The 230,686-nt window shown below is 61.8% G+C and carries 204 protein-coding genes, 1 tRNA gene and 4 pseudogenes (2 of these 209 running past the window's edge); 134 read left to right on the top strand and 75 right to left on the bottom strand.

Annotated features, from left to right (window positions below; translation table 11 throughout):
- The 4 genes in view from IVB05_RS25560 to IVB05_RS25545 are tightly spaced (at most 24 nt apart) and all read left to right on the top strand, a layout consistent with a single transcriptional unit that may run on beyond the window.
- Window positions 1-623: the 3' portion of an SDR family oxidoreductase gene (locus IVB05_RS25560; RefSeq protein ID WP_247778697.1), read on the top strand. The gene continues 148 nt to the left of window position 1, outside the view; 623 of the gene's 771 nt are visible here — the last part of the coding sequence; its start codon lies beyond the left edge, outside the window; it ends in the stop codon at window positions 621-623.
- Window positions 624-635: 12 nt separating this feature from the next.
- On the top strand, window positions 636-1,421 hold the full coding sequence (locus IVB05_RS25555; RefSeq protein ID WP_247778696.1) for a carboxymuconolactone decarboxylase family protein: 786 nt from the start codon (window positions 636-638) through the stop codon (window positions 1,419-1,421).
- A gap of 24 nt (window positions 1,422-1,445) precedes the next feature.
- Window positions 1,446-1,913: a tripartite tricarboxylate transporter TctB family protein gene (locus tag IVB05_RS25550; RefSeq protein WP_247778695.1), complete on the top strand. Its 468-nt coding sequence runs from the start codon at window positions 1,446-1,448 to the stop codon at window positions 1,911-1,913.
- Window positions 1,914-1,925: 12 nt separating this feature from the next.
- On the top strand, window positions 1,926-3,425 hold the full coding sequence (locus tag IVB05_RS25545; protein ID WP_247778694.1) for a tripartite tricarboxylate transporter permease: 1,500 nt from the start codon (window positions 1,926-1,928) through the stop codon (window positions 3,423-3,425).
- A gap of 33 nt (window positions 3,426-3,458) precedes the next feature.
- Here IVB05_RS25545 and IVB05_RS25540 read toward each other — a convergent pair whose 3' ends face one another.
- Complete coding sequence (locus IVB05_RS25540; protein WP_247778693.1) at window positions 3,459-4,379, bottom strand: helix-turn-helix domain-containing protein; 921 nt, start codon at window positions 4,377-4,379, stop codon at window positions 3,459-3,461.
- On the opposite strand from IVB05_RS25540, the gene IVB05_RS25535 reads away from it, so the two are divergent.
- From IVB05_RS25535 to IVB05_RS25515, 5 genes are all read left to right on the top strand, one after another.
- A complete protein-coding gene (locus IVB05_RS25535) occupies window positions 4,363-4,965 on the top strand; it encodes a nuclear transport factor 2 family protein (RefSeq protein WP_346771780.1) in 603 nt (200 codons plus the stop codon). The two genes, IVB05_RS25540 and IVB05_RS25535, sit on opposite strands and share 17 nt — an antisense overlap.
- 50 nt (window positions 4,966-5,015) lie before the next feature.
- Window positions 5,016-6,650, top strand: coding sequence for an NAD(P)/FAD-dependent oxidoreductase (locus IVB05_RS25530; RefSeq protein ID WP_247778692.1), 1,635 nt, complete (start codon window positions 5,016-5,018; stop codon window positions 6,648-6,650).
- An 889-nt stretch (window positions 6,651-7,539) separates the two neighbouring features.
- Window positions 7,540-8,757 carry a sigma-70 family RNA polymerase sigma factor gene (locus IVB05_RS25525; protein ID WP_247778691.1) on the top strand — a complete coding sequence of 406 codons (1,218 nt, stop codon included), beginning with the start codon at window positions 7,540-7,542 and terminating at the stop codon, window positions 8,755-8,757.
- A 24-nt stretch (window positions 8,758-8,781) separates the two neighbouring features.
- The gene (locus tag IVB05_RS25520; RefSeq protein WP_247778690.1) at window positions 8,782-9,582 is read left to right on the top strand and encodes a hypothetical protein; all 801 of its coding nucleotides are present in this window, start codon (window positions 8,782-8,784) and stop codon (window positions 9,580-9,582) included.
- Between the two features lie 181 nt (window positions 9,583-9,763).
- The gene (locus IVB05_RS25515; RefSeq protein WP_247778689.1) at window positions 9,764-10,120 is read left to right on the top strand and encodes a hypothetical protein; all 357 of its coding nucleotides are present in this window, start codon (window positions 9,764-9,766) and stop codon (window positions 10,118-10,120) included.
- 355 nt (window positions 10,121-10,475) lie between these two features.
- Here the strand turns inward: IVB05_RS25515 and IVB05_RS25510 are convergent, their stop codons facing one another.
- A complete protein-coding gene (locus IVB05_RS25510; protein WP_247778687.1) occupies window positions 10,476-12,101 on the bottom strand; it encodes a caspase family protein in 1,626 nt (541 codons plus the stop codon).
- Window positions 12,102-12,273: 172 nt separating this feature from the next.
- Here IVB05_RS25510 and IVB05_RS25505 point away from each other — a divergent pair, with 172 nt between their 5' ends.
- A complete protein-coding gene (locus IVB05_RS25505; RefSeq protein WP_247778686.1) occupies window positions 12,274-12,468 on the top strand; it encodes a hypothetical protein in 195 nt (64 codons plus the stop codon).
- Window positions 12,469-12,542: 74 nt separating this feature from the next.
- On the opposite strand, the gene IVB05_RS25500 is transcribed toward IVB05_RS25505, so the two are convergent.
- A complete protein-coding gene (locus IVB05_RS25500) occupies window positions 12,543-12,977 on the bottom strand; it encodes a hypothetical protein (protein ID WP_247778685.1) in 435 nt (144 codons plus the stop codon).
- A gap of 157 nt (window positions 12,978-13,134) precedes the next feature.
- Complete coding sequence (locus IVB05_RS25495) at window positions 13,135-13,863, bottom strand: DUF4908 domain-containing protein (RefSeq protein WP_247778684.1); 729 nt, start codon at window positions 13,861-13,863, stop codon at window positions 13,135-13,137.
- A gap of 280 nt (window positions 13,864-14,143) precedes the next feature.
- Here IVB05_RS25495 and IVB05_RS25490 point away from each other — a divergent pair, with 280 nt between their 5' ends.
- The 3 genes and pseudogenes from IVB05_RS25490 (at window position 14,144) to IVB05_RS25480 (ending at window position 15,846) form a co-directional block, all read left to right on the top strand.
- Complete coding sequence (locus IVB05_RS25490; RefSeq protein WP_247778683.1) at window positions 14,144-14,575, top strand: hypothetical protein; 432 nt, start codon at window positions 14,144-14,146, stop codon at window positions 14,573-14,575.
- 118 nt (window positions 14,576-14,693) lie between these two features.
- Window positions 14,694-15,128: pseudogene (locus tag IVB05_RS25485) on the top strand (SDR family NAD(P)-dependent oxidoreductase); the annotation flags it as partial.
- A 16-nt stretch (window positions 15,129-15,144) separates the two neighbouring features.
- Complete coding sequence (locus tag IVB05_RS25480) at window positions 15,145-15,846, top strand: aldolase/citrate lyase family protein (RefSeq protein ID WP_247778682.1); 702 nt, start codon at window positions 15,145-15,147, stop codon at window positions 15,844-15,846.
- 69 nt (window positions 15,847-15,915) lie between these two features.
- On the opposite strand, the gene IVB05_RS25475 is transcribed toward IVB05_RS25480, so the two are convergent.
- Window positions 15,916-16,815, bottom strand: a complete 900-nt coding sequence (locus tag IVB05_RS25475) for a LysR family transcriptional regulator (protein ID WP_247778681.1) — start codon at window positions 16,813-16,815, stop codon at window positions 15,916-15,918.
- 149 nt (window positions 16,816-16,964) lie between these two features.
- Here IVB05_RS25475 and IVB05_RS25470 point away from each other — a divergent pair, with 149 nt between their 5' ends.
- From IVB05_RS25470 to IVB05_RS25395, 16 genes are all read left to right on the top strand, one after another.
- Window positions 16,965-17,963 carry an N-carbamoyl-D-amino-acid hydrolase gene (locus tag IVB05_RS25470; RefSeq protein ID WP_256472528.1) on the top strand — a complete coding sequence of 333 codons (999 nt, stop codon included), beginning with the start codon at window positions 16,965-16,967 and terminating at the stop codon, window positions 17,961-17,963.
- A 1-nt stretch (window position 17,964) separates the two neighbouring features.
- On the top strand, window positions 17,965-18,789 hold the full coding sequence (locus tag IVB05_RS25465; RefSeq protein ID WP_247778679.1) for an ABC transporter substrate-binding protein: 825 nt from the start codon (window positions 17,965-17,967) through the stop codon (window positions 18,787-18,789).
- Entirely contained in the window at window positions 18,786-19,643 is an 858-nt protein-coding gene (locus IVB05_RS25460) for an amino acid ABC transporter permease (protein WP_247778678.1), read from the top strand. Before IVB05_RS25465 ends, IVB05_RS25460 begins: the two co-directional genes overlap by 4 nt.
- Entirely contained in the window at window positions 19,640-20,404 is a 765-nt protein-coding gene (locus tag IVB05_RS25455; protein ID WP_247778677.1) for an amino acid ABC transporter ATP-binding protein, read from the top strand. Before IVB05_RS25460 ends, IVB05_RS25455 begins: the two co-directional genes overlap by 4 nt.
- 13 nt (window positions 20,405-20,417) lie before the next feature.
- Window positions 20,418-21,233 (top strand): ABC transporter substrate-binding protein, encoded by an 816-nt coding sequence (locus IVB05_RS25450; protein ID WP_247778676.1) that lies wholly within the window; start codon window positions 20,418-20,420, stop codon window positions 21,231-21,233.
- Window positions 21,220-22,104: a polysaccharide deacetylase gene (locus IVB05_RS25445; protein ID WP_247778675.1), complete on the top strand. Its 885-nt coding sequence runs from the start codon at window positions 21,220-21,222 to the stop codon at window positions 22,102-22,104. The genes IVB05_RS25450 and IVB05_RS25445 overlap by 14 nt, the downstream gene beginning before the upstream one ends.
- A 34-nt stretch (window positions 22,105-22,138) precedes the next feature.
- On the top strand, window positions 22,139-23,722 hold the full coding sequence (locus tag IVB05_RS25440) for an ABC transporter substrate-binding protein (protein ID WP_247778674.1): 1,584 nt from the start codon (window positions 22,139-22,141) through the stop codon (window positions 23,720-23,722).
- Window positions 23,719-25,092 carry an amidohydrolase family protein gene (locus IVB05_RS25435; protein ID WP_247778673.1) on the top strand — a complete coding sequence of 458 codons (1,374 nt, stop codon included), beginning with the start codon at window positions 23,719-23,721 and terminating at the stop codon, window positions 25,090-25,092. Before IVB05_RS25440 ends, IVB05_RS25435 begins: the two co-directional genes overlap by 4 nt.
- A 75-nt stretch (window positions 25,093-25,167) precedes the next feature.
- Window positions 25,168-26,337 carry an amidohydrolase/deacetylase family metallohydrolase gene (locus IVB05_RS25430; protein WP_247778672.1) on the top strand — a complete coding sequence of 390 codons (1,170 nt, stop codon included), beginning with the start codon at window positions 25,168-25,170 and terminating at the stop codon, window positions 26,335-26,337.
- Between the two features lie 234 nt (window positions 26,338-26,571).
- Complete coding sequence (locus IVB05_RS25425; protein ID WP_247778671.1) at window positions 26,572-28,176, top strand: ABC transporter substrate-binding protein; 1,605 nt, start codon at window positions 26,572-26,574, stop codon at window positions 28,174-28,176.
- Window positions 28,177-28,193: 17 nt separating this feature from the next.
- Window positions 28,194-29,135: an ABC transporter permease gene (locus IVB05_RS25420; RefSeq protein ID WP_247778670.1), complete on the top strand. Its 942-nt coding sequence runs from the start codon at window positions 28,194-28,196 to the stop codon at window positions 29,133-29,135.
- Window positions 29,132-30,055 (top strand): ABC transporter permease, encoded by a 924-nt coding sequence (locus IVB05_RS25415; RefSeq protein WP_247778668.1) that lies wholly within the window; start codon window positions 29,132-29,134, stop codon window positions 30,053-30,055. The genes IVB05_RS25420 and IVB05_RS25415 overlap by 4 nt, the downstream gene beginning before the upstream one ends.
- A gap of 4 nt (window positions 30,056-30,059) precedes the next feature.
- On the top strand, window positions 30,060-31,049 hold the full coding sequence (locus tag IVB05_RS25410) for an ABC transporter ATP-binding protein (protein ID WP_247778667.1): 990 nt from the start codon (window positions 30,060-30,062) through the stop codon (window positions 31,047-31,049).
- Window positions 31,046-32,032, top strand: a complete 987-nt coding sequence (locus tag IVB05_RS25405; protein WP_247778665.1) for an oligopeptide/dipeptide ABC transporter ATP-binding protein — start codon at window positions 31,046-31,048, stop codon at window positions 32,030-32,032. The genes IVB05_RS25410 and IVB05_RS25405 overlap by 4 nt, the downstream gene beginning before the upstream one ends.
- A gap of 152 nt (window positions 32,033-32,184) precedes the next feature.
- On the top strand, window positions 32,185-33,117 hold the full coding sequence (locus tag IVB05_RS25400; RefSeq protein ID WP_247778664.1) for an N-carbamoyl-D-amino-acid hydrolase: 933 nt from the start codon (window positions 32,185-32,187) through the stop codon (window positions 33,115-33,117).
- Window positions 33,118-33,777, top strand: a complete 660-nt coding sequence (locus IVB05_RS25395) for a flavin reductase family protein (RefSeq protein WP_247778663.1) — start codon at window positions 33,118-33,120, stop codon at window positions 33,775-33,777.
- On the opposite strand, the gene IVB05_RS25390 is transcribed toward IVB05_RS25395, so the two are convergent.
- Window positions 33,771-34,433: an aspartate/glutamate racemase family protein gene (locus IVB05_RS25390; protein WP_247778661.1), complete on the bottom strand. Its 663-nt coding sequence runs from the start codon at window positions 34,431-34,433 to the stop codon at window positions 33,771-33,773. The two genes, IVB05_RS25395 and IVB05_RS25390, sit on opposite strands and share 7 nt — an antisense overlap.
- Before the next feature lie 207 nt (window positions 34,434-34,640).
- Between IVB05_RS25390 and hydA the strand changes: the two genes are divergently transcribed.
- The 8 genes from hydA (at window position 34,641) to IVB05_RS25350 (ending at window position 44,620) form a co-directional block, all read left to right on the top strand.
- Entirely contained in the window at window positions 34,641-36,110 is a 1,470-nt protein-coding gene (hydA, locus tag IVB05_RS25385; RefSeq protein ID WP_247778659.1) for a dihydropyrimidinase, read from the top strand.
- 31 nt (window positions 36,111-36,141) lie between these two features.
- A complete protein-coding gene (locus tag IVB05_RS25380) occupies window positions 36,142-37,119 on the top strand; it encodes an NAD(P)-dependent oxidoreductase (RefSeq protein ID WP_247778658.1) in 978 nt (325 codons plus the stop codon).
- Between the two features lies 1 nt (window position 37,120).
- Entirely contained in the window at window positions 37,121-37,882 is a 762-nt protein-coding gene (locus IVB05_RS25375) for an SDR family oxidoreductase (protein WP_247778656.1), read from the top strand.
- Window positions 37,879-39,315 carry an NAD(P)/FAD-dependent oxidoreductase gene (locus IVB05_RS25370; RefSeq protein WP_247778654.1) on the top strand — a complete coding sequence of 479 codons (1,437 nt, stop codon included), beginning with the start codon at window positions 37,879-37,881 and terminating at the stop codon, window positions 39,313-39,315. The genes IVB05_RS25375 and IVB05_RS25370 overlap by 4 nt, the downstream gene beginning before the upstream one ends.
- A 135-nt stretch (window positions 39,316-39,450) precedes the next feature.
- Window positions 39,451-41,067, top strand: a complete 1,617-nt coding sequence (locus IVB05_RS25365; protein WP_247778653.1) for an ABC transporter substrate-binding protein — start codon at window positions 39,451-39,453, stop codon at window positions 41,065-41,067.
- A 12-nt stretch (window positions 41,068-41,079) separates the two neighbouring features.
- Complete coding sequence (locus tag IVB05_RS25360) at window positions 41,080-42,111, top strand: ABC transporter permease (RefSeq protein WP_247778652.1); 1,032 nt, start codon at window positions 41,080-41,082, stop codon at window positions 42,109-42,111.
- On the top strand, window positions 42,108-42,956 hold the full coding sequence (locus IVB05_RS25355; RefSeq protein ID WP_247778651.1) for an ABC transporter permease: 849 nt from the start codon (window positions 42,108-42,110) through the stop codon (window positions 42,954-42,956). The genes IVB05_RS25360 and IVB05_RS25355 overlap by 4 nt, the downstream gene beginning before the upstream one ends.
- Window positions 42,953-44,620, top strand: coding sequence for an ABC transporter ATP-binding protein (locus IVB05_RS25350; RefSeq protein WP_247778650.1), 1,668 nt, complete (start codon window positions 42,953-42,955; stop codon window positions 44,618-44,620). Before IVB05_RS25355 ends, IVB05_RS25350 begins: the two co-directional genes overlap by 4 nt.
- Window positions 44,621-44,766: 146 nt before the next feature.
- Here IVB05_RS25350 and IVB05_RS25345 read toward each other — a convergent pair whose 3' ends face one another.
- Window positions 44,767-45,261: a MarR family transcriptional regulator gene (locus IVB05_RS25345; RefSeq protein WP_247778649.1), complete on the bottom strand. Its 495-nt coding sequence runs from the start codon at window positions 45,259-45,261 to the stop codon at window positions 44,767-44,769.
- 165 nt (window positions 45,262-45,426) lie between these two features.
- On the opposite strand from IVB05_RS25345, the gene IVB05_RS25340 reads away from it, so the two are divergent.
- The 10 genes from IVB05_RS25340 (at window position 45,427) to IVB05_RS25295 (ending at window position 56,200) form a co-directional block, all read left to right on the top strand.
- Window positions 45,427-46,704, top strand: coding sequence for an amidohydrolase/deacetylase family metallohydrolase (locus IVB05_RS25340; protein ID WP_247778648.1), 1,278 nt, complete (start codon window positions 45,427-45,429; stop codon window positions 46,702-46,704).
- 18 nt (window positions 46,705-46,722) lie between these two features.
- Entirely contained in the window at window positions 46,723-49,125 is a 2,403-nt protein-coding gene (locus IVB05_RS25335) for a xanthine dehydrogenase family protein molybdopterin-binding subunit (protein WP_247786912.1), read from the top strand.
- A complete protein-coding gene (locus IVB05_RS25330) occupies window positions 49,122-49,958 on the top strand; it encodes an FAD binding domain-containing protein (RefSeq protein WP_247778646.1) in 837 nt (278 codons plus the stop codon). The genes IVB05_RS25335 and IVB05_RS25330 overlap by 4 nt, the downstream gene beginning before the upstream one ends.
- 2 nt (window positions 49,959-49,960) lie before the next feature.
- Complete coding sequence (locus IVB05_RS25325; RefSeq protein ID WP_247786911.1) at window positions 49,961-51,151, top strand: 2Fe-2S iron-sulfur cluster-binding protein; 1,191 nt, start codon at window positions 49,961-49,963, stop codon at window positions 51,149-51,151.
- A gap of 80 nt (window positions 51,152-51,231) precedes the next feature.
- Window positions 51,232-52,386, top strand: coding sequence for an ABC transporter substrate-binding protein (locus IVB05_RS25320; RefSeq protein WP_247778645.1), 1,155 nt, complete (start codon window positions 51,232-51,234; stop codon window positions 52,384-52,386).
- A 73-nt stretch (window positions 52,387-52,459) separates the two neighbouring features.
- Entirely contained in the window at window positions 52,460-53,332 is an 873-nt protein-coding gene (locus tag IVB05_RS25315; RefSeq protein WP_247778644.1) for a branched-chain amino acid ABC transporter permease, read from the top strand.
- On the top strand, window positions 53,329-54,366 hold the full coding sequence (locus IVB05_RS25310) for a branched-chain amino acid ABC transporter permease (protein WP_247778643.1): 1,038 nt from the start codon (window positions 53,329-53,331) through the stop codon (window positions 54,364-54,366). Before IVB05_RS25315 ends, IVB05_RS25310 begins: the two co-directional genes overlap by 4 nt.
- The gene (locus tag IVB05_RS25305; protein ID WP_247778642.1) at window positions 54,366-55,142 is read left to right on the top strand and encodes an ABC transporter ATP-binding protein; all 777 of its coding nucleotides are present in this window, start codon (window positions 54,366-54,368) and stop codon (window positions 55,140-55,142) included. Before IVB05_RS25310 ends, IVB05_RS25305 begins: the two co-directional genes overlap by 1 nt.
- The gene (locus IVB05_RS25300) at window positions 55,135-55,839 is read left to right on the top strand and encodes an ABC transporter ATP-binding protein (protein ID WP_247778641.1); all 705 of its coding nucleotides are present in this window, start codon (window positions 55,135-55,137) and stop codon (window positions 55,837-55,839) included. The genes IVB05_RS25305 and IVB05_RS25300 overlap by 8 nt, the downstream gene beginning before the upstream one ends.
- A complete protein-coding gene (locus tag IVB05_RS25295; RefSeq protein WP_247778640.1) occupies window positions 55,829-56,200 on the top strand; it encodes a Rieske 2Fe-2S domain-containing protein in 372 nt (123 codons plus the stop codon). Before IVB05_RS25300 ends, IVB05_RS25295 begins: the two co-directional genes overlap by 11 nt.
- Here IVB05_RS25295 and IVB05_RS25290 read toward each other — a convergent pair.
- Together IVB05_RS25290 and IVB05_RS25285 are read right to left on the bottom strand one after the other, a co-directional pair.
- The gene (locus IVB05_RS25290; protein WP_247778639.1) at window positions 56,197-57,057 is read right to left on the bottom strand and encodes an alpha/beta hydrolase; all 861 of its coding nucleotides are present in this window, start codon (window positions 57,055-57,057) and stop codon (window positions 56,197-56,199) included. The two genes, IVB05_RS25295 and IVB05_RS25290, sit on opposite strands and share 4 nt — an antisense overlap.
- 133 nt (window positions 57,058-57,190) lie before the next feature.
- A pseudogene (locus IVB05_RS25285) lies at window positions 57,191-58,024 on the bottom strand (hydantoinase/oxoprolinase family protein); the annotation flags it as partial.
- A 319-nt stretch (window positions 58,025-58,343) separates the two neighbouring features.
- Between IVB05_RS25285 and pyrC the strand changes: the two are divergent.
- Both pyrC and dusA read left to right on the top strand, forming a co-directional pair.
- A complete protein-coding gene (gene pyrC, locus IVB05_RS25280; RefSeq protein WP_247778636.1) occupies window positions 58,344-59,438 on the top strand; it encodes a dihydroorotase in 1,095 nt (364 codons plus the stop codon).
- A gap of 337 nt (window positions 59,439-59,775) precedes the next feature.
- A complete protein-coding gene (gene dusA / locus IVB05_RS25275) occupies window positions 59,776-60,774 on the top strand; it encodes a tRNA dihydrouridine(20/20a) synthase DusA (RefSeq protein ID WP_256473450.1) in 999 nt (332 codons plus the stop codon).
- Here the strand turns inward: dusA and IVB05_RS25270 are convergent.
- From IVB05_RS25270 to IVB05_RS25245, 6 genes are all read right to left on the bottom strand, one after another.
- Complete coding sequence (locus IVB05_RS25270; protein ID WP_247778633.1) at window positions 60,771-61,667, bottom strand: intradiol ring-cleavage dioxygenase; 897 nt, start codon at window positions 61,665-61,667, stop codon at window positions 60,771-60,773. The two genes, dusA and IVB05_RS25270, sit on opposite strands and share 4 nt — an antisense overlap.
- 13 nt (window positions 61,668-61,680) lie before the next feature.
- Window positions 61,681-62,754, bottom strand: a complete 1,074-nt coding sequence (locus tag IVB05_RS25265; RefSeq protein WP_247778632.1) for a maleylacetate reductase — start codon at window positions 62,752-62,754, stop codon at window positions 61,681-61,683.
- Between the two features lie 71 nt (window positions 62,755-62,825).
- Window positions 62,826-64,202: an MFS transporter gene (locus IVB05_RS25260; RefSeq protein ID WP_247778631.1), complete on the bottom strand. Its 1,377-nt coding sequence runs from the start codon at window positions 64,200-64,202 to the stop codon at window positions 62,826-62,828.
- A 44-nt stretch (window positions 64,203-64,246) separates the two neighbouring features.
- Window positions 64,247-65,272 carry an amidohydrolase family protein gene (locus IVB05_RS25255; protein WP_247778630.1) on the bottom strand — a complete coding sequence of 342 codons (1,026 nt, stop codon included), beginning with the start codon at window positions 65,270-65,272 and terminating at the stop codon, window positions 64,247-64,249.
- A gap of 40 nt (window positions 65,273-65,312) precedes the next feature.
- Complete coding sequence (locus IVB05_RS25250) at window positions 65,313-66,545, bottom strand: acyl-CoA dehydrogenase family protein (protein ID WP_247778629.1); 1,233 nt, start codon at window positions 66,543-66,545, stop codon at window positions 65,313-65,315.
- Window positions 66,546-66,620: 75 nt separating this feature from the next.
- Window positions 66,621-67,139, bottom strand: coding sequence for a flavin reductase family protein (locus tag IVB05_RS25245; RefSeq protein WP_247778628.1), 519 nt, complete (start codon window positions 67,137-67,139; stop codon window positions 66,621-66,623).
- 174 nt (window positions 67,140-67,313) lie between these two features.
- On the opposite strand from IVB05_RS25245, the gene IVB05_RS25240 reads away from it, so the two are divergent.
- The gene (locus tag IVB05_RS25240) at window positions 67,314-67,796 is read left to right on the top strand and encodes a MarR family winged helix-turn-helix transcriptional regulator (RefSeq protein WP_247778627.1); all 483 of its coding nucleotides are present in this window, start codon (window positions 67,314-67,316) and stop codon (window positions 67,794-67,796) included.
- 64 nt (window positions 67,797-67,860) lie between these two features.
- On the opposite strand, the gene IVB05_RS25235 is transcribed toward IVB05_RS25240, so the two are convergent.
- The 3 genes from IVB05_RS25235 to IVB05_RS25225 form a co-directional block, all read right to left on the bottom strand.
- Window positions 67,861-68,304 (bottom strand): DoxX family protein, encoded by a 444-nt coding sequence (locus IVB05_RS25235; protein ID WP_247778626.1) that lies wholly within the window; start codon window positions 68,302-68,304, stop codon window positions 67,861-67,863.
- Window positions 68,305-68,317: 13 nt separating this feature from the next.
- A complete protein-coding gene (locus IVB05_RS25230; RefSeq protein ID WP_247778624.1) occupies window positions 68,318-69,826 on the bottom strand; it encodes an alpha/beta hydrolase domain-containing protein in 1,509 nt (502 codons plus the stop codon).
- Window positions 69,827-70,157: 331 nt separating this feature from the next.
- A complete protein-coding gene (locus tag IVB05_RS25225; RefSeq protein ID WP_247778623.1) occupies window positions 70,158-70,352 on the bottom strand; it encodes a hypothetical protein in 195 nt (64 codons plus the stop codon).
- Window positions 70,353-70,484: 132 nt separating this feature from the next.
- Here IVB05_RS25225 and IVB05_RS25220 point away from each other — a divergent pair, with 132 nt between their 5' ends.
- Entirely contained in the window at window positions 70,485-70,874 is a 390-nt protein-coding gene (locus IVB05_RS25220; RefSeq protein WP_247778622.1) for an MAPEG family protein, read from the top strand.
- 122 nt (window positions 70,875-70,996) lie between these two features.
- Here IVB05_RS25220 and IVB05_RS25215 read toward each other — a convergent pair whose 3' ends face one another.
- The 4 genes from IVB05_RS25215 to IVB05_RS25200 form a co-directional block, all read right to left on the bottom strand.
- Window positions 70,997-71,548, bottom strand: a complete 552-nt coding sequence (locus IVB05_RS25215; protein ID WP_247778621.1) for a TIGR02281 family clan AA aspartic protease — start codon at window positions 71,546-71,548, stop codon at window positions 70,997-70,999.
- Window positions 71,549-71,588: 40 nt separating this feature from the next.
- The gene (locus IVB05_RS25210; protein WP_247778619.1) at window positions 71,589-71,792 is read right to left on the bottom strand and encodes a DUF1289 domain-containing protein; all 204 of its coding nucleotides are present in this window, start codon (window positions 71,790-71,792) and stop codon (window positions 71,589-71,591) included.
- Between the two features lie 44 nt (window positions 71,793-71,836).
- Window positions 71,837-73,441: a HAMP domain-containing sensor histidine kinase gene (locus IVB05_RS25205; RefSeq protein WP_247778618.1), complete on the bottom strand. Its 1,605-nt coding sequence runs from the start codon at window positions 73,439-73,441 to the stop codon at window positions 71,837-71,839.
- A 200-nt stretch (window positions 73,442-73,641) separates the two neighbouring features.
- Window positions 73,642-74,514: an NAD(P)-dependent oxidoreductase gene (locus IVB05_RS25200; RefSeq protein ID WP_247778617.1), complete on the bottom strand. Its 873-nt coding sequence runs from the start codon at window positions 74,512-74,514 to the stop codon at window positions 73,642-73,644.
- A 172-nt stretch (window positions 74,515-74,686) separates the two neighbouring features.
- Between IVB05_RS25200 and IVB05_RS25195 the strand changes: the two genes are divergently transcribed.
- The 4 genes from IVB05_RS25195 (at window position 74,687) to IVB05_RS25180 (ending at window position 78,971) form a co-directional block, all read left to right on the top strand.
- Entirely contained in the window at window positions 74,687-75,124 is a 438-nt protein-coding gene (locus tag IVB05_RS25195) for a VOC family protein (RefSeq protein ID WP_247778616.1), read from the top strand.
- A gap of 177 nt (window positions 75,125-75,301) precedes the next feature.
- Window positions 75,302-76,447 (top strand): Mrp/NBP35 family ATP-binding protein, encoded by a 1,146-nt coding sequence (locus tag IVB05_RS25190; RefSeq protein ID WP_247778615.1) that lies wholly within the window; start codon window positions 75,302-75,304, stop codon window positions 76,445-76,447.
- 181 nt (window positions 76,448-76,628) lie between these two features.
- On the top strand, window positions 76,629-77,717 hold the full coding sequence (locus IVB05_RS25185; RefSeq protein ID WP_247778614.1) for a TRAP transporter substrate-binding protein: 1,089 nt from the start codon (window positions 76,629-76,631) through the stop codon (window positions 77,715-77,717).
- Between the two features lie 165 nt (window positions 77,718-77,882).
- Complete coding sequence (locus IVB05_RS25180) at window positions 77,883-78,971, top strand: TRAP transporter substrate-binding protein (RefSeq protein ID WP_247778613.1); 1,089 nt, start codon at window positions 77,883-77,885, stop codon at window positions 78,969-78,971.
- A gap of 200 nt (window positions 78,972-79,171) precedes the next feature.
- On the opposite strand, the gene IVB05_RS25175 is transcribed toward IVB05_RS25180, so the two are convergent.
- From IVB05_RS25175 to IVB05_RS25155, 5 genes are all read right to left on the bottom strand, one after another.
- Complete coding sequence (locus tag IVB05_RS25175) at window positions 79,172-80,773, bottom strand: TRAP transporter large permease subunit (RefSeq protein WP_247778612.1); 1,602 nt, start codon at window positions 80,771-80,773, stop codon at window positions 79,172-79,174.
- The gene (locus tag IVB05_RS25170; RefSeq protein ID WP_247778610.1) at window positions 80,770-81,309 is read right to left on the bottom strand and encodes a TRAP transporter small permease subunit; all 540 of its coding nucleotides are present in this window, start codon (window positions 81,307-81,309) and stop codon (window positions 80,770-80,772) included. Before IVB05_RS25170 ends, IVB05_RS25175 begins: the two co-directional genes overlap by 4 nt.
- Before the next feature lie 379 nt (window positions 81,310-81,688).
- Window positions 81,689-82,717, bottom strand: a complete 1,029-nt coding sequence (gene moaA, locus IVB05_RS25165; RefSeq protein WP_247778609.1) for a GTP 3',8-cyclase MoaA — start codon at window positions 82,715-82,717, stop codon at window positions 81,689-81,691.
- Between the two features lie 125 nt (window positions 82,718-82,842).
- Window positions 82,843-83,283: a hypothetical protein gene (locus tag IVB05_RS25160; protein WP_247778608.1), complete on the bottom strand. Its 441-nt coding sequence runs from the start codon at window positions 83,281-83,283 to the stop codon at window positions 82,843-82,845.
- Window positions 83,284-83,437: 154 nt separating this feature from the next.
- On the bottom strand, window positions 83,438-84,124 hold the full coding sequence (locus IVB05_RS25155) for an HAD family hydrolase (protein WP_247778607.1): 687 nt from the start codon (window positions 84,122-84,124) through the stop codon (window positions 83,438-83,440).
- Window positions 84,125-84,192: 68 nt separating this feature from the next.
- Here IVB05_RS25155 and IVB05_RS25150 point away from each other — a divergent pair, with 68 nt between their 5' ends.
- Window positions 84,193-85,023 carry an SDR family NAD(P)-dependent oxidoreductase gene (locus IVB05_RS25150; protein ID WP_247778606.1) on the top strand — a complete coding sequence of 277 codons (831 nt, stop codon included), beginning with the start codon at window positions 84,193-84,195 and terminating at the stop codon, window positions 85,021-85,023.
- 19 nt (window positions 85,024-85,042) lie between these two features.
- Here IVB05_RS25150 and IVB05_RS25145 read toward each other — a convergent pair whose 3' ends face one another.
- Window positions 85,043-85,564 carry a cupin domain-containing protein gene (locus tag IVB05_RS25145; protein ID WP_247778605.1) on the bottom strand — a complete coding sequence of 174 codons (522 nt, stop codon included), beginning with the start codon at window positions 85,562-85,564 and terminating at the stop codon, window positions 85,043-85,045.
- A 14-nt stretch (window positions 85,565-85,578) separates the two neighbouring features.
- The gene (locus IVB05_RS25140; RefSeq protein ID WP_247778604.1) at window positions 85,579-86,001 is read right to left on the bottom strand and encodes a cupin domain-containing protein; all 423 of its coding nucleotides are present in this window, start codon (window positions 85,999-86,001) and stop codon (window positions 85,579-85,581) included.
- Window positions 86,002-86,191: 190 nt separating this feature from the next.
- Here IVB05_RS25140 and IVB05_RS25135 point away from each other — a divergent pair, with 190 nt between their 5' ends.
- The 6 genes from IVB05_RS25135 to IVB05_RS25110 all read left to right on the top strand — a co-directional run bounded on the left by IVB05_RS25135 (window position 86,192) and on the right by IVB05_RS25110 (window position 91,453).
- Window positions 86,192-87,244, top strand: coding sequence for an AraC family transcriptional regulator (locus tag IVB05_RS25135; protein ID WP_247778603.1), 1,053 nt, complete (start codon window positions 86,192-86,194; stop codon window positions 87,242-87,244).
- Between the two features lie 110 nt (window positions 87,245-87,354).
- Window positions 87,355-88,047, top strand: a complete 693-nt coding sequence (rpiA, locus tag IVB05_RS25130) for a ribose-5-phosphate isomerase RpiA (RefSeq protein WP_247778602.1) — start codon at window positions 87,355-87,357, stop codon at window positions 88,045-88,047.
- 24 nt (window positions 88,048-88,071) lie between these two features.
- Window positions 88,072-88,611 (top strand): DUF2059 domain-containing protein, encoded by a 540-nt coding sequence (locus IVB05_RS25125; RefSeq protein ID WP_247778601.1) that lies wholly within the window; start codon window positions 88,072-88,074, stop codon window positions 88,609-88,611.
- Between the two features lie 111 nt (window positions 88,612-88,722).
- A complete protein-coding gene (gor, locus tag IVB05_RS25120) occupies window positions 88,723-90,108 on the top strand; it encodes a glutathione-disulfide reductase (protein ID WP_247778599.1) in 1,386 nt (461 codons plus the stop codon).
- Window positions 90,109-90,247: 139 nt separating this feature from the next.
- Entirely contained in the window at window positions 90,248-90,511 is a 264-nt protein-coding gene (locus tag IVB05_RS25115) for a hypothetical protein (protein WP_247778598.1), read from the top strand.
- 90 nt (window positions 90,512-90,601) lie between these two features.
- Entirely contained in the window at window positions 90,602-91,453 is an 852-nt protein-coding gene (locus IVB05_RS25110; protein ID WP_247778597.1) for a 3-hydroxybutyryl-CoA dehydrogenase, read from the top strand.
- A 99-nt stretch (window positions 91,454-91,552) separates the two neighbouring features.
- Here the strand turns inward: IVB05_RS25110 and IVB05_RS25105 are convergent, their stop codons facing one another.
- Both IVB05_RS25105 and IVB05_RS25100 read right to left on the bottom strand, forming a co-directional pair.
- On the bottom strand, window positions 91,553-92,629 hold the full coding sequence (locus IVB05_RS25105; RefSeq protein WP_247778596.1) for a flavodoxin family protein: 1,077 nt from the start codon (window positions 92,627-92,629) through the stop codon (window positions 91,553-91,555).
- Between the two features lie 81 nt (window positions 92,630-92,710).
- The gene (locus tag IVB05_RS25100) at window positions 92,711-93,301 is read right to left on the bottom strand and encodes a cysteine hydrolase (RefSeq protein ID WP_247778595.1); all 591 of its coding nucleotides are present in this window, start codon (window positions 93,299-93,301) and stop codon (window positions 92,711-92,713) included.
- Window positions 93,302-93,485: 184 nt separating this feature from the next.
- On the opposite strand from IVB05_RS25100, the gene IVB05_RS25095 reads away from it, so the two are divergent.
- Window positions 93,486-93,842 carry a hypothetical protein gene (locus tag IVB05_RS25095; RefSeq protein WP_247778594.1) on the top strand — a complete coding sequence of 119 codons (357 nt, stop codon included), beginning with the start codon at window positions 93,486-93,488 and terminating at the stop codon, window positions 93,840-93,842.
- A gap of 132 nt (window positions 93,843-93,974) precedes the next feature.
- Here IVB05_RS25095 and IVB05_RS25090 read toward each other — a convergent pair whose 3' ends face one another.
- Window positions 93,975-94,880 (bottom strand): alpha/beta fold hydrolase, encoded by a 906-nt coding sequence (locus tag IVB05_RS25090; RefSeq protein WP_247778593.1) that lies wholly within the window; start codon window positions 94,878-94,880, stop codon window positions 93,975-93,977.
- Between the two features lie 171 nt (window positions 94,881-95,051).
- On the opposite strand from IVB05_RS25090, the gene IVB05_RS25085 reads away from it, so the two are divergent.
- From IVB05_RS25085 to IVB05_RS25075, 3 genes are all read left to right on the top strand, one after another.
- Window positions 95,052-96,440 (top strand): 3-deoxy-7-phosphoheptulonate synthase class II, encoded by a 1,389-nt coding sequence (locus IVB05_RS25085; protein ID WP_247778591.1) that lies wholly within the window; start codon window positions 95,052-95,054, stop codon window positions 96,438-96,440.
- A 1-nt stretch (window position 96,441) separates the two neighbouring features.
- Window positions 96,442-96,795 carry a diacylglycerol kinase gene (locus IVB05_RS25080; protein ID WP_247778589.1) on the top strand — a complete coding sequence of 118 codons (354 nt, stop codon included), beginning with the start codon at window positions 96,442-96,444 and terminating at the stop codon, window positions 96,793-96,795.
- A gap of 184 nt (window positions 96,796-96,979) precedes the next feature.
- Entirely contained in the window at window positions 96,980-98,731 is a 1,752-nt protein-coding gene (locus IVB05_RS25075) for an NAD+ synthase (protein WP_247778588.1), read from the top strand.
- Between the two features lie 101 nt (window positions 98,732-98,832).
- On the opposite strand, the gene IVB05_RS25070 is transcribed toward IVB05_RS25075, so the two are convergent.
- From IVB05_RS25070 to IVB05_RS25045, 6 genes are all read right to left on the bottom strand, one after another.
- Window positions 98,833-99,126: a GYD domain-containing protein gene (locus tag IVB05_RS25070; RefSeq protein ID WP_247778587.1), complete on the bottom strand. Its 294-nt coding sequence runs from the start codon at window positions 99,124-99,126 to the stop codon at window positions 98,833-98,835.
- Between the two features lie 132 nt (window positions 99,127-99,258).
- Entirely contained in the window at window positions 99,259-99,660 is a 402-nt protein-coding gene (locus IVB05_RS25065) for a cytochrome C oxidase subunit IV family protein (protein WP_247778585.1), read from the bottom strand.
- A gap of 9 nt (window positions 99,661-99,669) precedes the next feature.
- A complete protein-coding gene (locus IVB05_RS25060) occupies window positions 99,670-100,392 on the bottom strand; it encodes a heme-copper oxidase subunit III family protein (protein WP_247778584.1) in 723 nt (240 codons plus the stop codon).
- A gap of 10 nt (window positions 100,393-100,402) precedes the next feature.
- On the bottom strand, window positions 100,403-101,107 hold the full coding sequence (locus IVB05_RS25055; RefSeq protein WP_247778582.1) for a cytochrome c oxidase subunit 3: 705 nt from the start codon (window positions 101,105-101,107) through the stop codon (window positions 100,403-100,405).
- Entirely contained in the window at window positions 101,104-102,879 is a 1,776-nt protein-coding gene (locus IVB05_RS25050; protein WP_247778581.1) for a cbb3-type cytochrome c oxidase subunit I, read from the bottom strand. The genes IVB05_RS25055 and IVB05_RS25050 overlap by 4 nt, the downstream gene beginning before the upstream one ends.
- 82 nt (window positions 102,880-102,961) lie before the next feature.
- Entirely contained in the window at window positions 102,962-103,795 is an 834-nt protein-coding gene (locus IVB05_RS25045) for a cytochrome c oxidase subunit II (protein ID WP_247778579.1), read from the bottom strand.
- Between the two features lie 545 nt (window positions 103,796-104,340).
- Between IVB05_RS25045 and IVB05_RS25040 the strand changes: the two genes are divergently transcribed.
- A complete protein-coding gene (locus tag IVB05_RS25040) occupies window positions 104,341-105,249 on the top strand; it encodes a DUF2189 domain-containing protein (RefSeq protein ID WP_247778578.1) in 909 nt (302 codons plus the stop codon).
- Window positions 105,250-105,324: 75 nt separating this feature from the next.
- On the opposite strand, the gene IVB05_RS25035 is transcribed toward IVB05_RS25040, so the two are convergent.
- On the bottom strand, window positions 105,325-106,485 hold the full coding sequence (locus IVB05_RS25035) for a DUF2865 domain-containing protein (protein ID WP_247786908.1): 1,161 nt from the start codon (window positions 106,483-106,485) through the stop codon (window positions 105,325-105,327).
- Between the two features lie 251 nt (window positions 106,486-106,736).
- Complete coding sequence (locus IVB05_RS25030) at window positions 106,737-107,063, bottom strand: hypothetical protein (RefSeq protein ID WP_247778577.1); 327 nt, start codon at window positions 107,061-107,063, stop codon at window positions 106,737-106,739.
- Window positions 107,064-107,364: 301 nt separating this feature from the next.
- Between IVB05_RS25030 and cysS the strand changes: the two genes are divergently transcribed.
- The 4 genes from cysS (at window position 107,365) to IVB05_RS25010 (ending at window position 111,511) form a co-directional block, all read left to right on the top strand.
- The gene (cysS, locus tag IVB05_RS25025; protein WP_247778576.1) at window positions 107,365-108,780 is read left to right on the top strand and encodes a cysteine--tRNA ligase; all 1,416 of its coding nucleotides are present in this window, start codon (window positions 107,365-107,367) and stop codon (window positions 108,778-108,780) included.
- 117 nt (window positions 108,781-108,897) lie between these two features.
- Window positions 108,898-109,410 (top strand): GNAT family N-acetyltransferase, encoded by a 513-nt coding sequence (locus IVB05_RS25020; RefSeq protein ID WP_247778575.1) that lies wholly within the window; start codon window positions 108,898-108,900, stop codon window positions 109,408-109,410.
- On the top strand, window positions 109,407-111,005 hold the full coding sequence (gene cimA / locus IVB05_RS25015; RefSeq protein WP_247778574.1) for a citramalate synthase: 1,599 nt from the start codon (window positions 109,407-109,409) through the stop codon (window positions 111,003-111,005). Before IVB05_RS25020 ends, cimA begins: the two co-directional genes overlap by 4 nt.
- A 128-nt stretch (window positions 111,006-111,133) precedes the next feature.
- Window positions 111,134-111,511 (top strand): VOC family protein, encoded by a 378-nt coding sequence (locus IVB05_RS25010; RefSeq protein ID WP_247778573.1) that lies wholly within the window; start codon window positions 111,134-111,136, stop codon window positions 111,509-111,511.
- Window positions 111,512-111,522: 11 nt separating this feature from the next.
- Here the strand turns inward: IVB05_RS25010 and IVB05_RS25005 are convergent, their stop codons facing one another.
- Window positions 111,523-112,143: a TIGR00730 family Rossman fold protein gene (locus IVB05_RS25005; RefSeq protein WP_247778572.1), complete on the bottom strand. Its 621-nt coding sequence runs from the start codon at window positions 112,141-112,143 to the stop codon at window positions 111,523-111,525.
- 212 nt (window positions 112,144-112,355) lie between these two features.
- Between IVB05_RS25005 and IVB05_RS25000 the strand changes: the two genes are divergently transcribed.
- From IVB05_RS25000 to corA, 13 genes are all read left to right on the top strand, one after another.
- The gene (locus IVB05_RS25000) at window positions 112,356-114,344 is read left to right on the top strand and encodes an ABC transporter ATP-binding protein/permease (RefSeq protein ID WP_247778570.1); all 1,989 of its coding nucleotides are present in this window, start codon (window positions 112,356-112,358) and stop codon (window positions 114,342-114,344) included.
- Window positions 114,345-114,400: 56 nt separating this feature from the next.
- Complete coding sequence (locus tag IVB05_RS24995; RefSeq protein WP_247778568.1) at window positions 114,401-115,099, top strand: phosphatidylserine decarboxylase; 699 nt, start codon at window positions 114,401-114,403, stop codon at window positions 115,097-115,099.
- Window positions 115,100-115,178: 79 nt separating this feature from the next.
- Window positions 115,179-116,063, top strand: coding sequence for a phosphatidylcholine/phosphatidylserine synthase (locus tag IVB05_RS24990; RefSeq protein WP_247786905.1), 885 nt, complete (start codon window positions 115,179-115,181; stop codon window positions 116,061-116,063).
- Window positions 116,064-116,193: 130 nt separating this feature from the next.
- Window positions 116,194-116,913: an RraA family protein gene (locus IVB05_RS24985; RefSeq protein WP_247778567.1), complete on the top strand. Its 720-nt coding sequence runs from the start codon at window positions 116,194-116,196 to the stop codon at window positions 116,911-116,913.
- A 44-nt stretch (window positions 116,914-116,957) separates the two neighbouring features.
- Window positions 116,958-117,680 (top strand): hypothetical protein, encoded by a 723-nt coding sequence (locus tag IVB05_RS24980; RefSeq protein WP_247778566.1) that lies wholly within the window; start codon window positions 116,958-116,960, stop codon window positions 117,678-117,680.
- Between the two features lie 49 nt (window positions 117,681-117,729).
- Window positions 117,730-118,698: a tripartite tricarboxylate transporter substrate-binding protein gene (locus IVB05_RS24975; RefSeq protein ID WP_247778565.1), complete on the top strand. Its 969-nt coding sequence runs from the start codon at window positions 117,730-117,732 to the stop codon at window positions 118,696-118,698.
- Window positions 118,699-118,889: 191 nt separating this feature from the next.
- Entirely contained in the window at window positions 118,890-119,663 is a 774-nt protein-coding gene (locus IVB05_RS24970) for a MotA/TolQ/ExbB proton channel family protein (RefSeq protein WP_247778564.1), read from the top strand.
- Between the two features lie 32 nt (window positions 119,664-119,695).
- A complete protein-coding gene (locus IVB05_RS24965) occupies window positions 119,696-120,523 on the top strand; it encodes a flagellar motor protein MotB (protein WP_247778562.1) in 828 nt (275 codons plus the stop codon).
- A 158-nt stretch (window positions 120,524-120,681) separates the two neighbouring features.
- Complete coding sequence (locus IVB05_RS24960) at window positions 120,682-122,580, top strand: potassium transporter Kup (protein WP_247778561.1); 1,899 nt, start codon at window positions 120,682-120,684, stop codon at window positions 122,578-122,580.
- A gap of 154 nt (window positions 122,581-122,734) precedes the next feature.
- Window positions 122,735-124,660, top strand: a complete 1,926-nt coding sequence (locus tag IVB05_RS24955) for a potassium transporter Kup (RefSeq protein WP_247778560.1) — start codon at window positions 122,735-122,737, stop codon at window positions 124,658-124,660.
- A gap of 246 nt (window positions 124,661-124,906) precedes the next feature.
- The gene (locus IVB05_RS24950; protein WP_247778559.1) at window positions 124,907-125,062 is read left to right on the top strand and encodes a hypothetical protein; all 156 of its coding nucleotides are present in this window, start codon (window positions 124,907-124,909) and stop codon (window positions 125,060-125,062) included.
- Window positions 125,063-125,152: 90 nt separating this feature from the next.
- Window positions 125,153-125,989 (top strand): DUF4118 domain-containing protein, encoded by an 837-nt coding sequence (locus IVB05_RS24945; RefSeq protein ID WP_247778558.1) that lies wholly within the window; start codon window positions 125,153-125,155, stop codon window positions 125,987-125,989.
- 126 nt (window positions 125,990-126,115) lie between these two features.
- Window positions 126,116-127,081 (top strand): magnesium/cobalt transporter CorA, encoded by a 966-nt coding sequence (gene corA / locus IVB05_RS24940; RefSeq protein ID WP_247778557.1) that lies wholly within the window; start codon window positions 126,116-126,118, stop codon window positions 127,079-127,081.
- A 152-nt stretch (window positions 127,082-127,233) separates the two neighbouring features.
- On the opposite strand, the gene IVB05_RS24935 is transcribed toward corA, so the two are convergent.
- Entirely contained in the window at window positions 127,234-128,229 is a 996-nt protein-coding gene (locus IVB05_RS24935) for a glycosyltransferase family 4 protein (protein ID WP_256473449.1), read from the bottom strand.
- Between the two features lie 36 nt (window positions 128,230-128,265).
- On the bottom strand, window positions 128,266-129,867 hold the full coding sequence (locus tag IVB05_RS24930; protein WP_247778555.1) for an alpha-amylase family glycosyl hydrolase: 1,602 nt from the start codon (window positions 129,865-129,867) through the stop codon (window positions 128,266-128,268).
- Window positions 129,868-130,305: 438 nt separating this feature from the next.
- On the opposite strand from IVB05_RS24930, the gene IVB05_RS24925 reads away from it, so the two are divergent.
- Window positions 130,306-130,875, top strand: a complete 570-nt coding sequence (locus IVB05_RS24925; RefSeq protein WP_247778553.1) for a hypothetical protein — start codon at window positions 130,306-130,308, stop codon at window positions 130,873-130,875.
- Between the two features lie 113 nt (window positions 130,876-130,988).
- Here IVB05_RS24925 and IVB05_RS24920 read toward each other — a convergent pair whose 3' ends face one another.
- From IVB05_RS24920 to IVB05_RS24910, 3 genes are all read right to left on the bottom strand, one after another.
- Window positions 130,989-131,795, bottom strand: coding sequence for a transporter substrate-binding domain-containing protein (locus tag IVB05_RS24920; protein WP_247778552.1), 807 nt, complete (start codon window positions 131,793-131,795; stop codon window positions 130,989-130,991).
- A complete protein-coding gene (locus IVB05_RS24915; RefSeq protein WP_247778551.1) occupies window positions 131,788-132,147 on the bottom strand; it encodes a cytochrome c in 360 nt (119 codons plus the stop codon). Before IVB05_RS24915 ends, IVB05_RS24920 begins: the two co-directional genes overlap by 8 nt.
- A gap of 111 nt (window positions 132,148-132,258) precedes the next feature.
- Window positions 132,259-133,983, bottom strand: coding sequence for a PQQ-binding-like beta-propeller repeat protein (locus IVB05_RS24910; protein ID WP_247778550.1), 1,725 nt, complete (start codon window positions 133,981-133,983; stop codon window positions 132,259-132,261).
- A gap of 730 nt (window positions 133,984-134,713) precedes the next feature.
- Between IVB05_RS24910 and IVB05_RS24905 the strand changes: the two genes are divergently transcribed.
- The 4 genes from IVB05_RS24905 to IVB05_RS24890 all read left to right on the top strand — a co-directional run bounded on the left by IVB05_RS24905 (window position 134,714) and on the right by IVB05_RS24890 (window position 137,947).
- A complete protein-coding gene (locus tag IVB05_RS24905; RefSeq protein ID WP_247778549.1) occupies window positions 134,714-135,163 on the top strand; it encodes a GNAT family N-acetyltransferase in 450 nt (149 codons plus the stop codon).
- Between the two features lie 214 nt (window positions 135,164-135,377).
- Entirely contained in the window at window positions 135,378-135,656 is a 279-nt protein-coding gene (locus IVB05_RS24900) for a rhodanese-like domain-containing protein (RefSeq protein WP_247786902.1), read from the top strand.
- A gap of 8 nt (window positions 135,657-135,664) precedes the next feature.
- Window positions 135,665-136,837, top strand: a complete 1,173-nt coding sequence (locus tag IVB05_RS24895) for an aminotransferase (protein WP_247778548.1) — start codon at window positions 135,665-135,667, stop codon at window positions 136,835-136,837.
- Window positions 136,838-136,882: 45 nt separating this feature from the next.
- Entirely contained in the window at window positions 136,883-137,947 is a 1,065-nt protein-coding gene (locus IVB05_RS24890; protein WP_247786883.1) for a polyamine ABC transporter substrate-binding protein, read from the top strand.
- 550 nt (window positions 137,948-138,497) lie between these two features.
- Here IVB05_RS24890 and IVB05_RS24885 read toward each other — a convergent pair.
- The 8 genes from IVB05_RS24885 to IVB05_RS24855 all read right to left on the bottom strand — a co-directional run bounded on the left by IVB05_RS24885 (window position 138,498) and on the right by IVB05_RS24855 (window position 144,638).
- Window positions 138,498-139,433 (bottom strand): lipid A biosynthesis lauroyl acyltransferase, encoded by a 936-nt coding sequence (locus tag IVB05_RS24885; RefSeq protein ID WP_247778547.1) that lies wholly within the window; start codon window positions 139,431-139,433, stop codon window positions 138,498-138,500.
- Window positions 139,434-139,454: 21 nt separating this feature from the next.
- Window positions 139,455-140,732: a beta-ketoacyl-ACP synthase gene (locus tag IVB05_RS24880; RefSeq protein ID WP_247778546.1), complete on the bottom strand. Its 1,278-nt coding sequence runs from the start codon at window positions 140,730-140,732 to the stop codon at window positions 139,455-139,457.
- Window positions 140,733-140,783: 51 nt separating this feature from the next.
- Window positions 140,784-141,986 carry a beta-ketoacyl-ACP synthase gene (locus tag IVB05_RS24875; protein WP_247778544.1) on the bottom strand — a complete coding sequence of 401 codons (1,203 nt, stop codon included), beginning with the start codon at window positions 141,984-141,986 and terminating at the stop codon, window positions 140,784-140,786.
- On the bottom strand, window positions 141,979-142,452 hold the full coding sequence (locus IVB05_RS24870) for a 3-hydroxyacyl-ACP dehydratase FabZ family protein (protein WP_247778542.1): 474 nt from the start codon (window positions 142,450-142,452) through the stop codon (window positions 141,979-141,981). The genes IVB05_RS24875 and IVB05_RS24870 overlap by 8 nt, the downstream gene beginning before the upstream one ends.
- Before the next feature lie 9 nt (window positions 142,453-142,461).
- Window positions 142,462-142,755, bottom strand: coding sequence for an acyl carrier protein (locus tag IVB05_RS24865; RefSeq protein ID WP_028346689.1), 294 nt, complete (start codon window positions 142,753-142,755; stop codon window positions 142,462-142,464).
- Between the two features lie 283 nt (window positions 142,756-143,038).
- Entirely contained in the window at window positions 143,039-143,161 is a 123-nt protein-coding gene (locus IVB05_RS43790) for a hypothetical protein (protein WP_346771779.1), read from the bottom strand.
- On the bottom strand, window positions 143,143-143,655 hold the full coding sequence (locus IVB05_RS24860) for a hypothetical protein (RefSeq protein ID WP_346771778.1): 513 nt from the start codon (window positions 143,653-143,655) through the stop codon (window positions 143,143-143,145). Before IVB05_RS24860 ends, IVB05_RS43790 begins: the two co-directional genes overlap by 19 nt.
- 231 nt (window positions 143,656-143,886) lie before the next feature.
- Window positions 143,887-144,638 (bottom strand): IS5 family transposase gene (locus IVB05_RS24855; RefSeq protein ID WP_247778541.1). Its coding sequence is split into 2 segments (ribosomal slippage): window positions 143,887-144,308 and window positions 144,308-144,638, totalling 753 coding nucleotides; the frame shifts between segments, so codons are not numbered across the junction.
- Between the two features lie 107 nt (window positions 144,639-144,745).
- On the opposite strand from IVB05_RS24855, the gene IVB05_RS24850 reads away from it, so the two are divergent.
- Window positions 144,746-145,453, top strand: a complete 708-nt coding sequence (locus IVB05_RS24850; protein WP_247778539.1) for a PEP-CTERM sorting domain-containing protein — start codon at window positions 144,746-144,748, stop codon at window positions 145,451-145,453.
- 124 nt (window positions 145,454-145,577) lie between these two features.
- Here IVB05_RS24850 and IVB05_RS24845 read toward each other — a convergent pair whose 3' ends face one another.
- From IVB05_RS24845 to IVB05_RS24830, 4 genes are all read right to left on the bottom strand, one after another.
- Window positions 145,578-146,537, bottom strand: a complete 960-nt coding sequence (locus tag IVB05_RS24845; RefSeq protein WP_247778538.1) for an alpha/beta fold hydrolase — start codon at window positions 146,535-146,537, stop codon at window positions 145,578-145,580.
- 1,138 nt (window positions 146,538-147,675) lie between these two features.
- Entirely contained in the window at window positions 147,676-148,014 is a 339-nt protein-coding gene (locus tag IVB05_RS24840; protein ID WP_247778537.1) for a hypothetical protein, read from the bottom strand.
- 129 nt (window positions 148,015-148,143) lie between these two features.
- The gene (locus tag IVB05_RS24835) at window positions 148,144-148,728 is read right to left on the bottom strand and encodes a peroxidase-related enzyme (RefSeq protein WP_247778536.1); all 585 of its coding nucleotides are present in this window, start codon (window positions 148,726-148,728) and stop codon (window positions 148,144-148,146) included.
- A gap of 168 nt (window positions 148,729-148,896) precedes the next feature.
- Complete coding sequence (locus tag IVB05_RS24830) at window positions 148,897-150,660, bottom strand: ATP-binding protein (protein WP_247778535.1); 1,764 nt, start codon at window positions 150,658-150,660, stop codon at window positions 148,897-148,899.
- Between the two features lie 596 nt (window positions 150,661-151,256).
- Between IVB05_RS24830 and IVB05_RS24825 the strand changes: the two are divergent.
- The 3 genes and pseudogenes from IVB05_RS24825 to IVB05_RS24815 all read left to right on the top strand — a co-directional run.
- Window positions 151,257-153,002 (top strand): annotated as a pseudogene (locus tag IVB05_RS24825) (EAL domain-containing protein); the annotation flags it as partial.
- Between the two features lie 110 nt (window positions 153,003-153,112).
- On the top strand, window positions 153,113-154,372 hold the full coding sequence (locus tag IVB05_RS24820) for an MFS transporter (protein ID WP_247778534.1): 1,260 nt from the start codon (window positions 153,113-153,115) through the stop codon (window positions 154,370-154,372).
- 89 nt (window positions 154,373-154,461) lie between these two features.
- Entirely contained in the window at window positions 154,462-155,121 is a 660-nt protein-coding gene (locus IVB05_RS24815; protein ID WP_247778533.1) for an ABC transporter ATP-binding protein, read from the top strand.
- On the opposite strand, the gene IVB05_RS24810 is transcribed toward IVB05_RS24815, so the two are convergent.
- The 4 genes from IVB05_RS24810 to IVB05_RS24795 form a co-directional block, all read right to left on the bottom strand.
- Window positions 155,111-156,505, bottom strand: a complete 1,395-nt coding sequence (locus IVB05_RS24810; protein WP_247778532.1) for a hypothetical protein — start codon at window positions 156,503-156,505, stop codon at window positions 155,111-155,113. The two genes, IVB05_RS24815 and IVB05_RS24810, sit on opposite strands and share 11 nt — an antisense overlap.
- Window positions 156,506-156,516: 11 nt before the next feature.
- A complete protein-coding gene (locus IVB05_RS24805; RefSeq protein ID WP_247778531.1) occupies window positions 156,517-158,928 on the bottom strand; it encodes a hypothetical protein in 2,412 nt (803 codons plus the stop codon).
- 264 nt (window positions 158,929-159,192) lie between these two features.
- Window positions 159,193-160,167, bottom strand: a complete 975-nt coding sequence (locus IVB05_RS24800) for a tripartite tricarboxylate transporter substrate binding protein (RefSeq protein ID WP_247778530.1) — start codon at window positions 160,165-160,167, stop codon at window positions 159,193-159,195.
- A gap of 83 nt (window positions 160,168-160,250) precedes the next feature.
- Window positions 160,251-161,051 carry a transporter substrate-binding domain-containing protein gene (locus tag IVB05_RS24795; RefSeq protein ID WP_247778528.1) on the bottom strand — a complete coding sequence of 267 codons (801 nt, stop codon included), beginning with the start codon at window positions 161,049-161,051 and terminating at the stop codon, window positions 160,251-160,253.
- Between the two features lie 122 nt (window positions 161,052-161,173).
- Here IVB05_RS24795 and IVB05_RS24790 point away from each other — a divergent pair, with 122 nt between their 5' ends.
- The 7 genes from IVB05_RS24790 to IVB05_RS24760 all read left to right on the top strand — a co-directional run bounded on the left by IVB05_RS24790 (window position 161,174) and on the right by IVB05_RS24760 (window position 167,256).
- Window positions 161,174-161,899 (top strand): TetR/AcrR family transcriptional regulator, encoded by a 726-nt coding sequence (locus IVB05_RS24790; protein WP_247778527.1) that lies wholly within the window; start codon window positions 161,174-161,176, stop codon window positions 161,897-161,899.
- 13 nt (window positions 161,900-161,912) lie between these two features.
- The gene (locus tag IVB05_RS24785) at window positions 161,913-162,815 is read left to right on the top strand and encodes an amidohydrolase family protein (protein WP_247778525.1); all 903 of its coding nucleotides are present in this window, start codon (window positions 161,913-161,915) and stop codon (window positions 162,813-162,815) included.
- A 13-nt stretch (window positions 162,816-162,828) separates the two neighbouring features.
- A complete protein-coding gene (locus IVB05_RS24780; protein WP_247778524.1) occupies window positions 162,829-163,827 on the top strand; it encodes a tripartite tricarboxylate transporter substrate-binding protein in 999 nt (332 codons plus the stop codon).
- A 54-nt stretch (window positions 163,828-163,881) separates the two neighbouring features.
- Window positions 163,882-164,607: a PIG-L deacetylase family protein gene (locus IVB05_RS24775; protein WP_247778522.1), complete on the top strand. Its 726-nt coding sequence runs from the start codon at window positions 163,882-163,884 to the stop codon at window positions 164,605-164,607.
- The gene (locus tag IVB05_RS24770) at window positions 164,604-165,296 is read left to right on the top strand and encodes a 4-carboxy-4-hydroxy-2-oxoadipate aldolase/oxaloacetate decarboxylase (protein WP_247778521.1); all 693 of its coding nucleotides are present in this window, start codon (window positions 164,604-164,606) and stop codon (window positions 165,294-165,296) included. The genes IVB05_RS24775 and IVB05_RS24770 overlap by 4 nt, the downstream gene beginning before the upstream one ends.
- Window positions 165,297-165,303: 7 nt before the next feature.
- Window positions 165,304-166,149, top strand: a complete 846-nt coding sequence (locus IVB05_RS24765; RefSeq protein WP_247778520.1) for a hypothetical protein — start codon at window positions 165,304-165,306, stop codon at window positions 166,147-166,149.
- A 147-nt stretch (window positions 166,150-166,296) separates the two neighbouring features.
- Window positions 166,297-167,256, top strand: coding sequence for a catechol 2,3-dioxygenase (locus tag IVB05_RS24760; protein ID WP_247778519.1), 960 nt, complete (start codon window positions 166,297-166,299; stop codon window positions 167,254-167,256).
- Between the two features lie 41 nt (window positions 167,257-167,297).
- On the opposite strand, the gene IVB05_RS24755 is transcribed toward IVB05_RS24760, so the two are convergent.
- Complete coding sequence (locus IVB05_RS24755; protein ID WP_247778518.1) at window positions 167,298-168,614, bottom strand: acyltransferase; 1,317 nt, start codon at window positions 168,612-168,614, stop codon at window positions 167,298-167,300.
- 203 nt (window positions 168,615-168,817) lie between these two features.
- On the opposite strand from IVB05_RS24755, the gene IVB05_RS24750 reads away from it, so the two are divergent.
- The 3 genes from IVB05_RS24750 (at window position 168,818) to IVB05_RS24740 (ending at window position 171,990) form a co-directional block, all read left to right on the top strand.
- The gene (locus IVB05_RS24750; RefSeq protein WP_247778517.1) at window positions 168,818-170,026 is read left to right on the top strand and encodes a cytochrome P450; all 1,209 of its coding nucleotides are present in this window, start codon (window positions 168,818-168,820) and stop codon (window positions 170,024-170,026) included.
- A 102-nt stretch (window positions 170,027-170,128) separates the two neighbouring features.
- Window positions 170,129-171,172, top strand: coding sequence for a DUF3616 domain-containing protein (locus IVB05_RS24745; protein ID WP_247778516.1), 1,044 nt, complete (start codon window positions 170,129-170,131; stop codon window positions 171,170-171,172).
- Between the two features lie 80 nt (window positions 171,173-171,252).
- Window positions 171,253-171,990 (top strand): DUF2272 domain-containing protein, encoded by a 738-nt coding sequence (locus tag IVB05_RS24740; protein ID WP_247778515.1) that lies wholly within the window; start codon window positions 171,253-171,255, stop codon window positions 171,988-171,990.
- Window positions 171,991-172,140: 150 nt separating this feature from the next.
- On the opposite strand, the gene IVB05_RS24735 is transcribed toward IVB05_RS24740, so the two are convergent.
- On the bottom strand, window positions 172,141-173,094 hold the full coding sequence (locus IVB05_RS24735) for a hypothetical protein (protein ID WP_247778514.1): 954 nt from the start codon (window positions 173,092-173,094) through the stop codon (window positions 172,141-172,143).
- Window positions 173,095-173,639: 545 nt separating this feature from the next.
- A tRNA-Gln gene (locus IVB05_RS24730) sits at window positions 173,640-173,713 on the bottom strand.
- A gap of 1,054 nt (window positions 173,714-174,767) precedes the next feature.
- Between IVB05_RS24730 and IVB05_RS24725 the strand changes: the two genes are divergently transcribed.
- The gene (locus tag IVB05_RS24725; protein WP_247778513.1) at window positions 174,768-175,223 is read left to right on the top strand and encodes a GNAT family N-acetyltransferase; all 456 of its coding nucleotides are present in this window, start codon (window positions 174,768-174,770) and stop codon (window positions 175,221-175,223) included.
- 190 nt (window positions 175,224-175,413) lie between these two features.
- Here IVB05_RS24725 and IVB05_RS24720 read toward each other — a convergent pair whose 3' ends face one another.
- The 6 genes from IVB05_RS24720 to IVB05_RS24695 all read right to left on the bottom strand — a co-directional run bounded on the left by IVB05_RS24720 (window position 175,414) and on the right by IVB05_RS24695 (window position 183,750).
- A complete protein-coding gene (locus IVB05_RS24720; RefSeq protein ID WP_247778511.1) occupies window positions 175,414-176,559 on the bottom strand; it encodes an FAD-binding oxidoreductase in 1,146 nt (381 codons plus the stop codon).
- 15 nt (window positions 176,560-176,574) lie between these two features.
- The gene (locus tag IVB05_RS24715) at window positions 176,575-178,041 is read right to left on the bottom strand and encodes an ABC transporter substrate-binding protein (RefSeq protein ID WP_247778509.1); all 1,467 of its coding nucleotides are present in this window, start codon (window positions 178,039-178,041) and stop codon (window positions 176,575-176,577) included.
- Window positions 178,042-178,301: 260 nt separating this feature from the next.
- Complete coding sequence (locus IVB05_RS24710) at window positions 178,302-179,666, bottom strand: aminotransferase class I/II-fold pyridoxal phosphate-dependent enzyme (protein ID WP_247778508.1); 1,365 nt, start codon at window positions 179,664-179,666, stop codon at window positions 178,302-178,304.
- Window positions 179,663-179,902, bottom strand: a complete 240-nt coding sequence (locus IVB05_RS24705; RefSeq protein ID WP_247778507.1) for a hypothetical protein — start codon at window positions 179,900-179,902, stop codon at window positions 179,663-179,665. The genes IVB05_RS24710 and IVB05_RS24705 overlap by 4 nt, the downstream gene beginning before the upstream one ends.
- Before the next feature lie 549 nt (window positions 179,903-180,451).
- Window positions 180,452-182,434: a class I tRNA ligase family protein gene (locus IVB05_RS24700; protein ID WP_247778506.1), complete on the bottom strand. Its 1,983-nt coding sequence runs from the start codon at window positions 182,432-182,434 to the stop codon at window positions 180,452-180,454.
- A 2-nt stretch (window positions 182,435-182,436) separates the two neighbouring features.
- Complete coding sequence (locus tag IVB05_RS24695) at window positions 182,437-183,750, bottom strand: SidA/IucD/PvdA family monooxygenase (RefSeq protein ID WP_247778505.1); 1,314 nt, start codon at window positions 183,748-183,750, stop codon at window positions 182,437-182,439.
- 1,411 nt (window positions 183,751-185,161) lie between these two features.
- Between IVB05_RS24695 and IVB05_RS24690 the strand changes: the two genes are divergently transcribed.
- Window positions 185,162-186,499 (top strand): MFS transporter, encoded by a 1,338-nt coding sequence (locus tag IVB05_RS24690; RefSeq protein WP_247778504.1) that lies wholly within the window; start codon window positions 185,162-185,164, stop codon window positions 186,497-186,499.
- Window positions 186,500-186,677: 178 nt separating this feature from the next.
- On the opposite strand, the gene IVB05_RS24685 is transcribed toward IVB05_RS24690, so the two are convergent.
- Window positions 186,678-187,436 carry a hypothetical protein gene (locus tag IVB05_RS24685; protein WP_247778503.1) on the bottom strand — a complete coding sequence of 253 codons (759 nt, stop codon included), beginning with the start codon at window positions 187,434-187,436 and terminating at the stop codon, window positions 186,678-186,680.
- A gap of 975 nt (window positions 187,437-188,411) precedes the next feature.
- Here IVB05_RS24685 and IVB05_RS24680 point away from each other — a divergent pair.
- From IVB05_RS24680 to IVB05_RS24635, 10 genes are all read left to right on the top strand, one after another.
- Window positions 188,412-189,170, top strand: a complete 759-nt coding sequence (locus IVB05_RS24680; protein ID WP_247778502.1) for a 4'-phosphopantetheinyl transferase superfamily protein — start codon at window positions 188,412-188,414, stop codon at window positions 189,168-189,170.
- Between the two features lie 347 nt (window positions 189,171-189,517).
- Window positions 189,518-192,337 carry a winged helix-turn-helix domain-containing protein gene (locus IVB05_RS24675; protein ID WP_247778501.1) on the top strand — a complete coding sequence of 940 codons (2,820 nt, stop codon included), beginning with the start codon at window positions 189,518-189,520 and terminating at the stop codon, window positions 192,335-192,337.
- Window positions 192,338-192,595: 258 nt separating this feature from the next.
- On the top strand, window positions 192,596-193,099 hold the full coding sequence (locus IVB05_RS24670; RefSeq protein ID WP_247778500.1) for a hypothetical protein: 504 nt from the start codon (window positions 192,596-192,598) through the stop codon (window positions 193,097-193,099).
- Window positions 193,100-193,309: 210 nt separating this feature from the next.
- Window positions 193,310-194,569 (top strand): acyltransferase, encoded by a 1,260-nt coding sequence (locus IVB05_RS24665; protein ID WP_247778499.1) that lies wholly within the window; start codon window positions 193,310-193,312, stop codon window positions 194,567-194,569.
- A 63-nt stretch (window positions 194,570-194,632) separates the two neighbouring features.
- A complete protein-coding gene (locus IVB05_RS24660; protein WP_247778497.1) occupies window positions 194,633-196,357 on the top strand; it encodes a condensation domain-containing protein in 1,725 nt (574 codons plus the stop codon).
- Window positions 196,311-197,438, top strand: coding sequence for a 2,3-diaminopropionate biosynthesis protein SbnA (gene sbnA / locus IVB05_RS24655; RefSeq protein ID WP_247778496.1), 1,128 nt, complete (start codon window positions 196,311-196,313; stop codon window positions 197,436-197,438). The genes IVB05_RS24660 and sbnA overlap by 47 nt, the downstream gene beginning before the upstream one ends.
- Complete coding sequence (locus IVB05_RS24650) at window positions 197,438-198,451, top strand: hypothetical protein (RefSeq protein WP_346771777.1); 1,014 nt, start codon at window positions 197,438-197,440, stop codon at window positions 198,449-198,451. The genes sbnA and IVB05_RS24650 overlap by 1 nt, the downstream gene beginning before the upstream one ends.
- Window positions 198,452-198,494: 43 nt before the next feature.
- On the top strand, window positions 198,495-200,492 hold the full coding sequence (locus IVB05_RS24645; RefSeq protein WP_247778494.1) for an acetoacetate--CoA ligase: 1,998 nt from the start codon (window positions 198,495-198,497) through the stop codon (window positions 200,490-200,492).
- Between the two features lie 120 nt (window positions 200,493-200,612).
- Window positions 200,613-201,476: a pantoate--beta-alanine ligase gene (gene panC / locus IVB05_RS24640; protein ID WP_247778493.1), complete on the top strand. Its 864-nt coding sequence runs from the start codon at window positions 200,613-200,615 to the stop codon at window positions 201,474-201,476.
- Between the two features lie 100 nt (window positions 201,477-201,576).
- Entirely contained in the window at window positions 201,577-202,974 is a 1,398-nt protein-coding gene (locus IVB05_RS24635) for an aminotransferase class V-fold PLP-dependent enzyme (protein WP_247778492.1), read from the top strand.
- Window positions 202,975-202,999: 25 nt separating this feature from the next.
- Here IVB05_RS24635 and IVB05_RS24630 read toward each other — a convergent pair whose 3' ends face one another.
- Window positions 203,000-203,596: an NUDIX hydrolase gene (locus tag IVB05_RS24630; RefSeq protein WP_247778491.1), complete on the bottom strand. Its 597-nt coding sequence runs from the start codon at window positions 203,594-203,596 to the stop codon at window positions 203,000-203,002.
- A gap of 393 nt (window positions 203,597-203,989) precedes the next feature.
- Between IVB05_RS24630 and IVB05_RS24625 the strand changes: the two genes are divergently transcribed.
- A complete protein-coding gene (locus IVB05_RS24625; RefSeq protein WP_247778490.1) occupies window positions 203,990-204,859 on the top strand; it encodes a DMT family transporter in 870 nt (289 codons plus the stop codon).
- Between the two features lie 163 nt (window positions 204,860-205,022).
- Here IVB05_RS24625 and panC (IVB05_RS24620) read toward each other — a convergent pair whose 3' ends face one another.
- Complete coding sequence (panC, locus tag IVB05_RS24620) at window positions 205,023-205,880, bottom strand: pantoate--beta-alanine ligase (RefSeq protein ID WP_247778489.1); 858 nt, start codon at window positions 205,878-205,880, stop codon at window positions 205,023-205,025.
- Between the two features lie 504 nt (window positions 205,881-206,384).
- Between panC (IVB05_RS24620) and panB the strand changes: the two genes are divergently transcribed.
- Window positions 206,385-207,233 carry a 3-methyl-2-oxobutanoate hydroxymethyltransferase gene (panB, locus tag IVB05_RS24615; protein ID WP_247778488.1) on the top strand — a complete coding sequence of 283 codons (849 nt, stop codon included), beginning with the start codon at window positions 206,385-206,387 and terminating at the stop codon, window positions 207,231-207,233.
- A gap of 190 nt (window positions 207,234-207,423) precedes the next feature.
- On the top strand, window positions 207,424-208,314 hold the full coding sequence (locus IVB05_RS24610) for an SDR family oxidoreductase (protein WP_247778487.1): 891 nt from the start codon (window positions 207,424-207,426) through the stop codon (window positions 208,312-208,314).
- Between the two features lie 240 nt (window positions 208,315-208,554).
- Here IVB05_RS24610 and lipA read toward each other — a convergent pair whose 3' ends face one another.
- A complete protein-coding gene (gene lipA / locus IVB05_RS24605; protein ID WP_247778486.1) occupies window positions 208,555-209,583 on the bottom strand; it encodes a lipoyl synthase in 1,029 nt (342 codons plus the stop codon).
- Window positions 209,584-210,125: 542 nt separating this feature from the next.
- On the opposite strand from lipA, the gene aceE reads away from it, so the two are divergent.
- From aceE to IVB05_RS24530, 16 genes and pseudogenes are all read left to right on the top strand, one after another.
- Window positions 210,126-212,813 carry a pyruvate dehydrogenase (acetyl-transferring), homodimeric type gene (aceE, locus tag IVB05_RS24600; protein ID WP_346771776.1) on the top strand — a complete coding sequence of 896 codons (2,688 nt, stop codon included), beginning with the start codon at window positions 210,126-210,128 and terminating at the stop codon, window positions 212,811-212,813.
- A gap of 20 nt (window positions 212,814-212,833) precedes the next feature.
- Entirely contained in the window at window positions 212,834-214,399 is a 1,566-nt protein-coding gene (locus IVB05_RS24595) for a dihydrolipoyllysine-residue acetyltransferase (protein ID WP_247778484.1), read from the top strand.
- A gap of 16 nt (window positions 214,400-214,415) precedes the next feature.
- A complete protein-coding gene (gene lpdA, locus IVB05_RS24590) occupies window positions 214,416-216,164 on the top strand; it encodes a dihydrolipoyl dehydrogenase (protein ID WP_247778483.1) in 1,749 nt (582 codons plus the stop codon).
- Between the two features lie 28 nt (window positions 216,165-216,192).
- On the top strand, window positions 216,193-217,164 hold the full coding sequence (locus IVB05_RS24585) for a TAXI family TRAP transporter solute-binding subunit (RefSeq protein ID WP_247778482.1): 972 nt from the start codon (window positions 216,193-216,195) through the stop codon (window positions 217,162-217,164).
- A gap of 28 nt (window positions 217,165-217,192) precedes the next feature.
- Window positions 217,193-218,562: pseudogene (locus IVB05_RS24580) on the top strand (dicarboxylate/amino acid:cation symporter).
- Between the two features lie 44 nt (window positions 218,563-218,606).
- Window positions 218,607-219,779, top strand: coding sequence for an acetyl-CoA C-acetyltransferase (locus IVB05_RS24575; RefSeq protein WP_247778480.1), 1,173 nt, complete (start codon window positions 218,607-218,609; stop codon window positions 219,777-219,779).
- A gap of 126 nt (window positions 219,780-219,905) precedes the next feature.
- Entirely contained in the window at window positions 219,906-220,631 is a 726-nt protein-coding gene (gene phbB / locus IVB05_RS24570; protein ID WP_247778479.1) for an acetoacetyl-CoA reductase, read from the top strand.
- Between the two features lie 55 nt (window positions 220,632-220,686).
- Window positions 220,687-221,046: an acyl-CoA thioesterase gene (locus IVB05_RS24565; protein WP_247778478.1), complete on the top strand. Its 360-nt coding sequence runs from the start codon at window positions 220,687-220,689 to the stop codon at window positions 221,044-221,046.
- 49 nt (window positions 221,047-221,095) lie between these two features.
- Entirely contained in the window at window positions 221,096-221,521 is a 426-nt protein-coding gene (gene phaP, locus IVB05_RS24560; RefSeq protein WP_247778477.1) for a TIGR01841 family phasin, read from the top strand.
- Between the two features lie 77 nt (window positions 221,522-221,598).
- Window positions 221,599-223,875, top strand: a complete 2,277-nt coding sequence (locus IVB05_RS24555) for an NADP-dependent malic enzyme (RefSeq protein ID WP_247778476.1) — start codon at window positions 221,599-221,601, stop codon at window positions 223,873-223,875.
- A 47-nt stretch (window positions 223,876-223,922) separates the two neighbouring features.
- Window positions 223,923-225,245 (top strand): NAD(P)/FAD-dependent oxidoreductase, encoded by a 1,323-nt coding sequence (locus IVB05_RS24550; protein ID WP_247778475.1) that lies wholly within the window; start codon window positions 223,923-223,925, stop codon window positions 225,243-225,245.
- A gap of 89 nt (window positions 225,246-225,334) precedes the next feature.
- The gene (locus IVB05_RS24545; RefSeq protein WP_247778474.1) at window positions 225,335-226,726 is read left to right on the top strand and encodes a cytochrome ubiquinol oxidase subunit I; all 1,392 of its coding nucleotides are present in this window, start codon (window positions 225,335-225,337) and stop codon (window positions 226,724-226,726) included.
- Window positions 226,723-227,529: a cytochrome d ubiquinol oxidase subunit II gene (locus IVB05_RS24540; RefSeq protein ID WP_253075647.1), complete on the top strand. Its 807-nt coding sequence runs from the start codon at window positions 226,723-226,725 to the stop codon at window positions 227,527-227,529. The genes IVB05_RS24545 and IVB05_RS24540 overlap by 4 nt, the downstream gene beginning before the upstream one ends.
- Window positions 227,487-227,726, top strand: coding sequence for a cytochrome d ubiquinol oxidase subunit II (locus IVB05_RS43445; protein WP_253075646.1), 240 nt, complete (start codon window positions 227,487-227,489; stop codon window positions 227,724-227,726). Before IVB05_RS24540 ends, IVB05_RS43445 begins: the two co-directional genes overlap by 43 nt.
- 49 nt (window positions 227,727-227,775) lie before the next feature.
- Window positions 227,776-229,614 (top strand): ATP-binding protein, encoded by a 1,839-nt coding sequence (locus IVB05_RS24535; RefSeq protein ID WP_247778473.1) that lies wholly within the window; start codon window positions 227,776-227,778, stop codon window positions 229,612-229,614.
- On the top strand, window positions 229,604-230,686 hold the 5' portion of the coding sequence (locus tag IVB05_RS24530) for a sigma-54 dependent transcriptional regulator (protein WP_247778472.1). It continues 294 nt past the right edge of the window; the window shows 1,083 of its 1,377 coding nt (coding positions 1-1,083); it begins with the start codon at window positions 229,604-229,606; its stop codon lies beyond the right edge, outside the window. Before IVB05_RS24535 ends, IVB05_RS24530 begins: the two co-directional genes overlap by 11 nt.

The following is a 230,686-nucleotide window of genomic DNA, read 5'->3' as shown; positions in this document are numbered from 1 at the left end:
CGACGGTAGACACGATCAAGGCGTCCGGCGGCAGCGCCATTGCGATCGCACAGGACGTGTCAAGCCGCGACGGAATGCGTGCGGCGGTTCTCGGCCTCGCCGAGCAGCAAGGGCGCCTCGATATCCTTGTCAACAATGCCGCCTGGGTCCGCTACCAGCCGGTTGCCGAGATCGCGCCTGAGACCGTCGAGCGTATGCTCAATATAGGCTTCAAGGCGATCATCTGGGGAATTCAGGCTGCGGCCGAGATCATGGATGCCGAGCGCGGCGGCGCGATCATTAATGTGGCTTCGGTTGCCGGGTTGATCTCGGCGAAGAACAGCATCGTCTATAGCGGCATCAAGGCCGGCGTGATGGGCATTACGCGTGCGGCAGCGGCGGAGCTTGGCGCGCGCAACATCAGGGTGAACGCGGTGGCGCCTTCGGCCATTCCGACCGAAGGGACGATGCGAAACCGCAATGCCGAGCTCGACGCGCGCCGGATTACGCGAACGCCATTGGGACGGCTCGGCACGGTAGACGATATCGCCAAGGCCATCGCCTTCCTGGCCGGCGACGACAGCGGCTTCATGTCGGCGCAGGTGCTGACGGTCGACGGCGGCATCACGGTCACGAACATCTAGCGCGGGAAAACGATGTCCAATCTGACCCCGAAGGAGCAGGCGCTCAAGGAAGCCTACATCAGGGCGCGCGGCTATTGGCGGCCCTGGACCGAAGGCCTGCTGCGCCTTGATCCGGCGTTTCTGGAGACCTACGGCAGCTATGCCGGCTATCCGGCAGCGACGGGCCCGCTTTCTCCGAAAATGCGGGAACTGATTTATGTCGCGCTGGATGGATCGGCGACGCACCTGTTCCGGTCTGGGCTTGCGTTGCACATGCAGCTCGCACTCGAACAGGGCGCAACCGCGCAGGAGATCGTCGATGTGCTGCGGCTGGCCACGGCGCAGGGGCTGGAGGGCTGCTATGTCGGCGTCGGCATTCTTGCCGAGGAGCTTGCGTTGGCTGGACTCGATTCAGACCAAGCGACGCTCACGAACGAGCAGAAGGCGCTTCGCGAAGCCTATGTCGCACAATTCGGCGACTGGCCGGACTTCATCGATCTGTGGCTGCGCGCGGATCCCGGCTATTTCGCTGCGATGCTCGACCTGTTGGCGGGGGGACGTCGGGCAGGCGGTCTCGACGAACAGTCGAGCTGCCTTATCACGCTCGCCTTGAATGGCTGCTTCACGGCGCTCAATCCGCACGGGCTCCGTTTGCAGATCAGGCGGGCGTTGCGACTGGGGATCGATCGGCGGGAGATTCTCCAGGTTCTTCAGATGACGGCTCATCTGGGCGTGCATGCCTGCGCGATTGGCGTGCCGATCCTGATGGATGCGATTGATCCGACGACGACGGGTAAGTCGCCAGCGGTCGACGCGTAGGATAACAGCAGGAGGTCAACGACGATGACGGGGCCGACCATCCGCGACCAGCGCGCCTTTGCTTCGGGCGCATTGTTCCTTGCCTTTGCGATCTTCTTCTTCGTGACGGCGCTGAACTATCCGGCGGGAACTGCGGCACGGATGGGGCCGGGCTATTTTCCCCGGCTGCTCGCGATCGTGCTCGCGGCCATCGGGTTGGCCGTGATGCTGGGAGCTGTGAGGCGGACGGCCGAACGGCAGGCCTTGCGTAGATGGGACGTGAAAGGCCTCGCGTGGGTCACGGGTTCAGTGATCCTGTTTGCCGTTCTGCTCTTTCCACTCGGCCTTGTGGGCTCGCTCTTCGTCCTGATCGTGGTGTCGAGCAAGGCCAGTTCCGAGTTCACCTGGAAGGGGGCGCTGGCAAATGCGGCGGTCCTGATCGCGCTGTGCCTGCTGGTGTTCGTCTACGGCCTCGGGCTGCAGCTCCCGGTGTGGCCGGCGCTACTCAATTGAAGGCGGGGCCTGATGGATCTCTTTCAGAATCTGGCGATCGGCTTCTCCACTGCCGCCCAACCGGCCAATCTGCTCTACGCTTTCTTGGGATGCCTGCTGGGCACCCTGATCGGGGTACTCCCAGGCCTTGGCCCGCTCGCCACCATCGCGATGCTGCTTCCCATCACTTACGCATTGCCGCCGGAAGCTGCGCTGATCATGCTGGCTGGTATCTACTACGGCGCGCAGTATGGCGGCTCGACCACGGCCATCGTGGTCAATCTGCCCGGCGAGTCCTCGTCCGTGATTACCACGATTGACGGTTATCAGATGGCGAAGCAGGGGCGGGCCGGCGTTGCGCTCTCGACGGCGGCGATCGGTTCGTTTTTCGCGGGCTGCGTCGCGACGCTGGCACTTGCGGCGCTGGCCGGGCCGCTTACGGCGGCGGCCCTGCTGTTTGGACCTAAGGAATTCTTTGCCTTGATGATCCTGGGCCTCATCCTTGCTTCGGTCCTGTCAAGTGGCCCCTTCATTGAAGGCGTCGGAATGGTCGTGCTCGGCATGCTGTTGAGCCTCGTGGGCACTGACCTCAGCACGGGAACGCAGCGCTTCGCCTTCGGCATCCCGCAGCTCTTCGACGGCCTGGATTTCGTCCCGCTGGCGATGGGCATCTTCGGCTTTGCCGAGATCGTGAAGAACCTGGAGCAGGACGACAAGCTGTCGCTGGTGACGCAAAAGATCGCCAATCTGTTTCCGACGCGCGACGATTTTCGGCGCATGGTTCCGGCGATGCTGCGTGGCACGGCGCTTGGAACGCTGCTCGGCGTGCTGCCGGGCGGCGGCGCGGTGCTCTCGTCTTTCGCTTCCTATACGCTGGAAAAGAAGCTTTCGAAGCACCCGGAGCAGTTTGGCAAGGGCGCGATCGAAGGCGTTGCCGGTCCGGAATCGGCCAACAACGCGGGAGCCCAGACCTCCTTCATTCCGCTGTTGACGCTCGGTGTGCCGTCGAACGTCGTGATGGCGCTGATGGTTGGCGCCATGAACATTCACAACATCCAGCCCGGTCCCGAAGTCATGACCAAGAACCCGACCTTGTTCTGGGGGCTGATTGCCTCGATGTGGGTCGGCAATCTGATGCTGCTGATCCTCAATCTTCCGCTGGTTGGATTGTGGGTGAAGCTGCTCACCATTCCCTATCGCTATCTGTTTCCGGCGATCATGGTGTTCTGTTCGATCGGCGTCTATTCGATCAACGGCGGTACCTTCGAGGTTTATGAGGCGGCCGTATTCTGCGTGTTTGGCTATGCGCTGATCAAGCTGCAGCTGCCGGCAGCGCCGCTGTTGCTTGGATTGGTGTTGGGCCCCGCGATCGAAGAAAATTTTCGTCGCGCGATGGTGCTCTCGCGCGGCGACGTGAGCGTGTTTCTGACCTCGCCATTGTCGGCCACTCTGCTGGCTGCAGCCGCCATCGCGGTCATTTTGATCATGCTGCCCACGATCCGCACGCGGCGCGAGGAGGCTTTGCAGGAGTGAGATCCATCGGGTGTCTACCGTGCCGGTACTACATCAAACGCTGGCATCGACCGGCTGGCCGGAAACGTGATTTGCTTTGATGGATCTGGCCGCCTGCCGCAGAACGTTCAAGTAGCGGCTGGAGTTTTGCTTGATCCGCTCGGCGGCGCCGCCAAGCCCCAATGCAACCGGTTGATTCTGAATCGTGGTTGGCAGCAGCACGCAAATGGTGGCTCCGCCCGGAATGGGGACGTTCTCTGCGGAGCAATAGCCTTTGCCTCGAATCTGACGAATGCGCTTCATCATTTCCGGGAGCTTGACCCGATCGGACGCGTTCGGCGTGGCGATGTTCGCGCGGCGAACGATGCTGTCGACTTTCTCGTCGGACATCGTCGACATCAATAGCCAACCGAGCGCGGACTGCGTCAGCGGTCTAAGGGTCCCCTCATCGACATGAAAGCGAAGCGGGTGGATCGATTGCACGATCTTGACGTACTGCAGATACACGTCGTTCGTCGTGCCGATCGCCACCGCTTCACCTGTCGCGGCGTGGACGTCACGCATGGCCTCGAGCAGGCGGCTGCTGCCGAACAGGCTTTTCGGTATCCAGTCGCCTAGCGAGGTCACTTTCGGCGTCGGGAAATAGACCCGCGTTCTGCGGTCGAAATTCAGGTAGCCAAGGCCGACCAGCGTCTTGAGCAGAACCGTGGCGCTGGACGGTGGATAACCCAGCGCCGCGCTGATCTCGGACATCGCGCGCGGTTGCCGCACGCGCATGAAGAACTCAAGGATTTCGATGGCACGCAATGCGGATTTGACAGTGGATCCGGCCGCGGAAATGGAGGCCGACGTCGTCAGCGGCGATGGCACGTCGTCCTCCCTTTGCGGCAACAAATTCACGAATGTGAAATTCAGCTTCACATATGAACTTTTGTTGGTTGCCTCCACTGCACATGAGATGGTGGCTGTCGTCAAGGGAGAGCGGCTGATGCGCCCAGCGGATCGAGCCGGAGCTTGGACGGGCTTTGATATGACCATACCTCAAGAGAAGATTGCCGAGTTGCTCGACAGAGAAGCAATCCGCGATTGCATCTATCGCTATTGCCGCGGGGTCGACCGGGCTGATGAAGTGTCGCTTCGCGGTGCGTATTGGCCGGATGCAACGGACCAGCACGGCCCGTATTCCGGCCCGGTCGAAGGCTTCTTCCAATGGGCGCATGGAATCTTCGAGAGCGGTGCACGCAACGTCCATATGGTCGGCAACATCCTGATCGAGTTTACCGCGCTCAAGGAGGCCGTTGTCGAAACCTACTTCCTTGCCCTGCAGCGCGGGCCGGGAAGGGATGACAGCCTTCGCCAGTTTCTGATCGCCGGCCGCTATTGCGATGTCTTTCAGCAGCGAGACGGCGAATGGCGGGTCTTCCGACGCGTGGTTGTCTACGATTGGGTGGAAGAGCAAGTCGCCGCAACCCAATCCGAAGAGCCTCGCTTTGGCCCTCGGCTGCCATTGGGCGCACGGTTTCCCGATGATTCCATCTACGATCTCCTCGGCCGGCGTTAGGGCGTGACGCTCCCGCTGAGATCAAATCACCAACCTGAGGAAATGCCGACATGAACAGCACCGATGCGAGGGGACAACGTTTGGACGTCGTCATCGTCGGCGCCGGATTCGGCGGCCTGTACGCCGTCTACAAGTTTCGCGAGATGGGCCTCAGGATTGCAGCCTTCGAGGCGGGCGGCGATGTCGGCGGTGTGTGGTACTGGAACCGCTACCCCGGTGCGCGTGTCGACCTCCCCAGCATTGACTACAGCTATTCCTTTTCACCCGAGATCGAACAGGAGTGGACCTGGTCCGAAGAGTTCGCGTCGCAGCCGGAGCTTCTGGCCTACATCAATTTTGTGGCCGACCGGCTCAGCTTGCGCAAGCACTATCAGTTCAATACGCGCGTCAATAGCGCGGCCTGGGATGAGACGCGCAAGCTCTGGAAGGTCACGACGGATCGCGGCGAGACGATTGAGGCGACGTACTGCGTGATGGCGACCGGTCCGCTCTCGATTCCAAGAGATCCGGACATTCCTGGCATCGATGGCTACGAAGGGCAGCTCCTGCGCGCTGGCAAATGGCCGCACCATCCGGTCAGCTTCGCAGGCAAGCGTGTTGGAGTGATCGGCACGGGATCGACCGGCATCCAGATCGTGCAGGAGGTTGGTCGGCAGGCCGGTGAGCTATTTGTTTTCCAGCGCACGCCGAGCTTCACCATGCCGATGCGCAACCAGAAGCTGGATTCCGGCTATGTGGCGGAGGTGAAGCGCAACTATGCCGGCATTCGTGAGGCGGCGCGCAACAGCCCGAACGGCGGTGTGCGCCCATGGACGACCCGTGCCTTCTTCAGCGTGACCCCGTCGCGCCGTCGCGAACTCCTTGAGGATGCCTGGAGGTCCGGCGGTTTGACGATGCTCGGCACCTTCACGGACTTGCTGAGCAACGAAGAGGCCAATGAGCACGTTGCCGAGTTCGTGCGCGACAAGATCTGCGAGGTCGTCAAGGATCCCGTCACCGCCGAAAAACTGAAGCCGCGCGGTTACCCCGTCTTTGCCCGCCGTCCGTGCCTGGACACGGGGTACTATGAAACGTTCAACCAGCCGAATGTTCGCTTGATGGACTGCGTTACCGATCCGGTCGTGGAGATCACGAAGCACGGCGTGCGCACCCAGTCGGGCGAGACCGCACTCGACATGCTCATCTTCGCGACCGGCTATGACGGGCTGACGGGGGCGCTGACGGCCTTCGACGTCATCGGTCGCAACGGCCGTTCAGTCAACGAGAAGTGGAAGGCGGGAGCCCGGTCGTATCTGGGCCTCATGATGGAGGGCTTCCCGAATCTCTTCATGACCACCGGGCCCAATGGCCCCGCTGCGCTGGCCAACATCGTCAGGATCAGCGAGAGCGATGTCGACTGGATCGCGACTGCGATCACGCACATGGCCGACCAAGGCCTCGACACCATCGAGCCGACGAAGAAGGCGGAAGACGACTGGATGGAGCTCGTGTTCAAGCTGGCGCAGCGCTCGCTCTTGTCCAAGGCGAAGACCTGGTACGTCGGCACCAACGTCAAGGACAAGGCTCAGGGACTTACGCTTTTCACGGGTGGGTTTCCGAGGTACCGGGAGTATTGTGCCGCCGCAATACAGACCGGGTACCGCGACTTCGTCTTCGAGCGCGTGCGAACGCCAGTTACCGCTTGACGGTCAAGCCGATTGAGATCGCATGGCGCGCCATGTTCGAGGTCATTCCAGGGGATGCTGGAAGCGTGAGCAGACGCCGTCACACTGCTCACATTCTATTGAGGTGTTTCCCGACAAGCGCTGACATTGGAGAGCGCATGATCTCTTCAGTGTGCACCGAGAGATCAAATAAAATCTAGCGATAAGCAATGTGAGCAGGCTGCACTGAACGCGCTGCAGTCAAAGGCTGGCCGGTGTTTCGGAAGCGGAGTGATCTTGTTTGGCAAGTCGCGAACTTACGAAGCCGAGCCTTGCGAGGGCTCAATTCGCAGAATGACGATTACGAATGCCAGCCGATTTCTTGGCGCTGGCCGGCGGTCTGAGGGGCAAGGCCGGCACCACCGCGCTCGAGGTGCAAAGCACTTACAAGCTCGCGACCGGAAGATCACGCAGGTCGCGATAGATACGCATCCCGCATCTCGATTTCGTCTCTCGATGACGCCGGAGAGATCAATGCAGCTATGTGCTCAATGGTGTTCACGCGAGCAACGTCTGTGCCTCTGCCCACAACAGACGAACTAGTTCGGCGGCTGGTTCAGATCGTGCCAGGGCGATCGACGCAATGTGGCTCGTGGCATTTGCGGGCGCCAAGGTTGGCGTAGTTGTGGCAATTCAGTGCCATGTCGGGGCAGGCACGACGAGTCGAGCGCGCTCAGGATGGAGCAATGCATTCATTCTACAATTTTAGCGTTAGCACTGTTGCAATTCATAATCTCGCCAGATTGGGATACCAGTTGTTTATCGACAAGAACCAGTTATTTGGCGACTAAAGAGGCCAACTTGGGAAGGCCGTAGTCTCTGGCTGTTCAACTGTCATTCGGTGGGTCGGCTGTTTGTCAGGGGAAAAGTCATGTGGTCGCGCAGCCTGTTGATCCAGAATCTGTTGGTCCCGAAAAAGGCCAAGTCGCACGACAACGATGCCGACCGTGCCAATGCGGTCGCCGAACGGCCGGTCGCCCCTGAGATGCAGATTGTGCCACCGCTGAGCGGCAACTTTGAGCGCGCGCTCGTCAATGCTGCCCTCTCCGGTGACGCTGGGGCAGCGAGCAGATTTCTCGAACACGTCTCGACGACACTGTGGTCGATCGTCGTGAAGCTGGCAGGCGAAGGAGCGGACGCGGAGGCTGCGTTCCTTCACATCGTCGCATCACTGAAGGCAGACGATTATGCGCGGCTGCGGGGGTTCGACGGGCGCTCGCGGCTTACGACGTATTTGTCGCTTGTCGCCCGCGATGTTCTCGCCGACGAACTGGCGGGACAGTTCAGTAAAACGCCGCGCGAGGCGTGGGAGAGATTCTCGCGTTACTTCGAGACCGACATTCGTAGCCGGATCGCCAGACAATTGCCGCGCAACCTTGGTAGAGCTGGACGCGAGGATACGTATCAAGAAGTATGCCTCAAGCTGATCGAGAATGATTTCCGTCGTATCCGCTTATACGGAGGCCGCGGCAGCTTCACGGGCTATATTCTGACCGTGGTCGATCGCATCTTGATCGATCTCGTGCGGCGTGAGGCGCCTCGACGGCGTTTGCCGGCGGCGATTTCTCGTTCAACGCCGCTTGACCAGGCGATTTATGCAGCCGTGGTGTGGGAGGGTTGTCCGCTGGACACCGATCGCCTCGTTGCTGCACTGCGCGGCAGGCTGGCGCAAGATCCGACAGCTGCTGATGTTGCCGAGTCGGTCGCGCGCGTTGCCGGCATGGCGAGACTGGAACGCACGCCGCCCGCCACCGAGGCCATCTCGCTCGACGCGCTGCTTGGCGAGGGTGGAGGTATTTCGATCGCGGATTCGTCGCCGACTCCCGAGGACCGTTTGCTGCTCTTTGAGGAGGAAAAGCACCGCGCAGCTCTCGTCGCCGCCATCAATACGGCTGCGGAAAAGCTTCCCGCCGATGAACGGTTGTACCTTCAGATCGTATTTTCGGCCAATGAGTCGTTGCCAGCACGAGACATCGCGAGGCTGATGGGTTGCCCGGTCGAGGAAGTCTATCGTTTCAAGCAGCGAACCCAGAAATGGTTGAAAGAAATTGCGGTGCAATTGGAAAAGAATTCCGATATGTCCGTCTGAACATGGGTATTGGATTTCTGCCCGATGATCGAACGCCCTAGTCAGGAACCGGCGCCTGTGCCCGCCGAGGACGATGACCGCTCCGACCGGCTACAAACCTATGAGCTGCTTCGCGCGCAACTGTCGCGGACCATTTCCGAGGGTTTGGGGCAGGGTTCCCTTGCAGCAGGTCAATGGGGCGAGATCGACAATGCTCAGATCGCTGCGTTTCTCGACTGTTCCCTGTCGCGGGCAGAGTGGGATGCTGTCGCCGCGAGACTTGCGAACGACCCGGTGGCCCGCGCGGAGCTAACTTCCGCGGCGGCGTTGCTGGACGAAATCCACGCGCGGCCTGCGACGGCCCCAGCGGGTTTGGTGGCACGGGCGGCTGGCGTTCTTGCCCCGTCGGAACAGAGCCGAGCGCAGGTTTCGGCAAGGGCGGTCAGTCCAGTTGCTTGGTACCGGCGTTCGATTGCGTGGTCCGGCTTCGCTCTCGCCGTCATGGCTGTGATCGCGATCCCGACCGTTGTGAAGATGGTTGGAGACGGTGCATCCATCGAGGTCAAGCAGGACGACGCAGGTGATGCGATCGGCCGCGGAATCGTGGCGACCCCGTCCAGTCCAACGAAGAAACAAGATGCTCGCTCGTGCATTGACGCGAACGAACAAGCCAGGAAATCGACACCCGGCAACATGGGAAGCGATCGCGGCACTGGAACGGGGGCCACCGCGGAGATGGCCGAACCTCCAGGCAAGGCGGCGCCCACCGATAAGGACGATCCATGCGGGCCAAGGCCGGCAGGGGGCCGTAAGCATGAGCGCCCCGCCTCCGCAGGGCCGAACTGACCTAAACTCGACGCTTAAGTCGTCCGGGCCACATCTCGGTTGCGGGAGGTGCGTTGTGTTCTATCACGAGGACCGGCCTAACGAGACATCGCGATGGCTGGCGACAGACCAAAAGTGAGAGCCTGTCCGTCTGCTCCAATGTTGCCATCCAAACTCTCACGCTACAAAGGAGCAAGAGATAATGCGTTATACAACGACGAAGGCTGCGATCGGATCACGCTTGAGCATGCGCAGAGCGTTGCTTCTCCTGCATTTGGCGGGGGCCGCTTTGCTCGCGATTGCCGTAGCCGGGCCTGCACGTGCGCAGAGCACCGGCATCGCCGCTTGCGACGAATTTCTGCAAAAATATGATAGTTGCGTTACGTCGAAGCTTCCGGAGGCACAGCGCGCGACCTACAAGGCGCAGCTCGACCAGACGCGCAAGGTGTGGCTTGATATGGCCAAGAGTCCATCAGCGAAGTCGACCATGGAAGGGACGTGTAAGCAGACGATGGACGCGATCAAGACCTCGCTGCAAAGCTTCGGCTGCTCGTTCTGATGTAGCCGCGCGGGCAGGAAGGCTGGGGTGCTCATCTGATCGCCCCAGCCTTCTGAGCACGGCGCGTCCAGGCGAAGAACCTGGAGTTCATCCCGCCAGAGCGTGATCCGGAGAAACGTGCCCTCAGGCCGATGGTGGAACAGCGGTTTCCCCCTTGAACCAAACAACGGCGGCGCGTTTTTGCGCGGAGATCATGCTCAAGAAATGAGCCAGAGCATGATCTGGTTTTCCGAAAAGATCATGCTCAGACAATATAGCGCCGATGACGATTTTTTCCTGAACTCATCGCGTTCTAGGTTCAAGATGAGACCCGCCGCTTGTCGTGGGGGCCTCGAAAGCGACGTGACTATCTCGCCTATCGCGATTTAATCTCCTGGCAGCGGGCCGCGCGCAGTCCCGTTAGAGCGTCGCGCCGCAGCAGTGTCGGGCAGGCATTGCCAAGGTAGTAGCTGTCGCCAGTCTCGCGCGCGACCTGCGCCACTACCGCAGGGCCGAGTGTGCTCCAGCAGGCTTCCGTGAGCGCCTTCGACGCCTTGGCTTCATCCCAGTCGGGAGGCCGGCTGAGTGCGGCAATGACGGCGTCCGTGAGATCTGGATCCGTACAGACTGCCGCATTCGTTTCGGCCGGCGCCTCGATCGCGATGGCGAAAAACGGCGCAGCGGCCGAGCGGTTGAGCTTGCGTCCGACGAGATGGGCGGCGTCACGCGCGAGGTCGGCGCGCGCCGTGCCGACGCTCTTGGGCGTTGTGCGCACGAAGTTCTCCAGTCCCCGGCGGCAATCGGCTGCCCCGTAAGCCTGCTCAAGGCAGTCGCCGAACGCGGACAGGCCGATCGACGAGCGCAGGGCCAGGAATTTCGGGTTGTCGTTCAGGATCGGAAAGGTCGTGGCATAGCGCTCGAGCGCCGCAAGCCGATCGTCAAACGGGCGCGGCGACGTTGCAAGTGGAGTTAATTCGCCGATCGCGGCTTGTTCGGCCAACGAAGCCCAGTGTGCGTCGCGCGCGGTCGGCCTCACCGTTGTCAGGTGGCTGCGGAGCTCGCTCCAGCTCTTCGCGGCCGCCAGCGCGTCAAGTTCGGCGATCGCAGGATCGGTCGGGGGAGCCGGCACGGCCTCGGCGGCGCGTTTGTCGACGTCGGAGAGCAGGGCCGCGGTCTGTGGTGGCGGCGGGTCGGCGGGCGTGGTGCGTCCGCTTGCGTTGAGCACGATCTCGCCGACGACCTGGTCGTAGTAGGCCGGCGTTTGCTCGAGGCCGACGCTCGCCGCCAACTGCCGAACCTCGATTTGCAAGCGCTTTGCAATCTGCACCAGCGTCAGGTCAGGCTCCGCCAGCCGGCGGACGAGGTTTCGCGTGAACACGGAGTTCGAGGCGCGCTCGGTGGTGGACAGCCGGTCGAGCGCGGTCTGCTTGGCGCCAGCGGAGAACATGATGAACACGCCCTCGGCAGGCGTCATCGCGGCGAGCCCGCCGCTGCCCCTGAGCCCGCGCCCGCCCGGTCGTTCGAACGGATTGTTGCGGCAGGCGTCGAGCATGAGCACCGCCGTGCGGGCGCCGCGCGCCTGCAGCCGGTCGATGATCCGGTCGGCTGGAAACGCGGAATCGCGGATCAGCTCTTCCTGTCCTTCGCGGACCTCCGGGATGTCTGTCGGCAACAGGTAGTTCTGACCGCGGATCTCGAAGCCGTGTCCGGCGAAGAAGAACAGCGCGATGTCGCCCGGTTCGATCATTTTGTCGAAAGCGAGCATGGCCTCGCTCATGGCACGGCGCGGCTGGTTCTCGACGACCATCACCGAGAAGCCGAGCCGGCGCAGGGCGGTGCCGACCGCGCGCGCGTCGTTGACGGCGGTCTGCAGCCGTGGAATGTTCTCATAGGCGTTATTGCCGACCAGCAGGGCGACGCGCTTCTCCGCGCGCGCGATCGTGGCGAAGCCTAGCGCGACGCTCAGCACGAGGATCGCGAGGCACGAGTTTGTTTTCAACATGGATGCTCTCGTCGATGCTCTAGCGGGCCAAACTGTTCGGCGGTTGAGCGCCATTATCCGTCAACTCATTGTTTGTCAGCTCTGTGGCCGGATGATGTGCATGCTGCGGGTCGGCAGGTCGGCTGCGAACTTCATCATGGGCGCGTAACCGGCGACGAGCGGTTCAGGCAAGATGATCACGCTGATGACGATCCAGACGCCGCCAACGGCAGGTGAGACAATCCCGGAGCATGATCGAAGCCGCCGGCAGTGTGCCAAGCGTGACGAGAACCAAGCCGTTGACCAAACACAGCATACGATTTTCAGCAACTTGCTGGAGCGCGATGAGTTCAAGGTGAATCGTCATCGCGCTGCAGCTTGTTGTTGAACATGATCTTTTCGGAAAATCGGTGCCCCCTGATCGGATCGTGACCCGAGGGCATGATTTTTCCGGATCATGCTCTAGGTGATACGATAGAGAAACGTGGCGACGATCGTCCATAGGCCGAGGACGATCGCAGCATAACCGAGCACGATCTGATAGGGCACAATGACGGCGCGAATCTGCTCGCCGCGCTGCGTTGCCTGGGCGCTGTGGTTGAAAATGAACTTCGTCAGCAGCGCATAGCCGAGTAGCAGGCCGAGCGACGCAATTAGTACGCCGGTCGCGAGGTAGGTCAACCACCAGACCGGCACGTAGCTGAACCAATTCAGGTTGATGATCGCGTTGATGATGATCCAGGCGCCCCACAGGCAAGTGATAAATCCGAACCATCCCTGGTAGGGTAGCAGCAGTTCGATATACGCCCGCGCGTCCGGACGCCTCGCGACGAGGCTCGAAGCGGCCGCCAGGACGCCAAGCGCGACCAAAACCAGCCCAGTGATCAGACCCGACATTGGATTCCTTCCTCCTTGACAACATTGCGCACCATAGCGCGGTGATATTCCGAGACGGCCTGCGGCCGTCGCCACCACATCACGATAGAGGGACGGACAGGCGCAGCATTTTTCTCCGTGCCACCTGCTGATAATTCGAGCCCGGATATCGATCCAGCTACAGAAGGTCTCCGATCGCAGACTTGAGGCGCGCTGAGGACGGCCGGCCTGTGATCGCCTCCCTGGCTTCGACCTCTACGATCAGGGTGTCGCCCGCCAGTTTGACGTCGACCCGGTCGGCGTCGCGGATGACGACGCGCTGCAATTTCGCAGCGATGATCTCGCGTGCGATCGGTGAGGTGAGCATCTCAGCCAGGACTGTTCCTGTGACGGCGATTGCGTCTGCCATGGCGGACCATGCGGCGGAATCATCGGAAAGACGCGGTGCGTCGAGCGAGATTTTGAGCGCCGGGGCGCCCGCGCGCCTAAGCCTGAGCCCGAGCAATTCGGCCGCGGTCTCGGCCTGCTCTTTCGTTGCGTTCTTGACGACGAGTGGCTCGGCGTCCTGGTCGTGATACGCGTCAGCCGAACCGCCCGACAATTTGTCGCTGAATACAAGGACGCGGCCCGTTTCGTAGATCCGAAGAACCGAGACACCGTCGTCGCGCTTGAGCGTCATCGAAGCGTAAGGAGCCGGCTCGGCAGTCAAGGCCAGGATTTCGGCGGAGCCGTCGAAGCGCAGCTTGATCGGCGTTCCCATGCGGTCGATCACAAAGCCGATCAATCCGCTGCCGGTGCTGTAATGCCCGATGCGAAGCCGCAGGCCGCTCTCCGCGGCGAGGGCATCATGGCCGGCGATCAGGGCAAGGGCGGCGCCGACGACGGCCGCTCGAAAACGTCCGGACATGGCAGACCTCACAGCATCACGACAATCCGCGGGATGCGGTGCCGCTGATGAGCGCAGCGAGAGATGAGAAACAAATGCGGAATTTTTGCGGCCGACACCTACGCTGAACGCGGCGCATTCATGATTCAAAAATGCTTCAATCAAGATGCGCCGCTCCAGGTGCTGCGATGACGCAGGAAAATCACCGCCGCTGTCCGTCTATCCCTGGGTCCGTCGCAGTGGCCGGACGCCGTGCCCCCACGGGATGCGCGCATGAACATCTAACTTGGAGTTATCCGCTATGAATATCCGTGCCGGTGTCGCCGTCGTCGTGCTCTCGATCTCCTCCTCGGTCGCGCTTGCGCAATCGCTCAAGGACAAGGAGTATTTCGCGGACCAGGAAAAGTATCTCGCGGGAGAGGTTACCTCCACCAACGAGCGGTGCGGCAACAGTCTCACGGCGAAGTTTGACTGGTCGAAGCCGCCGACGCCGGAGGATCGGAAGACCTACAGCGTATACAGTTACTGCGGCGCAGCTCTCGAAGCCATGCGGCGCGTCTGTGACTCCCAGGCCGGCAAGGAAGCCGTCAAACAGAAGATCAAAAGCCTGACTTGTAGTTTTGGACCGCAGCGCACGGTTGTGCTCAAGGATGGCACGATCGACTACCAGGTTAATTTCAATTCGAGCAACGACGCCGACTACGTGTTCGAATATTTGCAGAACAATTTGTGAGCGCCCTGGAGTGGTTCAGGGCCTATCCCGGCCGCGCTCCGCGCGACCTTGTCCTCAAGGTCGCCGGAAAACCAAGAGTTCCACCAGGTCTTCGTGCGGCCGCTCTTTCTGTTGGGGCCAGGCGGTCCTGCCCGGCATGATTGCGAAGGGCGAGGGCACGATCATCACGGTCTCGTCACTTGCAGCGCTCAATCCGAATCTGCTGGGCGGAGCCGCCTACGGAGCGGCGAAGGCGGCGGTCAAAAACTTCATGACCTTCCTGCACAACACCTATCGCAACCAGGGCATCCGCGCGACGACCATTTTGCCCGGTGAGACTAACACGCCGATCATGGACAATCGTGCCCGCCCACCGCTGGATAGTGAACGCGCGGTCATGCTCGATCCGCATGATGTGGCCCGGGCGGTGCTGCTTTGTGCCAGCCTGCAGAAGGGCGCGATGATCCCCGAACTGCAGATCTGCCCGACTTTCATGCGCGACACCTCGGCCGATATCGAGACCGCGCGCTGGGTGGGCGCACCGGACGACACCCCCGACAAGCCAAAGAAATAGACCGGAAGGAACGGCCATGAATGGAGCGAAGCTGCGCGAGCGCCTGTCAAAAGGCGAGGCGATCACCATGTTCAACCCCCACCACGTTTCGCCCGGCCTCTCGGTGCGACTGGTTGAACTTGGCGCGGACTCGATTTTCGTCGACTGCGAGCATGGTGCGTGGGGTTTCGAGGATGTGCGCAATACGGCGCAGGTCATTCGAGGTGCCGGCGGAGCCGCGATCGTGCGCCCGGATTCCCACCAGCGTTCGCTGCTGATCCGCTATCTGAATGCCGGGGCCGACGGGTTGATGGTACCGATGGTCGATACCGCGGCTCAGGCCCGCGCCATCGTCGACGCGGTTCGCTATGCCTGTCCGGCCGATCACGAAAAACGCCTTGTCGTCTCGATGGTCGAGACGCTGGAGGCTATCGGCAATATCGACCAACTGGTCACCGTCGAAGGCATCGATGTATTCTTCATCGGACCCGGTGACTTGTCACAGAACATGGGATACCCGCCAGCCCCGCCGTTCGGCCAGCCGCGGCCGCAAGCCGTCATTGACAAGGTCGCTTTCACCGTCGACAAGATCCGCGCCGCCGGCAAGATCGCCGGGACGCTCGTGACGGCCGACGAATTGCCGTATTGGCTCGAAAAGGGTGTGCAGTTCTTCTACGTCCATTCCGACCCCTTCCTGCGCCTCGGACTGAACGGTATCAAGAAGTTGCTCGGGCGGTGAATTTTCGCTGCGGGCATGCAACGTGAGCAGCCTCAAGCCAAGCGCGCCCTGTTGCACGCGATTCAACGCTTAAGAGGCATCGCGGTCCAGCGAGCGGCTCGCCTGCCGGACTTGATTCAGGAATGCCTTGGCCAGGCGCGATAGCGGCTCCGCCTCGGACCACAGCATATAGGCCACCGCCACGGTCTTGGGCGTGAAAGGCCGAACGATGAGGTCCTGCCCGCCGCTCTGGCGCGGTGAAAACGGATCGACGACCGCCGCGCCCACGCCAGCGGCCGCGAGCACGCAGGCCGTATTGCAGTATCGCACCTCGACGGTTGGCTGGAACGGCGCGCCGGCCTGCGCAAAGCTCTCGCGCACGGCTTCGCCCAACCGCGTGCCGCGCTCCAGCCCGATGAAGGGCAAGCCGACAAGGTCGGAAGCGGAAATGACCGGCCGTTCGGCCAGCGGATGGTTCGGCGGCAGGACGCAGACCATTTCGCCGGTGTGAACCACCTCATGCGCAATGCCAGGATGATGCGACAGCCCTAGCGCAAAGCCGAGCTCGGCGACCCTGCTCGACACGCCGTCGATGATGCCTTCGTAGCGTCGCACATCGAAGAAGACACGCGTCTGCTGACGGCGGCGCAGGAAGTCCGATAGAGCGTGCGGAATAATGCTGTAGGCCAGCGGCGGCGTCGCCACGATCGATAGCAGCCCTGTGCGGCACTCTCTCAGATCGCGCACGCGATTTTCGAGTTTGGCGTGGAGCGCAAAGATCGCTTCACTTTCCTTGTAGAGCGCCATCGCCTCTGATGTCGGGAACAGCCGGTTGTTGACGCGCTCGAACAAGGCGAAGCCCGCCTGCGACTCCATCGCCTTCAGCGCGTTGCTGATCGCCGGCTGCGACAGCGCCAGTTCGTCCGCCGCCGCGACCGTGGTCCGATGGCGGATAACCGCTCGCAGGATCTCCAATTGGCGCAGGTTCATATAACTACCGGTTATTGTATCACTGAAAATATCATAGCACGAGTGATTGCGTTTAGGGCTGCGCTTCCGCGTAATCACCCCTGCATCGGAGCGCTATCGGAGCTGGATCATCCGCCTCCTGAGTAAGCAATCCGCTCAGATTGGAGGCAATGTTGGTTCGAATGCTCCGCGCCGCCGCCGCTCAGATGGGGCCGACGCAAAAAGCTGATACGCGGGAGCATACGCTCGCCCGGATGCTGGCGTTGCTGGAGGAAGCGGCTGCGCGCGGCGCAAAACTGGTCGTTTTTCCCGAATTGGCGTTCACGACCTTCTTCCCGCGATGGCTCATCGAAGGCAAAGCACTCGATCATTATTTCGAGCATGGCATGCCGAATCCGGCCGTGCAGGCCTTGTTCGATCGTGCTCAGGCGCTCGGCATCGGTTTCTATGTCGGTTACGCCGAACTGACATCGGACGGTCAGCGCTTCAACTGTTCGATCCTGGTCGATAGCGACGGCGAAATTCTCGGGCGCTATCGCAAGGTGCATTTGCCTGGCTCAGTCGAGCCACGTGCCGGCGAACCCTACCAGCAGCTCGAGAAGCGCTATTTCGAATATGGCGATCTGGGATTTCCTGCCTTTCGGGCGGGACCGGACTGGCGCCACGCGATCATGGGCATGATGATCTGCAATGATCGCCGCTGGCCGGAAGCCTGGCGGGTGCTGGGCCTGCAAGGCGTCGAACTGGTTTGCGTCGGCTACAACTCCGCGGCGTATGATCCAAACGGCGGTGTCTCCGAAGACGCAGCGCTGCGCACCTTCCATTCCAGGCTCGTGACCCAGGCCAACGCCTACATGAACGCCACCTGGGCGATCGCGGTCGCCAAGGCAGGAAACGAGGATGGCTCCGGACTGATCGGTGGCTCCTGCATCGTGGATCCCAATGGCCGGATCGTCGCCGAGGCGCAAACGCTCGCGGACGAGATTGTCGTCGCCGACCTCGACCTCGATCTCTGCCGCCAGGGCAAGGACAAGATGTTCAATTTCGCCGCGCACCGGCGGCCCGAGCAATACACGGCCATCACAGAGCGTGCGGGCGTCGTCGAGCCGGCCACGCTCGATGCGATTAAGCATCAAGCGGCCAGTCGCAGTGCGGGCAGAAGGAACTGATATGACACGTCTCTGGTTCTCCGTTGGCTTCGCCGCGCTGGTTTCTGTTGCATCTGTACAAGCTGCCGAACTGCCGGAGCCGATCAAGCAGGCGGGCGCATTGCGGCTGACGGTCAACTCGACCTACGCCCCCATGGAATATCGTGATCCCTCGACCAACCAGCTCGTCGGGCTCGATATCGATCTCGCCAACGAACTTGCCAAGCGGCTGGGCGTGAAGATCATCTGGAGCGAAACACCGTTCGCCGAGCTGATCCCCTCATTGCAGACCAAGCGCGCGGATTTCATCATCAGCGGCATCTCGGACCGTAGCTCGCGGCGTGAGGCCGCGGATTTTATCGACTATCTGGCGACGGGCCCGCAGTTCTTCATTCTGACGGAAAATGCGGCGACGTCTCCCATCGATCTCTGCGGCAAGAAGGTCGGGACGACACGCAGCACCAGTTTCCCGGTCGAGATCGAGAAATGGAGCAAGCAGAATTGCGAAGCGAACGGCAAGCCCGCCGTGCAGTATGTCCCTGGCGAGAATAGCATCGACGTCCGTAACCAGCTCAAGCAGGGTCGCATCGACGCTGCGGTGCAGGGCACCGAGACGCTGCCTTACGCCCAGCAGCAGGAGGTGGGGAAATACCGTGTCATCGGAGAGCCGTTCGCCACTGGCTATCAAGGCATCATGTTCCGGAAAGACGACGTGGCGCTGCGCGAGGTGGTGACGCAACACCTTGCAGCCATGATCGCAGACGGCTCCTACAAGGCCATTCTCGACAAATACGGATTGGGCGCGAACGCCGTGGCCCAACCGATGATGAATGCGTCCACGCAATGAGAGCAGCGCCCACACTTGCGGGAGGCTTCCCCGATATTTCGGAGATGACGGTCGCGCGTCAGGTTCATTGGCAGCGATGGCTCGCCGCGGCGGCGATTCTCGTCGTACTGGCTGCGATCGGTCGCGCCTTCGTCAACGGTCAGATCGAATGGACCTATGTCAGCCGCTTCCTCACCGCGAAGGTGATCCTCGAGGGCATCACCAACACGATGGTGATGGCGGTGCTCGCGATGTCCCTCGGCATCGTCTTGGGCGTCGTCGTCGCAATCATGCGGCTCTCGTCCAATCCAGTGCTGACGTCGGTTGCCGCTGGCTATACGTGGCTGTTCCGCGGCACGCCGTTGATCCTGCAGTTACTGCTGTGGTTCAACCTCGCGCTGGTGTTTCCGACGATCGGAATTCCGGGCCTGTGGTCGGCTCGGGCGGTCGATGTCATGACGCCGTTTCTGTCCGCACTGCTCGGCCTCGGCATCAATCAGGGCGCCTACACGTCCGAGGTGATGCGGGCGGGTATGCTGTCGGTCGACGTTGGACAATATGAGGCCGCGCAGGCGATCGGCATGGGACGGCTGCGCGCGCTGCGCCGGATCATCCTGCCGCAGGCGATGCGGGTGGTGATCCCACCGCTTGGCAACGAGTTCATCGGCATGGTGAAGGCCACGTCGCTGGCCAGCGTCATCCAGTATCCGGAGGTGCTGCACAACGCCGAGAATATCTATTACGCGAACTCACGCGTGATCGAACTCCTGATCGTCGCCGGCTCCTGGTATCTGCTCGTGGTGTCGATTTTGACGCCGCTGCAAATGCTTCTCGAGCGACGTTTCGCGCGTGGCACGTTGCAGATCACCCGATGACCCAGCCCCTCGTCGCCATCCGTTCGGTCAGCAAGAACTTTGGAGAGTTTCAGGCCCTGAATCGGGTCTCGCTGGATGTCTGGGCAGGCGAGGTGCTGTGCCTGATCGGGGCGTCGGGATCGGGTAAGACGACGCTCCTGCGTTGCATCAATCAGCTTACGTCGATCGATAGCGGCGGCATCTGGCTGGATGGCGAGCTGCTGGGCGTACGCGAAGAGGGTAGGCGATTGCATCGCCTCACCGAGCGGCAGATCGCGCGCCAGCGCCTGAAGACCGGCATGGTGTTCCAGCGTTTCAACCTGTTCCCGCACAAGACCGCGCTTGAAAATATCACCGAAGGTCCGGTGCAGGTGCAGGGCCGCAGTCGCGAGGACGCGCGGGCGGAGGCGATGGAGCTTCTCGCACGCGTCGGGCTGGCGGCGAAAGCCGATGCCTATCCCTCGCAGCTTTCCGGCGGGCAGCAGCAGCGGGTGGCGATCGCCCGCGCGCTCGCCATGAAGCCGATGCTGATGCTGTTCGACGAGCCGACGAGTGCGCTCGATCCGGAGCTGGTCGGAGAGGTGCTCACCGTCATGAAGGAGCTGGCTCGCAGCGGCATGACGATGATGGTGGTGACGCACGAACTCGGCTTCGCACGGGAGGTGGCGGATACGGTCGTCTATATGGATCATGGCGCCATCGTCGAGTCCGGGCCTGCGGCGGAGGTTCTGGGCAAGCCCCGTGAAGTGCGTACTCAATCCTTTCTTTCCGCGGTGATCTGATGGGGCGATGGTCATGATGAAATGGTTTCTCGCTGCCGCGCTCACTTGCGCCGCTATCATTTCGGCCACGGCGATCGAACTGCCTCCGGAAATCGCCAGGCAGGGCAGTATCAAGGTCGCCATCGTACCGAACTATCCGCCTCTGGAATTCCGCGATCCCGCGACCAATACGCTGACCGGTTTTGACGTCGAGCTTGGCGAGGCGCTCGGCAAGAAGCTCGGCGTCAAGTTCGACTGGCAGCAAACCAGTTTCGATCAGATGATGCCTGCGATTGCGACGGGGAGGGTGGATGCGATCCTGTCCGGCATGACTGATATGGCGAGCCGGCAGGATACAGCGACCTTTGTCGACTACCTCCGCAATGGGCCTCGGTTCTTCGTGCAGCAATCGCGCGCCGCCGAGTTCAAGGATACGATGGCATTTTGCGGGAAGAAGGTCGGCGCCAGCCGGCGCACGTCCTTTCCGAAGCTGATCGCTGCCTGGAGCGAGGCACATTGCGGCGGCAACCCGGTTCAATTCGTCGGCACGGAAGGATCGGCCGATGCCCGGACTCAGCTAAGGCAGGGTCGAATCGACGCGGCCGTCCAGGGTGGCGAGACGCTTCCCTACATGATGGACCTCGAGCCGGGCACCTATGTCCCGGTCGGCGACGTGTTCGCCACCCAGTTCACCGGGCTTGCGTTGGGCGTGAAGGAGAAGGTGTTGCAGCAAGCGGTCGTGGAGGCCCTGGACTCGTTGATCGCGGACGGCACCTACCGTGCCTTGCTGGCGAAGTGGAAATTGACCGACTACGGCGTAGAGAAGGCGACCATCAATGCTGGACAGTAGAGCACTCGCGAGCATTCCGCTCATTCCCGCGAACGCCGCGCCGCCGGCCCCGGACTATCCGTGGCCCAAGCCCTATACATCAGCGATGTTCCTCTCCTTCGACGTGGATGCGGAGAGCGCCTGGACCAGCAAGGACGCAGCTCACGCCCAGCGCCTCATCACCATGAGCTATGGCGGCTACGAGGCTCGCGTCGGCACGCCGAAACTGCTGGAGCTGCTCGATCAGCTTGATCTGAAGGCGACGTTCTTCGTCACCGGCTGGTCGGTGGATGCGCATCCGGCGATGGCTGAGGCTATTCTTAGGGCGGGCCACGAGATCGGCCATCATGGTTATCACCATCTGCTGCCGGATCCGGGCGACCCCTGGATCGAGGAGGAACTGGAGCGCGGCTTTGAGGCGCTGAAGCGGAGGCTTGGCGTCAAGCCGACCGGCTATCGGGCGCCTTACGGCGAATTCACCGAGGAGCTGCGTGTGGCGCTGGTGCGCCACGGCATCGTCTACACCTCGTCATTTCGCGACGACGTGCGGCCTTACCGCCACCGCCTTGCCGATGGCAGGCCGGGCACGATCGAGCTTCCGGTGACCGCAAGCTACGACGACTGGATGCACGGACTGTCCGCCCGATTCAGCCCGCGGCCGATCTTTCCGAAGGAGCACGTGCTCTCGATCTGGAAGGATGAGCTCGATGAGGTCAGGGATTGGGGCGCGATGGTTACGACCGTGCTGCATCCGCAATGCAGCGGTCGTCCGATGCGGCTTCGACTGCTGCGGGAATTTCTCACCTATGCCAAATCCTGCCCCGATCTGTGGATCACAACGGGAGAGGCGATCGCGGCGAACTTCAAACGTTACGAAGCAGCGCCCCTCTGAGAGCTGTGCCGATTAGATATCCCAGGAGTCCTTGATGCTCGTTTCCCGTCGTTCACTGTTAAAGACCGCCGCCGCAGCGCCGGTGTTGTCGCTGCCGGGAATCCTGCGGGCGCAGTCGCAGACCACGCTGCGCTTTATTCCGGTGATCGACCTGACTTTCATCGATCCGATCTACTCCACGGCGCAGGTTTCCCGAAACCACGGGTTCATGGTCTACGACACGCTCTATGGCATGAATTCAGCGCTCGAGGTCTCGCCTCAGATGGTGTCCGGGCATGTCGTGTCCAACGACGAGCGGCAATGGGACCTGATGTTGCGCGACGGTCTGCTCTGGCATGATGGCGAGCGCGTGCTGGCGCGCGATTGCGTCGCGAGCATCCGCCGATGGGCGGCCCGCGACGGGTTCGGCGCCGAGTTGATGGCTGCAACGGATGAACTGTCGGCACCGGATGACCGTACCATCCGTTTTCGACTCAGCAGGCCTTTCGCTCTGTTGCCTGCGGCGCTCGGCAAGGCCGCGATCCAGGCGCCGTTCATGATGCCGGAGCGGCTGGCGAGCCAGGATCCGTTCAAGCCGCTGGGCGAGGTCGTGGGCAGCGGTCCCTTCCGCTTTGTGGCGGATGAGCGCGTGCAGGGCGCGCGCAACGTTTATGCCCGTTTCGATCGCTATCAGCCCCGTCAGGACGGCAAGCCAGATTGGACCGCCGGTCCCAAGATCGTCCATTACGACCGCGTGGTCTGGACGACGATGCCGGACGCGGCAACAGGTGTCGCTGCGCTGCAAACGCGCGAGCAGGATTGGCAGGAAACAACGCCACACGATCTGCTGCCGGTGCTGAATCGTACCGGCGGCATCACCACGCGAATCCTCGATCCGCGCGGTTACACCTGCATGTTGCGCGTGAACCATCTGCAGCCGCCGTTCGACAATCCCGCCATTCGCCGGGCTCTGTTGGGCGCGATCGACCAGTCCGCCTTCATGACTGCGGTTGCGGGCGATGATCCCGCCCATCAATCCTCGCCTATCGGCTTCTTTGCGCCGGGTACGCCGATGGCGAGCGATGTCGGCCTCAATGTGTTTCGCGGGTCGCGCGACATGGCGAAGGTCAAGGCTGATCTGAAAGCCGCTGGTTACAATGGCGAGAAGGTGGTGCTGCTCGTCCCCACCAATTCGGTTGCACAAAAGCCGCTCGGCGACATCGCAGCCGACATGCTGCAGCAGGCCGGCATGAACGTCGAATATGCCGGACTGGATTTCGGCGTGGTGCTGCAGCGGCAGTTGAAAAAGGATCCGGTCGCCCAGGGCGGCTGGAGCGCTGGCGTCGGCAACTGGCAAGGTATCGATTGGCTGAACCCGGCCGGCAACTCGAACCTGCGCGGCGACAGCAAAGTGGCCGGCTGGTACAGGAGCGAGAAGATGGGGGCACTACGAAGCCAGTGGCTCGCCGCCGCCAACCTTGCCGAGCAGCAGCGCATCTGCCGCGATATCCAGGCGTTGTCGTTCGAGGAGATTCCTTACTTCCCGATCGGTCAGTACAAGCAACCGACCGCCTACCGCTCGAACATCACCGGCATCCTCGACGGTACGGCCGTATTCTGGAATGTGAAACCGGCATGAGTACCACCGCGATCTTTGGCAGCTATGTGTTGTCGCGAAAAGATGGCGCGCAGGAGGTGCTGCGCGATCATTGGGTGTTGCTCGAAGGCAAACGGATCGCCGCCGTCACGCGCGACCGGCCGTCGGCCACCGAGGTCTTCGACAGACCGGGCCGTTTCGTGCTGCCCGGCCTTCTGAACCTGCACAACCACTGCTTCAGCGAAGCCGTCGCCCGGACGCACACCGAAGACGGCAATGGTCGGAGGAACAATCAGAGCATCGTCTATACGGTATTGCTGCCGCTGACCAAGCGCGGCGCCGACCTGCTGTCACCGCAAGAGCGGCTCGCGATCGCGCGGCTCGGCATCCTGCAATTGCTGAAGGGCGGCGCCACCACGGTAATGGAGCCGTTCCGCAACACCATCCCGGAGATGTTCGATGCCGCCGAGGAAATGGGCATCCGCTTCTACGGCGCGCCCTACCTGTTCTCCACGTCGGATGCCAAGGCCGGTCCCGATGGCGTGGTGCATTACGCGGGCGATGACGGCCAGGCCGATATGGACACCTGGAACGCGCTCTATCAGCGCTGGAACGGGCGAGGCGACGGCCGGATTGGCCTTGCGATGAGCCCGCACGCGACCGACACCTGCGGTCCGGATTTGCTGCGGGCGTGCGCCGCTCGCGCGCGCGAACTCGACATTCCCATCACCACCCATCTCGCACAAAGCCAGGCCGAGGTTGCTACGATCGGGAGCCGGCACGGCGGTCGCACGCCGGCCGAATATCTGGACTGGCTGGGCCTTCTGGCACCTGATCTTATGGCCGCGCACTGCATCGCGAGCACTGATAATGATTTGAAGCTGATGGCGGCGAAGGGTGCCACGGTGCTGAACTGCCCGCGCGTGTTTGCCCGCTCGGGCATTACCGCGGCGTTCGGCCGATTCGCGGAGCACGGCGTCCGGACGGTGGTCGGAACCGATGGTTACAACATGGACCTGCTCGGCGAACTCAACGCCGCGTCGATGATCTCGAAGATTGTATCCAGCCGCGCGGATGTAGCCAATGCACCGGAGTTGATCGAGTCGGTCACTGCAACCGCGGCGGCGGTCATCAAGCGACCGGACCTCGGGACAATCGCGCCGGGCTCCACCGCCGATCTCACCGTGGTCGATCTGACCCACCCCCATTTGCAGCCGTTGTTCGACCCGCGCCGCGGGCTCGTTGCGCTCGGAAACCGCGCCAACATCGATCAGGTCATCGTTGACGGTCGTGTGCTGATCGATGCGGGCCGATACATTCACGGTGACGAGACCGCGATGATCTCGGCCGCGAACGCGGCGATCGGCAAGATCTGGGATTTGCCGGAAGCCCAGGCGGCCTTCGATGGCTGACGGCTCGTCGGTGCACGCGCTTCCGTGGATGGGCGAGGCACCCTCGCGCTGCTTCCGTCATTTCAGGAGATAACGATGCCTTTCGATTTGATCCTGCGCGGCGGCCGGGTGGTTGACCCCTCCCAGAAGCTCGACGCCGTGACGGATGTCGCCTTCGCCGGCGGCAAGGTGGCGATGGTCGGAAGCGAGCTCAAGGCCGATCCCGGAACCGATGTGCGGGACGTGTCTGACTACATCGTCACCCCCGGATTGATCGATCTGCACACCCACGTCTATTGGGGCGGTACCTCGCTCGGCATCGACGCCGAGGATTTCTGCCGTACCTCCGGCGTCACCACGGCGGTCGACACCGGCAGCGCCGGCCCGGGTAATTTCGCCGGCTTCCGCAAGCACGTCATCGAGCCAAGCCAGGTCCGCATTCTGGCCTATCTGCACGTCTCCCACGCCGGCATCTACGGCTTCTCGCACCGGGTCATGGTCGGCGAGAGCGAGGAGATGCGGCTGATGAACCCGATCGACGCCGTCAAGGTAGCCGAGCAAAACCGCGACCTCATCGTCGGCATCAAGGTGCGGGTAGGGCTCCACGCCTCGGGAACCTCGGGGATCGTGCCGCTCGACATCGCGCTTGAGGTCGCCGAAGAGGTTGGAATGCCGCTGATGGCGCATATCGACCATCCGCCGCCGAGCTACGAGGAGGTGCTTGCCCGTCTGCGTCCGGGCGACGTCCTCACGCATGCGTTCCGGCCGTTTCCCAACACGCCCGCCACCGCCCAGGGCACGGTGAAGAGGGGGGTGCTGGAGGCGCGCGAACGCGGCGTGTTGTTCGACATCGGCCACGGCAAAGGCTCATTCGCCTTCAAGACCGCGCGCGCTATGCTTGCCAACGGCTTCTATCCCGACACCATCTCCTCTGACGTTCATACTCTGTGCATCGACGGGCCGGCCTTCGACCAAGTGACGACCATGTCCAAGTTTCTGTGCATGGGCATGCCGCTCGCCGATGTGGTCGCGGCTTCGACGGTCAACGCGGCGATGGCGCTGCGACGTCCCGAACTCGGCAGCCTCAAGCCGGGAAGCGCGGGAGACGCCACCCTCATCTCGGTCCAGCAAGGCCAGTTCGATTATGTCGACGCCGTCGGCGAGCACCTGATCGGCGACCGCAAGATCGCGTCCGAAGGCGTCGTCATTGCCGGTCGTTGGTGGCATCCGCAGCAATCATCGAAGTTCAAACAGCTCGCAGGTTAGGCAGAACCGCAGATGGATATGACCGCGCAAAAATGTGATCGCCCGAAAGGGCTTCCCGTGTGGGCAGCCGGAAACTGGCAGCCGCGCGAGTGGGCCGTGCTGGCATACCGCTTGCAAGAAAACGGAGACTGATTTGGCATCGGTTTGACTGGCCCGTTTCACCTCACGCGGCATCGAACCTTCGGCCAATGAATTGGTCGGAACCGCCATACAACCCGAAACTGGGAGAACTCCATGGATCGCAGGACTGTGTTGAAGGGATTGGCTGGGGTAGGCAGCCTGGCGGCGACGGGTGGCCTTTCGATGCCGGCGCTTTCCCAAGGCGCCGCCGCGCGCACGCTGCGGTTTGTGCCGCAGGCCAACCTCGCGAATTTCGACCCGATCTGGGGGACCCAGTACGTCGTGCGCAACGCGGCTGCGCTGGTGTGGGACACCCTCTATGGCCTCGACGCCACGCTGCAGCCGCAGCGCCAGATGGTCGAATCCGAGGAGGTGTCTGATGACGGGCTGGTCTGGACCTTTCGGCTCCGGCCGGGGCTGAAGTTTCACGACGGCGAGCCGGTCCGCAGCAAGGATGTGGTGGCGAGTCTCGCGCGCTGGTCGGCGCGCGATCCGATGGGCCTGATGCTCAAGGCGATCCAGAACGAGCTTACTGCCGTCGACGACAGGACCTTCAAATGGTCGCTGAAGGCGCCTTATCCGAAGATGCTGCTGGCGTTGGGCAAGAATAGCACGCCCTGCGCGTTCATCATGCCGGAGCGTATCGCCCAGACCGATCCGTTCAAGCAGATCCCCGAATATATCGGCTCGGGCCCGATGAAGTTTGCAAAGGGCGAATGGGTGCCCGGCGCCAAGGCGGTGTTCGAGAAGTTTGCCGATTACACGCCGCGGCAGGAGAAGACGTCCTGGCTGGCCGGCGGCAAGCAGATGTTGGTTGACCGCATCGAATGGGTGGTGATCCCGGATCCCGCCACGGCGGCGGCAGCACTTCAGAATGGCGAGGTCGATTGGTGGGAGAGCCCCATCACCGATCTCGTGCCGTCGCTCAAGAAGAACCGCAACATCAACGTCGATATCGCCGATCCCCTCGGCAACATCGGCTCATTCCGGATGAACCACCTGCATCCGCCCTTCAACGATGTGAAGGTGCGGCGTGCCGTGCTCGCGGCGCTGAGCCAGGAAGACTACATGCGCGCGCTGGTCGGCGACGATACCGCGCTCTGGAAGCCGCTGCCGGGCTTCTTCACGCCGGATACACCGCTCTACACGGAAGAGGGCGGCGAGATACTGAAAGGCAAGCGCGATCTCGCAATGGCCAAGAAGCTGCTTGCCGAGAGCGGCTATTCAAGCCAGCCGGTCACCTGCGTCGTGGCGCAGGATCAGCCGATCACCAAGGCGCAAGGCGATGTCACCGCCGATCTGTTGAAGCAAATCGGAATGAATGTCGACTTCGTTGCGACCGATTGGGGGACGGTCGGCTCCCGCCGCGCCCAGAAGACGCCGCCGGGCCAGGGCGGCTGGGGGATGTTTCACACCTGGCACGCCGGCGCGGACTGCATCAGTCCCGCCGCCTACAACGCCATTCGCGCCAATGGCGACAAGGCGTGGTTTGGCTGGCCCACGAGCGAGGTCGTGGAAAAAGAAGTCACGGCGTGGTTCGACGCCAAAAATCTCGATGAGGAGAAGGCTGCGGTGAAACGCCTCAACAAGGCGGCGATCGACGACGTGGTCTATGCGCCGACCGGTTTCTTCCTGAGCTACACGGCGTGGCGCAAGAACGTCGCCGGTATCGCGAAGGGGCCGCTGCCCTTCTTCTGGGGCGTGTCAAAGACCGCATGACGGCGCAGTAAACCCACATGGTCTCGTATATCCTTCGGCGCCTTCTCTCGACCTTGCCCGTGATGGGGATCGTTGCGCTGTTCGTCTTCAGTCTGCTCTACATCGCGCCGGGCGATCCGGCCGCGGTGATCGCAGGCGATCAGGCGAGCCCCGCCGACGTTGAGCGCATACGCCAGGGCCTCGGCCTCGACCGGCCGTTTCTGATCCAGTTCGGAACCTGGCTCTGGCACATCCTGCATGGCGATCTCGGCACCTCGATCTTCACCAACCTGCCGGTCTCCGCGATGATCGCGCAGCGCATCGAGCCGACGCTCTCGCTGATGGCGATTACGCTCGTCCTGACCATCCTTGTCGCGGTGCCGCTCGGCGTGGCGGCGGCGTGGAAGGCGGGAAGCTGGATCGACCGCACCATCATGGCATTCGCCGTGTTCGCCTTCTCGCTTCCCGTCTTTGTTGTCGGATACGTCCTTGCCTATGTATTCGCACTGCAGTTCGAATGGCTGCCCGTGCAGGGCTACACGCCGTTGACTGCGGGCGTCTGGCCATGGCTGAAGAACCTGATTCTGCCGGCACTTGCCCTCGGCTCCGTCTATATCGCGCTGATCGCGCGCATTACCCGCGCCTCCATGCTCGAGGTGCTGCAGCAGGATTATGTCCGCACCGCCCGCGCCAAAGGCCTCGGGCAGCGCAACATCCTGTTCGTTCACGCGCTTAAAAACGCAGCCGTGCCGATCGTGACGGTGATCGGTATCGGCATTGCGCTGCTGATCGGCGGCGCGGTGGTGACCGAAAGCGTGTTCGCCATCCCCGGCCTTGGCCGGTTGACGATCGACGCGATCCTGCGCCGTGACTACCCGGTCATCCAGGGCATCGTCCTGCTGTTCAGCTTCCTCTATGTGCTCGTCAACCTGATGGTCGACGTCACCTACACCCTGGTCGATCCGAGGATCCGCTATTGAGCATCTCCACATCAAGCACGGCGCCGGTGCCGCCGGGCCTCGTCATCTCGCCGCAACTGCCAGACCTGCTGCTGCCGGTGGCCATCCGGCGCGGTGTGTTCGGCTTCCTGCGCAATCATCCGACGGTTGCGATCGGCGGCGCCTTGCTGCTCTGCCTCGTATTGGTCGGAATCTTCGCGCCCTGGCTCGGAACCGTCGATCCCACCGCGCTCGCGCCCGCCAAGCGTACGCGCCTGCCTTCCGCGGATTTCTGGTTCGGCACCGACCTGCTGGGCCGCGACATCTATTCACGCGTGCTCTACGGGGCACGGGTGTCGCTCACCGTGGGCTTGTCGGTAGCCATACTGTCCTCACTCGCCGGTCTCGCCATCGGCCTCGTCTCGGGCTTCGTGCGATGGGCGGACAGCATCCTGATGCGGTTCATGGACGGGCTGATGTCGATACCGCCGATTTTGCTGGCCGTCGCACTGATGGCGCTGACGCGCGCGAGCGTCGGCAACGTCATCCTGGCCATCACGATTGCCGAAGTTCCGCGCGTCTCGCGGCTGGTGCGCAGTGTCGTGTTGTCGCTGCGCGAGCAGCCCTATGTGGACGCCGCCACGGCCTCGGGCACGCGAACGCCGATGGTCATCCTTCGCCACATCCTGCCGAACACGCTGGCGCCGATGCTGGTCCAGGCGACCTATATCTGCGCCAGCGCTATGATCGTGGAGTCGATCCTCTCCTTCATCGGCGCCGGCACGCCACCCACCATTCCGTCCTGGGGCAACATCATGGCCGAGGGCAGGGCGCTCTGGCAGGTCAAGCCTTACATCGTGTTCTTTCCCGCCGCGTTTCTGTCCGTCACCGTGCTCGCCGTCAACCTGCTTGGTGACGGCCTGCGTGATGCGCTCGATCCGCGAATGGCCAAGAGTCTCTGATCCGATGGCATTGCTCGAAGTCGAAAATCTGCAGACTCATTTCCGTACCCCCGAGGGCATCAACCGCGCCGTCGACGGCGTCTCCTTCCACGTCAACGAAGGCGAGACGCTGGCCATCGTCGGGGAATCCGGCTGCGGCAAGTCGGTCACCTCGATGTCGCTGATGCGGCTGATCGCCGAGCCTCTGGGCAAGATCGCGGGTTCTATCCGCTTCCAGGGCAAGGATCTGCTGCAACTGTCCGAACGCGAGATGCGAGCCATTCGCGGCAACGACATTTCGATGATATTCCAGGAGCCGATGACGAGCCTCAATCCGGTGCTGACGGTCGGCCGCCAGATCGGCGAGACGCTGCGGATGCATCAGGGGCTCGACAAGCAGGCTGCCGAGGCGCGCGCCATCGAGATGCTGACACTGGTCGGCATCCCCGAGCCTGTGCGGCGCGTGCGCGAATATCCGCATCAGCTTTCCGGCGGCATGCGGCAGCGCGTGATGATCGCGATGGCGCTCGCCTGCAATCCAAAACTCCTGATCGCCGACGAGCCGACCACGGCGCTTGACGTCACCATCCAGGCGCAGATCCTGCAGCTGATGCTCGACCTCAAGCGCCGCGTTGGCGCGGCGATCGTTCTGATTACACACGATCTCGGTGTGGTCGCTGAAATCGCTGAGCGCGTCATGGTGATGTATGCCGGCCGCAAGGTTGAAGAGGCGCCGGTGGCCGAGTTGTTCCGCTCGCCCCGTCATCCCTATACGCAGGGCCTGCTCGGCGCGGTGCCCAAGCTCGGCTCCTCGCTGACAGGCGCGGCGCGGCGGCTTGCCGAGATCCCCGGCCAGGTACCCAGCCTCAAGGGGCGGATCGAGGGCTGCGTCTTTGCCGGGCGATGTTCGCTGGCGACCGATCTCTGTCGGCAGGTCGCGCCGGGTCTCGAAGAGAAGGGGCCCCGTCACATCGCAGCCTGCCACTATGCGCGCAAGGAGGCGGCCGCGGCATGAGCGCCCCATTGCTCCAGGTCAACGACCTCAAGAAGCATTTTCCGGTCCGCGGCGGCTTGTTCAGCCGCAAGTCCAACTGGGTCTACGCCGTGGACGGCGTGTCCTTTGAGGTCGAGCGTGGCGAGACGCTGTCTCTCGTTGGCGAGTCCGGCTGCGGCAAGTCGACGGTCGGCCGGGCCATCCTGCGGCTGTTCGACATCACCGCCGGCCAGGTGGTGCTGGATGGCCAGCGGATCGACGATCTTTCGCCCGGGGGCTTGCGCAGCATGCGCCGCCGCGTCCAAGTGGTGTTCCAGGATCCGTTCTCCAGCCTCAATCCGCGGATGCGTGTCCGCGATATCCTGGCCGAGCCGATCCGCAATTTCGGCCTCGCTAAATCTGCCGCCGAACTCGATGCGAAGGTTGCGGCGCTGATGGACACCGTGCGGCTGCCGCGCGACGCGCTGGGCCGCCGGCCTCACGAATTCTCGGGCGGCCAGCGCCAGCGCATCGGGATCGCCCGAGCGCTTGCCGCGGAGCCCGAACTGATCGTCTGCGATGAGGCGGTGTCGGCGCTCGACGTCTCCGTCAAGGCGCAGATCGTGAACCTGTTGCAGGATCTGCAGCGGGAGTTCGGCCTTGCGCTGCTCTTCATCAGTCACGACCTCGCAATTGTCGAGCACATGACGCATCGCGTTGCCGTCATGTATCTCGGCAAGATCGTCGAGATGGCGGGAAGACAGCAGATATTCACGGCGCCGAGGCATCCTTACACCAGGGCTCTGCTGTCAGCCGTGCCGGTACCGGAGCCCGGGGCCATTCGCAACCCGATCATCCTGAAAGGGGACGTGCCGAGCCCGATCAATCCGCCCAGCGGTTGCCGCTTCCACACCAGGTGTCCCTACGTGTTCGATCGCTGCCGTACGGAAGAGCCGGAGCTTCGGTCGGCCGAAGGCAGTCAATGGGTGGCGTGTCATCTCAAAGTGCTGCCGGAACAGAACTGATGTGCGTGTCGCGGACTGTCTCTGGAATTGACTTCGAGTGGACCAAAACTTTAACTGCTGGCTTCGATTGAGCCAGATAGGACTCCGATCTTCGCAGACTGCTTTATTCTCGTGCAACGCAGCCTTAAATGGAAGCATCCAGAAAGTTATCCATGCGCATCATCAATGTTGCCGCCGCCCAGTTGGGCCCGATCCAGAAAGCCGACAGCCGTGAAGCCGTCGTGAAGCGCATGATTGCACTGATGGATGAAGCCAAGGCAAAGGGCGCTGATCTGATCGTCTATCCGGAGCTCGCACTCACCACATTCTTTCCGCGCTGGTACATGGAGGATCAGGCCGAGGTTGATACCTGGTTCGAGCGCGAGATGCCGAATGCGGCGACAAGGCCTTTGTTTGAGCGAGCCGCCCACCACGGGATGGCGATGAATTTTGGTTATGCCGAACTGACGCCGGATGGGCATCATTTCAACACTAGCATTCTCACTGACAAGTCGAGAAAAATTGTCGGCAAGTACCGCAAGGTTCATCTGCCAGGTCATTCGGAGTTCGACACGAAACGCGCGTTCCAGCATCTGGAGAAGCGCTATTTCGAGCCGGGCGATCTCGGCTTCAACGTCTGGCGTGCGCTCGGCGGCATCTTCGGCATGGCGGTCTGCAACGACCGGCGCTGGCCGGAGACCTATCGCGTCATGGGCTTGCAAGGCGTCGAGATGGTGCTGATCGGCTACAACACGCCCTCGGTCAATGCCGAGAAGAGCGAGGAGGGGCCCGAGAAGCGGCTGTTTCACAACCGGCTCTCCGCGCAGGCCGGCGCTTACCAGAACTCGACCTGGGTCGTATGCGTTGCGAAGGCCGGCGTCGAAGATGGCCATCCTTTGATCGGTGGCAGCCTGATCGTCGATCCGGACGGTGAGATTGTCGTCGAGGCCAGGACCGAGGATGACGAACTCCTGGTTCATCCCTGCGATCTCGACGCCACCATATTTGGCAAGAACACGATCTTCAATTTCGCGATGCACCGCCGCATCGAGCATTACGGCCTGATCACCAGCCGCACCGGCGCGGTGCAGCCTCCGGAAAACTAGATGTCCGGCATCTCCTTCCGCGAACTTGACCCGCACGACCGCTACAAACTGCTGTGTGGCGTCGTCGTGCCGCGGCCAATCGCGCTGGTCACGACGCTCGACGAGAATGGTAGCGTCAACGCGGCGCCGTTCAGCTTCTTCAATGTCTTCTCCGAAGATCCGCCCCTTCTTGTGCTCGGCCTGCAGCACAAGGCCGATTTCAGTCCCAAGGACACCACGCGCAACATCCACCGCAGCGGGCAGTTCGTCGTGCATTTGGTGGACGAGGCGCTGGCCGCAGTCATGAACGACTGTGCGATTGACTTCCCCTCCGGTGACAGCGAAGTGGAGGCGACGGGGCTAAAGACATTGCCGTCGATCGATATCGCGGTGCCGCGATTGGCTGCGGCGCCTTTCGCGCTCGAGTGCCGACAGCATGTCGCGCTCGCCTTTGGGGCCGGTCGTGAGCTTCTCGTCGGAGAGGTGCTGCGCCTGCACGCGCGGGAGGGGCTGATTGACCAGGAAAAGATGTATGTCGATTTCGATGCCTACCGCCCGATCGGGCGCTTGTTCGGCAATCTCTACGCCGCTCAGCGCGATACCTTTACGCTGGCGCGCGAAAGCCACGCGCAATGGCTTTCGCGCAACGGAGCGGCCGAAACGTCCGACCAAAGTCAGTGATGCGAGAACTGCACCGTGCCCAGCGCCATGGTCACGGCCGCCTGGGTCGGATCAATCACGGGAATCCCGAGCGCCTGCTCCAGCGGCCGGCGGTGACGCGCCATGCCGGCACAACCCATCACGATGGCGCCGGATCCGTCTTCGTCCCTGAGCGCGCGCCCGATCTCGATCATTTTTGCGAGCGTTCCTTCGCCCGACGCCGTCTCCGCCACGCTCATGTTGAGCGGCCGTTCCCTGGTCAGGCGATCGGTCAAGCCCATCTGCCTGAGGTAGCGGACATGGCGGCGGATCGAGCGCTGCGCGATTGCAATGACGCCGAAGGTTTCTGCGCGCGCGAGCGCCGTCAGCACGCCGCATTCGGCGATGCCGAACACGGGCCGGTCGGTCGCTTCGCGGCAGACATGCAGGCCCGGATCGCTGTAGCAGGCAATGACGAAGGCGGCCGAGTGGTTGTCGCCTTCGACGAGGCGGCGCAGCGGCATCGTTACGCCGTCGACATCGGCCTGGCTCTCGATACCGTAGGGGCCTTCAGTTAGCGTCTCACAGACGATCTCCGGTCCGCCTTCAAAGCCGAGCGGCTTCAAGGCTTGCTCCAGCCCTTGTGTAACGAGCTGGTTTGAGTTGGGATTGATGACGAGAATGCGCGGCCGTGACATGGTGTGTTCCTGCAGTAGGAAGCGTCGGTGGATACAGAGAGACCGACGTGCAACAAGACGACAATGCAAGCAATGACCATGCCATCCAGTGATGCATGGTCCACTGTCTGCTGCGAAAGCGCAAGGGAGGGTAACGGCACGATCTGTGCTTTTATCCGGTGAATGCAAGAGACGTAGGATTTAGGACTTAATAGTTGGGAGTTTGCCATGACCGAGCCCGCCTACGACCTTCTCATTCGCGGCGGCCGCGTCGCGACCGCAAGCGACGTGTTCGAGGCCGACGTCGCCATTTCCGGTGAGACCATCGCCGCCATCGGCCGCGGGCTGCCGGGCGCGCGGCGGGAGATCGACGCGCGGGGCAAGCTGGTGCTGCCCGGCGGGGTCGACAGCCACGCCCATATCGAGCAGCTGTCGGCCGCGGGTATCGTGAACGCCGATACGTTCGAGAGCGCGACCGTCTCGGCAGCCTTCGGCGGCACCACCACCGTGATCCCGTTCGCGGCCCAGCACGTCGGCATGAAGCTGCCGCAGGTGCTGGAGGAGTATCACGCACTCGCGGAAAAGGGCGCCGTCATCGACTATGCCTTTCACATGATCATCGCCGATCCGACTAAGGAGACACTGGAGAAAGATCTGCCGGCGTTGATCAAGCAGGGTCATGGCTCGATCAAGATCTTCATGACCTATGATCGCCTGAAAATCGACGACGAGCCGCTGCTCGATATTCTGCTTGCGGCGCGCGACGGCGGCGCGATGCTCTGCGCGCATGCCGAGAACCACGGCATCATTTCCTGGATGGTGAAGCGGCTGCTGGCGCGCGGCTATACCGATCCCAAATATCACGCCATCAGCCACGCCCGCGTCTCGGAAGCGGAGGCCTTCAACCGGCTGATCGGCATGGCCGCGCTGATCGACCAGCCGATCATGATTTTTCACGTGTCGACCGCCGAGGGCGCCAAGGTGATCCGCGACGCGCGCGGGCAGGGGCTGAAAGTGTTCGCGGAAACCTGCCCGCAATATCTTTTTCTCACCGCCGACGATCTCGACAAGCCCGGCGTGGAAGGTGCCAAATGGATGTGCAGCCCTCCGCCGCGTCGCGCCGCCGACCAGGAAGCGCTGTGGCAGGCGCTTGCACTCGGTGATCTCCAGACCGTTTCGTCCGATCATGCGCCGTACCGGTTCGACGAAACGGGCAAACTGCGCGCCGGCCCCAATCCCAATTTCAAGCAGGTGGCAAACGGTCTGCCTGGCCTCGAAGTTCGCTTGCCGCTGCTGTTCGACGCCATGGTGTCCGGGGGCCGCCTGGGGCTCGAAAAATTCGTCGAACTGACCGCGACCGCGCCGGCAAAGATCTACAATTTGCATCCGCGCAAGGGCTCGATCGCGGTCGGCGCCGATGCGGATATCGCGATCTGGGACCCGCAGCGAGAGGTCACGCTCAGCGACGCGATGATGCACGACCTCGCGGGCTATACGCCCTTCGCCGGCCGCAAGTTGCGAGGCTGGCCGGTCACGGTGCTGTCGCGCGGGCGCGTCATCGTGGCGGACGGAAAACGTTCGGTCGAAGCAGGCTCGGGCCGCTTCCTTCCGCGCGCGGGAGGCGAGGCGGCGAAACCGACTGGGCGCCTGATGCCGGACATGGATCCCGAGCAGAATTTCGGCGCGACCCTGCTGTGATCCATCCGCCGCGACCTGTTCGGATTGAGCGATGAGAATCCTTGTCTTCGGCGGCACCGGTTTCGTCGGGCTCAATATCGCTTCGGCACTGCTGTCACGCGGTCACGTGGTGACAGTGTTCGACCGCGCCGGCTTGCCGCCTGACGCAAGAAAGGATCTTGCCTCTCACGGTGATCGGCTGACGGCTATCGAGGGCGATGTCACGGATAGTAAAGCCGTGGAGAGCGTGATCGCCGCTGGTTATGACGCCATCATTCTGGGAGCCGCGATCACCGCCGGACCGGAGCGGGAGGCGAGCGATCCCGAGTCCATTCTGCGAGTAAACCTGTTGGCTCAGACGCCGATCCTGATCGCAGCGCGAAGCCGCGGCGTTAAACGCATCATCAATCTGTCGTCCGCGGCAGCCTACGGTGCGAGCGCATTCCGGAACGCGCTGCTCGATGAAGAGACGCCCTGCGATCCGGCCTCACTCTACGCCATTACCAAATTCGCTTCCGAGAAGGTCGCTGCGCGTCTGGCCGGTCACTGGCAGCAGGAGATCATCAGCGTGCGGCTGAGCGCGGTGTTCGGACCGTGGGAGCGAAGCAACGACGTGCGCGACACGCCAAGCCCGCAGGCGCAGATTCTGGCCGCGATGCAAGAGGGGTACGAGGCCGTTTTATCGCGTCCGGGCGTCAGGGACTGGATCTATGCCATGGATGTCGCGGAGGCTGTGACATTGCTGATCGAGGCCGCGAGGCCGAAGCATCAGCTCTATAACATTTCAACCGGCGTGGAATGGTCCGCGCTGCAATGGGGCCAGGAGTTGGCCGCGTTGCACTCGGGCTTTGCTTGTCGGTTGACTGATGCCGATGAGGTGGCAACGGTCGATCTGCATAGTCCAGTCGACCGAGCACCGCTGTCAGTCGCGCGCATGGCAGAAGAGTTCGGCTGGCGCGCGCGGTTCGGCTGCACGGACTCGGCTGCCGATCTGAGCCGCTGGTGGAGCGAGCATCGAGGGAAAACCTGACATGAGACTGACAGGGCGGACCGCGATCGTGACCGGGGCCGGTTCCGGTATTGGCCGGGCCAGTGCGGTGCTTTTCGCGAAGGAAGGTGCCTTCATTGCGCTGGTCGATCGCGACCGCACCGGCTTGCAGGAGACGCTGGCGGCGATCGAGGGCGCCAAAGGCGAAGCGTCGCTCCATGTCGGCGATGTCAGCGAGGCCAATTTCGCGAAAGACATCGTGGGCGATGTCAAGGCGCGGCGCGACCGCCTCGACGTGTTGATGGCTGCCGCCGGCTTTTCCTGCGGAGGAACGGTGCTGAACACCGATCCAGCCGATTGGGACGCAGTGTTCCGCACCAATGTCGGCGGCACCTGGCTTTGGTCGCGCGCGGTGGTGCCGGAGATGCAGCGGCAGGGCAGCGGCTCGATCATCACGCTGGCCTCGCAGCTCGCGATCGCCGGCGGGAAGGGTAACAGCGCCTATATCGCCGCGAAGGGGGCGATCATCAGCCTGACCCGGACAATGGCGCTGGATTTCGCTGCGGATGGAATCCGCGTCAATGCGATTGCGCCGGGTGCCATCGACACACCGATGCTGCGGCGCAGTTTTGCCCGTCACGCCGACCCTGAGCCGGTGCGCGAGGCGTCGCGCACCCGCCATGCCATGAAACGCTTTGGCAAAGCGGAGGAGGTGGCCGAGGCCGCGCTGCATCTTGCCAGCGATGCGTCGTCCTTTACGACCGGCACCGTGATGGTGGTCGATGGCGGTTGGCTCGCGGCATGAATAGCGCCCTTATCGCTCTCGAATCTCAGGTTCGCGCCGATCTTGCCAAGACCGCGCATCCGAATGCCGCGTGGCTTACTCCAAAATTCGGGCCGGACGACAGGCCGGCGCTGGACGTGCTCGTGGTGGGCGCCGGACAATCGGGGCTCGCGACGGCGTTCGGGCTGAAGCGCTCGCAAGTGAGCAACATCCTCGTGCTCGACAAGTCCGAGGAGGGAAAAGAAGGGCCGTGGCTGACCTATGCCCGGATGCACACGCTGCGCAGTCCGAAGCATTTCACCGGGCCTGATCTTGATATCCCGAGCCTGACCTACCAGTCCTGGCACGAGGCGCGCTTCGGCGAGGAGAATTGGCGGAATCTCGACCTGATTTCGCGCGAGCTTTGGGCGGAATATCTGCTCTGGTTCAGGCGCGTCGTGGACCTGCCGGTGCGCAATGGTTGCGAGGTCATCGAGATTTCGCCTGCGGCAGGTGGGTTGCTCGCGGCCAAGGTGCAGAGCGCTGATGGCGTCGACATTGTCTTTGCACGGAAGATTGTGCTGGCGACGGGGCAGGAAGGCATGGGCGACTGGACCGTTCCGGAGCCGCTGCGTCATCTGCCGTCATCGATTTGTGCGCATGCGGCGCAGTCGATCGACTTCACCCGCTTGCGCGGCAAACAGGTTGCGGTGATCGGCGCCGGCGCCTCGGCCTTCGACAATGCCGCCACAGCACTGGAAGCAGGCGCGGCCGAGGTGGATCTGTTCTGCCGCAGGGCGGAGATCCAGGTGATCCAGCCCTACCGTTGGCTCACCTTCCGTGGCTTCCTTCGACATTTTTGCGATCTGGATGATGCCTGGCGCTGGCGCTTCATGCGCGCCGTTCTGGAGATGCGCGAGGGTTTCCCGCAAGCGACCTACGATCGCTGTGCCCACCACGCCAATTTTCATCTGCAGGAGGGCGCGCCGATCGAAGCCGCCAAGGCAACGGCTCGCGGTGTCGAATTGCAGACACCGAGGGGCGTGTACGCAGCCGACTTCGTGATTTGCGGCACGGGGATCGACATGAATTTTGCAGGCCGGCCCGAGCTGCGAAACTGCGCCGCCAACATCGCGACCTGGGCCGACCGCTACCAGCCGCCGCCGGACGAGCGCAGTCCGCGGCTCGGTCGCTTTCCCTATCTCGCTGACGACTACGCGCTGGTGGAGCGCGCCGCCGGCGAAACACCGTGGATCGCGGACATTCATGTCTTCGCGATCGCCTCCACCATGAGTTTTGGTGCTTCGGGCTCATCGATCAATGCGATGACCACGGCGGTGCCGAAGCTGGTGCATGGGTTGACACGCGGCCTGTTTCGCGCGGACATCGAACGGCACTGGGCTTCGTTCAAGACGTATGACGTGCCCCAAGCCATCGTCGCGCGGCAAACGCCAGCTACCAGCGAGGAACGATGAACCGCCTTCGAAGGTGTTGGGAAGCTTGGCTCATACCTACTATGCTCGCATCTCCGATGGGTCCGATTGGCATATCCCTTGCTTTAAGTTGATGTTCTCATTCAGAAAATCTTGGCAAAACAGGGAATAAGTTCGATGAGCGTTACAGGATCCAGGCGTCTGCTCGCGGTGGTTGCCTCCGTTGCGGTTTCACTGGCCGCCGGATCGGTGCAGGCGCAAACGCGCTCCGAAACGTTGCGCTACGTGACCGGGGCATCGGTCAACACACTCGACCCGAATATCCCGGGATCGACCCGCGAAGCTTTTGCGGTGAGTCTGAGTACTTACGACCGGCTGGTTTCCTTCGGCCGCAAACAACTCAACGGCAAGTGGGTGTTTGATCTCGGCAAGATCACGGGAGAACTGGCGGAGTCCTATGAAGTCAGCCCGGACGGGTTGAAGATGACATTCCGCCTGCGCAAGGACGCCAAGTTCCAGGACGGCACGCCGGTCACGGCGGAAGACGTCAAATGGTCGCTTGACCGGGTCGTCACCGCGCCGGTCCTCGGCAAGGCGCAACTCCTCACGGGATCGATGACGTCAGCCGACCAGTTCAAGGTGATCGATCCCCTGACCATCGAGGTGACACTGCCGAAGCCGGACAAGCTTGCGCTTCCCAATCTCGCCACCGTCTATCCCATCATCTTCAACTCCAAGGTCGCCAAGGCGCATGCGACGGCGGACGATCCCTGGGCACTGGCATGGTTGAAGGAGAACACGGCCGGCAGCGGCGCCTACAAGATCGAGACCTTCAAGCCGGGTGAACAGGTCATCATGGCGCGCAACGAGGCCTGGAATCGCGGCACGGCCGACAAGTCAGCGTCCTTCAAGCGCGTCATCGTGCAGTCGGTACCGGAGCCGGCGACGCGCGCCAATCTGGTCGAACGCGGTGACGCCGATCTCGTCATCGACCTGCAGGCGAGCGACGTCCAGTCGCTCGAGGCAAAGGGCAAGCTGAAGGTGACCTCGACGCCCCAATACAACGCCGTCACCTTCGTCTCGATGAACAATCAGATCCCGCCCTTCGATAACGTCAACGTGCGTCGCGCCATCGCCTTTGCGCTGCCCTATGACGACATGTTCAAGGCGGCGCTGTTCAGCCGCGGGTCGCCGCTGTTCGGCGCATCATGGGCAGATGGCAAACCAACGAGTGGCGCCTATCCGATCCCGCAGCCCGTGAAACTCGACCTCGAGAAGGCCAAGGAATATCTGAAGGCGGCAGGCGTGCCCGACGGCTTCTCGACCACGTTCAGCTTCAATGTCGGCCAGGCTTCGACCGCCGAACCGATGGCGGCCCTGGTGAAGGAATCGCTCGCCAAGATCGGCATCAAGGTTGATATCCAGAAGCTGCCGGATGCCCAGATGTCGACGCAGATCAATGAGAAGAAGCTGCCCTTCTTCACCGAGGGCATCGTCGCCTGGCTGCCGTCGACCGACTACTTCTACCGCAATTTTTACACCGGCAATCAGCGCTGGAACTACTCATCAATCAACAATCCGGAACTGGTGGAGATCGCGCAGAAGGCCCGTTTCGAACCCGATGCTACCAAGTATGAGGAGGACGGCGTCAAGCTCAACGCGATCCATTTCAGCGAGATACCGCAGATACCGCTCTGGCAGCCCAGCCAGGACGCCGTGATGGCGTCCTCGGTCGAGGGCTACACCTACCAGTTCCACCGCCAGGTCGATTATCGCGATCTCAATCGCAAGTAACCGGTAGGTCAGATGGCGGCCCTTGGAGCAACGGTGATACGGGCGGGCAGGCGCTTCCTGTCTTCGCTGCCAGCGCTCTTTGGCGTGCTCGTCTTCACCTTCCTCTTGATGCGGGTGCTGCCGGGCGATCCGGCGGTGTTCTTCGCGTCCGGGCCGAATGCCGGCAAGGAGGAGATCGAGGTCATCCGCAAGCAGATGGGCCTCAACAAGCCGGTGCCGGAACAACTGATGCTGTATCTCTATGATGTCGGCAGCGGCAATCTCGGCAGATCGATGATGACCGGACAGTTGGTCACCAAAGATCTCCGCGAGCGGCTACCGGCCTCACTGGAACTCACCTTCACGGCGCTGCTGATCGCGTTGCTGTCGGCGGTACCGCTCGGTGTGCTCGCCGCCCTGAGACCGGGCTCCATCATCGATCACAGCGTGCGGTTTTTCTGCGCGCTCGGCGTCTGCGTACCGACGTTCGTTTCGGGGCTGTTGCTGATCTATGTCTTCTATTACCTGCTCGGGCTCGCGCCTGACCCGACCGGCCGGGTCGATATCTTTGCGTCACTGCCGCCAAGACGGACCGGCTTCCTGCTGATCGACTTCCTGCTCGCAGGCGATTTCGACGGATGGTGGGCCGCCTTCAGGCAACTGATCCTGCCGGCGCTGAGCATGGCGCTGTTCGTGGTGGCGCCGCTGGCGCGCATCACGCGGGCCTCGATGCTGGTCTCGCTCGGCAGCGATTTCGTGCGCACCGCGCGTTCCGTGGGCCTTCCCTGGTGGCGGGTCGTCGTCACTTATGCGCTAAGGAATGCCATCCTGCCGGTCATCACCATCGCAGGCATCGTGTTCTCGACCATGCTCGGCGCCAATGTCCTGGTGGAGAAGGTGTTCTCCTGGCCAGGCGTTGCCTCCTATGCGCTCGATGCGTTGCTCTCTTCCGATTATGCGCCGGTACAGGGTTTTGTGCTGCTGATGGCCACCGTGTTTGTGATCGTCAATCTCTTGGTGGATATCCTTTATGGCATCGCCGATCCACGGGTGACAATCGGATGACCAGCGCAACGCTTCGCCATGCCGGCTGGATTCTGCGTGGCAACCCGCTCACCGCCGTTGCCGCTGCCGGCGTCTTCCTGCTTGCGCTGATCGCCATTTTCGGGCCGTGGATCGTGCCGTATGATCCGATCGTCTCGAACGTGTCGCAGGCCCTGATGCCACCGAGCGCGGCACACATCGCCGGCACCGATCAACTCGGCCGCGACGTGTTCAGCCGCCTCATCGTCGCGGCGCGGCTCGATCTCGCCATCGCCGTCTCGGCAGTCGGAATCTCCTTTGCCATCGGTGCCGTGATCGGCGCGATCTGCGGCTATACCGGTGGCCGGCTCGATCGCGGCGTCGGCCGCTTCGTCGACGTCGTGATGGCCTTTCCGCTTTTCGTGCTGGCAATGGCGATGGTCGCAGCACTCGGCAACCGGGTCGAGAACATCGTCATCGCGACCGCCATCATCAATCTGCCGTTCTACATCCGCTTTGCGCGGGCCGAGGTGAATGTCCGTCGTAATGTCGGCTGGGTCGAAGCGGCGCGCGCCTGCGGTGACAGCCACCTCTCGGTCGTGTTGCGCTTTCTGCTGCCGAACGTGCTGCCGGCCATGGCGGTACAAATATCGCTCAATCTCGGCTGGGCGATCCTCAATGCTGCCGGACTTTCCTTTATCGGCCTCGGCGTCAAGCCGCCGACGCCGGAATGGGGCATCATGGTTGCGGAGGGCGCGCGCTTCATTTCCACCGGCAAATGGTGGCTGGTCGCCTTCCCGGGCCTGGCGTTGATGCTGACGGTGCTGTGCTTCAACCTGCTCGGCGACGGGGTGCGCGATATTCTCGACCCCCGCATGCGAACATGACCTCATCGCTGTTGGCATTAAGCGACCTGCACGTCACCTTCTCGACGCGGCGTGGTCTTGTCGAGGCGGTGCGTGGCGTCACGCTGTCGCTCGGCGAGGGCGAGATGCTCGGCCTCGTCGGCGAGAGCGGCTCGGGCAAATCAGTCACCGGTTTTGCGATCACGCGGCTGCTCGACGCGGCCGGCCGGATCACGGCAGGCCACATCCGGTTTCGCGGGCAGGACATCACGCGGATATCGGGGAGTGATTTCCGCCATCTGCATGGCGCGGCGATGGCGATGATCTTCCAGAATCCGCGTGGCGCGCTCAATCCGATCCGTGCGGTCGGGGACCAGATCGCCGACGCGATTACGGCTCATAAGCGAATGCCCCGCGATGAAGCGCGCGCGCAGGCGCTGGAGCTGCTGCGCGCCGTGCAAATTCGCGATCCTGAAAAGCGGATGGCCGCTTACCCGCATGAACTCTCCGGCGGCATGTGCCAGCGCGTGATGATCGCCATGGCGATTTCCTGCAATCCGGCGCTCCTGATCGCCGATGAGCCGACCACCGGCCTCGACGTCACGACGCAAAAGGTCGTGATGGACCTTCTGACCGGGATTGCAGCCGAGCGCGGCATGGCGACCATCCTGATCACGCATGACCTCGGTCTCGCCGCCCGTTACTGTCGCCGCGTCGTGGTGATGGAGCAGGGCCGGCTGGTCGAGGAGGCCGACCCGAAGACTCTCTTCCACGCGCCACAGCACCCTTACACCAAACGTCTGGTGGCGGCTTCACCCACGGCGAGTTCACGGATCGCGGATCTGGTGCCGGAGGAGGAGAGGCGGCGGCATGTTGCGATGCCTGCCGCGCCCCGGCCGCAGCCGGCGCCGGGTACGCCGCCGCTGCTGGAGGTGCAGAAACTCGCCAAGCGGTTCGATCAGGGCGCCGCGGCGGTGGCAGACTTTTCCATGATGATCAGCGCCGGCGAGAGCGTCGGTCTGGTCGGCGAATCCGGTTCCGGCAAGAGCACGACGTCGCGCATCATCTGCCGGCTGATCGACCCGAGCGAGGGCGAGATCGCGTTCGAGGGACAGTCGATCGGCCATATCCCGGCCCGCGATTTTCATCGGTCACCGTTTCGCAAGGACATCCAGATCGTCTTTCAGGATCCGAACGACAGCCTCAACCCGCGGTTCACCGCCTTTGACTGCATCGCCCATCCGCTGCTTCGGCTTGGCGGCATGCGCGCAGGCGACGCGTTGCGGCAGCGGGTGGAGGAGTGCGCGCAGCGCGTTGGACTGGGGATCGAATTGCTGACGCGCTTCCCGCATCAGCTTTCAGGCGGCCAGAAGGCCCGTGTCGGCATCGCCCGCGCCATCGCCTGCCGGCCGCGCCTCTTGGTGCTTGACGAGCCGACGGCGGCGCTCGACGTCTCGGTGCAGGCGGTGGTGCTGCAACTGCTCGACCGGTTGCGGCGCGAGGATGATCTGGCCTTCCTCTTCGTCAGCCACGATCTCAATGTCGTTCGCATGATGTGCGATCGGACCATCGTGCTGCAAAACGGCCGCATCGTCGAACAGGGTGAAAGCCGGGCGATGTTCGATAATCCGAAAACCGCTTACACGCGCGAGCTGGTTGAAGCCGTGCCGCATATCGAGCCGGAGCTGGCTGCGTTCGCGACCTGATAACTGGCACGACGCCCGCTAGAAGCCGCTTTCGATCGATCGGTTGCAGCGGCGTTCCGCTCCGTCCAATGAAATACAGCGCCAAGTCTCGGGTGATTACAAATTATGCAGCTCGAGTTAAAAAGGCGGCAGACGGCACCGTGATGCTAATCGAATAGGGCAGTAGCGCTGTCGCGATTGGAGTGCGCCGCGACGATGCGCTGCATCATATCGACGAATACGGCTTGCTCCCTTTCGCTTAAATTATCGATCGTGGCACGGTGCGCGGCCCGCGCCGAGGCCTCGATTTTTGCCAGGAGCGCCGCTCCCGCCGGCGTCAGTTTACAGAGCCGGGCGCGACGATCCTCGTCATTAACGGCTCTCTCGACAAGATTGTGGGCAGCCAGCCGCTTGAGCGCTCCGGTCGTCGTTGTCCTGTCCAGCGCGATATCGGCCGCCAACGTGGTCTGATCGGCAGTTTTCCGGACAGCAAGCGCTGAAAGCAGGCTGTATTGCAGTGGCGTGATCTCGAATTCGCCGCATGCTTCCTGGAACAGTGCGACATGGATCTGATGCAGCCGCCGGATCAGAAATCCCGGCCGTTGTGACAGCGGCCAGGGGCGGTGCCTGGTCTCGCCGCGACGATTTTTTGCCTTCCGCAATGCAGTCTCCCAGCCTCGGAACATCAGCGCGAATAGCTCGATTCGATCGGCTTCGCCACAGCTGGATCATGGCATGAAGTTTGCTCTTGTAAAATACGAAGTATACTTCGTATTCTGGCGAGAGCGGTGACCAACTCCGCCGGCGAGGACAGAGGAGATCTTTCCATGGCTATCAGCGCCACCTTCGACCAGCTTCTGCGCGGCGGCCGCGTGATCTGCCCGGCCTCCGGCATCGACGGGGTCAGGGACGTTGCCATCCGTAATGGCAAGATCGCGGCGGTGCAGAGCGACATTTTGCCGACCAGCGCCAGAGAGGTGATCGAGGTAACCGGCAAGCTGGTATTGCCGGGCCTCATCGATACCCACGCGCATGTCTATCAGTATGTCACCGGCCGCTTCGGCATGAATGCCGACATGGTGGGTGTGCAGTCCGGCGTGACGACATTGGTCGATCAAGGCGGCCCATCCTGCATGACGCTGCCCGGCTTTCGGCATTTCGTCGCCGAGCCCGCGAAGTCGCGCGTTTATGCCTTCCTGTCGGCTTACCTGGTGGGCGGGCTCGAGGGGCATTATTATCCGCAACTCTATAGTCCCGAAGGTGTCGATATCGATGCCACGGTGAAGGCGGCGACGGCCAATCTCGACATTGTTCGCGGCATCAAGGCCCATGCGGAGATCGGCGGCTTCGCGCGCTGGGGCATTCGCGTCATCGAAATGGCGGCCGAGATCGGACGCCGCGCCGATCTGCCGGTCTATGTGCATTTCGGTCAGCTTTGGGGCCTGCCCGAAAGCGGCACCAATGGCGAAGATGTCGACACTATCCTGGAGCGCGTGATCCCCTTGCTGCGGGAGGGTGACGTGCTGGCGCATCCGTTCACGCGCCATCCCGGCGGCTTCGTCAACCGCGAGGGTGAAGTGCACCCCGTGATTCAGGCGGCGCTCGATCGCGGCCTGAAGGTCGACGTCGGTCACGGCAGCCATTTCTCCTATCGTCTCGCGAAGAAGGCGCTGGCTGCCGGCATCGTTCCCACCACGCTCGGCGCGGACATTCACGGCTACAATACCCACGTGCCTGCGCCTGCCGGCACGCCGGACCAGCACGAGGACGACGAGAACCATCCCTTCGCCGGCCAGGCCAAGTTCAGCCTGGTTCAGGCGATGAGCTCGATGATGGCGCTCGGCCTGGCGCTCGAACAGGTCGTGCCGCTGGTCACCTCCAACCCGGCCAAAATGCTCGGCCGTGCTGACGAAATCGGCGCCCTCAAGGTTGGCAGGGACGCCGACGTCTCGGTAGTCGGAGAGCGAGCCGGACGATTTGTCCTTCGCGACAACGAGAACAATGAAGTCGTCGCCGAGCGTCTGCTGCAGCCTGAGTTCTGTCTGCGCGCCGGTGCGCGATACGAAGCAGTAGCGCCAATTCTGCCGCAGGCCGTGGCGGCCTGAGGAGGTCACGTCAAGTCGATCGAGGAGAACGTCACCGTGCGCAATGAGCGCGAGTTTCCTTCCGCAGGCGGAGCGGGCGCCGGACAAGGCGTCGGCGCCCGGCTGCCGCGAAAGGAAGACGATCGGTTGATGCGTGGCCGTGGCCAGTTCGTGGCCGACATTCGCCTCGCCGGGCTGCAGGACGTTGCCTTCGTGCGCAGTCCGGTGGCGCATGCGCTGATCCGCGGCATCCATGTGCCCGAGCGTTATCGCGGCAGCGTCTTTACGGCGGCGGATCTGGCCGGCGTCAATCCAATCCGCGCAGTATCTGGGCTGCCGGGATTCAAGATTTCCGAGCAGCCGGTGCTCGCCACCGGGAAGGTGCGTCAGGTCGGCGAGCTCGTTGCCATGTGCGTCGCGCCGACGCGGGCCGAAGCCGAGGACATTGCGGCGGCGGTGACGCTCGATCTCGAAGAGCTTTCTGCCGTCTATGACATGCGGAAGGCGCGCGAGCCGGGTTCGGTTCTGGTGCATGAGCATTGGGGCGATAACGTCTTTCTCGAAACCAATTTCGAGGTCGACATCTCCAGCGCGCTCGATGCGCCGATCAAGGTGTCGCGCGAGATATCGACCGCGCGGCAGTGCATGTCGCCGCTCGAGGGGCGCGGCGTGGTCGCGACCTTCGATCATCGCCTCGACCAGCTCACGCTCTATTCCTCGGCCCAGATGCCACACATCACGCGTAGTGGTCTTGCCGAATGCCTCGGCATGGAGCAGGGGCGAATCCGTATCGTTTCGCCTGACGTCGGCGGCGGCTTCGGGCACAAGGGAATCCTGCTGCCGGAAGAAGTCTGCCTTTCCTGGCTGACGATGCGCCGCGGCCATCCGGTGCGCTGGACCGAGGACCGCCGCGAGCATCTCACGGCCAGCTCCAACTGCCGCGAGCACCACTACAAGATCACGGTCTACGCCGATCGCGACGGGCGGCTGCGGGGTATCGACTGCGAAGCGACCGTCGATTCCGGCGCTTACTCGTCCTATCCGTTTTCGGCGTGCCTTGAGGCGGCGCAGGTCGCCAGCATCCTGCCTGGACCCTATTTGATGCCGGCCTATCGCTGCCGGACGTTTTCGGTCGCCACCAACAAGTGTCCGATCCTGCCTTATCGCGGCGTGGCCCGCACCGGCGTCTGCTTCGCGCTGGAGCTGATGCTCGATCTGGTCGCGGCGGAAGCCGGGCTGGAGCCGGGCGAAGTCCGCTTGCGCAATCTGGTGCAGCCCGAGCAGATGCCGTTCGACAACATCACCAACAAGCACTTCGACAGCGGCGACTATCCCGAGGCGATGCGGCGGGCGCTGGCGTCCGTCGACGTCGAGGGCGTGCGTGCGCGTCAGCGCAGGGGTGAGGCCGATGGGCGCCGGATCGGCGTCGGCGTCTCGATCTATTGCGAGCAGGCCGCGCATGGCACATCGGTCTATTCCGGCTGGGGCATTCCGATGGTGCCCGGTCACGAGCAGGCGTCTGCGCGGCTGACGCCCGACGGTGGCCTCGAAATCAGGGTCGGCGTTCATTCCCACGGGCAGGGCATGGAGACGACGCTCGCGCAGGTCGCCCACGAGATGCTGGGCGTCGACGTCGCCAAGGTGCGCTTGATTCACGGCGACACGGCGATGACCCCGTACTCCACGGGCACCTGGGGCTCGCGCTCGATGGTGATGGCAGGCGGCGCGGTTGCAATCGCCTGCCGCGAACTGGGTGAACGCGCCAGACGCATCGGCGCCAAGCTGTTGCAGCACGATCCGGCTGCGGTGGTTCTGCAGAACGGCGAAGTGCGCGGCGTCAACGGCAGCGTCGCCTTGAAGGAAATCGCGCACACCTGGTATCGTCGGCCGCAGGATCTGCCTGCTGACGTCGATCCCGGCGGGCTGGAGGTCACGGCAGGCTACAAGCCGCAGCGCGATACCGGAACCTTCAGCTATGCCGCCCATGCCGCGGTCGTCGTCGTCGATCCGGATCTTGGAGAGGTCGAAATCCTCGATTACGTCATCGTCGAAGACGGCGGCGTTCTCGTCAATCCGATGGTGGTGGACGGCCAGATCTATGGCGGCCTGGCCCAGGGCATCGGCACCGCGCTGTACGAGGAGATGCCGTTCGATGCGGCCGGTCAGCCGCTGGCGACGACGCTTGCCGACTATCTGCTGCCTGGGCCCACTGAAGTGCCGGCGCCGCGTCTCGATCATATGGAGACGCCATCGCCCTATACGCAGTTTGGCGTGAAGGGCATCGGCGAGGGCGGCGCCATTGCGCCGCCGGCTGCGATCGCCAACGCCGTCAACGACGCGCTGCGGCCGCTTGGCGTGGAGCTGATGCAGTCGCCGATTACGCCCTATCGCGTCGTGGAGGCGGTTTTGGCCGCGCGTGACGCAGAAAGGCCGGCGGCATGAAACCGGCACCTTTCGGCTACGAACGTCCACGCGACCTGCAGGCGGCGCTTGCCGTGCTCGACGAGGCCAAAACTGCCGCCAAGATCATTGCCGGCGGCCAGTCGCTTGGTCCGATGCTCAATCTGCGACTGGTGGAGCCGCAGTTGATCGTCGACATCACCGGTCTTGCCGAGCTCAAGCAGGTCGAGCGTCGCGGCGACGAACTCGTGCTCGGGGCCTGTGTCACCCATGCGGACATCGAGGATGGACGTATTCCGGATGTCACGCGCGGCGCCATGCAGGGCGTGGCTGCTAATATCGCCTATCGCGCCGTGCGCAATCGCGGCACAGTCGGCGGATCGCTCAGCCATGCCGATCCCGCGGCGGACTGGGTATCCGCGCTCTCGGCGCTGGGTGCACGATTGACGCTGCGAAGCCGCGCGGGCGCGCGCACGGTGGCGATGGAGGATTTCATCGTCGGTGCGCTCGAATCTGCGCTGCGCGATGGCGAGATCGTCAAAACCATTCATATCCCGGCGATGCCGCCGTCGGCGCATTGGGGCTACGCCAAGAGTTGTCGCAAGACAGGGGAATTTGCGCACGCGATCGGCGCAATCCTGATCGATCCGAGCGCCGCATCGGCGCGCGTCGTGATCGGCGCGATCGATGCCGCGCCGGTCGTCATCACGAATGCCGCAGAGCTGTTCGGCGGACGCATTGCCAGCGACTACAAGGATCGCTTCGATGCGCGTGTGGCTGACGCCCTTCTCGTCAAGGCCGGCCTCTCGAATGCGGCTCACCGTCATATTCATGTAAGCGTGCTCAAACGTGCTGTCCGCGAGGCCGCCGCGTGAACATGATCGCGCTTACCGTGAACCAGCGCGCAGTGCAGGCTCTCGCGGAGCCTCGTACCAACCTCGCAGACTTCGTGCGCGAAAAACTCGACCTGACCGGTACGCATCTCGGCTGCGAACACGGCGTCTGCGGGGCTTGCACGGTGCTGCTTGACGGCGTCCCGGCGCGCTCATGCATCACCTATGCGGTGGCCTGCGAGGGGGCTGAGGTCACCACGATCGAAGGGCTCGACGACGACAGCGTTACGACGGAACTTCGGGCGGCCTTCACCCGCGAACATGCGTTGCAATGCGGCTATTGCACGCCGGGAATGTTGGTTTCGGCGCGTGATCTTGTGCTGCGCCTGCCGCAAGCCGACGAACGCCTGATCCGTGTCGGATTGAGCGGCAATCTGTGCCGGTGCACCGGCTATGTCGGTATCGTGCGTGCGGTCAAGTCTGTGATCGAAGCGCGGCGCGCCCGCGATATCGCGCCGATGCCGGACGGAGGGCGAAAGATCCTGGGTCCTGTTGGCTCGGGCCGAAGCGACGCGGACCGGACCGAACGCATGCGACCGGTCGAAAGCGAACCAACGTCGCCGGAGGCGGTCGGTTCGGTCGCCTCGATTCCGGATTTCACCCCCGCCACTGTCCTGGAGCAGCAGTTCACCGTCGCGCACCCGCCCGAGCAGGTGTTTGCGATGTTCGACGACATCGCAGCCGTCGCTGCCTGTCTTCCCGGCGCATCGTTGACGGCGCCGCCGAAGTCGGAGCGCGTCGAAGGGGCGATCCGGGTCAAGATTGGTCCGATTGCCGCGACGTTCCTGGGTGCCGCGCGGATCGAACGCAATCCGGTCGATATGTCCGGCCGCATCGTCGGTATCGGCAACGATCGGCGCAGCCGGTCTTCGACGCAGGGCGAAATCCGCTATCGGCTGGTGCCGATCGAGCAGGGGACGCGTGTCGATCTTTCCATCGGATACACGCTGACGGGCATGCTGGCGCAGGTCGGAAGGCCGGGGCTGGTGCGCGATCTCGCGGCACGACTGATCGCGGAATTTGCCGGCAATCTTGACCGCCGCCTGTCGGGTACGTCACCGGGCGACACCACACCGGTCGAGCTGAACGGAATGGCACTGCTTTTCAGTCTCTTGCGCGCGCGGGCGGCGCGTTGGCTTGGTCGATTCTCGCCCGACAAGGACAGCGCGACGTAATGGATCGACGTCTCCGCGTGACGCGGAAACGACGAGGTTTGAACTGCGGATAGATGCACAGCGTGAGATTGGAGAACCACATGACACGGACTTTCAGACTTGTTCCGACGATAGCGCTGGCGGTCGCCTTGCTGGGTGGTGCCGCCAATGCTCAGACCATCAAGATCGGCGTCAATGAGCCCCTTACGGGCGCGTTCGCCGCGTCCGGCACCTACGTCGTCAACGGCGCCAAGATCGCGGCCGATGAGATCAACGCAAAGGGCGGCATTCTCGGCAAGAAGCTCGAACTCGTCATCGAGGACAACAAGAGCAATCCGACCGAAGCGGCCGCCGTCGCCGAAAAGCTGATCACCAGCGACAAGGTGCCGGTGCTGATGGGGGCGTGGGGTTCGAGCCTGACGCTTGCCGTGATGCCCAAGCTGATGGAATACGAAGTCCCGATGGTGGTCGAGACCTCTTCGTCAGGCAAGATCACCACGACCGGAAACCCCTACATCTTCCGTATCTCGCCGCCGTCGGCCATCGAGGCTGCGGCGTTCAAGGGGATCGTCGACAAGCTCGAATTGAAGAAGGTCGATTTCCTCATCATCAACAACGACTGGGGGCGCGGCACTGCTGAAGACTTCAGCAAGATGATGAAGGAGAAGGGCATCGCGGTCGGGACTGTCGAGACGATGGATCAGGGCGCGCAGGATATGAGCGCGCAGCTTTCCAAGCTCAAGGGCACCGATTCCGAAACCATCATTGTGACGACCGCGGTGGACCAGCTCACGCTGATCTTCAAGCAGGCTGCAGCACTCGGTCTCAAGAAGCGCATCATCACCACCGGCGGCTCGCAGAATCCGGATCAGATCATCGCGCAGGCGGGTGCTGCCGCCAACGGCACCATGCACCTGACGACATTCCTGCCCTGGTTCCCTGACAAGACGCCGAACCCGGAGGCGACCAATTACTTCATCGCCGAATGGAAGAAGCGCGGCTACGATTTCGCCGGCTGCACCGAGAGTTTTCGCGGCTATGACGGTATCCGTACCGCAGCGGCAGCGATCGAGAAAGCGGGCAAGGCGGAGCCTGCCGCGATCAAGGCGGCACTTTGGGACATCAAGGTAAAGGGCCTGAACGGCGACATCGTGTTCCGCAAGTCCGGTCCCGAAGGCAAGGAAAGCGGTCAGAGCCAGCCTAACGTCTATCTGATCGAAATTACCGACGGCAAGATCGGCATGAAGACGCTCTGACGTCACGTTGCTGACCGGCGAGGGCCGCGGCAGACGGCGGCCCTCGACGGCATCAGAATATCTGGGAGCCACCTTGAGCGAATTTCTGCAACATCTGATCAACATGCTGGTCCTCGGCGGCACTTATGCGCTGCTGGGCATCGGACTGACATTGATCTTCGGCATCATGAACGTCGTGAATTTCACGCATGGGGTGCTGTACACGTTCGGCGCCTACATCATGTTCATCGTGGTGCATCAGCTCGGAATTAACTTCTTCCTAGCGTTGCCACTCGCCGTGGTCGCCGGCTGGCTGCTAGGAGCGGCGATCGAATTGACCTTGCTGCGTCCGCTGCGCGGCTCCGACATCGACACGACCATGCTCGTCATGATCGGCGCCTGGATCGCGATGCAGTCCGGCGCGCTGTGGATCTGGGGCGGCGTGGCGAAATCGGTGACCACGCCGTTCCCCGAGGCGCCACTGGTGCTGGGACCAGTCTCGGTGTCCTGGCTGCGGCTGTTCGTGCTCGCCGCGGCGGCGATGCTGATCGTCGTCACATATCTTCTGATCAACAGGACAAAACTCGGCTGCGCGATGCGGGCGACATTTCAGGATCAGGACACCGCCTCGCTGATGGGCGTCAATGTCGACCTGATCTACACCTCGACCTTTGCGATTGGCTCTAGCCTTGCCGCCGCGGCCGGCGCGCTGCTGGGTCCAGTCTACGTCATCTTCCCGCAAATGGGCGATCTCGCCGCGGTCAAGGCATTCGCGATCGTGATCCTCGGCGGGCTCGGCAACATCACCGGCGCGGTGATCGGCGGCTTCATTCTGGCATTGGCGGAGGAACTGGGCGCCGGCTACGTTTCGTCGGGATACCGCGACGCCATGGGCTTTTTGATCATTATCGCGGTTCTGATCTTCAAGCCGACCGGACTTTTCGCGCGCTCGGAGCGCGTGGGATGAAGTCGGGGGTCACCATTGTCACGGTCGTCGCGTTCGCATCGGTGCCACTCTGGCTGCGCGATCCGTATCTTATGAACGCGTTGATCACGACCGGCATCTTCGTCATCGGCGCGATGAGCCTCAATCTGCTGCTCGGGTTCACCGGCCAGCTCAGCCTCGGTCATATCGCGTTCTTCGGCATCGGCGCCTATGTCAGTGCTCTGACGTCGCTTGGCTTCGACGCTGGCTTGCCGTTCGGCTTCCGCATCGTTCACGAGCCATGGCCGCCGATCGTCGGTTTTGCTCTGGCAATCGTCATCGCGGGATTGTGCGGATATCTCGTGGGGCTGCTCTCGTTTCGCGTGCGCGGCGCCTATTTCGTGATCGTGACGATTTCCTTTGCCGAAGTGGTCCGGCTGGTGGCGCTGAATTGGGTCGAGTTGACGCAGGGCCCGCTGGCGCTGACCAACATTCCCTCGATTACGATCGGATTGTCGGGTCTCGGAGATCTGACGCTGCGCACCAAGCTGCAGAACTACTACCTCGTGCTTGCCGTCGCGGTCGTCACCTATCTGCTGATCTCACGCCTGGTCCATTCGCATTTCGGCCGGGCCATGCGCGGGCTGATGGAAAACGAAACGCTGGCGGTGTCGGTCGGCATCGACGTGACAAAGACGCTCACGCTGGCAGCGGTGATCTCGGCAGGGATCGCGGGCGCGGCCGGCAGCCTCTACGCACACTATATCCGGATCATCGATCCCGAGGTGTTCGCCTTCATCAATACCGTGACGATGGTGATCATGGTCATCACCGGCGGCAAGGGGTCACTGGCCGGGCCTGTCGTCGGTGGCATGATCTTCGGACTGCTGCCCGTGTACCTGCGCCCGATCATGGCGCCAGAGGCGCAATGGATCGCCTATGGCGGCGTGCTGATCGTCATCCTGTTCGTATTGCCGCGCGGCATCGTACCATCGCTGGCGCAACGGTTTGCGAAACCGAGAAAACAGATCGAACCGGTTGCTTTCTCCGAACGTGACGCCAAGGAGCATGCGTAATGACGACGACCGCCCTGAAGGTCGAAAAAGTCGCCGTGCATTTCGGGGGGCTCGTTGCGCTCTCGGACATGAATTTCACGGTCGGCGAGGGCGAGATCGTCAGCCTGATCGGGCCTAACGGCGCCGGCAAGACCACGGCGTTCAACGTCGTTACCGGATTCCTGGATCCAACCCACGGCGCCGTGAGCTATCGCGGGACGGCGCTTAACGGACTGAAGCCGCATCAGATTGCCGACCTGGGACTGATCCGCACCTTCCAGCGCACCAGCGTCTTTCCGAACGACACCGTTTACGACAATCTGCTGGTCGGGCTGCATCGCCAGGGCAGGGTGAGTCTGCTCGAGGCCATTCTCGGCCTGCGGCGCGCCCGGTCGTCGCAGCGGCGCTTGCGGGAACGCGCCAGCGAACTGGTCAAATGGGTCGGCCTCGAACGCCGCGCCCACGATCTTGCGGGCTCGCTGTCCTACGGCGAGCAGCGGTTGGTCGGCGTGGCGCTGGCGCTGGCAGCCGAGCCGTCGATGCTGCTGCTCGACGAGCCGGTCTCCGGCATGAATGCCTCGGAAACACACACCTTCGTGCAGTTGGTCCGCAACATCCGGGATCGCGGCGTCACCATCCTGCTGGTCGAGCACGACATGCCGATGGTGATGAGCGTCTCCGATCGAATCGTGGTGCTGAACTACGGCCGGATCATCGCCGAGGGTTCGCCGGACGTGATCCGGAACGACCCGGCCGTTATCGAGGCCTATCTCGGGCAGGGAGCGACACGTGCTTGAGATCCGCGACATGGTGTGTGGCTATGGCGGTGTCACGGCGTTGCGCGGCATTTCGCTGGAGGTCAAGGCCGGACAGCTCGTCGCCCTGATCGGCGCCAACGGCGCCGGCAAGAGCACCACGCTGCGCGCGATCTCCGGGCTGGTTGCGCCGCGTTCCGGATCGATGCTGTTCGAGGGCAAGGACATTGCGGGCGCCAAGCCGCCGCGCGTGGTGGCCAGCGGGATCGCGCACTGTCCGGAAGGACGGCGGGTGTTTCCGCACATGACGGTCGAGGAAAATCTCGACATGGGGGCCTATCTGCGCACCAGATCCGCGGAGATATCGGAGGACCGCGCTCGGATCTATGCCGAGTTTCCGCGCCTTGCCGAACGGAGAAAGCAGGCGGCAGGCACCTTGTCTGGCGGCGAACAGCAAATGCTGGCGATCGGCCGGGCGCTGATGTCGCGGCCACGCTTGATCATGTTCGACGAGCCGTCCCTTGGGCTCGCGCCTAACATCGTCGAGCGAACCTTTGCGATCATCCGCGGCATCCGCGATGCCGGGACGACGGTCCTGCTGGTGGAGCAGAACGCGTTTGCGGCGCTCGAGATGTGCGACCACGCCTATCTGCTGGAGGGCGGCCGCATCGTTCTGTCGGGGCCGGGCGCGGAGATGATCGAGAACGAGCACGTTCGAAAGGCCTATCTTGGCGGATGAGCGGCCTGAAGCGGCGGTGTCGTCGGACGACGGGAAATGGATGCCGGTCTGCGGGCTCAGCCGGCTGATTTCGCAAACGATCGTCTGCATCCGCGTGACCGGCGTCGATTTGATCCTGGCCTGGAGCGAAGGACGTGCGGTCGCCTGCGAACGGATGTGCCCGCACGAGCAGGCTGATCTCAGTCTCGGGCTCTTGTCAGGAGGACGCTTGTTCTGTCCCCGTCACTCGGCCTCGTTCGATCTCCGTAACGGCCAGATTTCCTACGGTTGGCCGAGCCGGCCGTTGTGGCTATACCCGGTCCGGATCAGAGACGATCAGGTCTGGATCGACGCTGCGGCGATCAAATCGACGGCGAACTAGCCGACGAGCTTTCGCGCGATATCGACAAGCGCGCCGTCAGGACGCCGTAGCTCGCTGAGAATGCTGAAATGGTCTGCGCCTTCGATCGGGAAAAGCTTGCCCGGCGCGTGCGCGGCCATGCGCAATTCATGAAGCTGGATTGAATCGAAAACCAGCGCCGGAAGTTCGGCCGTGCCGTAGGCGATGTCGAGCCGCTTGTGGACGGCGGGCAGGCGAAGCGGCGAGAGATTTGCGACTTCCTGGTCTGTCAGCTTCAGCGCGTTGTTGAGCCCCGTATCGCGGATGGGTGCAAGATCGTACACACCGGAAATCGCCAGTCCCGCCGTGACGCGCGGGTGATCGAGTGCCGTTGCGACCAGGTGGGCACCGGCCGACCAGCCCGAGAGCACGACGGGCCCGATGATGCCGTATGACGCTCCGTTTTCGGCCAGCCAATCGAGCGACCGGGATATCTCCGTGACGATCTCTGTCAACGAAGCGTCGGGAGCCAGCGAATATCCGGTAATGGCGACCGACCAGCCGTGCGTCGCGACGCCTTCGACCAGCATGGCAAATACTTCGCGCGAATTGCGCTGCCAGTAACCGCCGTGCAGGAACACCAGGCAGGGGGCTGTCTTCTCGGTGGCCGGATAGAGATCGATCTTCGTCCTTTCGCGATCGCCATACGGCAAATCCAGAAATGATTTGCGGCTGGCGCGCAGCGCTTCGGAAGCCTCGTTTCGTTCGGCAATCAGCGCCGCGCTGTTCTTCACTGCCGCATTGTTGTCGTAGGCAGCGTCGCGCTCCGCCTGGGAAAGCGCGGCCCAGTTCGACCGGGGATCGAGAGACGGCTCTTTTGTCGCGGAGATATCAGTCACGCACGTCACTCCAGCAGAAACAAGGTTCCGCCGTTACTCTAGGTCACGAAGCGGCGAACGCCAACATATTAGCTCTGCCAATCCCGGCCGTCGAAAGAGGAACGGGTGCAGGCAGTATCGATCTGAACCATGCCTAAGCTACCTCCCGACTGGCCTCGATCCGGTTGAGCGCACCGGCAACACGGACGCGGACGCGCAGTGAATTGCCTGGCAGGTAGGCGATCGGCATATCCTCGATCTCAATAGTCCTCAGGCTGGCGGGATCCGCGCCGGCGTTGATAGCCTTGCGTTCAGCGATTTCCAACGCCGCGGCAATGGCTTCGTCGCGTGTGAGATCGCGGAAGACTTGGTCGGCCTCACCGCTGACGCGGGCAATCGCTGCGCCGACTGCATTAGCGCAATCACCGAAGGGGACCCGGATGATCTGCGAAACGCCGGCCAGCGCTTCGGGTACCAGGAAGGCGCCGCCGCCTACGGCAATCAGCGGCGCGTCGCCGGCCTCGGTCTTCATGCGGTCGATATTTTCTTCGAGTTGCCGCGTGGCGTCGGTGAGCGCCGCGGCGATCATATCCTTCGAGATCGACGCGACGCGGGAGCGATCGCCAACATCGAGCAGCCCGGCGGCGGCCGCGATATCGGTCGCGGTCAACTGTTCGCCACCGAAGACAAGCGCATCCTGCGTCAGACGGTAGCCAACGCTGAGCGGGCCCATCTTCGCCGACACGGGATCGATATGGCTGCCGCCACCGAGGCCGATCGACAGGAGGTCCGGCATGCGGAACAGCGTGCGCACACCGCCGATCTCGACGACCGCATTGGCCTCACGCGGAAACCCATGGCGCAATTGGCCAATGTCGCTTGTCGTGCCGCCGACGTCCACGACCAGGGCGTCTTCGAGTCCGGACAGATGGGCCGCGCCGCGCATCGAGTTGGTCGCCCCGGAGGCAAAGCTCATCACGGGGAAGGCGACGCCTGGACGGGTCAGCTTGTGAGCCGTTTCCTCAATGATCAGCGGATTGCAGTCCGCGAACTCTTCGAGCTCGATGCACCCGAGACCATTGTCATCCTCGTTGCCGAGGGTGTAGGTGTGTCGCTGCTGCCGAACTGGGGGATCGCGCCCCCTTTCGGCCGGGATATTTCCGTGTGTGCGATCGAGGATCCCAGATATGCACGCGCTGTCGGAATCCTGGGTAATCGCGGGGCCGCCGCGGCCTTGATTGATGTCTTTACATCGACGGTCGCGGCGAGCGCGCGAACATGAGTTTCGGTGCAGTGGAGGATGCCTTATGACGCTTGATTCCCTTTTCGACGCCTCTGCGGAGTCCAAGAAACGCAAGGTGGACAGTATCAGGATTCGCCGGCCTGACGATTGGCACGTTCATCTGCGCGATGGCGCGATGCTGCGGGCGATTCTACCCTTCACCGCCGCGCAGTTTGCCCGCGGCATCATCATGCCCAATCTCGTACCGCCGGTGACCACGGCGGCCGCGGCCGCAGCCTATCGCTCCCGCATCCTGGCGGCACGGCCGGTTGGCAACGATTTCGAGCCGCTGATGACCTGCTATCTGACCGACACAACATCGCCCGACGAGATCCAGAAAGGGCATTCGGAAGGTGTTTGGGTTGCCGCAAAATACTATCCGGCCGGCGCCACCACAAATGCCCATCACGGCGTCACGAGCATCAGCAGAATTAGGCCAGTGCTCGAACGCATGGAGCGGATCGGCATGCCTCTGCTCATCCACGGTGAAGCGACCGATCCGGCGGTCGATATCTTCGATCGCGAGGCGCTGTTTCTGGAACAGACTCTGCTGCCGCTGTTGCGGGATCATCAGGAATTGAAAGCCGTCGTCGAGCACGTCACGCCCCAGGAAGCTGTCGACGTCGTCCGGGCGCACGGGTCGCGCATCGCGGGCACGATCACGCCGCATCATCTCGTCATCAACCGTACCTCGCTCTTTCAGGGAGGGCTGCGCCCGCATTTGTATTGCCTGCCGGTCGCCAAGCGTGAACATCATCGTCTGGCGTTACGTCGGGCAGCAACCTCCGGCGATCCGTGTTTCTTCATCGGCACCGATACTGCACCGCATCTTTCCAAGGCGAAGGAGGCTGCTTGCGGCTGTGCCGGCGTGTTTGTCGGCGCGACCGCGTTGCAGACCTATGCGCAGGTCTTCGACGAAGAGATCGCCCTTGATCGGCTCGAGGCGTTTGCATCGTTGAATGGCGCTCGATTTTACGGCCTCCCGGCCAACACCGGCACGATCGAGCTCAAGCGCCGCGCGGCGGCCGCGCCGTTGGCTGTCCGGGTGGATAGCGATGAGGTGATGGTGTTTCGCGGTGGCGAGAGCATGCCGTGGTCGCTCGGTGAGGTGAGGCCGTGACGCTTGCAGATCGGGGTTGGCGCTTCACTCAACAGTTGCGATCCTGGCGAGAGCGCTGTTACCGACCGCCGTCGTTAAATTGACTGAATGGCCTCAAAATCCAGGATAGCCGAATAGAATTGGAGGAGCGCCGGGTCGTGGAGAACGAAGAGCCGGGATTTCCCGATCGGAACGTCCCAGCAATCCATGGTCCGCCGGATGTTCGCATTTGAGCAACGCGGATTTCGTTGCGGAGCATGTGTACACCGGGAGGTCAAAATGGGTACCAACGTGTGCAATTTCGTCTATTTTGGAGTGCACACGTCCGCTGTTCACTCCATTGAGAAAGTAAGCTAAACTGTTGAAATATCAAGGCTATCGATTTTCCGTTGCCCCCATGATGGATTGGACCGACCGGCATTGCCGCGTCTTCCACCGTCTGATGACGCGGCGGAGCCGGCTTTACACGGAGATGCTGACGACCGGCGCCATTATTCATGGCGACCGCAGGCGGCTGCTCGGCTTCGATCCGAGCGAGCATCCCGTGGCCCTTCAGCTCGGCGGTTCCGATCCCGGCGATCTCGCCACCGCTGCGAAGATCGGCGAGGATTTCGGCTACGATGAAATCAATCTCAATGTCGGCTGTCCCTCCGACCGGGTGAAGGACGGCCGCTTCGGCGCCTGCCTGATGGCGGAGCCGGCGCTGGTTGCCGACGGCGTTGCGGCCATGAAGCGCGCGGTCAACATTCCCGTCACCGTCAAATGCCGGATCGGCATCGACGATCAGGATCCGGAAGTCGCGCTCGATGTGCTGGCGCGCAGTGTGGTCGCGGCCGGTGCCGACGCGCTGATCGTGCATGCTCGAAAAGCCTGGCTCAACGGTTTGTCACCGAAGGAAAATCGCGACATCCCACCGCTCGATTACGACAGGGTCTACCGGCTGAAGGCTGCACTGCCCGATGTTCCCATCATCATCAATGGCGGCATCGGCAGCATTGCGGAGGCGAAACGGCATCTCGACCATGTCGACGGCGTGATGCTGGGACGGGCGGCCTATCAGGAGCCGTGGCGTTTGCTCGACGTCGATCCGGAATTGTTCGGCGAGGCGGCGCCATACGCCACCATGAAGGACGTCTTCGAAGCGATGTTTCCCTACATCGAAGACCAGTTGGCGCAGGGCGCACGGCTGCATTCGATGACACGGCATTTCGTCGGCGCGTTTCACGGCGTGCCCGGCGCGCGTGCCTTCCGCCGCCATCTGGCGGAGAGGGGCGTCAGGCCGGGCGCCGGCGTCGACGTGCTGCGCGATGCGATCGAGTTGGTCGAGGACCGCGCAGCGGCGCTGGTCGCGGCTTAAGCGGCGCGCTCTCCGGAACGGCGAGCTTCCGAACTCGCTTTCAGTCCGAAATCGTAGTTCAGGTGATAATAAGACTGCGTCATCTCGCGGCTATCGGCGGCCGTTCCGGCCGGCATGCCGGCGAACTGCCGGATCAGGCTGTCCTTGACGCCGAAGACGACATCCGAATCCAGGTATTGATCGCCGGCGGCGAACACATGCGTCACCAGTGTCTGGCATCCCGGCGCGGCAATCATGAAATGGACGTGCGCCGGGCGCCACGGGTGGCGGCCCTGCGCCTCGAGCATCTTGCCGACTGGACCGTCATGGGGGATCGGATAGGCAGCCGGTTTGATCGACCAGAACCAGAACTGGCCGTTCTCATCGGTGCGAAACCGCGCGCGCATCGCAAGATCGCCGATCTCATCGAGCTGCTGAACGTCGTAATAGCCATCATTGTCCGAATGCCAGACGTCCACCACGGCGCCGGCGAGCGGCTTGCCGCCAGCCGCCGATACCGTGCCGGTGACCAAGAGCGGCGCGCCCTCCATGGTGCCGGAGATGTCCGCGCCCAGCGGATGCTCGGGCGCGCGCTGTACGTAAAACGGTCCGAGCACGGTCGTCTCGGTCGCGCCCTCCGGTGTCCGATGGTTGATGGCATCGACCAGCATGGAGACGCCGAGCGTATCGGACAGCAGGATGAATTCCTGCCGCTTGTCGTCGCACATCTGCCCGGTGCGGGTCAGGAAATCGATGCCGGCCTCCCATTCCGCCTGCGTCGGCTCGATCTCCCTGACGAAGGCATGCAGATGGCGCACGAGCGCCTCGCTGACCTGGCGGACGCGATCGTCCTTCGCAGCCCTGACGCGCTGCAAGACGGCGTCGGTGATCGTGGCTTCGTCAAAGCTGCGCATGTTGATGTTCTCTTCAGATCGTGGGGCTGGTTTGCGGAGTGTCTCCGCGCCAGGCCCGCGCGATCAGTTCGCGGATCGCCTCTCGCTCGATCGGGCGCGGATTCCAGTACGGGTTCTTCACGGCGAGGTCGGCGGCCTGGTCGATGCCGCTCTCGGGCATGCCGATCTCGCGCAGCGATGCCGGCGCGGCAAGCTTTAGCGCCAGATCGTGGAGGCCGAGCGCGGCGTCGGGCACGCCGAGCGCGGCGGCGATACGCGTCATCGCTTCAGGCGCGGCGGGCGCGTTGTAGGCGAGGGCGTGCGGGAGAATGACGGTGTGGGTTTCCGCGTGCGGCAGGCTGAACGACCCGCCCAGCGTATGGCAGAGCTTGTGATGCAGCGCCATGCCGACGGCGCCGAGGCAGATGCCGCAGAGCCAGGCGCCATAGAGCGCATCGGTGCGCGCGGTCTTGTCGTTTGGCTGGTCGCAAATTATTGGCAGCGCATTCGCGAGCGTGCCAATGCCCTCCTGCGCCATCAGCGATATCACGGGGTTGCGATCCCGCGCGTAGAGCGCCTCGACCGCGTGCGCGATGGCGTTGATGCCTGATGTCGCGGAAAGTTCCGCCGGCATCGTCATGGTGAGGTCGACATCGTAGATGACGGTCTCGGGCAGGATTTTCGGGCTCGACTGCGTGGTCTTGACCCCGCCGCTGGTCTGGCCGACGACAGACGTCATCTCCGAGCCGGCGTAGCTGGTCGGCAGCACTATTTGCGGCAGGTCGGTGCGCAAGGCGATCGCCTTGCCGAGGCCCGTGGTCGAACCGCCGCCGAGCGAGACGATGCAATCGGCCCGCACGTCGTGCACGGTTTGCATCGCCCGTTCGGTCACCTCGACGGGCGTGTGCATGACCGCCCCGGTGAAGACGCCGGCGAAACGCTCGCCGATCATATCCCGGATGCCGGCCACCAGCGCATTCTGTCGCGGGGTAGCCAGCACCAGCGCGCGGGACACCCCGAGCCGGGTCAATTCGTCCGGCAGTTGACGCAGCGTGCCGGTGCCGAACACCACGCGCATCGGCGCGCTCTGGTACACGAAGTCTTGCATGGTCGCTCCCTGCGGACGGAATGGCCGGCTCCGTAATCCGGAACCGGACGTTTCCGCGTTGACACCTCACCTCAAGAGGCGGGCTGTGCAACCTTGCGCAAGCCGGCAACCTGTTCAAGGTTGCCCGAAGGTACGCCCGCCGGCCGCCGTGCCAACAGGATAATTGCGCCGGCCGCAATCGCCGATACGCCGATCGACAGGAACATCGGCGTAGGGCTCTGGTAATATTGCTGAAGCGCACCGGCGACAAACGGTCCGAGAATGGCGCCGACCCGCGCGACCCCGAGTTCCATTCCAACCGCGGTGGCGCGCACGCCGGTCTCGTAGGATGCCGCGGTGAAATTGTTCAGCACGAACTGCGCGCCGATGATGAAGAAGCCGGCCGCGGCGACGGAGGTGATGTTGACGATGTGGTCGTTCAGCACCACGAGCGACAACACCGCGACACCGCCGATAGCCCACCAGGTCGCGATCAGCCCGCGGCTACTGCCGGACTTGTCGACGAGATGCCCGAGCACGAGGGCGCCGACGAACGACATGATCTGCATCAGCGCGCCGAAGCCGAAGCTTGCCGCAAAGGTTTCTCCGCGCTGCATCATCACGGTCGGAATCCAGCCCGACAGGCCGAAGATACAGAACAGGCTGAGGAACGCCGACGCCCAGATTGCAAACGTGGTCCGGCGATATTTGGCCTGCAGCAGCACCGCCACCGAGTTGACCGGCTTTTCAGACTGCCCAACCGGAAATTCGGCGGACTTGTAGACACTGGCTCGCTCGGGCCGAAGCTTGCTGAGCATGTCGCGGATTTCGTCGACACGGCCCTGCAAGGCAAGAAACTTGGGCGATTCCGGCAGCATCATGTGCATGAAGGGTAGCAGCAGGAATGACAGCGACCCGATCCAGTACAACGACGTCCAGCCGAAGGCCGGCGTCGCAAACACGCCCGCGACACCGGCGAGCGTCCCGCCGAGCGCCCAGCCGAGCGCGACGCCCCACAGCGCGAACGTGTTCGCAATGCGTCGCGGCGCCAGTTCGTTAATGTACGTCGTCGCCAAAGGCAGCAGCACGCCGAGACCGATGCCGGTCAGTAGCCGCAGGATGCAGAACGACAGAAACGAATCCGCCGACGTCGCCGTGAGCAGCGTAAAGATGCTGGTGATCCACAGGCCGCCGAGCAGGGTGCCGCGGCGGCCGAGACGGTCGGCGATGATGCCGTGGATCGCAGCGCCGAGCAGAAATCCGACTAGCCCGCTGGAGATTAGTAGTCCAGCCTGGCCGGCCTGAAGGCCCCACGGTTTTGCGACGTAATGGATGACGTAAGCCGGATTGAACGTGTCATATCCGTCAAACAGCGTGAGCAGTCCCATCATGGCGCCGAGGCGCCAGTGAAACTTCCCCACCTTTGCTTCGGCGAGTTCTTCGTGAAGATCGATTGTCTGCGTGCTCATGGTCGTTCCCCTCCCAAGAAGATGATCGTGTGGTGTGAGACCGCTTATTCCGCGGCTTGATGGATGCTCGGTTCGGCCACAGCGGATTGGCCGAGATCGAGCTTGAACAGGTCGATCGCATTGCGCCGGCCGATCTTCAAGCGGTCGTTCTCGCTGATGCTGGCGCTGTTGAACCAGTCGGAGGCGTGATCGACGTTTTCGAACGGCCAGTCGACCGAGAACAGAAGACGGTCCGCTCCGATCTCAAGGATGGAATCGATCAGCGTTTGCGTCCTGAAATTGCCTGACGTGGTCAGGAAGAAGTTGGCGTTGAAGTACTCGCAGATCTTCTTCTTCGCCTTGTGCTTCGGCGGCGCCTTGACCCAGCCGTTGCGATGATCCACGCGCCACATGCTGTAGGGCAGACCTTCGCCCATGTGACCGAGGATGATCTTGAGCTTCGGATAAGCATCGAACAGTCCCGATCCCATCAGGCGCAGCGCATGAACGGCGGTCTCCTGTCCGAACGCCCAGGTCGGGCCCATCAGCCACGGATGCCCTTCGTAAATCGCGCAGTCCTCCGGCAACGGATTGCGCGGATGCAGGTAGAAGGGCAGGCCGGTCTTCTCGACCGCCGCCCAGAACGGCCAGTACTGCGGCAGGTCGTAATAGACCGGCCGTTTGCCGTCGCCGATCTGCGAGAAGCCGTTGACCAGTGCGCCGCGGAAGCCGAGCGTCTGGATGCAGCGCTCGAGTTCCTTGATCGCGAGATCCGGATCCTGCATCGGCAGTGCGGCGAAGGCCTGAAACCGCGACGGCCGCTTTGCGACCTGTTCGGCAAGGAAATCGTTGGCGCGTATCGCGATCTCGTTGGCGCGCGCGACATCGGGAATGGCCTGCACCGCGGGTGCGTTCAACGACAGGATCATCATCTCGACGCCGTGCCGGTCCATCTCGGCCAGCCGCTTGTCCTGAATATCCAGGAGGCGATCCTTCAGCTCCGGCCAATACGAGTCCGGGACGAAGCCCGCCGAATCCATCAGCGTGTCCGGAATGGCGAAATGTTCCTCTAGTGCGATCTTGCCCTGCATGATGTCCTCGCTGATATCTAATGTTGATTGGTATTGGCCCTTAATATTGCCCTTGCGGCGTCAGCCCGAGCGCAAGCTGCCCGTACATGGTTCCGACGGCATCCCAGTTCATGCTGATATGGCGGCCGACCGCATTGGCGTCGCGCCAGGCGCGCTGCACCGGATTGGAAAGATCGAGGCCGAGGCCGCCGGTCGATGCGTTCAACGCTTCGGTGGCGCGAATAGCCAGTGCGACCGAAAACGCCTGGCCGCGGCGGCTGACGATGCGATCCTCGATCGAGATCGGCTTGCCGTCGCGGATCGTCGCCGCACGATCCCTTAAGTCGCGCAGCAGCACTTCGCGGGCCGCATCGGCTGAGGCGGTCGCTTCTGCAACGCGCAACTGGATGGTCGGGAAATCCGCCATGCGATTGTTGTGGCCGGCCACCGCGCCGCGGGTGATCCGCCTGGAGGTGACGGCCAGATAGTCTTCCAACGCGCCGGCCGCCGCGCCGACCGCGGCCGATGCCAGGCAGGAGGGGATGTTCGACAGCATCGGGATCGCGAAGGTGGGGTTGGCGGCATAGAGTGCAGCGCCCGGCGTCTTTCCCGATGTGGTATCGGCGAATGACAGCAGGCGGTGCGCCGGCACGAACACGTCATTCAGCACGAGCGTCTTGCTACCGGTGCCGCTGAGGCCGACGACATTCCAGGTGTCGTCGATGACGTAGTCGGAAGCGGGGACCAGCAGGAAGGCCGGCGCAAACTGGCCGCTCTCGGTCTTCGACGGCAGCAGCGCCGCGCACAGCGACCATTGCGCGTTGTCGCAGCCGCTGGCAAACGACCAGCGTCCGGTGAGGCGATAGCCGCCGTCGACCTCGATCGCCTTGGCCGCCGGCGCGTAGGAGCCGCAGGCCACCGCGTCGGAATTGCTGTCCCAGACGTCGCGCTGCGCGGCTTCCGGAAAGCCCGCGATCAGCCATTGATGGGCCGCGAGCAGGCCGCCGACCCATGCCGTCGAGGCGCAGCTTTTCGCAAGCTCGATGTTCAGTTCGACCAGCACGTCGAAATCGTGCTCGTAGCCGCCGAACGTCGCCGGCTTGACGATGTCGAAATAGCCGATGTTGCGCAGGGCTGTGATGTTCTCTTCGGGAACGCGGCCGGCCTTTTCCGTGGTGTGGGCGCGCGCCTTGATCTGCGGCGCGATCTGCGCCACGCGACTGCGCAGCTCGGCAATATCAGGACGAAGCGACGGTGACGCCGGCACGTCCTTCAACTGGGCGACTGATACCATTGGTTTGCTCCGTGTCTTCGATTGGTTGAAAGGCGATCAGGTGGCGGTCGCGGTTCACGCCGCCCCGGGTGCAGTTCATGCAGCCTGGCTGTCGTGCGGCACCGAGAAGCAGTAGGTCGCATCCTGGTAGATCAGCGGCTCGATCGGATCGCGCACGTTCACGACCTCGGCTTCGCCGATGAAGATCGTGTGCGTGCCGTAGGGCACGGCGGCCGCCTTCTTGCAGAAGATGTTGATCTGCGCGTCAGCGAGGTAGGTGACGCCCTCGGCCGAAGTCTTCCAGTCGCCGAGCCCGAACCGTTCCTCGGCCGGGAGCGCGCCGCTGAAGGCGGATGAAAGCGGAACCTGATCGCGGCGCAGCACGTTGACGCAAAACCGGCGCGCCAGCAGCATGATGTCATGCAGCAGCGTTGCCTGGTTGATGCAAACGATCAGGGAAGGGGGATCGAGCGACAGCGACGTCACGGCGGTCGCCGTCATCCCGTGCCGGCGATCCTGGTCGGACGAGGTGATGACCGACACCGCCGCGGGAAATCGCCGCAACGCGCGCTTGAATGTTTCCCGCAATTCGTCGGATGCCGAATCCAGCGACATGGTTTCCTCCACTGAAATCCCGCTCTTGTCCGGCGGCTTAACTTTCTCGGACAATAATTGCATTTGCAAATATTCGTCAATAGAAATTTTCAAATGCAACAATTGCCTTGAAAAGCGATCGGTGTCCGGTTATTGGAGGATTACAAAAGTTGCACCAAGGCAGGACGCAAGAGCTTGTACAGGCTGACAAATTCCTTTCCCTACCTGCTCAACCGCGTCGGCGTGCAGATGGGTGAGCTGTTTTCCAGGCGCATTGCCGGCTACGGCGTGACCCTGCCGATGTATCGCGTGATGGCCGCGCTTTGGGAAAGTGGCGATCAGCGGCTCGGCGATCTCGCTGCGATGACGACGATCGAGATATCGACGTTGTCGCGGTTGGTGGGTGAGATGAAGCGGCGCGGCCTCGTCACGCGCGCGCGGCTGAAGGACAACGGCCGCACCGTTGCGATCAACCTCACGCCGAAGGGGCGGACACTGGTCGAAGAGTTGATCCCGATCGCCATCCACTTCGAGGAGGTTGCGGTGCGCGATTTCCCGTCGAAGAACATTTCAGACCTGAAGACAATTCTGGCAGAGATCTACGAGAGCCTGAAGTCGCTCGAACCCGAGATCGAGGAAGCGAACAAGGCGCGCAAGGCGGCAAAGTCAAAAGGCTGAATTCTCCGCGGATGCTCGCGGAGATGCAGTCGGACGCGGGATGCGTCCGCCGCTTTCCGTCCTTCTAGGCAAGACTGGTGTTCGACGAATCCGCTTGTCGCCGCTTGCCGAGAAGTGCGTCGAGCGAATACGCGCCGGCCCCGACGCCTGCAATGATGATGAACGCTCCCGCCAGTCCGACGTTCTTCATGAAATGGATGTACTGGCCGAAGCGCGCGGCGCCTTCCAGTCCCCAGAAGCCGTGGAACGCGATCGTGACGATGATCGTGTACAGGACCAGGCCGATGGCCGCGGCCCTAGTGTAGTAACCGACGGCGATGCACAGCGCGCCGATCAATTCAGCCGCGGCCGCGACCAATGCCAGTGCCGCCGGAAACGGAAGTCCCTTGCCGCCGATCATCGCCGCCGTCTGGTCGAGAGCTCCGAATTTTCCGATCGCGCTCGTGGTGTAGAGTGCAATCAGGGCAAGACGTCCGACGAGGAGCGTCCAATCCGCGGTCTTGTTCATCTGGCCTTCCCCATTACGGCTGAAATTGTTTGTAGGCGGCTTCGATGGTTTCCGCGGCGTCGAGGCCGAGGATGTAACCGGCGGCAAGATTCTTCATCGTGGTCTCGACGACGCCGCGAACATAGGCGTTTGCGTTCGGGTAACGCGCTTTCAGCTCGTCATCGCCATAGAAGCGGTGGTGGCCGCCGTTGCGGCAGAAGCCGGGGCCTTTGTTGAGGTAGCCCAGATTGAATGCGGTTGGAAAAGCGTACTCGGCGAGCTGGATGCCGCCAAAGGTGCGCCCGTTTTCGTCGTGTCGCAGAAGCATGCCGCCGGCGTCGCGCTCGAGAGGCCTGCTCGTTGGCGCCGCGAGCCCGCCGCCGGCCCAGGCGTTGACATGGTCGAAGGCCGCGTTCAGCACCTTGTGCATGGGGACCGCGCTCCACAGCGGCGCGTAGGTGCAGCCCTTGATCAGATCCTGGATGGTGGCGACCGGCGTGCCGTCGCGCGCTTTCAATCCCATATCCCGGGTCGTTATGGCGTCGACATACTGCATGTCCCAGAAACTCAAGTGCGACGTTCCCGCCACTTCCCAGCGGCGCGTGGTCGGACTATCGGCGACCGCCTTGCGTCCATCGCTCCAGACTTCGGCGCCGACAGATATGAGCTTCGTGGGGTTGTCCGCGCGCAGCAGGTGCCAGGTGCTTTCGCCGCCGATGTCGGTGTAGCCCGGGTCGTAGAACACCATGCCGTCGACGACGCGGTGCAGCGGGTCGATCGAGTTGTAGTACTGGGTCAGCCGCCGGCCGGCCTGCGACTCCCCGGTTGCGATGACACGCCTGGCCTTCATGCCCGGCAGCACATCGACCGATCCGGGCTCTCGGATGGCCGCGATCGCTTGCGAAAAAATATCCCAGCACAGCACGTCGCCGGTGTTGAGCGGATCGGGCGGGGTGGTGTTCGGGGCCGAAACGTTGAGGTCGCCGTATCGGGCCGGGCTCCAAATCTTCAGCCGCTCGACGCCCGCGCGCTGCGCCGAAATGCTGACGACGGCATATCCATTGCGGATAAAGTATTCGCGCGATGTGGCCCAGTTGAAGTCGATGTCCTGACCCAGCGTGACGTTGTACCATTCCGCGATGACGGTCCCATTGAATTTGGCCGGATCCGCCGGTCGCCGGATGATCATGCGCGTCTTGTACTCGTAGCTGCCGTCGGCCGCGGCCGCGTTGTTCATCGGATCGGGAAATGTGTATCGCCGGGCTGTTCCCGTGACGTAGTACTCCTCCTCGACATATCCCTTCTTCGAAAGGTCTTCCGGAGACGCGGCAAACGCCTTGGTGCCGGGGACGGAAGCGAGCTGGAATTGCGCTGATGTCACCTTGGCCGCGCCGAGTCCATCCGGGCTGCCACCCATGGCCTGTCCTGTGCACCACGCGAGCAGCAGGCCTGCTACCCCGACCGGCTTCACCGCGATGGAATGTAATTTCCTGAAGAGGCTGAATGCTTCGCGCACGTCACCGGATGCTGAATTCAGCAACATGGTTTTCCCCCTGAATGGCGCGCTCTTTTGGCGGCTTCAATTTCAGGAACAATAGTTGCGTTTACAAATGATAGTCAATGGAAAATTTTTAGATGCAACAATTGCTTTGAAAAACGTTGGCTCGCCAGCGATTGTCAGGCTTGCAAAAGTTGCGTGCTGTTGGATCGCAAGGCCTTGTCCGTCCGGTCCGATGGAATGCGTGGGCCGCTGTCATTTTCGCGATTGCACCAAACCGCTGTCGCGGTAGAGCACGACGGCTCGATGCCCGCGCGCAGGGAAGTGGTTCCGCTGCCCGGCGGCAGATCGCCCCGGGGCGAGCTCCGCCAGGCCTTTAGCTGCGCACTGCGGCGCGGAAGCCGACGACGCTCAACGCGCCCGCCACGGCGACGGCAATCCAGCTCGCCCAGAACGGCACATCCACGCCATTCAAGGTGACCGACCACCCCATCACAATCCGGATCAACTGCAGAAGTGCGATCAGCGCAAAGATGGCGGCGGCAAGCGTGCAAAAGGTTCTTATGGTCATTGCCCATCTCCGATGGCCCACGAGGAGGTACTCGTCCCTCGCATCCAAAATGGGGAGGGACCGGCCCGGTGGCCACTCCCCTTGAGCAGGGAAGTGGCTTAGATCGTAGGCATCATCCCAGCCGAGGCAATCATGACAGCCGATCTGTGGGCATTAGTTGCGGCCATGCTGTTGGCCGTCGTTCAGCTTACCCTATCCAGTGTGCTGACACTCCGGCAGCTTGGCGGTGCTTGGGTCGCAGGGCCTCGTGACGAATCGCGCGAGGTTACAGGTCTAAGCGGGCGCTTTGTTCGGGCGCACCGTAATCTGCTTGAGATATTTCCGCAGTTCGTCGCCGCACTGTTCCTGGTGCATGCAGCTCATGCCGCTGGATCACTGTCGACAATTGGCGCCTGGTTGTTCGTCATCGCCCGGCTGCTTTATGTTCCCGCCTACGCCTTCGGCCCTGTGGGGCTACGGCCAATCTGTTGGCTCGCCGCACAGGTGGGGATTTTCGTGATCGTGGCCGACTTGTTTGTTTGAATACACGGGACAAACTGGGTCGACGTACCGCGTGCGGTGATTGGCCCATCGCGTCGATATCGGCATGTCTTGCGCCGCTCCTTGGAGGCTAAGCGGACATGATCAATTCATGAGTCCACGCCTTAGTTCGCCGCCGCGCGGCGCTTGCTCCGGCCTGCGACGTCGGGATAGCCGTGCAGCATCACCTTGTCGGCCTGCACGCCCCAGCTCTCCAGGCGATCCAGAAAGCTCATGCCGAGCAGGTTGGTCTTCATCTGCCCGCGCGGCACCACCAGCGCCGGCACCGATTTCTCGACGAGCCCGCCTACCGCGAGACGATCGAGCGTCAGCCGTGCCGCCTTGGTGTGCCCGCCCGCGGTTTCGACGTCGACATTGTATTCGAGCATCTCGATCGGCAGGCCGATCGCCTTCGCCGTCTCCCAGGTCAGCACCACCGACGTCGCGCCGGTGTCGATCACCATCGGCGCCTTGACGCCGTTGATCTTGGCATGCAGCGCGAATTCGCCGGCCTTGCCGCGGGCGATCTGCACGGCGGGCGCCGGCTCCAGGCTGCGTTGCCGCAGCATTTTCGTGACCGAGCTGCTGGCGCGCGCGATCTGGTCCGGATCGCCATAGGCGACGACGGCGCCGGCGGTGGCGGCGAGCATCGCCAGAACGAGCATGATGCGGATCACAGCGCGCCTCCGCCGGTTCGTCCCAAGATTCGTCCGGGGATCAGCCGTGCTCGGTGCGCGGCGGCATCTGTACGAGGCCGGCCTCCGCCATGCGCGCCGCGAGCCCGTCCATGACGGCCAATCGCTCCGCGGTCTCCATGCGGTGCCAGCGTGCGATCTCCGGCAACGTTCGTCCGCAGCCGAAGCAGAGTTTGGTCTTGGGGTCCATCATACAGACTGCGATACACGGCGTTTCTTTGCTCATTTAGCGATAGTGAAATGGTTGCGTCCGTTGCGCAAGCGCTCCAGCTACAACCCTGTTCCTGCACTCATGATCGGTTTGTGACGCGCCCGCCGCTTGTCGTCGGCGGTCGCTGTGACGGTGGGGTCCGGTTGCAGGGGCGGGGCCTCCTCGGCCATCGGCGCCAGCGCGCTCATCACGCGCTCCGGCGGGAAGGTGACGATGACTTCGGTGCCGATGCGCAATTTCGATTTCAGCGTGAAGGTGCCGCCATGCATGTCGATCAGGCTCTTTGCGATCGGAAGGCCCAGCCCCGCGCCCTGTTCGGCCGACTTGATCGAGTTGGAGCCCTGGCCGAAGGAAGCCAGCACTATCGGGATTTCATCCTCGGCAATGCCGGAGCCGGTGTCCTTGACGCTGAGATATTGCCCGCCGGAAGCGGTCCAGCCGACCTTGAGCCAGATATCGCCGCCCTGCGGGGTGAACTTGATCGAGTTGGACAACAGGTTGAGCACGATCTGGCGCGTAGCGCGCTCGTCGCCCCAGATCCTGGGCATGCCGTGCTCGAACACCTCGTGGATGGTGATGCCGCGGCTGGTCGCGCGCAGCTTCAACAGATGGTGGCAGTCGGCAACGACGTGAACCAGCGACACCGCTTCCTCGTTCAGCTCATAGCGGCCGGCCTCGATCCGCGACAGATCGAGAATCTCGTTGATGAGGTTGAGCAGGTGAACGCCCGAATTATGGATGTCGGCGGAATATTCCTTGTACACCGCCACCGCATGCGCGCCGAAAATTTCGCTCTTCATCACCTCGGAGAAGCCGAGGATCGCGTTCAGCGGCGTTCGCAGCTCATGGCTCATCTGCGCCAGAAAGCGCGACTTGGCGACGTTGGCTGATTCGGCGCGGTGCCGCGCTTCGTCCGAGATCGCCTTGGCCTGTTCGAGCTCGCCGATCAGTGCGTCCTTTTCGGCGCGCGCTTCGAGCGTCGCCAGCGTCGTCGAATGGAGCTGATGGGCGAGCAGGGCGAAATAGGCTTCGGCGGCGACCGCAAGCAGCGCGAGCGCGTAATTGTCGAAGGTTCCGCCCATGATGAAATTGAGCGCGATCGCCGCCGTCACCGGCGCGGTCGCCGCCATCGCGGCAATGGGGAGCGTCGCCGCCAGCATGCTCGACACCGCGATCACCAGCAGCATCAGGAACATCATCATCGTGTTCGAGACGACGTCGAGGCCGGCCGGATGCAGCAGGATCGCCGTCCAGCTCAGGCCGTAGAGCAGGTCGAGCAGCACGAACCGGGTTTGCCACCTGCGCGTGGCGGCGAGCGAGGGCTGCTCGCCGAGGAAGCGCCAGCAATTGCGAATGATGGCGGCATGGATGCAGAGCATGCCGACGGTCCAGACCGCGGCCGGCACGACGGCCTTCCAGAGCCCGAACAGCACGCCGGTCGCAACCACCAGCAGCATGACGACAAAGGAGGCCGAGACCCGGGTCTGGGCGTATTGCCGGAGCAATTCGGTATCGAACGCCGGGCGGGTGCCGCTTGATGACGTTAACCGGTCCCGCGCCTCGCGCACCCGCTGCGCCGCCACGCGCCGGGTGTTGACCGGCGCTGTGACCGGCGCTTCTGCCGGAAGCTGGACAACCTCAGGCTTTTCTGCGGGGTTACTCATCGAACAACACAAATCCTGCCCACGAACCGCGCGGGCTTTTGCATTGTCTATCTGTGGCCCTAAATCATTAAGCGATGACTTAAAGAGCTAAAAATATTCGTTAGCGGGAAGTTAAAATTAACCTGTTCCCCAAACGGAACCCCGCTTCTGACGGGACAAGAAGCGGGGTCCGTTCGCCGATCTTAACCGGCTTTTTTAACTCACCGCTCCAGCCGGGCCATCAGGCTCGACGTATCCCAGCGCTTGCCGCCCATCTTCTCGACCTCGGCGTAGAACTGATCGACCAAAGCGGTCACCGGCAGGTTGGCGCCGTTGCGGCGGGCCTCGGCGATGCAGATCGAGAGGTCCTTGCGCATCCATTCGACCGCAAAACCGAAATCGAACTTGCCCTCGTTCATGGCCTTGTAGCGGTTCTCCATCTGCCAGGACTGCGCCGCGCCCTTCGAGATGGTCTCGATCACGGCCGTAACGTCCAGCCCCGACTTCTTTGCGAAATGAAGGCCCTCGGACAGGCCCTGGACCAGGCCCGCGATGCAGATCTGGTTGACCATCTTGGTGAGCTGGCCGGCGCCGGCGGGCCCGAGCAGTTTGCACATCCGCGCGTAGGAGCCGGCGATGATCGGCTCGGCCGCAGCATAGGCATCTTCCTTGCCGCCGCACATCACCGTCAGCACGCCGTTTTCCGCACCCGCCTGACCGCCGGACACCGGCGCGTCGATGAACTTGAAGCCTGTCTTGGTGGCGGCGGCGTCGAGCTCGCGAGCCACCTCGGCGGAGGCGGTGGTGTGATCGACGAATACGGCGCCCTTTTTCATGCCGGCGAAGGCGCCCTCAGTGCCGAGCGTGACCGCGCGCAGATCATTGTCGTTGCCGACGCAGCACATCACGAAATCCTGGCCTTCGGCCGCGGCCTTCGGCGTCGGCGCGGCGCGGCCGCCGAACTTGTCCGCCCATTCCTTCGCCTTGGCCCCGGTCCGGTTGTACACGGTCACCTCGTGGCCGCCTTTTTTCACCAGATGTCCTGCCATGGGGAAACCCATGACGCCGAGACCGAGAAAAGCGACTTTAGCCATATGCAATACCTTAGAGTTCGCCGGCGACCTTGGACGGGCCGGACGTTGTTTTGGAGGGAGCCGCACCATACCCCCTGCGCAGGGGAGGGCAACGCCTTCGTTTGGCGGGTAAGCCAGGATTTGTGCTAGGATAGGACCCTCAAGAACCTCACAAAAAAGGGAGTGACATCGCATGGGCGTCAGCGTGGGCGTGCTCGACCATTTCAACATCCGGACCCGCAATCTTGCCGACACGGTCCGGTTCTATGAAGACGTTCTGGGCCTGGAAAAGGGCGCCCGGCCCAACTTCGCCTTCCCCGGGGCGTGGATGTACAGCGAGGGCAAGGCGGTGGTGCACCTCGTCGATATCTCAAAGACCGAGGAACCGCAGAAGCCAGATTCCGGCGTCGTCCACCATGTCGCGTTTGCCAGCTACGGCTTCGACGGCATGAAGCGGCGGCTGGAGCAGAACGGCATGGCGTACGACTCCCGGCAGGTGCCGGGCGGCGACCTCTGGCAGATCTTCGTCAATGACCCCAACGGCGTCATGATCGAGTTGAACTACGAGGCTGCCAAGGAGCAGGGCGTCGCGGCGCCGGCCGAGCGGCGGGACGACGTCGGAGCGAGGTAGCCTTTTGCGCTGAACCGCTCTATGGGTCGCATCGGACTGACGTAGCGGTTTCTGAACGAACCTCCGCTTCTGGGATATGCTCCGAGGCGGATCGGGTCACGTCGAGAAAGCGCGTCAATACAAGAGAGTAGAGCCCGGTTCTTACTCAGGACCGAAAGGGCTTCAGGAGATGCGCGAGTGAGCGTTACGCAGCAACAGGTTCTGGATTCCCTTGGCCGGGTGGCGTCGCCGCGTGGCGTGCCCTTGACCAATGCCAACGTGCTGTCGGCGATCTCGGTCACCGACGGCAAGGTGTTCTTCTCCATCAATGTCGACGCCGCGGAGGCTCGCGCCTGGGAAAGCGTGCGCGCGCAGGCCGAGGCCGCCGTGCGCGCGATTCCCGGCGTCACCGCCGCGATGATCGCGCTGACGGCCGAGCGCAAGCCCGGCTCGCCGCCACCGGCGCCTGCGCCGCATCGCCATGCGCATTCACATCCTCCCGGCGTGCAGCCGGTCGCCGCGCACCGCCCGCCGCAAGGCGGGGCATCGCCGATGTCGAAGCAGGCGGAGATCCCGGGCGTTGCTGCCGTCATCGCGGTGGCCTCGGGCAAGGGCGGCGTCGGCAAGTCGACCACCGCGCTCAACCTGGCGCTGGGTCTGCGCGACCTGGGCCTGCGCGTCGGCCTGCTCGATGCCGACATTTACGGCCCGTCGGTGCCGCGGCTGACCGGCATCAACGAGAAGCCGCAACTCGACGACAACAGGAAGATGATTCCGATTCAGCGTTTCGGTCTTTCCATCATGTCGATCGGTTTTCTGGTCGAGGAAGACACCGCGATGATCTGGCGCGGGCCGATGGTGATGTCGGCGATTACCCAGATGCTGCGCGACGTGGCGTGGGGCACGCTCGATATTCTGGTCGTCGACATGCCGCCCGGCACGGGCGATGCGCAATTGACGCTGGCGCAGAATGTGCCGCTGAAGGGAGCGGTGATCATCTCGACCCCGCAGGATCTCTCGCTGATCGACGCGCGGCGAGGGCTCGCGATGTTCAAGAAGGTCAACGTGCCGGTGCTCGGCATCGTCGAGAACATGAGCTACTTCCAGTGCCCCGAATGCGGCACGCGCTCGGATATTTTCGGTCATGGCGGCGCGCGGCATGAAGCGGAGCGGCTGGGTGTCCCGTTCCTGGGCGAGATCCCGCTGCACATGTCGATCAGGACCACCTCCGATGACGGTAACCCGGTGGTGGCGAGCGATCCGGACGGTCCGCATGCCGCGATCTACCGGGCTATCGGGACCAGGGTTCGCGACCAGCTTCAGGGCGCTATCGCCGCGGCCTGAGGCCCTTATCCGTCCCCCTAAGACTTTGGTTTAATCAGTGCAGTCATGCCTTTGTCGCGTTTTCGATAGCCAACTTCCGTGTTAAAGCCGCCCCGCCAGAGCGCCCCGGATGACGTGGAATTCGCCCCGCCGGAGGACAGCTCGAGGAATATGGGAAACGACCCGTCGTAAGGAGACTTGAATGAAGCGTCGTGATTTTTTGAAGGTTTCAGCGGCCGGTGCTGCCGCGACAGCCGTTGCCTCGCCGGCGATCGCGCAATCGTCGCCTGAGATCAAATGGCGCCTGACGTCGAGCTTTCCGAAGTCGCTCGACACCATCTATGGCGGTGCTGAACAGGTATCGAAATACGTCGCTGAAATGACCGACAACAAGTTTCAGATCCAGGTGTTCGCGGCTGGCGAGATCGTCCCCGGCCTGCAGGCGTTGGACGCGACGTCCAACAACACCGTCGAGATGTGCCATACCGTCTCGTACTATTACGTCGGCAAGGACCCGACCTTTGCGATCTACGCCTCGGTCCCGTTCGGCCTCAACGCGCGCCAGGCGAACTCCTGGTGGTATCAGGGCGGCGGTGAGGCACTCGGCAACGAGTTCTTCAAGAAGTTCGGCGTGATCGGCTTCGCCTGCGGCAATACCGGGGCGCAGATGGGCGGCTGGTTCCGCAAGGAGATCAAGACGGTCGCCGATCTCTCGGGCCTCAAGATGCGCATTGGCGGCATCGCCGGACAGGTCTTTCAGAAGGTCGGCGTGGTGCCGCAGCAGCTCGCGGGCGGTGACATCTACCCGGCGCTCGAAAAGGGCACCATCGATGCGGCCGAGTGGGTCGGTCCGTATGACGACGAAAAGCTCGGCTTCCAGAAGGTCGCAAAATACTACTACTACCCGGGCTTCTGGGAAGGCGGCCCGATGGTCCACGCCTTCTGCAATCTTGAAAAGTGGAATTCGCTGCCGAAGAACTATCAGGCGATCCTGACCAACGCGACGGCCAACGCCAATAGCTGGATGAATGCACGTTACGACATGCAGAACCCGTCCGCGCTGAAGCGCCTGGTGGCGGGCGGCACGCAACTGCGTCCGTTCACCAACGAAGTGCTGGAAGCCTGCCTGAAGTCGACCAACGAGCTGTGGGCCGAAATCTCCGGCAAGAATGCCGACTTCAAGAAGTCGATCGATGCGATGCAGGCCTACCGCTCCGACCAGTATCTGTGGTGGCAGGTTGCCGAATACACCTATGACAGCTTCATGATCCGCTCGCGCACCCGCGGCTGATTACGTCTTAAGTCGTAGAAAGCAGCCCGGCCTTCGCGAGAAGGCCGGGCTTTTTCGTTTACCCCGTATAGTTCGGGATGGAAATCGGGAACCGGTTGTTCCATGGTGGCTATGAAGGCCTCGCCAAGAAGGCCACGGCACGCATCACCAACAGGGATGGATTCAATGAAAAGAAGAGATTTTCTTAAGGTCACTGGTATTGGCGCGGCCGGCGCCGCAACGCTGGCGGCTCCCGCCATCGCGCAATCGATGCCGGAGCTCAAATGGCGCCTGACGGCGAGCTGGCCGAAATCGCTCGACACCCTGTGGGGCGGCGTCGAACTGATGGCCAAACTCGTTGGCGAAGCCACCGACAACAAATTCCAGGTCCAGGCCTTCGCCGCAGGCGAAATCGTTCCCGGCCTGCAGGTGCTCGATGCCGTGCAGAACGGCACCGTCGAGATGGGCCACACGGCGTCCTACTATTATTTCGGCAAGGACCCGACCTTTGCCTTCGGCACGGCGGTGCCGTTCGGCCCCAACCAGCGCCTCAACCAGGCCTGGTACATGCTCGGCGGCGGCAGGGACCTGCTCAACCAGTTCTACAAGAGCTACAACGTCACCTCGTTTCTGGCTGGCAACACCGGCTGCCAGATGGGCGGCTGGTTCCGAAAGGAAATCAACACCGTCGACGATCTCAACGGATTGAAGATGCGCATCGGCGGCTTTGCGGGTCGCGTGATGCAGAAACTCGGCGTCGTGCCGCAGCAGCTTGCCGGCGGCGACATCTATCCCGCGCTCGAAAAAGGCACGATCGATGCAGCGGAATGGGTCGGCCCCTATGACGACGAGAAGCTCGGCTTCAACAAGGTCGCGCCGCACTACTACTATCCCGGCTGGTGGGAAGGCGGACCGATGCTGCTCGGGCTCGTCAACCTGGATAAATGGAATTCGCTGCCGAAATACTATCAAAGCGTGCTCGAGCAGGCGGGCCAGGCCGCCAATAGCTGGATGATGGCCAAGTACGATCAGGGCAATCCGCCGGCGCTGAAGAAACTGCTCGCGGGCGGCACCAAGCTGCACGCCTTCTCGCCGCCGATCATGCAGGCATGCCTGAAGGCGACCAAGGAATTGTATGCCGAGACGTCGGCGAGCAATCCCAATTTCAAGAAAGTGCTGGAATCGATGAACTCGTTCACGGCCAACGGATACCAGTGGTTCCAGGTCGCCGAGCTCGGTTACGACAGCTTCATGGCGCGCAATCCGCAGGGTTGATCGGTCAGGGCTGATCGCGCGATATCGCGTCTCGACAAACGAAAACCCCGGAGCGAAAGCTCCGGGGTTTTCTTCTCTTAGTCATCGTCCGCGAAGGCGGACGATCCAGTATTCCAGAGACGTTAGCGATAGAACCGAGAAGCCGCGGCGTACTGGATTCCCCGCCTTCGCGGGGAATGACGAAAAAGAGCGCCGCGCCGCTACTGTTTCGGCCCGCCGAAATCCAGCGGTGGCAGTTCGATCTGCGGCACCTCGATCTTGACCTTGCTGAGGTCGACGTCGAGCGGCTTGTCGAGCAGGGCGGTTACCACGACCGGGAAAGCGATTACGATCGCCACCATGATAGCTTGCAGGCCGATCCAGGGTAGCGCCCCCCAATAGATGTCGGAACTCTTCACTTCCTTCGGCGCGACACCACGCAGATAGAACAGCGCGAAGCCGAACGGCGGGTGCAGGAACGATGTCTGCATGTTGACGCAGAGCATGACGCCGAACCAGATCAGCGCCGCATCCGGTCCCACCACGGGCGCCAGCACCTTTTGCGCGATCGGCGCCACCATCGGCAGGATGATGAAGGCGATCTCGAAGAAGTCGAGGAAGAATGCCAGGAAGAAGATGAAGAGGTTGATGAAGATCAGGAAGCCCCAGACGCCGCCGGGGATCGAGGTCAGATGATGCTCGAGCCAGACGCCGCCGGAGACGCCGAGGAACACCACCGAGAAGCAGGTCGAGCCGATCAGGATGAACACCACCATGGTGGAGAGGCGCATCGTCGATTCGTAGCCCTGCTTGATCAGGTCGCGCAGGTCCGGAATGCGGACGGCTTCCAGACAGAGCCAGACGACGGCGAGATAGAGCACGGCGAACGTCAGCTTCAACAACTTGCCTTCGCCGACGAGGATTCCGATGATCACCGCGATACCGGTCGCGGCGATGCCGACGAGGAGCATCTTATGCCCCTTGCTGCTCAGATCCTTGTGGTGGATCGCGGCGAGAACGATGGCGCCGATCGCGCCCATCGCGCCGGCTTCCGTCGGGGTCGCCAGGCCCATCATCATGGTGCCCAGCACCACGAAGATCAGCACGGCGGAGGGAATGATGCCCATCAGGCACTTGCGCCAGAGCGGCCAGCCCCGCAGCGTCAGCGCGTCCCTGGGCACGGCCGGGACGTGATGGGGCAGGAAGATACTCAGAACGAACGTGTAGCCGGCGAACAGCGCGATCTGCAGGAGCGACGGCCCCCAGGCGCCGAGATACATGTCGCCGACCGATTTGCCGAGCTGGTCGGCCATCACGATCAGCACCAGCGAGGGCGGCACCAGCTGGGTGATGGTGCCGGATGCGGCGAGCACGCCGGTGATGTAGCGCACGTTATAGCCGTAGCGCAGCATCACCGGCATCGAGATCAGCGCCATGGCGATGACCTGCGCCGCCACCGTGCCGGTGATTGCGCCGAGGATGAAGCCCACGATGATGACGGAATAGCCGAGGCCGCCGCGGATCGGGCCGAACAACTGGCCCATCGAATCCAGCATGTCTTCGGCGAGACCGCAGCGCTCGAGCACAGAACCCATGAAGGTGAAGAAGGGAATCGCCAGCAGCAATTCGTTGGAAAGCACGCCGCCGAAAATGCGGCCCGGAATGGCCTGCAGGAAGTTCATGTCGAAGTAGCCGAGATAGATCGACAGGAACCCGAACGACAGCCCGAGCGCGGCCAGCGTGAAGGCCACCGGGAAGCCGATCAGCATGGCCAGAATCAAGCCGCCGAACATTAGCGGCGGCATCATTTCCAGCGTGATCATTGGGTCGGCCTCTCATACTTCGCATCGATCACGACATAACCCTTCAGTGCAGCGATGCGCTTGATCACCTCGGAGACGCCTTGCAGCGCCAGGAAAACGAAGCCCACGGGAACGACGAGTTTGATCGGCCAGCGCAGCAGGCCGCCGGCATTGCTCGAGGTCTCGCCGACGACGTAGGCCTGCATGAAGAACGGCCAGGACAGATAGCTGAGCAGCAGACAGGACGGGATCAGGAAGCACAGCGTGCCGATCAGGTCGAGCCGGAGCTGGCCGCGCTCGGACAGCATCAAATAGAGAATTTCAACGCGAACATGCTCGTTCTTTTTGAACGTATAGGAGGCGCCGAACATCACGAAGATGGCGAACATGTACCACTGCAGTTCGAGCCAGCTGTTGGAACTGTAGCCGAACGCGTAGCGGATCATCGCGTTGCCGGCGCTCACCACGCAGGCTGCGAGCACGAGCCAGTTGCAGACGCCGCCTAGTTTTTCATTGAGCCAATCGATTGAATTACTCAGTGCCAACAATGGGCCCATTACGCTCTCCTCGGACGCGTCATCGACGCGTGCCGGATGTCTTCATTGATATTGCGTTGCCATCTCGCGCCGGGCGCCTGGAGCTGCCGTCCTGCACCGAACGCGCAGGTTCGCTTTCGCGCGAAAAACGCACGAGTCCGCAACTCATTCGCAGATGCGATTGCAACGATAAGTCCTCCCCCGTCTCGCGCTACCGCCGTCTTGACTGCAACCCAAGGGATGCAGCGGCCTGTCCCGGCCGTGCTGGCGTGAAGCAGCCGCACCATTTCAGCGCGCCGCGGCGGCGTCAATCGGAAAATGGACAAATTGACGCGGGGATTAATTGATTGGTTGGCCTGATAAATCCGCGTTGGGGCGGATGATAAATTAATCGGCGAACTCAGCCGCCGGTTACGCTCATGTGGCGAGAGACGCTCGGGCGGTTATGCCGGCGGTCGATGATGAAGTCGTGGCCCTTCGGCTTCAGCCCGATGGCGCGATCGATCGCGGCCGACAGCAAGTCGTCGTCGGAGGAAGCCCGCAACGGCTTGCGCAAATCGGAGGCATCCTCGTGGCCGAGGCAGGTATGCAGCGTGCCGGTGCAGGTGATCCGTACCCGGTTACAGGACTCACAGAAATTATGCGTCATCGGCGTGATGAAGCCGAGCTTGCCGCCGGTCTCGGCAACGCGGACATAGCGGGCGGGGCCGCCGGTATCGTCGTCGAGGTCGGTCAGCGTGTAGTGCTGGGCGAGGCGCGCGCGTAGCAACGACAGCGGCACGTACTGATCGATGCGGCCTTCGCCGATGTCGCCCATCGGCATGACTTCGATCAGCGTCAGCGCCATGCCCTTGCCGTGCGCCCATTCCATCAGCGAAGGGATTTCCTCCTCGTTCATGTTCTTCAGCGCCACCGCGTTGATCTTGACCGCAAGGCCTGCGTCACGCGCGGCCTCGATGCCGTCCAACACCTTGTCGAGATCGCCCCAGCGCGTGATGGCGCGGAACTTCTGCGCATCGAGCGTGTCGAGCGAGACGTTGACGCGGCGGACGCCGCAGTCGCGCAATTCGCCGGCAAAGCGCGCCAGTTGCGAAGCGTTGGTGGTTAGCGTCAGCTCATCGAGCGCGCCGCTTGAAAGATGCCGCGACAGCGAGCGCACCAGTGACATCACGTTGCGCCGGACCAGCGGCTCGCCGCCGGTGAGGCGGATCTTGCGCACGCCCTTGGCGATGAAGGCCGAGCACAGCCGGTCGAGTTCTTCCAGCGTCAGCAGGTCCTTCTTCGGCAGGAACGTCATGTCCTCGGACATGCAATAGAAGCAGCGCAGGTCGCAGCGATCGGTCACCGACACGCGCAGATACCGGATGGTCCGGCCGAACGGATCGACCATCGGTCGGAACAACTGATCGGGTGACGGAGATCCGCTCATTCAAGCTGCCTTGTACCGGGGTCTTCAGGTATTAGCTCGGTAGCATAATGTAGGCACGTTGTAAGGCGCCTACAATCAGCAAGCTTGCGGGTGCAGTTGCGAGGTCCGGCAGGGGAAGCCGGGACTTAGCGGGCCGCGGACTGCGCGGAGGCTGGGTTCGGCGCCGCGGCGGCTTTGGACTTCGGCTTCTTGGGGCGCATCGGCTTGCGCGCCTTCGGCGGCGGCGCGGTCGGCCTGAGTTCCGCGAACACCGGGCTGGGCTCGATGATGGTCGTCGGCGGCGAGGCAAAATCGCCGGGATTGCGGATCACCTGGACCGGAACCGTGACCGGCTGGAACTTGGGGCTCGCGAAGGTGACGGAGAAGCCGGCGTCTGGCGCGGGCACGTCGATCGAGCAGGGGGTTTTGCAGGCCGGTCCGAGCGAGGTCGTGGCATCCGCTCCCGGCGGCACCGATTCCAGGGCCACCTTTACCAGCGGCGGCGCCGGTTTGAAGGAATCAAGAGAAAGCGACGAGCAGCCGGCGAGGCCCGCTCCGGCGACGGCAATCGCGATGATACCACGCATGATCGATCACTCTGACTTGCGGCAAATCCGCCACAATCCCCAATGGCGAACCATAGGAGTGCGCGAACAGAGCTGCAACCAGTCCGGGAAAATTCGTTAAAGAATGGTTAACGCCAAGCATTGGCGTTTTAAATACATTAGATAAATCATACGGTTACGATCGGGACGAAACCTTGCTGAGGCTTTCCACCGCCGCCGGCAAATCGCGCATATGGCCGATCAGCCGGTCGGGCTTCAGTTCGGCGATCGGCACATCCGTGTAGCCGAACTCGACCCCGATCACGGGAACGCCGGCCCGCCTCGCCACGCCAACGTCGGGACCGGCGTCGCCAACCATGATGGTCGTAGCCATATCGCCGCCCGCCCGTGCCACCGTCTGCTGCAAAATGACGGGATCGGGCTTGGAGACGCCGAACGTATCGGCGCCGCAGATGGCGGCAAATCGTCCGCTCAGGCCCAGTTGATCAAGCAGCCGCTTCGACAGCCATTCCAGCTTGTTGGTGCACACCGCGAAGCGGCAGCCCTGCGCCGCAAGCTCATCGAGCGCGGCTTCCAGCCCCACGAACGGCCGCGAGGCATCCGCAATGTGGGCGGCGTAATAGTCGATGAAATCGCGCATGAGGCGGTTGACGTCTTCCACGCTCATCGCGCGGCCTTCCAGCTCGAGCCCGCGCTCGATCAGCTTGCGGGCGCCGGCGCCGATCATGTTGCGCGCCGATTTGAAGGGCACGGGCGGCACGCCCTCGCGGTCGAGCGCGAAATTGAGCGCGGCAATCAGGTCGGGTGCGGTGTCGACCAAAGTGCCGTCGAGGTCGAAGACAACGGTGCGGGGAAGGCTCATCCGGAATTCGCTAGCGGCAGGCGCGGCATCATGCAAGTAGGGAACTTCAAATCTCGGGAGATACGACCATGCGAGACCTCGCCGGCAAGACCGCTTTTGTGACCGGCGGGGCTGCAGGGATCGGACTTGCGCTCGGCCGGGCGTTTGCGCAGGCCGGCATGAAGGTGATGCTGGCCGATATCGAGACGGATGCCCTGCAGGCCGCCGTCAAAAGCCTGCGGGAAATCTCCCCCGACATCAGCGGCACCATCTGCGATGTGACCGACGCGGAAAGCGTCGAGCGCGCGGCGCAGGCCACGTTCGATGCGTTCGGCCGTGTCCATGTCGTGTGCAACAATGCGGGGGTGGCTGCCAGCGGCGGTATCGACCACATCTCGCTGGATAATTGGCGATGGGTCATCGACGTCAATCTGATGGGCGTGCTTCACGGCATCAAAAGCTTCCTGCCGCACATCCGCGCGCATGGCGAGGGCGGTCATATCGTCAACACCGCATCGATGGCGGGAATGCAGACGGGATTGGGATTCAGCCCCTATGCGGCGAGCAAGTTTGCGGTCGTCAGCATGTCGGAAGGCCTTGCCCTGCAGCTCGAGCCGCACTGGATCGGCGTAAGCGTGTTGTGTCCACACTTTGTGCGCACGCGCATCGGCGAGAGCGGGCGAAATCGGCCCGAGCGCTACGGCCAGTCGCAGCCGCTCGATCCCGCCACTCCGGCGGCAGCCATGGTGGCTGAGATCGCGAGACAGATCGAGGCGGGGCTCGATCCCACTACCGTCGCCGCGCGCGTGCTTGAGGCAGTCCGGGAGAATGAACTCTATGTTTTCACCCATCCCGGCATGCGGGCCGAGGTCGAGCCGCGATTTGCAGCCATTTTGGCCGCGATGGACAAGGTGCAATAGCGAGCTCCCGTCAACGCGCTCATGGGGCGGCGAGCAGATTCAGGCCGACCCGCGCATTTTCCTCGGGAGTTGCATTCCAGTAGCCGAAGCTTTCCGCGGTCGTCAGCGCCTGACGGACTCTTTCGGGCGTTATCGCGCCGGTATTGCCGGCCGGCAGGCTGATCGCTCGCAGCAGGCTGCCCAGCTTCGGCGTCGTGACGATGATGGAAATGGCGGATTCGGAGAAGCGATTGCGGAAGGCGTGTCGCGCGTTTGGCGGCACATGAAATACATCGCCCGGCCGAATCCGTATCCATTCGAAATGGCCATCCGTTTCCGAAAGACCTTCGAACTCTCCCGAAATGTGCACGAACGTTTCCGGGTCGGCATGGCTGTGGAGCGGGACAAATACGCCGGGTGGAATGGTGCCTCGTATGATGCACGGTGAAATCTGCGTTCCTGTCAGGAATTCCAGGACCGGTCCGAGGGCCTCAAAGTGTTCGAGGCCTTGCCAGTTCACCAGATGGGCAATCAGCCTTTCCTGCGTGCCGTGATTTTGCATCGCATATCTCCCACTCATTGTTTCGGATCGGGTGCAATCAGCTCGCGATTATCCGCGTCGACCACGAAGACGACGAGCAATTGTGCGGATTCGGAGCTGCTCGCATTTTCGCTGATCACGTGGTGCGCGCCGGGCAGTTCGAACCAGCTTGCTCCCGCGGGGTAGACCTTGGGCGGTTCGTCGTTGACCTGACTGCGGATCGCGCCGGACAGCACCTGCGCGAAAATCAGATGGGCGGCCGGATGCCTGTGCGGCGGCGACTTCGCGCCCGGCCTGTAATAGACCACCGACGCGACGAGGCTTTTTCCGGCAATGCTCGGTATCGGCTGCTTCAGTGACGAAATCACGGTTTCGCGCGGCGGCTCGACGGCTACGGCGTTGGCCGGCACCGAAGCCGAGGCGATCAACGCAGCCAGCGCGCGTGCGCTCATTTTCATGGCGTCTCTCCGTGTGTTCCATTGGACCGATCGCTGCGGTTCCATCCGGCGGAACCGCAGCCTGTTGAGAGAGGATAGGAAAGGTGGGCCTTGCCCGGCTTGGGCAGAAGTGAACGGAGATTTGGGAACGAGTGCACAGGCGCGGCGATTTTCCACGAACGCGCGATGCCGGTCAGGTCATGAGGGTGCCGTGAGCTTCGTTCCGATCAATCCGCCTTTTCGTTTCTCGACGCGAGACCTGACGCCGGCACAGCGTCTGCCGGCATGGTATGAGGTGTTTTGCCGCTCAGCCTCGCGGCGCTACTGCCGGGCGCTCGACGAGGCCTGTCATGCCGATATGCAGATATGGTCGTTCGGCGAAGCTCCCCACGCGTCGGAAGCCCATGTCCGGATTCAGTGGACCACGCTCACGCACGGCATCGAGACGCACCGCACGCGCGAGCTTCTGAGCGATGGCTGCGACGACCTCGTCCTCACGATTCAGCAGGCCAGCGAAGCCTCCGTGACTCAATGCGGCAGGGAAGTAATTGCGAACGCGGGCGCGGGCGTTCTGACGTCGAACGCCGATGTCAGCGCGATGTCGTTCGGCGGGGCGTCGAAGTTCGTCAGCGTCGCGGTGTCACGCAAAATCATCATGGCGATGGCGCCGGGCGCGGAGGACGCGGTCGCCAAGCCGACGCATCTGGATTCCGCCGTGCTGCCGCTGCTGGTCAGCTATCTCGGCGTCCTCGAGGATCAATCCGCCGTGCAGTCTCCGGAAGTGGCGCGAGCCGTGTCGCTGCATATTCACGATCTCTGTGCGCTCGCGATCGGTGCGTCGCGCGATGCGGCGGAATTCGCTGGCGGACGTGGATTGCGGGCAGCGCGGTTGCGGATGCTGAAGGACGATATCGCCCAGCATCTGACGTACGGGCCGGTAACGGCCGCCGACCTCGCTCGGCGCCATCGCGTCACACCGCGTTATGTGCACAAATTGTTCGAGAGTGAGGGCATATCATTGTCCCGCTTTGTCCGTGCCCGGCGGCTGGCGCTGGTCCATCGCAGCCTCAGCAATCCAAACCTGGCCGGCCGCACCATCGGCGCGCTGGCGTTTGAGGCCGGTTACGGCGATCTTTCGACCTTCAATCATGATTTTCGTCGTCACTATGGAATGACCCCGTCCGCCCTGCGCGCGGCCGTCCTTGGCGCCAGCAAGGTAAGTCCTGATCGAAACCTGCCTTTCGGGGGCAGTGAGGCCGGTTAACCCCAAAATTGGCCGCTCCGGGCGCCTGTCGACGCTGTTCCTGCCGGTAAAACGACGCTAGACATGCGCCCGCGGATCGGCGGATTTCGGAAGGCATTCGGCACGTGGATATGGACGGACTTAAGCGGCAGGCGGCGGCACAGGCGCTGGAGCATGTGCAGGACGGCATGAAGCTCGGGCTCGGCACCGGCTCGACCGCCAAGCATTTTGTCGACCTGCTCGGCGAGAAGGTTGCGGGTGGGATGAAAGTGGTGGGCGTGCCCACCTCGGAGGCGACCCGCGCCCAGGCCGAAGCGTGCAAAATTCCGCTGACTACGCTCGATGAAGTCGACCGGCTCGATCTCACCGTCGACGGCGCCGACGAGCTCGATCCCGCGTTGAACCTGATCAAGGGCGGCGGCGGCGCGCTGTTGCGGGAGAAAATCGTGGCGGCGGCCTCCGATCGCATGATCGTGATTGCCGACGATACCAAATGGGTCGATGTTCTCGGCCGTTTCCCCCTACCTGTAGAGGTGATTCCGTTCGGGCTGGCCGCAACCCAGCGGGCGATGGCAATGGCATTTGCCCAAAGCGGCGTTTCCGGGCAAATGGGGCTCCGCAAGGGCAAGGACGGCCACGTTTTTGTCACCGATGGCGGCCACTGGATTGTCGATGCCCATCTGGAACGCATCACGGATGCGCCGCGTCTGGCGGGCCTGTTGAGCCTGATCCCGGGTGTCGTCGAACACGGGTTGTTCATTGGCCTGGCCAGCACCGCCGTCCTGGCAGGTGCCCAGGGAATTCGCGTAGTTGAGCGGCGGTAACGCCGGTAATCGAGGAGAATTGGAATGAAGAGCCTTTCACGGATTTTGTCGGCGGCCGGCCTCGCAGTCGGACTGGCCCTGACCGCCGTTCCGGCCGAGGCGCAGCAGAAAAATGCGCCTGCCGCGACCACGACACTCAAGCCCGGCTCGCCGGCGGCGCTCGCCGCCGCCAAGGAAATCCTGACGATGAAGAACGCGGCGGCGATGTACGCCAACGCCGTTCCCAATCTCGTCGAGCAGACCAAGAACGTGCTGCTGCAGAGCAATCTGAACTATCAGAAGGATCTCAACGAGGTCGCCATCATCGTTGCCAAGAATCTCGCCGGCCGCGAGAAGGAAATCGGCGACGGCATGGCGCAGGTCTACGCCAACGAGTTCACCGAGCAGGAGCTGAAGGATCTCGTCACCTTCTACAAGTCGCCGCTCGGCCAGAAGCTGCTCGCGGCCGAGCCCCGCGCCATCCAGTTCAGCATGTCCTACATGAACCAGTGGGCGCAGGCCTTTGCCGAGACCATCAACGGCCAGTTCCGGGCCGAGATGAGGAAACGCGGCAAGGAAATCTGATCTTTAGCGAAGCTTGCCCTCGGACTTGATCCGAGGGTGGACTTCCGGTTCGCGTGAAGAAAGCGCGTCAAACAAAAAGAGAAACCAGAAGCGACTTCGGGCGGGGTTGATATGGCTGAGTTCGACGTCGATCTGTTCGTCATCGGCGGTGGTTCGGGCGGCGTTCGCGCCGCCCGCATCGCAGCCAACCATGGCGCCAAGGTCATGGTCGCCGAAGAATACCGGATGGGCGGCACCTGCGTGATCCGCGGCTGCGTGCCGAAAAAGCTGTTCGTGCTCGGCTCGCACGTCCGCCACGAGATCGAGGACGCAAAAGGCTTCGGCTGGACTATCTCGGACGTTTCCTTCGACTGGCCGACGCTGGTCGCCAACAAGGACAAGGAGATCGCCCGCCTCGAAGGCATCTACGCCGCCAATGTCGAGAAATCAGGCGCGCGCATCGCAAAGACCCGTGCGGTGCTGGAAGACGCCCACACGCTGCGCCTGATGACCGGCGAAAAGGTCACCGCAAAGTACATCCTGATCGCGACCGGCGGCGCACCCAACCACGGCCGCGAAATCCCCGGCATCGAACACGTCATCTCCTCGAACGAGGCGTTTCATCTCACCGAACTGCCGAAGCGCATCGTGATCCAGGGCGGCGGCTATATCGCGCTGGAATTCGCCGGCATCTTTGCCGGCTTCGGCTCCGACGTGACCGTGATCTATCGCGGCGACAACATTTTGCGCGGTTTCGACGAGGACGTCCGCAAGCACGTGCGCGCCGAGATGGAGAAGCAGGGCATCACGATCATCACCGGCTGCACCATCGACAAGGTGGACAGGCACGGCAACGAATTCACCACGCATCTGTCTGATGGTTCGAGCATCGCCTCCGACAAGGTGATGTTCGCAATCGGGCGGCATCCGAACGTCGCCAATCTCGGGCTCGAGAACGCGGGCGTCGCCATCAACCCGGCGAATGGCGGCATCGCCGTCGATGAGTGGTCGAAGACTTCGGTCGACAATATCTATGCGATCGGCGACGTCACCCATCGCCTCAATCTGACGCCGGTGGCGATCCGCGAGGGCCATGCCTTCGCCGACACCGTGTTCGGCAAGCGCCCCGTCCAGGTCGACCACGCCACCATCCCGACCGCGGTGTTCTCGCAGCCCGAGGTCGGCACCGTAGGCCTGACCGAGGCGCAGGCGCGCGCGCAAGTTAGCCATGTCGACATCTACAAGGCCGATTTCCGCCCGATCAAGGCGACGATGTCCGGCCGCGACACCCGCGTGCTGATGAAGCTCGTGGTCGACGGCACGACGGATCGCGTGCTCGGCTGTCACATCGTCGGCGACACCGCCGCCGAAATCGTCCAGGCGGTTGCGATCGCCGTGAAGATGAAGGCGACCAAGGCGGACTTCGACGCGACCATTGCGCTGCATCCGACCGCCGCGGAAGAATTGGTGACGATGCGGACGCCGACGGCAAGGTATGTGAGGCAAGCGGCGGAGTAGGCGGGGTCGTAGGATGGGTGGAGCGAAGCGATACCCATCACCTTCCGTGAAACGCGACGGCTGACAAATTGATCTAGGTTGTAGTCCTGTGTCACGCGAGCCCGAAATTTCTCTGGTAACGAGACGGCTCGCCGCGGACATGGCATCGCTTCATCCGCAGCATCGGGCGGCTCTCGAAAGCGCGCTGATCCGTCCGCGTACAGTCGGCGTGAGTGACTCCCCTGAGGAATTCGTCGTTGCGGTGGCGGTTCTCGACAAGAAGCTGCTTTATTGGTCGGACCTCGAGGAGGGCTGGGAGCTGGAGGCACCCGACGGTCGCGGCAACATTCCCTCTCGCGGTTGCAACCAGTTTGAACTCCGGCATGTGCTCCATCAGGTTTTCGGCGACACCGATGCGTCCTAGGAGCGGCCCGAGTGAGCGTGCCAAGGACTACCGATTGCCGCCGCACTCTGATATCGGTGCAGGCAAGCATTCAATAACGGAGTTATCCCCATGATCGAATCAATCGGTATCGTAGGCGCGGGCACGATGGGTAACGGCATTGCGCAGGTATGTGCCGCCGCCGGTCTTCCCGTCGTCATGACCGACATCTCCGATGCCGCGCTCACGCGTGGCATGTCGGTTGTCTCCAACAGCCTGGAGCGGCTGGTCAACAAGCAGAAGATGACCGATGCCGACCGGCAGGCCGCGCTGGCGCGGATCACGACGAGCACGGACACCGCGAAGTTTTCCACCTGCGATCTCGTCATCGAGGCGGCGACCGAGAACGAGGATTTGAAGGTCAAGATCCTGAAGGATCTTTGCACGAAACTGCAGCCGCGGGCGCTGCTCGCCACCAATACGTCCTCGATCTCGATCACGAAACTTGCCGCCGCGACCGATCGCCCGGACCGCTTCATCGGCCTGCACTTCTTCAATCCGGTGCCGCTGATGGCGCTGTTGGAATTGATCCGTGGTTTGCAGACCTCCGACGATACCCACGCCAAGGCGGAAGCCTTTGCAAAACGGATCGGCAAGGTATCCATAACGGCGAAGAACAGCCCGGGCTTTGCGGTCAACCGCATCCTCTGCCCGATGATCAACGAGGCGATCTTTGCGCTGCAGGAAGGCATCGCCACGGCGGAAGACCTCGACGCCGGCATGAAGCTCGGTTGCAACCACCCGATCGGCCCGCTGGCGCTGGCCGACATGATCGGGCTCGATACCATGCTGTCGGTGATGGAAGTCTTCTATGAGGGCTTCAACGATCCGAAATATCGCCCCGCGCCGCTGTTGAAGGAAATGGTCGCCGCCGGCCATCTCGGCCGCAAGACCGGCCAGGGGTTTTACAGCTACGGGAAGTAGGGAGCAGCGGCGCGTAGGATGGGTAGAGCGAAGCGATACCCATCATTTTCTTGCGCGGAGAGGTGATGGGTTTCGCTTCGCTCTACCCATCCTACGCAGCTACTTCGGATTGGGCTCCACAAGCCCCGCTGCCGGATTTTCGAATTTCCCCGCGCGCGCGAGCTTCACCGCGTTGCCGAGCGCGCGGGCGACGTTGATCGTCTCTTCCTGAAACTCGCGATCCTCGTCGAGCGCCTGATGCGAGGTGGCGTAGGGCTCCATGTAGCCGATATAGCCATCGGCCTCGCTGGTGCGTCCCGCCGAGATCAGCGCCATGTCGGTCAGCCAGTCCGAAAGCGAGCGGCGCAGCGTCTCGGCGCCCGCGCTGTCGCCGTGCACGACGAGCCCGAAATGCCGGCCGGCAAGGTGCCGCGGGTAGGGCCAGCCTTTCAATTCCAGCGCCTTGGCCTGGTCGGCGTGCTTGCCGTGCGTCGACGTCGGATCAGGATTGCCGCCGTCGGCACAGACCAGCCGGTCCATCATCGCCTTCAGCGCGGTCGGTGCGTGATACCAGTTCACCGGCGCCACCATCAGGATGCCGTGGGCCGAAACCCAGAGCGGATAGATCGCGTTCATCCAGTCGTCGGTCTGGCCGAGCGAATAATTCGGATAGCAACTGCAGGGCCAGTGACAGAGCGGCATCGCGGTCGAGACGCAGGATTTGCAGGGATGAATCTGCCGGCCATATTCCGACGTCAGGCGCGACAGGTCGAGGATGTCGACGGCGAAGCCCATTCCGGCAAGCACCGGCTCGGCGATCTTCACCAGCCGCCAGCTCTTCGACATTTCGCCGGGGCAGGTATGCTCGCTGCGCGCCGAGCCGTTGATGATGAGCATGCGCGGCTGCCCGGCCGCATCGTCGTGGCGGCGCTGCGCTTCAAGAATGGCCTCGCGCGCCGCGAGCCAGTCCACCGAGATCTCGTATTCCGGATCGGCAAAGCCCGGCCCCGCCTTACGCGTATGCGGCGCCTTTCGCGAATGGCTGTAGGCATCCCACGCAGCCGCGACGATGGCGTCGAGTTCGCGCTGCAGCGGCTGGAAGGCCGGATCGACGAAGCGGCTGCGATAGCGCTTCTCGAATTCCGCGCGCGGCAATTTGACGGGCGGCATTCCCTTGCGAACGTCCGGCTCCGCCATGGGTTTGGTCCTCTCGTGCGACGACTGCAACGAGGTCAACGTCGGGCGCGCCGCGGCAGTTCCCGACGCGCGTCGGCGCGGCTAATCCGGATGCCACATCTCGAACAGCTCCTCGGCGCTGACGAGATCGATCTGTTCGTGAAACCTGGTCCGGTACATGGTCATCAGCGCATCGTGACCGGTGTCCGAGGAACTGCACAGGGCGTCCTGTACGATCACCACGCGGAAACCGAGATCGACCGCGCCGAGCACGGTGGAGAGCACGCAGACGTCGGTCTCCGCGCCCGACACCACCACCGTCCCGACGTGCCGCTCCACCAGCAAATGACCGAGCCGTGACCCGAAGAATGCGGAATAGGCGGGCTTGTCGATGATGAGCGCCGGCGGCGAGTAGCGCGCAAGCTCAGGCACGATATCGAGGGCGCGGGGTGCCAGATTGCTGCGCGTCGCGCGCTGCCATCTGGTGAAATAGGCCTGCCATTGACCGCGCCGGTCTTGCGGCTGCTGCGGCGTGATGAAGCGCGTGAACACCGTCCGCTCCCTGTAGCGCGCGCAGAGATCCGAGATGACCGGCAATACCCGTTCCATCCATGGCGTTTCCCACACGCCGCCTCTGGCGAAGATGTTCTGCATATCGATGCATAGATGCGCCGCGTCGCGAATGCCTTCCATGGACGGCCTCTCACCTTGCTGGAAGGGCTAATTCGGTAAGCCAGAACTGGTTTCAACGGCGCCTCAAGGCCGCCTTGACGCTCGCTTTGGCACTCATTCTGCGGCGAACGAATGGCAGTCATGCCGGAACTATCCGGATCGATCGCTGTTGGCGGCGCGCTTGTCCCTCCAGCGGAGTAACCCCATGTCGAAGCCTCTCGCGATCGCTTCTGTTCTGCTGTTCGTCTTTTCCATCGAAGCGAATGCGCGTCCTCAACACCGGCATCACGGTCACCGGGCGCACGGCTGGTGCGGCAGTTACTTAAGCAAATATCTGGGCAAACCGGATCGTCGCCTTGCACTCGCACGCTCCTGGGCGAGCGAAGGCATGAATGCCGGCGGTCCCGGAATCGGCGTGGTGGTGGTTTGGCCGCATCACGTCGGGATCATCACGGGACAAACACCTGACGGCCAGTGGATCGTTCATAGCGGCAATGATGGCGGCGCGGTTCGCACGCGAGCGAGGTCGCTTGCCCGCGCGATTGCGTTCAGGCGGGTGTAGCGAGCAGCGGACGCAACTATTTCCACCGTCATTGCGAGCGCAGCGAAGCAATCCACGCCCTCCACTTGCGGCGCTATGGATTGCTTCGCTGCGCTCGCAATGACGACAACAACCAGCGGCGCGCGACTAAAACTATTCCCCCGCTTCAATCCACTCCGCCGCCCCACGCCACAGCGTGTCGCGATGTTCGGGCCTGAAGAATCCCATGTGCCCGATCCTGCTCGCGCCGGTATCCGCCGGCGTCACCGTGACGATCTCTGGCTTGATCGAGGTAAATCCCGAGCACAGCAATTCGACCGCGGGCCGCGTCGCCCAGGGATCGTCGGACATGCAGAGCGCCCGCAACGCGCCCTGGTATTTCGGGAAGTTCTGCCGCGCGTCGAGTTTGGCGTCGTCGAACAGATAACGCGGGCTCATCACCCAGCCGACCCATTGCAGGAACGCGTCCTTCGGCAGGTCCATGCCGAGGCCGGCCTTGCCCGGCATGTAGCCGAGCGTGCGGGTGAGGGGGAGGCCCACGAAATTCAGCAGGGCGTAGACGCGGTAGCGCTCCGGCGCTGTCATCAGTTTCCAGTAGCCGGCCTGGGCTGCAATGAAGAGCGCGCGCGAAATCTCCGAATTGTTCGGCAACAGGCCGAGTGCCTGGCCGCCGAACGAATGTCCGACATAGGCGAAGGGCAGCGCCTTGTAGCGCTCGCGCATCCAGGCGACCGTCGCCGTAATATCCTGTGCAGCCCAGTCCGACATCGAGGCCTTGAAGCCGACCAGCGATTTCGGCTGGTTGTAGCCAGTCAGCGCCTGCTGCCTGCTATCGCCGGTGCCGCGGTAGTCGTAGGTCAAAACCGCGCAGCCGCGTTTGGCGAGATAGCCGGCAAAGCCCCGGTAGAGCTTGCGGGGAACCGCAGTCGCCGAATTGATCAGGACGGCATGGCGCTTGGCCCCGCGGGGCAGAAACAGCGTCGCGGCAAGGGGATATCCATCCGTCGCGGGCACCGTGATATCGTCGCTAAATACGTCGTCCAGTCCCGGCTCGGCCACCGTGTTCTCCTGCCAGCTTTGCGAGCGGCCACAGCAAAAGCGAAATCGGCTTTTGCCGCAAGGGCTTGTCAGCACTACCGGAAATCTAACTGGCGGTCGGCGAAAGGCATGTGTATAACCCGGCCTTCACAATCGCTTGTAAGTTGCGGTTTTTGCTCAGGAGTTAACGTCATGTCCGAGCGGTGGACGCCCGATAGCTGGCGCACCAGGCCGGTGCTGCAGGTCCCCGATTATCCCGATGCCAAGGCATTGGCCGACGTCGAGGCGCAGCTCGCCACGTTTCCGCCGCTGGTGTTCGCCGGCGAGGCCCGCAATCTGAAAAAGGCGTTGGCCCGCGTCGCCGCGGGCGAAGCCTTCCTGCTGCAGGGCGGCGATTGCGCCGAGAGCTTTGCCGAGCATGGCGCCAACAACATCCGCGACTTCTTCCGCGTGCTGCTGCAGATGGCCGTCGTCCTGACCTACGCCGGCGCGCTGCCGGTCGTGAAGGTCGGCCGCATCGCCGGGCAGTTCGCCAAACCGCGTTCGTCGAACACGGAAAAGATCAATGGTGTCGAGCTGCCGAGCTATCGCGGCGACATCATCAACGACATTGCCTTCACTGCGGAGTCGCGCATTCCCGATCCGCAGCGCCAGTTGATGGCGTACCGCCAATCGGCGGCGACGCTGAACCTGCTTCGCGCCTTCGCGACCGGCGGCTTTGCCAATCTCGGCAGCGTGCACCAGTGGATGCTCGGCTTCCTCAAGGATTCGCCGCAGTCGCGCCGCTACAAGGAACTGGCGGACCGTATCTCAGATGCGCTGAATTTCATGCGCGCCTGTGGGCTGGATCTCGAAAGCCATCCCGAACTGCGCGCCACCGATTTCTACACCAGCCACGAAGCGCTGCTGCTCGGTTACGAGCAGGCCTTCACGCGGGTCGATTCCACCACCGGCGACTGGTACGCGACCTCGGGCCACATGATCTGGATCGGCGATCGCACCCGCCAGCTTGACCACGGCCATGTCGAGTATTTCCGCGGCATCAAGAACCCGATCGGCCTGAAATGCGGTCCGTCGCTGAAGCCGGACGAGCTGTTGAAGCTGATCGACATCCTCAATCCCGACAACGAGCCCGGGCGGCTGACGCTGATCAACCGGTTCGGCTCCGACAAGGTCGGCGACCATCTCGCGCCGCTGATCCGCGCCGTGCAGCGGGAAGGGCGCGTCGTGGTCTGGTCCTGCGATCCCATGCACGGCAACACCATCACCTCGACCTCGGGCTACAAGACCCGTCCGTTCGACCGCGTGCTGTCGGAGGTGAAGTCGTTCTTCGCCATCCACGCCGCGGAAGGGACGCATGCCGGCGGTGTGCATCTGGAGATGACCGGACAGGACGTCACCGAATGCATCGGCGGCGCCCGCGCCATCACCGACGAGGACCTCAACGACCGCTATCACACGGTGTGCGATCCCCGTCTCAACGCCGAACAATCGATCGACATGGCTTTCCTGATCGCCGAACTGCTCAAGCAGGAGCGGGCGGGCAAGGAAAAGCCGATGCCGGCCGCAGCGGGACTTTGACTTGCTGCGACTTTGGCGGGCCACGATCAACACCCGTAACGGCCTCGCTTTTGCGATCCGCTCGGAGCAGGCTGTCCGCGAGGAAATTTTCGCGCTGGCGCTGTCGGTGCCGCTGGCCTGGCTGGTCGGCACGACCGCCATGCGCTGCGTGGAACTTGTCGCGGCCGTCGCCTTTGTCCTGGTGGTCGAGCTGCTCAACACCGCGATCGAGAAGCTCGCCGATCGCCTGACTACCGATCACGATCCGAAGATCGGCCAGGTCAAGGACATGGGATCGGCGGCGGTCGGCGTGGCGCTGCTGATGGCCGGCGCATTCTGGCTGTTCGCCCTCGCCGAACGCATAGGCGCCATTTAGATATGCGGTTCTGATCAGGACCGGAAACGCATATCTAAGTTTTTGTTTTGACGCGTTTTCTGCGCAGATAAGTCTACGCAATCTGCGTAAACTTGACTGCTATGCGAACCGGTACCCGCTTCGCTCGAAGACGCTTTGAAGCGGGCATTTGCAGTTTGCTCTTGTGCAAGGCACCATCGCTCCCATGACCGAACCAACCTTCAAGATCACGCTGGCGCAGTTGAACCCGACGGTCGGCGATGTCACGGGAAACGCCGCCAAGGCGAGCGCCGCGCGCGACAAGGCCAAGGCCGACGGCGCCGATCTCCTGGTGCTGCCCGAATTGTTCATCACCGGCTACCCGCCGGAAGACCTGGTGCTGAAGCCCGCGTTCCAGGCCGCCTGCCGCGCCGCCGTCGAGGAGCTGGCGCGCGAGACCGCGGGCGGGGGGCCCGCGGTGCTGATCGGCACGCCATGGGTCGAAGACGGCAAGCTCTATAATGCCTGTGCGCTGCTCGACCAGGGCCGCATTGCAGCCCTGCGCTTCAAGGCGAACTTGCCGAATTACGGCGTGTTCGACGAGAAGCGCCTGTTCGCGCGCGGTCCTGCAGCGGGTCCGGTGACCGTCAAGGGCATCCGGGTCGGCGTTCCCATCTGCGAGGACATCTGGCTCGAAGAATCAGAGGAATACGAAAACGTCGTCGAATGCCTCGCCGAGACCGGCGCGGAAATTCTGGTGGTGCCGAATGGCTCGCCCTACGCCCGCGACAAGAACGATTTGCGCCTGTCGATTGCGGTCGCCCGCGTCACCGAGAGCGGGCTGCCGCTGGTCTATCTCAACCAGATCGGCGGGCAGGACGAACTGGTGTTCGACGGCGCGTCGTTCGCGCTCAACGCCGATCTTTCGGTCGCGGCGCAACTGCCGGCGTTCGAGGAGAGCATCGTCACGCTGCGCTGGACCAAGAGCGCCGACGGCTGGCGCTGTTCCGGCCCGGTCGTACCGGTGGTCGAGGGCGACAAGGCCGATTACGCGGCGTGCGTGCTCGGCCTGCGCGATTACGTCCGCAAGAACGGCTTTCCCGGCATATTGCTCGGCGTCTCCGGCGGCATCGATTCCGCGCTGTGCGCGGCGATCGCGGTCGACGCGCTCGGCGCCGATCAGGTCCGTGGCGTGATGCTGCCGTTCCGTTTCACCGCGCAAGTCTCGCTCGACGATGCCGCAAAGCTCGCGAAAGCGCTCGGTTTCAGCTACGAGGTGCTGCCGATTGCCGATGCCGTGAATGGCTTCGAGAAAATCCTGTCGGGTCCGTTCGCCGGCCTGCCGCGCGACATCACCGAGGAGAACTTGCAGGCGCGCGCCCGCGGTACGCTCTTGATGGCGATTTCGAACAAGACCGGCGCGATGGTGGTGACGACCGGCAACAAGTCGGAAATGTCGGTCGGCTACGCCACGCTCTATGGCGACATGAATGGCGGCTTCAATCCGATCAAGGACATCTACAAGACCGAAGTGTTTCGCCTGTCGAGCTTGCGCAACGAATGGAAGCCGGATGGCGCGCTCGGGCCTTCGGGCGAGGTCATTCCGGTCAACATCATCACCCGGCCGCCGACGGCGGAGCTGCGCGAGAACCAGACCGACCAGGATTCGCTGCCGCCCTACGAGGTGCTCGACGGCATTCTGGAACGGTTGGTCGAGCGCGAGGAGCCTCTCGCCTCGATCATTGCGGCCGGTTTCCCGGCTGACGTGGTGACGCGGATAGACCGGCTGCTCAACGTCGCCGAATACAAGCGCCGGCAGGCAGCACCTGGCGTCAAGGTCACGGAAAAGAACTTCGGCCGCGACCGCCGCTATCCCATCACCAACCGCTTCCGCGACAATGGCAAGGCGCTGCCCGCGCCCGACGAGAAATTGGTCGCCCGCGCCGGCCGCGCCTCGGCGGACGTCTTCGACGGGTAATCTCCATAGCGCATGCTAAGTCATCGCGCTCTGCTCAATAGCGTTTTCGAGCGAAGTGGATACCGGTTCGCGTGAAGAAAACGCGTCAAAACAAGAAAGCTCTAACCCAGCGAGTTGATGACTTCCCGATAGGTGGCTTCAGGAAACGCTTTCAGCGTGCGTGTCCGGATGTTTCCCAGCATGCCCAGCTGCAGATTAAAACGCGCCGCCACGGCATCATCGGGAGCTTCGTAGATCGCGACGATGTCATAGTCGCCCATGGTGAGGAAAAAGAGTTTGAACTCGCCGCCCATATCCTTGAGCGCTTTCTTTGCCGTATCCAGACGACGAGGCGAGTCCTTTACCTTCAGGATGCCTTGGTCGGTCCAATTTGCAAGCATGACGTAGGTGGTCATGACCTCCTCCTTCCGATGCGAGGTGGCAGTTACCTGGGGCGTCTTCAAGCGAAGTGGAAACCGGTTCGCGTCAAGAAAACGCGTCAACCTGGAATCCAGAGCCCCGTTTCGATTCCATCGAAACGGAAAGGGCTAAGTCGGCGATGCGAAGAACAGGACCCGGATGAGGTGCGTGTACTCGGATTCGAACACCATGATGGCCACGAATACCAGCACCAGCACCGGCGGCAGCAGGATGGCATAGCTCAGGGCCAGCCGCTCCCAGGCCATGTGCATGAAGACGGCGACGATCAGGCCGGCCTTCAGCACCATGAACAGCAGGATCAGCGACCATCTGAGATAGCCGTGGAGGCCAAAGTAGTCGACGAGATAGGAACAGGTGCTGAGGACGAACAACCATCCCCAGACCACGAGATAGAGCTTGATCGGATGCTGCTGCCCCTTTACGTGCGCAGCTCCAGTTGCGATTGCGTCATGCACATGGGTTTGCAGCGAAGGTTGTTGTGCTTCTAGATGTATCGCCACGTTTGTCATGCGCTGACCTCACCACAGATAAAAGAAGGCAAAGATGAACACCCACACGAGATCGACGAAGTGCCAGTAAAGGCCGGTGATTTCGACGATCTCGTAATTCCCCTTCCTGCTCGTGAAAAAGCCGCGCCTCTCGACGTCAAAGTCTCCCCGCCAGACCTTTCGCGCGATGGCAATCAGGAAAATCACGCCGATCGTCACGTGGGTGCCGTGGAAGCCCGTGATCATGAAGAAGCTGGAGCCGAACTGCGCCGCGCCCCAGGGGTTTTCCCAGGGACGTACGCCCTCCATGATCAGCTTGGTCCATTCGAAGGCCTGCATTCCGACGAACGTTGCGCCAAGTACCGCCGTGGCCAGCATCAAGGCCGCGGTCTTGGCGCGATCACGGCGGTAACCGAAATTGACGGCCATCGCCATCGTCCCGCTGCTGCTGATCAGGACGAAGGTCATGATGGCGATCAGGATGAGGGGAATATGATGCCCGCCGATGGTGAGAGCGAACACCTCGCTCGGATTCGGCCACGGCACGGTCGTGGACATTCGCGCCGTCATGTAGGACAGCAGAAAACAGCTGAAGATAAAGGTGTCGCTCAGGAGGAAGATCCACATCATGGCCTTCCCCCAGGAGACATTCTTGAAGGCGCGCTGATCCGAGGACCAGTCGGCGGCAATGCCTTGCCAGCCGGCAGCCCGCGCAGGCGATTCTCCAGGGTTTGTCAGCGCAGTCTCTGCCATCTGGTCTCTCCTAGGTGAGCAACCGCCGACAGATGTCGACGAAATCGTCCGTCCAGCCCGTCAACAGACCAAGCAAGACCAGCCAGACCAGCAGCAGGAAGTGCCAGTAGATCGTGCAGAGCTCCACGCTCAGGCGCACCTGGGGCATCTCGGCGCCACGCCATACCTTGGCAGTCGTTCTGCCCAGGGCCACCAGGCCGCCCATCAGGTGCAGCCCGTGGGCCGCGGTGATCATGTAGAAGAAGGAATTGGCTGGATTGGACGCGACGAAATAGCCCGCGGCCCTCAGCTGTTGCCACGCCAGCAATTGCCCAACCAGGAATGTAACGGCGGATGCTCCGCCTGCGCATAGGCCGACGATGACACCGTTCATGTTGTCTCGGCGCGCGGCCACGTACGCCCGTTGCAGCGCAATGCTGCTCAAGACCAGGACGCCGGTATTGAACCACAGCAGCCCAGGCACGGGCATCGCGCGCCAGTCCACCATGTTCATCCGCATGGAGTAAGCGCTGGTGAAGAGTGCGAACAACGAGCCGGCGACAGCGAGAAACACTCCCAGTCCGATCTTCGCTGCCGGCAAGGTCATTGCTCCCGTGCCCGGGAAGTCATCGATCGAACCTTCTTCCAGCCAGGGCTTGGCCATCAGCCGTTGCTGCGAGAGCCACCATCCGACGATGACCGCTATTACAGCCATGAACAGGATGATGGCGCTCACGGCGCGGCTCCCTGAAGGGCCGGCGTCGCTCGTGGCTGGTTCTGCGGAATGAAGTCCTGCGCAGCACCGGGCACGCTGTAGTCATACGCCCATCGATAGACCACCGGGAGCTCCTTGCCCCAGTTGCCGTGCCCGGGCGGGGTCTCCGGCGTCTGCCACTCCAGTGTTGTCGCCCGCCATGGATTGCCGCCTGAAGCCTTACCCTTGAACAGGCTCCAGACAAGATTGAACAGGAACACCATCTGGGCGAAGCCCACGATCAAAGCCACCACGGTGATGAAGGCATTGAGCGTATGGACGTTCGGCGTGATGAACGCCGCTTCGCCAATGTCGTGATACCGGCGCGGGACTCCCTGCAGCCCGAGATAATGCATGGGGAAGAAGATCAGATAGGCGCCGAGGAACGTGACCCAGAAATGAAACTTGCCCATCCAGTCATCCAGCATCCGCCCGGTGACCTTGGGGTACCAATGATAGATTGCGCCCAGCACGACCATGATCGGCGCCACGCCCATCACCATATGGAAATGCGCGACGACGAACATGGTATCCGATAGCGGGACATCCACGACGACGTTGCCGAGGAAGAGGCCGGTGAGCCCGCCGTTCACGAATGTTATGATGAAGCCGAGGGCGAACAGCATCGGGACCGTGAGGTGGATGTCGCCGCGCCACAGGGTCAGTACCCAGTTGTAGACCTTGATGGCGGTCGGGATCGCGATGATGAGCGTCGTCGTGGCGAAGAAGAACCCGAAATGCGGGTGCATGCCGCTCACATACATGTGGTGCGCCCATACGACGAAACTGAGCGCGCCGATTCCAACGATAGCCCAGACCATCATGCGATAGCCGAAGATGTTCTTTCGCGCATGCGTGCTGATCAGATCCGAAACGATGCCGAAGGCGGGCAGGGCGACGATGTAGACTTCGGGATGGCCGAAGAACCAGAACAGGTGCTGGAACAGGATCGGGCTGCCGCCGCCATACTTCATCTGCTGGCCCATCTCGACGAGTGCAGGCATGAAGAAGCTGGTTCCCAGCAAGCGGTCGAACAGCATCATGACAGAGGCGACGAACAGCGCCGGGAAAGCCAGCAGCGCCATCACGGTGGCCGTGAAGATGCCCCACACTGTCAGGGGCAAACGCATCAACGTCATGCCGCGCGTGCGCGCCTGCAGCACGGTCACCACGTAGTTCAGCCCGCCCATGGTGAAGCCGATGATGAACAGGATCAGCGACGCCAGCATGAGAACGATGCCCCAATCCTGTCCGGGGGTGCCGGAGAGAATCGCCTGCGGCGGGTACAGCGTCCAGCCTGCACCGGTCGGCCCGCCGGGCACGAAAAACGCCGAGGCCAGCACCAGGACCGCAAGCAGGTAAACCCAGTAGCTCAGCATGTTCACATAGGGGAAAACCATGTCCCGTGCGCCGACCATCAGCGGGATCAGGTAGTTGCCGAAGCCTCCAAGGAACAATGCCGTGAGCAGGTAGATCACCATGATCATGCCGTGCATGGTGATGAACTGAAGGTATTGGTTCGCATCAATGAAGGAGAATGTGCCGGGAAATCCCAATTGCAGCCGCATCAGCCACGACAGCACCAAAGCCACCAGCCCGATTGCCGTCGCCGTCAGCGAGTACTGGATGGCGATGATTTTGGCGTCCTGCGAAAAGACGTAGTGCGTCCACCAGCTTTTGGGATGATAGAGCTCAACCTCCGGCACTTCGGCAGGCGGAACGTCTGCGATTCTGTCATACGGGACATCGACCATCAAATTACCTCCCGGTCGTTTCTTCCATCACGGCGCGATGAGAGGGTCTTGCGCGCCCAATCTATCTTCGCAGCAGCATTTCTTATTTGCCGCCGGATTCGTACGTCGCCCTCTTAACGGCGCTTCGGCCTGACAATTCCGCAAACGTCTTCTGCTTCTCCAGCCAGGCCCGGTAGTCGCTCTCTTCGTCGACGAAAACCTTGGCGCGCATCTGCGCGTGCGCAGCACCGCATAACTCGGCGCAGAGAACATCAAACGTTCCGGTTCGGATCGGGGTCATCCAGAAATAGGTGACCATGCCCGGGACCATATCCATCTTGGCGCGGAACTCGGGCACATAGAAATCGTGCAGGACATCGAGGGAGCGAAGCAAAACCTTGACCGGCTTGCCGACGGGGAGGTGCAAGTCGTCGCTTGCGATGACAACGTCGTCCTGCCCGTGCTGATCGTCGGGGTTCAAGCCCATAGGGTTGTCGGAGCTGACGTGGCGAACGTCGGTTGTGCCCATCCGGCCGTCCTTGCCGGGGAGGCGGAAGCTCCAGTTCCATTGCTGGCCCATGACTTCGATCTCGGTGGCGTCGGCCGGAACCGTGACGAACTGGTGCCAGACCACCAGGCCGGGCGCCAACATGGCTCCAACGCCGATCGCGGTCCCGATGGTGAGCCACCATTCGAGCTTTTTGTTTTCGGGATTGTAGGCCGCCTGCCTTCCTTCCTTGTGATGGAAGCGGAAGACGCAATAGGCCATGAACGCGATGACCGCGAAGAAAACCGCCCCGGTGATCCAGAAGGTTATGCTGATCGTGTCGTCAATGTAGCGCCAGTTGGTGGCGATCGGCGTCCACCACCACGGGCTGTAGATGTGAAACAGCACCGAGCCGACGGCGACCAGAAGCAGTATGACGGCGACAACCATCCCTCGCTCCTTCTTGCCAGTAAAGGCAACGGAGTCGAATCAGAGGGCGGAGCACACACCTGTCTCGATGGCCGACTTCACATGCGCCATCGCAGTGTGTCTTGCCTCGCCCATTTGACCGGTCGCGACATCCAAACGTGGCACCGAGCACACGTTACGACCGCTTTCATCGGAATCTGGGGCGTCAGAAATGAGGATGGTACGCGTCGGCGCTGACGTCAATAGATCACTTGAGCGTCGACACGCTGCGCAGATGCAGCAAGCTGCGAGCCAGCACAATCGTTCGACGATGACGCATTGCACCTAATGACCGGCAGCGTGCACAATTCGCCCAACTGCGAGTGCTATTTCGCGAGTGCTATTTGAAGCCAATCGCGCTAAGCTTGTTGGGCAGGTCGCGACAAGTTTCGTCCGGCTAAGCTCCTTTCGGTGCACCTGGGTTTGCCGTACTCGGCTCGACCGCGACTCTCGCATATCAATGCGGAGACACGCGGGTTGCGGCGTCGTTTGACCGCCGCTACTGCGAGCACGGGAGGTTTGTGTCCATGGCCACCACGTATTCTGACAGCATCGCAAAGGTTGGACGTCACGTTTTCGGCGACGCCGCCACATATCCCATTCGCAAGATCGAACTATCAGACCTTGGCGAGGCGTTGCGCCTCGGCTGGGAGGACTTCAAGGCAATGCCAAGTCACGCGGTGGTCGTGTGCGTGATTTATCCCGTTCTCGGTATTGCTCTGTTCAGGATGGTCCTTGGCTATTCGGTGCTGCCGTTGCTGTTTCCGCTGGCGGCCGGGTTTGCCTTGCTTGGACCCTTTGCAGCGATTGGTCTCTACGAGCTCAGCCGCCGCCGCGAGCGCGGAGAGGAGGTCAGCGTGTCGGATGCGCTTCACGTGCTGCGCGCTCCGGCTGTCGGCGCCATGGTCGAGCTCGGCGTGCTCCTGCTCGTTCTGTTCGGAGCCTGGATCGGCGTAGCGAACGCTATCTACGTTACAATCTTCGGCCACGCACCGGCTGCGAGCATCCCCGATTTTGCAACGCGCGTGCTGACGACACCGGAAGGATGGTTGCTCATCATCGTCGGTTGCGGCGTTGGTTTTCTGTTCGCGGTCGTGGCGCTGTGCGTCAGCGTCGTTTCGTTTCCGTTGATGCTTGACCGGCATGCCACTGCGATCGACGCCATCCGGACGTCGCTGTGGGCCGTGATGAAGAATCCGGTTCCGATGGCCGGGTGGGGGGTGATCGTCGCGGCGCTGCTGGTGATCGGTTCGATACCGGTCTTCGTCGGTCTCGCCGTCGTTCTGCCGGTGCTCGGTCATGCCACCTGGCATCTGTACCGGAAAGTGGTGGAGCCGGATCCCAATCCGCCACAGGAAGAGCCCCGCCAGCGGAAGGGACACCGCTACGCGGCGGACTTCCCGGCCAATCTCTTCCCGTGGAGCCGGGAACGCTAGCCGTAAGCCTGCTAGATTTGAGCCCAGGACCGCGCTTCCGCCCGCGCTGGCGGAAGCGTTCGAGGGGCAGGGCGTCTATTGCTTCGGCGGGACGAAGGTCGGGCCGACGGTGCGGATCTTGTCCTTGTCGCCGGCGGTCGCGGTCGTATCGGCCGGCGGCGGTGCCGCGGCGGTGGAGGGCGCGGGCGCCGTGCCTTTCTTGGGAGCGGGCGCGCCCTTCGGCTGCGCGCGCTGCTGCATCCGCTTGGCGCTCTCCTCGGTGACGATGATGTCGCCCTGCTCAACGCCGGCCCTGTCATCGACCGACTTCAGCGCTTCCGACCAGGTCTGGCCTGCGGCCTTGCAGGCGCAGGACGCGTTGAACTCGGTGCGGAATTTGAATGCGTTGGGCAGCGACGTATAAGCTTGGCCGTTGATCGAGACCGCCTGGTTGATGTCCTCGCCGGGGTTGCGGTAGGTGAACAGCGTTGCTTCCGTCGCCGGGCAAAGCGCCTTGCAGGTTCTCTCGTCATCCTGAAATCGCTGCTGGTAGGTGGCGAACGAGACCGGGAAATAACCGCCGTCGCAGGTGCGGACGCAGACGGTGCGGAAGGTGCCGGACGGCGCGCCGAGATCGGCACTGGGCGGCGGGAGCGTCTGGTTGTTGTTGCCGAACAGACTGTCGATGAAGTTGCCGGGTCCGCGCGCGGCAGCGGCATATTGCGGGCCGCAATTGTTCTGCGCGAGCGCCGTCAGCACCGAGCGGCGCTGGTTTTCGCGGTCGGCGCCGCCGATGCCGCCGCTGCGCAGCCGCTCCAGGCTGGTGGTGATCTGGTCGAGATTGGCGCGCATCTGCTGAATCTGGTTGTTGACCGGACCGCACTGGGCGGACCGGCCGTTGAACAGCGAGAAGAAGCCCGAGCTTTCGCAGCCCATCCGCTTGGCCTGCAGCGTAACCCGATCGAGTTCGGCCTGTTGCTTGGCCTGGGCTTCCTGATAGCGACGGATCTGTTCATCCTTGGCGGGGTCGCCGGTGCCGGCGCCACGGTCGATGGTCGCCAATTGTCCTTCGAGCCGCATGCAGATCGGATTGGCCTGCGCGCCCTGCTGCGGCGGAGGCGGGGCGTCCTGGTTCATCTGCGCCATGGCGTCATCGTTCGACTGCGCCAAAGCGGGTGCGCCCGGGGCGGCGAGGCCGAGCAGGATGGCGCAGGTCAAAATCCGAAAGGAGAGGGGCGCGTTGCGAATTTCCAGCATATCCGGCCATTGAGAGCTGATCCGCGCGGCTCGAAAGCCTGATGGCGCGGCCAAGGCAGCATTCTGCGGCCAAGGCCGCATCCAATACCCCCTTCTCAGGGCAGCGTCACGTCGTTTCCGGGGCGCGGATGTGGCAGCCAGCCCTTGATATTCCGCGATAATCGCCTCCATGGCGCTTTCGGGCGAGAGCTTGCTCCGGACCAGATCCGTGGGTGAATCCCGGTTCTGATTCAACCGGAACCGAAAAGGCGCTAGCGCTGGCAGGTGATGGCGACGTATTCGCCGCAACCGTGGCCAGAACATCTATCGCCGCCGTCTTTCGGAACCGCGCCGGTGACTTCGTCGGGATCGACGCGGCGATAGGCGGTGGCCTGCGCAAATTCCCGTGACTGACAGTAGGAGCGGGCGGCATGGGCGCCGCATTTGTCGCCCCTGGCGAGGCACTCGTCGACGCCGTAGCCGTCTGCCTGGTTGGCCACGATGAAGACGCGGCTATCGGCGGAAGCGACCGAAGAGGCGGCAAGCAGGAAGGCACTGGCCACGAAGGCACTGGCAACGAGTGCGGAGGAAAGTCGCATGGATGACACCAGCAGGGGAAAGGGATCGCCCCGCACAAATAGGCCCAAAAGGTTAATAATGATTAACCATGAGCCCGAGTGGCAGCAGCGAACGGCGGGGTTCGGCGCCTGATCGGCCCCAAATCGGGCACGAGCAAGGCTTGACGCCGTCCGCCCGATACCGCAATGGTGGAACCATGAACGGTCTCCTCGCCATCTGCAGCATTTGCCGCGAGATTATTAGCTAGCGATTCGCTGGCTGAGGCCGTCTTTTCTCCCAACCGAGATCACTGGACGCCCGGCCGCAACGGATGGGTATGCCATGGAATTACGTCTCTACGATACGTTGACGAAGGAGAAGCGGCCGTTTGTGCCGCTCAATGCCGACAGCGTCGGCATGTATGCTTGCGGACCGACGGTCTACGACTTCGCCCATATCGGCAACGGTCGCGCGGCGATCGTGTTCGACGTGCTGTTCCGCGTGCTGCGTCATCGCTATGGCGCCGATCACGTGAAGTACGTCCGCAACATCACCGACGTCGACGACAAGATCAACGTGCGCGCCGCACGCGACTATCCCGGCGTGCCCTTGAACGAGGCGATCCGCAAGGTCACCGAAGAGACCTATCGACAGTATCAGGACGACGTCACCGCGCTCGGCTGCCTGGCGCCTACGGTGCAGCCGCGCGCGACCGAACATATCCCGGAAATGCGGGCGCTCATCGAGAAGCTCGTGGCCGGCGGCTTTGCCTATGTCGCCGAAGACCACGTGCTGTTCTCGCCGCAGGCAATGAACGAAGCCAATTCCGTGATGCCGCGCTATGGCGCGCTCTCGAAACGCTCGCTCGACGAAATGATCGCGGGCGCCCGCGTCGACGTTGCCCCCTACAAGCGCGACAATACCGACTTCGTGCTGTGGAAGCCGTCGAAGCCGGGCGAGCCGTCATGGCCGTCGCCATCGGGGATCAGGGCGGAAGGCCGTCCCGGCTGGCACATCGAGTGCTCGGCGATGGCCTGGAAGCATCTCGGCGAAAAATTCGACATTCATGGCGGCGGCATCGACCTGGTGTTCCCGCACCATGAGAACGAACTTGCGCAGACCTGCTGCGCCTTTCATTCCGACCGCATGGCGAATGTCTGGATGCACAACGGCTTCCTGCAGCTCGAAAGCGAGAAGATGTCGAAGTCGCTCGGCAACTTCTTCACGATCAGGGATCTGCTGGCCGATTGGCCGGGCGAGGTGCTGCGTCTGGGCATGCTCAAGACGCATTATCGCTCGCCGCTCGACTGGACCCTGAAGGGTGCGGAAGAGAGCGCCAAGACGCTCGACGATTGGTACGCGGTCGCAGCCGACGCCGAGGACGGTCAGCCGTCGCCGGCCATGGTCGAAGCGCTCTATGACGACCTCAACACGGCGCAGGCCATGGCTGTCCTGCACGGCCTGCGCAATGCGGCGGTGTCCGGTGGGAAACGCGAGCGCGGTGAGTTCGCGGCCTCGCTCCGGCTGCTCGGCTTCCTCTCGATGAGCGCAGCGGCCTGGAGGGGGCGCAAGCAGCAGGCGAGCGGCATCGATCCGCAACAGGTCGATCGCCTGATCGCGGAGCGCGCGGCGGCGCGCGTGCGAAAGGACTTCAAGGAGTCCGATCGCATCCGGGACGAACTGGCCGCGATGGGCGTCGCCATCAAGGACGGCAGGGATGCCGATGGAAAACCTGTAACCACATGGGAGGTCGCGTGATGGACAAGCCCGATACGCCTTTCCCGAAGCACTGGCGTTACTACATCTTCATCAAATGGGCGCTGATCGTTGCCGCGGTCGTGCTGGCCTTGCGATTGTTCGGAGTGTTTTGACGCGATGGGACAGGCATTGCCCAAACCTGGCTTGCGGCCGTTTCTGCCGGCGGATGTTCCGATGCTGGCGGCGATCTTCGTTGCCAGCATCGAGGAGTTGACCGGCGACGATTACAGCGAGGCACAGCAGGAAGCCTGGGTGGCGGCTGCCGAGGACGAAGAAGAATTCGGCAAGAAGCTCGCGGGACAATTGACGCTGATCGCGACTATCCAGAACGCGCCGGTCGGGTTCGTCTCGCTGAAGGGCGCCGATCACATCGACATGCTCTTCGTCCATCCGAGTGTCGCCGGGCAGGGGATTGCGTCGATGCTGGTCGACGCGCTGGAGAAGCTGGCGGGCGCGCGCGGTGCGAAATCCCTGACGGTCGATGCCAGCGATACGGCGGAGCCGTTCTTCAAGAAGCGCGGCTATACCGCCAAACAGCGCAACACCGTCACCCTCAATGGTGAATGGCTCGCCAACACCACGATGCAGAAGACGCTGGCCGATAGATCAGCGCCGGGAGTTCCGACATGAGCCGCGAACGCCTCTATCTGTTCGACACCACGCTGCGCGACGGCGCGCAGACCAACGGCGTCGATTTCACACTGCACGACAAGCAGATCATCGCGCAGATGCTGGATGAACTCGGCATCGACTATGTCGAGGGCGGCTATCCCGGCGCCAACCCGACCGACACCGAATTCTTTTCGGACAAGCCAAAGTTCGAGAGCGCCAAATTCACGGCGTTCGGCATGACGCGCCGTCCGGGCCGTTCGGCCTCGAACGATCCGGGGCTCGCGGCGCTGATCGAGGCCAAGGCCGACGCGATCTGCTTTGTCGCCAAATCCAGCGCCTATCAGGTGCGGGTCGCGCTGGAGACCACCAACGAGGAAAACCTCGCCTCGATCCGCGACAGCGTCGTTGCTGCGAAGGCCGCCGGCCGCGAGGTGATGGTCGATTGCGAGCACTTCTTCGACGGCTACAAGGAGAACGCTGATTTCGCGCTCGCCTGCGCCAACGCGGCCTATGATTCCGGGGCGCGCTGGGTGGTGCTGTGCGACACCAATGGCGGCACCATGCCGCACGAGATCGAGACCATCGTAGGCCATGTGACAAAACATATCCCGGGCAGCCATGTCGGCATCCACGCCCATAACGATACCGAGCAGGCGGTGGCCAATTCGCTGGCCGCGGTGCGTGCAGGCGCGCGGCAGATTCAGGGCACGCTGAACGGGCTCGGCGAGCGCTGCGGCAACGCCAATCTCTGTTCGCTGATCCCGACGCTGCGCCTGAAGAACGAGTTCTCCGACGCCTTCGAGATCGGCGTCACGGACGAGAAGATGACGACGCTGATGAAGGTGTCGCGGACGCTCGACGACATGCTCAACCGCGCGCCGAACCGCCATGCGCCGTACGTCGGCGAAAGCGCCTTCGTCACCAAAGCAGGTATTCACGCCTCGGCGATGATGAAGGACCCGCACAGCTACGAACACATTTTGCCTGAATCGGTCGGCAACCATCGCAAGGTGCTGGTGTCCGATCAGGCCGGCCGGTCCAACGTGATGGCCGAACTCGACCGCGCCGGCATTCCTTACGAGAAAAGTGATCCGAAGCTGGCGCGTCTGGTCGAGGAGTTGAAGGAGCGCGAAGCGGCGGGCTACGCCTATGAATCCGCCAACGCGTCGTTCGACCTGCTGGCGCGGCGCACGCTCGGCCGCGTGCCGGAATATTTCAAGGTCGAGCAGTTCGACGTCAATGTCGAACAGCGCAACAACGCCAACGGCCAGCGCGTCACGGTGGCGCTCGCCGTGGTCAAGGTCGATGTCGCCGGCGAGCGGCTGATCTCGGCGGCGGAGGGCAACGGCCCGGTCAACGCGCTCGACGTCGCGCTGCGCAAGGACCTCGGCAAGTACCAGAAATACATCGAGGGCCTGAAGCTGATCGATTACCGCGTGCGTATCCTCAATGGCGGCACGGAAGCGGTGACGCGGGTCTTGATCGAAAGCGAGGACGAAAACGGCGAGAGCTGGATCACGATCGGCGTCTCCCCCAATATCATCGACGCCTCGTTCCAGGCGTTGATGGATTCGGTGGTCTACAAGCTGGTGAAATCAGGCGCACCGGCGTGAGGTGAGATCGTAGCCCGGATGGAGCGCAGCGCAATCCGGGATTCTCGCATGTGGCTTGAGTGACCCCGGATTTCGCTGCGCTTCATCCGGGCTACAAGTGACCGCGTGGAGAGAGCAGGGGCCATTCGATGATTGATCACATCTCCGTCGGCGTCAGCGATCTTGAACGCTCCGCACGGTTCTATGAAGCAACCCTCGCGCCGCTCGGCCTATCGCGCCTCGTCACCCGTCCCGCAACGATCGGCTTCGGAAAAACCTACCCCGAGTTCTGGATCAACCTGCGCGCCGGCATGACGCCGGTGCCACCCGAGAGCGGCACGCACATCTGCCTTCGTGCCAAAACGACCGGTGATGTCGATGCGTTCCACGCGGCGGCGCTGAAGTCCGGCGGCCGCGCCGACGGCGCACCGGGCCTGCGCCCGCATGATCGCGTAAAGTATTATGCGGCGTTCGTGATCGATCCCGACGGCAACCGCATCGAGGCCGTGACGTTTCCGAGTGAGTGAAGCGAGGAGGCTTAAAGCTTCCGCGCCAGTTCCGGCGCCATTTCCTTGCTGCCTTCGGGCGCACGCGCTGCGGCGGCGCGCAGGCGCGGCACGATGTCCTCGACCCGTTCAGCCTTGAGGATGTCGATGTCCAGTGACGGGCGGATGAACTCGGTTTCGCGCATGTGCGCCAAAAGCGCGATCAGCGGCTCCCAGAAGCCGTCGATGTTGGCGAGCAGAACCGGCTTGGAGTGGCGGCCGAGTTGCTGCCAGGTCATCTGCTCGACCAGTTCTTCCAGCGTGCCGACGCCGCCGGGCAGGGCGACGAACGCATCGGAATGTTCGAACATCAGCCGCTTGCGCTCGTGCATGTCAGGCGTGACGATCATTTCCTGGACGTGCGTCAGCATATTTTCGCGGGATCGCAAAAAATCCGGAATGATCCCGGTGACCAGGCCGCCGTGATCCAGCGTGGATTTGGCGACCGCGCCCATCAGGCCGACCGAACCGCCGCCATAGACGAGCCGGATGTTGTTCTCGGCGAAAGTCTTTCCCAAAGCGAGGGCAGCTTCGACAAAGCGGGGGCTGGAGCCGGGGCCGGAGCCGCAATAAACACAGACGGTTTTGATTTGATCGGTTTTGATTTGATCCATGGAGATCATGTGGCACTGCACCCGGTAAAGCTCAAGTCTGGTGGACTTCGCTGCTGCAGCAGAAATAGGCCCGAAATCAAGCCAAACGGGGGAAAGATTTATCTTTCAAGGCTGTACGGGAGAGTTAAACGCTCTATATGACGGACATATGCAGATCACCAGAAACCATCTGACGGCGGCCGGTGCGCCATCTTGTGTTGGGCGCGAGCGCGATGGCTGATCCTGATTCGCTTGACCGTGCCGCCCAACCTCCGGCCAGCGACTCTTCCGAAAAAGCGACCCTGACCGGGACGCTGGTGCATCTGTGGCCCTATATCTGGCCCGGCGACCGCGCTGACCTGAAGATGCGCGTGGTCTGGTCGATGGTGCTGTTGCTGCTTGCCAAGCTCGCAACGTTGATCGTGCCGTTCACCTTCAAATGGGCGATCGACGCGCTCAACGGCATGGGCTCTGCGCCCGTCGAGCCGTCGAACTGGATGCTGTGGCTGATCGCCTCGCCCTTGCTGATGACCGCGAGCTACGGCGCGGTGCGGGTGCTGATGGCGGTGCTGACGCAGTGGCGCGACGGCATCTTCGCCCGCGTCGCCATGCATGCGGTGCGCAAGCTCGCCTACATCACCTTTGTCCACATGCACGAATTGTCGCTGCGCTTTCACCTGGAGCGCAAGACCGGCGGCCTGACGCGCGTGCTGGAGCGCGGCCGCACCGGCATCGAGGTGATCGTGCGGATGGTGATCCTGCAGTTGATCCCGACCATCGTTGAGGTGTCGCTCTTGATGGCGGTGCTGCTGTGGCAGTTCGATTGGCGCTACGTGCTGGTCACCGCGATCACCGTCGTGATCTACATGTACTACACCTATATCGCCACGGAATGGCGGATCGAAATCCGCCGCAAGATGAACGATTCCGACACCGAGGCGAACACCAAGGCGATCGACTCGCTGCTCAATTACGAGACGGTGAAATATTTCAGCGCCGAGACGCGCGAAGCCGAACGCTACGACCGCTCGATGGAGCGCTACGAGCACAACAGCGTGAAGACCTATACGTCGCTGGCGGTGCTCAACACCGGGCAGGCGATCATCTTCACCTTCGGCCTCACCGCGACCATGCTGATGTGTGCGCTCGGCGTCCGCAACGGCACCAATACGGTCGGCGATTTCGTCATGGTCAACGCCATGATGATCCAGCTCTACCAGCCGCTGAATTTCATGGGCATGGTCTATCGCGAGATCAAGCAGGCGATCATCGACATCGAGAAGATGTTCAACGTGTTGCAGCGGAATCCCGAGATCAAGGATATCCCGGGCGCGACACCTCTGGTCGTCAGCTCGGGCAATGTGCGCTTCGACGACGTGCGCTTTGCCTACGATCCGGAGCGGCCGATCCTCAAAGGCCTCAGTTTCGAAGTGCCCGCCGGCAAGACTGTAGCGATCGTCGGTCCCTCCGGCGCCGGCAAGTCGACGATTTCGCGATTGCTGTTTCGCCTCTATGACGTCTCCAGCGGCAAGATACTGATCGACGGCCAGGACATCCGGAACGTCACGCAGGCGAGCCTGCGCGCCTCGATCGGCATGGTGCCGCAGGATACCGTGCTGTTCAACGACACCATCCGCTACAACATCCGCTACGGCCGCTGGGACGCCGGCGATGCCGAGGTGGAGCAGGCGGCACAACTGGCGCAGATCGACAGCTTCATCCGGATGTCGCCGAAGGGGTATGAAACCCAGGTCGGCGAACGCGGCCTGAAATTGTCCGGCGGCGAGAAGCAGCGCGTGGCGATTGCGCGCACGGTGCTGAAGGCGCCGCCGATCCTGGTGCTGGATGAGGCGACGTCCGCGCTCGACAGCCACACCGAGCATGAAATCCAGGAATCGCTGGAGCGCGTCTCGCGCGGCCGCACGTCGCTTGTGATCGCACACCGGCTGTCGACCATCGTCGGCGCCGATGAAATTATCGTGCTGGATCAAGGGCGCATCGCCGAACGCGGCACCCATGTCAGGCTTTTGGCGTCCGGCGGGCTCTATGCCAGTATGTGGAACAGGCAGCGCGAGGCCGAGGAGGCGCGGGAGAAGCTCGCCCAGATCGACGACGGCAATGAAGCGCCGAACCGCGCCCCGCCGCCGGTCGATGATCCGCTCAATGGGCCGCCCAGGGACCCGCCCAAACCCAAAGATCCCTTGGCAACCGCCGCGGAATAATCCAAATACGGCGCTACTTCCGAAACGGGAAGTCGGCCAGATAACAGTGAGCCTCGATGTCGATTGCGAATTCCATCCGCGCGCAGATCCCGCCGATCCATCCCGAGGGCTATCCCTTCATCGGCATCTTTGCGGCGGTTAGCCTCGTCCTGTTCTGGCTCTGGACGCCGCTGGGCTGGATCGGCACAGCCTTGACCGTCTGGTGCGCGCTGTTCTTCCGCGATCCCGTCCGCGTCACGCCGGTGCGCGACGGCATCGTGGTGTCGCCGGCCGATGGCCGCGTCTCCATGATCGCGCAGGTGCTGCCGCCGGCCGAACTCGGTCTCGGCGACCGGCCGCTGCCGCGCATTTCGATCTTCATGAGCGTGTTCAACTGCCACGTGAACCGCAGCCCGGTGGCGGGCCGCATCGACCGTATCGCCTACCGGCCCGGCATCTTCATCAACGCCGAGCTCGACAAGGCCAGTGAAGACAATGAGCGCAATTCGCTGGTCATCTCGACCACCAACGGTCGGATCGGCGTGGTCCAGATCGCCGGCCTGGTGGCGCGGCGGATTGTCTCATTCGTGCGGGAAGGCCAGTCGATCGGCGCCGGCGAGCGGTTCGGCCTGATCCGCTTTGGCTCGCGTCTGGACGTTTATTTGCCCGAAGGTTCGAAATCACTGGTTTCCGAGGGCCAGACCGCGGTTGCCGGCGAGACGATTTTGGCCGATTTCGGGTCGAGCGAGCAGGGGCGGACGTTTCGAGCCGATTAACCGCCCCCCGGCCGCCTAAATGGCCAGGCTGCCGCCAATGGTGAACCGGACCGGCGATTGCTATATAATGGCAGGCATGCTGACCCCCGATCCCAAATACCCTGAACTGCGCCGCCGCCGGTTTCGCCCGATCCCGGTGCGGATGCTGGTGCCCAATGTCATCACCTTGCTCGCGATCTGCGCCGGGTTGACGGCGATCCGCCTGTCGATCGAAGGGCGGATGGAACTCGCGGTTGCCGCCATCGTATTCGCAGCCGTCCTCGACGGGGTCGACGGCCGTGTCGCGCGCATGATCAAGGGGCAATCGAAATTCGGCGCGGAGCTCGACAGCCTTGCCGATTTCGTCAATTTCGGCGTCGCGCCCGGCCTGATGCTGTATTTCTGGCAACTGCAAGAACTCAACAATGGCGGCTGGATCGCGGCGATGGTGTTTGCGATCGCGGGCGGCCTGCGGCTGGCGCGTTTCAACGCCAGTATCGACGATCCGAACAAGCCTGCCTTTGCGGCGAATTACTTCACCGGCGTGCCGGCGCCCGCCGGCGCCATCCTTGCGATGCTGCCGTTCTATCTGGCGTTTCTCGGCGTCCCGAAACCGCCGGCGATGCTGACCGCGGGCTATATACTTCTCATCGCGTTCCTGATGGTGTCGCGCCTGCCGGTCTTTTCCGGCAAGACGGTGCGGATGCGGGTGCCGCCGGAAATGGTGCTGCCGGTTTTCGTCTCAGTGGTGTTCTTCGTCGCACTCCTGATCGGCTATCCCTGGCACATCCTGTCGATCGGCTCGGTGCTCTACCTCCTGAGCCTGCCCTGGGGGTGGAAGTCCTATCGCGACCATGAGCGCAAGGCGGTCCTTGCCGCGCAGCCGGCTGCGGCGACAGAGGCCACCGCGCCGTCAGCTCCGGCGGCGACGTTTTCGCCCGCCCCTGGCGATACCGAGGAAGAACGGCCGTCGCGGCTGAACTGAGCATCCTCGCCACTCTCCGATATATCTGCCATGAGCCGCCGCCGAGTTGGGTTCTACCCCGATCTCGGCTATAGGGGCTTGGCGACGTACGGCCTCAAAGAGCCGGGCCGAAAAATCAGGAGAGAACGCCGTGAACAAAGCCGTTACCGCCCCGCTGCCTGCTTCCGTCCTCGAGGCGCTGGCGCGCTATGACACGCCGACGATCTGCAATGCGATGGAAATCGTCGCGCCCGAACGCCGCCTGATCGGCTACACCACCAAGCCGCTGGTCTGCCCGTTTCCCGATTTGCCGCCCATGGTCGGCTATGCCCGCACCGTGACGATCCGCTCGGTGCTCAAATCTACCCTTCCAGCCGATGAGCAGGCGAAGCGCCGCATCGCCTATTACGAATATGTCGGCACCGGCTTCGGCCCGCGCATCACCGTGATCCAGGATATCGACGGCGCCGATGTCGGCTACGGCGCGTTCTGGGGCGAGGTGCAGAGCAACGTGCACAAGGCGCTCGGCTGCCTCGGCGTCATCACCGACGGCTCGATCCGCGACATCCCGCAATGGGCGCCGGGCTTTCAGGCGCTGGCCGGTTCGATCGGGCCGTCGCATGCCTGGGTCCATGCCGAAAACTGGGGCGGCGAAGTGCGCGTCGCCGGCATGACGGTGCATTCCGACGACCTCATCCACGCCGACCAGCACGGCGCCATCGTGATCCCCGTCGACATCGCGGCGAAGATACCGGAAGCCGCCGAACTCTGCGGCCGGCGCGAAACGCCGATCCTGGACATCGCGCGCAGCCCGGACTTCACGCTCGAAAAACTCAAAGAAGCGCTGAAGCGCTCGTCCGAGATCCACTAAGCGGGCAGTTGCCAGGCGAGTGCCGGCGCGCGCAGGCCCACCAAATGGATACGGTTGTGACACAAAGCGAAAGTCGCTTCTTCAGACTTGTCTGGCGGTTCAATGCGCTGGCAATCGCGGGAGCCGCGATTGTTTGTATTCTGTTGGGCCTCTACGCAGCCGCGACAATTTTCAAGGAGGAAACGCGATCGCGTCGGGTCACCAACGTGGTCAATGTCGGCGAGAAGGACAACGTATCGGAGGAATTTGCGCTCGGGAGCGCCACCATCATCGCGGGCACGCCCTATGTCCGGGTTCCTCTCTACCGCGCACAATCCTATAGCGCATTGTACTATTCAAAGCGCAGTGAGCAAAACGCCGTCAACTTCTTGTTCTTGAACATCTCCACGAACGAGAGCAGGTGGCTGTTTGAACGCACCGGCCAGCTGATGATCGACAGCCAGGTATTGTACAGCAAGTTGAGGATCTCGCCTGATGAGCCTCGCACAGGCGTGGGAGTTGTTCATGTCGTTGTTGAGCGAGATTCGAATGGTGACAGTCGGTTGACTGACAAGGATGCCGTCTCGCTGGCGGCGAGCGCGGTGGACGGCGCCAACTACAGGAAATTGATTGAGGGCATTGAACGGCTCTACTCCGTCCAGCAGATAGCCGACGATAAAGTCCTGGTGCTGTATCAGAAGAACCAGAAAACCGTCTCCGAATTGTATAACGTTCCTTCCATGGAGCGGCTGAGCCAAGCGAGTATTCCCAAGATTGATTTGAATTAGCCCGCAACGGATGCGGGTGCCGAGCGCTTCGACATAGAGGGGGAGAGTCATGAAGAGGCTTCTGACGACGCTTTCACTGATGCTTCTGGCTTTCGGCGCGGCTGCGCAGGCGCAGACCTATCCTTCCCGCCCGATCACGCTGGTGGTGCCGTTCCCCCCGGGCGGATCGACCGATGCCGCCGCCCGGATCATGGCCGAGCGGATGCGTGCTCCGCTCGGGCAGTCTGTCGTGATCGAAAATGTCGGCGGCGCCGGCGGCAGCATTGGTGTCGGGCGCGTCGCCCGCGCCGCGCCCGATGGTTACACCTTCGACATCGGCCAGTGGGACACCCATGTCGGCAGCATCATCTACAAGCTCGATTACGACCTCGAGAAGGATTTCGAGCCGATCGCACTTGTTTCGAACAATCCCCAGCTCATGGTCGCCAAGAAAGACCTGCCGGCGAACACGCTTGCCGAACTGGTCGCCTGGATGAAGGAAAACCCGGGCAAGATCAATTTCGTCAACCAGAACGCGGCGGCGAACGTCACCGGCGTGATGTTCGAGAACCTGACCAGGCAGAAGGTGCAGTTCATTCCCTATCGCGGCGCAGGTCCTGCGATGACCGACCTGATCTCCGGCACGGTGGATCTGCTGGTCGTGCAGGGCGCGGTAGCGCTGCCGCAAATCCGCGCCGGCAAGATCAAGGCGCTCGCCAATCTCTCGGCCACGCGCTCGGCCTCGATGCCGGATATTCCGACCGCGGACGAGACCGGCGTGCCCGGCCTCTATATGTCCGGCTGGTTCGGCTTCTGGGCGCCAAAGGGCACGCCGAAGGATGTCATCGCCAAACTCAACGCCGCGACGGTGGAGGCACTGGCCGATCCGGCGATCCAGAAGCGCTTTACCGAACTGGGCCTCGACGTCGCGCCCCGTGCGCAGCAAACGCCGGAAGGATTGGCCGCCTTCCAGAAGGCCGAGATCGAAAAATGGTGGCCGATCATCAAGGCCGCCGGGATCGGCGTGCAGGCGCAGTGAGCGCCAACCGCTATGGTTAGCGAATCCTTGAGATAGTGCGGTCGCAGGCCCGCAATTCTACGACCGCGCTTTAGGTTTAACCTTTACGCCTCTTTAATGGCGCGGTCGTAGGGTGCCTCTTGCGTGGCTCCGAATGGAGCGGCGCGACCGTCCAGGACGGCCGGTGGTTCGCGTATGCGTCGGAGTTCAGAATGGATATCACCACGCTCGTTGGCCTGGTCGCCGGCTTCATCGTCCTCTCGACGTTGATCCTGATGGGCGGTGACTTCCGGATGTTCTACGACATCCACGCCGTCATCATCATCTTCGGCGGCTCGACCGCGGCGACACTGATCCGTTTTCCGCTCAGCGCGATCCTCCATGGCATGCCGCTGGGTGCAAAATTCGCCTTCACCATGAGCCGTCTTTCGGCGCGCGATCTGGTCGACGAACTGGCCCGCATCGCGGAAATCGCGCGCAAGCAGGGCCCGGTCGGGCTGGAAAAAGTCGAGACCGACGAGCCCTTTCTCGCCAAGGGCATCCGCTACGTCGCCGACGGCTACGATCTCGAATTCATCCGCGACAACATGGAGCGCGATCGGGACAACTTTCTGATGCACCTGAACGAGGGTTCGAAGATCTATCGGGCGATCGGCGATTGCGCGCCGGCGTTCGGCATGATCGGCACGCTGCTCGGCATGGTGCAGATGTTCTCGAACATGTCGGACCCGTCGAAACTCGGCCCCTTCATGGCCGTGGCTCTGCTGGCGACGCTGTACGGCGCGCTGGTGGCCAACCTGATCTGCCTGCCGATCGCCGACAAGCTGCATGGCAAGCTGATCGACGAGGAAACCAACCGCACGCTGATCATCGACGGCATCCTGATGATCCGCGATTCCAAGAGCCCGGCGCTGGTGCGCGAAATGCTGTTGGCCTATCTGCCCGAAAAGCATCGCGACGAAGAAGGCGAACTGGCTCCGGCCTGATCGGCGGCGGCATCCAGGCGCGGACATAGAGTATGGCAAAGAAAAAACGCGAAGAGGCGCATGGCGGTCACGGCTGGTTCGTGACGTTTGCGGACCTGATGGCGCTATTGCTGTCATTCTTCGTGATGCTGGTGGCATTCTCCACCCAGGATTCCGCCAAGCTCAAGATCGTCGCCGGCTCGATGCGCGAAGCCTTCGGCGTGCAGACCGAGTCTAGATATTCGGGAATCGTCGAAGCCGACGGCCTGCCGACGCGGCCGAAACTGAAGAATGTCGAGCATATTTCGCCCGAGGATTCCTCCAATACCCCGACGCCAGACGACAAGGACCGTCAGCGCGAATGGGGTGCCCGCCTGAAGGTCGATCGCGAGTTCGCGCTCGCCTCGGCCTCACTGCGCCAGGCGCTGCAGGACATGCCGGAACTGACCGAAATGTCCAAGCACATCATGTTCGAGGAAACCAAAGAGGGTCTCAATCTCGAAATCGTCGACCAGGATGGCCGCTCGATGTTCGCCGACGGCTCCAAGGTCCCCTATGACCGCACCCGCCGGCTGATCCAGAAACTGGCCGTGCCGTTGAAGGCGACACCGCTGCGGGTCAGAATTGTCGGCCACACGTCGGCCGGCTTCGTGCCGGCGCGCGGCGAATATGGCGCGTTCGATCTGTCGGCGGACCGCGCCAATGTCGTGCGTCAGATCCTCGAACGCGAGGGGTTGCCGTCATCCCACATCTACGCCGTCGGCGGCAGGGCCGACAGCCAGCCATTGTTTCCCGACGATCCGACATTGCCGGCAAACCGTCGCGTCACCATCACATTGATGCGCGAAAATCCGCCGCTTCCGCCAAACCTGAAGCCGTAAGACGACGGAACTACCATAATACCACCCCACTATTTCGATCGGCTTTGCGTAAGCTCCGCATCGCGCGCGGTGCTATGCTTGTCCGAGATTGACAGGCAGCGCGGAAGCGTCGATAGCCGCCCGGATCAATTCAACGACGAGAACGTTCCTCTTCCATCATGACTGTCAGCGTCACATCTACCGAAGCCCATGAGGGGCAGGCCACCTCTGGCTTTTGGGCCCTGACGCTGGGGAGCATCGGCGTCGTGTTCGGCGATATCGGCACCTCGCCGCTGTATGCGTTCCGCGAGGCCGTCACGCACGCGGCGGAAGGCCAGCCGGTATCACGCATCATCGTGCTCGGTGTGCTCTCGCTGATCCTGTGGTCGTTGTTCATCGTCGTGACGGCCAAATACGTGCTGCTGCTGTTGCGCGCCGACAACAACGGCGAGGGCGGTACACTTTCCCTGATGGCGCTGGGGCAGCGGGCGTTGGGCCGGCGAAGCTGGCCTCTGCTGGCGCTCGGTGTGGTCGGCGCCTCGATGTTCATCGGCGATTCCATGATCACGCCGGCGATTTCGGTGTTGTCGGCCGTCGAAGGTCTCAAGCTCGTCACGCCCGCGCTCGAACATTATGTGGTGCCGCTGACGATCTTCATTCTGGTCGTTCTGTTCTCGGTGCAGAGCAGCGGCACCGCCCGCGTCGCCTCGCTTTTCGGGCCGGTTATGGTGGTCTGGTTCGCAACGCTGACGATTTTGGGCCTGATCCACATCAGCGACGATCCAACTGTGCTCTACGCGATCAATCCCTGGTACGCGATCCAGTTCATGCTTTCGCACGGCACCATCGGGCTGGTGACGATGGGTTTGGTGTTTCTGGCCGTGACCGGCGGCGAGGCGCTTTATGCCGACCTCGGCCATTTCGGACGCAAGCCGATCCAGATCGGCTGGTTCTATTTCGTGATGCCGGCGCTCTTGATCAATTACTTCGGGCAGGGCGCGCTGGTCTTGGCCGATCCGGCGGCGGTCCAAAATCCGTTTTACCGGCTGGTTCCAGAAATGCTGCTGTTGCCGATGGTGGTGCTCGCGACCGCGGCGACGGTCATCGCGAGCCAGGCGGTGATCACGGGCGCCTTTTCGCTGATCCGCCAGGCGGTGCAGCTCGGCCTGCTGCCGCGGTTCGAGGTGCGCTACACCTCGGAGGCGCATGCCGGCCAGATCTACCTGCCGCGCGTCAACCGGCTGCTGCTGATCGGGGTCGTGCTGCTGGTGCTATTGTTCCGCACCTCGAGCGGTCTCGCGTCGGCCTACGGTATCGCCGTCTCCACGACCATGGTGGTCGACGGTATCATGGGCTTTGTCGTGATCTGGAAACTCTGGAACTGGCGCGCGGCCACCGCGGCGGCCGTGATCCTGCCCCTCGTCGTCGTCGACATGAGCTTCTTTGCTGCGAACCTCCTGAAACTGTTGGAAGGCGCCTGGGTGCCGCTGCTGTTCGGCGTTGCCGTGGCGGTGATGATCTGGACCTGGCGCCGGGGTGCGGCGATCCTGACCGCCAAGACGCGGCGCATCGAGGTGCCGCTGGCGGATCTGATCAAGAGCCTGGAAAAGCGTCCGCCCCACATCGTCAAGGGCACGGCGGTGTTTTTGACCTCCGATCCGAGCTTCGTGCCGACCGCGATGATGCACAATCTCAAGCACAACAAGGTGCTGCACGAGCACAACGTGATCCTGACCATCGAAACCGCCCAGATGCCGCGCGTCGATCCGTCTGAGCGCGTCAAGATGGAGACCATCAGCGAGAAGTTTTCCACGGTGCGGCTGCGCTTCGGCTTCATGGAGTCGCCGAACGTGCCCAAGGCGCTGGTGATCGCGCGCAAGCTCGGCTGGCAGTTCGACATCATGGCGACGTCGTTCTTCGTGTCGCGGCGGTCACTCAAGCCGTCGGCGCAGTCGGGCATGCCGCTATGGCAGGATCATCTGTTCATCGCCATGAGCCGGTCGGCGAACGACGCCACCGACTATTTCCAGATCCCGACGGGGAGGGTGGTGGAAGTCGGAACTCAGGTAACTATCTGATCGGCCTTAGAGATCCCTCGGGTAAGCCTCTCCAATCTATGCGCTTGACGCATATCAAAGGCCCGAATACGAGCTAACCTATGCGTCCGCGGTGGGAGTATAGCCCTGCCGTTCCAAATTGTGCGTTGCAATAAGCAATCGAGGCGCAAGTCCCATGTCATCTGAAAGTGCGGTCACCGCGGCGGAAACGCCCGCGGCCAATGGTCATGGGGAAGCGCATTCCACTGCCGGCTTCAAGGCGCTGATGCTGGGCAGCATCGGTGTCGTCTATGGCGACATCGGCACCAGCCCGCTCTACGCCTTGCGCGAAGCCATTGTCGCGGCCAGCGGGCACGCGGGTACCGCCAGCCCGCAGGCCGTGCTCGGTGTGCTCTCGCTGATCCTGTGGGCGCTGATCGTGGTGGTGACGCTGAAATACGTCGTCATCCTGCTGCGCGCCGACAACAACGGCGAGGGCGGAACGCTGGCGCTGATGGCGCTGGCGCAGCGGGCGGTCACCAAGGGCGGGGCTGCGATCGTGCTGCTCGGCATCATCTCCGGCGCGCTGTTCTACGGCGACGCAGTCCTGACACCGGCGCTATCGGTATTGTCTGCGATCGAAGGCATGAAGCTCGTCACAGTGACCTTCGAACACTATGTCGTGCCGCTGACATTGGTCATTCTGGTTGCGCTGTTTGCGGTCCAGTCCCACGGCACCGCGCGGGTTGCCGCATTCTTCGGACCGATCATGTGTGTCTGGTTCGCCGTCATTGCGATCGCGGCCGTGCCGCAGATCATGCTCCATCCCGAGGTGCTGTCGGCATTCAATCCGCTTCACGCGGTTTCCTTCATGCTCCATCACGGCATGATCGGCTTCATTACGCTCGGCGCGGTGTTTCTCGCTGTCACCGGCGCGGAAGCGCTCTATGCCGACCTCGGCCATTTCGGCAAGCGGCCGATCCAGACCGCCTGGCTCTTCATCGTGCTGCCCTCGCTGGCGATAAATTATCTGGGGCAGGGCGCGCTTCTCATTGCCGATCCCAAGGCGATCGAAAATCCGTTCTTCCTGATGTTCCCGGACTGGGCGCTGATCCCGATGGTGGCGCTGGCGACGATGGCGACCGTGATCGCGAGCCAGGCCGTCATCACCGGCGCCTATTCGCTGACGCGTACGGCGATCCAGCTCGGCCTGATGCCGCGGTTCGAAATTCGTCATACGTCGGAAGCGCATTCCGGCCAGATCTACATTCCGCGCATCAACATGCTGCTGTTTGTTGCGGTGATGCTGCTGGTGGTCCTGTTTCGCTCGTCGAGCGCGCTGGCCGCGGCCTACGGCATCTCCGTGACCGGGACCATGGTGGTCACGGCCATGATGGGCTTTGTCGTGATTTGGCGCGTCTGGAAATGGTCGCCGATCGCGGCCGCAGCCCTGATCGCGCCGTTTTTGTTCCTCGACATCACCTTCCTCGCGGCCAACCTGTTGAAGGTGTTCGAGGGCGGCTGGGTGCCCCTGGCGCTGGGCGGCATCGTGATGCTGTTGATGTACACGTGGCGTCGCGGCAGCAAGCTGTTGTTCGAGAAGTCGCGCAAGCTGGAATTCCCGCTGGCCGATCTGGTGGCGATGCTGGAGAAGCGCCCGCCGCAGCGGGTGCCCGGCACTGCCGTGTTCCTGACCTCCGATCCCGAATGCGCGCCGACGGCGCTGATGCACAGCCTGAAGCACTACAAGGTGCTGCACGAGAAGAACGTCATCCTCACCATCGAGACCGCATCGACGCCGCGGATCGACGATGGCGAGCGGGTGCGGATGGAGCAGCTCAGCGAGACCTTCTCGCGGGTGACGCTGAAGTTCGGCTTCATGGAATCGCCCAACGTGCCGAAGACGCTGGCGATCGCCCGCAAGCTCGGCTGGCAGTTCGACATCATGTCGACGTCGTTCTTCCTGTCGCGCCGCGCGCTCAAGCCCGCCGCGCATTCGGGCATGCCGCGCTGGCAGGACCTGCTGTTCATCCGCCTCAGCCGATCCGCCAACGACGCCACGGATTATTTCCAGATCCCGACCGGGCGGGTGGTGGAAGTGGGAACGCAGGTCACGATCTAGGGTCCGAACCTGTAAATTCCGGTCGTCGGCCGATGCTTTGATGCGCATTCGCGGATTCAAGCGGGCATAGCGCCAGTTCCGAAAAGTGCCAATCGGAGACGAACCCGCCACCGCTTATCAGCGGACACGGGATTTTTATGACATTCCTATACCGCCGGCCGGCTTGTCCTCTCGATTCTATATGCCGGCGGGCCAATCTCTCTTGTGCGGTCGAAAATCGCGACCGGACTGGATGGAGAGTGGGTCATGTGTGCGCAGGTTGTCGTTCAGGAACGGCGCGCCCTTTTGGCGGATTGGATATCGAGCAAGTCCAAGCGCGCTGCCGTGCTGCTCGGCGTCCTTCTGACCGTTAGCGTCGCGGTCAATGCGATGATAATCTTCGCCGATGCCAGCAGGCCATAACCGGCTGGCTCATATCGGAGCCGCGACCTCGCGTGCTGGTACTCTTCGGTCAACGTGTTGTCGCCCAAGTGCTAGACAGGAGTTCAAGCGGTGGCCGATGTAGACTCGAAGCTGCAGCAGGACATCGCACCGGCGCCCGATGCCGATGCCCTCTTTGGCCCGGTAGCATCGGAGTCGGTGCGCTACCTTGCTTCAATGGCAATGACCGCCGCTGCGACGGTGATGGCTGTCGGTGTCGAGACCAAGGTGACCATACCCAACCTGTCTCTGGTATTTGTCGTTCCAGTGATCATCGCGGGCGTCAGCCTCGGCCTGGGTCCGTCACTCTGTTCGGCGATACTGGGCGCTCTGGCCTTCAATTTTTTCCTTACCGAGCCTCGCTACTCACTGGCCGTCGACGACCCGTCGAACATCTGGGCAATTGGACTGCTGCTTGTCGTCGGTCTCATCGTGAGCGGTGTTGCCTTCACCTCCCGCCAGAGGGCGATCGAGGCGGCACGGTTAAGAAGGCAAGCGACTGTGCTGCAAGGCTACAGCCGTGACGTCGTTGCGGCCGATAATACCAACGCGATCGTCTCAATCACTTCCCAAGCTCTGGCAGCACTCTTCCGGGTTCCTGTCGTCGTGATGCTTGTTACGGAGGGCAGGGTGGTTTCCTTCGAGCAAGTCGGCGACGCAGAACCCCAGGAGGCCGAACTGGAGGCAGCGCGATCGTCCCTGGCGACTGGAACAGTCATGCGCGGCGACGTTTACCCGAACCTGGCCTCGCGCTTTGACTTTTGGCCCGTGCAGACGGCCGAAGGACCGAATGCCGTCATCGGACTCGCATTCGATCCGGACGAACGTCCTGCGGCCCCGGATACGCTGGTCAACATCGTCGTGCGTGTCTTGGCCCTGGTGCTTGACCGTCAACACGCACGGGGCTAGACGCGCTGCTCGGCCCGCAAATTGAATCCGAGGATGCGGTACAGGCGCTGCAAGACTGCAACAAAAGCCCGGCAATCTTATAGTGCTAAGATGGTGCCCCGCTCAATAGTTCGGAGGAAGCTTGTTGTGAGCGTCGTGGCAGCCCACCTGTATCGCAATGGCAGGAAAGCAAAGGTCGTTTCATTGGATGAGCCCATCGATTGCAGGGGCAAATCCGAGTTTGTCTGGATCGGATTGTTCGAACCTTCGAAACGAGAGCTTGAGCAGCTTGAGAAGAATTACGGGCTTCATCCTCTTGCGATTGAGGACGCATTCAAAGCGAACCAAATACCGAAGGTTGATGTCTATGGCGACCAGCTATTTGTAATGACGCGCACCGCTCATCTTGAGCACGATCGCATAGCCTACGGCGAAACCGCAATTTTTGTCGGGAAGAATTTTATCATTTCAGTCCGGCATGGCTCGGCACGGGCGCATAGCGAACTCCGCGCGCAACTCGAAGCGGCGCCTAGCCTGCTGGGCCAAGGCCCGGACTATGTTCTCCACGCCATCCTCGACTTTATCGTCGATGGCTACTTCCCGGTTGTCGAAACGATCGAGGAACGCGTTCTGGTCATGGAGCAAAGCGCTCTCGACAGCTTCCTCAGCCGCGCAGAGGTCAAGCGAATCTTCGACCTGCGCCAGGAACTGATCCGCTTTAAGCGGATCATCGGCCCCATGACGGAGGTCTGCGGCCGGCTCGTACACCTCGATACACCATGTCTCGACGCCAACGCTCGTCCCTATTTCCAGGACGTGCTGGACCACGTGCGACGCGTCGATGCGATGGTGAACGCCTTGCGAGACGTCCTGACTTCGGTTTTTGAGGTGAGCAATCTGCTGGAGCAGCAGCGTCAGGGCGTGATCACGCGGCAGTTGGCCGCCTGGGCTGCGATACTGGCCGTACCCACCGCGATCGCCGGGATATACGGCATGAATTTTGAAAACATGCCCGAGTTGAAGACTCAATACGGCTACTTTGTCGTCGTTGGTATTATCGCTCTGCTTTGCACAGTGCTTTACTTGCGTTTCAAACGCGCGCGATGGCTCTGATACCAGTTTGTGGCTCGCCGCTTTGCCGAGTTGGGGGGCCGGGTTGGGGGCAATTCATAGATCACACCGCGGCCGAATGTTCGCTTTGGGTCCACAAGCAGACTCATGCACCGCATCGGAAGCTAATAGGCCAATGAAAGCCGAGCAGGTCCTCAGCCAAGGAGCGATCGGTACAAGTCCAGATATCGATCGGCCATCCGGTCTACCGTAAAACGCTCGGACACTGCTGCCCGGCATGCGGCGCGATCAATTTCGCCGATACGGCTGATCGCATTTACGGCTTCATCGACATTATTGACCAGGAAGCCGGTCACGCCATCGTCGATCAACTCGGGCATCGATCCGCGGTTGCAGGCGATCACCGGTGTGCCGCAGGCGAGCGCCTCCACGACCGATAGTCCGAACGGCTCGTCGAAATTGATGAGATGGAGCAGCGCGCGCGCGGAGCCAAGGGCGTTGGTGCGGGCCGCTCCGCCCACCGGGCCGCGATAGACCACGGAACGCTCGTCCAGCGCGGGCACGACCTGCTCGTTATGATACTCCTGATCCTGGACGATACCGGCCATGATCAGCCGCCGATCCGCTCGACCTGCCGCCGCAATCGCCTCGGCTGCTCCCTTGTCCGGGTGGATGCGGCCGAAGAACAGCAGGTCTTCGCTGCCGTGCGGGTCGAAGGGAAAATCCTCCAGCCGAATACCGTGGTGGATTGTTGCTGCATAGCGCAGGTCCGGATGGCGATCGGCATCGCTGATCGCGACATAATGGACGCGATCCTCGTAGGCCTTGAAGGCGGGCAGGATGCGTTCCGAGGAGAAGCCGTGGATCGTCGTCACCACCGGTGTCTCCACCAACCGGGAGAATGCGAGCGGCACGAAATCGGCCTGGTTGTGAATGAGGTCGAACTCACTTGCGCGCTCGAATACATGGGCAACGTGGAGCATCTCCCATACCTTGGCGTCGATCGTGGGGTCCTCGGAATAGGGCGCCGGGCAGACACCGGCCAGTTTGCCGGCCGTCCGGCTATCCTTCGTGGCGAACAAGGTGACGTCGATGCCGCGCGCCACCAGCGCCTCGGTCAGCAGGCTCGTCACCAATTCCCATGGACCATAATGGCGCGGCGGCGTGCGCCAGGAGATCGGAGCCAGCATGGCAATACGCACGCGATTGTCCCTCGTTGCTTTTCGTTAATCGGCCATCAGGATCAGGCCCTCGTTCGCCCGTAGCAGCACGGCGCCGTCTCTGGCCAGCGCTGCGTCGGCGGCTGTGGACAAGAGCACCCGGCAATCGCTCGCCCAGTCCGGCAACTCCAGGCGCTGCGAATGTCCCCCGAGATTGAGTACCACGATCAATCGCTCGGCGCCGTGCCGACGCTCATAGGCGAGCACATCGCCCTCCGCGTCCAGCAGCGCAAAGTCGCCGATCGTCAACGCCGGATGGTCGCGCCTGGCGGCCAGCAATCGGCGATAAAGCGCCAGGATTGAATGAGGCTCCTGCGCCATCCGCGCAACGTTGCGGGCAGGCCAGTCGGCATTGAGCGGCAGCCACGGCTTCGCCATGGTGAAGCCGGCATTCTCGCTCCCGTCCCACGGCATCGGCGTGCGGACCGGATCGCGGCCCAAGGCGAGCCCGGGCTCGCGCAGCCCGCGCGGATCCTGAACCTGGGCAGACGGGATCGCGACATCGCTCAGGCCCAACTCGTCTCCGTAATAGAGGGTGGGCGTGCCGCGGAGCGTCAGCAGCAGCACCGCTGCGACGCGGGCCTGAGCCTGCCCACGCTTGGCTGCGACGCGCGGCCGGTCATGGTTGCCGAGCACCCAATTCGGCCAAGCGCCTGGCGGAAGCGCCGCCTCATAGTTGGCGATCAGCGTCGCGAGGGAGCGCGCGTCCCACGGTGCATCGATGAGCTGGAAGTTGAAGGGCAGGTGCACCTCTGCCCGTTCCCGCCCGTAATAGTGCAGCAGCCGATCGACCGGCAGGTAGATCTCGCCGATCAGCACGCGTTCGCCCCGTCCACTGGCGCCATAACTATCGGCAATGGCGCGCATGTCGGCGGCGATCCCGTGCACCTCGGGCTGGTCGGTCGAATGGAGCTGGAGCACGCGGTGCATATCGCCCATCGCCGGCTGATAGGCAGGGTTGGGCGGATTGTCCCGGAAGTCTGCCGCCTTGGCCAAGTGCCACAGCACGTCGATGCGGAGGCCGTCCACGCCCCGGTCGAACCAGAAGCGCATCACGTCGTACATCGCCGCCTGCACGGCCGGATTACGCCAGTTGAGGTCCGCCTGCTCCTTCAGGAAGGCGTGGTAATAATATTGGCTGGTGGCCTTGTCCCACTCCCATGCCGAGCCGCCGAAATCGCTGATCCAGTTGTTGGGCGGCCCGCCATCCGGCGCGGGATCGCGCCAGATGTACCAGTCCCGTTTCGGATTGTCGCGCGAGGCGCGGCTCTCGACGAACCAGGGATGCCAGTCGGATGTGTGGTTGGGCACGAAGTCAAGCAGGATCTTGAACCCGCGCGCATGGGCTTGTGCAAGCAGACTGTCAAAATCTGCGAGCACGCCGAAGCGGGAATCGACATCGCAATAGTCGGCGACGTCATAGCCGAAATCAGCCATCGGCGAGGGGTAGATGGGTGAGATCCAGATAGCGTCGACGCCAAGGCTGGATAGATAGTCGAGCCGCCGCTCGATCCCCTTGAGGTCGCCGATGCCGTCGGCGTTCGTATCTTGAAAGGAGCGTGGGTAGATCTGGTAGATCACACCCGTCTGCCACCAGAGCGCGGTCATGCGAACAAGGCCTTAGGCATCTGGATGATGCGGCAGGCGAGGTCTGACACGCCGCTCGGCACGACGCAATGATCGCCTGCGTCCGCTACGTTCAACCAGTCTAGGGCGGGAACCCCTCAATTCCGATCCTCGGCCGATGCGAAGCGTCGGAGTCTTGAAGCGAACTGGCCCGCGATGTCCGCCTAAATTGTCGCAAGACGGCAACAGCTTGATTGTTTTTTGGGCGGAACAGAACATCCGACTCCACACGCCTCCGGGTTTGGATCAGTCTCTTGAAGCCGGGGGTCGGCGGATCGAAGTTTTGCCCCCGCTGGCCGCAGGGCGCGAATGCCTGCGGCATTTTATGCGACTGTGGGACCGTGCTCGGAAGCCCGGGCTGAAGCCTTGAGTGGCAAAATATTCCAATGCGATGGGCTGACATTGTGAGGAGTAGCGCAAATGAGTTTCATCCGCGCGAACGACCATCCCAACCCCGATAGTCCGGAAGATCCACTGTACTACGCACCGCGCTCGGCACGCAGCGTAGCGGACCCACGATCTAACGCGGCACCGCAGACGAAATCGGACCATTTTCCTCCCGCTCCCCCTTTGTCTCGTTTTGATGAGATGCGCGAGAAAGCCTTCGCCAAATCCAGCCGTCCGTTGGAGTCACAATTCATTTACGAACGCCGTCCACCCCGCGGACTGCTCGCCACTGCGGGCGCAATTGCCGCAGCGGTCGGTGTCACTGTGATCCTGGCGCTGGTTTTGTTTAACGTGTTTCCAAGGTCAAAAAGCGATCCCTCGGAACTCGCCGTTTCCATTTCGACTCCTGCATCGGCTACGCCGGCCCAAGCGACGTCCGAAGACTCCAAGGCGCTGCTTCAGGGATTCAAGCAGTTTCAAAGGATACAAGAAAGCGAAGACCCGGCTGTTTCCGAACGCGCCTCCGCTGGAACGGCCAAGGAAGCGCCCGAAAAACCCCAAGCTCTGCTTGAAAAGTTCATTCAGTGGCAGCAAAGGAAATAGCGTCAAGAACAGGACACGCGGGCCGGCGATTTCTGAAAGCCGTCTCACCGAGTTTCAAAATTAGCCCGGAGCGGTACAAGTTTGACGTCCGTACTTGCCAATCCGTCCGCATCTCACTGCGGCGGCCGCAGCTCGATGCCGTAGCGGGCATAGATCCGCGCGATGGTGCCATCAGCGAGCAGGGCCTCGATCGCCGTATCGACACGCGCTCGCAGCTTGTCGTCGGGGCGAAGCAGCCCGGCCGCAATATTCCAGTTCAAATCCTCGTCGTTGTCGAACGCCGGAATCAGGCGCAGCGGCTTGTCGGCATGCTGCAGGTTGAACCAGCCGACCGTCATCGGTGTGACGGCGGCTGCCTCGATCTCGCGATTGGCCAACGCAGCAACAATATCGTCCTCGAACGCGAATGGAGACGTCGCGGCGCCGGCCTTGGCCAGCGTCATGGAAACCAGCGAACCGACTGGTACCCCGACCCGCTGATCGGAACCGAGACTTGCCAGCGACGAGGCGTGCGAATCGCCCCGCACCGCGAGCACGACGCCGCTGCGATGATAGGGACGCGAAACCCGCACACCGCCCGCGGGCGGCGTATCCTTGCGGGCGATGACGTCGAGCACGAGGTCGCAATCGGCGCGGCGATACTGGATCGCACTGACCACCCACTCCCGCGTCAGCTTGACACCGAGTTGCTCGGCAATCTTCTCACCGAGTTCGATCTGAAATCCAGGGACCGGTCCGGACTTGCTTGCAAACGGCAGCGCGTTGGGGCTGGCGCAGAGCGTCAACGCGCCGCGCTCGATGACGGCCTCCAGCGAGCGGGCATCCACCGACGCGTTCCAGAGCACCACCAGCGAGAGGCTTGCCGCGTATCGGGCGAGGCGACATCGCGGTTTCCACGCCGCAGAAGAGGCCCTAGTCATCGAGCCCTCGAATGTACGCCAGGATAGCGATGATCTGGCCGTCACTAAACACCCCGCCATACGCAGGCATCGCGCCTACCTTGCCCTTCTTGATACGCTCGATGATATATTCGTCGCTGCGCTCGGACTTCGACAGCTTCGGACCTTTGCCCGCATGGCGGCCGCCATCCTGGTGACAAAAGCCGCAGGTGGTTGCGAACATTTGCCCGCCTTCGATGTCGTCCGGCGAGGCTTCGGCTTGCGGCAGCGGATTTGCAGCGCCCGCTGGGGTGGACTGTTGGGCAAATGAGGCGGTCGGCAGCCATGGCCAGATGATGGCCAGGGAAGCAACAATTACAAACTGTATTCGCATTCCGGCATCCGTATTCGCCGCGAGGGCGCCAACCTATTTGCCGCAGGAGCGGCAATGTATCGACCGCCAAGGGCGGCAGGGAGAGATCGATCCCTGCCGCCCGCGTCATCGTCATTGCCTGAGCGCGAAGACAACCAGGGCACCGGTATTCTTCGGCATACTCTTGAAGGGCTCGCCAAAGAGCGCGACAAATTCGTCGCCCACCAGGGTGCCCCAGCCCGCCGGTACGGCGATGTACTGCTTGCCACCGGCCATGTAGCTGATGATGCCGGCGTTATGTCCCATGCCGTTGTTGCGCGACCAGAGCTCTTCGCCGGTGTCCGCATTGTAAGCGTGCACAACGCCTTCGGAATCAGGCACGAATACCAGATTGCCCGCAGTGGCGAGAACGCTGGCGAGCGGCGGGTACTTGTAGTTGACCTCCCACTTCTTGGCGCCGGTGACCGGGTCGCGGGCGCTGAGATGACCACGGGCCGGTCCGTCCGGAGGTGCCACAGGCTTGAACGTGGCGCCGATGTTGAGCTGGGCCATCGGCTCCAGGATCGGCGTGGTCTTCTCGACGGTCAGCTCCATGCACCACTCCTGCCCGATCCGGTAGAAGAGCCCGTTCTTGGGGCTGTAGGCGCCAGAGTTCCAGCTGATGCCGCCCATGATCGCCGGGCACAATGGCGGGTCCACCTTGCCTTCCGCGAGGTCGCGGCGACCGATCAGTTCGCCGGTCTTCGGATCAATGCTCTTGACGAAGTTGATGTTCTTTACCAGCGGCCAGACGTTCTCGACCTTGGCGTTGGAACGATCATAGACGAAGATGTGTCCGCCCTTGTTGGCGTGCACCACGAGCTTCTTGCCGCCACGGTCGATCATGACAAACTCGCCGACGGAAGAGTCGAAGTCCCAGGCATCGTGCGGCAGCTCCTGATGGTAGAATTTGAGCTTGCCGGTATCGGGATCGAGCGCGATGACCGATGTCGTGTAAAGATTGTCGCCCGGCCGCGGTCCGCTTTTCTTCCAGTCCGCGCCCGCCCAGTCGTAGAGCGGCGCCGGGTTTGCGGTGCCCCACCACACTGAATTGGTTTCCGGGTCATAGGTTCCGGGCATCCAGCCGCCGCCGCCGCCGGTCCGCCAGGAGTCGCCACCCCAGGTCTTCATGGCCTCTTCGGTACCGGCGACCGTGAAGAACTCCCATTTCTTCTGTCCGGTCTTGCCGTCGACGCCGAAAATCGGTCCGCGACCGGTCCATTCGCCGCCCTGGGCGCCAATGATCACCATGTCCTTGACCACCAGCGGCGCGCCGGTGAAGCCGACTGTCAATTTCTTGGAATCCAGCAGCTTCGTGTCCCACACCGGCTTGCCGGTCTTCAGATCGAGCGCGATCAGGCGCCCATCGACCGTGCCGACATAGAGATTGCCCTGTCCGATAGCGATGCCGCGGTTGTACGGCGAGTGCGTCTGCTTGGAGACCAGTTCCTCGTCGAGCTCCGGCGCATAGGCCCAGATTGTCCTGCCGGTCGCGCCGTCCAGCGCGTAGACACGGCTGTAGGAGCCCGAATAGTAAAGCACGCCGTCGATGGCCAGCGGCGTTGACTGCAGACCGCGTGTGGCGCGCTCCGGAAAATGCATCCAGGCGATTTCGAGATTCTTCACGTTGCCCGTATTGATCTGGTCAAGGCCGCTGTAATGGTAGGACTTGTAGGTGCCGTGATACGTCGGCCAATCCTTCTGGGTCGCCTCGGCATTCAGCGCCGCCGCGTCCTGGGCGTGCGTCGGCGAGGCAGTGAACAGGGCAGCCAACGCCAGCGCGGCGCAGCCGCCGAGATATCTTTCATGGAAAGTCATCTGCATCCTCCCTTTGTAGTTTGCTTGTTGGGCCGAATTTTCGTCGCGACTCTTGCAGGATGTTCTGGCGTCAATGCCTGATAGGGCCAGGAGTTCGAGATAGATGGCATGGACCGGCGGGGCCGCCGTCGTGAAGAGACGGCAGCACTTCTTGTCGGCTGAGTGAGAAGCGGGCAGAGGTTCGGGCTACGGATTGTTTTTCGAGGAGGGCGCCATTCGGTGCACGGCGGCACATGCCGTCATTGCCGCGGCGCGTCTGTCCTATGCTGCCCCCGGCGATGTCGGTGCGGTGCACCATGACATGTCCCTCGATGCGCACGCCCATTAGTTGACCGGATTGTTGTTTTTTTGTGGTAGCAGCGGTCGGCCGTGGCAATCTTGAGCTGAAGTCCAAGTCATTCCGGCCACGGCGCGGAAGACCAGCGATAGCGCCTGCGCAGGCGCATCGAGCGCAGCATCACCCGATCGGCGAACATCCGATGCCGCAGTTGCCCACAGACGCCGAGAGCTTCAGTCGCTAAAGTCGCTCGGTGGACACGCGAAGCCAACGTCACACTTTGTTCAAGAACTGCATGCTAAATGGCACCTGATCGTCATGGCCGGATGTACGCCGTGGCTTTTCGGGCCCCGGCTTTCATGCCGGGGTTTTTCGTTATGCCTGGAGGCTGCGAGCCTCGCGATGTGCTCCGCGACCGTCTCTCGCGAAAAGAAGACTTGGGGGCAGGTGACGATGGGTGCGGTTTACCGCCTGGCGATGCGCGAGGACGCAAGCCGTCTCTACGACATTCGACGACGATCGATCCTTGAGCTTGCACCTCCGACAATGCCGAAAGCCGAGGCGAAGGCGTGGGCCACGAAGCTCACACCATCCGGAATGGAGCGAAAGCTTCGTGAGCTGGAGATATGGGTTGCCGAGCTGGACGGCATCGTCGTCGGATGGGGGGCCATTCAGGGCGACACGCTCGAGGGCTTGTATGCGGCGCCTGAGTTTGCCGGGCAGGGCGTTGGCGCCGGATTGCTCGGTATGCTCGAAGGGCTAATGCGCGACCGAGAGTTCCCTTCGGTGCATGCAGAGGCAAGCTCAAACGCCCGCGATTTCTACCTTCGTCGAGGCTACAGGGCGAGCGGCCCTCAAACGCCGGAAGGTGCCTGGCCGATCGCGAAAGAACTTCTGGCCTGAAAACAGGGGCGGCAGGAGAATAAGTGCGTTGGGCGGCCGCCCAGTTTTGGCGGCCGTTTAAACCGTTCGCGGCGCTTGATTTTCGCCCCGCGAGGGGCGACTTTGGCGCCCGCTTGGCCGGGCCTATCGGAGCCCTCGCGGCGGGTTGTCAGGAGGATATTGCGTGGCGGACCATCAGGTGCACGATTTGACCCCGGAAGACGTTTTCAGGGGGATGGCGGAAGGCCGCTATCTTCTGGTCGACGTCCGCGAACCCAACGAGGTCGCGGTGGAAGCCTATCCGGATAGTGTGGTCGTTCCTCTCCAGACCTTCGATCCGGCGGCCATTCCGGACCCGCAGGGAAAGCAGGTGGTTTTCGCCTGCCGTTCGGGCAAGCGCTCGGTGACGGCCTCGCTGGCGGCCCAGGCGGCGGGCCTTCCCTACGACAAGCATCTGGCCGGCGGCATCATCGGCTGGAAGGCAGCGGGTTTGCCGACCAAAACCGGCGGCTGATCTCCACCATGACATCCATGAACAAGGTCTTTGCCGACCTTCCGGTCACCGTGTTCGAGGCGATGTCGCAGGCCGCCCGCGACAACAACGCCATCAATCTCGGCCAGGGCTTTCCCGACGATCCCGGGCCGGAGGATATCCGCCGCGCCGCGGCTGATGCCACGGTGAACGGCTACAACCAATACCCGTCGATGATGGGCATTCCCGAACTGCGGCAGGCCATCGCGGCCCATTACGGACGCTGGCACAAGCTCTCGCTCGATCCGATGACAGAGGTCATGGTGACCTCGGGCGGCACCGAGGCGCTGACGGCGTCCATCCTCGCCGTGGTCGAACCCGGCGACGAGGTCGTCGTGTTCCAGCCGGTCTATGACAGCTATCTGCCGATCATCCGCCAGGCCGGCGGCATTCCGCGCCTGTTGCGGCTGGAGCCGCCGGGCTGGCGGCTGACGGAAGAGATGCTGGCCAGCGTCTTCAATCCCAAGACCAAGGCGGTGCTGTTCAACAATCCGCTCAATCCGGCCGCGGTCGTCTATCCCCGCGAAGACCTCGAATTGCTGGCGCGGTACTGCCAGCAGTTCGACACCATCGCGATTTGCGACGAGGTCTGGGAGCACGTCATCTTCGACGGCCGCGAGCATATCCCGCTGATCACGATCCCGGGCATGCGCGACCGCACCATCAAGGTCGGCAGCGCCGGCAAGATCTTTTCGCTGACGGGATGGAAGGTCGGCTTCGTCTGCGCCGCGCCGCCGCTGCTCCGGGTAGCGGCCAAGGTGCACCAGTTTCTGACCTTCACCACCGCGCCGAACCTGCAGGCCGCCGTCGCCTACGGCCTCGGCAAACCAGATGAATATTTTTACGACATGCGCAAGGAACTGGCGCGGAGCAGGGACCGTTTGACGAAGGGGCTGGAGAGCATTGGCTTTCCCGTGCTGAAGTCGCAGGGTACGTACTTTCTCACGGTCGACCTGTCGCCGCTCGGTCTCAACGAAACCGACGTCGAGTTCTGCAAGCGCATCGTAACCGACTATAAAGTCGCCGCGATCCCGGTATCGGCGTTCTACGAGCAGGACGCGGTGACCTCGGTGGTGCGGTTCTGTTTTTCCAAGAAGGACGAAACGCTGGATACCGCGCTGGAACGCCTGTCGGACGCGGTGCACGGCCGTCGCAAGAGGTAGAGGATGCGCGATCCAGTCCGAGGCTCGCTTCGCCTGATCGGTGTGATGGCAGTCGCGCTGTCGCTCTCGCCCGCCTGGGCGCAGGAGCGCACCGTGAACTTCTACAACTGGTCGAACTATATGGCCCCCGGCGTGCTGGAGGACTTTACCAAGGAGACCGGCATCAAGGTGGTCTACGACACCTTCGACGCCAACGAGACGCTGGAGACGCGGCTCCTGGCGGGAAAGTCGGGCTACGACGTCGTGGTGCCAACAGGCTATTTCCTGCAGCGCCAGATCACGGCAAAAGTCTTCCTCAAGCTCGACAAGTCGAAGCTGCCGAACCTCGCCAACGCCTGGCCGGTGGTGACGAGCCAACTCGCCACCTACGATTCCGGCAACAATTACGCCGCCAATTACATGTGGGGCACCACGGGCATCGGCTACAACGTCAAGACCGCGCAAAAAATCCTTGGGCCGGACGCGAAGATCGATAGCTGGGATATCGTCTTCAAGCCGGAGAACCTCGCCAAGTTCAAAGACTGCGGCATCCACATGCTGGATTCCGCCGACGATATTCTGCCTGCGGCGCTCGGCTATCTCGGGATCGATCCGAATTCCACCAAGCAGGCGGATCTGGAAAAGGCCGCCGAGCTCGTCAGCAAGATCAGGCCCAACGTCCGCAAGTTTCATTCCTCGGAATATCTGGGCGCGCTGGCGTCCGGCGAAATCTGCTTCGTGGTGGGATGGTCGGGCGACATTATGCAGGCGCGCAGCCGTGCGGCGGAAGCCAAGAACGGCATCGAGATCGGCTACACCATCCCGAAAGAGGGCGCGCAGATGTTCTTCGACAATCTCGCGATCCCGGCGGATGCGAAGAACGTCACTGAGGCCTATGAGCTGATCAACTATCTCTACCGCCCGGACGTCGCCGCCAGGAATTCCGACTTTTTGTCCTACGCCAATGGTAATCTGGCGAGCCAGAAGCTGGTGGACCCGAAGATCCTCAACGACAGGAACATCTATCCCGACGAGGCGATGCAGAAAAAGCTGTTCGTCATCCAGGCCCGCGACCCGGCGACCCAACGCATCATCAACCGGTTGTGGACGAAGGTGAAGACGGGGAAGTGACGCGCTGCTGCCTGCGTGTTTCCTGCCGTCTTTGCGAGCGAAGCGAAGCAATCCATGCCTCAGCAAGCGGTGAGGCCACTGCCGACTATTGCGATCTTCGGTGCAGCCGTAGATGCCCGGATGAGCGCAGCGAAATCCGGGGGCCGGTGCCGCAAAATCCCGGATATCGCGGAGCCTGTCATCACTGTGCGAGCGCAATTGCGCTCGTCGCCGGGCGCGCATTCGCGCGACCCGTTGGCTCATCCGGGCTACGCTCGCCCCCACCAAACTCCTGTTGCCGAAACCCGAGCGAGAACCTATAGCTCCGTTCGGGAGCATCACATGACCACCATCCTCACGTTCTTTTCAACGCGCACGCTGCTGCAGATTATCTTCATCCTGGGATCGGCCGTCGCGATGAAGGCGTGGAGCCTCGGCTTGCTGTTCGGCGGATAGGGAAATACGGCTGTTGCGTAGCCCGGATGGAGCGAAGCGCAATCCGGGGACTTTCAGCTGGTTGCGAGAGTGCCCCCGGGTTGCGCTGCGCTTCACCCGGGCTACAAGAACGACCCTACCGCCACCTTCTGTGCAGCCACAGCCACTGGTCCGGATATTCCCGCACCCAGCCTTCGATCACTGACGTCACCGCCTGCATGGTGCCCTGGATGTCGATCTGGCCCGAGGCGTCGCGCACCGGCTTGACCTCTTCGGACAGTTCCGCGCGGAAGCGGTGATTGGGCAGGCGGATGATGCGCACGCCGTGCACGGGGCAATCGACCTGCCGGAGCAGCCGCGCCAGGGTCGGATTGGCCTTGGTCTTGCGGCCGAAGAACGTCACCTCGACGCCATTGCCCATGTACTGATCGACCAGCATCGCGACGTGCTGGCCCCTCTGCAGCGCTTCGGCGAGCTTGAGCGGCGCCTCGCGGCCGGCCGGTACCAGCGTGCCCATCTTGACGGCGCGGATCCGTTCGATGGCGCGGTCGGCGGATTCGATGTTGGGGCGGCGGAACAGGATCGCACAATCGAGCCCGTGCGCGACGGCGCCAAGCGCCGGGATCTCCCAATTGCCGAGATGGCTCGCGAAGATGATCGCCGGCTTGCCGTCGTCGCGCAGGTGATCGAAAATCTGCTTGGTCCGCGCGCCGAACTCGACGCGGCTCGGTTTGTCCGGATGATCGACGTCGTAGTCCCAGATGTGATCGAGATGGGCGAACTCGGCGCCGATGCGGCCGAGATTGTCCCACACACCGGCCAGAATGGTTTCGATCTCTTCAGGCGATTTCTCAGGGAAGGCGGCGGTGAGATTCTCGCGCCCGATGCGGTCCTCGCGCAGCCGGCGTCCGATGAAACGGGTGGCGCGGCCGAAGAAATTCGCGGTCTTGTCCGGATCGAAAAAGCGCGTGGTACGCAACAGCGCGATCGTCAGCGCGCCGACGGCGGCTTCCGCCACAGGCTTTGCGGCGTCGCGCAGGCGCGCCTTGGTGCGTAGGAGCAGGCGGTTCATGTTTGCGAAGCAGCCAGCTTGCTAAACCGGTTCGCGGGTCAGGATCAGCGAGGCGTTTTGCCCGCCGAAACCGAACGAGTTCGACATCACGGCGGTAACCTTGGCATCGCGCGCCTTGTTGCCGACCACGTCGAACAGGATCGCCGGATCCGGAATCTCGTAATTGATGGTCGGCGGAATCCGCTGATGCTCCAGTGTCAGCAGCGAGAACACGGCCTCGACCGCGCCGGCAGCCGAGATCGTATGCCCGACCATCGACTTGTTCGACGACACCGGAATCTTCGGCAGATGCTCGCCGAACACGACCGCGGTCGTGTTGTACTCCATCTTGTCGTTTTCAGGCGTCGCGGTGCCGTGCGCGTTGATGTGGTCGATCTGCTCGGGCTCCAGGCCGGCATCGGCCAGCGTCTTGCGCATGCAGCCGATGATCGGCTTGCCGTCCGGGCTGGAGCGGGTGCGGTGGAACGAATCCGTCAGCTCGCCGCAGCCGGCGACCACGCCGAGGATTTTCGCACCGCGGGCGATCGCGGACTCATAGCTTTCCAGCACCATCGCGCCGGCGCCTTCGGCCATCACAAAACCGTCGCGGTTCTTCGAAAACGGCTTTGAGGCGGCCTGCGGCGGATCGTTCTGCGTCGACAGCGCCGACAGCAGCGAGAACCGCACCAATGCTTCCGGATTGACCGAGCCGTCGGTCGCCACGCACAGCGCAGCGTCCGCGTCGCCACGGCGGATCGCCTCGACCCCGAGCTGGATCGCGGTCGCGCCGGAGGCGCAGGCCGTGGAGAGCGAGATCGGCGAGCCCTTGGTGCCGAAGCTTTCGGCCAGATGGCTCGCCACCGAGCCGAACATGAAGCGGTGATGGTAGGCTGTGAACCGGCCGCCGCCGCTGACGCGCAGCATGTCCTCGTAGCCGAATTCGGTCTTTCCGATCGCGCGCCCGAGTTCGAGCCGTTGCGGCCATTCGACCTCGACCGGCGCTACCGCGAGAAACAGCGGTCCGGGAAAATCGGCCTTGCTTCCAATGGCGGCCTGTTCGAGCGCTTCTTCTGTGGCCATTCCCGCCAGCCGCTCGGTCAATCCCGTCGAGGTGACGGGATCGACGGTGACGAAATCGACGGTGCCCGCCATGGTCGATTTCAACCCGTCGATCGGGAAGCGCGTCACGGTGCGGATGCCGGACTCGCCCGCGGTCAGCTTGCGCCAATTGTCCTTCTTGCCGGCGCCAAGCGACGTCACCACGCCCATACCGGTGACGACGACGATCGGCCTGCCGAATTTATCTGATGGTGCTGACATGGTTCCCCCGATGTTGCGCCGTGTTGAAGCGCTCCCGCGCCGATTAGCCGATTACTTGACGGCCTCGACCAGGGCCATGCCTTCGCCCTGCCAGTGACCGGCCCCCATCACCACAATCTGGTCCGGGCTGCCGGCCTTTTCAACCTCAAGCCCGGTCGGATCGTTGGGCGGAAACAGCGCGCCGCGGGAGAGTGAGAGTGCGGCAAGCGCCAGTCCCAGCGGAAACTGGGTCTCCAGTGTATGGCCGAACATCGTTCCGGTGGCGCGCACGGCGAATCCGGGGTGCTGGCGCAGGAACGCCTTTTCTTCCGAGGTCACCGGCTCGACGCCGGTGGCGCCCGTGATCAGTTGGCCGCTGTCGCCGGCGACGCCTAGCTTCGGCCAAAGCGCTTCCAGCGATTTGGTCACCGCGCCCGGCTGCTTGCGCTGCGCGAGGTCGGCGACCACCTTGGTCAGTTTTGCATACGGCTTGGCGCCGCGCGCTTCGGCGTGCTCGCGGGATTCCAGCACCAGGAAGCAGCCGGCGGAGCCGAGCGCAAAACCGCTGTTGCCTTCGCGCTGCCAGACGGGCGCGAACTTTTCGGTCAGGTTGAAGTCGCCGAATTCATAGAGGATCAAGAGATCGGCGCGTTCGCCATTATGGGCGGCGCCGACCAGCGCGATCTCGCTCTGGCCGGACTCGATGCGCGCGAGCGCGATCCGCGCCGCGTCGATGGAAGCAGCTTCCTCGCCCATGAAGGTGCGCGACGTTCCGCACACGCCGTGGACGATGGCGATGTTGCCGGCGAGCAGGTTGGAGAGCTGGGCCAGGAACAGCGTCGGCCGCAGATCGTTCATCAGCCGTTCGTTGAGGAATCCAGGACTCGAATTGCCCTTGGCGTCTGCGTTCATGATCGCGAGGTCGACCGCGATGTCGCGCTCGCCACCGCCGGCGGCGACGATCATGTCCATCCGCCCCAAAATTTCCTGGTTGCCTTTGACGCCGGCCGAATCTAGCGCCAGCCCCGCGGCATAAGTGCCGATCCGCTGCCACGCTTCCATCTGGCGCTGGTCGCCCTTTTTCGGGATTTGGGCGTCGAACGAGACTGGCGCGAGCGGATGCACGATGTAGGGCGCAAACCGCTTGTCGTCGACGTTGATCTTCTTCTCGTTCAGCGCATCCCAATGCGCGTCGAGCCCTTCGCCGAGCGAGGAGACGATGCCAATGCCGGTGATCCAGACTTCCTTCGCAGCCGGAGATTTGGACTCAGTCATGCGTTATCGCCTGCAGTGGGAAGCCGATCTCGTTGGCCTTCGCGTCCATGTGCACGCGCAGGGCCGGGTCGGGGAAGGGGGCAAGGCCGAAGGTGAGTTCAGCGCTGCACTTCAACTCCTTGCCGACGCGTCCCTTGACCTTCGTGACAGCAAAACCGGAACCTTCGTGCTCGAGCTTCGCCTCGATCGTCAGCAACTGACCGGGACTGACGAAACCCCGCATCTTGGCTTCCTTCACGATGGCCAGGAACGGCATGCGCTCGAACTTCAGGACGCCGAGTATCAGCCAGCCGGAGCTCTGCGCCATCGCTTCGGTCAGCAGCACGCCGGGCATGATCGGGAAACCCGGGAAATGCCCTTCGAAGATGGTGTGCGACACCGGAACCTGGGCCTCGACCGTAATTTTCTTCTCGTCGAGATTGAGGTCGACGATGCGGTCGATCAGCTGAAAGTAATCAAGGTTCATGGCGGGCGACTAGGCGCCCGGCGCTGCATTCTTGGCGGCGACCAGTTCGTCGATGCGATCGGCGAGATTTTGCAGCACGAAATACTGCTCGGTCGTGGCCTTGCCGTCGTTGACCTCCTGGGTCCATTTTTCGAGCGGCATCTTGATCCCGAACGCCTTGTCGATGGCAAAGGCGATGTCGAGGAAGTCCAGGCTGTCGATTCCCAGATCGTCGATGGCGTGGCTCTCCGGCTTGATCGTGTCGCGCGGAATGTCGCAGGTTTCCGCGATAATGTTGGCGATCTGATCGAATGTGGAAGACATCATTAAGCCTTTGATATATTGGAGCTAATCTGGAGCGGCTTGAGGAGGCGGGGCGCAGCGCCGCGGAGGGCCCAATTTCCTCGGCCGGAGTCGACAGCCCGTATATCGGAGCGGGGCCTTGAGTTCAATGGAGGCGGGGCGTTCGGGCGGGGATCGATTATGGGACAAAAATGGCCGGTTTGGGGGCGGGATCGCCGGTCCGAGGAGAGCCGGTCGATGATGACACAGGTCCGTAGGATGGGTAGAGCGCAGCGAAACCCATCGCCGTCTCACAGCATAGCCTTCAGCCAGCGCTTCTGACCGGTTGCCGCAGAATCGTCTTGAGCTTTTCCGGTGGCGTCTTGCGTGGATCGCTCAGGTAGATCTCGTGATGTGGCCCGGCAAACGTCACCCCCGTCGCAGGCATAATCTCGTTGTGAAGCCTGGCGAGCGTCGGGCCTTCGTCGTCATAGCTCCGATATGCAGCGTCTGCAGGCACCGCCCTTCGTCCAATGGCTCAAGGCGCAGCGAGACCGGAGGCTCCCCGAGCTTGTCCCGCGACCTTGCCAGGGCAGCCTCGTATAGGGATCGCTCGACGAAGTCGGGCACCATGATCATCATCGTCCACTGCCACAGATGCTTCCGGCGCCCGACAAAATCGTCGGGATTGTCAGCCCACCAAAGGCCTTCGAGGGGCGGAACGACGTAGTCTTTTTCCGATTTGGTCTTGCTGGCAAATTTCATCGCGTAGCTCACGGAGTACAGCCACTCGATGGCAGCCTTGTAGGCTGGATCGCGATTGGGGTCGCCTTTGCCGTTGATCTTGACGAATTTCATGACCGGCACGTCGACGGTAGCAAAACTGCCATTAGGTGCACTGTAGAGCGTTGAAAGCTTCTTCTTGAAATCGATCTTGGCCACGTTCGTCTCTGGTCGGTTGTTGGTGCGCTGTGTCCAGGCCCGTAGGATGGGTAGAGCGCAGCGAAACCCATCGACGTCTCAGGCCGCAATTGATTGACATCGCCGCGCTCCACCCATCCTACGAGCCGGACTGCGATCCTCACCCGGGAAATGTTGCGCTGCGGGACAGGAATCAAAGCGCCGTAACAAAACCGATTTTCAGCGTTGCTGCTATCTAGGGTCTGTTGAGATTCATCGGGAGTTTATGACGGCTGCGGCGAGATGGATATTTGCCGCGAAGCTCTGATCGGTTTTGTCTGCGCGCATGGCGATGCGTTTGAATTCCTTGAGCTTGCAGAAGAAGTTTTCAATCAGGTGGCGCCACTTATAGATTTCCGCGTCAATCGGCAGCGGCGAGGCGCGCCGTGGGTGCTGTGAGATGACGACCTTGGCGCCGCGCTCGTTGAGATCGGCAATGATGGAATTGCTGTCGAAGGCCTTGTCGGCGATGAAACCCTCAAAGATGAGACCGTCGATGAGCGGAGCGACACCCACCGTATCGAAACGATGGCCGGGCAGGAGAACGAAGCGGACGAGATTGCCCAGCGCGTCGGTCAGCGCCAGAATTTTTGTTGTCACGCCGCCTTTGGAACGGCCGATGGCCTGGCTCTGAGACCCCCTTTTGCGCCCTGTCCATGGCGATGGACCTTGACGATGGTGGCGTCGACCATGGCGTATTCCATGTCTGGCGCATCCGAGCAGGCCTCGAAAAGCCTGGTGAAGACGTCCGCTTTAACCCAGTCGCGGTAACGCTTGAAAACAGTGTTCCAGTTGCCGAAGGACGGCGGAAGATCACGCCACGGGCTTCCCGTCCGGACAATCCAAAGTACCGCTTCAACGAAGCGGCGATTGTCGCTTCCGCTGCGTCCGGGGTCCGTCGGCTTCCCCAGACAATGCGGCTCCATCTTCGCCCATTGGGCATCTCTCAGTACGAATCGCTCCATCTAAAGCTTGAATCACAACCAAGCCTCAGGTGGAATCCTGAATCTCAACAGACCCTAGTTTGTCCGATACATTTATTTGTATTTAATAAGTAAATTTGGAGGGGGCCGTGAAACCAGATTTTGAATGCAAGCGATTGCGAACTATGAAGAACTTCTTGGCGGCGCTTGCTGCTAGTTTCGTCTTTCTCATTCAACCTGCAAAAGCGATAATCCTTTTCGACAATCCCGCCCCGGGGCCGGGGCAGGGCTCACACTGGTGCGATCCTTGTTCGGCCGGCAACACCGGATATCAAGTCTGGGATTCATTCAGTTTGGCGCTCCCATCCACCATTCAATCAATCCGATGGATCGGGTTGCGATCAGACGCGTTTACACTCGGCGCAGTGATCGAGATTGCTCTCGCACCCTATGGAGCTAACCTGCATTCGGCGACCTTCGCGAGTGCGGCGATCACCGAGGTCGACACCGGCCTGCAGTCCAGTTTCAATACTGTGCAGGTGCCGAATTGGACGCTGGGTGTGGGTACCTACTGGATATCGATCCACGGGCCCTCTGTGACCGAGCAATTCACCTGGCTCGGGGCGTTTAATCCAAACAGGGATAATTCGTTGATTCAGTACGGCCCCGACCCTGACAATCCTCAGTTCGCAATTCCGCGCAATCAGGATGCGATCTTTCGATTGAACGGATTCATCACGCCCATACCAGAGCCGTCAACGTGGGCAATGATGCTCCTCGGTTTCACCGGAACAGGCTTCATGGCTTATCGACGACGTAAGCTCGTAGCTCGTAGTGTAGACTACTCGCAGGCGTAATCCGCCGCGCCACTTCTGCGTCAACGACGCGGGCCACGGTCGGAACGGCGGATTACGCTGTCGCTAATCCGCCCTACACCCATGGGTTGTCATCGTCATTCCGGCGGCGAAGCACCGGATTTTGTCAAGACCGCTTCGCCTCATCCAGAAACGCCTGGACTGCTTCGAACAGCTTCAGCCGATTGCGCTCCATGATGATGGTGTGCGTTCCCTCGGCCAGCGCGACGTAGCGTTTTCCCGGCGAGTTCACCAAAAGCGGAAACAGGGTCTGTGCCATGTAGGGCGGCGTGTCGCGGTCCCATTCGGCGCCGACCAGTAATGTCGGGACCGTGATCTTGGCGGGATCGTAATAGGGTTTGCCGGCGCCAAAGAATTCGGCGCTGTCCTGCACGACGCCGTTGGGGGCGCGAACGACCGGGGGAGTCATCTGGGCGCCGACCGGATCGGTTGTGAATGTCGCATCCGCCCAGGCGTCGAACCAGCCGGCGGGAATGAGATTGGCTTTCTTGTCCTCGGGCACGCCGGTGTACCACCGCTCCTTCGACTGATCGCGATTGACCATCCGGTACGCGCCAAGCTTGCCGGCGCCTGCCTGAACCAGCGAGGGCGTCTGCCGAATCCAGGAAGGTGCGTAGAGGACGAGACGTTCGACCTTCGATGCGTTTTGCGTGGTGTAGGTCGCCATCAGCGTCGTGCCCCACGACCAGCCGAGAAGGTTGAGACGCGGAATGTTGCGGCGCTGCAGGATAAAGTCGACGGCGGTGCCGATGTCCTTGACCGCGGTCTGGCCGGTCACGATCGGCGCATTGGCTTCCGGCTTGTCGGTCATCTCGCTGGGGCGCGTGGATTTGCCATAGCCGCGCAGGTCGAGAAGCCAGACGTCATAGCCGCGGGAGGCGATGTATTCCATCCAGGACAAGCCATCGAGCTTGAGGTCGAACGCCGTCTCGGAAGGGTAGGTCGCGCCGTGGACGTAGAGCACGGTCTGCTCCGGCCGGAACGAGGTCATGTCCGCTGGACGTTTGTTGCGGACATATATTTCGATGCCGGGATCGGCCGTCTTGACCATCATCTCTTCAGTCACCAGAGCCCTCGTCTGTGCCAGTGCGGGAATCGAAACGAGAGTTGCGAGAAGGAAGCCTGCTGCAGCGATCGAAAGATTCAATGTCGCCTCCCAAGTGTTCTTTGTTTTGCCCTGACCTAACGTAACGGGAATTCCCGAGACGGTGCACCTAATTCTCGCCCGGTTCGATTGGTACAATGCGGATGATGCCCACCGGCTGGTGCCTGCGGCTCTTCGCGCGTGCGCGATGGGACGATTTTCTCCAACAACTTCAAGCTGATTTGCCCCGTCCAGTCTCGGTTGCAAAAATAATCCGCTTCGCTGCCACCCCAAATCAGTCCTACAAATCCGCTATCCCGTCCCGAAAGAGGGGCGTTGGCCATCGTCACGAACGTTGGGACGGGTTGCGGTGGACGCTGCAGCGTCGGCGCGCAGATGGAGTCGCAGGGCAAGTTTATCTTGTGAGCGAAAATCCGGCGTGCAGACGTACGGCGCTGAAGCGTACGGCAAAACCGTGTGGTCCCGACACCCGTGGCTGGTGCCAAGCTGTCGGTGGTGAAGTTGATCCAACCGGATCGATTGAGCCATCAAGCCGGCAGTGATGGAGGCAAGACGAATTCGTCTCCAGGGAGAGCGCGGCATAAGCCGTCAAACCATTGCGCAGGGAATGCCGGAGTGCTCCGGCTGTACCTGTATGCTCGTGTGCGCACTTCCTCGTGCACATTGCACACGAGACCGCGGGTGCAGCAAGCACCCGGCATTCCCTGCTCCCTCTCAGGAGGGACAAGGTTCATGCAAACCTCGGGCGCAAGTCGCGCCGCGAGAACGCGCGCTCGTAGTCAGCCGTCATTCCCGGGCGCGCGAAGCGCGAGCTATGATGTGCGATTGCACATCAGAGAATCCATCGAGCCGCGGAACAGGTAGAGAAATGGATTCCGGGCCTGCGCCAAGTGGCGCATCCCGGAATGACGAGAAGAGAGAGCCAGCCATGGTGTACGCCGTCATTGCGAGGAGCGAATGCGACGAAGCAATCCATGGCTCAGCAAGCGGTGCGATGGATTGCTTCGCTACGCTCGCAATGACGGGGATAGGCCGCGGCGTACTGGATTCCCCCGCATGCGCGGTATGACGAGCGGTTTGCCGTGACGATCCCGCCTCATTACCCCTGCGGCATCACCGAAATTCTCGCGCAGTCGCGGCGGCCCATCAGCACGCAGTCCTGGGTCTTGCGGAGGTCAGCGATGCTCACGGCAAGCCAGATGCCGATGGCGGTCAATGCCACGGTGAACGCCAGTGCTGCGACATTGGCGAGCATGCGATGACGGAAATCGTCGCCCTCGTCGCGCGGCCGCTCGTAGCGGGACAGATCGTTCGCCGCCGGCGACGCGTTGGCCTGGCTGGTTTCTTCCCGTCCGCTCGGCGGGTGGGCGGAGGTGCGCGGCCGGAACTTGAGCACGACGTGCTCATCGTCGGTAATAATGGGCCGCTGGGTTTTCACTGCCGCCGATCCGCGAAAAATCCTGCACCATTCTTAGCACGGCGGCAGCACTTCCAACATGAAATGTTGCCGGCCGCAGGACAGCCATCCCATCCCGCAATGCCTGGAACCGGGCGCCAGCAAGCCGGCTCAGCCCTGCTTCGGCAGCCGCCCCATCATGTAGAATTCGTCGTTCGGGCGCATCGCGGTGACATTGGCCAGCCGGTTCGACAGCGCAAAGAAGGCTGCGATCGCTGCGATATCCCAGATGTCGTCATCGCTAAAGCCGTGGCCGGCAACTTCCGCAAAATCCGCCTCCGAAACCTGGTTGGCCTCCTGGCTCACCTTCATAGCAAAGTCGAGCATGGCGCGCTGGCGCGGCGTGATGTCGGCCTTGCGGTAGTTGACGGCGATCTGGTCGGCGATGACAGGGTTCTTGGCCCGGATGCGCAGGATCGCGCCATGGGCGATCACGCAGTAATGGCACTGGTTGGCGGCGGACGTCGCCACCACGATCATCTCGCGCTCGGCCTTGGTCAGCCCACCGTCCTTTTCCATCAACGCGTCGTGATAGGCAAAGAAGGCGCGAAATTCGTCAGGACGATAAGCGAGCGTCAGGAAGACGTTCGGGACGAAGCCGGATTTCTCCTGCACCGCGAGGATCCGGGTGCGGATATCCTCCGGCAGTCTGTCGATGGCGGGCGGCTGAAATCGTTTGGTGGCGGGCTTGCTCATGGAAGGGTTCCGGCTGAGGCCGCGAGGCGGCGTTGCCGGGACCATATATCGTATTGCGGCGAAGTGGATACCGGTTCGCGCGAAGAATTCGCGCGAACGCTGATTCTTCTATTTGAGCATGATCTCTTCGGAAAACCGGTATCCACTTTTCCGGATCATGCTCCGGCCTCAGCGCAGCGGCTTCTTCAGGAGCGAGAACCGGTCGGGGTCCAGCCCCATCGAGGGCTGCAGCATCGGCGCTTCCACCGGCGTCATGACGCGGGCGGCGGGCCGGTCGATGATGCCGGGATCATTTGGCGTGTCACGATTCGAGGTGGCGCCGCGCCAGCGGTCCAGCACGGCCAAGACGAAATGCATGTCGTGGCCGGCGGTGACCGACGGCACGGACGCGATGGTGGCTTCGCTGCGCGGCAGTTGGTGGACCGGAACCTCCTTGAAGCGCAGGCGCGTCGGCAGCGCCACGCCTTCGCCGAAGGCCAGCACTTCGCGGGTGCCGAGCGAGGGCACGAACGACAACAGGTTCGCGGCGGCGTCCGAGACCGCCGAGCGCAACAGCGCCTGGTCGCGGTCGTTGGCAAGCCGCATCGCAAACAGCGTGTTGCACTGGGAGATAATGGTGGCGTCGAGTTCTGCCGGACGCTGGGTGACGAGGCCGAGAAAGACGCCGTATTTGCGGCCTTCCTTGGCGATGCGCGAAACGGCTTTCCGGGTCGGGCCGAAACCGATGTTGCGGTCGGCCGAGGCGTAGCGGTGCGCCTCTTCGCAAACGAACAGCAGCGGCGACACGCCGTCGCTCCACAGGCCGAAATCGAACGCCATGCGGCACAGCACCGACACGACCGAATCGACGACTTCGGCGGGGAAGCCGGCGAGCTGCATGATGGTCATCGGCCGGCCATTGGCGGGCAGGCGGAACAGATGGCTGATCACCTCCGCCATGGTGTCGCCGCCGACATTGGCGTTGTCAAACATGAAGGTGTAGCGCGGATCGTTGCGCACGGTCTCGATGCGCGAAATCAGCTTGTGATAGATGATGCGCGAGGAGCGGTTCTCCAGCTTGCCCATCCGTTCATCGATCAGCGAGATCAGATCGGTCAGCCGGTAGGGCACCGGCGTATCGACGGTGTAGCCGCCAGACTTCGGGTCCATGCGCTTGAGCCCGAGCCGGTCGGAGTTCTGGTACTGGGTGTAGAGACCCTTCGCCATCGGGATGACTTCGGCGAGAACGTCGAGCTCTTCGGGCACGCCCGGGCGGCCGCCGAACAGCACGTCGACGATTTCTTCGAAATTGAACAGCCAGAACGGCAGTTTCAGGTTGCGCGGATTGAGCACCAGCGCACGATCGCCGAAGCAGCGGCCATACTCGTTGTGGACGTCGAGCAGGAATACCCGCAGGTTCGGCCGCGCCTTGAGAATCTCGTTGAGCAGCAGCGAAACGCTGGTCGATTTGCCGACGCCGGTGGAGCCGAGCACCGCGAAGTGCTTCGAAAGCATCTCCTCGACATCGACATAGGCGATCACGGAGCGGTCCTGCTGCAGGGTGCCGACATTGATCTGGTCCGACCCGCTCGGCGCATAGACGGTGCGGAGGTCCTGGGCGGTGACGAGGTCGACGGCATCGCCGATGGTCGGATAGTTGGTCACGCCGCGCTGAAACTTGGGGCGGTCCCCGCCGGAAATCTCGCCGAGCAGGTCAACCGACGCGGTCGCCATGTATTCATCGGAGCTCGTCTGGTTCTCGCACGACACCTCGGTGATCATCGCAATGATGGTGGTGGCCGCCGCACAGCGAATACTGATGAAGCGGCCGACGGTGGCGCGCGCTTCGGTGACGGGCATCGGGCCCGCGGCCACAAGTCCGACCCGGGCGAGGGAGCCGCGCACGGAAATCACACGTCCGAAGGATGTCACGGTGTTGAACCTGGCTCTCATGAATTGGGGTCTGACCCCCATTATGGGCGGCCTCGGCTAGCGAAACGGTTAAGCCGGAGAGGATTCGTATCAGCTAAATCCGCGACATCTCGGTCAGGAATCGTTTTCGCGACGGAGCCGCGTCAGCGCCGTCGGGTGTCAGTTACGCCGGAAAATAAGGGCTTTCTTGCATTTGCGGTCGCGCGCGATGCCGGCGTCGGATTAATCATTCGTTTACCACCTCGCACGAGAGCAGCGGCCCGCCGGCCGTGTCTCGGTAACCTCCGATGCCGGATCGCGGATTGGAGCCAGCACGTGTGCAGGGTAACCGATCGCTAACCGCAAGTTGTAACGCGCCTTCCATCAGTGCTGCGTAACACTACCGCGGGGCGCGCGATCAGTTGTCTGGGTTCCATTCGTGCGGACGCTTGTCGCATTCCAGGGCATGTCGGGTGAGCAACGAGGGCGGTCATCAAATATCGGGCGGTTCGGTCGGTTCTGCGCAAGGGGGCGGAACGGTCAAACTGCTTGCGGCCTGCTGCGTGCTGCTCGCGGCGGCGGTTGTCGGCGACATCGCGACCTCGGGATGGAGTCTTCGCGAACGCCTCTTGCTGGCGCTCGTCGCCGTGTTGGCCGTGGCCGCCGGACTGCTGCTGCGGCGTGGCCGGCTGACCGACCGGCGGTTGGCGGCCGAGCGGCGCCAGCTCTCGATTGCCGTGAACAATATCCCGCAAGGCCTTGTTCTCTATGATGCATCCGCGCGGATCATCATTTGCAACCAGCCCTATCTCGACATGTTCGGACTGTCGCCCGACGTGGCCAAGCCCGGCTGCACGATGCAGCGGCTGATCGCCCACCGCAAGGAAACCGGATCGTTCGATGGCGACGTCGACGCGTTCTGCAACGCGATCATCCAAACGGTGTCGCTCGGTAAAGCCACGCGTCAACTCACGCAGGCTCCGGGCGGCCGGGCGATCGAGATCATCAACCGGCCGCTGAAGGGCGGCGGCTGGGTGGCCACGATCGAAGACATCACGGAGCGCACGCGCGCCGACGAGAAGATCGCGCATCTGGCGCATTTCGACGGATTGACGGACCTGCCGAACCGGATCCTGTTCCGCGCACGGCTCGAACAGGCGCTCGAAGCGCTCCGGCCGGGCGAGCAACTGGCGGTGCTCTATATCGACATCGACGAGTTCAAGAGCGTCAACGATGCGCTGGGCCATCCGACCGGCGACGAGCTGCTCAAGGGCGTCGCCGAGCGCCTGCGCGGCTGCCTGGGAGGCGCCGATGTGGCGGCTCGTCTCGGCGGCGACGAGTTCGCCGTCATTCAAATGGCTATCAAGGACCGGTCGGAAGCCACTCGGCTCGTTGATGAAATCCATTCGGCGATCAGGCAGCCCTTTGAATGCATGGGGCACCTGATCAGCACCGATGCCAGCATCGGCATAGCGCTTGCCCCCGACGACGGGGTGGACCTCGACCATTTGTTGAGGAATGCGGACCTCGCCCTGTACGGCGCCAAGGGCGACGGACGGCGGACCTACCGCTTCTTCGAAGCCGGCATGGATCAGCGCGCCAAGGCGCGGCGAAGCCTGGAGCTCGAGCTGCGTCAGGCGATCAGCGACGGTAGCCTCGAGATCTACTATCAGCCGGTGGTGAATATCGAGGACGGCAAGGTCAGTTCCTGCGAGGCGCTGTTGCGGTGGCGGCATCCCGAACGCGGCATGATCTCGCCGGCGGAATTCATCCCGATCGCGGAAGACAGTGGCCTGATCAATCAGCTCGGCCTGTGGGTGCTCAATGCCGCCTGCGCCGAGGCCGTCACCTGGCCGGATCATGTCCGCGTCGCGGTCAACGTCTCACCGGTGCAGTTCAGGAGCCAGTCGCTGGCGTTGAACGTGGCGGCGGCGCTCGCGGCTTGCGGCCTTCCGGCAAGCAGGCTGGAGCTCGAGATCACCGAGGCCGTGCTCATTCGCGACGACGAGGCGGCGCTCGACATGCTGCATCAGCTGCGCAAGCTGGGTGTTCGGATCGCGCTGGACGATTTCGGCACCGGCTATTCTTCGCTCAGCTACCTGCAGCGTTTCCCGTTCGACAAGATCAAGATCGATCGCTCCTTCATCAAGGATATCGCCGGTCCGGGCGCATCCTCGTCCATCGTCCAGGCCGTGGTGAACATCGCGGCCGCGAGCGATATGACGACGACGGCGGAGGGTGTCGAAACCGAGCAGCAGCGGAATCTGCTGTATATCCTCGGCTGCACCGAGATGCAGGGCTACCTGTTCAGTCCCGCGATATCGGCCGCTGACATGAGGCGGTTGTTGCTCACGCACCGCGGCAGGGCCATGTCTGCTGCTTGAAGTCTGCTGCTTGAAGTCGGCTGCTTGAAACGCCGGGCGCGGCTTGCTATCCAGTTGTGCATAACAAGAAACAGGGCAGGGTGGACCGCGATGAATCGCGACAACGCATCTTGAACGATCCAGCGCCGCCTTCCGCGCTCGCACCATTCCGCGTCAGGAACTATCGCTTTCAATGGCCGGCCGATCTGCTCACCTCGTGGGCGTTCGAGATGGAAACGCTCATTCTGGGCTGGTACGTGCTGGTCGAGACCGGGTCGGTCCTGCTGCTCACTCTGTTCGCCTCGCTCGGCTATGTCGGTACGCTGGTAGCGCCGATGTTCGGCGTTGCCGGCGACCGGATCGGTCACCGCGATCTGCTGGCGATGATGCGGGCGACCTACGCGGTGCTGGCGGCCGTGCTGATGACGCTGGCGCTGTCGGGCCACCTTGCACCGGTCTACGTCTTCATGGTCGCGGCCGTGATGGGCATCGTCCGCCCATCGGACCTCGGCGTGCGCGGTGCGCTGGTTGCTAGCATCATGCCGCATGGCCAGTTGATCGGGGCGATCAGCATCTCGCGCACGACGATGGATACCGCGCGCATCGCCGGCGCGTTGAGCGGTGCCGGATTGTTTGCCGCGCTCGGCATGGGCCCGGCCTATGTGGCGATCGTCTGCCTCTATATTGCCGCGACCGCGCTGACGCTGTGCATCGTGGCGCCGGCAAAGCCGCAACTCGCGGGCGAGGCGGCCAGCGAGGCGCTGCAGCGTTCGCCGCTGCGCGACCTCAAGGAAGGTGTGGCCTACGTCTGGACCACGCCGCGGATGCAGGCTGCGTTGTGGGTCGCATTCCTGGCCAACCTGACGGCCTATCCACTCTCCAATGGCCTGCTGCCCTACATCGCCAAGGCGATTTACGGCACCAACCAGACCGGGCTGGGTTATCTGTCAGCGAGTTTCGCGATCGGCTCGCTGGCCGGCTCGATCGTGTTGAGCCTGATCCGCGATATCCGGGTGGCGCGGCTGATGATCGGCGCCACCGTCGTCTGGTATGCGACCTTGCTGATCTTCGTGCAGATGCAGACGGTGCCGACCGCGATCCTGTGCCTGGTGGTGGCGGGCTTTTCGCAAAGCCTCGCCATGATCTCGATCGCCGTCATCCTGATGCGGACCGCGAGCGAGAATTTCCGCGGCCGGGTGATGGGGGTGCGCATGATGGTGATCTATGGCCTGCCGATCGGCCTCTTGGCCGCCGGCAGCCTGATCGACGAGATCGGATTTGCGGCGACCGGAACACTCTACGCGGCGGCCGGCCTCGCGCTGATGCTGGCGATCGTGCTGCACTGGCGCGCCGATCTGTGGCACCTGCACGCGCCGGCGAATGCACGGTAGGCAGGCAGCCTCGGATCGCGCGGTCCCGTCGACCAGGGGGAACTTCCGATTGCGGGGGCACTTGGTCCGTGGCAGGCTCGGGACAGGCCATGGCGAAACGTACACCGCAGCGGAAAACCGCGATCACCAAGCACAAGGTCGCCGACGGCATCTACCTGCTTCGGTTCAAGACCCAGTATGAGCTGACGTCGACCTTCCTGCGCGTGCAGGAACATTACGAGTCGCCGCAGTTTCACGGCCGGATATTCACGCTCGAACAGTACATGGACTGGTACGTCGCCGAGAACGGCGCCTTTACCTACTTTCAGGACTGGTCGGGCTTCAACGTCCCATCGACCGCCTTCCAGCCCTTCTACGAGGGCAAATTCGATCCGCTGACCCGCAAGGAAAAGCGGCTGCTCGCCTTGTTCAGAAATCTGCAGGGAAACTTCTACGTCATCGGAATCTACGACGGCGGCAAGAAGGGGACCCTTACCCACGAACTCGCACATGCGCTGTTCTTCATCGATGACGACTACCGGCAGGCCGTGCGCGATGCGATGCGTGGCTACGACACATCAGCGCTCGAAGAGAAGCTGGCCAAGGCGGGCTATGCCCGCCACGTCATTCCGGATGAGGTACAAGCCTATATCGTGGCGCCTTCCGGCGAGCTGGGCGCGGCTTCGCGGGCGCTGATGCCGTTGCGCAGAAAATTACGCGCGCTATTCAGGCAGCATTCGGAGGAATTTTCGGTCCCCGCTATCCGTTGAATTTGTTCGTAATGAAAGTGACAGTTTCCGGCTGCCTGAAATAGTTGCAATGCCAGACGATTTTCGAGGTCTTGAAGTCACAAACGTCCTGCACGTTGAGAGGGAAATTGAGTTCGCCGAGTTCCGTCATTGAAAAGGTGTCAACGACGAGATCGTTATCACCAGGAAAGACGATATCGGCGGCGAGATCGCCCATCCGATCCTTGCGAAAATTTTGCCAGAACATCCACCCCGGATTGTCTGTCTCGAAGTTCGATTTGACCACGTAATACATCGGACTTACGGCGCAGGGGCCGAGCCGAAGCAGGTTGAGTTCGTGGTTGTTCTCGACCCTCGATTGGCCGGAAAGCCCGGGGATCAGCGCAACCAATGCATCGAGCAGGGGAGTGTTGGCGAGTGCACCGGTCACGGACACGATCACCTCGATCAACGAACTCGCGACCCAAAGGAACGGATTGGCGCCGCCGGCAAGCTTCATCGTGCCTGCAGCGAACGTGCCGATGTTTGAAAACAGGCTCATGGCATGCTGCAGCTTGTCGGGAGCCGCCAGCGACGTGCCGTGCAGCGGCGAGCCGGCAAAAACCACGCGCACCGGATTGTCGGGCGAAAGATCAAGCGACTTCCCGAACGCCTCCAGCCACCAACGGGCGATCAGTCCTCCGCGGCTATGCGCGATGACATCGATCTGCCCCGATGAGCCGGCCATGAACCGTCCGAGCTCGAGCGCATTGATGACCGGACTTACCGCGAGCGTCGCGTGCTCGAAGAATACGATATTGTCATATTTCCGCTCGCCGCTGTGAACCGCATTGAGGAATGCCTTGCCATGAGGCGTGGCGGCAAACTCTCCGAGCATATTGTCGGCGTTGGAGAAGGTCCCATGTACGAACATCAGCGTCCGGCCGGTAAATGGCCCGGAGATATCGGTCGCATCAAGAACAAATTTGTCGTTGGGCTGCCGTCGCAATGGCCGTAATCGCGAACGGAGTGTAGTCAGGATCGATGGATTGAGGTGCTGGTCGATGGTGCCGATTCCCGCGGTTACCTTGTTCGGGGCGAGCACAGGAAATTGTTTGGCGAGCACCAAGGTGCCGTCGGGGGCTGCGGGCAAACCGGCGCGTGCCCGCCTGCGACGCAGCGTGGAGCCGCTTGCCGGGACGCCGTCGCGCCAGAAGAGAACGCCATCCTCCTCCACCAGTGAAACGGTCTTGATCGGATTCTCCGGCGTGTTGCCGGCCCGGCGACGGCGCCGCCTCAGCCCGCTGACCGTTTCATCGTCCGGCCTGTACTCCACGTATAAGTCCTTGAAGATGTCCTTGTGTTCTTCCAGGGCCTTGAGTTGCGGCTGAAACCTTGTGGGATCTTCGAATATGTGTTGGGGCATGTTCGATTCCGTCACGCGTGGATGATCGGAAGAGGGGTGACCGGCGGCGATGCGGCGCGGGAAAGTTGAACGTCGAGCAGGCTGTCGAACTCTTTTCGACTGCGCAGGTTCGCTCGACCCTCCGTCTTGGCATCGCTGAAATTGCTGCCATTTGTCAGGAAGGTGGCCTCCAACATGATGAGATCGCCCGACATCACATAGGCCATGACCTCGGCGTAATTCAGCGTGGTCAGACGCCATCCATATCGATCGACATAGGGCAATCCAGCGTCGCGCGCGACCTTATCTCCCACGGCCGGTACCGTCGCCGGCACTTTTTTCACCGTGGCAAAGACTTCGTCATGAACCTTGTCCGATCGCCAATAGCCTACGAAAGCATGGCCCGTCAGCAGAACGAGAACCGGATATATGCCGACGTACTCGAGGCAAGATGCGAGCAGCAGCGCAAGATCGATGCATGTGCCCGAGTTGGACCCGACGATCTCGCTGGGCGTGCGCAGGCGTTGCGTCTTGTTCGAATAGGCCGGCGGCGGATTGATATACTGAAATCGGTACTCACTAACGAGAGCAGTCCACACCGACTGCACTTGCTTGTCGACAGCGTCCGGATCTTCCTGTTGGTAGCCGTCAAAGCCTGCGCCCAGATCGTCAGCGATCCCGATCAGGTATCGGCGCGCTGAGTTAATGATCTTGAGAATCGCCGGATCTCTCGGCAGCACAAACGAGGGCAGCCAGGGATTGTTCTCGGTGTCGTCGAGCCACTCATCGACGGGGATGAGGGTAACACGCCGGGTCTCCTCGCAGGCCGTGCGTCCCCCACAGGTTACCTTGACGTAGACGGTCGATTGCACGCGCTCGCGCAAGGCGCGCGAGAGGCTCGCGGTCAGCGGAATCATCACTTGCGATGCCAACGCGAGCTGCACTTCGTTGAGCACCGCAATCGTCTGTCGATACGGGTAGCTCTCGGCGCCGACGTAAAGCTCGACATGTACTGCGATGTCCTCGAGCGGACCTTCCACCAGTTTGGTCAGGGTGAGTTTGGAAAGGAGTTGCCGGCTATTGTGCAGCAACGAATAATTGACCTCAGCCCCGACGCCGAGGTCGACCAGGATCAGCTTGTCGATCGCGGTATTCCTGAGTAGTTGCAGATGAGCAAGCCGGCGTTCTTCCAGCTTCTTCGCCTCCACCTTTTTGGCCTTCGCGGACAGTCTCGACCGGACGCTCTTTCGCGACGCACCTGCCGGATCGAATATGCTCCGCCCCATCCAGATCACGATGCCCGTACCGTGCAGACGATCACTGCTCGGCATTTTTTGCCAAGCCGCCTGAAACGCCTCGGGGATGGTGAGAGGACTGCTATCCTTTTGCGGCCGGCACCACGCCCAATAGAAGGCCTGAAAGAAAAGCTCAGCCAGTTCGTCGTCGATCTCGTCGAGAAATCCAAGGGCGGCATGGGCGCCCTTGGCGACCAGTTCGCGGGCCGTGTGCGCTCCTGAATAGAACAGATTCAAGGTAACGACGTAGGGCGGCTTCTTTGAACTCACCAGAATGTCGGCCAATCCATTAGGGCCGTCGTAGCGGACGGGACGTTCGCTCTCGCCCGCCTCACGGAGTACCATTCCATCAAGAAGACGGCCGGACGCGGTGGCAATGTCGTTCCAGATAGCCGGCTTCTCCTTCGGAAAAACGTCGTAAAATCCTTTGACGAACCAGCCCGCCTGATGCGCATCGATGCCAGTGACGTGGATTGCATCCCACTTGTCTTTCTCTACTTCCTCTCTCAGCTCGGCAATCTGCGACGTTTTCTTGATCAGCATGTCGTCTTCAAACGGCCCGGTCGCGCCCACGGCCGCCCGGATGCGATCCTCCTCGTCGCCAAATACGTATGTGTCCTTCAGCCGGCCCGGCGCGCTCTCGACGAACAAAACCTGCTCGGGAGGGCGCGGAATGACGGCCGGCGAACCGTTGCGGAAGAGACGCGTAATGAGCAGGGATTGAAAACGCCCCTCGCTGCGGGTCGCGGCGCTGATCAGGTACTCCCAGGGGAGTTCGGCGGCGGCTTCGTGAATTCGGGTTTCGTCGGCGTCGCTGCGGTCCCAGTCGTGCAATTCGACTTCGATGCGGTCGACAAGGGCCAGTTGCCGGAGAAAGTCGCGATGGACGCCGATGCTGTTGAGGTCTTCGAGAGCCCGGTCACCGATCGTACAGCGAAGATCCGGGTCGGAGGCCCACCGCGCCCGCGCGCGCAGGATATAGTTCCACTGCTGCGCCAGACGCGGAAGACGCTCCGGGTGATCGGGTCTCGCCACCAGCACGCCGTTTTGCGCGCGGATCGTGACGAACTCCCTGCCGGAGCTCGATTTTGCAGTAGTGGGCTTCGGTGCTGGCTTTTTCGTATTCTGCTTGCTCAAACGTTTCGCCATCCGGGTCGCTCCCGATAGGACGCAAGGGGCCTTTGTGTGAGCCCCGTGAAATGTCGTAAAAAATGAATGCACGCTAAAGTAGTTACGATTGCTGTAGCAAAGATTTCGGGTCCGGCAAAGAGGCTTGCCGTTGCCGTCGCCTTCAGTCGGGCAGCGTCATGGATTTCGGGACACCTGTCAGCCGGGCGGAAGCAGCGCCGGGGGCCGATGCGCGTCACCCGATCGGGTGAGCGGCGGCCGGCGCGTTTGGCCAGCCACCTTACCTCACTGCATCTTGATATTCGCCTCTTTCAGCACCGGCTCCCACTTCGCGGCCTCGGCGCGCATAAAGGCGTCGAAATCCTTTGGCGAACTGCCAACCGGCGTGGCGCCCATCTTTTCCAGCGCGGTCAGAACCACCGGATCCTTCAGCGCGGCGGCGAGGTCGGCGTGGATCTTGGCGACCAGGTCAGGCGCCATGCCGGCGGGGCCGAGAAAACCCCACCAGACCGAGGCGTCATAGCCGGGGATGCCTGCCTCCGCGATCGTGGGAACGTCAGGCAATGCCTTCGAGCGCTGCGCCGTCGTCACCGCAAGTGCGCGCACCGCATTGCCTTCGAGTTGGCCGACGACCTCGGGCAGCGGATTGACGCTCATCGGAATTTCGCCTGATATCACGGCGGTGAGGGCAGGGGCGCCGCCCTTGTAGGGGATCGCCTGGATCTTGACCTTGGCCATGTAGTTGAGAAGCTCACCGGCGAGATGGGCCGAGGTGCCGTTGCCGGACATGCCGTACGATAATGACTCCGGCTTTTCGCGTGCGGTCGCCAGCAACTCCTGCAAATTCTTCACCGGGCTGTTTTTGGACACCACGATCGCCAGCGGCGAATAGGCGATCGCGCTGATGGCGGTAAAATCCTTGAAGGTGTCGTAGGGCAGTTTTGGATAGAAGAACTGGTTCAGCGGATGGCCGCTTGCCACCAGGATCAGCGTGTAGCCGTCCGGCGCCGATTGCGTGAGCGCCTGCGAGGCGATTGTCCCGCCGGCGCCCGGACGATTTTCGATCACCGGCTGTTGCCCCCACGTCTTCGACAGCGATTGCCCGAGCGTGCGCGCCAGCACGTCGACGGCGCCGCCGGCGGCGTAGGGCACCAGGATGCGCACGGGCCTGGTCGGGAACGGCTCCGCATAAACGTTGGTGCCGGCCAGCGTAAACAGGGCGGCCGCGATGCTGCGGATGATTGTTCTGCGTGGGGACATGAGGCGAAATCCTTCCTTGTTGGGTGTATCATTTGAGAAATTCATGCGTCGCACCTCGTTCGTGCGCGCCAGTTGCGAGGTCGCTACTCCGCGGCCGAAATCATGGCGCCGCGCAATCCGGCGCGTGCGATTGCTGCGCCGACCACGCCTTCCGACTTCACCTCATTCGTGAACTGGCGGATGAAAGCCATTGCCTGCTCGCGTCCCTTGGGAATGGCGACGGCGTGCCGCTCGATCCCCCAGCGGCCTTCGAGGACTTTCGACCCCGGCAGTTTCTCCGCCATTTCGAACAGCGTGGCCTTGTTGGTCGCGTAGGCATTGATCGCGCCGGTCGCCATCATCTCGATCGCGACATCGAAAGTGGCGGCGCGAACGATCTGAGCATGCTTGAAGTCGCGCGAAAGGGTGGCGTCGGACGAACTGCCCGCGGTCACGCCGACGCGCAGCCCCGGTGCATCTACCTCCGCCGGCGTTGTCAGCTCGGAGCCGTGCGGGACGAGATAGCCGAGTTCGATTTCGAGATAGGGCGGGCCGAAATCCATATCCCGCGCCCGCACCGCCGTAGCATTGGTGAAGGCGACGTCCAGGCTTCCGTCTTTGACCGCGAAGAGGACGTCGGCGTTTCTGGCAAACACGATCGGCTCATAGGGGACGCCAAGCCGGCGCGCGAGCTCCTTGCCGAGATCGTAGCCGACGCCGCGCGGCCCGCCCGATCCGGCATCCGGCAGGATCGAGGTCGGCGTGCCCTGATAGAGTCCGGCCCGCAAGACGCCTGTTGGCGCCAGTATCAGGCGCGGTTCCGGATCGGCCGCGATGGCAGGGCCGACGCCACGCCAGGCCAGTGCGCCGGCAACGATCAGAAACGCAACGATGATCCGACGCATCCGGCGGTTCTCCCTTGTCATCCCGGGGCCAGTCGCGGTGGCTGCCCACCACCCAGATGTTTGTTGACTAGACCTGATATTTTGTACAAACGTACAAAAGTCGAGAGCGGAAAGCAAATCCCATGACGCGAAATCCCAACATGCGGGAAGCCATCCTGAGTGCGGCCGAGCTGTTGTTCTCGACGCGCGGCTTCAATGCCGTGTCGATCCGCGACATCGCGCTGGAGGCCGGCGCCAATCCGGGCAGCATCACCTATCATTTCAAGAGCAAGGACGGCTTGCTGCTTGAAATCTACAAGCGCCATTGCGGTCCCATGAACAAGCGCCGCATCGAGTTGCTGGTGGCGGCACGGCGCGTGCGCGACGTTCAGGACCGGCTGGAGGCGATCGTGCGGGCCTATGTGCAGCCGGCGTTTTCATCGAGCAGCGACCTCGCCGGCGGCGGGGCGCGCTTCACGCGGCTGAGGGCCGTGATGTCGGCCGAAGGCAACGCCGTGGTGGGGCGCATCATCGCGGAGATCTTCGACGACACCACCAACGCCTTTATCGAGGCGATCGAGGAAAGTCTGCCGCATCTGCCGCGGACGACGATCGTGTGGCGGTCGCAGTTCCTGCTCGGCGCACTCTATTATACCCTCGTCAGCCCGGAGCGGGTCACGCGGCTGTCGCGCGGCGAAGCTGATGGCGCCGATATGGCGGAAGCGATCGAGCAACTCGTCGCGTCGACGGTCGCCTCGTTGCAGGCGTCAGATGTAGATCATCTCGACACAGCCTCACGCCAGGCGAAACCCACCCAGCCGCCTGCAAAGGGCCTTGCTGGAAAGCGGAAAGAAAATTCGACTTCATGAATATCGCGACGCCATGAAGCGCGACCAAAACACTGCAGAAGGCACCATGCACAAGCCGACGATTCCCGGACCCGATCCCGATACGCGAACGCCGAAATTCAAACTTCCGGCGCTGGCGTGTGACGCGCATACCCACATCTTCGGCCCCGGTGACAAATACCCCTACGCGCCGGGACGGCCCTATACGCCGCCCGATGCGCCGCTGGAGGATTTCCGGGCGCTGCACAGGAAGATCGGGATCGGCCGCGCCGTCATCGTCAACGCCAGCGTGCACGGCACCGACAACCGCGTGGCGCTTGATGCCATCGCCGTAAGCAACGGAACCTTTCGCGCCGTCGCCAATATCGACGATACCATCACCGAGCGTGGCCTTCGCGAACTGCACGAAGGCGGTTTCCGCGGTTGCCGCTTCAACTTCGTGCGCCATCTCGGCGGGGTGCCCGACATGGCAGCCTTCCATCGCATCGTCGCGATGGTTGCGCCGCTCGGCTGGCATATCGATCTGCATTTCGACGCGATCGACCTGCCTGAATATGCAGAGATGCTGGCAAGATTGCCGGTTCGATACACCATCGATCACATGGGGCGCGTCAAGGCGTCTGACGGTCTCGACCAGCTTCCGTTCCGGACGCTGATTGACCTGATGACGCGGGATGAGAAATGCTGGGTCAAGGTGTGCGGCTGCGAGCGCGTGTCATCCGGCGGCCCGCCGTTCCACGACGCGGTGCCGTTCGCGCGCCGTATCGTCGAGACCGCGCCGGACCGCGTGATCTGGGGGACCGACTGGCCGCATCCCAATGTGAAGGTGATGCCCAATGACGGCGATCTGGTCGACCTCATTCCGCTGTTTGCGCCGGAGCCCGAGCTGCAGCAGAAGATCCTGGTCGACAATCCGGCGCGATTGTTCGAGTTTTGAAGGAGCGCGTGCGATGGCGGACAAGCGATACACCCTGAGCCGGCGCGGCGTGTCGTTCGCCGGGATGGCTATGCTGGTGGCGGCGTTGTTCCTGCCGCAAATCGCCGACGCGCAGAATTATCCAAACAGGCCGGTGCGGCTGATCCTGCCGTTCGGCGCGGGCGGGGTTGCCGACGTCACGGCGCGGCTCGTTACCGAAAAACTCGGCGAAAAGCTCGGCCAGCGCTTCGTCATCGAGAACATGGCGGGCGCCGGCGGCATCAACGCCGCGCGTGCCGTGCTGTCCGCGCCCGCGGACGGCTATACCCTGGCGCTGTTCTCTAACGGCTCCGCGATTTCCGTGTCGCTGTTCAAGAACCTGACGTTCAACCCGGTGACCGATTTCGCTCCGGTTTCGAGCATGGGATATTTCGACTTCATCTTCGTGACGCAAGCCGGCTCACCATATACGACACTGGCTGAATTCATCAAGGCGGCCAAGGCAAAACCCGGCATGCTCAATGTCGGCACCATCAATGTCGGGTCGACCCAGAATCTTGCGGCGCAATTGTTCAAATCGACCGCCGGTGTCGATGTCACCATCGTGCCGTTCCGCAGCTCGCCGGATGTGCTGATCGCGCTGCTGCGCGGCGATATCCAGATGGCGATCGAGAATTACAGCGCGGTGCAGTCGCATGTTGCCGACAAGGCGGCCATTGCGGTGTCGTCTTCGGGCACGATCCGGACCACGTTCCTGCCTGACGTGCCGACGGTGAAGGAAGCGGGTGGCGGCGATTTCGAGGCGCGGTCCTGGAACGCGATTTTTGCACCCAAGGGCACGCCGCCGGAGGTGATCAAGACCCTCAACGCCGCGCTGCGCGAAGTGCTCGGCATGCCGGAGCTAAAGAAGCGCGCACTCGATCTCGGCATCGAGGCCAAGGCCAGTTCGCCCGAGGAGATCCTCGACCGGCTGAAGGCCGATATCGACAAATGGGCCGCGGTGATCGAACGGGCGGGAATAGCGAAGCAATAGCCGCGCTTCCCGTGCGACCGGCAGCAAGTAGAAGCGAAGGAGGAAATCCAGATCATGAGCAATGCTGGCAAAACGGGCCTGGTGGTCACGGCGCATCCCGGCGATTTCGTCTGGCGCGCGGGCGGCGCGATCGCGCTGCATGTGAAGAAAGGTTATCGCGTCAAGATTGCCTGCCTGTCGTTTGGCGAGCGTGGCGAGAGCCAGTTCGCCTGGAAGGAGGCGGGCGCGACGATGGAGAAGGTCAAGGCCGGAAGGCGCGACGAGGCGCAGCGTGCGGCGGAGATGCTGGGTGCGGAAATCGAATTCTTCGACGCAGGCGATTATCCGTTGCGGCTTAACGAGGCGCATTTCGACCGCATGGTCGATATCTACCGCGAGCTCAATCCATCCTTCGTGCTGACCCATGCGCTGGAGGATCCCTATAATTTCGATCATCCGAACGCCGCGCACTTCGCTCAGGAAACCCGCGTGGTCGCGCAGGCGATGGGGCACAAGCCCGGCGCCAAATACACCTATTCGGCGCCGCCGGTGTTCTTGTTCGAGCCACACCAGCCGGAGATGTGCAATTTCAAGCCGCAGGTGATCCTCAACATCGACGAGGTCTGGGAGATCAAACGCAAGACGTTCGAAATTCTCGCCGCGCAAAAGCACCTGTGGGCCTATTATGAGCGGGTCGCGCTGCAGCGGGGCGTGCAGGGCGGCCGCAATACGGGCAAGCCGATGACTTATGGCGAGGCTTATCAGCGGCTGTTCCCGATGGCGATGGAGGAACTGGCATGAAGACCGTCGTCGTCCGCAACATCAAGCGAACCGATGCCGAGCTCGTCAAACGGCTGGGTGCGCTCGGCGTCGCCACCGCGCATGAGGCCTATGGCCGCTTCGGGCTGATGAAGCCCTATCTTCGTCCGGTCTGGAGCGGGGCCGAGACGTCAGGCACCGCCGTGACCGTACTGGCGCAGCCCGGCGACAACTGGATGATCCATGTCGCGGTAGAGCAGTGCAAGCCCGGCGACGTCTTGGTGGTCGGCTGTACCACCGACAACACCGACGGCATGTTCGGCGATCTGCTGGCGACTTCGCTGATGGCGCGCGGCGTCAAGGGGCTCGTCATCGATGCTGGCGTTCGCGACGCCAAATCGCTTCGCGAAATGGGCTTTCCGGTGTGGTCGAAGGCGATCTCGGCCAAGGGCACGGTGAAGGCGACGCTGGGCGCGGTCAATGTGCCCGTGGTCTGCGCCGGGATCAACGTGGTGCCGGGCGATGTAGTCGTTGCCGATGACGATGGTGTGGTGGTGATCGGACGCAAGGACGCGGCCGATGTTGTAACCAAGGGCGAGAAGCGCATCGCCGACGAAGACGGCAAACGCCAAAAGCTCGCCGCGGGCGTCCTCGGCCTCGACATGTACAATATGCGCGAACCGCTGGCGAAAGCCGGGCTCGTCTATGTCGACGAGCTGGAGGAGGAGTGAGGTGGTGATGCGCCTGCGGACCTTGCTCGGCGACCATCCCGGCACGGCCGCGCTCAAGAACGGGTCGGTCAAATCCGACCTGGTTCAGTTCGACTTTGCCGACTATTCGCCGACCAACAAAGGCTTCAAGCCGATGGTCCGTGAAGGCGCGTTCGACGTCTCGGAAATGGCGATCGTCACTTATCTGATGGCGAAGTCTTTTGAGAAGCCGATGGTGCTGTTGCCGGATATCGTGCTGGCGCGGTTCCAGCATGGGCACGCGCTTTACAATGCAAGAGCGGGAAAGCTCGCGCCGCGCGACCTCAACGGCAAGCGCGTCGGTATTCGCTCATTCACCACCACGACCGGTGCATGGCTGCGCGGCATTCTTGCCAACGATTACGGCGTCGATCTCGGTTCGATCGACTGGGTGACCTTCGAGGACGCCCATGTCGCCGAATTCGTGGATACGACCAAGCGGGCGGGCGCTGGCAAGCAGATCATCCAGATGCTGATCGACGGCGAACTCGATGCGGTGCTCGGCGAGAAATCGGATCATGCGGATTTGAAGCCGCTGTTTGCCGATGTCGCTGCGGAAGAGAAAGCCTGGTTCGAGAAAAACAAGGTGGTGCCGATCAATCACATGGTGGTGGTGAGCCAGGCACTGTCCGACAAGAATCCGGACGTGGTACGGGAGGTCCATCGGCTGCTCGCCGAATCTGCTGCCGCTTCATCCGCCGCGCCGCATTTTGACCGAGCCGAGATGCAGCGTTCGCTGGAACTGATCATCAGCTATTCCGCGCAGCAAAAACTCATTCCGCGTGCGTTCTCGGTGGATGAACTGTTCGACGACGTGACGCGGGCGCTTAGGTAGCCATCCGCACAGCAGTCGTCGCCCGCGAAGGCGGGCGATCCAGTATTCCAGAGACGTTCGTGCTCGACCGAGAAGCCGCGGCGTACTGGATCCCCGCTTTCGCGGGGGATGACGAACCGAGAAACTTTAGCGATCAGGAGCAACACAATGACCCCCGAGCCGATTTTCGATCTCGCCCATCTCGGCCACATGGAATTGCTGACGCCGAAGCCGGACGAGAGCCTGAAATTCTTCGTCGACGTCATGGGCATGACCGTCAGCGGACGAAAAGACGAGTCGGTCTATTTGCGCGGTTGGGACGATTACGAGCGCTATTCGCTCAAGCTGACGGCCGCGAAAACATCGGGCATGGAGCACATGGCGCTGCGCGCCCGCAGCCCGCAGGCGCTGGAGCGCCGCGTCGCCGCGCTGAAGGGATCGGGCTTCGACATCGGCTGGGTTGACGGCGACATGGGGCAGGGACCGGCGTTCCGCTGCCGCGATCCCGATGGCCATATCGTCGAACTCTACTACGAGACCGAATGGTATCAGGCGCCGCCCGAACTCAAGCCGGCGCTGAAGAACCAGGCGCAGCGCTTTCCCGCCCGCGGCGTCAATGTCCGCCGGCTCGATCACCTCAATTGCCTCGCCGTCGACATCAAGGCCAACCGGCTCTTCTTCGAAAACTATCTTGGCCTGCGCACCACCGAGCAGATCGTGCTCAACGACGGCACCGAAGCCGCGATGTGGATGACGATGTCGAACAAGAGCTACGACTTCGCCTATACCCGCGATCACTACGGCAAGGCCGGCCGCTTCCATCATGTCACCTACGCCCTCGACAGCCGCGAGGAAATTTTGCGCGCCGCCGATATCTTTCTCGAAAACGGCGTTCACATCGAGACCGGCCCGCACAAGCACGCGATCCAGCAGACGTTCTTCCTTTATGTCTACGAACCCGGCGGCAACCGCGTCGAGGTCGCCAACGCCGGCGCCCGCCTGATCCTCGCGCCCGACTGGAAGCCGATCGTCTGGACCGAGGAAGAGCGCAAGAAGGGCCAGGCGTGGGGGCTGAAGACGATCGAGTCGTTTCACACCCACGGTACGCCGCCGGTCACGATCGGCTGAGCCCGATCGGACCGCCTATCCTGCGGCCTCGTTGATTCGGGTCACATGCCGGCGGTACTGCGCCTAGACATGGCGCGCAACCGGTCGAGGCCCTTCTCGATCGAATCCCGCGTCGGACGGACGAATAATCTCGCGCCCAGCCACGATATCCGGCCGGCAATCGCTGCCGCGATGATTCCGGACGAGGCTGCCGGATTGGTGGGGGCCGTTGAATCCGCACGGGTCGGTGAAAGGAGATTTCGGGCCGCGTCCATCGCCGGCTTCTCGATCCAGCGATAGGTCAGCGCGGCGACGGGGACAATCAGCACGGTCAGTATGAGCGCCGGCAACACCGCCTGTTCCGGCGTTCCCAGCAGCATCAGCTTCTCCTGATTGTGCCAGCCCACCAGGTTGAGATGAGCCTTTTGCCCAACGAAGGAGACCCCCATCTTCGTCACCTGAAACAGGAATGTGTGGATCATGTAGATCGAGTAAGACCACAAGCCGAGCTTTTGCAGGATGGACGAACGCAATATTTTCGAAATGGCGCCCTGATCGTACGAAAAAACGTAAAGGACGATGATCGCGAGCAGCGGAAACGCATAATGCGATGGGCCCCAGGGTCTGGTCGCAGCAAACGCAATGACCAGCACCACACAGCACGCCTCCCATAAATTCGGCGCCGTCAGCCGGTCGTCCGAACGCTCCCGCAGATGATACGCCAGGCAGCCCGCGAAGAAGCCGAACATGGCGCGCAGGACGCCCCAGTCGGACGAGACAAACAGCGCCTCTGGCGAAACCTGGTAGAGCAGCGCCGCGGCCGCCAGACAAAGTGCGAGGAAGATCGCATAGCGCTGGCGCGGGAAAAGCAGGACCACTGTCGCGAACAGGATCGACACGTAGAACTCGACGGCCGCACTCCAGGCGGGGCCATTCCATGACAATCCAGCGTGCAGATTGAAAGACTGCAGAAACAGGATGTTCGTGACGATCTCCCAGAGCGAGCGACCCGGACCAAAGGCTTGGGAATCCAGCGCGAACGCGGTATCGGCGCGGCTGAAGATGAACTTGCCGGTCTCAAGTCCGACGAACAGGGTCAATATCACGATGTGCAACGGCCAAAGGCGGGCAAACCTCATCGCCACAAAACGAATGCTCTCAGCGCGATCGTTGAGACGTTGGCCATAGGCGTGACAGAGCACGAAGCCGGACAGGGCGAAGAACATGTCCACGCAAAACTGCAGATTGGCGAATGAGCCGATGTCTTTAAGAGCATGGTAAACGGGGACGTGGAACAAGACCACGAGCAGCGCGCAGACGCCGCGCAGCGCATCGAGTGCCTCAAAACGAGCCGCAATCGCAGATTTTGTTCCCAGCATGATACATCTCGTCCATGGTTCTTTCAGGTTGTATCTCCGTCAGCAAGAGCGGGGCCACAAACCCGGCAAGATCGGGCTCGAGCCCGAATGTTCCGTACCCATGGCAGGGTGCCGGTGAGAGACGTCGTATCCCCGGCCATTGCGCCGATCGTGTTGCGCACCACCTTGATGCATGGGCGTGAAAGACACCGTGAGGCGTGCCGATGGCAGAGTTCGTGGATTTCACCAGCGAGGCATTTTTTCGTGATCCGCAGGCAGGGGTCGCGAGTTTGCGCGCCGTTGGTCCCGTCGTCGCGACAAAATTTCCGATCGTGGGCCGGGTCTGGGTCACCACGACCTACGAGGCGGCCGCGCGCGTGCTGAAGGACAGCACGCTCTTCACGCTGCGCAAGGAGGGCGGGGTTCTCGTGGGCCTGCCCTGGTGGTTGCCGAAATTCATCGCGACATTCGCCAACAACATGCTGACGATGGACGAGCCGGATCACACGCGGCTGCGAAGTATCGTCGACGAGGCGTTCCGCCGCCGCGCTGTCCTCGACATGGAGCCGCATATCCGCGCCATCGCCGGTCGCCTCGCCGGCGAATTATTTGCACAAGGCAGCCCCGCAGATCTGGTGCAGCGTTACGCGCGGATGCTGCCGCTTGCGGTGATCTGCGAGCTCTTGGGCCTGCCACCGGCTGACCGGCCAAAATTCATCGCCTGGGCCAATTCGATGGCGCATCTCACCAATGCATTCGGCTTTCTGCGACTGATCGGCGGCCTCATCAGGATGCGGCGCTATTTGAAAGAACGCCTGCGGCTCGCCCGCGAGGAGGGCGGTGAAGGATTGATCGCGGAACTCGTGCGCGTCGAGCAGGAGGGCGGACGCATCACGCCGGACGAGATGGTCTCGATGGTGTTTTTGCTGCTCGGCGCCGGGTCCGAGACCACGACCCATCTGATCAGCGGATCGGTGTTCGAACTGCTGAAGGATCCGGATCGCCGCGACTGGCTCGTGGCGGATTGGAGTCGCGCGGGGCTTGCGGTCGAAGAATTCCTGCGCTTCGTCTCGCCGGTGCAATTCTCAAAGCCGCGCTACGTGCGCAGGGATGTCGACCTCGAGGGCGTGAAATTGAAGAAGGGCGACAGGGTGATGGCGATGCTCGTCGCCGCCAATCTGGACTCCGACGCGAACGCGTGTCCCGAACGCCTCGATCTCGAGCGGCGGCCGAACCGGCATCTGTCGTTCGGGACCGGAATTCATTTCTGCCTCGGCCATCAGCTCGCGCGCATCGAAGCGATCTGCGCGCTGCAGGCGCTGTTCACGCGCTGGCCCGCACTCAAACTGGCGGTCGAGCCGTCGCAAATTCATTGGAGGAGACGGCCTGGTATTCGCATGATCGCGGAGTTGCCCGTGATGGCTGGCGTTTGATCGGAATGGCGGATCTTAACACTGGAGTTGTATTATCGGATTTGACACGCGTGCGATGCAGGTGCAGTGTGATTGCTTTACGGATTTTTGGGGCAATGACGCATGACCCGCCTGTTGGTTGTCGCCGTCCTATCCACACTCATCACTTCCGGGGTAGCTGCAGCACAAGCCGCCGATCTGATCACGACCTATCGCGGCGCCTGCGACGGCTCGGCTGCGGTTGCACTCGACCGGGATCGTTTTGCGGTGGCTGATGATGACAGCAATGTTCTCAACGTCTACCGAGCCGGACAAGAGGCAGTCATTCTGGAACTCGACCTGGATCAGTTCCTCGAAGCGCCGAAAAAGAAGAAACCCGGACCGGATGGCAAACCGGTTTTCAAGGAAGCCGACATAGAAGGGGCGGCGCGTGTCGGTGATCGCATCTACTGGATCGGGTCGCACGGCCGCGGTTCCGATGGCAGTGCGGAGCCGGGTCGGTCACGCCTGTTTGCGACCCGCATCGTATCGCATCCGGATGGACCGCGTCTGGAGCCGATAAATCCCGGCGCGTATACGGCCCTGCGCGAAAACATGTTCGACGACCCAAGGCTGAAGCCACTGAAGCTTTCCAAAGCTTTTGCGTCCGGGGAAAAGAAAGGGCCAGCTCCCGAAGCAAAGAACGGTTTCAATATCGAAGGCCTGGCTGCAACACCTGAAGGTGGCGTACTGATTGGATTTCGCAATCCGCGTCCCGGCAAACAAGCGATAGTCATCCCTCTCAATAATCCGGCCGACGTAGTGGACGCAGGAAAGAAGCCTGCCTTCGGCAATCCAAGGCTGCTCGATCTCAAGGGGCGTGGCATCCGCAGCATCGAATGGATAAACAACGTCTATGTCATCGTCGCCGGGCCGTACGGCAAAGCCAAGGAATCGAATATCAAGCCGCCATTCGCCCTCTTCACCTGGAGCGGGAACGAGGCCGACGTCAAACCGCGCATGATGAAGAAAATCAAACTCCCGGACGATTTCTCACCCGAAGCGGTACTTGAAATTCCGGGCAGTTCAAACATGATGCTTTTGTCCGACGATGGAACCGACAAGTGCAAGGACGCGGACAAATCCAGGAAATCTTTTCGAGCTTTGACCGTTCCGGTGCCGAAGTGACGCCGGCATGGCGCGCTCGCTCGATGGTGCATGGCATACTGGCGTACTGCGACGTTTGAGACTGCAAGAAAGGATGAGTGATGTCATTTCAGGGGAAACTTATTGCTCGCGCTCTGGAACAGTGGACGTTGTTTGGTCGGGACGAGGACAGGGACGACAAGTTCATCGACGCGGGAGGGAATACGACGAAGAACGAAACATCAAACGGAGTGCCGAACAGGCGCAAGGAAACCGTTGACCCTTTCTCCAGCCACGTCGCGAACTATTGGCTGGGCATTCCGAGCAAACAGTATGACGATCTCGTCAAGAAATTCGCCAAGGCCAAGGGCAGACTCGATGGCACTGTCGATCTGGCATGGTCGGCGGCGTTCATTTCCTATTGCATGCAGATGGCCGGGGCCGGTTCCAACTTCCCCTATTCGTCTGGCCATGCGACCTGGATGGTCCAGTCGATCAAGAACAGGAGCAACGGGAAGCTGAAGGCGGCGCTTGTCGGCTTCCGGCTCGGTGAAATCCCGCTCAAGCCCGGTGATCTCATTGCGAGGCCGCGCCAGGATGGGATCACTTACGATAATGCGGTGGAGAAAGGCTGGTTCATAAGCCATTCGGATATCGTGGTGGAGGTCGATAAGGAGAAGAATGTTGCCTATGTCGTTGGTGGCAATGTCGGGCAATCGGTCAGCAAGGCGAAGGTGACGATCGATTCCGACGGAAAGCTGAACGATACGGACGGCTGGATGGTCCACATCCAGAACAACATCGCGATCAAGGATACGGTCGTTGCGTCGTTGCCAACCCATGAAGCAAGAGTCGGATAGTTGCGACGGGCAGGGGGCGTGACAGGGTGCCGCGAAGGGTGTCCCTCTGTTTCACAGGATTGAGTAGCCACGTCGCGGGAACGAGGGAGCGTCAGGCTCGGCGGGAGCAACGGGTGAGTCAAGTCGATCCGTCACGTGCCGACCTGAGCTCTAGGGAAGTGGCAATTTATCGTCTCCGAGCACGACTGATTCGAACACGCCCTCGTTCATCAGTGTTTTGATACCATTCCGCACCGTCCTGCGCCGCGATAGATACTCGGGTGCCCCGACCTCGAAGAGAGCATCGAGCTTCTCGTCCAACGTCGGCTTCTTCAATGCGTCCTTGATGTCGGCTTTGCTGCCGCGTCCCTGGTGGGTGATATCCGACACCCAAATCGCGAGCTCGGGCTGCTTGTCGACGAGATCGTGCGTGCTTGCCAGCCGCTTGACCTTCCGGCGCATGATGTCCAGGGCTGTGGACACGGAGGCCTTGACCGCATCCTGCTCGTTGAGGAGCCAGTGCATCAGCTTTGCCGTGTTCAGGGCTTCCGCGTCGCCGACGGTTGTCGTGTCCGGGTTCAGATAGGTCATGAAGGAGACGAGCTGATCTTCAACCTTTCCGTTCGGCCGGTGAACCGTTGTGACTTCCTCCAATGAATAGGACCGCCCGTCAGCGACGCGATGCAGCCGTCCAGATTCGATCGTCAGGTCGGGGAAGTAGTCCTGCGCGGTTGGCAATCCGATCAGTTTGCGAAACAGAAGAATAAGATTGTCGTCAGGCGTGTGCGCCGCCAGCTGATAAAAGCCAAACGTGAATCGAGCCCGGTCATACGTGTTGACGAGAAGGTGATGGCCGCCAGCGCTCTCAGCGACGACAGTCGGCCAGATGAAATGCGACCATAGCCCAAAATCGTTGCTGGCCTCATGGCGATCGTAGAAAAGTGCTGGAAGCTCGTTCATGAACTTCGTCTGCGCGAGCCCTTTATGTGTTCCGTCGCCGTCGCTGAATGGAACGGTGTAGGCAACGAAGAACTTCTTGGTGCTCCCAGCTGGTTTGGCGAACCATTTGGTGAACTTGGTTTGTGGCTCACCATCCTGGGTGATTTTGAAATCGGTCACTGTCATTGATTGCCCCCACATTCGATCGTTCTCAATGCTACATTCTCTCCCTCGGTATTGAGATGTTAATGAGGGGTGCACTCTTCGATTTACGCAAGATGTTGCGTTCATGTTGCGTAGAATGAGATTTGGTTCGGATGCTTGTGGTGTCTGTGAGCGGGCTAGAGCAGGGCAGGGCAGCGAGCGATTCCGGCTCGGGTTTTTGCGCGCACAGAAAGCGCCTAAACCTGTCCTCGCACGGACCGAAATCAAAAATGAAACGCCCTCCGCACGATAGGAATCGGATTAGGAGGAGGTGGAGGCGGCGATGGTAGCCGCACAATAGACGGCGGGGGCGGTGGTGATGGAAGGCCTCCCGCAGTGCCCGGTGGGTGAGGTACCTGAGGGAAGTTTGGTGCTGGAAAGTTGGGCGGTTGAGGCATGCTCGGAGGCAGGCAACTTGTCTACGATTTTCTTGGCCAATTCTAGAGAGCCTTTGAGCGTTGCCCTAACGGTCCGTCGTCTGCGGCCAAAAACTCGTTCGGATCAGGCGGTTGTGGAATTGCCGAGTCTGGCTGGGGAACTAGGATTCGAACCTAGACAAACAGAGTCAGAGTCTGTTGTGCTACCGTTACACCATTCCCCATAAGGCATTGATATTACAACGTTTCTTGTCGAAACTTTTGCAAATGGCTTCGCAGATAGTCCCGATCATATAACTGCATCAGTGGTTTCGGTCCAGCCCTTGTTGAATCGCCCTCGAAACAGCCTGCATCTAACGGTTTTCGTAGGCTTTGCTGCGTTATCCTCGGACATAGCATTGTTCTTTCCATTAGCTGACTCTGAGTGTCGGCGCGGCTTGGCTAAGAGAACGAAAATTGCTCCGGTCGGGGGTTCGAGTCGCTCCCCCGCTATGCTTTCCTACTATTTTCTACGCCTGCCTACGATCTGCTGCGAATTCGCACGCGCAATAATTGCGCCGAGGCATCCTGTTTTCGCGAGCGGTGGTGTGGTGTGGCCTTCGTGTAATGAACGGTTATGGAGCGGCCGCTCATAGTGCGAAGCGGATGTTCGATCGCGTCACTCTCCCGCTCGTGGGCCATCCTCCCCAATTAGGGCAGCTGCGCAGGTCCATGCCTAGCCGCAGCCTTCGAGGGGCAGACACCAAGAGCTTGGCCAACAGAGAACCGGCCGCTCATAGCGTCAACAGCGGTCGTCATCCGTGCTGTGGTTGTCGCTTCAGGATTTTTTTGGCCGCGAGCGGCAGGAACGGAAGCAGCGACGCAGCTGGCGCCATGCTCTCGACATGTTTCCGAAGTTCGCGCTGGTGGTGATCGAGATATACTTGACTTACATGGATACAAAAATGACATGAAAAGTCGGTTGCATAAATATTATCAGCTCTTAGGCTCGAAAAGTCGCGCAACTTCCGATTAAGCCGATGCAATAATCAAACAACGGCCGAGCCCGGTCCGCACGTCCGATCACGCTCACAAGTCTCTCGACAATGCCGCGCGATTCACTGCCCTTTGATGTCCGTAGATCCATATCAGCCCCCGATGCCGATGCCTGAATCTCAACCGCTAACTGATTCTGAAAGCACCCCCCCCGCGACCTTTTGAATCAGACGTTTTTCTGACTCAGTAAGACTAGGCATCGCCTCTCGGCTTGGTGATTATTTTGAGATAGGAGCGAGTCAGATGAAGATTTCAGTTCGAAGTCTTGCTGCGAGCGACAAGCCATCCTGGATTGCTCTTTGGAACAGCTATCAGCAATTCTATGGCGTAACACTTCCAGAGACTACAACCGAGGCCACGTGGCGGCGACTGAAGGAAACAACAGAGCCCATCGGGGCATTCGCCGCCGATGATGGCACGTCGATTGTCGGATTTGTACATTACATCTTTCATCGGTCGACGTGGATGATCACAGATACCTGCTACCTTCAGGATTTGTTTGTGCAAGCGACCTGCCGCCGACGTGGCGCTGCCCGCACGTTGATTGATGCGGTCTATGCGGAGGCTGACCGCAAAGGGGCGGGGCAAGTCTATTGGCTAACGCACCAATCGAATGATAATGGGCGTCGCTTGTATGACAAGGTAGCTGTGAATTCCGGCTTTGTGCTCTACGAACGATTTGCGGAAACAAACCAATGATGCGTATAGCGCGTCAATCTGGTTGAGGGAGCGAGTCTCGCCTTGATTGCCGCCCGGTTGACGCGATTTGCCTGATACCGATTCGTTCAACTCGGCAAGTATATCGGGTGCAGAGGTGCAGATCCCCTTTCGTTGAGGTCCCTTTAGCTCAAGCATGTTATAAGAAGAACAGATGATTGGCCGCCTCCTGTTAGCCGTGTAGGTTCTGCGGAGCATGGGTAGCCCTGCAACAGTCGGCGGAAAAAGCGCTCAACTCCAGGGTCGGCTGGTGGCCCTTTGCAAGTTCGGCGGCCAACATTCCTACGAGAGGACCAAGCCCGAATCCTCTGCCACAGAAGCCAGCCGCCACCACCAACCCTTCTATCTCTTTGCTTGTATCAATGATGGGCAAGCCGGTAAGTGTTATGTCGACGTACCCAAGCCAACTCTCTCGAGTAGACAACGCAGTGAGCGCCGGCAGATAGGGCCCAACCGCGTCGCGCATGGCCACTTCGCCGCTTGATCCGATGGTCGTCGAGACACGCCAACTTTCTGCATCAACCTTGGGACAGGCCGCGCACATCGTAATGACGTGCACGCGCCCGCGGTGGTCCTGCCGTATTGCAAATGTCCCGTCTAAAGTGCTGATCACCGGCCGGAGTACGAGGTCGGTAGGAACCGTGCGTAGGCTGGCTACGCTCTCGATGGCGATGGGGCGCAGAGTGTGCCATTCCGGCAGCAGTTCGCTCGCACATATTCCCGCCGCGATGACCACAGCGTCAGCCGCCAAATCGCCTTCCCGTGTGTGAACCCCGACGACCTTGCCGCCTTTCTCTAGGATGCAATCGACCTCGGTGGACAATTTGAACTTGGCGCCATAACGGACGGCGGCACTTGCAAAACCTGCGCAAGTCTCCAGCGGATCGGCCTGCCCATCCAACGGACAGAATACGCCTCCTTGCGCCGGGCGACCCAATAGTGGGGTGTGTTCACGCAAGTCGGCCGCGCTCATTAGCAGATGCGGGATGCCAGACATCGCACATCGTTCGGAAAATTGGAGGAGCACCGACGCCTCGTCTTCTCGCGTCGCGATCCGCAAGTTGCCACTACGACGGTAGTGGCACTCGTGGTCAAGTCGTTCTGACAAGGTTTCCCACAGCGGAAGACCTACGCGCATCAACGGTATTTCTGCTTCCGGACGCCCGGCAATTCGGACACCACCGAACGACCATCCGGATCCCATGGCAGCAAGTGTCCTGCCGCTCTCGCACACGGTTACGTCGTAGCCTTCGGACGCCAGCCAATAGGCCGTCGCACAGCCAACAATGCCTGCGCCAACAACAAGAACGTCTGCCAAGATACCTCGCAATGCTCAAGACCAGAAAACCGGAACGGCGTGCCTCGCCAAGTGAGCAAGATGCCTGCGCCGGGCACTAAGCGGCCAAAAGCGACCGGTCGGTGCAAATGGGCGAAATTCGTTCGCAATCCCTCGGATGACGTCGGCGGCTTTGTCAGCTTCGGTGTCCGAATTAGAAAAAATCCAGCGATCATGAGCTATCTCGAGGGCTTCGCTGGTTGGCCAGCCCGACCACGACGATCTTCCACTGGCGCGCAGAGGCAGGAAGGCCGAGGGAACAGTGAAGTCAGCCACCGAGAACCATGTGTGAAATATGTTCCAGCCCTCAAACATATGTCGTCGCAACTGGACTTGCTGCGTTGTCAACTTGACGACTTGGACAGGCAAGCCCAGTTCGGCGAACCACGACGCCGTCGCGAACCCTTGCGGGGTCGTGTGGTGCTGGTCGGCCGCCACTATGACAGTCGTAGGAGTGCTCCTCAGGGGGCCAGGCGGCCGATCAATGTGCACCGCCAGCGGTTCAGCTGCTCCATCGGTTTGTCCATCGATAAGGAAAGGAAGGCAAGATCTCTCTTGCCGCCACCGTCCCCGCCTCACGTCGACAAATGACGCCATACACCGCTCTTGAGGAATGCAGTCGGCGACGTAGCTACGCGTATGCAGATCATCGAACGGTGGTGCGAGATGATTGAACCGACAGATGCCGACGAAACCGAACGGGTCCGCCTCCTCACATTCGATGAACGGGTCTGCAGCAAGTCGATCAGCCATGGATGGATCGATATGCTCCGACCAATCTAGCTGACCCTTTATCATAGCCTCTATCGTGTCATCCTGTCCGCGGTTGCAGCGCCAGATGCATTCATGCGCGACCGCTCGCTTACCACCTGTCAGGAAATCTGCGGGCTCTTCGCGCGGTTCGTAGCGGCCGAATGCCTTGAAGACGGTCGCTTCATTTCGGTCGAAACCGCTAGTCTTGAGACACATCGGACCGCTGCCAATGGGCTCGATCCGCTTGCCCGAGCGTGCAGCGATGGCCGAACTCGCGGGCATGATAAACAGACAGGGAGGGGTGATTTTGGAAAGCAGGGCCGTCAGGCGCGCAACTGGCCTGGAAAACTTCCATCGGAAGTTTCGGTCGTCGATCACCGACAACTCGCGTGTAGCGGCCCGCAACGCTCTGCCGACAGGATCGATGTCAAGCCAAAGTTCGATGCTCGAGACGGCATCCATCGCGCGAACCAGTTCTCCAGTATGAAACAGTAAGCCGGGGCGAAGCGCGAATTCCCATCGGGTTCGATCATGTGATGCCTGCTCCGAGAAAATCATCTGCCGTCGCGGCATAAGTTGTCTGTCGACTCCATACAACGTGTCCCAGACTAGGAAGCTGGCATTGCGACAGACGTAGGAGTGGTCCAGATGCGGCTGCAGTGAGGACAGAGCCACGTGCGGCTGGAATACGAGGTTCGACACGATCTTCATTTCTGGGACGTCCAAAGGGATGGCCAACTCGGGGCGCCCGGCTGGTTCACTGTGCGCACTACGAGCATGGAAAACGCAGTCAACAGCACGGCGGCTGCAACGGTTACTGTCGTGATTCCGACAATCACCCATCCCGCGCCGAGGTACAAAGCATTAACGGCCGGCGCTGTGCGGAACAGTAACATAAACACTGCCGCCACCTTTCCGCGGTGCTCCGCAACCAAGAAACGCCTATCCATTGCGCGCCTCGCAATCCGCAACTATTTGACCACAGCGACATTTGCTATCGACCCTTTGTTGAACCCTTTGAGAATTCCGCCCTTAGCCACGACTGATGACAGCAGCGCGACGAGGTCTGACGAAAACACTTCGCCGGGCGCCACGATGAGTTGACCTGGAGGGTACGCGGTCAACATCTCGGCAGAGATACGTCCCACGGCATGGGACAACCGAACCGTTTCGCGATTGGCACAGAAGAACGCCTCATGCATCGACATTGCGACGTCATTCGAAGATTGGACGTACGGCATCGGCGCAAGTCGCTTTTTCCGATACCTATCCATGTTCTCCAGCGCGGCCACGAGTCGGTCACTGATCCGCCGTTCACGAGGTGGGAAAAGAACAAGGATGCAGTCAAACGTCGCCTTCTCGACGACGATGCCGTCCTTGTAGAGCAGACCTGCGACCTCGAACCCCGTAATCCCAAGCCCCCTGACGTTGATCGTGAGGCGAGAAGGATCGATAGCTTCTGCCGCATGGGGCACCACGTCGCGACGGTCGAGCACCCTAACGCCATCGATGCGGCGAAGCTGTTCGGCAGCGGATTGCGCGGAATCGACCGCGGTGCTCCACTCCGAATGCCCATGCCGGTCATGATCAGCCATCGCAAATTCCAGGCTCTGCATTAAGAGCACGGACGAACTCGTGCTGCAGAGCAGGTTCATAAATCTATCGATCGGCCCACAGAGTTCTGTATCCGCGAGCAAGATCAGGGACGCCTGGCTCAGCGCATTCATCGTTTTATGTGGCGACTGGGTAACGATCTTGGCGCCGAGGGTGATGCTTGGCTGCGGAAACCCGAGGGCATGCAGACCTCGAAAATGGCTTCCGTGCGCCTCGTCCATCATCAGCACGGCGGCGTGCGCATCACAAAGAGCCGCAATAGCAGGCGTGCTAGGTGCGAGCCCGTCATAGGTGACACCGTTAACGGCAACGAGCCTCACATCGGGGTTCGACCGCAGGGCCAATGCGACATCGAGTGGGCGCACAGGTAAGAGCACGCCAAGGTCTTCGTCATAGAGCGGATAGATCCAATTCACTTTCGCACGCGCTAACATGGCTCCGACAGCGACCGACAGGTGCACGTCGCGGGAGAGTATGGTTTTGGTACCCGGCGCTGCGAGGGCCATTACGGCTATGTGATTGGCTGACGACGTACCATTCGTTATCATCCGGCAGGCTGCGGCCTTGTTCTTGAGCGCAATCTTTGTGCTGACGCGGCCGATGGCAGTGCGGGAGTCGTTTTGCGTGAAAATGCTGCCGAGTTCTTCATTGCTGCACGAGTCATCCAGACGCATTGCAGCTTGAATGATGTTACGGACGCTGGAGCCCGGAACGTAGGTCATTCGAACTCCTCCGTTAGAAGAGCAACCCGATCGCGCTCCGGCACATCGAAATTGTGGCCGAGGCGCTTGCCTCGGTTATGAAGGGGTGTGTAACCCCGAAGAGTGGCCTCCGTGTTGGAGAGCGCCAGCTCGATTTCCATCGACTCGCAGTTGTCAGCGCATTCAACGGGACTACTCCGCTCGAGGTCGATCACCTCGAATGACAGCGATACATTATGACGCGAACCTGCTGTCATTAGCGGTGCTCCATCTTGAAAGAACCAACCGAGATTTACTGGTCAAAATGCGCCATTCGAAGCGATCCTCAGAGCCGTCTCCGGATTTGCGCCAGGTGGATGAACTGATTGGCCAACTATCCTCGGCCGACATTGGATTGGGGCACCGTCGCCAAGCCGCAATCACTTGCGCGGCGGCGCTGTCCGTCTCTCCTGGCGGCTCGGACAAAATCCGCGGGTATCCCGCAGCTATTTCGCGCACCGACGCCAGATAAGTCGGAAAACCGTAAGGGTCGTGCAGATCATCGTCTCGGCTTAAAGGCGTGCCAAGATAATTTACTAGCGATCCAGCGATAGCAACCCGAGAGGGATGGGCATGACTGAATTAGGTTTTGAGATCCGCACCCAAGTAGCAAGTAGCGAGCTATGGTGAGGGCACCAATATGCAGACCCGAATGGTTGTTTGAAAACTGAACCCAAAATTACTGCGGCACCACGGTGGAACGATTGGGTGATGCCGCTTCGTTTTATTTCTAAGAGAACCGGATTGGCCATTGCTTACTCCTCAACTCAATGATCGAACGACGAGCGCTTGGTGATCAGATTGATGCTTCCAACAAGAGGCTCTACCTTGGTCCCGCCTGGAACAAATTCTGGGTACTCATTGATGACTGGATCACCTATCAGACCAATCGACGCCCAGAGGCGCCTGCCGAACTTCGGCATGATGGGATAGGCGATGATGGCGAGCAAACGCACGCACAGGAGCTGAAGCGCCAGGCTTGTCAGTCTGGATGTCTTGGATCGCACTCCATCTTCCACCGCGATTTGGCACGACTGGCTATAGCGCTGCGCGATATGGCACATTTCGACAAACGCAGTTGCTGCGGCCCTGGTTGAAAAGAACTCCAGAGACAGCGCACGTCGGCTCGCTCGTGCAACATCACAGATTTCGGCAAGGACTCGCTGATCGTCTTGAGTCCAATCGGCTGTGTCCGGAGCGACACCGTCGTTCGCCGCGATAAGAGTGTCGACCTGGCAAAGCCAGGGGCGGAGTACTTCGCTAGCTATTGTTTCTACGGTACTTAGCAGTTCATCGGGGCGAAATGGCTGGTTAACATCCGTAGGCCGAGCGAGAGCCGCCACGAGGCGCAGAACATCCGAAGAATGGTTTTCTAAATACGATTCAGGCGATAACCCATTGCCCGCGCTGGAGGAGAGTTTTTCTCCGTCGACCATCAAGAAATGATTGCATACTAATGTCGGGCGCGGATAGTCCGTCACCTGCGCCAGATGCGCGATTAACGGGTAGAACGCCGCATAGAAAAACAAGTTATCCTTTCCGAAAAACGTCAACGCTATGGGCTTTGCTGCTTGGAGCGCGCCGAGCGCACACTTGGCCTCGTCGTACGAAACTGCTGTCGCGATGGCGCCTTCGAACCACGCCGAGATGCGTTCACTGCCCGATGCATTCGGAATGCAAACACCCCAACCACATTCGGTTGTCACCGGGATTTCGATCCTTCTCTGCATTGCCGCCAGGCGCTCCAGATATCCCGAGATGAACGGATCGCTGTTTCCCTTCGCATTTAGCGAAGGGAGTAGATTCAGATAATCAGACAGGCATAAGACAGTGCGATCAACTTTCGCCGGACTAGTCCGATTGCCGCATATCCCGCACAGGCAATTACCCAAAGAACAGCCGAAGACCGGCATGAGACAGGATTCGCACACATCGCCGTAGGTTAATGCGTTGCAGTCCGGACAAAGCCCGCTGCAAAGCCCTTCTTCTCGAAACTCGTTGCACGTCGAGCAAAACGGAACCTCGATGCGCTTGCGCGCGATGTGTCCTTGCCGGACGAGTTCCTGGTAGGCCGTTGTCAGGCGGCGCTGGTGCCGTTCAGAGCTGGCTGTTCCCCAAATGCGATCAACAGCGATGTCGAAAAGCGAGAACTGCCGAATGATGGCCAATGATTGGCGATCCACCAACTGACGGGCCGACGTGCGCTCGCGGCGGGCGCGAAGCTCCACATAGGATTGATGGTCGTCGAGTCCCAGAATCAACACGGCTCGATTGCCGCGCATCGCTTCAGCGCGTTTCAACATGTCGGCCGCCAAGTAGGGACCGGCCAGATGTCCCAGATGGAGCGGGGTGTTAGGAGTGGGACGCGAAACTAAGAGCGAAATCTCATCGCGAACTCGGCTCACATCCGTAATCGGTGAGGGATAAGATCCGGCCCCCGTCCAATAAATCGTAAAATAGGTTAGGTTCTCTGAACTTGAAATGTTCGTCAATTGGTGCTTCGCAAACGGCTCGAAAACGCAGATATCGCCAGATCGAACGAACCGAGGCTCGCCAACACCGTCGAGCCTGCCTTGCCCGGACAAGATGACAAAAACCTCGTGTTCATGGTGATTGTCCGGTCGCGTGCACGCTTCGGGCTGCACGGTGACCGTGCCGCCGGCGAACGGAGCTCTCGCGTCGCACTGCGCAATTGGAGCGGGCTCAAAACGTACGGGTACGTGAGATGACGCAATTGTTTGTGCTGTCATTTCTAGGCTTCCTGTCTTTCGATCGGAGCTGCGGCTGCATCGGCAGGATTTTGGCCCAAAATCGCGTGACAGATCTCGGCCGCTCGGGTCGGGACAATTGGCAGGGCCGGATCACCGGGCCCATGCGATCGCTCGGCCGCTCCCTGGATGAACAGCTTGCAATCGCCGACCTTCGACATTCCGACGCTATAGTCCCGCCGAATTCGCATCAGCCCCGCGCTGTCTCGGTCGATATACGGTCCGAGATCTACAAGTAGATCATCTAGATTCTTGCTGTCATAACCCGTCGCGCAAAGCACGGCGTCCACGTCGATCTCTTCGATTTGTTCAGTCACGCTCGACCGAAGAGATACGCCCACACCTGCGCCTTGGCGGGAAATCCCGCTGATCGAACTAAATCTGTGGAGCGTCACTCGATTTCTGCCCTGCAGTGCTTCGTTGTATATTGTCCGATATATATCGCGTAATTGCCCTGCTTCGATAACCGCATAATTCGTCAATTGGGACGCTTCCTTGATGGAATGAATATTATTCAAATAGCAATGGTGGGCTAAATCTACAAAATCTGGCCGAAATATCTCATTGACGAACGGCGTATCGTCGAAAGGTAGAAAGGCGAAAGACCTCAATATGACTGAGATTCGTGCCCTTGGGTAATGCATCAACAGATACTGCAGCACATCACCAGCACTTTGCCCTGTGCCGACGATGAGAAATCTGTGGTCTTTCGAATTGTCCGGGAATGCAGAGAGGAAGCGCGTTTTGAAATTCGCGGTGTGGTAGACATGATCCTGGAAACTTGAACTCAATTCGGTGGGAATCTTTGGTTGTCGCCCAATGGCGAGTACTGCATTTTTGGTGAGGTAAACAAGCTGCCCCGCTAACGAGTCGCATTCCAACCGGAACAGTGGTCCGTGCTGTCGAGAGTGTTCAAGCGTAATGGCGTTTACGGTCGTTCCGTATTTGGTCGTCGAGGTAAAATCGCCTTCGCACCATTTGAGATAGGCCGTATAATCCGCGCGCGTCGGGTAAAAATCCCGCAGGTTCATAAACTCGAATAGACGATTGTGCTCCTTAAGATAATTTACAAAAGAGTATTTTGAGCGCGGGTTTCGCGCAGTGACCAAATCTTCCCAAAAGCAGGTCGTCATTTTGGCATTTGGCAGAAGCAGTTCGCTTTGCCATGAGAACTCGTGCCTACTCTCAATGAAAGCAGTAGTTCTCGGGCGATTAGTTTGGGGGATTTCGGAGAAAGCAATTGCCAACGCCAGATTCGCAGGGCCAAAGCCTACGCCGACTAAATCAAATTTAAGCACCATCAATCACCGGGATCTGTCGACGTGCCGCCGTGCGCGCACCTCAACTCGCAAAGCCAACAGTAGTTTTGGCTATGCTTTGGGTTGCAGTTGCGAAACCTAAGGTGGCAGTAGTATAGTAACAACACCGAAGGTGGCAAACGCCTAAGGTGGCAATGCGGCGGTGTCAACGGTTAGGCAGGCGATCGGATGATTTCTCTTGCGCGCTCGAATGTCAGCCGGCATCAACGCCTTCACAGTCACTGCTACACTCATATTTCCCTCCCACCAGCATGCACGTGGTAAAACGCACAAACCGCACTAAGCGATTTATCCTCGCTATCGGACATTATGAATGCATAGGGGCAGAGGTCAGCCTCAATTTCACTCAAACCATCTCGTCGTCGCGCCAAATTCATTGCCGCGCGAAGCTCCCAGGCGCTCTCGTAACGTTAGCGGGCCAGATCGAGGGAGCGGAGAAGGTCTGCTTCAGCAACTGTCCAGCGCCCCCGACGGGAACGGGTCCGCTGCTCGTTGTCGTTCTCAAGAATGCTCAAGCATCATCAAAGATGTCAGTCGACCCGTTCTAACTGAATAGCACTTCGGCTAGCCTCGATACTGATCTGCCGGAATAAATGGAGATGCTCCGGTCGCAGACTTCTCCAGATCGGACCTTCTAGTTGTTCATCGAGGCGAGGCACATGAGCGAAGTACGAACGGCAAAGACGGTCAACGAATTGAAGGCGGAGGTTCGGCTCTGGCGATCCCGTGGACTGAAGGGCACTCAGCGCGAAAATCTTCGAGGAGCCATCATTTGATGACGATGGTTCAACCCACTTTTCGTAGGGCAACACCCGAAGACGTCGGCACCTTGGCTGAATTCGTGCACTTCGCGAGTGAGGGCTTCGCCTTATACCTATGGACGCAGATTGCTGGACCCGAGCGGGATCCCTGGCAGATCGGTCGTGAGCGACTGCTCCGCGGAACGAGCGACATGTCTTGTCGCACTGCCGTTATAGCGGAAGCTTCGGGGAAACCAGCCTCAGGCGTCATCGGTTATCCGTTGAGTGATAAGCCTGAGCCCGCTTCGAGCCAAATCCCAGAAGTACTCCTGCCGTTGCACGAACTCAGGAATAAGGCCCCTGATACGTGGTACGTGCAGGCGCTCGCTGCGTACCCTGAATACCGAGGCAGGGGCCATGGTTCTGCACTTCTGGCCGAGGCCGAAACTCTCGCAGCTTCTGTCGGCAAGCGGAGCCTGAGTCTCGTTGTGTCCGACACTAACACGGGCGCTCGCAAACTATATGAGCGCTGTGGATACCGCGAGGCTGCGCACTGCAAAATGGTCAAGGAACAGTGGGTGCATCCGGGCACCAATTGGGTGTTACTCAGAAAAGATCTGTCAAAGTAGCCGGCGCATTGAGCGCTGTCGATGCCGATGATTACGGCGTCGCTAACGATTAAAGCGAGTAGTATGAGGGTGCGGACGACCGGCGCCAAATCCGTCAGACCGGAGCTTTTGGCGGAACCTCCTGTTGTTGACGAGACGTCACCGCGCTACGTTGGTTGGCGCGTGGTGCTGGCGTGTTTCTTCGTGGCGTTCTTTATTTTTGGTATCGGTTTTTATGGGCACAGCTTGTATGTGGCCGAGTTGCAGGGTCTGCGCGGCTGGTCGGCGTCCCTTATATCAGGCGCGATCACGCTAACTTTTCTGCTCAGCAGCATTCTCTCAACATTTACCCACGAACTCTTGACGAGGTTTGGGTCGAAGCGTCTCATTCTGCTTGGAACAGCGGCGCTAGCAGCTTCAATGATCCTGCTCGCATTCGCGACGGAACCGTGGCAACTCTACGCCGCGTTCATTCTCATGTCTCTGGGTTGGACGGGCATGGGCGTTGTCGTGATCGCAACGATTGTGAACTCTTGGTTCGTGCATCGCCGCGGTCTTGCCATCAGCATCGCTTTCACTGGCGCGAGTTGTGGCGGTGCCGTCGTTGCGCCGCTGCTCTTGCTCCTCAACGAGAAAGTCGGCTTCCAGGTTGCGATGGTGACGGCGACGGCAATCATGCTCGTCGTTCTAGTGCCTGTCGTTGTCATATGGATCGAACCGCACTCGTTGATCGGCGATTCGCCGGAGCGCCCGACACGAAACTCCTCGTCATCGCAACCGCCCGGCACCAGAAAACACATATCGCGCTCGATGGTCGTGAGTCGATTGGCGTTTTGGACAATCTCGGTGCCGTTCGCACTCGCGCTGATGGCGCAAATCGGTTTTATCGTACACCAAGTCGCACTGCTTGAACCGAAACTCGGTCGCCCCGGCGCGGGGCTCGCAGTAGCACTCACGACATTCACTGCCGTGATAGGCCGCCTCTGCCTTGGCATGATCGTCGACCGACTCAATCCACGGTTGGCGACGGCCGCATCACTCGTGAGCCAGGCGGCAGCACTTCTGTTCATAATCCAAACGGACGATGCTTCTGTTTTGTTGGCCGCTTGCGCCATCTTCGGCTTTACAATCGGCAACCTCATTACTCTGCCGCCCCTGATCATTCGTCGCGAGTTCGATGCTGCCGCTTTTTCGATAGTCATGGGACTTTTTACCGCAGCAAGCGGAATCGTTAGCGGTCTTGGCCCTGGACTGATTGGCCTCGTTCGCAGCTTGACTGGTGATTACACGCTTGCCCTTGCGCTCTGCATTACGCTTGAGCTAGCAGCAGCGTTGATCGTGCTGTTTGGTCAGCGACAGGACTCCGACACTATCGTATGAGCGGCCTGATGTAGTACCCGCCACCTCCTGGCCCTGTCGTCCAGTCTTAATGCCGGGCATTTGCTGTCGGATAATTTGGCGGAGGACGGCTCGACCACAACTTCCGCGTCATCATCAAACCCGAAGATTTTCGGGTCATCGCGTGAACGGGTATGGTGCGGATTGATGATATTATATTTCAGGCGCAGCCGAGCTGCACGTGGCGCTCGACGGCAATCCACGTCGCTCGGGCCACGGCCAGCAACGCTCCGGTTTCACCATGGACCGCAGCCTCGGCAACGCGTTTACGGCCGTCGCGGCCGGCTTCCCAGGCCGTGATGACGCAGCGCTCTCCCGGGCGCGGCCGGGTCTCGACCCGTGCCGACATCCGACCCAACAGGATCGGCGTGCGGTCGAAGTGGCCGCTCTCCCGGTCGTGAGAGGCTGCAAAGCCCGTCGGACAATCGAGCGCCGACCAGAGAAATTCGGGCGCGACGAAGCCGTCCTGCGCCGCCAAGGTCGGATGCGGTATCCAGGTTGCCGCCAGCACCGCCGAAGCATTGCCGGATTGACGTGCGAGCGGCCCGGCGAAAATCCGCATTCCATCTCCCGGCGCCCTCGCAGGGCCGCACACGAAACATCTCGGCAGGGGATGCTCGGCCGGCTTGAACGGCGTCATCCGCTCGGCCGCCATTGCCTCCTCGAAGCTCGCATTCTCCAGATCCGCAAGTTCGATGCTCGCTGGTCGTCCGGTCGCGACGACGGTGGCGCCATCGCGAAGTTCCCATGACCCGTCTTCCGTCGCGATGACATCGAGCGGCTTGTCCAGCGGAGTTGGTGCGCGGAGCGTGACCTCCGCGCTGCCGGGAATGTGCCGGGCCAGCCTGCCGCAGACGTATCCGCCGTTCCCGGAGTTGGGTGGACCGCAATAGCGCTTGTCGATGATAATCGATGTCATGTCCCCTCCTGCTGCCTTGGCCCACTCTACCTGATCGGCGATGACCCGCAGGCCCAAATGGCTGGCAAGGTCCATGAAACTCACGGAGCCGCCAGCTTTCACACGCCCGTTGTCAAGTCCACCATGATTAGCGGGGAGCGACTGCCTTGACAATGAGATGGGCTGCCGACGGTTGCTGTCGTGGCTGCCGCGTAAGATGACGGTTCGTTATTAGCATATTGAACAAAAGCGCGACAGTCGCGCAATTGCGGCCTTGTCGCTGCCACCAAAATCGCGAGATCGCGGCGTCGAACGGCGCCGTCGCTCGACCGATTGACTTCGCTTCTCTCGCTCCGATACCTTCATGCCGATGCAGAGCAACTGATGCTGCTCATGTTCGAACAGGGCGTATGGAGATGTTGGGACGCTCTGCGCTGAAGTCTCTCGGCATCAGGGGTTTCGAGAGCGACGAGGGCTCTGTCGAGGGCTGCCGGAGCGGCAGGCTCTTGATTGCGCATAGGTTGAGGAAGACGCGAACGCTGTGAATAGCAATCGCGAGGTGTGTTTAGTGTGACGTGGCAGATGGAGGAGCGACTGATGGTAGTCTTGGTTACTGGCGCGGCGTCTGTGAACGAGTGGACGATCGGGATAGGCACGGCATGCGCTTTTGCATTTGGGCGGGACGGCGCAGAGGTCGTAATTGCGGATATTGATGACACTTACGGTCAACAGATCGCGGCACAAATATGTGCAAAGCCCGAGGGTAGGGCGCGCTTCGTGCATCACGACGTGACGAGCGAGGCTGGTTGGCGCGATATCCTGGGAGATATTGTCCACCGGCATGACTGGCTCGATGTTCTTCGAGCGCCGAATCTCCAACAGCTAGCGGGTCACTTCAAGCGATTGCTGCCGTCTTAGAAATGCCAACGCCGGTACGATGGGCGGCGCGTCGGCCGCCTACGGCGGCCGCGCGCCTTGGCGGAGGGCCTGCCGGCAATGCGCGGTGTCGATAGCATCAGGATCTGGACGCTCGCGCTGGATGGCATTCCCGAGCCGCTGTGGCCTTGGCTCGCCGCGATATTGCCAGCCGTGGAGAGCGAGCGTGCGGCGCGCTTTGTCTTCGAGCGGCACCGGCGGCAGTATGTGGCTGCGCATGCACTGACGCGACTGATGTTGACGGCTGCCACCGGCAGCGTCGCGGCGCCGGCAGCATGGACATTCGAGATTGGCGCTCATGGAAAGCCACAAGTCTCGGGAGAAGCGGGACTTCAGTTCAACCTGTCGCATTGCGAGGGAGCTGTGGTCTGCGCGGTCAGCGATTCTGTCGAGATCGGCGTGGACATCGAGTGCGTGGATCGGCGGGTTCCTCTCGATCTTGCTGGCACGCATTTCGCCGCGTGCGAAGGTGCCTGGCTCCGGAGCCTGCCCGCGGCGCAGCGGCCGATCGGATTTCTCCGGCTTTGGACGCTGAAGGAAGCCTACATCAAGGCCACCGGACTTGGTCTCGCACAGCGGCTGGACGATTTCGCCTTCGCGTTCGAACCGCTGCGTCTGACGTTTTTCGATCCCGCGCTTGGCGATGTCGGCGAATGGCACTTCGAGCAGCGCGTCATCGGCCCTCGGAGCCACATTATGGCGGCGGTATGGCGGGATATGGCGGTAGCTCCTGTCGAAGTGGAGGTCGTCCAGCCCGAGACCCTGAGGGCGTTGGTCGGTCAGTTCACGGGCCTCATGTCACCGCGCAATTTCCCGTGACTGTCCGCGGGGCCTGGGGCAACCGGGCCAGGTTGGATTGCGATCGCGTTCACGTCGACCGCTTGAGTCGCCGCGCGATCGGTCCATCGGCAAAACGCAACGAGATTGAGATAAAACTTTTCTTTGTTCTCGCTGTCTTGGAGCATTCCGGTTGCGTCTTTCCCGAGAATGCAGGCCAAATATTTCGGTGAAAAGTTTCGTCCGCGCGTCGGATCCCGCGTGTATTCGTATGTTCCACCGCCGAAACGAAACGATGGGAAATGTTGCTCCAAGGTTGCACCAGATCATTGTACCGTTTATAGTTGCGCAAGGTGTGGGCATTCGGCGCGCGTCGGGGACTGATAATATTGAAGTACGGCGTCGAGCCCGATCCTGACTACGCGTTCGAATTTGAACGCTTTCGAGTTTGCGTCCGTCGTCGAAAAGTCTTCAAGGACGACGAGGCCATCAATCTTGGTGCACGTGCATTCAACATTCTTCTGATGCTCGTTCAGGCCGATGGAAGGCTTCTGACCAAACATGAACTCTTGAAGCGAGTCTGGCCGACCACGACCGTCGAGGAGCACAATATCGAGGTGCAGATCTCGGCGCTCCGCAAGGCTCTGGGAGACAAGGGTGAGATCATTCAGACGGAGGCTGGGCGCGGCTATCGTTTAGCAGCCCGTGTGCAAATGCAACGCGAGTACGCGACAGGACTTGAGGAGCCGTGCCCTCCCGGAACGTCCGGGTCTGCGTACGAAATGGACCTGTCTGTCCCGTTGTCCGCGCTGTTTGGACGGGTAAAGGAGGTCACATCGCTGACCAGCCTCGTCGCGAGGCATAGGCTGGTCACCGTGACGGGTAGCGGAGGTATCGGAAAGACGCGCCTGGCGATGGAAGTGGCCCATCACTCGGCCTCCCGTTTTGGCGGCGGCGTACGGACCGTCGAACTGGCTTCAATTACGAACGCTCAGCAGTTGAACGAGCTCATCGCGCGAACGATGGGAGTCGCCAATTCACTCTCGGAAACTCAGCAAGACCAGCTGTTGCTGCTCGACAATTGCGAGCATTTGATCGACGCCGTGGCGATGCTGGTGGAAGGCCTGCTTCGAAGCAGGACCGAGTTGCATGTGCTCGCGACGAGCCGGGAGTGCCTCGCGATCGAAGGTGAACGGGTTTATCCGCTGACGCCCCTGAGCGTGCCGGCGGCCGACTCCATCGCCGCAAGCCAGGCTCTCGAATACAGCGCGGTTGGGTTGTTTCTCGACAGAACTCAGGCTGTCGATCCTGATTTCATTATCACTGACGAGATTGCCCCTTACGTAAGTAAAGTGTGCCGCAAGCTGGACGGAATTCCACTTGCCATCGAATTTGCCGCGGCGAGTGCGCCTGCGGTTGGGGTGCGCGAGCTTGCACGCCGGCTTGCGCAGGGATTCGGGCTTCTCCGCAGTGGTCGGCGGACTCCGGCGGAGCGTCACAAAACCCTTCATTCGACGTTCTCCTGGAGCTACGGATTGCTGTCGGCGATTGAGCAAACCACCCTGCGTCGTGTCGCGGTGTTTGCGGGCGGCTTCACCCCGGAGGCTGCTGGCTCGATTTTGGCGGACAGCATCGGATCCACCGTCCAAGTCGCAAACGTACTTGAGGACCTGCACAAGAAGTCACTCGTTTCCGTGGATACACGCACGTCTCCGCCACGTTACCGGTTGCTGGGAACGACGCGGGCCTTCGCACTCCAGAAGCTCGGCGACGGCGAAGTCGCTGCGATATTGGCGCTGATGACACGCTACTATCTCAATGCGCTGACCCGAGACGAGCAGCTATGGACGGCAACCTCGCTCGACGAGATCGGCGCAAGATTTGCGCCGGATATCGATAACCTGCGGGTTGCGCTGGACTGGGCGTTCGGGTCGCCGGAAACGTCGCGCATCGGCCTCGACCTCACGATCGCGGCCACTTCCCTCTGGATCGCGGTGTCGGCGCTTGAAGAGTGCCGCAACTACGTTCAGCGGGCGCTGGCCTGGCTGCTCGGGCAGTCGAGCGTCGACGAAAGGCACGAGTTGCTGCTGCAAGTGGCCCTCGGAACGTCGACCATGTGGACCAAAGGTCCGACGAAGGAGGCCGAAGACGCACTGCTGCGTGCACAGGAACTAGCCGAGAAGCTCGAGGACGACGAGCAGAAGCTCCGGGTCTACTACGCGCTCTGGCTTCATCGATTGCGCAACAGCCACTATCGAGCGTCGGTCGAGATCGCCCATAAATTCGTCCATGCAGTCGAGTTGTCCGACATCGCCGCCGGTCTTGCCGGGCAAAGAATCGTCGCCGTCAATGACCACTACTTTGGCAACCAGTCCGCGGCTCGCGAACGTCTCAGGGGCGTCCTTCAGCAGAACGATCCGGTCTTGCACGCCCAGTACGTGCTGCGGTTCGGTCTGGACCAGAACGTGGCCGCACTCGTTGCGCTGTCCCGCGTCTTGTGGGTCCAAGGCTTCCCCAACCAGGCGAGAGAGATCGCCGCGCGTAGTGTGGCCAAAGCCCAGAAACTGGATCATGCGAATTCGCTATGTCTGGCGCTGACAGGTGCGGGTTGTGGAATCGCAGCGCTCACGGGCGATTTCGAGAGGACGGAACATCTCGCCAGCGCCCTTCTCGATTGCGCGAAGACGCATGGCTTGGGCTTGTGGTCGGGATCCGGCACGACGTTCAAAACCTGGGCGCGCGCAAAATCCAACGAAGCGCACGTCGGGCCCGATTTGCTGCGGGAGTCTATCGAGCAATGGAATGTCGATTTACGGCATGCCACGTTTGTCAGCACATTCGCGGAGATGCTTGCTGCCGCAGGCCACGTTGACGAAGGTCGATCGGTCATTCACGGCATTCTTCGCGCCTCCAGGGAGGAGCACTGGTGCACGGCTGAAGTGCTACGCGTGGGTGGCCAGATCGAGCTGGTTGCTGGCGACAGTGAGGAAGCCGACGCAATGTTTGTCCGCGCACTGGAGTGGGCGCGCCAACGTGGGCAGCGAGCCTGGGAGCTTCGCGCGGCGACCAGCCGCGCGCGTCTATGGGCGAGCAAAGGTCAGCGTAGCCATGCTCAAAATCTACTTTTGCCAGTCTTCGAATCCTTCAGCGAAGGGTTTGATACCGCCGATCTCAAGTCAGCCAGACTTCTGCTCGATGAGTTAGGTTGAGACCCGACGTACCTTCGATTGGTCCAACCCAGCTTCCATCCAGTCGCCTGTTCCGTCTGATCCAGCCGTCGGTTCCAAGGCGGGAATCGCGTGCCCTTGTGCGGGCAGGACAGTTACGATGAGGCGGTTTGAGGAAGATTGAGAACGATCTACGGTTCGATGCATTCAAAATGGGCTGGGACACGGTGCGGGATGCAGGTCTTGTAGACGCAGCTCTTGCACGAGAACGCAGCGCTCATTTTGGTAAGCAGTCGAAATATGTCGGTCAGACCAGTGGTGGTGAAGGTAACGGAGTCCTGGAGCGAAAGCCCATCCCGCGCCCTTGATGGATTCGTGAGTGATGCAGGTCACTTCTCTGCCGCGGAGACGCCACGCGAGTTCGTGGCCGACATCATGCGTCGTGCGGAGAGCGGTGAGCGCGTTGTTCCCGCGGCGGTCAAGGCCGAACTGAAGAGATTTCGAGCGGTCGGACGGCAACACCCCGCTGCCCAGTTCGTCCGGCCGCCGGAGTTGCGAGAGCTGTCAGGCCCCCGGACAACCACGCAGGGCCTCGGGCAAGCGACCGGCGTCGAAAAGCTTGTCGCCCTTCTGATTGACGCCCTGACAGCCGAGGATTTCGCGCGGGTTCGTGAGCTCGCTATCAGCGACGCGATCGTCAGCGATCCCAGGCTGGCTGAAAATCTCCGGTGTGCGTTCTCGGTTACGGTGCCGGAGCTCAAGGGCGGCGTGTTCTCGAAGGAGCGCAGAAAGGCAAGGCATTAGCGATTGCAGGTGTGGTCTTGTGGCGGCACCGAAGGGTCCTGACCTCCAACGTTGTTTTCGGCGAACTTGCTGGCACCGTTGAGCGTACGCTTTTCGATCCGGCCGCAACACTGAGTGTGTCGATCTCCGGAGGTCTGGTTTGGACCTCCACGATCACTGAGACGGGCTGATAGTGATGACGATTGTACCTGATCTGAACGGATACCGGCAATGATCGGCAATAACGACTATCTCTTGCTGTCCCGCTACGATCAGGCGCTCATCGGAGCCCCGTCGATCGTCCGCTTGTTTCACTATGCATACATCCCCGACGTTGACCGGTTGCGGTACACGTTTCAGGCGGCGTTGGAGCGCTTTCCGCGTCTTGCAACGAAGATAGTGAACACAGGCGAGGGCTTTCGGCTCGCGCCGCTCCCGCTGCTCCCGTCGGTGACGCTGCGCGGACCTTTGGAGTGGACGCTCGACCAGTTTTCGTCTGAACAGTTGCCGCAATTTATCAATAATCTCGAAACGTTGCCGGGGCGCCCTGTGCTGATCGCTTCGCTTACTCCGGTAAGTAGAGGGGCGGTCCTTGCCATCAGCATGTCGCATTCGGCGGGCGACGGCTCTTCTCTCAATCAGTTCCAGAAATGCTGGGGCGAATTGTTCGCTGAGGCGGGATCGCATTTCACCGTCCGCGCAACCGTCGATCCGGTTGTGGGATCGGGAGCTAAGCACAGTGTGTGCGGGCAGCATTCATTGGGCGCCGAGGCCATACACCGCCTGAACTATCTTCGGCAGATGAAGAGAAATCTGCGCGTGATGAAGCTCGATGCCCGGTTCCTGGACGTGTTGCGAAAATCTCTATCCACGTCTGATCTCGTCCCTACCCTCAACGAGGCGCTGACCGCGTTTCTCGTTCATCGGTACGGACAGCAGCTTCTGGACTGCGCGCTGGGAGTTAGACTGAGAATGCCCGTAGATGTGAGAGGAATAGACGCGCGTATCGGTCCGTCATTCGTCGGGAATGGCTTTTTGGAAGCGGTCGTGCCGCTTGATCGGCTCGAGGACGACAGGGCGGCTGCCAGGCGAACCATTCGCCTCATCCGCACGGCGGTGAAGCAGGTTCGCGATCTCGGATATGTCGCATCGTCGATCAAGAGCGTCGACGGGCACGCCTACCTCGACCAGAGCGAACTGCCCCCGTTCGAACCGAAGACGGATATCGTCTCCACCAACCTCTCCCAGTTGACGTTCAACCGCGTGGATTTCGGTGGAGGTCCTCCGGTCGGATATCGCTGCATGCTGCCTGCGCCCGCGGGAATTCTCATCGGGCCCGCCGCAGACGGAGTGCAAGTTCATTTCGCCAGCGAGCGGGATGATCTGCGGATCGGAGAACGCGAACGTTCGGACATCTGGGATGGCGGTGATGATGCTGTTGCGGGAACGGAACGAAGTGTATCTGCGACACGATCGGTTGGGGAGGGCTGACCCCACGGTGATGCATCGCGGGAAGACGAGACCCTCACTTCGCACAGATCAAACGAGCTCCGAATGGATGACGCGCTCCTCGAATCGAAGACCTCGCAAGTGCTCGACGTTTTTCGACGTGTGCTGCGTACGCCGCATCTGTCGCCGGATGACAATCTGTTTGAGTACGGCTGCACGTCCATGGTGTGCCTGCGAGCGGTGCTCCGTCTCAATGACGCCGGAATCAAAATGACGGTGCTCGATGCTTACAGATATCGAACGATCCGGCGGATGACCCGGGCGGTCGTGACGAGGAAGCCGACCGAATCCGGCGGCAGCCAACGGCAGCCGTCGGTTCGTCAGCTTCCGGGCGGCGGACCGACGCTCACGCCGACCGCGCGATTTCTCGTAGAGAAGGCCGGGTTCGACACTCAATACAACGTTTCGATGATGTGGAGTTTTGGCAGGGGGCAATTCTCCATCGAGAGGTTCTCGCGGGCAGTGTCGGATGTCGTTGCAGTCAACCCTGCGCTCCGTGCAACGATCGTGACCACAGACAAAGGAGTGGAGAAGCGGCAGGTCGAGCCGCGCTTGGAAAATCTCGTCGAGATCATCGACCTCTCCACCGCAACGGACGGGAGTCGGCGCGAACTCATCGAACGCACGACTGCGCGCGTTCAGCGCGAGTTCAGCTTTTCGACGGGAGACATCATGATCCGGTTCATCGTGCTCTTGCTGCCGGAAGGGGACGGGAGGGTATTTGTCGTTGCGCACCATCTGTTGCTGGACGGAGTGTCGTTCTCTTTGTTGGCAAGAGAGCTTGGGCGAGCTTACCGCAGCGCCGGAACCGTTGCCAGGACGAAGTCGGTCGTCGCCTCAGCCGATCCGCGCGACTGGCCGAAGCGGCTTCACCGATACGCCAATGAAGAGGCGATCCGGGAGTTACCGCTTTGGCGGGAGATGCGTTGGGATGACTACGCGAATGTGAGGGCGCTCGACGGCGGGGAAAGGGAAAGCGATAGCCGGAAAGAAGCGAGCTTCAGCGATGTCAGCGCGGCGGAGCTGCACAGGCAACTTCAGCAAGGTCGGTCAGGTGCGGGTCTTGCGGAGCTCGAGGCGGATCAGGCCGTAACGCGGGGCGAGCTCGATCGAGACACGAGCGAACGGTTTCTCGCGATGTTTGGTGACCGTAGCTTCGAGATCGTCCTCGTCGCAATCTATCGCGTCGTTATGCGGCACACGTCCGCTCGAACCCTGTGGATCGATTCATTCGACTCGATGCGTGGAATGATATTCGAGGATATCGATGTCAGCCGCGTCATCGGTTACATCAACGAGATCGTACCGATAGCGCTGGCGCTCGATCTGTCGGAGCCGACGGAGGTGCAGTTGCGGGCGATACGATCGCAGCGAACGCGCCTGCCGCGGAGAGGGCTTGGCTTTCGTGCGCTCAAGTACCTGGCCGAAGATCCGGCCATGCGGCGCGAGGCGGATACTTGGCCGTTTCCCCGCATAGGGCTGAACTACCTCGTGAGTCTGAACAGCGAGCATCCGGCGGTGCTCCTGGATCTGCCGCACTCAGAGGAGTGGGTCGGACCGGAAATCGACGAGTCGCGGACACCGTATCTGCTCTGCTTCATATTCTCGGCCGCGGACGGGCGGGTCGTGGTCGAGACGCGCTATGCGCCGCGCGAGGTCAGCCTGTCATACGCGCGGACCGTTCTTGAAGATGTGATCGAACAGATGACGACGATCATCAGGAATGTTTCGAGGGACGAGCCGCTCACGCTCGGCAACAGCACGTCGTGAGAGAACAACAACACTGAAGCTGTCGGAGGTCGTGAGGATGGATTTTTGGAAAACTATTCGGGGAGGTGCGTTCCTGCCGTTCGACGGCATCGTGCCTTGTACCGTCCACGTGAAGCTGGAAGGCCTGAATCTGGGTGGGTCAATCAAGATCAAGACGGCGCTTGGCTTGATCGAGGAGGCCGAGCAGAGCGGGATGATCAAGCCGGACACTATCATCATCGAATCGTCCTCCGGAAATCTGGGCGTGGCGCTGGCGATGGTGTGCGCGGATCGCGGCTATCCGTTTGAATGCGTGGTGGATCCGAATGCGTCTCGCACGAATATCGAGATAATGAAGGCTCTGGGTGCAACGGTCTTTGTCGTGCAGGAGAGAGACGAGAACGGCGGCTTTCTCGCCAGCCGGATCCGATTCATCAAACGCAAGATGAAGGAGGATCGTCGGTATTTCTGGACGAACCAGTACCAGAACGCCGCCAATCCGTTGATCCACGAGCGGAGCACGGCGACGGAAATCGCGCAGGCGTTCCCTCGGCTGGACTATCTGTTCGTCGGAGCCGGCACGACCGGAACGTTAATGGGATGCGCGGGATATTTCCGCAAGCACCAGCCGGATACGAAGATCGTCGCCGTAGACAGTGTCGGATCGGTGACCTTCGGCGGACCGCCGGGACCCCGGCACATTTCCGGTCTGGGAACGAGCCGGGTTCCGGAGATCTGCGATCGGTCTCTGGTCCACGACGTCGTGATGATTCCGGAAGCGAAAACCGTCGAACTGTGCCGTCGGATCGCGCGAAGGCATGGTGTGCTGTTCGGCGGCTCGACCGGAACTGTACTGGCTGCGGTCGAGCATTACACGTCTCGGCTTCCGGCCGATGCGAGCGTGGTCGTGGTCAGTCCGGACAACGGCGAGAAATACCTCGATACGATCTACAGCGACGAATGGGTCCGCGACAGGTTTCCGGGATTGCTTGGTCATCGCGCGGTACGCGACATGTCTCTTGCGCCGGCAGAGTTGGAGCGGACGGCGGCCGGACCTGAGGCCACTGGAGCGAACGCGAGCTCCGAAAGCATACAGGTGTAATGATGGCAACCGTCGACGAAACAGCCATTGCGTACGTTCGGGCCGAGCAGATCGACAGGATCATTGCGGCGCACCGTGTGCAGATCATCGACCTTGTTGCTGCTACTTATCGAGCATTTTATGCCGGCAACTGTACAAATCCCGACACATACTCGCTGACGTTTCCGCAGAAGCCGGGTTGTCGCATCAACGCGCTCCCTGCCTATGTCGGCGGAGGCGTCGACAAGGCAGGATTGAAGTGGGTGTCATCCTTTCCACAAAATTCGCGACGAGGACTGCAGCGCGCGGCCGCAGTTATCGTGCTGAACTCCTTCGAGACCGGATACCCGATCGCACTGATGGATGGCGCGCTGATCAGCGCTGCGAGAACCGCCGCGAGTGCCGCCTTGGGGGCGCGCCTGCTTCGTCGGGACAGACACCTCGGCCGTTTGAGGATGTTCGGCGCCGGGGTCATAAACCGCACTGTCGCGACGTTCCTCGCCGCTGACGGATGGACATTCGACGAGGTCGCGATTGTCGATCCCGACGTCGCTACCGCCGAGGCGCTGCGAGCGCACATCGCAAAGAGTGGGATCGGCCGTGAAATTCAGGTCGAAAAGGATGTTCATGGCGGCGATCGCGCCGACATGCTCTCTTTTGCCACTTCGCAACTGACGCCGTGGTACGACGCTGACATCGTTCCACAGCAGGTCGTGCTGCACGTCTCGTTGCGCGACATTGTACCGGATCGGCTGCGCGGAGCGCTCAATATCGTCGACGACATTGATCATGCGCTGAAGGCCAATACGTCACTTCATCGTCTGGAGGGAGCGATTGGTCGCACGTTTCCGCTGGTGAACTTCGGCCATCTCATGGACGGGACGGACCTCGACCGCGATGCCGGCGGCGTGGTGTCCGCGTTCGGCATGGGCATGCTCGATGTCGCGTTGGCCAATTTCGTGTTTGAGCAGGCGGCGCGCGACGGCGCGGCCGAAGCACTTCCGGGTTTTCTTTCCGATCCAATCCGATCCTAGCAAGCGCGGCCCGCACTGTGCGGGCCCGGAGAGAGGGGTTGAAATGCTAGAACGCGCGGAATTCGGCGTAAGCGCGCCGCTGTGGGCTCCGACCGGGGAGCGGATTGCAGAGGCGGAGCTGACGCGGTTCTCTCGCGCGGCGGCCAGGATCGCGCACCGGGACTTCGCGTCGTATGGCGATCTCCACCAGTGGTCGATCGACGATTGTGGGGCCTTTTGGGATCTGGTCTGGGAGGAGTGCGGCGTCATTGGCGATCGCATCGGCGTTCCCTTCAAACCGGGCGAACGGATGATGGACGCGAAGTTCTTTCCCGAGTCGAGGCTGAATTTCACGGAGAACCTGCTGCGGCGGACCGGATTGGCGGACGCGATCGTCTCGTACACCGAGCTTCAGGTCGCACGGCGGCTGTCGTGGGATCAGCTGCGCGACCAGGTGCTCCGGTTGCGGCAATGGCTGATCGATCATGAGGTGAAGGCGGGAGATCGCGTCGCCGCGATTGCACCGAACGTGCCCGAGGCGATTGTCGGGATGCTTGCGACAGTCTCCCTGGGAGCAATCTGGTCGTCATGCTCGCCGGATCTGGGAAAAAAGGCGGTCATCGCTCGCTTCGGCCAGATCGAGCCGGTCGTGCTGATCGGCGCCGGCGGCTACCTCTTGAACGGAGAACAATGTGATCTTGTGGAAAAGATGCGCGACATCATCGACCGGCTACCGACGGTGCGGTGCGGCCTGTTGATCGAGGACAACGAACCGCCGGCCGGCCGCTTGCAGCGTGGCGTAAAGTTCGAGAGCTTCAACGAGATCGTCGAAAACTACCGGCCGGCGAAGGCGTTCTACGAACGATTTCCCTTCGGCCAACCGCTCTCCATCCTGTACTCGTCGGGAACCACGGGCCTTCCGAAGTGCCTGCTGCATTCGGCCGGAGGCACGCTGCTCCAGCATCTGAAGGAGCATCGTCTCCACTGCGACATCAGAGCGGGCGACCGTGTGTTCTTTGCCACGACTTGCGGCTGGATGATGTGGAATTGGCTGGTGTCGACGCTTGCCAGCGGCGCGACGGTGGTCCTATACGACGGCTCTCCATTCGAGAATGACGGGCTTGTGATGTTCGACCTGATCGAATCGGAGCGGCTGACGCATTTCGGCGTTTCGGCCAGATTCATCGACGCATGCAGGATGATGAATCTTGCTCCCGAACAGACGCATGACCTCTCGAGCATGCGCGTTGTGTTGTCGACAGGGTCACCTCTTTCGAGCCGTTGCTTCGAATACGTTTACGCATCGATCAAGAGGGACGTTCATTTGGCGTCGATATCGGGCGGCACGGATATCGTTTCCTGCTTCGCGATGGGGGTTCCGACCGGGCCGGTGTGGGCGGGAGAGATCCAGGGGCCGGCACTCGGTATGGCGGTTGACGTCTACGATGAGGGCGGCCGTCCCCTCAGGCGAGGCGCCGGCGAGCTCGTCTGCACGCAGCCGTTTCCATCAATGCCGCTGCAGTTCTGGAACGACGGAGCCGGCGAAAGATATCGGGCGTCGTACTTCGAGCGTTTCCCCGGCGTGTGGACGCATGGCGATTTTGCGGAATGGGCCGAGCACGCGGGCATTGCCATTCACGGGCGCTCGGACGCCACGCTCAAGCCGGGCGGCATCAGGATTGGCACCGCGGACATTTACGCTCTCGTCGGTTCGCTGCCTGAGATCGCGGATGCCGTTTGTGTCGGTCAGGAGTGGGACGGAGACATCAGGATCGTGCTGTTCGTGGTTCTCAAAGACGGCACCAATCTGGACCGCCCGCTTGAGCGGCGCATCCGAGACACCATCGCATCCGGCGCGTCGGTGCATCACGTTCCGGCGGTGATATGCCAGGTCCGCGATATCCCGCGCACCTATTCGGGAAAGACATCCGAGCTTGCCGTGAAGGACGCGCTTGCTCGCCGTCCGATCCGGAACATCGAGGCGCTGGTCAATCCGCAGTGTCTGAGCCAGTTCGAGATCGTCGACCCGTCGCGGGACGAGGTGGATGAGTTCGATATGTGAGAACGGTCGTGGCGTGTTGGTGATTGAGGCAAATCGCAATGCGCGGGCGAACGGGTCAATGATGACGTGAAGGCTGCACGAGGAACTATCGCAGCATATCGAAGATGATCGGGAGGGAATATGGAAGTCATTTCGCGTGTGGCGGAGCTCCGCGACCGGATTCCGGCGCGCCGCTCTACGAGCGTCGGTTTCGTGCCCACGATGGGCTACCTTCATCGCGGACACCTCAGGCTGATGGAGATTGCCAAGGCTCAGAACGATGTCGTCGTCGCCAGCATCTTCGTCAACCCGACTCAATTTGGCGCAAACGAAGACTTCTCGACATATCCAAGAGACATGGAGCGCGACAGGTCGCTGCTGGAGTCAGCTGGCGTGGACTGGCTGTTTGCGCCGGACAGCGCGGATATGTACCGCGAGAAATCGCAGACCTATGTCGATGTTCCCGGCATCGGAGCAGTTCTTGAGGGAGGAATTCGTCCGGTCTATTTCAGAGGTGTCGCGACGGTCGTCACCAAGCTGCTGAACATCGTGCAACCCGATCGCGCCTATTTTGGCGAGAAGGACTATCAGCAGGTCATCCTGGTCCGCAGGATGGTCGAGGACCTCTTCCTCCCCGTAGAGATCGTGGGCGTTCCGACCGTCAGGGATGAGGACGGGGTCGCACTGAGCTCGCGCAACGTCTATCTGAGCGCGGAAGAACGCGCCGCGGCTCGCCGATTGCCGCAAGCCCTTCAGCTCGCCCGAAAGCTGATCCACTCGCGGGAAATGAACAGCAAGGCGCTCGAGATGGCGCTGCGGACTTACATTGCCGAGGAGCCGTTGGCGCATATCGATGTGGTGGCGGTTCGCGACGCGGACACGCTGGAGGAGACGATCGAACTTCCGCGGCGAGCGCTGGTGCTGCTGTTCGTCCGGTTCGGGCGCGCTCAGTTGCTGGATCACGCCGTAGTTGAGAGCGAGCGACAATCGCCGGCAACGAGGTAGATCTCCAATGGACCCGCAGGGATCAAACGGCGATTGCATGATGCGGCAGTCGACGCATCTGCCGGTTTCGGCCGAGAATGTCCGCAGCCTCGGCTATCGGATGGTCGACATTCTGGTGCGTGAGCTGTCGGAACCGAGGGCGAGGCCGATTTATCCGGAGCTTCGGGAATCGAAGGAGATGGAGGAGGCCTTCGGCGGACCGATGCCGCTTGATCCTGTCGATCCTCAGGCCCTTCTCGACCGTATCGAGCGGGAATTGATACCCGCTTCTGCGAACTTCCTGCATCCCGGCATCATGGCCTGGGTGGCTGCGACTCCGCAGGCCCTTCCGGGTCTGCTCGATGGGCTCTTGTGTGCTCTCCGGATTTTCCCTCATGCCTGGAAACTGACACCGGGAAGCATTCAGGTCGAGCTCACCGTTTGTCGGTGGCTCGGAGAGATGGCCGGCTTTGGCGACCGCGCGACCGGTCACTTTACGACCGGGGGAACGGTTGCGAACTTGTACGCCCTGGCGGCCGCGCGAACCAGGGCGGCCGGTTCGGACGTGCGAATGAAGGGAATGAGAGCAGGCGCCCAACTCGTCGCCTATGCGTCGGAGCACGCCCATATTTGCATCGAGCAGAGCATGGCGCTCCTTGGAGTCGGAACGGAAAACCTGCGACGCATTCCGCTCGATTCCCGGCACCGGATGCGGCCGGACGCATTGGAGCACTCGCTCCGGGAGGACGTTCGAGCGGGGCGCCGCCCATTCTGCATCGTCGCCACCGCCGGAACGACCGACACCGGCGCAGTGGATCCGATCGAGGCGATTTCCGCCGTCGCGAAGGAACATGGGGTCTGGTTGCATGTCGACGGCTCTTACGGAGCGCTCGCGGCGTCCGTCGATGCCTGCAAGCCCCTCTTTCGCGGCCTGTCGCAGGCGGATTCCGTTTCGGTCGATCCTCACAAATGGCTCAACATTCCGTTCGAAGCGGGGTGTGTCCTGGTCAGGCGGCCGACGGATCTCCTGGATACCTTCCGTGCGACCGCTCCTTATCTGGAGTCAGGGGCCAGCGCGGATGCGCACGACCATTGGCAGAGCGGATTCGAGCTCAGTCGGTCGGATCGTGCAGCCAAGGTCTGGTTCGCCCTCTCGCAGCATGGGGTGCGAGCCTACAGGCGCATGATCGAAGACCACCTCGAATTTGCCAGGCGATTGCACCGGCTGGTCCGCGACGATCCGGAATTCGAGCCGCTGCACGAGCCGAGCCTGAGTGTGCTCTGCGTCAGATACATTCCGCGTGTCGCGTTGTCCGACGGGGGGATCGACATGATCAATCAGCAGATCGAGGACGGCTTCCGCTTCGTCGACAATGCGCTGGTGGCCGGAACGTCCATCGGGGGGCGTCGTGCCCTTCGCTTTTGCTTCGTAAACCACCGCACGACATGGAGCGACGTCGAGGCCGCCCTCGCGGCGGCTCGCCGCCTTGGCCGATCCTTCACCGATTCGAAGCCGTGACGGCCATGGAACGCATCTGCGGGAGTCAGCTGGCGCTGCCGGAATACAGGGGATCGACCGGGGCCCCCGGCAGCCTCGTCGCGAAGTATCGTTCTATCATGTGGCTGTCGGCCGAGAATGCCAGCTTCGGAAGCGGATCTCCCACCGTGAACCATGCGACGTCGTCAACGTCGCTGCCCGCCTGCATAAGTCCGCCGGTCGGTGTCGCCAGCAGGGCCACGGCAAGAGTGTGGAGATCGGATCGCAGGAAATTGGACGCGACGCTCAGGATAGACGTAATAGCGACGTCCAGTCCCGTCTCTTCCTTAACCTCTCGGCGCCCGGCGGTCAGAAAGTCCTCGTCGAACTCGATGTATCCGCACGGCAGGCACCACTCGCCTTCGTTCAGAGTGCCTGCTCGACGCTTGCAGAGCAGGACCCGGTTGCCGGACACAACCATGATGGCGACGATCGGAACCGGATTTCGGAAATGGATGCTGCGGCAGCTGGGATCGACACACCGCATGGCGCTTTCCGGATCCTCGCAGCGCTCCAAAGGCTTGCTGCATGACGGGCAATATCTCCAAGGGTGCTCTTCGGCGGGACCACGAAGATATGCGCTGAATACCTGTCGCGCTTGCATGCTTCGTCTCCTTGCGCAGGAACGTGGGCTCGGTACCGGCCCATCTTGCTCGATCGGACAAATAGCATCGGGACGAAATCCGCGCAAAGCGCGGGCGGACCCGCATGGTGGTGGCCGTATGGCCGCGAAGCAACTGCATGCGGGGGCGGCATGCACGGGTAAGGGGGGCGCATCGGCAAATTCAATTCAGATGACCGGGCATATCGCTGAGAGGTCAGCCGTCGGAAGGGTACGCGCCATGTCGCCAGTTGCGCTCGTCGATGAAAGCCTTGAAAGCAGGCCGGGATCCTCGCGGGAACTGCCTATGAGATGTCAACGAACGGAAGCACGGGGATGACTTGCGCGGGACGCGGCGGCGATCTGCTCCGGCCTCGGCAGTCCTGCGACCGCGCGATGGCGTTTGCTGGAGCATTGCTCGCGGCAGTCATCTTCGGAGGAAATTTCGTCGTCGGCCGCCACGGCGTCAATGTCGGGCTCGAGCCGGCTGACATCGTTGCCTCGCGCTACGCCATGGCCGGGATCATCTTCGCACCCGTGTTGTTCAGACATGGAATTCGGGACCTCGGCGGAGTGGGATGGTTCCGGGGAGCAGTCCTTGCCTCGCTGATCGGCGCGCCATACGCCTATTGTCTCATGCTCGGTCTACAAATGGCTCCCGCAGTTCACGGGGTCGTCCTGCATCCGGGATTGACGACCGTGTTTGGCGTCCTGTTCAGTTGGTTCGCACTGGGTGAACGCCTGGGACGTGGAGCAATCATAGGCATACCCACGGCTTTTGTGGGCCTCATTCTCCTGGCCGGCGGTGACTTTTGGGGCGGCGGATCGCTGGTCTGGGTCGGCGATCTGCTCTTCGCCATGGCTGCAATATGGTACGGCCTCTTCAGCGTTCTCATGCGCCGATGGCAGGTGCCGTCTGCCTTGTCCGTCGCGATCGTATGCGTGCTGTCTGCGATCATGTGGCTTCCCGCGTACGCGGTCTTCGGTCGGCCCCAGCATTTGCTCGATGTGCCGCTAAAGGAGATCGTCTATCAAGCGGTCTATCAGGGAGCGCTGGCAAACGGTCTGGCCGTATTCCTTTTCGTGCATGCCATCAACACGATCGGTCCATCCCGGACAGTTGTATTTGCATCCCTCGTGCCATTGTTCGGGACCCTTCTGGCGATCGTGTTGTTAGGGGAGACACTGTCGGTCCTGCAAGGAATTGGAATCGCCACTGTATGTGTCGGCCTCCTGCTGACCATCAGGACGTCGCATGGAGCATGAATCATTGGAGCGGGAGGTGCTGCAGGAGCAGGGTGCGATTTCGTTGAATCGAACCGAGCGAGGTTCTGGTCGCGATCCAATGGAAGGATAACGTCCGGCCGTGGTCCACGGGATGTCGACCACGGTCCTGTTTCCCGAGATGACCAAGGGGCGGCGGGTAGGGCTATTGCCTGGGGCCGGCGATTCTTACGCCATCCCAGATCCGGGTTTTCCCAATGCGCACGGCACCGATCAGATAGCCGTCGTCTCCCGGTTGCCAGGGCCCAAACGTCTCCATCTTGCGCAGGGCGACATAGTCGACGTTGTCGAATCCGCATTCGCGCAATGCCGCCCGAGTCTTGTCAATGATGAATATTGGATCGGCCCCGCTGGTCAACGCATCGGACATGGAGAAGAGAACTTTGTTGAGTTGACGTGCGATCCTCAGCTCGTTGTCGTTGAGATACGAATTGCGCGAGGAGAGCGCGAGCCCCTGGGCATCGCGCGCGATCGGCGCAGACATGACTTCTACCGGGATGTCGAGGTCCTTGACCACCCGACGGATGACGCAAACCTGTTGGTAGTCCTTCTCCCCGAAGATGGCGACGTCGGGAAGGGCCTGAAGCAGCAGCTTGGTGACCACCGTTGCCACACCGCTGAAGAAGTAGGGGCGAAGGTCGCCCTCCAACCCCGAAGCCGGACCGTCCAGCGAGATCCTGGTGCAGAACCCCTCGGGATACATTTGGTCGACGGTCGGCAGGTATGCAAGATGGGCTCCGGCGCTCTGAAGCTTGTGCAGGTCCGCTGAAATCTGTCTTGGGTAGATCTCGAAATCCTCTCCCGTGCTGAACTGCTTCGGGTTGATGAAAAGACTCACTACACAGCGATCGGCGACTTCCAGCACGTGCTTGACGAGTGAAAGATGTCCGTCATGCAGGGCGCCCATAGTCGGTACAAGTCCAACTCTGAAGCCGCGGGATCGCCAGAGCCGAACCTCGGTCTTCAGTTCATTGACAGTCTTTGCCGTAAGAATCTCGCTCATGCCTCGCCTCGATGATATTGGAAGGGATTGATCTGGAGAGATCTGCGATCGGATCGGTGATGACTGCTCCCTGAGATCGACGAAGAGGCTAGCCGAAGTTTTTTTGGTTAGAACGGGTCGACCGGCATCTTTGATGATGCTTGAGCAGTATTGAGACAGGGCGCGCACTGTAGAATCGTTCTCATCGGAGCGCCGAGCAGTTACCGAGGCAGGCTCGTCCGCTCTCTCGACTGGGATGTCGAGGTCATCGGAGCGGTCGCGATGTTCGCTCCGCGACGAGTGAGGTGTCCCTTGCGTGCGGACTGCGACAAGGCATGCTGGTTCCGAACGACGAACGCGTCTCGCGACGGGCCATCGGACAGAAGTGAGGAGCGGACAACGGAGAGACGGTTTGAGTGAAATTGAGGCCGAGCTCTGCCTCCATGCGTTCATAATAGTGGACGGAATGCATCGGCCGGTGAGGCTCGAGCGTTGTCCGACGTACAAAAATGGTGGGAGAAGAATATGAGTGTAGCAGTGACTGTGAAGGCGCTGATGCCGGCTGACATTCGCGCACGCAAGGGGAATCATCCGATCGTTTGCCTCACAGCATATACGACACCCGTCGCACGCCTCGCGGACAAGCATTGTGATCTGGTGCTGGTCGGCGACAGCGTTGGAATGGTGGTCCATGGTCTTCCATCGACGGTCGGTGTTTCGCTGGACATGATGATCATGCACGGGGAAGCGGTGCGTCGTGGCCTGGATCGAGCTCTGATGGTCGTGGACATGCCGTTCGGAACGTATGAGGAAAGCCGCGAGATGGCGCTGAGAAATGCCAGCACGATCATGGCGCGCACCGGCTGCGCGGCCGTGAAGCTGGAGGGCGGCGAAACGATGGCAGACACCATTCACTTCCTGACCCAACGCGGAATTCCGGTCATGGCGCACATCGGGCTCACCCCGCAGTCCATCAACACGTTGGGGGGCTACAAGGTGCAGGGGCGTGGAAGAGATGCCGAGCGCGTAGAACGGGACGCCCGAGCCGTTGCGCAGGCCGGCGCATTCAGCGTCGTCCTCGAGAAGATCGCCGAGACGACGGCCTGCAAGATCACGGCGGCGGTGGAGATTCCCACGATCGGCATCGGCGCCTCGGCATCGTGTGACGGACAGATACTGGTCGTTGACGACATGCTCGGAATGTTCGTCGAGTTCCGGCCGAAATTCGTGAAGCGTTACGCCGAGATTGCAAAGGACGCAGGTCAGGCGATGTCAGCCTATGCCGCCGAAGTGCGAAACCGGAGCTTCCCCGGCATGGAGCACGTTTTCGCGGACGCTGTCGCGAGCACCGCCAAAATCGCCGCTCAGGCATGACCCGGGCTCGCGCAATCGCGGCCAATGCGTGTTCAGGCTGAATGCCTGTCCTGGCCGCCGATATCGATCGCGGAGGAACTGCGCGGGGGGATATCGCATCTGAAGCCTCGGCGGCTTGCGGAGAACAGGCGGCGGTATCCCGCGGACACGGGACCATCCGATCGCTCGCCGAAAGAACGGGTTATTCGCGATGACGATTCAATCGGTCGATATCGGCACGCCGGGCTTCGCCGGCGTGGAGAGACATGACATCAATCAAACGCTGTCCGACGGGCATTGCGGCCCGGGCGGTCCGCGGGGCGAAGGTTCGCACGCGCCGGCGGCTAACCGATGGTTTGACCTGTCGGGAAAAGTCGCCTTGGTGACGGGAAGCGCGCGTGGATTGGGGTTCGAAATCGCGCGCGCGCTCGCGGCGGCCGGCGCTGCCGTGGCGTTGAACGGCCGGGATCCCGTCAATGTCAATCGAGCGGCGGACCGTCTTTCGGGCGAGGGTCTCAAGGCATCGAGTTTCGTCGCGGATGTGAGCGGCGACACGGGCAAGCTGATCGACGACGTCGTGTCGCGTCTCGGCAGCTTGGACATCCTGGTGCATTGCGTTGGGCAGCGTGATCGGCGAGGGACGCAGAATATCTCGGGTGCGGATTTCGCGCGGCTGATCGACGTCAATCTTGTTGGCGCTTATGGACTCGCGAAGTCGGCATTCGTCCCGCTCCAGGCAAGCGGAGCGGGGCGCCTGATCTTTCTGACCTCCATCGCGGGCCCGATCGCGCGATCGGGGGACCCGGCCTACACCGCGGCCAAGGGCGGGCTAGCCGCATTGATGCGATCCCTTGCGGTCGAATTCGGACGGTGCGGCATGACCGTGAATGCAATTGCACCGGGTTGGTTCACGACTGACTCGAATATCGAGTTTGTCGGAAGGGACGACGTGCAATCCTTTATTCGCACGCGCGTACCGTTGGCCCGCTGGGGGACCCCGGACGAGATCGGCGCCGCTGCGGTGTTTCTAGCTTCAGCTGGATCGAGCTACGTGAATGGGCTCACACTCACGATCGACGGAGGTCTATCGGTCAGCTTTTGAGGGGCGAGGGCCGTCCCGCCACCAAGCAAATGTTTGGCGTGATCTCAGCCCGCCGAAGTATCGCATCTTGCAACGCGCAGCATATACTGTGAATTCAGTAATAGTGTTCAAATCGCTTCGAATTAAATCAACCGCGCTTCTTCCGATAGACGCGTCTCCGGAACGTCTCGGCCACATAACGGGTCTTGCGGCGCACCTGGACGCGCCAGTTAACCGCCGCCCTCGGCGCAAGTGCCGCAATCAGAGCCGCGTTCGCCTTTCGCTGACTGGACCTGGAGGGGCTGCGGCGCCGGCTGGAGCCAATCCCCGTCTGCGCTCGCGTAGCTTGCGGAAGTTGTCTCCGGCGTGGTGCGAGGAGCGTGTCAGCGGCGTGGCTGACACCAGCAGAAAGCCCTTGGCGTAAGCGACCTTCTCATAGGCCTCGAATTCATCAGGGGGCACGAAGCGCATGACAGCGTGGTGCTTGCGCGTGGGTTGGAGATACTGGCCGATGGTCAGGAAGTCGACGTCGGCGGAACGAAGGTCGTCCATCAATTGCTGGACTTCGCTGCGCTCTTCGCCGAGGCCGACCATGATCCCGGACTTGGTGAACATCTGTGCGTCGAGTTCCTTGACGCGCTGCAGCAGCCGGACTGAGTGAAAGTAGCGCGCACCGGGCCGCACCGTCAGATATTTCGACGGCACGGTCTCCAGATTATGGTTGAATACGTCGGGTTTCGCCGCAATGACGGTTTCGAGTGCGCCCGTTTTGCGCAGAAAATCTGGGGTCAGGATTTCGACCGTCGTGCCCGGGCTTGCCGTCCGAATGGCCACAATTGTCGCGGCGAAATGCGCGGCGCCACCGTCGGCAAGGTCGTCACGATCGACCGAGGTGACGACCACATGTTCCAGTCCCAGCTTGGCGACAGCTTCGGCGACCTTGACCGGTTCATCCGTATCGAGGGCACCCGGCAGGCCGGTGCGCACGTTACAGAAAGCGCATGCGCGCGTGCAGGTATCGCCCATGATCATGAAGGTCGCGTGCTTCTTCGCCCAGCACTCGCCAATGTTGGGACAGCTTGCTTCCTCGCAAACGGTCACGAGTTTGTTCTCGCGCACGATGCGCTTCGTCTCGGCCCAATCGGCGGAGCCGGGAGCCTTCACGCGGATCCACGCAGGCTTGCTCTGCAAGGGCGTGTCGGGTCGTTTGGCCTTTTCGGGGTGACGCGGCATGTCGGGCCGCAACTTCGCTCTCGGATCGTTGTTGAGGAGATCAAGCACGACTGTCATTTGGTCAACCTCGTGAATGCGCCAGTCGCGGACATTCAGCTATCCAAGCGAACTTCGTCTATTCGATTCTTCATCCTCTCACCAGCGCCCCTCATGACCGGTCGCTGTATCGCGCGGGGACTCTCGCTTCGCGCGCGCAGGCCGATTTCCGACTTCAAGCCTTGCATTTGGAACCCGTTGCCGCGCCGATCCGACATCTCGGATGAACCTCCAGCCGGTTTTCCGGAGCTTCAGACAGATCCTGCCCGATCGGATTGGCGCGCGCGGCGGCAGACGAGGCGAACTCAAGCAAAATGAATGGGATGCCCGCGATTGGCTGCGCCTTTCGTGGTCTGGCACGAATGCTGCTTAGGTATCGGCAAAAGAAGAAGCAATAGCTCAAGAACAACAACACGAGGGGACGTTCAGATGCCAGCCAGTATTCAACTCATCACCTAGAGCGCCAGGCGATATCGCCTGTGTGGCATTGCGCGTTTCCGCAGTACGCGGAGCGCAATGAACGTTGACGCCTGTTTTCGGCTTGGCCTGCAATGGAGAAGGTAATGAAGCTCGCGGACGCGCAAGATCTGGATCCGCAGGAAACCCGGGAATGGCTTGACGCCTTGTCGGCAGTCCGGGGTCATCGCGGCAACGAACGAGCCGAGTTCGTCGTCAACGCGGTTATTGACGCCGCGCGCCGTGACAGGCTTCAGATAGCGCAATCGCTGACGACGCCCTATTGCAACACGATCCCGCCGGATCGGCAGCCGGCGCTGCCGGGCGATCGTGCGATCGAGCACAAGCTTCGCTCGATCATCCGTTGGAACGCACTTGCAATCGTTCTGCGCGCCAACAAGGACAGCTCGGAGCTTGGCGGCCATATCGCAAGCTTCCAGTCGGCTGCCACGCTCTACGATATCGGCTACGGCCACTTCTGGCATGCACCGACGGACGGCCATGGCGGCGATCTGATCTTCGTGCAGGGACACTGCTCGCCCGGCATCTATGCGCGCGCCTTTCTTGAGGGACGGTTGAGCGAGGAGCAGCTTCTCGGTTTCAGGCAGGAGACCGGCGGCAAAGGCTTGTCGAGCTATCCTCACCCGTGGCTGATGCCGGACTTCTGGCAGTTCCCGACGGTGTCGATGGGACTGGGGCCCTTGGTGGCGATCTATCAGGCGCGATTCCTGAAGTATCTCCAGAACCACAAGCTGGCCGAGACATCGAATCGCAAGGTCTGGGCCTTTATGGGCGACGGCGAAACGGACGAACCGGAATCGCTGGGCGCGATTTCGCTCGCCGGCCGCGAAAATCTCGACAATCTGATCTTCGTCATCAATTGCAACCTCCAGCGGCTCGACGGGCCCGTTCGCGGTAACGGCAAGATCGTCCAGGAGCTCGAAAGCGTTTTCCGCGGCGCCGGCTGGAACGTCATCAAGGTGCTGTGGGGCTCGGGCTGGGATCGCCTGCTCGAAAAGGACAACAGCGGATTGCTGCTGAAGCGCATGGAGGAGTGCGTTGACGGCGAGTACCAGGATTACAAGAGCAAGAGCGGCGCCTATATCCGCGAACATTTCTTCGGCAAGTACGATGAATTGAAACAGCTCGTCGCTGATATGAGCGACGACGAGATCTGGAAGCTCGCGCGCGGCGGCCATGATCCGGAAAAGGTGTTCGCGGCCTACGCAGCGGCGGTGAACCACAAGGGCCAGCCGACGGTGATCCTGCCGAAGACCGTCAAGGGCTATGGCATGGGCGAGTCCGGCGAAGGCCAGATGATCGCGCATCAGGCCAAGAAGATGACGCAGGAAGCGCTGCGCGGCTTCCGTGATCGCTTCCAGGTGCCGGTCGCCGACGATGAACTGCCGAAGGTGCCTTTCCTTCGCCTGCCGGAAGACAGTCCGGAGATGAAGTATTTCCGCGCGCAGCGCGAAAAGCTCGGCGGCAGCCTGCCGCAGCGCCGGCGCAAGTCAGCATCTCTGCCAATTCCGCCGCTGTCCACGTTCCAGCGGTTGCTCGACGCGACGGGCGACCGCGAAATCTCGACCACGATGGCGTTCGTGCAGATGCTCGGCACCCTCGTGCGCGACAAGGCGATCGGCAAGCACATCGTGCCGATCGTGCCGGACGAATCCCGGACCTTCGGCATGGAGGGCATGTTCCGCCAGCTCGGCATCTATTCATCGGTCGGCCAGCTCTACCGGCCGCAGGACGCCGATCAGCTGATGTACTACCGCGAGGACAAAACCGGCCAGGTGCTGCAGGAGGGCATCAACGAAGGTGGCGCGATGTCGAGCTGGATCGTCGCGGCGACGTCCTACAGTACGAACAACGTGCCGATGATTCCGTTCTATATCTACTATTCGATGTTCGGCCTGCAGCGTGTCGGCGACCTCGCCTGGCTCGCCGGCGATATGCGTGCCCGCGGCTTCCTGCTCGGTGGCACCGCCGGCCGCACCACGCTGAACGGCGAGGGGTTGCAGCACGAGGATGGTCACAGCCACGTCCTTGCCGCCACCATCCCGAACTGCGTGTCGTACGACCCGACCTTTGCCTACGAGGTCGTGACGATCGTCCGCGAAGGCATGCGGCGCATGTACGAGGTGCAGGAGGACGTCTACTACTACATCACCCTGATGAACGAGAATTATCAGCATCCCTCGCTCGCCGACGCCGGCAAGGGGGCGGAGGAGGGAATTCTCAAGGGGCTGTATCTCCTGAAGAGCGGCGGCGAGACGGCGAAGAAGGGGCTTCGCGTCCAGCTCGTCGGCTCGGGCACGATCCTGCGCGAGGTGATCGCGGCTGCCGATCTGCTCAAGGCGGACTTCGGCGTGACCGCCGATATCTGGAGCGCGACCAGCTTCAACGAACTGCGCCGCGACGGCATGGCGTCGGAGCGCTGGAACCTGCTGCATCCGACCGAGCCGCGCCGCAAGAGCTGGGTGGAGACGCAACTCGATGGGCATCCGGGGCCGGTCGTGGCCTCCACCGACTACATGCGCAACTACCCCGACCAGATCCGGGAATATGTCCAGGCGGCCGGCCGTCGCTACGTCGTGCTGGGCACGGACGGTTTCGGCCGCAGCGACTATCGCGTGAAGCTGCGAGAATTCTTCGAGGTCGACCGGCATTACGTCGCCGTCGCGGCACTCAAGGCACTGGCCGACGAAGGCGCGATCAAGCCTGCGATCGTGGCCGAAGCCATCGCCAAATATAAAATCGACGCCGGGCGTGCTGCGCCCTGGACCGTGTGAGCGGAGCCGAGGACAGAGCGATGAGTGGTTTGATCGACATCAAGGTTCCCGACATCGGTGACTTCAAGGACGTCCCGGTGATCGAGGTCTTCGTCAAGCCGGGCGACAGGGTGAAGGCTGAGGATCCCCTGGTTTCGCTGGAGTCCGACAAGGCGACCATGGAGGTGCCGTCGCCGCGCGATGGCATGGTGAAGTCGGTGGTCGTGAAGGTCGGCGACAAGGTCAGCGAAGGCACGGTGGTTGTGCAGTTCGAGGGCGCCGGCGCGGAGCAGGCCGAGGCGCGCCCTGTAGTCAGTGCTCCGCCATCGCCGGTCAACGCACCGGCTGGAGTCGCCGAGGTGCGAGTCCCCGATATCGGCGACTTCAAGGACGTTCCGGTCATCGAGATCTTCGTAAGGGCCGGCGACAGCGTGAAAGCGGAGGATCCGCTGATCGCGCTCGAGTCGGACAAGGCGACGATGGAAGTGCCGGCGCCTCTCTCGGGCACCGTGCGCGAGATCAAGGTCAAAACCGGTGACAAGGTCAGCGAGGGCTCGATCATCCTATCGCTGGCAACTGGAGCATCACCTTTGCAGGCCGACATCGCTCCCGTGTCGCCGCCTGCGTCCTCGTCGGCCACCGCCGCTGGAACGGCGGTGGTCGGCGCCTTTGACGAAAGAAGTTTCGCGCTCGCCTATGCCGGTCCGGCCGTGCGCAAGCTGGCGCGCGAACGGGGAGTCGATCTCGGCAAGGTCAAGGGCTCGGGCAATCACGGCCGTATTCTGCGCGAAGACGTCGAGGCCTTCGGCAAAGGCGGAGCGGCGCCGGCCAAGCCGCAAGCAGCGGCCGCAAGCGGAGGCGGCGTCGGCGGCATCGACCTTCTGCCCTGGCCCAAGGTCGATTTTGCGAAGTACGGGCCGGTCGAGCGCAAGGAGCTCGGCCGCATCAAGAAGATTTCGGCGGCCAATCTTCACCGCAACTGGGTCGTCATTCCGCACGTCACAACCCACGACGAGGCTGATATCACCGATCTCGAACAATTCCGGGTCCAGATGAACAAGGAGCTGGAGAAGAGCGGTGTAAAACTCTCGCTCCTGCCGTTCATGGTGAAGGCCGCGGTAGCGACGCTGCAGAAATTCCCGGAATTCAATGCCAGCCTCGACGGCGACACGCTCGTCTACAAGAACTACTGGCACATCGGCTTTGCCGCTGATACGCCGAATGGCCTGATGGTGCCCGTGATCCGCGACGCCGACAAGAAATCGGTGCCCGAAATCGCCAAGGAGATGAACGCCCTCGCCAAGGTCGCGCGCGAAGGCAAGATCAAGCCCGACCAGATGCAGGGCGGGACTTTCTCGATCTCCTCGCTCGGCGGCATCGGCGGCATCTATTTCACGCCGATCATCAACGCGCCCGAAGTCGCCATCATGGGCGTCTGCAAGGGTTACTGGAAGCAGCACTCCTCCGACGGCAAGACATCGAACTGGCGGCTGACGCTGCCGCTGTCGCTGTCCTGGGACCACCGCGTCATCGACGGTGCGGCGGCCGCGCGTTTCAACGTCTACTTCGCCAACGTGCTCGCCGATTTGCGGCGCGTGCTGTTCTGAGATCGGGGGAAGCAGCATGGCTCAGCAGATCGAAGTGAAGGTCCCCGATATCGGTGACTTCAAGGACGTCGCGGTGATCGAGGTCATGGTGAAGCCCGGCGAGACCGTCGCGGTCGACACCAGCCTCATCATGGTCGAGTCCGATAAGGCGTCGATGGAGATTCCGTCTTCGCATGCCGGCGTCGTCAAGGAGGTCAGGGTCAAGGTCGACGACAAGGTGAACGAAGGATCAACCATCCTCGTGCTGGAGGCCACAGGCGCCGCTGCTGCGCCAAAGGCCGCGCCGGCACCGCAGCCGGCCGCGGCCGCGCCGCCACCAAGTGCACCTGCTGCGGCATCCTATGCCGGAAAGGCGGACATTGAATGCGACATACTGGTGCTGGGCGCCGGTCCCGGTGGCTACTCAGCCGCCTTCCGCGCCGCCGATCTCGGCATGAAGACCGTGCTGGTCGAGCGTTACGACACGCTCGGAGGCGTGTGTCTCAACGTCGGCTGTATCCCGAGCAAGGCGCTGCTGCATACCGCGTCCGTGGTCGACGAAGTCAGGCATCTTCCCGACCATGGAATTTCCTTTGGCCCGCCGCAGATCGACCTCGGCAAGCTGCGCGCGTTCAAGGATGGCGTGATCAAGAAGTTGACGGGCGGCCTTGCCGGCATGGCGAAGGCTCGCAAGGTCGAGGTCGTGACCGGCGTCGGTGCCTTCCTCGACCCGCATCATCTCGAGATTGTCTCGGCCGCAGGCAAGAAGACGGTCAAGTTCGCCAACGCCATCATCGCTGCCGGCAGCCAGGCCGTGAAACTGCCGTTTCTGCCTGAGGATCCGCGCATCGTCGATTCGACCGGCGCGCTGCAGCTGAAATCGATCCCCAAGCGCATGCTGGTGATCGGTGGCGGCATCATCGGTTTGGAAATGGCGACGGTCTATTCGACGCTTGGCGTGCACATCGACGTTGTCGAAATGCTCGACGGCCTGATGCAGGGAGCCGACCGTGATCTGGTCAAGGTCTGGGAGAAGATGAACGCCGGCCGTTTCGACAAGGTCATGCTGAGGACCAAAACGGTAGGCGCGAAGGCGACGGACGCCGGGATCGAGGTGAGTTTCGAGGGCGAGCAGGCGCCTGCCGGGCCACAGATCTATGACCTCGTTCTCGTGTCGGTCGGCCGCAGCCCGAATGGCAAGAAGATTGGCGCCGAGAAGGCCGGTATCGCGGTGACCGAGCGAGGCTTCATCGACGTCGACAAGCAGATGCGCACCAACGTGGCGCACATCTTCGCGATCGGAGACATCGTCGGCCAGCCGATGCTGGCGCACAAGGCGGTGCATGAGGCCCATGTGGCCGCGGAAGTCGCGCATGGCTTGAAGTCGTACTTCGACGCGCGGCAAATTCCTTCCGTCGCCTACACCGATCCTGAAGTCGCCTGGGCCGGCAAGACAGAAGAGCAGTGCAAGGCCGAGGGGCTCAAGGTCGGCAAGGCGGTCTTTCCATGGGCAGCCTCCGGCCGCGCCATCGCCAATGGCCGCGACGAGGGTTTTACCAAGCTGCTGTTCGACACCACGACGCACCGCGTCGTCGGTGGAGGCATCGTCGGGACGCATGCCGGCGATCTTATCAGCGAGGTCTGCCTTGCGATCGAGATGGGCTGCGAGCCGGCCGATATCGGCAAGACCATTCATCCGCACCCGACACTCGGAGAGTCCATCGGCATGGCGGCCGAGGTGTTCGAGGGCCACTGCACGGACCTTCCGCCACAAAAGAAAAAGTGACGCCGCGGTTGAGACGAAGGAGACAGTCATGGTTTCAAGAGCGTGGCGAATTCTTATCCTTCTCGCATTTCTGCTTCCGCCCAAGTTGGCGTCGGCGGCGGAGGCGCATTGGCCCCAGGTGCTCACTCTCGGCACCGCGTCGGAAGGCGGCACCTATTACGCCTACGGCGAAGGGCTGGCCCGATTGCTCTCGCGAGAACTCGGCATCGCGGTAGTAGCGCGACCAACCGGCGGCCCGATTGAGAATATCAAGCTGCTTGAGACCGGTGAAATTCAACTGGCCTTCGTCACACAAGGCGTGGCGTTGCAAGCCTGGAACGCCAGCGCTGCCTGGACCGATGGGCGGCAATACCGAAACATGCGCGTCATGTTCGCGATGTATGATACGCCGTTTCAGTTTCAGGTGCTCAGTGACTCGCCGATTCAATCGTTTGCCGAATTCGCCGGCAAACGTATCGGTGTCGGGCCCGAAGGCGGCACCACCGCCACCTACTTTCCCGAGTTCCTCAAGACGCTGAAGATCGAGGCCACCGTAGTTCACGGCGATTGGGCGGAGCTCGCGGAGAAGTCGTTGGCGCGAAGCATCGATGCGCTCGCGGTTGGGGCCGGCGTACCGGTTCCGATGCTTATCGATATCGAGCGAAAGGCGAAGGTGCGCTACCTCCCTCTCACGCGGCAGGAGATCGCAACGCTGCGCCTGACGATGCCGGAACTCTCCGCATCCGTTGTTGCGGCGGGTTCGTATCCTACCTTGCGGCGCCGTTACGACACGGTCGGCCTGTTCAACTTTGCCGTTGCGCACAAGGATTTGCCGGACGACCTGGTCACAGCCATCGTCGACACAGTGTTCGCCAATAACGAGCGGATGGTCGAATTTCATCCGGCGGCGGCGGAAACGATCCCCTCGAACATCACGCGCAACAATTTCATTCCGCTTCATGGTGGCGCGGTCAGTTGGTACCGCAACAGGGTTACGCCTGGGGTTGCGCATTCGGACTGAGAAACAGTTTCTAGGGAAGGAATGAGATATGGCAACAGCAGCAGCAACGACAGGCGGTCACCATTCCGTAAAATGGTATCAGCACCTCTATGTGCAGGTGTTGGCTGCAATCACAGCCGGCATATTACTGGGCCATTTTTATCCTCAGCTTGGCGAGCAGATGAAGCCGCTCGGCGATGCGTTTATCAAATGCATCAAGATGATTATCGCCCCGATCATCTTCTTCACGGTTGTGCATGGTATTGCCAGCATGCGCGACATGAAGAAGGTCGGACGTGTTGGTTTGAAGGCATTGATCTATTTCGAAGTTCTAACGACGGCTGCGCTGATCATCGGACTTATCGTTATCAATTTGTGGAAGCCTGGCGCAGGCATGAACGTCGATCTGTCGACGGTTGACACAAAGTCGATCGCGGCATTCACCGCAAAAGCGAAGGACCAGGGCACGGTCCAGTTTCTGATGGACATTATCCCGTCGACAGTCGTGGGCGCGTTTGCCACTGGCGAAATCTTGCAGGTGTTGTTCTTTGCGATTCTGTTTGCATTTGGGTTGCAAGCTCTCGGTCAACACGGTGAGGGCGTGCTGCGGCTGATTGATGTCGTGAGCCACGTGTTCTTCAAGATCGTGGGCTACATCATGAAAGTTGCCCCGATCGGAGCGTTCGGCGCAATGGCATTCACGATCGGCAAGTATGGCGTGGCGACGCTGATCTCGCTGGGAAACTTCATGTTGGCGTTTTACGTAACATGCTTGGTGTTCGTCTTCGTCGTGCTCGGCTCCGTTGCTGCCCTTAGCGGTTTTTCGATCTTTAAGTTCATCCGTTATATCAAGGAAGAACTCCTGATCGTGCTTGGCACTTCGTCGTCGGAAACAGTACTGCCGCGTATGATCGCCAAGATGGAAAATCTTGGCTGCGAAAAGTCGGTCGTCGGTTTGGTCATTCCGACCGGTTATTCGTTCAACCTCGATGGCACTTGTATTTACTTGACAATGGCCGCGATCTTTCTGGCGCAGGCGACCGGTACGAACCTGACGATCTGGCAAGAGCTCGGCATCATTGGCGTTCTGCTCCTTACATCCAAGGGCGCCGCCGGTGTCACGGGATCCGGCTTCATCGTTCTAGCCGCAACACTTGCATCCGTCGGGACAATTCCGGTCGCGAGCATCGCCTTGATCCTTGGCATTGACCGCTTCATGTCGGAGGCGCGCGCGCTCACCAACCTCATAGGAAATGGCGTTGCGACAGTCGTTGTCGCCAAATGGGAAGGGCGCTCGATGAAGAAGTGCTCCACCAACGTCTAAACCAGGAGCGCGATGCCGAAGCGGACGATCCGGAGTCAGTAAAGATTGCGGATGACGAGATAGAGGCAGGCGCGCCCCAGCCAGTCGTCGCTTGACCTTGAAAACGGAAGCGCAGGAAACGCTAAACGAGGAGTTGATCATGACTGAAGTAGTAATTGTGTCTGCTGCCCGGACGCCGGTCGGTGCGTTCAACGGAGCGCTCGGCTCGATCTCTGCCCATGAATTGGGAGCCATTGCCATCAAAGGCGCGCTCGAACGAGCCAAGGTCGCGCCGGAAGATGTCGATGAAGTGATCCTGGGCCAGGTACTATCTGGCGGCGAGGGGCAAAACCCGGCGCGGCAGGCAGCGATGGCGGCCGGCATTCCGAAGGAGAAGACGGCGTGGGGCATGAACCAGCTCTGCGGTTCGGGCTTGCGGTCGGTGGCGCTCGGCTTGCAGCAGATCGCCAATGGCGATGCGAAAGTCATCGTCGCCGGCGGCATGGAGTCGATGTCGATGGCGCCGCATCTGTCGCACATGCGGAACGGCACCAAGATGGGCGACACCAAGTTCGTCGATTCCATGCTGAAGGACGGGCTGCTGGATGCTTTCCACGGCTATCATATGGGAGTCACCGCGGAGAATATCGCCGCCAAGTGGCAGATCACCCGGGAAGAGCAGGACGCGTTCGCCACCAGCTCGCAGAACAAGGCCGAGGACGCTCAAAAGGCCGGCAGATTCAAGGATGAGATTGTCTCCGTCACGGTGAAGACTAGAAAGGGCGACGTTGTCGTTGACCAGGATGAGTTTATTCGCCCCGGCACGACGCTTGATGCGCTGGCAAAGCTGAAGCCCGCCTTCAACAAAGAGGGCACGGTAACCGCCGGCAACGCCTCCGGTCTCAACGACGGCGCGGCCGCGCTGGTTTTGATGAGCGCCGACGAAGCCAGCAAACGCGGCCTCACTCCGCTTGCCAAGATCGTCTCCTGGGCGACCGCGGGCGTCGATCCCGCGGTGATGGGGTCGGGCCCAATTCCGGCGTCGCGCAAGGCGCTCGAAAAGGCCGGCTGGAAAGTAAGGGACCTCGATCTTGTCGAGGCCAACGAGGCCTTCGCGGCGCAGGCCATCGCGGTCAACAAGGATATGGGCTGGGATCCCTCGATCGTGAACGTGAACGGCGGCGCCATCGCCATCGGCCATCCGATCGGTGCGTCCGGCGCGCGCGTTCTGACGACGCTTCTGTTCGAGATGCAGAAGCGCGGCGCGAAGAAAGGCCTTGCCACGCTGTGCATCGGCGGCGGCATGGGCGTCGCCCTGACGGTCGAGCGCTAGACCGGCGGACGGGCCGGTCGTTCCGGCCGGAGCGAGATGCGGACGGCACCGGGCCGCCCGCGAACGACAACGGCTCCCCGAGAGCCGGCGAATGCAAGTTGAACCGATCAAGATCAGGAGGAGACGATGTCCAGAGTTGCGGTGGTAACGGGCGGTACGCGAGGCATAGGTGAGGCGATCTCGATCGCGCTCAAGGCGGCCGGCTACAAGGTAGCTGCGAGCTATGCCGGCAACGATGAGGCGGCGGCGAAGTTCAAGGGCGAGACCGGCATCAACGTCTACAAATGGGACGTGTCGAGCTACGACGCCTGCGTCGCAGGTCTCAAGCAGGTCGAGGCTGATCTGGGTCCGGTGGACGTGCTGGTCAACAACGCCGGCATCACCAAGGACGGCATGTTCCACAAGATGACGCCGGACCAATGGTACGGGGTCATCAACACCAATTTGAACTCGCTGTTCAACATGACGCGGCCGGTGTGGGAAGGAATGCGCGAGCGCAAGTTCGGCCGCGTGATCTGCATCTCCTCCATCAACGGCCAGAAGGGCCAGATGGGCCAGGTCAACTACTCCGCCGCCAAGGCGGGCGACATGGGCTTCGTCAAGGCGCTGGCCCAGGAGGGAGCGCGCTCCGGCATCACCGTCAACACGATCTGCCCCGGCTATATCGCCACCGAGATGGTCAAGGCGATCAACCCCGAGGTCGTGGCCAAGAACATTCTTCCCCTGATCCCGGTCGGCCGTCTGGGCGAACCGCACGAGATCGCGCGAACGGTGCTGTTCCTGGCATCCGACGAGGCCGGCTTCATCACGGGATCGACGATATCCGCCAACGGCGGACAGAGCATGGTCTGAGGCCGCCGCCATGTCGATGCAGCCACGAGGGGATCTCACGACACGAACGCTCGCCATGCCTGCGGATGCGAATCCGAGCGGCGATATATTCGGTGGCTGGGTGCTTTCCCAAATGGATATCGCGGGTGGCATCCATGCCGGCCAGCGTGCGCAGGGGCGTGTCGCGACGGTTGCGATCGAGGCGATGCATTTCATCAAGCCGGTCCATGTCGGAGACGTTCTTTGCGTGTACGCCGCGGCCGAGCGTGTGGGCCGGACATCACTGGCGATCCGCCTGGAGGCCTGGGCGCTGCGCCGCCGCCTGGGGGACCGTGTCAAGGTGACCGAAGGCATCTTTACGTTCGTCGCGCTCGACGGCGAGGGACGTCCTGCGCCAATCGCGCCTGATCGACATGAGGAAGCATCTCTACCGTAAACGACGCTTCAAACGAGACTGCACCGACAACCGATGAAGGAGAGAAAAAATGTCCGACAGCAAATCGAAGTCAAACGACGCCGACTGGGGCTTTGCCGGGTTCGACTTCGCCAAGCTCATCGAATCCTGCCAGATCAGCGGCGTCGATATGACAGCGTTGATCGACACGGAGAAGAAGAACATCGACGCGCTCATGGAGGTCAATCGGTCGGCATATGACGGTTGGCGAAACCTGATGGCGCAACAGGCCGAGGTTTTCCAGGAAACCATGAAGGCGATCGCCGCCGAGGCGGGCGGCGAATCCGTCGCGGGACGCCGCGCCGAGATCGCCAGGGAGGGATTCGAGAAAGCGTTGGCCAACATGCGCCAGCTTGCCGAGACGGCGACCGAATCCCAAAAGCAAACGATAGAAATACTGCGCCGTCGTTTCGAGGACGGCATGGCGGCGATGCGCAATCCCGGCGCCAGAGCGTGAGGCCCGCCGGCGGCTCAGAGCAGGAGGGAGGTCGCTCGGACCGGCCTCTCGAACGAAGTAACCAGTCGAGGAACACGATGGATCAGGATCTGAGGGAAGCCGCACTCGAATATCATCGCCTGCCGACGCCGGGGAAGATCTCCGTCGTGCCGACGACGTCGATGGCAACGCAGCGCGATCTGGCGCTGGCGTATTCACCCGGCGTGGCGGAGCCTTGCCTGGTCATCGCCAAGGACCCCTTGCAGGCCGATGAACTGACGGCGCGCAGCAACCTCGTGGCCGTCGTCACCAACGGCACCGCCGTGCTTGGTCTCGGCAATATTGGCCCGCTGGCGAGCAAGCCGGTGATGGAAGGCAAAGCCTGCCTGTTCAAGAAGTTCGCCGGAATCGACGTATTCGATATCGAGCTCGCCGAGGAAGATCCTGACGCGCTGATCGAAACGATCGCCAGGATGGAGCCGACCTTCGGCGGCATCAACCTGGAGGACATCAAGGCGCCGGAATGCTTCTACATCGAACAGAAGCTCCGCGCCCGAATGAAGATTCCCGTCTTTCACGACGACCAGCACGGCACCGCGATCATCGCAGCCGCGGCGATCCTCAACGGGCTGAAGCTGGTGAAGAAAGACATCGCGGACGTCAAGCTGGTTTGCTCCGGCGCCGGTGCAGCGGCGCTTGCGTGTCTCGATCTCATCGTCAGTCTCGGGCTGCGACACGATAATATCATCGTGACCGATGCAAAGGGCGTGGTGTATGCCGGCCGCACCGAAGGCATGGACGACAACAAGGCGCGCTACGCCGTAACGACGGACGCGCGAAAGCTGGACCAGATCATCCAGGATGCCGACATTTTTCTCGGCCTTTCGGCGGGCAACGTGCTCACGCCCGACATGGTCAAGAAGATGGCGCGGGATCCGTTGATCTTCGCCATGGCCAACCCGATACCCGAAATCATGCCGGAGGACGCGCTGGCGGTCCGCCCCGATGCGATCATCGGGACGGGACGTTCGGACTACCCCAACCAGATCAACAATGTGCTGTGCTTTCCGTTCATCTTCAGGGGCGCGCTGGACTGCGGCGCGACCACGATCAATGAGGAGATGAAGCTTGCTACGGTCCGCGCGCTCGCGGATCTGGCCATGACGGAGGTGCCCGAGGTGGTCGCCGTCGCTTACAAGGGAGAGGGGCTGCGTTTTGGCCGCGACTACCTCATTCCCAAGCCGTTCGACCCGCGGCTCATCGAAATGATCGCGCCGGCGGTGGCCAAGGCGGCTGCCGACACTGGCGTCGCCAGGCGGCCGATCGCCGATATGGAGGCCTATCGTCAGAAACTGGGCCGGTTCGTCTACCAGTCCGGCAACGCGATGCAGCCGGTCTTCTCGGTGGCGAAGGGAAGCGGCAAGTCCCTGCTTCTGGCGGAAGGCGAGGACGAGCGCGTACTGCGCGCAGCGCAAGTCATCGCCGACGAGGGAATTGCCAGGCCGCTGCTGCTCGGCCGGCCGTCAACGATCGAAGAGCGGATCAAGGCCTTCGGTCTCCGGCTCAAGCCAGGCAGCGACTGCGAGATTATCGATCCTCATGATGCGCAGGTCTATTCCAAATGCGCGGAAGTGTATCATGCGCGCAGAAAGCGTGATGGCGTGTCGGCCGCGCTGGCCCTCTCGGAGACGCGAAGCGACGCGACGGTGCTCGCGTCGATCCTGCTCGAGAGGGGCATCGGCGATGCCATGCTGTGCGGGGTCATCGGAAGGACCGCCAGTCACCTCACCGCCATACGCCACGTGATCGGGACCCGGGACGGCGTGCGCACGCTCGCCGTGATGCAGATGCTCATTCTCCCAAAGCATCAGCTGTTCATTTGCGACACGCACTGCAATCTCAATCCAACCGCCGAGCAGGTCGCCGATATTGCATTGCTGGCGGCGGCCGAGGTCAGGCGGTTTGGCATCACGCCGAGGGTGGCGTTGTTGTCGCATTCGAGTTTTGGCAGCTCGGCGCTCCCGGAAGCGCACAAGATGCGGGAGGCGCGCGCGATCATTCGCGAGCGGTCGCCCGATCTGGCCGTGGAGGGCGAGATGCGCGGGGATGCCGCGCTGTCGCAGTCGGTGCTGGATCACGAGTTTCCAGATACCGATTTCGAAGGACCGGCGAACGTGCTGGTGATGCCGAATCTCGATGCCGCCAACATCTCCTACAATTTGTTGCGGATGGCGGCGGGGCAGGGGCTGACGGTGGGCGGCATTCTGCTCGGGGCGGCAAAGCCGGCCCATATTCTCACGCCGTCGTCCACTGTGCGGCGCATCGTGAACATGGCTGCTGTCGCGGCCGCTGACGCGGTTTCGGAGCGAGCTTGATCGGGAAAGCGCTTGGACGAGCTGTGAACTGATCGGTCGAGGCCATCATGAGTGAGCCGCAGTTGGGAACATCCCGCATCGTGATCGTTGGAGGCGGAGCCGGCGGATTGGAGCTTGCGACGCGCCTGGGCGACAAGTACGGACGCAAGGGAAAGCTCGACATCACGCTGATCGAGCGAAACCGCACGCATGTGTGGAAGCCGAAGCTTCACGAAATTGCCGCCGGGAGCATGGATATCGCTGCCCACGAGGTCGACTATCTTGCGCAATCCTACTGGCACGGCTTTCGTTACCGGATCGGGGAGATGACCGGGATCGATCGGGATCGCCGTCAGGTGCAGGTGGCGCCGTATTTCGACGCTGAGGGCCGCGAGGTCACGCCGAAGCGGACCTTTGACTATGATGTCCTCGTCATCGCCGTCGGAAGCCAGAACAACGACTTTGGCACGCCTGGGGTCGTGGACCATGCGATCAAGCTTGAATCGCAGTCGGACGCACGGCGGTTCCACGAAAGAATGGTCAACGCGTGTATCCGCGCGCATGCCCAATCGTCGCCTCTGGGAGCGCACCAATTGAAAGTCGCAATCATCGGGGCCGGTGCGACCGGCGTCGAACTTGCGGCCGAGCTCCACAGAACGACGCGTGAAGTCGTGGCGTATGGCCTCGATCAGGTCGATCCCCAGAAGGACATCAGGATTACGCTGATTGAAGCCGCCGAACGGGTGCTTCCCGCCTTGCCCGAACGGGTTTCGAAGGAAACGGAGAAGTTGCTCGTCAGGCTGGGCGTCAATCTGCTGGTGGGCGCCAAGGTCTCCGAGGTCGGCGCCGACCGTGTGAACCTGACGGACGGCCGGACGATTCCCGCCGAATTGATCGTATGGGCTGCGGGAGTCAAGGCGCCCGATTTCTTGAAAGATATCGCCGGTCTCGAAACCAACCGCATCAATCAGCTCGTCGTTCGGCCGACGCTGCAGACAACGCGCGATGACGGCATCTTTGCAATCGGCGACTGCGCGGCCTGCTCATGGGGCGAGCGTGGCAATGTGCCGCCTCGCGCACAGGCGGCTCACCAGCAGGCCTCGTACCTCTATTCACAGATTCCGCAATATCTGCAGGGCAAACCGCTCAAGGACTATCGGTACAGGGACTTCGGATCACTGGTGTCGCTCGGCGAATTCAGCACGGTTGGCTCGATGATGGGGGCGCTCGTGGGCGGCAACCTTGTCTTCGCAGGCATCTTCGCAAGGGTGATGTACCTGTCGCTCTACAAGATGCACGAACACGCGCTGCACGGTTCGGTGAAGGTGGTGCTCGACACGTTGGCTCGCCTGATCACCCGGCGCACCGAGCCGCATGTGAAGCTGCATTGATATCAAGTCGCAAGCGGGAGGGATGTCGTGCCGGCCGATGCAAGCTTGATTGATGCGAAGGCGCTGCGCCGAAGCTGGAGGGGATCCTGATGGATGTTGTGTTCCTTGCGCGCATCCAGTTTGCCGCCAACATCACGTTCCACATTCTGTTTCCCGCGATTTCGATCGCGCTGGGCTGGGTTCTGCTGTTTTTTCGGTTGAAGCACCTGCGCGCGACCGACCCGCAGCAGAAGCTCGATTGGCTGCGCGCCTACCGCCTTTGGACCAAGATATTCGCCCTGACGTTCGCGCTCGGGGTCGTCAGCGGCGTCACCATGAGCTTTCAGTTCGGCACCAACTGGCCGGGTTACATGGAGCGCGTCGGCAACATCGCGGGCCCGTTGCTCGGCTATGAAGTGCTGACCGCCTTCTTTCTGGAGGCGGGCTTTCTCGGCGTGATGCTGTTCGGCCACCGCCGCGTCGGCGAGATGGTTCACCTTGGATCGACCTTTCTGGTCGCCCTCGGTACGCTGATGAGCGCATTCTGGATTCTTGCGCTCAATTCCTGGATGCAGACGCCGGCCGGATACGAAATCATCGATGGCCAGTTTCACGCCAAGAACTGGCTGGAAATCATCTTCAATCCGTCCTTCCCCTATCGCTTCGTCCACATGATGCTGGCATCCGCGCTGACCTGCGCGTTCCTGCTCATCGGGATCAGCGCCTGGCAGATTCTCAAGGGAGTCGCGGTGGCCAGCGCGTCACGCGTATTGCGGACCGGGCTGATACTCGCCTCCCTGGCTATGCCGGCGCAAATAGTGGCGGGTGATCTTCACGGGCTCAATACGCTCAAGCATCAGCCGCAGAAGGTCGCGGCGATGGAAGGCATCTGGGAAACTACGCGCGGAGCACCGCTTCTCCTGTTCGCGATCCCGGACGATTCGACAAGATCGAACCGTTTCGAGCTGGCCATACCAAAACTTGCGAGCCTGATCCTCCGGCACGAGGCTGACGGCGAACTCAAGGGACTGAACGAGTTTCCATCAGCCCATCCACCGGTTTTTCCGGTGTTCTGGTGTTTTCGGATCATGGTGGGTACCGGCATCCTGATGCTGCTGGTCAGCTGGATCGGTCTGTGGAGGCATTGGCGCGATGGCTGGGATTTCGCCCGGATGCCGCGGCCAATGCTCAAGCTGTTCGCGGCGATGACTTTTGCAGGTTGGGTTGCCACCATTGCCGGCTGGTACGTCACGGAGATCGGACGCCAGCCCTTCATCGTTGCCGGCCTCATTCGAACGAGCGATGTGGCCTCGCGTGTCCCGTCATCGAGCGTTGCCCTCACCCTGGGAATCTACGTTGTGCTCTATCTGGTGTTGCTCGCCGCCTATGTCGGCGTGCTGAAATACATGTCGGAGACGGCGGATAAGACCGCGCGGCCGCTCATAACGGAGGGGCTCGCAGAGGGCCAACAGAAATATCAGCACCGGGGAGAATTCGCATGACTTCGATGTCGTTCGACGAACTGCTCCCGCTGATCTTCATCGGGTTGATGGGGGTGTCGCTGCTCGTCTATGTGGTGAGTGACGGATACGATCTCGGGGTCGGCATGCTCATGCATCGGGCGACACCAGAGGAGCGGGATACCATGGTCGCGTCCATCGGTCCGTTCTGGGACGCCAATGAAACATGGCTGGTTCTTGGCGTTGGCCTGCTCCTCGTCGCTTTCCCCAAGGCGCATGGGCTGGTCCTGTCGGAACTGTACCTGCCGACCGCTCTCATGCTGGTTGGCCTGATCCTGCGCGGCGCGGCCTTCGATTTCAGGGTCAAGGGCAAGGCCGGCCGGAAGGCGATGTGGGACCGCCTGTTCATCGCCGGGTCGATGCTTGCGTCGGTGTGCCAGGGGTGGATGCTCGGTCGTTATATCAGCGGCTTCGGCGAGGGCTGGAACTATCCGATCTTTGCAGGCGCCATTGCGGTGGCGCTGCCGATGGCATACGCGCTGCTTGGCGCGACATGGCTGGTGATGAAGACGGACGGCGAGCTCCAGGAAAAGGCGATCGGATGGAGCAAGATCGCCTGGCCGCCGATGGTCGTGGGCTTGATACTGATCTCGATGGCAACGCCGTGGATCAGCGAGACCGTTCGTGTCAGATGGTTTACATTGCCGGCGATGATTGCGGTGGTGTCGATCCCGATCACGACGGGCATTGCACTGCTGGCGGCGCGCCTCCTGCTCGGGTCGCCGGCCGTGCGCGGCAGCCTGTGCTGCTGCCCTTCGCATTGCTGGTGCTGGTCTTCTTCCTGAGCTTCCTCGGCCTCAGCTACAGCATCTATCCCTTCGTGGTGATCGACAGGCTCACCGTCTGGCAAGCCGCCAGCAGTCCCGAGTCGCTCAAAATCATCCTGATCGGAGTTTGCGTCACGTTGCCTGTCATTATCGCCTACACCGGATTTTCCTATCGCGTATTCCGGGGCAAGACCATAGAGTTAGACTATGCATGAGCGGTCGTCCGTCGTGGCCGGCGCTCCTCGGATTTGTCTGGTTGCCGAGATGACGGACCTTCCATCGCTGGTGAACATCAAGGGGAGTCCCGAAATCAGTTCGGTGGCGCCTGGTTCGACGCGTTGGCTTGTGCGCGGTGCAATTGCAGTCGCGCTGGTCATGGCCGCTTCGTGGCTCGGATATGCAGTGGCTTTCCAGCGCGGACTGGAGCATTTGCGCGCCGCCGCCCAGCAGCGGCTGGCCGTGGAGGCCGTCCGGCTCGACGGTCATCTTTCAAGATTTGAATACCTGCCGTCCTTGCTCGAGACGTCCCCCAGTGTCTTCCGGCTGCTCGGCGCACCCAGCGATCCCGCACTGCGGCATACCGTCAGCCAGTACTTGAAGTCGATCAATCTGCTTGCGGGAGCCGAAAATCTCTACGTCCTCGGCGTCTCCGGCGATACGCTGGCCGCGGCTGATTTCGAGCAGCCGGGTACACCGTTTGGCCAGAACCTGTCGTACCGTCCCTATGTCAGCGAGGCGCTTTCGAAAGGTCGAGGGGCGTTCTTCGGAGTCGGCATTACCAGCGCGCGCGCCGGCTACTATCTCTCCTATGCCCTGAAGGACGGCGGGGAGACGAGGGGTGTTGCCACCGTCAAGGTCAACCTGGAATCGTTCGAGCATGGATGGCGCGACGTTGAGAGCGATATCCTTTTGCTTGACGAGCGCCGGGTCGCGATACTCTCGTCCCGCGACGCGTGGCGCTTTCGTCCGATGGCGCCGCTGTCGCATCAGATGCGCGATGAGATTTCGCGATCCAAGCCATACGGCAACCACGAACTGACGCCGCTCGGATGGACCTTCGTTGCCCAGTTCTCGGATGGTGCTGCACGCATCACCGCAGAAAACGGCGCGGCCTACACCCTCAGCGAACGTCCGATCAACCACGGCCTGTGGAAACTGGTCCTGCTCGACGACGAGGTGCCGACGCGGCAGACCGCGCTGATCATCGGCGCGATGTCGGGTCTCGCCTGCATCGTTGCGTTGCTGGCGGCTGTTCTGGTCGAGCAGCGCAGGCGAGCGATCAAGCAGCGTCTGGCCAACCAGGCGGCGTTGCAGGCTGCAAACGACATGCTCGAGATCAGGGTGCAGGAACGAACCGCCGAACTGCGGGCCGCGCAGGATGATTTGGTCCATGCCGGCAAGCTCGCCGCCCTCGGCCAGATGTCGGCCGGAATCGTGCATGAACTGAACCAACCTCTGGCCGCGCTGCAGACCGCGGCCGACAATGCGATATTGCTCGTTGATCGCGGGTCGATCGGCGATGCCCGTGGAAACCTCACCCGCATTGGCGAGCTGGTACGCCGGCTCGGACGCTTGACCAGTCAACTGCGGATTTTCGCATACAAATCAAGCAGCGCGCTTGACGCGGTCTCTATCGAACATGCCGTGGCTGAATCGCTCAAGCTACTCGCCGCGCGTGTAAAGGAGGGCGGCGTCGCCGTCGTGTCGGATATTGACGCTGACCTTAGCGTCGTTGCCGATCAAACGCGGCTTGAGCAGCTGTTGTGTAACATTGTGGCGAATGCGCTGGATGCCGTGGAGAGCGTCGAGCGAAAGTCGATCCTGATCCGGGCAACCAGAGAAGAGGGGCAAGCCGCCCGCTGTCGCATCGCCATCAGCAATAGCGGTCCTGCGATTTCCTCCGATGTTCTCCAGCGCATGTTCGAGCCTTTTGTGACGACAAAGCCTGCAGGCAAGGGGCTCGGTCTAGGTCTGATGCTCTCCAACCACATCGCGCGAACCTTTGGCGGCGAATTGCGTGCGCGGAACCTTTCGAGTGGTGCCGAATTTGTCGTGATTCTTCCGTTGGCTGACACAACAGAGGCGGCTTCGCATGGGCGATGACCAATCAATCGGCGTGATCTACGTCGAGGACGACGACGATGTCCGGATCGGCGGTGTTCAGGCCCTCGAACTTGCGGGGTTTTCGGTCTCGGGATTTGCTTCGGTCGAGACCGCCAGCGCATCCGTGCGCTCCGACATGCCCTTCGTCGTGGTCTGCGACGTACGTCTGCGCGGCAAGAGCGGCCTTGAATGGCAATCCGATCTGCACAGGTTGGATCAGGATCTGCCAGTGATCCTGATCACCGGCCACGGCGATATTTCCATGGCCGTGCAGGCGATGCGAAACGGCGCCTACGACTTCATCGAGAAGCCGTGCTCGTCGGAGCAGCTCGTCTCGGTGGTACGCAGAGCGACCGAAAAGAGACGGCTGACACTGGAGGTGCGCTCGCTCCGATCGGCGCTCGCGGACCGCCAGGGAATCGAGGCGAATCTGCTCGGCCGCTCGCCGCAAATACAGGAAGTGCGCCGGCTCGTTTCCACGTTGGCCTCGACGAACGTCGATGTCACGATCTATGGCGAGACCGGAACCGGCAAGGATGTTGTCGCGCGCTGCCTCCACAATCACAGCACGCGACGCGGCGGCAACTATGTCCCGGTGAACTGCGGCGGTCTCCCTGAATCGCTCGTCGAGAGCGAGCTGTTCGGCCACGAAATCGGGGCATTTACCGGTGCCACCCGCCAGCGCATCGGAAAGATCGAATATGCCAACGGAGGAACACTGTTCCTCGACGAAATCGAGAGCATGCCGCTTAGCGTGCAGGTGAAGTTGCTGAGGTCGCTGCAGGATCGATCGATCGAACGCGTCGGAACGAACAAGCCGATCTCGGTGGATTGCCGCGTCGTTGCGGCGAGTAAGACGAATCTGCTCGAGTTGAGCGAGAAGCGGCTATTTCGCGCCGATCTCTACTATCGCCTTGGCGTCGCATTCATCGAACTGCCGCCGCTTCGCGAGCGCCGCGAAGACATTCCCCTGCTGTTCGAGCACTTCACGCTGGACGCCGCCAGACGGTTCGAGCGCGACGCGCCGATACTGGACGAGCAGATGCTGTCCGTCTTGCTGGCCTATTCGTGG

The organism is Bradyrhizobium sp. 170 (genome assembly GCF_023101085.1).
Taxonomy (GTDB): Bacteria; Pseudomonadota; Alphaproteobacteria; order Rhizobiales; family Xanthobacteraceae; genus Bradyrhizobium.
This window is presented reverse-complemented; position numbering and strand designations above follow the sequence as displayed.

Excerpts from the sequence above, each read along its gene's own strand:
- IVB05_RS25160 (WP_247778608.1), bottom strand. The coding sequence starts at position 83,283 with ATGCGTGGTATCATCGCGATTGCCGTCGCCGGAGCGGGCCTCGCCGGC.
- IVB05_RS25200 (WP_247778617.1), bottom strand. The coding sequence starts at position 74,514 with ATGGCTAAAGTCGCTTTTCTCGGTCTCGGCGTCATGGGTTTCCCCATG.
- IVB05_RS24980 (WP_247778566.1), top strand. The coding sequence starts at position 116,958 with ATGGATACGGTTGTGACACAAAGCGAAAGTCGCTTCTTCAGACTTGTC.
- IVB05_RS25435 (WP_247778673.1), top strand. The coding sequence starts at position 23,719 with ATGAGTACCACCGCGATCTTTGGCAGCTATGTGTTGTCGCGAAAAGAT.
- IVB05_RS25390 (WP_247778661.1), bottom strand. The coding sequence starts at position 34,433 with ATGTCACGGCCGCGCATTCTCGTCATCAATCCCAACTCAAACCAGCTC.
- IVB05_RS24625 (WP_247778490.1), top strand. The coding sequence starts at position 203,990 with ATGGCGTTTGCTGGAGCATTGCTCGCGGCAGTCATCTTCGGAGGAAAT.
- IVB05_RS25455 (WP_247778677.1), top strand. The coding sequence starts at position 19,640 with ATGACCCAGCCCCTCGTCGCCATCCGTTCGGTCAGCAAGAACTTTGGA.
- IVB05_RS25380 (WP_247778658.1), top strand. The coding sequence starts at position 36,142 with ATGAGAATCCTTGTCTTCGGCGGCACCGGTTTCGTCGGGCTCAATATC.
- IVB05_RS24735 (WP_247778514.1), bottom strand. The coding sequence starts at position 173,094 with ATGACAGTGACCGATTTCAAAATCACCCAGGATGGTGAGCCACAAACC.
- IVB05_RS24740 (WP_247778515.1), top strand. The coding sequence starts at position 171,253 with ATGTCATTTCAGGGGAAACTTATTGCTCGCGCTCTGGAACAGTGGACG.
- IVB05_RS25035 (WP_247786908.1), bottom strand. The coding sequence starts at position 106,485 with ATGCTGGAAATTCGCAACGCGCCCCTCTCCTTTCGGATTTTGACCTGC.
- IVB05_RS43790 (WP_346771779.1), bottom strand. The coding sequence starts at position 143,161 with ATGCCTGCGACGGGGGTGACGTTTGCCGGGCCACATCACGAGATCTAC.
- IVB05_RS24690 (WP_247778504.1), top strand. The coding sequence starts at position 185,162 with ATGCCGATGATTACGGCGTCGCTAACGATTAAAGCGAGTAGTATGAGG.
- IVB05_RS24650 (WP_346771777.1), top strand. The coding sequence starts at position 197,438 with ATGATGGCAACCGTCGACGAAACAGCCATTGCGTACGTTCGGGCCGAG.
- IVB05_RS25430 (WP_247778672.1), top strand. The coding sequence starts at position 25,168 with ATGCCTTTCGATTTGATCCTGCGCGGCGGCCGGGTGGTTGACCCCTCC.
- gor (WP_247778599.1), top strand. The coding sequence starts at position 88,723 with ATGGCTGAGTTCGACGTCGATCTGTTCGTCATCGGCGGTGGTTCGGGC.
- IVB05_RS24890 (WP_247786883.1), top strand. The coding sequence starts at position 136,883 with ATGGCAGTCGCGCTGTCGCTCTCGCCCGCCTGGGCGCAGGAGCGCACC.
- IVB05_RS25085 (WP_247778591.1), top strand. The coding sequence starts at position 95,052 with ATGTCCGAGCGGTGGACGCCCGATAGCTGGCGCACCAGGCCGGTGCTG.
- IVB05_RS24830 (WP_247778535.1), bottom strand. The coding sequence starts at position 150,660 with ATGAGAGCCAGGTTCAACACCGTGACATCCTTCGGACGTGTGATTTCC.
- IVB05_RS25045 (WP_247778579.1), bottom strand. The coding sequence starts at position 103,795 with ATGGTTGTCGCCGTCATACTGCTTCTGGTCGCCGTCGGCTCGGTGCTG.
- IVB05_RS24815 (WP_247778533.1), top strand. The coding sequence starts at position 154,462 with ATGGCGAAACGTACACCGCAGCGGAAAACCGCGATCACCAAGCACAAG.
- IVB05_RS24790 (WP_247778527.1), top strand. The coding sequence starts at position 161,174 with ATGACGCGAAATCCCAACATGCGGGAAGCCATCCTGAGTGCGGCCGAG.
- IVB05_RS25195 (WP_247778616.1), top strand. The coding sequence starts at position 74,687 with ATGGGCGTCAGCGTGGGCGTGCTCGACCATTTCAACATCCGGACCCGC.
- IVB05_RS24635 (WP_247778492.1), top strand. The coding sequence starts at position 201,577 with ATGGTCGACATTCTGGTGCGTGAGCTGTCGGAACCGAGGGCGAGGCCG.
- panC (WP_247778493.1), top strand. The coding sequence starts at position 200,613 with ATGGAAGTCATTTCGCGTGTGGCGGAGCTCCGCGACCGGATTCCGGCG.
- panC (WP_247778489.1), bottom strand. The coding sequence starts at position 205,880 with ATGAGCGAGATTCTTACGGCAAAGACTGTCAATGAACTGAAGACCGAG.
- IVB05_RS25030 (WP_247778577.1), bottom strand. The coding sequence starts at position 107,063 with ATGCGACTTTCCTCCGCACTCGTTGCCAGTGCCTTCGTGGCCAGTGCC.
- phaP (WP_247778477.1), top strand. The coding sequence starts at position 221,096 with ATGTCCGACAGCAAATCGAAGTCAAACGACGCCGACTGGGGCTTTGCC.
- IVB05_RS25140 (WP_247778604.1), bottom strand. The coding sequence starts at position 86,001 with ATGAAAATGAGCGCACGCGCGCTGGCTGCGTTGATCGCCTCGGCTTCG.
- cysS (WP_247778576.1), top strand. The coding sequence starts at position 107,365 with ATGGAATTACGTCTCTACGATACGTTGACGAAGGAGAAGCGGCCGTTT.
- IVB05_RS25100 (WP_247778595.1), bottom strand. The coding sequence starts at position 93,301 with ATGGAAGGCATTCGCGACGCGGCGCATCTATGCATCGATATGCAGAAC.
- IVB05_RS24835 (WP_247778536.1), bottom strand. The coding sequence starts at position 148,728 with ATGAGCAAGCCCGCCACCAAACGATTTCAGCCGCCCGCCATCGACAGA.
- rpiA (WP_247778602.1), top strand. The coding sequence starts at position 87,355 with ATGGACGGACTTAAGCGGCAGGCGGCGGCACAGGCGCTGGAGCATGTG.
- IVB05_RS25445 (WP_247778675.1), top strand. The coding sequence starts at position 21,220 with ATGCTGGACAGTAGAGCACTCGCGAGCATTCCGCTCATTCCCGCGAAC.
- IVB05_RS25155 (WP_247778607.1), bottom strand. The coding sequence starts at position 84,124 with ATGAGCCTTCCCCGCACCGTTGTCTTCGACCTCGACGGCACTTTGGTC.
- IVB05_RS24550 (WP_247778475.1), top strand. The coding sequence starts at position 223,923 with ATGAGTGAGCCGCAGTTGGGAACATCCCGCATCGTGATCGTTGGAGGC.
- IVB05_RS25520 (WP_247778690.1), top strand. The coding sequence starts at position 8,782 with ATGATCGAACGCCCTAGTCAGGAACCGGCGCCTGTGCCCGCCGAGGAC.
- IVB05_RS25425 (WP_247778671.1), top strand. The coding sequence starts at position 26,572 with ATGGATCGCAGGACTGTGTTGAAGGGATTGGCTGGGGTAGGCAGCCTG.
- IVB05_RS25050 (WP_247778581.1), bottom strand. The coding sequence starts at position 102,879 with ATGGTCGATGTCCCGTATGACAGAATCGCAGACGTTCCGCCTGCCGAA.
- IVB05_RS24995 (WP_247778568.1), top strand. The coding sequence starts at position 114,401 with ATGTCGATTGCGAATTCCATCCGCGCGCAGATCCCGCCGATCCATCCC.
- IVB05_RS25265 (WP_247778632.1), bottom strand. The coding sequence starts at position 62,754 with ATGCAAGACTTCGTGTACCAGAGCGCGCCGATGCGCGTGGTGTTCGGC.
- IVB05_RS25405 (WP_247778665.1), top strand. The coding sequence starts at position 31,046 with ATGAGCGCCCCATTGCTCCAGGTCAACGACCTCAAGAAGCATTTTCCG.
- IVB05_RS24930 (WP_247778555.1), bottom strand. The coding sequence starts at position 129,867 with ATGACCGCGCTCTGGTGGCAGACGGGTGTGATCTACCAGATCTACCCA.
- IVB05_RS25325 (WP_247786911.1), top strand. The coding sequence starts at position 49,961 with ATGATCGCGCTTACCGTGAACCAGCGCGCAGTGCAGGCTCTCGCGGAG.
- IVB05_RS25530 (WP_247778692.1), top strand. The coding sequence starts at position 5,016 with ATGAACAGCACCGATGCGAGGGGACAACGTTTGGACGTCGTCATCGTC.
- IVB05_RS24920 (WP_247778552.1), bottom strand. The coding sequence starts at position 131,795 with ATGACTAGGGCCTCTTCTGCGGCGTGGAAACCGCGATGTCGCCTCGCC.
- IVB05_RS24780 (WP_247778524.1), top strand. The coding sequence starts at position 162,829 with ATGGCGGACAAGCGATACACCCTGAGCCGGCGCGGCGTGTCGTTCGCC.
- IVB05_RS25545 (WP_247778694.1), top strand. The coding sequence starts at position 1,926 with ATGGATCTCTTTCAGAATCTGGCGATCGGCTTCTCCACTGCCGCCCAA.
- IVB05_RS25350 (WP_247778650.1), top strand. The coding sequence starts at position 42,953 with ATGACCTCATCGCTGTTGGCATTAAGCGACCTGCACGTCACCTTCTCG.
- IVB05_RS24935 (WP_256473449.1), bottom strand. The coding sequence starts at position 128,229 with ATGCTGGCTCCGATCTCCTGGCGCACGCCGCCGCGCCATTATGGTCCA.
- IVB05_RS25400 (WP_247778664.1), top strand. The coding sequence starts at position 32,185 with ATGCGCATCATCAATGTTGCCGCCGCCCAGTTGGGCCCGATCCAGAAA.
- IVB05_RS25550 (WP_247778695.1), top strand. The coding sequence starts at position 1,446 with ATGACGGGGCCGACCATCCGCGACCAGCGCGCCTTTGCTTCGGGCGCA.
- IVB05_RS24645 (WP_247778494.1), top strand. The coding sequence starts at position 198,495 with ATGCTAGAACGCGCGGAATTCGGCGTAAGCGCGCCGCTGTGGGCTCCG.
- IVB05_RS24610 (WP_247778487.1), top strand. The coding sequence starts at position 207,424 with ATGACGATTCAATCGGTCGATATCGGCACGCCGGGCTTCGCCGGCGTG.
- IVB05_RS25075 (WP_247778588.1), top strand. The coding sequence starts at position 96,980 with ATGACCGAACCAACCTTCAAGATCACGCTGGCGCAGTTGAACCCGACG.
- IVB05_RS24800 (WP_247778530.1), bottom strand. The coding sequence starts at position 160,167 with ATGTCCCCACGCAGAACAATCATCCGCAGCATCGCGGCCGCCCTGTTT.
- IVB05_RS24765 (WP_247778520.1), top strand. The coding sequence starts at position 165,304 with ATGCGCCTGCGGACCTTGCTCGGCGACCATCCCGGCACGGCCGCGCTC.
- IVB05_RS24950 (WP_247778559.1), top strand. The coding sequence starts at position 124,907 with ATGTGTGCGCAGGTTGTCGTTCAGGAACGGCGCGCCCTTTTGGCGGAT.
- IVB05_RS24905 (WP_247778549.1), top strand. The coding sequence starts at position 134,714 with ATGGGTGCGGTTTACCGCCTGGCGATGCGCGAGGACGCAAGCCGTCTC.
- IVB05_RS24670 (WP_247778500.1), top strand. The coding sequence starts at position 192,596 with ATGTCGGTCAGACCAGTGGTGGTGAAGGTAACGGAGTCCTGGAGCGAA.
- IVB05_RS25460 (WP_247778678.1), top strand. The coding sequence starts at position 18,786 with ATGAGAGCAGCGCCCACACTTGCGGGAGGCTTCCCCGATATTTCGGAG.
- IVB05_RS24575 (WP_247778480.1), top strand. The coding sequence starts at position 218,607 with ATGACTGAAGTAGTAATTGTGTCTGCTGCCCGGACGCCGGTCGGTGCG.
- IVB05_RS25260 (WP_247778631.1), bottom strand. The coding sequence starts at position 64,202 with ATGAGCACGCAGACAATCGATCTTCACGAAGAACTCGCCGAAGCAAAG.
- IVB05_RS24965 (WP_247778562.1), top strand. The coding sequence starts at position 119,696 with ATGGCAAAGAAAAAACGCGAAGAGGCGCATGGCGGTCACGGCTGGTTC.
- IVB05_RS24630 (WP_247778491.1), bottom strand. The coding sequence starts at position 203,596 with ATGCAAGCGCGACAGGTATTCAGCGCATATCTTCGTGGTCCCGCCGAA.
- IVB05_RS25510 (WP_247778687.1), bottom strand. The coding sequence starts at position 12,101 with ATGTTGAAAACAAACTCGTGCCTCGCGATCCTCGTGCTGAGCGTCGCG.
- IVB05_RS24900 (WP_247786902.1), top strand. The coding sequence starts at position 135,378 with ATGGCGGAAGGCCGCTATCTTCTGGTCGACGTCCGCGAACCCAACGAG.
- IVB05_RS24770 (WP_247778521.1), top strand. The coding sequence starts at position 164,604 with ATGAAGACCGTCGTCGTCCGCAACATCAAGCGAACCGATGCCGAGCTC.
- pyrC (WP_247778636.1), top strand. The coding sequence starts at position 58,344 with ATGACGCTTGATTCCCTTTTCGACGCCTCTGCGGAGTCCAAGAAACGC.
- IVB05_RS24775 (WP_247778522.1), top strand. The coding sequence starts at position 163,882 with ATGAGCAATGCTGGCAAAACGGGCCTGGTGGTCACGGCGCATCCCGGC.
- IVB05_RS25330 (WP_247778646.1), top strand. The coding sequence starts at position 49,122 with ATGAAACCGGCACCTTTCGGCTACGAACGTCCACGCGACCTGCAGGCG.
- IVB05_RS24795 (WP_247778528.1), bottom strand. The coding sequence starts at position 161,051 with ATGCGTCGGATCATCGTTGCGTTTCTGATCGTTGCCGGCGCACTGGCC.
- IVB05_RS24915 (WP_247778551.1), bottom strand. The coding sequence starts at position 132,147 with ATGCGAATACAGTTTGTAATTGTTGCTTCCCTGGCCATCATCTGGCCA.
- IVB05_RS25185 (WP_247778614.1), top strand. The coding sequence starts at position 76,629 with ATGAAGCGTCGTGATTTTTTGAAGGTTTCAGCGGCCGGTGCTGCCGCG.
- IVB05_RS24975 (WP_247778565.1), top strand. The coding sequence starts at position 117,730 with ATGAAGAGGCTTCTGACGACGCTTTCACTGATGCTTCTGGCTTTCGGC.
- IVB05_RS25480 (WP_247778682.1), top strand. The coding sequence starts at position 15,145 with ATGAATGGAGCGAAGCTGCGCGAGCGCCTGTCAAAAGGCGAGGCGATC.
- IVB05_RS25515 (WP_247778689.1), top strand. The coding sequence starts at position 9,764 with ATGCGTTATACAACGACGAAGGCTGCGATCGGATCACGCTTGAGCATG.
- lipA (WP_247778486.1), bottom strand. The coding sequence starts at position 209,583 with ATGACAGTCGTGCTTGATCTCCTCAACAACGATCCGAGAGCGAAGTTG.
- IVB05_RS25450 (WP_247778676.1), top strand. The coding sequence starts at position 20,418 with ATGATGAAATGGTTTCTCGCTGCCGCGCTCACTTGCGCCGCTATCATT.
- IVB05_RS24970 (WP_247778564.1), top strand. The coding sequence starts at position 118,890 with ATGGATATCACCACGCTCGTTGGCCTGGTCGCCGGCTTCATCGTCCTC.
- IVB05_RS24555 (WP_247778476.1), top strand. The coding sequence starts at position 221,599 with ATGGATCAGGATCTGAGGGAAGCCGCACTCGAATATCATCGCCTGCCG.
- IVB05_RS25245 (WP_247778628.1), bottom strand. The coding sequence starts at position 67,139 with ATGTCGCTGGATTCGGCATCCGACGAATTGCGGGAAACATTCAAGCGC.
- hydA (WP_247778659.1), top strand. The coding sequence starts at position 34,641 with ATGACCGAGCCCGCCTACGACCTTCTCATTCGCGGCGGCCGCGTCGCG.
- IVB05_RS24680 (WP_247778502.1), top strand. The coding sequence starts at position 188,412 with ATGCGCGGTGTCGATAGCATCAGGATCTGGACGCTCGCGCTGGATGGC.
- IVB05_RS24785 (WP_247778525.1), top strand. The coding sequence starts at position 161,913 with ATGAAGCGCGACCAAAACACTGCAGAAGGCACCATGCACAAGCCGACG.
- IVB05_RS25235 (WP_247778626.1), bottom strand. The coding sequence starts at position 68,304 with ATGAACAAGACCGCGGATTGGACGCTCCTCGTCGGACGTCTTGCCCTG.
- IVB05_RS24810 (WP_247778532.1), bottom strand. The coding sequence starts at position 156,505 with ATGCCCCAACACATATTCGAAGATCCCACAAGGTTTCAGCCGCAACTC.
- IVB05_RS25115 (WP_247778598.1), top strand. The coding sequence starts at position 90,248 with ATGGCATCGCTTCATCCGCAGCATCGGGCGGCTCTCGAAAGCGCGCTG.
- IVB05_RS25270 (WP_247778633.1), bottom strand. The coding sequence starts at position 61,667 with ATGCGCAGCTTTGACGAAGCCACGATCACCGACGCCGTCTTGCAGCGC.
- IVB05_RS25490 (WP_247778683.1), top strand. The coding sequence starts at position 14,144 with ATGAATATCCGTGCCGGTGTCGCCGTCGTCGTGCTCTCGATCTCCTCC.
- IVB05_RS25470 (WP_256472528.1), top strand. The coding sequence starts at position 16,965 with ATGTTGGTTCGAATGCTCCGCGCCGCCGCCGCTCAGATGGGGCCGACG.
- phbB (WP_247778479.1), top strand. The coding sequence starts at position 219,906 with ATGTCCAGAGTTGCGGTGGTAACGGGCGGTACGCGAGGCATAGGTGAG.
- lpdA (WP_247778483.1), top strand. The coding sequence starts at position 214,416 with ATGGCTCAGCAGATCGAAGTGAAGGTCCCCGATATCGGTGACTTCAAG.
- IVB05_RS24875 (WP_247778544.1), bottom strand. The coding sequence starts at position 141,986 with ATGACTGAGTCCAAATCTCCGGCTGCGAAGGAAGTCTGGATCACCGGC.
- IVB05_RS24870 (WP_247778542.1), bottom strand. The coding sequence starts at position 142,452 with ATGAACCTTGATTACTTTCAGCTGATCGACCGCATCGTCGACCTCAAT.
- IVB05_RS25205 (WP_247778618.1), bottom strand. The coding sequence starts at position 73,441 with ATGAGTAACCCCGCAGAAAAGCCTGAGGTTGTCCAGCTTCCGGCAGAA.
- IVB05_RS25495 (WP_247778684.1), bottom strand. The coding sequence starts at position 13,863 with ATGTCCGGACGTTTTCGAGCGGCCGTCGTCGGCGCCGCCCTTGCCCTG.
- IVB05_RS25250 (WP_247778629.1), bottom strand. The coding sequence starts at position 66,545 with ATGGTATCAGTCGCCCAGTTGAAGGACGTGCCGGCGTCACCGTCGCTT.
- IVB05_RS24700 (WP_247778506.1), bottom strand. The coding sequence starts at position 182,434 with ATGACAGCACAAACAATTGCGTCATCTCACGTACCCGTACGTTTTGAG.
- IVB05_RS25555 (WP_247778696.1), top strand. The coding sequence starts at position 636 with ATGTCCAATCTGACCCCGAAGGAGCAGGCGCTCAAGGAAGCCTACATC.
- IVB05_RS24715 (WP_247778509.1), bottom strand. The coding sequence starts at position 178,041 with ATGAAGATCGTGTCGAACCTCGTATTCCAGCCGCACGTGGCTCTGTCC.
- IVB05_RS24760 (WP_247778519.1), top strand. The coding sequence starts at position 166,297 with ATGACCCCCGAGCCGATTTTCGATCTCGCCCATCTCGGCCACATGGAA.
- IVB05_RS25225 (WP_247778623.1), bottom strand. The coding sequence starts at position 70,352 with ATGACCATAAGAACCTTTTGCACGCTTGCCGCCGCCATCTTTGCGCTG.
- IVB05_RS25410 (WP_247778667.1), top strand. The coding sequence starts at position 30,060 with ATGGCATTGCTCGAAGTCGAAAATCTGCAGACTCATTTCCGTACCCCC.
- IVB05_RS25255 (WP_247778630.1), bottom strand. The coding sequence starts at position 65,272 with ATGCAGGGCAAGATCGCACTAGAGGAACATTTCGCCATTCCGGACACG.
- IVB05_RS24660 (WP_247778497.1), top strand. The coding sequence starts at position 194,633 with ATGGATGACGCGCTCCTCGAATCGAAGACCTCGCAAGTGCTCGACGTT.
- IVB05_RS24805 (WP_247778531.1), bottom strand. The coding sequence starts at position 158,928 with ATGGCGAAACGTTTGAGCAAGCAGAATACGAAAAAGCCAGCACCGAAG.
- IVB05_RS24745 (WP_247778516.1), top strand. The coding sequence starts at position 170,129 with ATGACCCGCCTGTTGGTTGTCGCCGTCCTATCCACACTCATCACTTCC.
- IVB05_RS25365 (WP_247778653.1), top strand. The coding sequence starts at position 39,451 with ATGAGCGTTACAGGATCCAGGCGTCTGCTCGCGGTGGTTGCCTCCGTT.
- IVB05_RS24545 (WP_247778474.1), top strand. The coding sequence starts at position 225,335 with ATGGATGTTGTGTTCCTTGCGCGCATCCAGTTTGCCGCCAACATCACG.
- IVB05_RS25010 (WP_247778573.1), top strand. The coding sequence starts at position 111,134 with ATGATTGATCACATCTCCGTCGGCGTCAGCGATCTTGAACGCTCCGCA.
- IVB05_RS25500 (WP_247778685.1), bottom strand. The coding sequence starts at position 12,977 with ATGTCGGGTCTGATCACTGGGCTGGTTTTGGTCGCGCTTGGCGTCCTG.
- IVB05_RS25305 (WP_247778642.1), top strand. The coding sequence starts at position 54,366 with ATGACGACGACCGCCCTGAAGGTCGAAAAAGTCGCCGTGCATTTCGGG.
- IVB05_RS25095 (WP_247778594.1), top strand. The coding sequence starts at position 93,486 with ATGTCGAAGCCTCTCGCGATCGCTTCTGTTCTGCTGTTCGTCTTTTCC.
- IVB05_RS25175 (WP_247778612.1), bottom strand. The coding sequence starts at position 80,773 with ATGATCACGCTGGAAATGATGCCGCCGCTAATGTTCGGCGGCTTGATT.
- IVB05_RS25475 (WP_247778681.1), bottom strand. The coding sequence starts at position 16,815 with ATGAACCTGCGCCAATTGGAGATCCTGCGAGCGGTTATCCGCCATCGG.
- IVB05_RS24665 (WP_247778499.1), top strand. The coding sequence starts at position 193,310 with ATGATCGGCAATAACGACTATCTCTTGCTGTCCCGCTACGATCAGGCG.
- IVB05_RS25340 (WP_247778648.1), top strand. The coding sequence starts at position 45,427 with ATGGCTATCAGCGCCACCTTCGACCAGCTTCTGCGCGGCGGCCGCGTG.
- IVB05_RS25040 (WP_247778578.1), top strand. The coding sequence starts at position 104,341 with ATGGCCACCACGTATTCTGACAGCATCGCAAAGGTTGGACGTCACGTT.
- IVB05_RS25525 (WP_247778691.1), top strand. The coding sequence starts at position 7,540 with ATGTGGTCGCGCAGCCTGTTGATCCAGAATCTGTTGGTCCCGAAAAAG.
- IVB05_RS25065 (WP_247778585.1), bottom strand. The coding sequence starts at position 99,660 with ATGACAAACGTGGCGATACATCTAGAAGCACAACAACCTTCGCTGCAA.
- cimA (WP_247778574.1), top strand. The coding sequence starts at position 109,407 with ATGAGCCGCGAACGCCTCTATCTGTTCGACACCACGCTGCGCGACGGC.
- IVB05_RS24895 (WP_247778548.1), top strand. The coding sequence starts at position 135,665 with ATGACATCCATGAACAAGGTCTTTGCCGACCTTCCGGTCACCGTGTTC.
- IVB05_RS25370 (WP_247778654.1), top strand. The coding sequence starts at position 37,879 with ATGAATAGCGCCCTTATCGCTCTCGAATCTCAGGTTCGCGCCGATCTT.
- IVB05_RS25310 (WP_247778643.1), top strand. The coding sequence starts at position 53,329 with ATGAAGTCGGGGGTCACCATTGTCACGGTCGTCGCGTTCGCATCGGTG.
- IVB05_RS25505 (WP_247778686.1), top strand. The coding sequence starts at position 12,274 with ATGATCACGCTGATGACGATCCAGACGCCGCCAACGGCAGGTGAGACA.
- IVB05_RS24755 (WP_247778518.1), bottom strand. The coding sequence starts at position 168,614 with ATGCTGGGAACAAAATCTGCGATTGCGGCTCGTTTTGAGGCACTCGAT.
- IVB05_RS25060 (WP_247778584.1), bottom strand. The coding sequence starts at position 100,392 with ATGGCAGAGACTGCGCTGACAAACCCTGGAGAATCGCCTGCGCGGGCT.
- IVB05_RS24595 (WP_247778484.1), top strand. The coding sequence starts at position 212,834 with ATGAGTGGTTTGATCGACATCAAGGTTCCCGACATCGGTGACTTCAAG.
- IVB05_RS24925 (WP_247778553.1), top strand. The coding sequence starts at position 130,306 with ATGAGTTTCATCCGCGCGAACGACCATCCCAACCCCGATAGTCCGGAA.
- IVB05_RS25125 (WP_247778601.1), top strand. The coding sequence starts at position 88,072 with ATGAAGAGCCTTTCACGGATTTTGTCGGCGGCCGGCCTCGCAGTCGGA.
- IVB05_RS24865 (WP_028346689.1), bottom strand. The coding sequence starts at position 142,755 with ATGTCTTCCACATTCGATCAGATCGCCAACATTATCGCGGAAACCTGC.
- IVB05_RS24710 (WP_247778508.1), bottom strand. The coding sequence starts at position 179,666 with ATGACCTACGTTCCGGGCTCCAGCGTCCGTAACATCATTCAAGCTGCA.
- aceE (WP_346771776.1), top strand. The coding sequence starts at position 210,126 with ATGAAGCTCGCGGACGCGCAAGATCTGGATCCGCAGGAAACCCGGGAA.
- IVB05_RS25375 (WP_247778656.1), top strand. The coding sequence starts at position 37,121 with ATGAGACTGACAGGGCGGACCGCGATCGTGACCGGGGCCGGTTCCGGT.
- IVB05_RS24725 (WP_247778513.1), top strand. The coding sequence starts at position 174,768 with ATGAAGATTTCAGTTCGAAGTCTTGCTGCGAGCGACAAGCCATCCTGG.
- IVB05_RS25420 (WP_247778670.1), top strand. The coding sequence starts at position 28,194 with ATGGTCTCGTATATCCTTCGGCGCCTTCTCTCGACCTTGCCCGTGATG.
- IVB05_RS24880 (WP_247778546.1), bottom strand. The coding sequence starts at position 140,732 with ATGTCAGCACCATCAGATAAATTCGGCAGGCCGATCGTCGTCGTCACC.
- IVB05_RS24750 (WP_247778517.1), top strand. The coding sequence starts at position 168,818 with ATGGCAGAGTTCGTGGATTTCACCAGCGAGGCATTTTTTCGTGATCCG.
- IVB05_RS25320 (WP_247778645.1), top strand. The coding sequence starts at position 51,232 with ATGACACGGACTTTCAGACTTGTTCCGACGATAGCGCTGGCGGTCGCC.
- IVB05_RS25220 (WP_247778622.1), top strand. The coding sequence starts at position 70,485 with ATGACAGCCGATCTGTGGGCATTAGTTGCGGCCATGCTGTTGGCCGTC.
- IVB05_RS25110 (WP_247778597.1), top strand. The coding sequence starts at position 90,602 with ATGATCGAATCAATCGGTATCGTAGGCGCGGGCACGATGGGTAACGGC.
- IVB05_RS25440 (WP_247778674.1), top strand. The coding sequence starts at position 22,139 with ATGCTCGTTTCCCGTCGTTCACTGTTAAAGACCGCCGCCGCAGCGCCG.
- sbnA (WP_247778496.1), top strand. The coding sequence starts at position 196,311 with ATGTTTCGAGGGACGAGCCGCTCACGCTCGGCAACAGCACGTCGTGAG.
- IVB05_RS25105 (WP_247778596.1), bottom strand. The coding sequence starts at position 92,629 with ATGGCGGAGCCGGACGTTCGCAAGGGAATGCCGCCCGTCAAATTGCCG.
- IVB05_RS25355 (WP_247778651.1), top strand. The coding sequence starts at position 42,108 with ATGACCAGCGCAACGCTTCGCCATGCCGGCTGGATTCTGCGTGGCAAC.
- IVB05_RS25210 (WP_247778619.1), bottom strand. The coding sequence starts at position 71,792 with ATGAGCAAAGAAACGCCGTGTATCGCAGTCTGTATGATGGACCCCAAG.
- IVB05_RS24705 (WP_247778507.1), bottom strand. The coding sequence starts at position 179,902 with ATGACAGCAGGTTCGCGTCATAATGTATCGCTGTCATTCGAGGTGATC.
- IVB05_RS24535 (WP_247778473.1), top strand. The coding sequence starts at position 227,776 with ATGACGGACCTTCCATCGCTGGTGAACATCAAGGGGAGTCCCGAAATC.
- IVB05_RS25020 (WP_247778575.1), top strand. The coding sequence starts at position 108,898 with ATGGGACAGGCATTGCCCAAACCTGGCTTGCGGCCGTTTCTGCCGGCG.
- IVB05_RS25230 (WP_247778624.1), bottom strand. The coding sequence starts at position 69,826 with ATGTTGCTGAATTCAGCATCCGGTGACGTGCGCGAAGCATTCAGCCTC.
- IVB05_RS25000 (WP_247778570.1), top strand. The coding sequence starts at position 112,356 with ATGGCTGATCCTGATTCGCTTGACCGTGCCGCCCAACCTCCGGCCAGC.
- IVB05_RS25360 (WP_247778652.1), top strand. The coding sequence starts at position 41,080 with ATGGCGGCCCTTGGAGCAACGGTGATACGGGCGGGCAGGCGCTTCCTG.
- IVB05_RS24960 (WP_247778561.1), top strand. The coding sequence starts at position 120,682 with ATGACTGTCAGCGTCACATCTACCGAAGCCCATGAGGGGCAGGCCACC.
- IVB05_RS25465 (WP_247778679.1), top strand. The coding sequence starts at position 17,965 with ATGACACGTCTCTGGTTCTCCGTTGGCTTCGCCGCGCTGGTTTCTGTT.
- panB (WP_247778488.1), top strand. The coding sequence starts at position 206,385 with ATGAGTGTAGCAGTGACTGTGAAGGCGCTGATGCCGGCTGACATTCGC.
- IVB05_RS25535 (WP_346771780.1), top strand. The coding sequence starts at position 4,363 with ATGGTGGCTGTCGTCAAGGGAGAGCGGCTGATGCGCCCAGCGGATCGA.
- IVB05_RS24540 (WP_253075647.1), top strand. The coding sequence starts at position 226,723 with ATGACTTCGATGTCGTTCGACGAACTGCTCCCGCTGATCTTCATCGGG.
- IVB05_RS25070 (WP_247778587.1), bottom strand. The coding sequence starts at position 99,126 with ATGACCACCTACGTCATGCTTGCAAATTGGACCGACCAAGGCATCCTG.
- IVB05_RS25395 (WP_247778663.1), top strand. The coding sequence starts at position 33,118 with ATGTCCGGCATCTCCTTCCGCGAACTTGACCCGCACGACCGCTACAAA.
- IVB05_RS25005 (WP_247778572.1), bottom strand. The coding sequence starts at position 112,143 with ATGGATCAAATCAAAACCGATCAAATCAAAACCGTCTGTGTTTATTGC.
- IVB05_RS24885 (WP_247778547.1), bottom strand. The coding sequence starts at position 139,433 with ATGAACCGCCTGCTCCTACGCACCAAGGCGCGCCTGCGCGACGCCGCA.
- IVB05_RS25150 (WP_247778606.1), top strand. The coding sequence starts at position 84,193 with ATGCGAGACCTCGCCGGCAAGACCGCTTTTGTGACCGGCGGGGCTGCA.
- IVB05_RS24565 (WP_247778478.1), top strand. The coding sequence starts at position 220,687 with ATGCCTGCGGATGCGAATCCGAGCGGCGATATATTCGGTGGCTGGGTG.
- IVB05_RS25180 (WP_247778613.1), top strand. The coding sequence starts at position 77,883 with ATGAAAAGAAGAGATTTTCTTAAGGTCACTGGTATTGGCGCGGCCGGC.
- IVB05_RS24910 (WP_247778550.1), bottom strand. The coding sequence starts at position 133,983 with ATGACTTTCCATGAAAGATATCTCGGCGGCTGCGCCGCGCTGGCGTTG.
- IVB05_RS25170 (WP_247778610.1), bottom strand. The coding sequence starts at position 81,309 with ATGGGCCCATTGTTGGCACTGAGTAATTCAATCGATTGGCTCAATGAA.
- IVB05_RS24685 (WP_247778503.1), bottom strand. The coding sequence starts at position 187,436 with ATGACATCGATTATCATCGACAAGCGCTATTGCGGTCCACCCAACTCC.
- IVB05_RS24585 (WP_247778482.1), top strand. The coding sequence starts at position 216,193 with ATGGTTTCAAGAGCGTGGCGAATTCTTATCCTTCTCGCATTTCTGCTT.
- IVB05_RS25145 (WP_247778605.1), bottom strand. The coding sequence starts at position 85,564 with ATGCAAAATCACGGCACGCAGGAAAGGCTGATTGCCCATCTGGTGAAC.
- moaA (WP_247778609.1), bottom strand. The coding sequence starts at position 82,717 with ATGAGCGGATCTCCGTCACCCGATCAGTTGTTCCGACCGATGGTCGAT.
- IVB05_RS24955 (WP_247778560.1), top strand. The coding sequence starts at position 122,735 with ATGTCATCTGAAAGTGCGGTCACCGCGGCGGAAACGCCCGCGGCCAAT.